This is a genomic window from Vallitalea guaymasensis, assembly GCF_018141425.1.
GTDB classification, from domain to species: domain Bacteria; phylum Bacillota; class Clostridia; order Lachnospirales; family Vallitaleaceae; genus Vallitalea; species Vallitalea guaymasensis.
This window is the reverse complement of sequence record NZ_CP058561.1, coordinates 1,211,100-1,441,785: the sequence shown is the minus strand read 5'-3', so window position 1 is coordinate 1,441,785 and position 230,686 is coordinate 1,211,100. Positions and strand designations below refer to the sequence as shown.

At 30.9% G+C, this 230,686-nt stretch carries 198 protein-coding genes and 4 pseudogenes (2 of these 202 only partly in view); 188 read left to right on the top strand and 14 right to left on the bottom strand.

All coding sequences use genetic code 11. The features are described from left to right. On the top strand, positions 1-1,092 hold the 3' portion of the coding sequence (locus HYG85_RS06585; RefSeq protein ID WP_212692814.1) for a methyl-accepting chemotaxis protein. 1,023 nt of this gene lie to the left of the window's left edge; 1,092 of the gene's 2,115 nt are visible here — the last part of the coding sequence; its start codon lies off the left edge, out of view; it ends in the stop codon at positions 1,090-1,092. Between the two features lie 137 nt (positions 1,093-1,229). On the opposite strand, the gene HYG85_RS06580 is transcribed toward HYG85_RS06585, so the two are convergent. After that, entirely contained in the window at positions 1,230-1,997 is a 768-nt protein-coding gene (locus HYG85_RS06580; protein ID WP_212692813.1) for a carbohydrate-binding protein, read from the bottom strand. Positions 1,998-2,439: 442 nt separating this feature from the next. On the opposite strand from HYG85_RS06580, the gene HYG85_RS06575 reads away from it, so the two are divergent. From HYG85_RS06575 to HYG85_RS06530, 10 genes are all read left to right on the top strand, one after another. Beyond that, on the top strand, positions 2,440-3,486 hold the full coding sequence (locus HYG85_RS06575) for a hypothetical protein (RefSeq protein ID WP_212692812.1): 1,047 nt from the start codon (positions 2,440-2,442) through the stop codon (positions 3,484-3,486). A gap of 373 nt (positions 3,487-3,859) precedes the next feature. Next, on the top strand, positions 3,860-4,876 hold the full coding sequence (locus tag HYG85_RS06570; protein ID WP_212692811.1) for a LacI family DNA-binding transcriptional regulator: 1,017 nt from the start codon (positions 3,860-3,862) through the stop codon (positions 4,874-4,876). A 336-nt stretch (positions 4,877-5,212) separates the two neighbouring features. Continuing rightward, positions 5,213-6,280, top strand: coding sequence for a substrate-binding domain-containing protein (locus HYG85_RS06565; protein WP_212692810.1), 1,068 nt, complete (start codon positions 5,213-5,215; stop codon positions 6,278-6,280). A 63-nt stretch (positions 6,281-6,343) separates the two neighbouring features. Further along, positions 6,344-7,825, top strand: coding sequence for a sugar ABC transporter ATP-binding protein (locus HYG85_RS06560; RefSeq protein WP_212692809.1), 1,482 nt, complete (start codon positions 6,344-6,346; stop codon positions 7,823-7,825). Continuing rightward, on the top strand, positions 7,826-8,818 hold the full coding sequence (locus tag HYG85_RS06555) for an ABC transporter permease (RefSeq protein ID WP_212692808.1): 993 nt from the start codon (positions 7,826-7,828) through the stop codon (positions 8,816-8,818). It begins immediately after the preceding gene. Between the two features lie 27 nt (positions 8,819-8,845). Further along, on the top strand, positions 8,846-9,559 hold the full coding sequence (locus HYG85_RS06550; RefSeq protein ID WP_244971292.1) for an RraA family protein: 714 nt from the start codon (positions 8,846-8,848) through the stop codon (positions 9,557-9,559). Between the two features lie 168 nt (positions 9,560-9,727). Continuing rightward, positions 9,728-10,894 (top strand): M24 family metallopeptidase, encoded by a 1,167-nt coding sequence (locus tag HYG85_RS06545; protein ID WP_212692807.1) that lies wholly within the window; start codon positions 9,728-9,730, stop codon positions 10,892-10,894. A 3-nt stretch (positions 10,895-10,897) separates the two neighbouring features. Then, the gene (locus HYG85_RS06540) at positions 10,898-11,671 is read left to right on the top strand and encodes an SDR family NAD(P)-dependent oxidoreductase (protein ID WP_212692806.1); all 774 of its coding nucleotides are present in this window, start codon (positions 10,898-10,900) and stop codon (positions 11,669-11,671) included. 8 nt (positions 11,672-11,679) lie between these two features. Continuing rightward, positions 11,680-12,711: an aldose 1-epimerase gene (locus tag HYG85_RS06535; RefSeq protein WP_212692805.1), complete on the top strand. Its 1,032-nt coding sequence runs from the start codon at positions 11,680-11,682 to the stop codon at positions 12,709-12,711. Positions 12,712-12,713: 2 nt separating this feature from the next. Beyond that, positions 12,714-13,787: a mannonate dehydratase gene (locus HYG85_RS06530; RefSeq protein WP_244971291.1), complete on the top strand. Its 1,074-nt coding sequence runs from the start codon at positions 12,714-12,716 to the stop codon at positions 13,785-13,787. Between the two features lie 188 nt (positions 13,788-13,975). Here HYG85_RS06530 and HYG85_RS06525 read toward each other — a convergent pair whose 3' ends face one another. Further along, on the bottom strand, positions 13,976-14,179 hold the full coding sequence (locus HYG85_RS06525) for a helix-turn-helix domain-containing protein (protein WP_212692804.1): 204 nt from the start codon (positions 14,177-14,179) through the stop codon (positions 13,976-13,978). A gap of 128 nt (positions 14,180-14,307) precedes the next feature. Between HYG85_RS06525 and HYG85_RS06520 the strand changes: the two genes are divergently transcribed. From HYG85_RS06520 to HYG85_RS24735, 20 genes are all read left to right on the top strand, one after another. After that, positions 14,308-14,598 carry a hypothetical protein gene (locus tag HYG85_RS06520; protein WP_212692803.1) on the top strand — a complete coding sequence of 97 codons (291 nt, stop codon included), beginning with the start codon at positions 14,308-14,310 and terminating at the stop codon, positions 14,596-14,598. Between the two features lie 211 nt (positions 14,599-14,809). Further along, positions 14,810-15,655 carry a site-specific tyrosine recombinase/integron integrase gene (gene xerA, locus HYG85_RS06515; RefSeq protein WP_212692802.1) on the top strand — a complete coding sequence of 282 codons (846 nt, stop codon included), beginning with the start codon at positions 14,810-14,812 and terminating at the stop codon, positions 15,653-15,655. Positions 15,656-15,819: 164 nt separating this feature from the next. Beyond that, positions 15,820-16,710, top strand: a complete 891-nt coding sequence (locus HYG85_RS06510) for a methyltransferase domain-containing protein (protein WP_212692801.1) — start codon at positions 15,820-15,822, stop codon at positions 16,708-16,710. 241 nt (positions 16,711-16,951) lie between these two features. Continuing rightward, positions 16,952-17,920: a phosphotransferase enzyme family protein gene (locus HYG85_RS06505; RefSeq protein WP_212692800.1), complete on the top strand. Its 969-nt coding sequence runs from the start codon at positions 16,952-16,954 to the stop codon at positions 17,918-17,920. A gap of 186 nt (positions 17,921-18,106) precedes the next feature. Then, positions 18,107-19,144, top strand: a complete 1,038-nt coding sequence (locus HYG85_RS06500) for an ankyrin repeat domain-containing protein (protein ID WP_212692799.1) — start codon at positions 18,107-18,109, stop codon at positions 19,142-19,144. A gap of 158 nt (positions 19,145-19,302) precedes the next feature. After that, the gene (locus tag HYG85_RS24745) at positions 19,303-19,425 is read left to right on the top strand and encodes a CPBP family glutamic-type intramembrane protease (protein ID WP_408647985.1); all 123 of its coding nucleotides are present in this window, start codon (positions 19,303-19,305) and stop codon (positions 19,423-19,425) included. A gap of 128 nt (positions 19,426-19,553) precedes the next feature. Then, the gene (locus HYG85_RS06495; RefSeq protein WP_212692798.1) at positions 19,554-20,384 is read left to right on the top strand and encodes a prephenate dehydratase; all 831 of its coding nucleotides are present in this window, start codon (positions 19,554-19,556) and stop codon (positions 20,382-20,384) included. Positions 20,385-20,590: 206 nt separating this feature from the next. Next, positions 20,591-21,157, top strand: a complete 567-nt coding sequence (locus tag HYG85_RS06490; protein WP_212692797.1) for a histidine phosphatase family protein — start codon at positions 20,591-20,593, stop codon at positions 21,155-21,157. Positions 21,158-21,421: 264 nt separating this feature from the next. After that, positions 21,422-21,913 (top strand): NUDIX domain-containing protein, encoded by a 492-nt coding sequence (locus HYG85_RS06485; protein WP_212692796.1) that lies wholly within the window; start codon positions 21,422-21,424, stop codon positions 21,911-21,913. A gap of 310 nt (positions 21,914-22,223) precedes the next feature. After that, positions 22,224-22,685, top strand: coding sequence for a hypothetical protein (locus tag HYG85_RS06480; protein WP_212692795.1), 462 nt, complete (start codon positions 22,224-22,226; stop codon positions 22,683-22,685). A gap of 244 nt (positions 22,686-22,929) precedes the next feature. Further along, positions 22,930-23,496 carry a nitroreductase family protein gene (locus tag HYG85_RS06475; RefSeq protein WP_212692794.1) on the top strand — a complete coding sequence of 189 codons (567 nt, stop codon included), beginning with the start codon at positions 22,930-22,932 and terminating at the stop codon, positions 23,494-23,496. Positions 23,497-23,665: 169 nt separating this feature from the next. Then, entirely contained in the window at positions 23,666-24,727 is a 1,062-nt protein-coding gene (locus HYG85_RS06470) for an alpha/beta fold hydrolase (RefSeq protein ID WP_212692793.1), read from the top strand. A gap of 240 nt (positions 24,728-24,967) precedes the next feature. After that, on the top strand, positions 24,968-25,720 hold the full coding sequence (locus tag HYG85_RS06465; RefSeq protein ID WP_212692792.1) for an NUDIX domain-containing protein: 753 nt from the start codon (positions 24,968-24,970) through the stop codon (positions 25,718-25,720). 192 nt (positions 25,721-25,912) lie between these two features. Beyond that, positions 25,913-26,425 carry a P-loop NTPase family protein gene (locus tag HYG85_RS06460; RefSeq protein WP_212692791.1) on the top strand — a complete coding sequence of 171 codons (513 nt, stop codon included), beginning with the start codon at positions 25,913-25,915 and terminating at the stop codon, positions 26,423-26,425. 336 nt (positions 26,426-26,761) lie between these two features. Next, positions 26,762-27,226 carry a hypothetical protein gene (locus HYG85_RS06455; protein WP_212692790.1) on the top strand — a complete coding sequence of 155 codons (465 nt, stop codon included), beginning with the start codon at positions 26,762-26,764 and terminating at the stop codon, positions 27,224-27,226. A gap of 478 nt (positions 27,227-27,704) precedes the next feature. After that, positions 27,705-27,983 (top strand): CPBP family intramembrane glutamic endopeptidase, encoded by a 279-nt coding sequence (locus tag HYG85_RS24740; RefSeq protein WP_408647984.1) that lies wholly within the window; start codon positions 27,705-27,707, stop codon positions 27,981-27,983. Between the two features lie 490 nt (positions 27,984-28,473). Next, positions 28,474-28,860, top strand: coding sequence for a VOC family protein (locus HYG85_RS06445; protein ID WP_212692788.1), 387 nt, complete (start codon positions 28,474-28,476; stop codon positions 28,858-28,860). Between the two features lie 127 nt (positions 28,861-28,987). Further along, positions 28,988-29,308, top strand: a complete 321-nt coding sequence (locus tag HYG85_RS06440; RefSeq protein ID WP_456300828.1) for a hypothetical protein — start codon at positions 28,988-28,990, stop codon at positions 29,306-29,308. A gap of 183 nt (positions 29,309-29,491) precedes the next feature. Next, complete coding sequence (locus HYG85_RS06435) at positions 29,492-29,632, top strand: GrpB family protein (protein ID WP_212692786.1); 141 nt, start codon at positions 29,492-29,494, stop codon at positions 29,630-29,632. An 11-nt stretch (positions 29,633-29,643) separates the two neighbouring features. Then, entirely contained in the window at positions 29,644-29,835 is a 192-nt protein-coding gene (locus HYG85_RS24735; RefSeq protein WP_212693712.1) for a GrpB family protein, read from the top strand. A 472-nt stretch (positions 29,836-30,307) separates the two neighbouring features. On the opposite strand, the gene HYG85_RS06425 is transcribed toward HYG85_RS24735, so the two are convergent. After that, positions 30,308-31,234 (bottom strand): IS110 family RNA-guided transposase, encoded by a 927-nt coding sequence (locus HYG85_RS06425; RefSeq protein WP_212693711.1) that lies wholly within the window; start codon positions 31,232-31,234, stop codon positions 30,308-30,310. A 365-nt stretch (positions 31,235-31,599) separates the two neighbouring features. Here HYG85_RS06425 and HYG85_RS06420 point away from each other — a divergent pair, with 365 nt between their 5' ends. From HYG85_RS06420 to HYG85_RS06025, 83 genes and pseudogenes are all read left to right on the top strand, one after another. Further along, on the top strand, positions 31,600-32,358 hold the full coding sequence (locus tag HYG85_RS06420) for a hypothetical protein (RefSeq protein WP_212692785.1): 759 nt from the start codon (positions 31,600-31,602) through the stop codon (positions 32,356-32,358). Positions 32,359-32,499: 141 nt separating this feature from the next. Then, entirely contained in the window at positions 32,500-32,976 is a 477-nt protein-coding gene (locus HYG85_RS06415; protein ID WP_212692784.1) for an ASCH domain-containing protein, read from the top strand. A 368-nt stretch (positions 32,977-33,344) separates the two neighbouring features. Beyond that, complete coding sequence (locus tag HYG85_RS06410) at positions 33,345-33,908, top strand: DUF4240 domain-containing protein (RefSeq protein WP_212692783.1); 564 nt, start codon at positions 33,345-33,347, stop codon at positions 33,906-33,908. A 258-nt stretch (positions 33,909-34,166) separates the two neighbouring features. Beyond that, the gene (locus HYG85_RS06405; protein WP_212692782.1) at positions 34,167-34,931 is read left to right on the top strand and encodes a nucleoside phosphorylase; all 765 of its coding nucleotides are present in this window, start codon (positions 34,167-34,169) and stop codon (positions 34,929-34,931) included. A gap of 416 nt (positions 34,932-35,347) precedes the next feature. Further along, on the top strand, positions 35,348-35,788 hold the full coding sequence (locus tag HYG85_RS06400; protein ID WP_212692781.1) for a hypothetical protein: 441 nt from the start codon (positions 35,348-35,350) through the stop codon (positions 35,786-35,788). A 79-nt stretch (positions 35,789-35,867) separates the two neighbouring features. Next, positions 35,868-36,050 (top strand): hypothetical protein, encoded by a 183-nt coding sequence (locus tag HYG85_RS24355; RefSeq protein WP_244971290.1) that lies wholly within the window; start codon positions 35,868-35,870, stop codon positions 36,048-36,050. A 221-nt stretch (positions 36,051-36,271) separates the two neighbouring features. Continuing rightward, entirely contained in the window at positions 36,272-36,601 is a 330-nt protein-coding gene (locus tag HYG85_RS06390; protein WP_212692780.1) for a hypothetical protein, read from the top strand. 449 nt (positions 36,602-37,050) lie between these two features. Then, a complete protein-coding gene (locus HYG85_RS06385) occupies positions 37,051-37,518 on the top strand; it encodes a hypothetical protein (RefSeq protein ID WP_212692779.1) in 468 nt (155 codons plus the stop codon). A 501-nt stretch (positions 37,519-38,019) separates the two neighbouring features. Next, positions 38,020-38,691: an SMI1/KNR4 family protein gene (locus HYG85_RS06380; RefSeq protein WP_212692778.1), complete on the top strand. Its 672-nt coding sequence runs from the start codon at positions 38,020-38,022 to the stop codon at positions 38,689-38,691. Positions 38,692-38,715: 24 nt separating this feature from the next. Then, the gene (locus tag HYG85_RS06375; RefSeq protein WP_212692777.1) at positions 38,716-39,366 is read left to right on the top strand and encodes a flavin reductase family protein; all 651 of its coding nucleotides are present in this window, start codon (positions 38,716-38,718) and stop codon (positions 39,364-39,366) included. A 93-nt stretch (positions 39,367-39,459) separates the two neighbouring features. Next, positions 39,460-39,925: pseudogene (locus HYG85_RS06370) on the top strand (HXXEE domain-containing protein). Positions 39,926-40,172: 247 nt separating this feature from the next. Then, positions 40,173-40,715, top strand: coding sequence for a hypothetical protein (locus HYG85_RS06365; RefSeq protein ID WP_212692776.1), 543 nt, complete (start codon positions 40,173-40,175; stop codon positions 40,713-40,715). A 388-nt stretch (positions 40,716-41,103) separates the two neighbouring features. Continuing rightward, positions 41,104-41,610, top strand: a complete 507-nt coding sequence (locus HYG85_RS06360; RefSeq protein ID WP_212692775.1) for a hypothetical protein — start codon at positions 41,104-41,106, stop codon at positions 41,608-41,610. 83 nt (positions 41,611-41,693) lie between these two features. After that, positions 41,694-41,975: a hypothetical protein gene (locus HYG85_RS06355; protein WP_212692774.1), complete on the top strand. Its 282-nt coding sequence runs from the start codon at positions 41,694-41,696 to the stop codon at positions 41,973-41,975. A gap of 79 nt (positions 41,976-42,054) precedes the next feature. Next, positions 42,055-42,576, top strand: coding sequence for a flavodoxin domain-containing protein (locus HYG85_RS06350; RefSeq protein WP_212692773.1), 522 nt, complete (start codon positions 42,055-42,057; stop codon positions 42,574-42,576). Positions 42,577-43,009: 433 nt separating this feature from the next. After that, positions 43,010-43,210: an SdpI family protein gene (locus tag HYG85_RS24730; protein ID WP_212693710.1), complete on the top strand. Its 201-nt coding sequence runs from the start codon at positions 43,010-43,012 to the stop codon at positions 43,208-43,210. Between the two features lie 49 nt (positions 43,211-43,259). After that, the gene (locus tag HYG85_RS06340; protein ID WP_212692772.1) at positions 43,260-43,742 is read left to right on the top strand and encodes a GNAT family N-acetyltransferase; all 483 of its coding nucleotides are present in this window, start codon (positions 43,260-43,262) and stop codon (positions 43,740-43,742) included. A gap of 366 nt (positions 43,743-44,108) precedes the next feature. Then, a complete protein-coding gene (locus HYG85_RS06335) occupies positions 44,109-44,696 on the top strand; it encodes a hypothetical protein (protein ID WP_212692771.1) in 588 nt (195 codons plus the stop codon). A 207-nt stretch (positions 44,697-44,903) separates the two neighbouring features. Continuing rightward, the gene (locus HYG85_RS06330) at positions 44,904-45,614 is read left to right on the top strand and encodes a peptidase MA family metallohydrolase (RefSeq protein WP_212692770.1); all 711 of its coding nucleotides are present in this window, start codon (positions 44,904-44,906) and stop codon (positions 45,612-45,614) included. A gap of 31 nt (positions 45,615-45,645) precedes the next feature. Further along, entirely contained in the window at positions 45,646-46,146 is a 501-nt protein-coding gene (locus tag HYG85_RS06325; RefSeq protein WP_212693709.1) for a GNAT family N-acetyltransferase, read from the top strand. Between the two features lie 245 nt (positions 46,147-46,391). After that, entirely contained in the window at positions 46,392-47,006 is a 615-nt protein-coding gene (locus HYG85_RS06320; protein WP_212692769.1) for a DUF6199 family natural product biosynthesis protein, read from the top strand. Positions 47,007-47,055: 49 nt separating this feature from the next. Further along, on the top strand, positions 47,056-47,469 hold the full coding sequence (locus HYG85_RS06315; protein WP_212692768.1) for a hypothetical protein: 414 nt from the start codon (positions 47,056-47,058) through the stop codon (positions 47,467-47,469). 134 nt (positions 47,470-47,603) lie between these two features. Beyond that, positions 47,604-48,149, top strand: a complete 546-nt coding sequence (locus HYG85_RS06310; RefSeq protein ID WP_212692767.1) for a GNAT family N-acetyltransferase — start codon at positions 47,604-47,606, stop codon at positions 48,147-48,149. Positions 48,150-48,179: 30 nt separating this feature from the next. Continuing rightward, a complete protein-coding gene (locus HYG85_RS06305; protein WP_212692766.1) occupies positions 48,180-48,419 on the top strand; it encodes a class I SAM-dependent methyltransferase in 240 nt (79 codons plus the stop codon). Between the two features lie 330 nt (positions 48,420-48,749). Next, positions 48,750-49,331 carry a nucleotidyltransferase family protein gene (locus HYG85_RS06300; protein WP_212692765.1) on the top strand — a complete coding sequence of 194 codons (582 nt, stop codon included), beginning with the start codon at positions 48,750-48,752 and terminating at the stop codon, positions 49,329-49,331. After that, on the top strand, positions 49,324-49,467 hold the full coding sequence (locus HYG85_RS06295) for a hypothetical protein (RefSeq protein WP_212692764.1): 144 nt from the start codon (positions 49,324-49,326) through the stop codon (positions 49,465-49,467). The genes HYG85_RS06300 and HYG85_RS06295 overlap by 8 nt, the downstream gene beginning before the upstream one ends. A 73-nt stretch (positions 49,468-49,540) precedes the next feature. Continuing rightward, positions 49,541-50,020: a GNAT family N-acetyltransferase gene (locus tag HYG85_RS06290; protein ID WP_212692763.1), complete on the top strand. Its 480-nt coding sequence runs from the start codon at positions 49,541-49,543 to the stop codon at positions 50,018-50,020. A gap of 23 nt (positions 50,021-50,043) precedes the next feature. Beyond that, on the top strand, positions 50,044-50,772 hold the full coding sequence (locus HYG85_RS06285; RefSeq protein ID WP_212692762.1) for a hypothetical protein: 729 nt from the start codon (positions 50,044-50,046) through the stop codon (positions 50,770-50,772). Between the two features lie 83 nt (positions 50,773-50,855). Then, entirely contained in the window at positions 50,856-51,692 is an 837-nt protein-coding gene (locus tag HYG85_RS06280) for a hypothetical protein (protein WP_212692761.1), read from the top strand. Between the two features lie 148 nt (positions 51,693-51,840). Next, the gene (locus tag HYG85_RS06275) at positions 51,841-52,350 is read left to right on the top strand and encodes a kinase (RefSeq protein ID WP_212692760.1); all 510 of its coding nucleotides are present in this window, start codon (positions 51,841-51,843) and stop codon (positions 52,348-52,350) included. A 52-nt stretch (positions 52,351-52,402) separates the two neighbouring features. Beyond that, positions 52,403-53,383 carry an alpha/beta fold hydrolase gene (locus HYG85_RS06270; protein ID WP_212692759.1) on the top strand — a complete coding sequence of 327 codons (981 nt, stop codon included), beginning with the start codon at positions 52,403-52,405 and terminating at the stop codon, positions 53,381-53,383. 273 nt (positions 53,384-53,656) lie between these two features. Beyond that, positions 53,657-54,217 (top strand): hypothetical protein, encoded by a 561-nt coding sequence (locus tag HYG85_RS06265; protein ID WP_212692758.1) that lies wholly within the window; start codon positions 53,657-53,659, stop codon positions 54,215-54,217. Positions 54,218-54,351: 134 nt separating this feature from the next. After that, positions 54,352-55,158 carry a hypothetical protein gene (locus tag HYG85_RS06260; protein ID WP_212692757.1) on the top strand — a complete coding sequence of 269 codons (807 nt, stop codon included), beginning with the start codon at positions 54,352-54,354 and terminating at the stop codon, positions 55,156-55,158. Between the two features lie 33 nt (positions 55,159-55,191). Then, positions 55,192-55,899 (top strand): hypothetical protein, encoded by a 708-nt coding sequence (locus HYG85_RS06255; protein ID WP_212692756.1) that lies wholly within the window; start codon positions 55,192-55,194, stop codon positions 55,897-55,899. Between the two features lie 267 nt (positions 55,900-56,166). Then, the gene (locus HYG85_RS06250; RefSeq protein WP_212692755.1) at positions 56,167-56,943 is read left to right on the top strand and encodes a methyltransferase domain-containing protein; all 777 of its coding nucleotides are present in this window, start codon (positions 56,167-56,169) and stop codon (positions 56,941-56,943) included. A gap of 284 nt (positions 56,944-57,227) precedes the next feature. Further along, a complete protein-coding gene (locus HYG85_RS06245; RefSeq protein ID WP_212692754.1) occupies positions 57,228-58,121 on the top strand; it encodes an AraC family transcriptional regulator in 894 nt (297 codons plus the stop codon). A 181-nt stretch (positions 58,122-58,302) separates the two neighbouring features. Continuing rightward, a complete protein-coding gene (locus HYG85_RS06240; RefSeq protein WP_212692753.1) occupies positions 58,303-59,007 on the top strand; it encodes an SAM-dependent methyltransferase in 705 nt (234 codons plus the stop codon). A gap of 146 nt (positions 59,008-59,153) precedes the next feature. Beyond that, positions 59,154-59,756, top strand: a complete 603-nt coding sequence (locus HYG85_RS06235; protein WP_212692752.1) for a hypothetical protein — start codon at positions 59,154-59,156, stop codon at positions 59,754-59,756. 120 nt (positions 59,757-59,876) lie between these two features. Then, the gene (locus tag HYG85_RS06230; protein WP_212692751.1) at positions 59,877-60,953 is read left to right on the top strand and encodes a hypothetical protein; all 1,077 of its coding nucleotides are present in this window, start codon (positions 59,877-59,879) and stop codon (positions 60,951-60,953) included. 36 nt (positions 60,954-60,989) lie between these two features. Beyond that, complete coding sequence (locus tag HYG85_RS06225) at positions 60,990-61,523, top strand: GNAT family N-acetyltransferase (RefSeq protein WP_212692750.1); 534 nt, start codon at positions 60,990-60,992, stop codon at positions 61,521-61,523. A gap of 81 nt (positions 61,524-61,604) precedes the next feature. Beyond that, positions 61,605-62,549, top strand: a complete 945-nt coding sequence (locus tag HYG85_RS06220) for an amidohydrolase family protein (RefSeq protein WP_212692749.1) — start codon at positions 61,605-61,607, stop codon at positions 62,547-62,549. Positions 62,550-62,782: 233 nt separating this feature from the next. Continuing rightward, positions 62,783-63,394 (top strand): CPBP family intramembrane glutamic endopeptidase, encoded by a 612-nt coding sequence (locus HYG85_RS06215; RefSeq protein ID WP_212692748.1) that lies wholly within the window; start codon positions 62,783-62,785, stop codon positions 63,392-63,394. A gap of 124 nt (positions 63,395-63,518) precedes the next feature. Next, positions 63,519-64,388, top strand: a complete 870-nt coding sequence (locus tag HYG85_RS06210; protein ID WP_212692747.1) for an AraC family transcriptional regulator — start codon at positions 63,519-63,521, stop codon at positions 64,386-64,388. Positions 64,389-64,570: 182 nt separating this feature from the next. Further along, positions 64,571-65,371, top strand: coding sequence for a hypothetical protein (locus HYG85_RS06205; protein ID WP_212692746.1), 801 nt, complete (start codon positions 64,571-64,573; stop codon positions 65,369-65,371). Between the two features lie 64 nt (positions 65,372-65,435). Then, positions 65,436-66,431: an alpha/beta hydrolase gene (locus HYG85_RS06200; protein WP_244971288.1), complete on the top strand. Its 996-nt coding sequence runs from the start codon at positions 65,436-65,438 to the stop codon at positions 66,429-66,431. Positions 66,432-66,470: 39 nt separating this feature from the next. After that, a complete protein-coding gene (locus tag HYG85_RS06195) occupies positions 66,471-67,385 on the top strand; it encodes an arginase (RefSeq protein WP_212692745.1) in 915 nt (304 codons plus the stop codon). Between the two features lie 215 nt (positions 67,386-67,600). Next, a complete protein-coding gene (locus HYG85_RS06190; protein WP_212692744.1) occupies positions 67,601-68,107 on the top strand; it encodes a DMP19 family protein in 507 nt (168 codons plus the stop codon). Between the two features lie 30 nt (positions 68,108-68,137). Next, positions 68,138-68,854: a metallophosphoesterase family protein gene (locus tag HYG85_RS06185; RefSeq protein WP_212692743.1), complete on the top strand. Its 717-nt coding sequence runs from the start codon at positions 68,138-68,140 to the stop codon at positions 68,852-68,854. A 188-nt stretch (positions 68,855-69,042) separates the two neighbouring features. Then, a complete protein-coding gene (locus HYG85_RS06180) occupies positions 69,043-69,594 on the top strand; it encodes a DEAD/DEAH box helicase family protein (protein WP_212692742.1) in 552 nt (183 codons plus the stop codon). A gap of 24 nt (positions 69,595-69,618) precedes the next feature. Continuing rightward, positions 69,619-70,569, top strand: a complete 951-nt coding sequence (blaOXA, locus tag HYG85_RS06175; protein ID WP_212692741.1) for a class D beta-lactamase — start codon at positions 69,619-69,621, stop codon at positions 70,567-70,569. Positions 70,570-70,652: 83 nt separating this feature from the next. Continuing rightward, positions 70,653-70,970: a DUF3795 domain-containing protein gene (locus HYG85_RS06170; RefSeq protein ID WP_212692740.1), complete on the top strand. Its 318-nt coding sequence runs from the start codon at positions 70,653-70,655 to the stop codon at positions 70,968-70,970. 15 nt (positions 70,971-70,985) lie between these two features. Beyond that, positions 70,986-71,393: pseudogene (locus tag HYG85_RS06165) on the top strand (DUF2441 domain-containing protein); the annotation flags it as partial. A 102-nt stretch (positions 71,394-71,495) separates the two neighbouring features. Then, on the top strand, positions 71,496-73,118 hold the full coding sequence (locus tag HYG85_RS06160; RefSeq protein WP_212692736.1) for a hypothetical protein: 1,623 nt from the start codon (positions 71,496-71,498) through the stop codon (positions 73,116-73,118). Positions 73,119-73,164: 46 nt separating this feature from the next. Further along, positions 73,165-73,287 carry a hypothetical protein gene (locus HYG85_RS24495; RefSeq protein ID WP_276515024.1) on the top strand — a complete coding sequence of 41 codons (123 nt, stop codon included), beginning with the start codon at positions 73,165-73,167 and terminating at the stop codon, positions 73,285-73,287. A 49-nt stretch (positions 73,288-73,336) separates the two neighbouring features. Further along, positions 73,337-73,822 carry a hypothetical protein gene (locus HYG85_RS06155; RefSeq protein WP_212692735.1) on the top strand — a complete coding sequence of 162 codons (486 nt, stop codon included), beginning with the start codon at positions 73,337-73,339 and terminating at the stop codon, positions 73,820-73,822. A gap of 91 nt (positions 73,823-73,913) precedes the next feature. Next, on the top strand, positions 73,914-74,378 hold the full coding sequence (locus HYG85_RS06150) for a VOC family protein (RefSeq protein ID WP_212692734.1): 465 nt from the start codon (positions 73,914-73,916) through the stop codon (positions 74,376-74,378). A 46-nt stretch (positions 74,379-74,424) separates the two neighbouring features. Beyond that, the gene (locus HYG85_RS06145; RefSeq protein WP_212692733.1) at positions 74,425-75,162 is read left to right on the top strand and encodes a metallophosphoesterase family protein; all 738 of its coding nucleotides are present in this window, start codon (positions 74,425-74,427) and stop codon (positions 75,160-75,162) included. A gap of 18 nt (positions 75,163-75,180) precedes the next feature. Beyond that, positions 75,181-75,834, top strand: coding sequence for a zinc dependent phospholipase C family protein (locus HYG85_RS06140; RefSeq protein WP_212692731.1), 654 nt, complete (start codon positions 75,181-75,183; stop codon positions 75,832-75,834). A 105-nt stretch (positions 75,835-75,939) separates the two neighbouring features. Further along, complete coding sequence (locus tag HYG85_RS06135; protein ID WP_212692730.1) at positions 75,940-76,617, top strand: hypothetical protein; 678 nt, start codon at positions 75,940-75,942, stop codon at positions 76,615-76,617. A 64-nt stretch (positions 76,618-76,681) separates the two neighbouring features. Next, positions 76,682-77,137, top strand: coding sequence for an HIT family protein (locus HYG85_RS06130; RefSeq protein WP_244971287.1), 456 nt, complete (start codon positions 76,682-76,684; stop codon positions 77,135-77,137). Between the two features lie 17 nt (positions 77,138-77,154). Continuing rightward, on the top strand, positions 77,155-78,153 hold the full coding sequence (locus HYG85_RS06125; RefSeq protein ID WP_212692729.1) for a methyltransferase domain-containing protein: 999 nt from the start codon (positions 77,155-77,157) through the stop codon (positions 78,151-78,153). A 55-nt stretch (positions 78,154-78,208) separates the two neighbouring features. Continuing rightward, positions 78,209-78,367 (top strand): GNAT family N-acetyltransferase, encoded by a 159-nt coding sequence (locus HYG85_RS24350; RefSeq protein ID WP_244971286.1) that lies wholly within the window; start codon positions 78,209-78,211, stop codon positions 78,365-78,367. Further along, positions 78,364-78,519: pseudogene (locus HYG85_RS24725) on the top strand (GNAT family N-acetyltransferase); the annotation flags it as partial. The gene HYG85_RS24350 and the pseudogene HYG85_RS24725, both read left to right, overlap by 4 nt. Positions 78,520-78,561: 42 nt before the next feature. Further along, complete coding sequence (locus HYG85_RS24490; RefSeq protein WP_276515023.1) at positions 78,562-78,693, top strand: hypothetical protein; 132 nt, start codon at positions 78,562-78,564, stop codon at positions 78,691-78,693. Positions 78,694-78,818: 125 nt separating this feature from the next. After that, on the top strand, positions 78,819-79,091 hold the full coding sequence (locus HYG85_RS06115) for a methyltransferase family protein (protein ID WP_212692728.1): 273 nt from the start codon (positions 78,819-78,821) through the stop codon (positions 79,089-79,091). Between the two features lie 90 nt (positions 79,092-79,181). Continuing rightward, positions 79,182-79,706: a hypothetical protein gene (locus tag HYG85_RS06110; protein WP_212692727.1), complete on the top strand. Its 525-nt coding sequence runs from the start codon at positions 79,182-79,184 to the stop codon at positions 79,704-79,706. A gap of 76 nt (positions 79,707-79,782) precedes the next feature. Further along, the gene (locus tag HYG85_RS06105) at positions 79,783-80,364 is read left to right on the top strand and encodes a GrpB family protein (RefSeq protein ID WP_212692725.1); all 582 of its coding nucleotides are present in this window, start codon (positions 79,783-79,785) and stop codon (positions 80,362-80,364) included. 56 nt (positions 80,365-80,420) lie between these two features. Further along, positions 80,421-81,035 (top strand): hypothetical protein, encoded by a 615-nt coding sequence (locus HYG85_RS06100; protein WP_212692724.1) that lies wholly within the window; start codon positions 80,421-80,423, stop codon positions 81,033-81,035. Positions 81,036-81,064: 29 nt separating this feature from the next. Continuing rightward, positions 81,065-82,057 (top strand): S66 family peptidase, encoded by a 993-nt coding sequence (locus HYG85_RS06095; protein WP_244971285.1) that lies wholly within the window; start codon positions 81,065-81,067, stop codon positions 82,055-82,057. A 121-nt stretch (positions 82,058-82,178) separates the two neighbouring features. Beyond that, complete coding sequence (locus HYG85_RS06090) at positions 82,179-82,961, top strand: DUF2262 domain-containing protein (protein ID WP_212692721.1); 783 nt, start codon at positions 82,179-82,181, stop codon at positions 82,959-82,961. Between the two features lie 183 nt (positions 82,962-83,144). Next, the gene (locus HYG85_RS06085; protein ID WP_193774413.1) at positions 83,145-83,300 is read left to right on the top strand and encodes a hypothetical protein; all 156 of its coding nucleotides are present in this window, start codon (positions 83,145-83,147) and stop codon (positions 83,298-83,300) included. Between the two features lie 130 nt (positions 83,301-83,430). Then, complete coding sequence (locus HYG85_RS06080) at positions 83,431-84,429, top strand: hypothetical protein (protein ID WP_212692720.1); 999 nt, start codon at positions 83,431-83,433, stop codon at positions 84,427-84,429. Positions 84,430-84,477: 48 nt separating this feature from the next. Beyond that, positions 84,478-84,930, top strand: a complete 453-nt coding sequence (locus HYG85_RS06075) for a hypothetical protein (protein ID WP_212692719.1) — start codon at positions 84,478-84,480, stop codon at positions 84,928-84,930. A gap of 108 nt (positions 84,931-85,038) precedes the next feature. Further along, positions 85,039-85,995 (top strand): metallophosphoesterase family protein, encoded by a 957-nt coding sequence (locus HYG85_RS06070; RefSeq protein ID WP_212692718.1) that lies wholly within the window; start codon positions 85,039-85,041, stop codon positions 85,993-85,995. 40 nt (positions 85,996-86,035) lie between these two features. Continuing rightward, positions 86,036-86,338, top strand: coding sequence for a VOC family protein (locus HYG85_RS06065; protein ID WP_212692717.1), 303 nt, complete (start codon positions 86,036-86,038; stop codon positions 86,336-86,338). A gap of 96 nt (positions 86,339-86,434) precedes the next feature. Next, positions 86,435-87,148, top strand: a complete 714-nt coding sequence (locus tag HYG85_RS06060) for a GNAT family N-acetyltransferase (RefSeq protein WP_212692716.1) — start codon at positions 86,435-86,437, stop codon at positions 87,146-87,148. A gap of 41 nt (positions 87,149-87,189) precedes the next feature. Continuing rightward, positions 87,190-88,089 carry a GNAT family N-acetyltransferase gene (locus HYG85_RS06055; RefSeq protein ID WP_330619231.1) on the top strand — a complete coding sequence of 300 codons (900 nt, stop codon included), beginning with the start codon at positions 87,190-87,192 and terminating at the stop codon, positions 88,087-88,089. 151 nt (positions 88,090-88,240) lie between these two features. Beyond that, positions 88,241-88,846 carry a hypothetical protein gene (locus HYG85_RS06050; protein WP_212692715.1) on the top strand — a complete coding sequence of 202 codons (606 nt, stop codon included), beginning with the start codon at positions 88,241-88,243 and terminating at the stop codon, positions 88,844-88,846. 27 nt (positions 88,847-88,873) lie between these two features. Then, positions 88,874-89,581: a polysaccharide deacetylase family protein gene (locus tag HYG85_RS06045; RefSeq protein WP_212692714.1), complete on the top strand. Its 708-nt coding sequence runs from the start codon at positions 88,874-88,876 to the stop codon at positions 89,579-89,581. A gap of 133 nt (positions 89,582-89,714) precedes the next feature. After that, positions 89,715-89,981, top strand: a complete 267-nt coding sequence (locus HYG85_RS06040) for a hypothetical protein (protein WP_212692713.1) — start codon at positions 89,715-89,717, stop codon at positions 89,979-89,981. A 33-nt stretch (positions 89,982-90,014) separates the two neighbouring features. Then, positions 90,015-90,491: an NUDIX hydrolase gene (locus HYG85_RS06035; protein ID WP_113672127.1), complete on the top strand. Its 477-nt coding sequence runs from the start codon at positions 90,015-90,017 to the stop codon at positions 90,489-90,491. Between the two features lie 91 nt (positions 90,492-90,582). Continuing rightward, positions 90,583-91,068 (top strand): hypothetical protein, encoded by a 486-nt coding sequence (locus HYG85_RS06030; protein ID WP_212692712.1) that lies wholly within the window; start codon positions 90,583-90,585, stop codon positions 91,066-91,068. Positions 91,069-91,476: 408 nt separating this feature from the next. Next, positions 91,477-91,956: a hypothetical protein gene (locus HYG85_RS06025; protein WP_212692711.1), complete on the top strand. Its 480-nt coding sequence runs from the start codon at positions 91,477-91,479 to the stop codon at positions 91,954-91,956. 275 nt (positions 91,957-92,231) lie between these two features. Here the strand turns inward: HYG85_RS06025 and HYG85_RS06020 are convergent, their stop codons facing one another. Both HYG85_RS06020 and HYG85_RS06015 read right to left on the bottom strand, forming a co-directional pair. Continuing rightward, complete coding sequence (locus tag HYG85_RS06020; protein ID WP_212690144.1) at positions 92,232-93,689, bottom strand: DDE-type integrase/transposase/recombinase; 1,458 nt, start codon at positions 93,687-93,689, stop codon at positions 92,232-92,234. Between the two features lie 422 nt (positions 93,690-94,111). Further along, positions 94,112-95,569, bottom strand: a complete 1,458-nt coding sequence (locus HYG85_RS06015; protein ID WP_212690144.1) for a DDE-type integrase/transposase/recombinase — start codon at positions 95,567-95,569, stop codon at positions 94,112-94,114. Between the two features lie 175 nt (positions 95,570-95,744). On the opposite strand from HYG85_RS06015, the gene HYG85_RS06010 reads away from it, so the two are divergent. From HYG85_RS06010 to HYG85_RS05955, 12 genes are all read left to right on the top strand, one after another. After that, on the top strand, positions 95,745-96,584 hold the full coding sequence (locus tag HYG85_RS06010) for a PhzF family phenazine biosynthesis protein (protein ID WP_212692710.1): 840 nt from the start codon (positions 95,745-95,747) through the stop codon (positions 96,582-96,584). A 53-nt stretch (positions 96,585-96,637) separates the two neighbouring features. Then, the gene (locus HYG85_RS06005) at positions 96,638-97,210 is read left to right on the top strand and encodes a GNAT family N-acetyltransferase (protein ID WP_212692709.1); all 573 of its coding nucleotides are present in this window, start codon (positions 96,638-96,640) and stop codon (positions 97,208-97,210) included. A gap of 84 nt (positions 97,211-97,294) precedes the next feature. Continuing rightward, positions 97,295-98,035 (top strand): phosphotransferase, encoded by a 741-nt coding sequence (locus tag HYG85_RS06000; protein ID WP_212692708.1) that lies wholly within the window; start codon positions 97,295-97,297, stop codon positions 98,033-98,035. A gap of 363 nt (positions 98,036-98,398) precedes the next feature. Then, the gene (gene hydG, locus HYG85_RS05995; RefSeq protein WP_212692707.1) at positions 98,399-99,889 is read left to right on the top strand and encodes a [FeFe] hydrogenase H-cluster radical SAM maturase HydG; all 1,491 of its coding nucleotides are present in this window, start codon (positions 98,399-98,401) and stop codon (positions 99,887-99,889) included. After that, complete coding sequence (locus HYG85_RS05990; protein ID WP_212692706.1) at positions 99,882-100,106, top strand: hypothetical protein; 225 nt, start codon at positions 99,882-99,884, stop codon at positions 100,104-100,106. The genes hydG and HYG85_RS05990 overlap by 8 nt, the downstream gene beginning before the upstream one ends. A 7-nt stretch (positions 100,107-100,113) precedes the next feature. Then, positions 100,114-100,368 (top strand): TM1266 family iron-only hydrogenase system putative regulator, encoded by a 255-nt coding sequence (locus HYG85_RS05985; protein ID WP_212692705.1) that lies wholly within the window; start codon positions 100,114-100,116, stop codon positions 100,366-100,368. A 452-nt stretch (positions 100,369-100,820) separates the two neighbouring features. After that, positions 100,821-101,399 carry a glycerol-3-phosphate responsive antiterminator gene (locus tag HYG85_RS05980; RefSeq protein ID WP_113672118.1) on the top strand — a complete coding sequence of 193 codons (579 nt, stop codon included), beginning with the start codon at positions 100,821-100,823 and terminating at the stop codon, positions 101,397-101,399. A 118-nt stretch (positions 101,400-101,517) separates the two neighbouring features. Continuing rightward, positions 101,518-102,378 carry a hypothetical protein gene (locus HYG85_RS05975; RefSeq protein ID WP_113672117.1) on the top strand — a complete coding sequence of 287 codons (861 nt, stop codon included), beginning with the start codon at positions 101,518-101,520 and terminating at the stop codon, positions 102,376-102,378. 36 nt (positions 102,379-102,414) lie between these two features. Further along, positions 102,415-103,935 carry a glycerol kinase GlpK gene (glpK, locus tag HYG85_RS05970; RefSeq protein WP_212692704.1) on the top strand — a complete coding sequence of 507 codons (1,521 nt, stop codon included), beginning with the start codon at positions 102,415-102,417 and terminating at the stop codon, positions 103,933-103,935. Between the two features lie 188 nt (positions 103,936-104,123). Continuing rightward, positions 104,124-104,624, top strand: a complete 501-nt coding sequence (locus tag HYG85_RS05965; RefSeq protein ID WP_212692703.1) for a metallophosphoesterase family protein — start codon at positions 104,124-104,126, stop codon at positions 104,622-104,624. An 86-nt stretch (positions 104,625-104,710) separates the two neighbouring features. After that, complete coding sequence (locus HYG85_RS05960) at positions 104,711-105,175, top strand: COG2426 family protein (protein ID WP_212692702.1); 465 nt, start codon at positions 104,711-104,713, stop codon at positions 105,173-105,175. Between the two features lie 149 nt (positions 105,176-105,324). Continuing rightward, positions 105,325-106,434 carry a VanZ family protein gene (locus HYG85_RS05955; protein WP_212692701.1) on the top strand — a complete coding sequence of 370 codons (1,110 nt, stop codon included), beginning with the start codon at positions 105,325-105,327 and terminating at the stop codon, positions 106,432-106,434. Between the two features lie 95 nt (positions 106,435-106,529). Here HYG85_RS05955 and HYG85_RS05950 read toward each other — a convergent pair whose 3' ends face one another. After that, positions 106,530-108,518: an oxidoreductase gene (locus HYG85_RS05950; protein ID WP_212692700.1), complete on the bottom strand. Its 1,989-nt coding sequence runs from the start codon at positions 108,516-108,518 to the stop codon at positions 106,530-106,532. A 226-nt stretch (positions 108,519-108,744) separates the two neighbouring features. On the opposite strand from HYG85_RS05950, the gene HYG85_RS05945 reads away from it, so the two are divergent. The 23 genes and pseudogenes from HYG85_RS05945 (at position 108,745) to def (ending at position 170,602) form a co-directional block, all read left to right on the top strand. After that, positions 108,745-109,332, top strand: coding sequence for a TetR/AcrR family transcriptional regulator (locus HYG85_RS05945; RefSeq protein ID WP_212692699.1), 588 nt, complete (start codon positions 108,745-108,747; stop codon positions 109,330-109,332). Between the two features lie 342 nt (positions 109,333-109,674). Continuing rightward, positions 109,675-110,907 carry a hypothetical protein gene (locus HYG85_RS05940; protein ID WP_212692698.1) on the top strand — a complete coding sequence of 411 codons (1,233 nt, stop codon included), beginning with the start codon at positions 109,675-109,677 and terminating at the stop codon, positions 110,905-110,907. Between the two features lie 16 nt (positions 110,908-110,923). Then, positions 110,924-111,619, top strand: coding sequence for a response regulator transcription factor (locus tag HYG85_RS05935; RefSeq protein WP_212692697.1), 696 nt, complete (start codon positions 110,924-110,926; stop codon positions 111,617-111,619). Then, complete coding sequence (locus tag HYG85_RS05930) at positions 111,616-113,088, top strand: sensor histidine kinase (RefSeq protein WP_212692696.1); 1,473 nt, start codon at positions 111,616-111,618, stop codon at positions 113,086-113,088. The genes HYG85_RS05935 and HYG85_RS05930 overlap by 4 nt, the downstream gene beginning before the upstream one ends. Positions 113,089-113,298: 210 nt before the next feature. Then, a complete protein-coding gene (locus HYG85_RS05925; RefSeq protein WP_212692695.1) occupies positions 113,299-114,252 on the top strand; it encodes an alpha/beta hydrolase in 954 nt (317 codons plus the stop codon). Positions 114,253-114,532: 280 nt separating this feature from the next. Then, positions 114,533-114,991 carry an acetyl-CoA carboxylase biotin carboxyl carrier protein gene (locus HYG85_RS05920; RefSeq protein ID WP_212692694.1) on the top strand — a complete coding sequence of 153 codons (459 nt, stop codon included), beginning with the start codon at positions 114,533-114,535 and terminating at the stop codon, positions 114,989-114,991. A 19-nt stretch (positions 114,992-115,010) separates the two neighbouring features. Further along, positions 115,011-116,339 (top strand): acetyl-CoA carboxylase biotin carboxylase subunit, encoded by a 1,329-nt coding sequence (gene accC, locus HYG85_RS05915; protein ID WP_212692693.1) that lies wholly within the window; start codon positions 115,011-115,013, stop codon positions 116,337-116,339. A 14-nt stretch (positions 116,340-116,353) separates the two neighbouring features. Beyond that, a pseudogene (locus HYG85_RS24720) lies at positions 116,354-118,019 on the top strand (acetyl-CoA carboxylase carboxyltransferase subunit alpha). 36 nt (positions 118,020-118,055) lie between these two features. Beyond that, complete coding sequence (locus HYG85_RS05900) at positions 118,056-118,733, top strand: MBL fold metallo-hydrolase (RefSeq protein ID WP_212692690.1); 678 nt, start codon at positions 118,056-118,058, stop codon at positions 118,731-118,733. A 13-nt stretch (positions 118,734-118,746) separates the two neighbouring features. Further along, positions 118,747-119,697: an acyltransferase domain-containing protein gene (locus HYG85_RS05895; RefSeq protein ID WP_212692689.1), complete on the top strand. Its 951-nt coding sequence runs from the start codon at positions 118,747-118,749 to the stop codon at positions 119,695-119,697. A gap of 57 nt (positions 119,698-119,754) precedes the next feature. Continuing rightward, positions 119,755-120,501, top strand: coding sequence for a 4'-phosphopantetheinyl transferase family protein (locus tag HYG85_RS05890; protein ID WP_212692688.1), 747 nt, complete (start codon positions 119,755-119,757; stop codon positions 120,499-120,501). A gap of 173 nt (positions 120,502-120,674) precedes the next feature. After that, a complete protein-coding gene (loaP, locus tag HYG85_RS05885; RefSeq protein ID WP_212692687.1) occupies positions 120,675-121,247 on the top strand; it encodes an antiterminator LoaP in 573 nt (190 codons plus the stop codon). A gap of 218 nt (positions 121,248-121,465) precedes the next feature. After that, entirely contained in the window at positions 121,466-123,685 is a 2,220-nt protein-coding gene (gene fabD, locus HYG85_RS05880; RefSeq protein WP_212692686.1) for an ACP S-malonyltransferase, read from the top strand. Positions 123,686-123,746: 61 nt separating this feature from the next. Beyond that, positions 123,747-124,562 (top strand): alpha/beta hydrolase, encoded by an 816-nt coding sequence (locus tag HYG85_RS05875; RefSeq protein WP_212692685.1) that lies wholly within the window; start codon positions 123,747-123,749, stop codon positions 124,560-124,562. Continuing rightward, the gene (locus HYG85_RS05870; protein WP_212692684.1) at positions 124,534-125,352 is read left to right on the top strand and encodes a class I SAM-dependent methyltransferase; all 819 of its coding nucleotides are present in this window, start codon (positions 124,534-124,536) and stop codon (positions 125,350-125,352) included. Before HYG85_RS05875 ends, HYG85_RS05870 begins: the two co-directional genes overlap by 29 nt. 17 nt (positions 125,353-125,369) lie before the next feature. Then, complete coding sequence (locus HYG85_RS05865) at positions 125,370-137,663, top strand: SDR family NAD(P)-dependent oxidoreductase (protein ID WP_212692683.1); 12,294 nt, start codon at positions 125,370-125,372, stop codon at positions 137,661-137,663. A 53-nt stretch (positions 137,664-137,716) separates the two neighbouring features. Continuing rightward, positions 137,717-137,959: an acyl carrier protein gene (locus HYG85_RS05860; RefSeq protein WP_212692682.1), complete on the top strand. Its 243-nt coding sequence runs from the start codon at positions 137,717-137,719 to the stop codon at positions 137,957-137,959. Further along, entirely contained in the window at positions 137,943-139,163 is a 1,221-nt protein-coding gene (locus tag HYG85_RS05855) for a beta-ketoacyl synthase N-terminal-like domain-containing protein (protein ID WP_212692681.1), read from the top strand. Before HYG85_RS05860 ends, HYG85_RS05855 begins: the two co-directional genes overlap by 17 nt. Before the next feature lie 21 nt (positions 139,164-139,184). Continuing rightward, on the top strand, positions 139,185-140,444 hold the full coding sequence (locus HYG85_RS05850) for a hydroxymethylglutaryl-CoA synthase family protein (protein WP_212692680.1): 1,260 nt from the start codon (positions 139,185-139,187) through the stop codon (positions 140,442-140,444). After that, complete coding sequence (locus HYG85_RS05845) at positions 140,444-141,208, top strand: enoyl-CoA hydratase/isomerase (RefSeq protein WP_212692679.1); 765 nt, start codon at positions 140,444-140,446, stop codon at positions 141,206-141,208. The genes HYG85_RS05850 and HYG85_RS05845 overlap by 1 nt, the downstream gene beginning before the upstream one ends. Before the next feature lie 30 nt (positions 141,209-141,238). Then, positions 141,239-165,982, top strand: a complete 24,744-nt coding sequence (locus tag HYG85_RS24340) for an SDR family NAD(P)-dependent oxidoreductase (RefSeq protein ID WP_244971284.1) — start codon at positions 141,239-141,241, stop codon at positions 165,980-165,982. Between the two features lie 14 nt (positions 165,983-165,996). Continuing rightward, entirely contained in the window at positions 165,997-169,971 is a 3,975-nt protein-coding gene (locus HYG85_RS05745) for a polyketide synthase (RefSeq protein ID WP_212692678.1), read from the top strand. A gap of 175 nt (positions 169,972-170,146) precedes the next feature. Further along, complete coding sequence (gene def / locus HYG85_RS05740) at positions 170,147-170,602, top strand: peptide deformylase (RefSeq protein ID WP_212692677.1); 456 nt, start codon at positions 170,147-170,149, stop codon at positions 170,600-170,602. A 92-nt stretch (positions 170,603-170,694) separates the two neighbouring features. On the opposite strand, the gene HYG85_RS05735 is transcribed toward def, so the two are convergent. Beyond that, on the bottom strand, positions 170,695-172,014 hold the full coding sequence (locus HYG85_RS05735; protein WP_212692676.1) for a sensor histidine kinase: 1,320 nt from the start codon (positions 172,012-172,014) through the stop codon (positions 170,695-170,697). After that, the gene (locus HYG85_RS05730; protein WP_212692675.1) at positions 172,011-172,745 is read right to left on the bottom strand and encodes a LytR/AlgR family response regulator transcription factor; all 735 of its coding nucleotides are present in this window, start codon (positions 172,743-172,745) and stop codon (positions 172,011-172,013) included. The genes HYG85_RS05735 and HYG85_RS05730 overlap by 4 nt, the downstream gene beginning before the upstream one ends. Before the next feature lie 153 nt (positions 172,746-172,898). Here HYG85_RS05730 and HYG85_RS05725 point away from each other — a divergent pair, with 153 nt between their 5' ends. The 4 genes from HYG85_RS05725 (at position 172,899) to HYG85_RS05710 (ending at position 176,364) form a co-directional block, all read left to right on the top strand. Beyond that, positions 172,899-173,816 carry an ABC transporter ATP-binding protein gene (locus HYG85_RS05725; RefSeq protein ID WP_212692674.1) on the top strand — a complete coding sequence of 306 codons (918 nt, stop codon included), beginning with the start codon at positions 172,899-172,901 and terminating at the stop codon, positions 173,814-173,816. Further along, the gene (locus HYG85_RS05720; RefSeq protein WP_212692673.1) at positions 173,816-174,610 is read left to right on the top strand and encodes an ABC transporter permease subunit; all 795 of its coding nucleotides are present in this window, start codon (positions 173,816-173,818) and stop codon (positions 174,608-174,610) included. Before HYG85_RS05725 ends, HYG85_RS05720 begins: the two co-directional genes overlap by 1 nt. 188 nt (positions 174,611-174,798) lie before the next feature. Then, on the top strand, positions 174,799-175,971 hold the full coding sequence (locus HYG85_RS05715; RefSeq protein ID WP_212692672.1) for an iron-containing alcohol dehydrogenase: 1,173 nt from the start codon (positions 174,799-174,801) through the stop codon (positions 175,969-175,971). Positions 175,972-175,992: 21 nt separating this feature from the next. Continuing rightward, the gene (locus HYG85_RS05710) at positions 175,993-176,364 is read left to right on the top strand and encodes a MerR family transcriptional regulator (protein WP_212692671.1); all 372 of its coding nucleotides are present in this window, start codon (positions 175,993-175,995) and stop codon (positions 176,362-176,364) included. Between the two features lie 112 nt (positions 176,365-176,476). On the opposite strand, the gene HYG85_RS05705 is transcribed toward HYG85_RS05710, so the two are convergent. Both HYG85_RS05705 and HYG85_RS05700 read right to left on the bottom strand, forming a co-directional pair. Next, a complete protein-coding gene (locus HYG85_RS05705; RefSeq protein WP_212692670.1) occupies positions 176,477-176,875 on the bottom strand; it encodes a hypothetical protein in 399 nt (132 codons plus the stop codon). Positions 176,876-177,013: 138 nt separating this feature from the next. Then, positions 177,014-177,664, bottom strand: a complete 651-nt coding sequence (locus HYG85_RS05700) for a TetR/AcrR family transcriptional regulator (RefSeq protein WP_212692669.1) — start codon at positions 177,662-177,664, stop codon at positions 177,014-177,016. Positions 177,665-177,967: 303 nt separating this feature from the next. Between HYG85_RS05700 and HYG85_RS05695 the strand changes: the two genes are divergently transcribed. The 26 genes from HYG85_RS05695 (at position 177,968) to HYG85_RS05570 (ending at position 216,440) form a co-directional block, all read left to right on the top strand. Then, a complete protein-coding gene (locus tag HYG85_RS05695; protein WP_212692668.1) occupies positions 177,968-179,032 on the top strand; it encodes a transcriptional regulator in 1,065 nt (354 codons plus the stop codon). A gap of 20 nt (positions 179,033-179,052) precedes the next feature. Continuing rightward, positions 179,053-179,688 (top strand): response regulator, encoded by a 636-nt coding sequence (locus HYG85_RS05690; protein ID WP_212692667.1) that lies wholly within the window; start codon positions 179,053-179,055, stop codon positions 179,686-179,688. Continuing rightward, positions 179,688-181,379, top strand: coding sequence for a sensor histidine kinase (locus HYG85_RS05685; RefSeq protein ID WP_212692666.1), 1,692 nt, complete (start codon positions 179,688-179,690; stop codon positions 181,377-181,379). The genes HYG85_RS05690 and HYG85_RS05685 overlap by 1 nt, the downstream gene beginning before the upstream one ends. A 229-nt stretch (positions 181,380-181,608) precedes the next feature. After that, positions 181,609-181,905: a hypothetical protein gene (locus HYG85_RS05680; RefSeq protein WP_113672080.1), complete on the top strand. Its 297-nt coding sequence runs from the start codon at positions 181,609-181,611 to the stop codon at positions 181,903-181,905. A 22-nt stretch (positions 181,906-181,927) separates the two neighbouring features. Next, positions 181,928-182,467, top strand: coding sequence for a hypothetical protein (locus tag HYG85_RS05675; protein WP_212692665.1), 540 nt, complete (start codon positions 181,928-181,930; stop codon positions 182,465-182,467). A 60-nt stretch (positions 182,468-182,527) separates the two neighbouring features. Beyond that, complete coding sequence (locus tag HYG85_RS05670) at positions 182,528-184,213, top strand: S-layer homology domain-containing protein (protein ID WP_212692664.1); 1,686 nt, start codon at positions 182,528-182,530, stop codon at positions 184,211-184,213. A 272-nt stretch (positions 184,214-184,485) separates the two neighbouring features. Continuing rightward, the gene (locus HYG85_RS05665) at positions 184,486-185,259 is read left to right on the top strand and encodes a nucleotidyltransferase domain-containing protein (RefSeq protein WP_212692663.1); all 774 of its coding nucleotides are present in this window, start codon (positions 184,486-184,488) and stop codon (positions 185,257-185,259) included. 51 nt (positions 185,260-185,310) lie between these two features. Then, positions 185,311-185,493, top strand: a complete 183-nt coding sequence (locus HYG85_RS05660; RefSeq protein WP_113672076.1) for a DUF6472 family protein — start codon at positions 185,311-185,313, stop codon at positions 185,491-185,493. A 637-nt stretch (positions 185,494-186,130) separates the two neighbouring features. Then, complete coding sequence (locus HYG85_RS05655; RefSeq protein ID WP_212692662.1) at positions 186,131-187,270, top strand: acyl-CoA dehydrogenase family protein; 1,140 nt, start codon at positions 186,131-186,133, stop codon at positions 187,268-187,270. 49 nt (positions 187,271-187,319) lie between these two features. After that, positions 187,320-188,105, top strand: coding sequence for an electron transfer flavoprotein subunit beta/FixA family protein (locus HYG85_RS05650; RefSeq protein WP_212692661.1), 786 nt, complete (start codon positions 187,320-187,322; stop codon positions 188,103-188,105). Further along, positions 188,095-189,060 carry an electron transfer flavoprotein subunit alpha/FixB family protein gene (locus HYG85_RS05645; protein WP_212692660.1) on the top strand — a complete coding sequence of 322 codons (966 nt, stop codon included), beginning with the start codon at positions 188,095-188,097 and terminating at the stop codon, positions 189,058-189,060. Before HYG85_RS05650 ends, HYG85_RS05645 begins: the two co-directional genes overlap by 11 nt. Positions 189,061-189,095: 35 nt before the next feature. After that, on the top strand, positions 189,096-191,090 hold the full coding sequence (locus HYG85_RS05640; protein ID WP_212692659.1) for a carbamoyltransferase C-terminal domain-containing protein: 1,995 nt from the start codon (positions 189,096-189,098) through the stop codon (positions 191,088-191,090). 19 nt (positions 191,091-191,109) lie between these two features. Further along, positions 191,110-193,146, top strand: a complete 2,037-nt coding sequence (locus tag HYG85_RS05635) for a carbamoyltransferase C-terminal domain-containing protein (RefSeq protein WP_212692658.1) — start codon at positions 191,110-191,112, stop codon at positions 193,144-193,146. After that, on the top strand, positions 193,124-195,172 hold the full coding sequence (locus HYG85_RS05630) for a carbamoyltransferase C-terminal domain-containing protein (RefSeq protein ID WP_212692657.1): 2,049 nt from the start codon (positions 193,124-193,126) through the stop codon (positions 195,170-195,172). The genes HYG85_RS05635 and HYG85_RS05630 overlap by 23 nt, the downstream gene beginning before the upstream one ends. Further along, positions 195,169-196,014 (top strand): 3-hydroxyacyl-CoA dehydrogenase family protein, encoded by an 846-nt coding sequence (locus HYG85_RS05625; RefSeq protein ID WP_212692656.1) that lies wholly within the window; start codon positions 195,169-195,171, stop codon positions 196,012-196,014. Before HYG85_RS05630 ends, HYG85_RS05625 begins: the two co-directional genes overlap by 4 nt. Positions 196,015-196,029: 15 nt before the next feature. Continuing rightward, complete coding sequence (locus tag HYG85_RS05620; protein ID WP_113672068.1) at positions 196,030-196,281, top strand: acyl carrier protein; 252 nt, start codon at positions 196,030-196,032, stop codon at positions 196,279-196,281. A gap of 24 nt (positions 196,282-196,305) precedes the next feature. Continuing rightward, positions 196,306-197,382, top strand: a complete 1,077-nt coding sequence (locus HYG85_RS05615; RefSeq protein ID WP_212692655.1) for an HAD-IIIC family phosphatase — start codon at positions 196,306-196,308, stop codon at positions 197,380-197,382. Next, positions 197,375-198,625 (top strand): ACP S-malonyltransferase, encoded by a 1,251-nt coding sequence (locus tag HYG85_RS05610; RefSeq protein WP_212692654.1) that lies wholly within the window; start codon positions 197,375-197,377, stop codon positions 198,623-198,625. The genes HYG85_RS05615 and HYG85_RS05610 overlap by 8 nt, the downstream gene beginning before the upstream one ends. A 39-nt stretch (positions 198,626-198,664) precedes the next feature. Then, positions 198,665-199,363, top strand: coding sequence for a thioesterase II family protein (locus tag HYG85_RS05605; RefSeq protein ID WP_212692653.1), 699 nt, complete (start codon positions 198,665-198,667; stop codon positions 199,361-199,363). A gap of 39 nt (positions 199,364-199,402) precedes the next feature. Then, positions 199,403-201,382: a non-ribosomal peptide synthetase gene (locus tag HYG85_RS05600; protein ID WP_212692652.1), complete on the top strand. Its 1,980-nt coding sequence runs from the start codon at positions 199,403-199,405 to the stop codon at positions 201,380-201,382. Positions 201,383-201,395: 13 nt separating this feature from the next. Then, a complete protein-coding gene (locus tag HYG85_RS05595; protein ID WP_212692651.1) occupies positions 201,396-210,209 on the top strand; it encodes an SDR family NAD(P)-dependent oxidoreductase in 8,814 nt (2,937 codons plus the stop codon). Between the two features lie 14 nt (positions 210,210-210,223). Next, on the top strand, positions 210,224-210,472 hold the full coding sequence (locus tag HYG85_RS05590) for an acyl carrier protein (RefSeq protein WP_212692650.1): 249 nt from the start codon (positions 210,224-210,226) through the stop codon (positions 210,470-210,472). Between the two features lie 95 nt (positions 210,473-210,567). Next, positions 210,568-212,298: an ABC transporter ATP-binding protein gene (locus tag HYG85_RS05585; protein WP_212692649.1), complete on the top strand. Its 1,731-nt coding sequence runs from the start codon at positions 210,568-210,570 to the stop codon at positions 212,296-212,298. Between the two features lie 41 nt (positions 212,299-212,339). Beyond that, positions 212,340-213,953: an ABC transporter ATP-binding protein gene (locus tag HYG85_RS05580; protein WP_212692648.1), complete on the top strand. Its 1,614-nt coding sequence runs from the start codon at positions 212,340-212,342 to the stop codon at positions 213,951-213,953. 35 nt (positions 213,954-213,988) lie between these two features. Then, positions 213,989-214,792 carry a class-II aminoacyl-tRNA synthetase family protein gene (locus HYG85_RS05575; protein WP_212692647.1) on the top strand — a complete coding sequence of 268 codons (804 nt, stop codon included), beginning with the start codon at positions 213,989-213,991 and terminating at the stop codon, positions 214,790-214,792. A gap of 82 nt (positions 214,793-214,874) precedes the next feature. Continuing rightward, the gene (locus tag HYG85_RS05570; RefSeq protein ID WP_212692646.1) at positions 214,875-216,440 is read left to right on the top strand and encodes a hypothetical protein; all 1,566 of its coding nucleotides are present in this window, start codon (positions 214,875-214,877) and stop codon (positions 216,438-216,440) included. Between the two features lie 109 nt (positions 216,441-216,549). Here HYG85_RS05570 and HYG85_RS05565 read toward each other — a convergent pair whose 3' ends face one another. Next, complete coding sequence (locus HYG85_RS05565; protein ID WP_212692645.1) at positions 216,550-217,590, bottom strand: hypothetical protein; 1,041 nt, start codon at positions 217,588-217,590, stop codon at positions 216,550-216,552. 910 nt (positions 217,591-218,500) lie between these two features. On the opposite strand from HYG85_RS05565, the gene HYG85_RS05560 reads away from it, so the two are divergent. The 7 genes from HYG85_RS05560 to HYG85_RS05530 all read left to right on the top strand — a co-directional run bounded on the left by HYG85_RS05560 (position 218,501) and on the right by HYG85_RS05530 (position 226,634). Continuing rightward, on the top strand, positions 218,501-219,040 hold the full coding sequence (locus tag HYG85_RS05560; RefSeq protein ID WP_212692644.1) for an RNA 2'-phosphotransferase: 540 nt from the start codon (positions 218,501-218,503) through the stop codon (positions 219,038-219,040). Positions 219,041-219,151: 111 nt separating this feature from the next. Further along, positions 219,152-220,537, top strand: coding sequence for an ATP-binding protein (locus HYG85_RS05555; RefSeq protein ID WP_212692643.1), 1,386 nt, complete (start codon positions 219,152-219,154; stop codon positions 220,535-220,537). Positions 220,538-220,663: 126 nt separating this feature from the next. Continuing rightward, positions 220,664-221,776, top strand: a complete 1,113-nt coding sequence (locus HYG85_RS05550) for a PRK06851 family protein (RefSeq protein WP_212692642.1) — start codon at positions 220,664-220,666, stop codon at positions 221,774-221,776. A 189-nt stretch (positions 221,777-221,965) separates the two neighbouring features. Then, positions 221,966-222,850 carry a LysR family transcriptional regulator gene (locus HYG85_RS05545; protein ID WP_212692641.1) on the top strand — a complete coding sequence of 295 codons (885 nt, stop codon included), beginning with the start codon at positions 221,966-221,968 and terminating at the stop codon, positions 222,848-222,850. A 129-nt stretch (positions 222,851-222,979) separates the two neighbouring features. Beyond that, on the top strand, positions 222,980-223,966 hold the full coding sequence (locus HYG85_RS05540) for a YeiH family protein (protein WP_212692640.1): 987 nt from the start codon (positions 222,980-222,982) through the stop codon (positions 223,964-223,966). A 260-nt stretch (positions 223,967-224,226) separates the two neighbouring features. Continuing rightward, a complete protein-coding gene (locus tag HYG85_RS05535) occupies positions 224,227-224,952 on the top strand; it encodes an ABC transporter ATP-binding protein (protein ID WP_113672029.1) in 726 nt (241 codons plus the stop codon). Continuing rightward, positions 224,949-226,634: a putative ABC transporter permease subunit gene (locus tag HYG85_RS05530; protein ID WP_212692639.1), complete on the top strand. Its 1,686-nt coding sequence runs from the start codon at positions 224,949-224,951 to the stop codon at positions 226,632-226,634. Before HYG85_RS05535 ends, HYG85_RS05530 begins: the two co-directional genes overlap by 4 nt. Before the next feature lie 91 nt (positions 226,635-226,725). Here the strand turns inward: HYG85_RS05530 and HYG85_RS05525 are convergent, their stop codons facing one another. Continuing rightward, the gene (locus HYG85_RS05525) at positions 226,726-227,262 is read right to left on the bottom strand and encodes a hypothetical protein (protein ID WP_212692638.1); all 537 of its coding nucleotides are present in this window, start codon (positions 227,260-227,262) and stop codon (positions 226,726-226,728) included. A gap of 172 nt (positions 227,263-227,434) precedes the next feature. Between HYG85_RS05525 and HYG85_RS05520 the strand changes: the two genes are divergently transcribed. Then, entirely contained in the window at positions 227,435-227,596 is a 162-nt protein-coding gene (locus HYG85_RS05520) for a hypothetical protein (RefSeq protein WP_212692637.1), read from the top strand. A 103-nt stretch (positions 227,597-227,699) separates the two neighbouring features. Here HYG85_RS05520 and HYG85_RS05515 read toward each other — a convergent pair whose 3' ends face one another. Continuing rightward, positions 227,700-227,888, bottom strand: a complete 189-nt coding sequence (locus HYG85_RS05515) for a DUF1540 domain-containing protein (protein WP_113672017.1) — start codon at positions 227,886-227,888, stop codon at positions 227,700-227,702. A 250-nt stretch (positions 227,889-228,138) separates the two neighbouring features. Here HYG85_RS05515 and HYG85_RS05510 point away from each other — a divergent pair, with 250 nt between their 5' ends. Beyond that, positions 228,139-230,118 carry a beta-propeller domain-containing protein gene (locus HYG85_RS05510; protein WP_212692636.1) on the top strand — a complete coding sequence of 660 codons (1,980 nt, stop codon included), beginning with the start codon at positions 228,139-228,141 and terminating at the stop codon, positions 230,116-230,118. Positions 230,119-230,227: 109 nt separating this feature from the next. On the opposite strand, the gene HYG85_RS05505 is transcribed toward HYG85_RS05510, so the two are convergent. Beyond that, positions 230,228-230,686: the 3' portion of a DegV family protein gene (locus tag HYG85_RS05505; RefSeq protein WP_212692635.1), read on the bottom strand. It continues 399 nt past the right edge of the window; the window shows 459 of its 858 coding nt (coding positions 400-858); its start codon lies off the right edge, out of view; it ends in the stop codon at positions 230,228-230,230.

Below are 230,686 nucleotides of genomic sequence, written 5' to 3'. Positions count from 1 at the left end.
AGAACAAGTGCACCTATAAAGGTTCTTTCAAATATAATAGAAAGATTAGCTAACTACGATTTACAATTTGATGAAAATTCAAAAGCGGTTAAATACTTAAAGAGAAAAGATGAAATCGGTACTATAACAAACGCAATAAGCAAGATGCAGCGTAATTTTATTGATCTAGTAAAGAATATTTCATTATCTTCTCAACAGATAGCCTCTTCATCAGAGGAGTTAACTGCAACAAGTCAACAATCAGCAACTGCAGCAGAAGAAGTAGCGAATACAATTGAAGAAATAGCACGTGGTGCTAGTGACCAAGCAAAAGATACTGAACAAGCCGCTGACAATATCAATGACCTAGGACAACTTATTGAGAGAAATCAAAATGAGCTAGGTGAATTAAATAAATTTACTGACGAAGTTCTACAACTTAAAAAACAAGGTATTAAAAACATCAAAGATCTAGTAGAAATAACTGACCTTAATAATAATGCTACCAAGGAAATAGATAGTTTGATAAAAGATACTGACGAGAGTGCAGGAAAGATATATCAAGCCAGCCAGATGATTAGTTCTATAGCAGATCAGACTAATCTATTAGCTCTAAATGCCGCAATAGAAGCCGCAAGAGCAGGAGAATCTGGAAGAGGTTTCGCAGTTGTTGCTGAAGAAATAAGAGACCTAGCTGAACAAGCAGATGAATTCACTGGTGAGATAACTAGTATTATCAATGATTTGAAACAAAAAATTGATAGTGCTGTCACTACTATGAATGAAATCATAAACTTGGTGGATAACCAAAGCAGTAGTGTTGAAAGTACTAAAGTGAAATTCAACGGAATAGCTGAAGCAATAGAAAAAACAAAAGAAGCTATAGACGTATTAAATGAATCATCAAGGATGATGGAAGATAAAAAAGTAAGTATTACAGAGATTACTCAAAATCTATCTGCAATATCTCAAGAGAATGCAGCAGGTACAGAAGAAGCTTCTGCATCAGTAGAAGAACAAACTGCTTCTATGGAAGAGCTTGCAAACGCAAGTGAAGCCCTAGCTAAACTAGCAGAAGAGATGAATATTGGTATCGCTAAGTTCAAATACTAGAAGTAATATATTGATAGGCAAAGGCTGTCTACTTATAGACGGCTCAGTCTGTCGACAGTTTGAGGCGTTCCATATTGGAACGCCTCATATTGGTTAAACTCTTTATTCCTACGTATAAGCTTTTTAGAAGATTGGTTTTAGAATGGATGAGTATAGATATAATTATCTCCAAAATTATTATCCCAATATGTTTGTCCATTAATTTCACATTTGATTGCATATTCATAGACCCCAGCATCTTCATTAATATCAAATGTCCATAACTCCATATCACTATATGGTTGATAAGAACTCTTATAAGCCCTAACATCTTTATGAGTTTTCCAACTATCTGTTGTATATCTAATAGTTACAATTTTATTAGGATTATAATCCTTAACCATCACATTTCCACGAAAGATGTTATTAACATCTTTATAACTTGACTCAGATAATAACTTGCATTTACCCAATACAATGTTTTGACAATACTCAAAATTAGAAATATTTACTGAATAATTTTGTCCGTAATTGTTATCCCAATATGTATTTCCATTTACTTCATATTTAATTGCAAAAGTCCAATTATATTTATAATAGTAAAATCCATTCCATTCTACCATAGGTGTTTTGAAAGTGTATATATCATAACCATCTGTTGATTTTTTTAGATATGTGGCTGATACATCAAACCATGTATCTCCATCTGTAGTATAATGTACTACTACATTCTTATTCTCTCCTAAATCTTTTACCGCAATTTTCCCTGTAGCCCAATATCCTCCATTACCATAATATCCTCCTATATCTGCATAATATAATTGTACATTATCATTGTCGGCTGCATGAATGTTGAAACTAAATAGTGTCATTATCATACACATGCATAAACTAATACTCATTAATAATTTTACTGATTTTTTCATAATTTTAACTCCCTTTCTGTTTGTCTAGTATTATTTTTAACTATATTAATATAATATCATTATTTGGAATATTTAAAATTGTCATCATAACACAATAATATTTATATTATATAATGATTTTAGTTAATAATATTAAATATTATTATTGGATTTAAATTAATAACATAAAATAACCAAAAAATACTAATTTATAGAAATAATATTTTGAAATCAAGCCATGATTAGGGAATTCAATAAAATATTATTGTGAAAATCAATTCAAAGTAATATAATATATCTATTGCAGTATATAAATTGAATCAAATAATTGCTATAGAAACAACAATTATTAATACTATTCAACTTATAAAATTGAAGAAAATATATTTAACTAATTAAAATAGATGTATTGATGTTTAACTTAAATACATATTGGAACATTTTTAATTATGAGGAGATTATGATGGATTTAAATGAAATGCAAATCGTTATACTTATTTTATCAGCATTCTTTGCTTTGTTTCAAGCAATATATAGTTTCGCAGGCAGAAGAGTTGAAATTCAATCAAGTTCTATGTTGAATTTTTTACAAATAGCAATTGGGATATATATTGCTCTTATGATTTTTAAGGTAGGTTCATTATTACCTTATAGGATATATATAGTAATAGGATTACTATTATTATATGTGCTGTATATGTATTTTGTAGGTTCTACATATAGGATACATACTGAGAGGAAAGAATTATTGATTAGAAGTATTAATAGTGCTATATCATCTACATTATCGGTTAGGGCTGTACAAGAAGATGATGATGATAAAATTATATTTAGAATCAACAATAGCAGAAGCAGGATACAGCTGAAAGAGGATGTCAAGATCTCAGGTAAAAAAATATATTCACTAAAATTCAAAGAATGGAAATCAAGAGACCTGAAAAAGCAAGTCCTTAAGCAGATAAATGATGAACTGGATAACTGTGAAGATTATAAGACCAGTAAGATTAAGACTTTTACTAATATAGTACTCTCAATAGGATTAATTTTATTTACAATAGGATTATTAAGTAATAATGTAATGAGAAAAGATAAGATTGATTTCAGTAAAGAAGAGATACCTACGGAGCTTCATTTTATTGAAGAGGATTATAATTATACTAATAAAGAAGTAATAGAAGAATTACATAATTATCTCATGAAAGGGCATAATTCAAGAAATAAATATATAGATGAAAAAGATTTTTTAAAGGATTCCCAATTGATTTTTGAATATGGGGTTGGGGGAAATATTATTTATATTAATGAAAAAGGAATGTATATCTATGTTAAAGATATAGTGATTAAAGAGAAGTCAACAATTCATTGGTTCTGTTGGAAAATACATAAAATCTACGATAAGTCAGAAGGAACTTATTATAGTATATGGAATTTGGATGAAAAAGAATATAATAAAATAAAATATCTACTCACCAAGGATGAATTATACAATGGTATGTATAATGTACCATAAATAAATTAATCAAATGAAAATAATTTGATAGACGAATATATATGTATAAATTATGTGCAATATATACTAGGAATATGTGAGTGTTAATCTTATAATTGGTATAATTTAATAAAAATCTAAAATGTATAAAAGTAAAAACTGCTAATTAAGTAAGCTTAATAAGCTTGTTTGTTAATAATATAACAAGCTCATAAGTGGAAAAATATATGGAAAATAAAAATATGCACAAAATAATTGACAAAAATTAATATGCGTTGTATAATTTATTTGTGTTGAAAACCTTTTCATGAAATTTTCAACTAGTCTAAAGTATAAATATGCATACTAAGGCATGTTGTATCTTTAGCTTATGAAGCTTTAGTGGAGGTATACAATGGATAGAGTTTCAACTATAAAAGATGTTGCAAAACTAGCTAATGTTTCTATTAGTACAGTATCAAGAGTATTGAATGGGACAACTCCAGTTAGTAAAGAAAGTTCAGATAAAGTATATAAAGCAGTGGAAGTTCTTGACTATAAGCCCAATGCTATGGCTAGAAGTCTTATAAGCAAGAAAACAATGACCATAGCTGTAATAATACCAAACTTATCTAACTTATTTTTCCCTGAACTGTTGAGAGGAATAAGTAAGGCAGTAGAAAAAGAAGGTTATTTTCTAATAATCTGCAACACTGATTACAGTTCAGAAAAAGAAGAAAAATATATCAACCAAATGTTAGAAAGAAGAGTTGATGGGTTCATTATTGTGAGTTCCAGTATAAGTAATGAGAAATTAACACAAATGTTGAAAGGTAAAACCAGTGTTGTATTTGTCTACTCATATGCTGACTTTGGTTACAATATCATGGAAGATGGTATAAAGGCAACTTATGATGCTACTAAATATCTTATTCACATGGGACACAAAAAAATAGCCTGTATAGGTTGGAGATTCAAAGGTGTCAATGTAAGATATATGGGATTTCGGAAAGCACTTGAAGAATTCAATGTTGATTTTAGGAATGAATACGTTATTGATTGTGGATACAGCAAAGAAGAAATAACCAATAATACTATTAAGTTGTTGAAGATGAAAGATAGACCTACTGGTATAGTTGCTTTTAATGACGATACAGCTATTGCCATAATGATGGCAGCCAAGGATATGGGAATCAAAATTCCAGAGGATTTATCAATAATAGGATATGATAATATTTCTATCAGCAATATTTTACTAAAACCTTTGACAACTATTTCAGTACCTATTCATAAGATGGGTATTAATGCAGGTAAAAAAATCATTCAAATAATTGATAATAGTATTTCATATAGTGATACTTATAGAGAAGAATATATACCATACGAATTAATTGAAAGAGAATCAGTGAAGTCAATGGATATAGATAGTTGAATTAAATAATCCCTAACGAGTCAGTAATTATTTAATTCGATTTAATTTATCAGATCAAGTTAGTTATATTAAACTTATAAAAATAGAAATCTAGGTATTCAAGTTTAATAGGAATAGATAATCAAAAATAATAATGTTGAGTAAGTGAAATTTGATTTTATATTATTCAACATTTATTAATACCTTTTATGAAAAGCTTTTCATAAACCCAATTATGGGAAGAATAGTAATATAAGGAAATATATGTAGGTTATATTTAACTACAGGGGTTAGGTTTATTGTTGTTATTAAAACTTCTTAATTGAAGTTTAATATATATTATAAGGAGGATATATTATGAAGAAAAAATTATTATGTATGTTAGTAGTAGTTTTAAGTTTATTTATGGTTGCATGTGGTAGCAAAGGTGATAGCAAGACTGACAGTAAAGGTGATGAAGGAAGTAAAAGTGATAGTGGCAATGTATCCAAGGATGATTCTAAGGATAAGGAAATAACTGTTGCAGGAATAGTATTTCAAGAAGACCAATTCATGAAATTATTACAAATGGGGTATCAAGCAGCAGGAAAAGAATATGGAGCTAAGGTTCTTGTTTCTAATACAAACAATGACCAAGCAAAAGAAGTAGAACTTATCAATACTTACACTTCACAAAAGATTGATGGTATTGCAATTTCACCACTTAATGAAACTTCATCAATCCAAGCTCTAAAAACAGCTAATGAAAAAGGTTTAGCAATAGCTGTATGTAACACAGCACTTAATGATTCTGATTTTATTGTAGGTGGTTTTACATCTGATAACTACTTATTAGGTAAGCAAACAGGTTTAGTAGCAGCTGAATTCATTAAAAACCATTATGAAGAAGGCGAAGAAGTAAGAGTAGCTATTTTACAGTTCAAATCTCAACTTCCTGACATATCTGCACAACGTTCCAATGGATTCATTGACCAGATCAAAGATATCCCAGGTGTTGAAGTAGTAGCAGACCAAGATGCATGGCTTCAAGATAAAGCAGTTCAAGCTGCTGGAGATATAATAACTGCTCAAGAGTCACAAGGTGGAGTAGATATCATATGGGGAGCTAATGATGGTGGTACTATAGGTGCCGTTATGGGTGTTAAAAACGCAGGAAAAGCAGGGGAAGTATTTGTATTTGGTACTGATGCAGCAGAACAGCAATTATCAATGTTAAGAAACGAAGATAATGTATTACAAGCTGTAACTGGACAAGACCCATATATGATAGGTTATAAGACTATGGAAGTTCTATTGAAGGATATCTTAGGAGAAGATACAGGAGTTGACAGAGGTAACTCAGTGGTAGTCCCAGGTATAGTATTAGATAGAAATGATAAAGATGGTCTAGATGAATTTGCTTCAGATCTTGAAAACTACAAATAATAAAAAATAATATTAAGAGGATTATCATAGTCCTCTTAATATATGACTAATGAAAGGATAATTATGAGTACATTAAGAACTGAAAATATAAGCAAACAATATCCCGGAACTCTTGCTCTAGATAATGTTACTGCCACATTTGAGAGTGGACAAGTACATGCATTATTAGGGAAAAACGGTTCTGGAAAATCTACTATGGTTAAAATTTTTGCTGGTGCTATTAAAGCAACATCAGGTGAGGTATATCTTGATGATGAACGATTGGATTTTAAAAATCCACAAGAAGCTATAGACAAAGGCATCGCAACAGTATACCAAGAACTCAGTCTTGTTCCAGGTATGAATGTAGCAGAAAATATCTTGCTTGGCAGAATGCCTATGAGAGGTAAATTCATAGATTGGAAGAAAGCATACAAACAAACTAAAGAGATTCTAGAAGACCTAGGTGTAGATATTAATCCAAAAGAAATGGTAATGAATCTTAGTATGTGGCAATGTCAGATGATAGAAATCGTAAAAGCCATGAGTACTAATCCTAAAGTACTTATGTTGGATGAACCAACTTCATCTCTTGCTCAGAACGAGACTGACTTATTATTTGATATGATCAAGAAACTCAAGAAAAAAGACGTAATAATTATTTATATATCTCATAGGCTACAAGAATTATGGAAAATAGCAGACACTTGTACTGTTCTAAGAGATGGTGTTTACATCAACAAGACAATAATGGCAGAAACATCCCATGAACAATTGATTAAAATGATGTTTGGTGATGTTAAGATAAAAACTAGACCTGATGATCTTATTGTTGGGGAAAAGACTTTACTTGAAGTCAAAGGATTAACTAGAAAAGGGTATTTTGAAGATATATCTTTTGAAGTTAAGGAACATGAAATACTAGGAATTGCAGGAATGCTTGGTTCTGGTAGAACAGAGCTGTTAAGAGGTATTTTCGGTGCAGATAAAGTAGATGAAGGAAAAATTATCTTTGAAGGAAAAGAAATAGATAAACCAACACCTCATAAAATGAAAAAAGCGGGATTTGCTTTAACTCCAGAAGACCGTAAACATGAAGGGTTGATACAGGTCTTAAGTGTGCATACCAACTTGTGTGTAGCTAGTCTAGACTATATTTCTCCAAAACATAAAATAACTAAAAAAATGGAAAAACCATTCGTTGATAAGCAAATTGAGGATTTGGAGATAAAAGTACCTAATGTTGATTTGCCTATTTCTTCTTTATCAGGAGGTAATCAGCAAAAAGTTGTTGTTGGCAACTGGCTTAATACCAATCCAAAGATCATGTTCTTTGATGAACCATCAAGAGGAATTGATGTTAATGCGAAACAACAGATATTTGACATAATATGGGAGCAGTCAAGAAAAGGTGTATCCAGCATAATGGTTTCTTCAGAATTGGAAGAATTGCTTGAAGTATGTCATAGAATATTAATCATCAGTAATGGTAAGTTGATTGGAGAAGTAAAACCGGAAGATATTACAGTTGAAGACTTATATAAAAGATGCATTGGAGGAAAATAAATGAATGCGAATTGTGATAATAAATATATAAATAAATTAAGTAAGTTCAGTAAGACTCATATACTTGAATTGATACTATTTGTAGTATCAATAATAATTGCATTTACAGCACCTGGTTTTTTTACATCAGGAAATCTATTAAATATATTAAGGAATGCCTCACTAAAAGGTGTTATTGCATTTGGTATGACTATGGTTATCATAACAGGGGAAATAGACCTTTCAGTATCATCAACAGTTGCACTGTCAGGTGTAATCACTGGTACTGTAGCAGGCAAGTTAGCTGAGTTGGGCATCATGCCACTAGAATACTCAGTAATAATAGGTATGATAATTGCAATAGCAGCAGCATCGTTAGTAGGACTGCTTAATGCAATCATACATACAAAATTCAATATCCCTACATTTATTATTACTTTAGCAATGTTAAATGTTGTATATGGATTAGCAGCAATAATATCAAAAGGTTTTCCAGTAACAACTTTTCCATCATGGTATAGCAAAATAGGTGCTGGACAAATAGGTTCCATTCCTATACCAGCAATAATATTATTGGTTGTATTTTTTATAGTATGGATGGTAATGGATTATACAAAATTCGGTAGAAGTGTATATGCTGTAGGTGGTAACAGAGAATCAGCAAGATTATCTGGTATTAATGTAAAACATATAAAAATCGTTGTTCTTGTTATGGTTCAAGTAACAGCAGCCATTGCAGGAATCATGGTTTCATCACAAGTTATGTCCGGTGCACATCCTTTCGGTAAAGGTTGGGAGATGGATGTTATATCTTCAGTTATTATCGGTGGAGCATCATTAACTGGTGGTATCGGTAAAGTAAAAGGAACTTTCATAGGTATCATTTTCTTAGGAGTATTGTTGAATGGGATGACATTACTCAACATCAATGAATATGTACAATATGTTGTAAGAGGTGGATTAATCCTTATGGCAGTTCTAATCAACACTGTTCAATCTAGAAAAGCTGTTTAATATAGCAACAATAATAGGAGATAAGATATGTTAGAGAAAAATGATTTATTAGATAAGATAGAAACAATGGATGATGATGAGCTATTTGATATTATGAAAAAGGAATTATACACAGGTGTCTTAACTGACGTTATGGATACGATGGACCTTAGACACCAATTCCTACCAGCTTATATTCAACCACTTAATAGAGATATGATGGTTGCGGGAAGAGCATTTACAGTGCAAGAAGCAGATGTAACAGGAACAAGAATATGTGCAGAGAATAGAGAAAAACCTTTTGGAATCATGTTTGAAGCACTTGATGCAATGAAAAAGAATGATGTTTATATATGTACAGGCGGCTCACCTAAATACGCTTGCTTTGGTGGACTTATGTCAACTAGAATGATTAAATTAGGTGTAGCAGGAGCTGTTGTAAGTGGATATACAAGAGATACAAAAGAAGTACTCTCACTTGGTTTACCTACTTTTACAAGAGGATGTTATGCACAAGACCAAGGAATGAGAGGTAGAGTAATTGATTACAATTGCCCTATTGAATTTGATAATGGAGTACTTGTCAATCCAGGAGATATAATCTTTGGAGACATTGACGGAGTATTATCCATTCCAAAGGAACAAGAAAGAGAAATAATAAGGAAAGCCTTTGAAAAAGTATATGGTGAAAATGAAGTAAGAATAGCTATTGAAAATGGAATGTCAGTAGTTGAAGCCTTTGACAAATATGGTATTATGTAAACTACTATAAAGTTATTAATATATTTTATAAAATAAATGAGCTAGAAATATGAGTAATATAAGATATAGAAGTATATTAGTAATATAAGACATAGAAGTATATTAGTAATATAAGACATAGAAGTATATAAGTAATATAAGATATAGAAGCAGGAAGGAGTATAGATTATGAATAAGCAAAAGATATCAATGATTAGTGAGTTAATCGCTAAAAATGAATTAGGTGCTGTTATATTTTTTAGACCAGATGAGCTTGTAATGACTCTAGGTTATAGACCTTACTGGGGATTGTCGGTTGAAGTATGTTTTGAGGGAAACGATCCGATCCTATATGTACCTGCATTAGAACCAGATCTTAGGTTACCAAAAGATATAACAGTTAAAAGATATCCTTGGGGTGAGACAAGTAGTGACCCTTTTGAAATACTATATGGAATGATTGCAGAAGATATAAAAAAATATGGAAGCAACTCTAAACCCATATCACTAGTAAAAACTGTTGGAAATACGTCACCTTGCATTTTATCAGGAGAACAACCTCCTCTACCAACTGATTTTGTGGATAATCTTATGAAAGTAAGTGAAGCAGGTTATAAAGATGTAGAAAAAGAAATATTGGACCTATATAATTTTAAAACACGTGAAGATATAGAAGGTATCAAGCTATGTAATAAAGTTGCAGGTATTGGAATAAAAGCTTTCTATGATTCTCTTCAAGCTGGATTAACAGAAGCGGAAGTATCAGCAAAGATGGAATACGCTGTTAGAGCTGAAATAGGTAACGATGGAGTTCTATATGCAAGTGGTTTCGCTCAAGTTCAATCAGGGATAAATGGAGCAGATGGAGGCAGATTCAACTGGGTTACTGGCAAAAAGCTTGAAGATGGAGATTTGGTCATGACTGAATTTGCAGTAGTTGTCAATGGATATTGGGCTGATATTACAAGAACAGGAAAAGTCGGAACTCCTACCAAAGAAGATATAAGATTACATGAAGCTGTTAAGAAAGCACAGGATGATGCTTTATCTCTAGTAAGAGAGGGAGCAATTGCCGAAGATATACACAATGCGGCTCAAGAAGCATTAGATAAAGAAGGGGTTGGAAAATATTTTACTCATGGATTAGGACATGGGGTAGGATTCAGGTACCATGACCCTGGTATAAGGATAGCAAAAGGTAATAAAGAAGCATTAAAAGAAGGAATGGTTATTACTATTGAACCTGGAATCTATGATAGTTCTTTTGGTGGAATCAGGATAGAAGAGAATGTACTGGTTACTAAAAACGGCTGCGAGATACTTTCTAAGTTTACTAGGGAATTAAAGGGAGATTAACATATGAATATACAAGAATTATTTAGCGTAAAAGATAAGGTTGTTGTAATAACCGGTTCTACAAGAGGTATAGGTGCAGCTATAGCAAAAGGATATAAAGAGGCTGGCGCTTCTGTTTGGATACATGGAAGAAAAGAGGAAACAACTAAGATTGCAGCAGAAAAAATGGGATTTGACAAATATGTTGCTGCAGATTTATCTGATATTCAATCTGTTGAAAAGATGGCAGACCATATTATAAGTGTTGAATCAAAAGTGGATGTACTAATTAATAATGCTGGATATGAAGACCATGCATCCATTGAAAATATGGATTTCAACCTTATGGATAAGATATATGACATTAATACGAAAGCCCATTATCTATTATTCAGTAAATTGATTCCTCTATTAAAAAAATCAGATAGTGGATCAGTAATCAATGTTACATCTATACATGATTTGGTAGCAGTTAGAAACAATTCTCCTTATTGTATGTCAAAAGCTGCAATGGGAATGATGTCAAAAGTGGCTGCTCTTGAATTAGGAAACAGCGGTATAAGAGTTAACAACTTAGCACCAGGTGCTATAGCTACAGATATGAATAGAGATCTACTCAAGAAATTGGAAGAAGACAACGGGACAAGCTTTGGTGAATGGATACCACTCAACAGAGTCGGCGAGGTAGAAGAGATGGTTGGACCTGCTATTTTTCTAGGAAGTAAAGCATCTTCTTATATTACAGGAACCACTATATATGCTGACGGCGGATATAAAGAGAATCTATTGAGATATTAGGTGATAATATGAGAAATTTTGGTTGTAGAATAACTGAAGATATAAAAATACATGATATGAAATCATTAGTGATGGAAAATGAAAAGTTAAGGATAACTTTTTTACTAGATAAAGGTGCCGATATAGTAGAACTTTTATACAAGCCAAAAGATATCGACTTCATGTGGAGATCACCAGTAGAATTTCATAATCCAGCGAAATGTAACTCTACTACAGGGTCTAGTTTACATAACTATTTAGACCATAATTTTGGCGGCTGGCAGGAAATACTTCCTAGTGGAGGTCCAGAGTGCAATTATAAAGGTAATGTTATCGGTATGCATGGTGAAGTAAGTAATTTGCCATGGCAATATAGAATCATGAAGGATACAAAAGAAGAAATAAGTGTTATGTTTTTAGTTAGAACTGTCCGCTCACCATTTTACTTAGAGAAAACTATTACCATCAAATCCAATGAATCAACCATATATTTTGATGAAACACTGTCTAATCTTGCTAATGAAGACATGGAATTGATGTGGGGTCATCATCCAACTATTGGAGAAGGTTTTCTAGATGAATCTTGCTATATAGATACATCAGCCAAGAAAGTTTTTACCTATGGTGAAGAATTGGATTTTGATACTCAGAGACTAGACGTTAATAGTGAACATGATTGGCCTGTGGCTAAGGGTAGAGATGGCAAATCAATAGATTTATCCAAAGTACCTGACAAAAATGCTGGTACGGCGGATATGCTTTTCTTAAAAGATTTTGGTTATAAGGCATACTATTCAATATATAGTAACAATAAAAATGTTGGATTCAGATTAGAATGGGATAATGAAATATTCCCTTATGCTTGGATATGGCTTGTTTGTAAAGGTTCATATGGTTATCCTTGGTATGGCAACACTTATAATCTGGCTATAGAACCTTGGACTAGTTATCCGGGAGCAGGACTTACTAAGGCAATAGATAATGGTACAGCACTTAAGATGAAAGCAAAAGAAAAGATTGATTTTAAGATGCAAGTAGACGTTTATGAGAAAGGATTATAATTATGGCAGAAATGAAAATCGGAATTGGATTATATAGATACATGCTCAATAAAGAAAATTATAGATTTGCCAAACAAGCTGGTTGTACTCATATAATAGCTCATCTAGTTGATTATTATAGAGGGCAGAATGGAGTACATGGAACTGATGAAGTCAAAAACATGGGTGAATCTCTAGCAAATGAAGATGTATGGAGTTATGAAAGCATTCAGAAGTTGAAAAACGAGGTAGAAGAGGAAGGTTTGACATTATATGCAATAGAGAACTTTGCACCAGCTGATTGGTACGATGTTCTATTGGATGGACCTAAAAAAGAAGAGCAGATTGAGAGATTGAAACAGATAATAAGAAATGTTGGAAAAGCGGGTATACCTGTTTTTGGATATAATTTCAGTATTGCTGGTGTATGGGGACATCTAAGAAGACCATTAGCTAGAGGTGGAGCAGTTTCTGTTGGGTTCTCTGACAAGGAAGGGGCTAAACAGACTCCTATCAAAAATGGTCAGATATGGAATATGACTTATGATGAGAATGTAGAAGGATACATTGATGAAATCACAACTGAGCAATTATGGGATAGATTAACATATTTCCTTAATGAGCTTGTCCCAGTTGCTGAGGAGGCTGGTGTAGTGTTAGCTGCACATCCTGATGATCCACCACTTAAGACGTTAAGAGGCACACCAAGATTAGTTTATCAACCACATCTTTATCAAAAGTTATTGGATATATACCCATCAAAAAGCAATGCTCTAGAATTCTGTATGGGAACTATTCAAGAAATGACAGAAGGAAATATCTATGATGCCATTGAACAATATGGTTCTCAAGAGAAATTAGCGTATGTTCATTTTAGAAATGTAAAAGGTAAAGTGCCAGAATATCATGAAGTCTTCGTTGATGAAGGAGATATTGATATGGTGAAAGCGTTAAAATTATTGAAGAAGCATAATTTTGACGGAGTATTGATTCCAGACCACACACCTTTATTTGATACTGAGAATCCTTGGCATATGGGTATGGCTCATGCTATTGGTTATATTAAAGGGATATATGATGCGGTTGTAAAAGAGTAGGTATTGTGTTAGGTGTAAGTATTTGAAGAAAATTAAATAGATTATTAGTTTATTATTGAAAAGATAGACTCTGTTTAGCTACCCCTTTGTGTCAGGCTTGAAGGTTTGATATTGCTAGATAGAGTCTATTTTAGTGTGATCAGAACGAACCTAAAAGATGGGGAAATAAGGTCTTTTTTATCGCTATTTCACTTTTTATCAGTTCTACCAACTAGAAAATCAATACTGGTATTGTAGTAATCAGCTAATTTTATAAAAGTCTCAATTGGGATATTTAGTTTGCCAGTTTCATAATCTGAATATGTACTTTGGTCAATACCAATTATACTTGCAATATCCTTTTGTTTTAAATCTAAATCTTCTCTTAAGTGTCTTACTCTTGGAAAAATCATTTTTATCACCTCAGTGCTATTCTATAATATGGGGGATTCCCATATTGACTTTTATGGGAAATTCCCATAAAATAATATTGAAAGTATTATAATAAAAAAAATATTTTGTAGAAAGGTGAAATGGAAAAATGATAGATTTATATTCTAAAGCAATTAATAATTTAATTCATGATGTAGTTGATGAAAAATTAAAGTTAAGTAATGAAAATAATAAAGAGATAGTAGAACAAAAGAATTTGATGGAGGAATATGATCATGAATTCAAAGATTTGTTTGATAGATTAGATGAAAAGGATAGATCAATCATAGATAATTATTTAAGTCTTAATAATTTTTTGAACAGCGTAATGTTTTGTGATATGTATAGAGAAGGAATATATGATGGTATTCTATTATTGAAGCATTTTAAAGTGATTTAGTTAAGATAATTTAGTTATTTGGATGCTATTTAGTAATGATATATGAAAGCTAGTATTTAATGTATGAAAAGGGTAAGAAATAAATTATTACAGTTTTCTATTGAATTTGTAACTAATTGACAAAATATTAGTTAATACATATAATTTAAATTAGATTTATTATAGCTAAGGTATAATTAGGGGAGATTCTTACTTAGAAGGATGATGACATTTGATAACAGATAGTAATGATAATATAATAAGGAAATATACCCAAGAGTTAACTATACAAGGTTATTCAAGTAAGACTAAAAAATGTTATATAAGTCATATTAAACGGTTTATTGATTATATTAAAAAGGATATTATTGAAATTACTGAGACAGATGTGAAAATGTATTTAAGTTATCTTATGGAAAAAGAATGTTCACATAGTTATGTTAATCAAACAATCAGCAGTATAAAGTTTCTGAATGAACATGTATTACATAAATTAAAGTTAACGGTATATGTTGAAAGACCAAAAAAAGAAAGAAAATTGCCAAATGTATTAAGTAAAAAAGAAGTAAAAAGTATTTTGGCATCATTACAAAATAATAAACATAAAACTTTATTAGCATTAATATATTCTTCAGGATTAAGAGTTGGTGAAGTAGTAAAATTAAAAATAAATGATATAGATAGTCAAAGAATGCTGATTAAGATAGAGCAAGGTAAGGGTAACAAAGATAGATATGTTATGTTATCAGAAAGTATTTTGTTACAATTAAGGAAGTATTATAAGGAATATAGACCAAATAAATGGTTATTTGAAGGTGCTGATAAAGATAAGCATATAACAGAAAGAACTGTACAAAGAATATTTAAAAATGCATGTGAAAAAGGATGTGTAATGAAAAAAGTATCTGTACATAGTCTTAGACATAGTTTTGCAACTCATTTGTTGGAAAGTGGAACAGATATTAGATATATACAAGAATTATTAGGTCATTCAAGTTCAAAAACCACAGAAATATATACACATGTTACAAATAAGAATATTATGAGTATTAAGAGTCCGTTGGATGATATTATGTGAAGGGAAGAGTAAGGGATAGTAAGTATTTACGACGTTCGGTAATACATCTGATTTGGAGGTATTAGCGACATTCGGAAATATTGTAGTTATATAACATAAATTCTTTCTAAGTAGATCAGTTTATGTATTGACAGAACTCAAATTATAGATATGGGAGGTAGAACATGAATGATTCATATTGGGATGATAGGTTGGAGTTTTTAAAAGCAATCCGCAATGGATGGTGCAATGATGATTACATTGAATTTCTTGTAGACAAAGTATGGAAGATTGAGAAACCTGTAAAGATAATTGATTATGGGTGTGGTTTTGGTTATATAGGTTTATTGCTTTTACCTATTCTACCTGAGGGTAGTACATATACAGGAGTTGATATTAGCGATACATTGTTGAATGATGCACGACATATTTTTACAGAACTTGAGTACGATACTAATTTTATTAAGTGCGATTTGAATGAGTTTTTACCAGAAGAAAAATATGACATAGCAATTTCACAGGCAGTTCTACGACATATTCCTAATGCCAAAAGCATTCTCAATAAAATGATACATTCAGTCATAAAAGGTGGTATGGTCATCTGTTTGGAAGGTGATTTAGAGATTGAAAAGACCGTCCAATATTTTAGCGGTTTTGATTACATTGGGACTGGAATGACACCCTTATATAGAAAGATATATAGAAATGAATTGAATCAAGGTGGTAGAGATTATAGAGTTGGTATAAAGATACCAATATATATGCAAGAACTAGGTTTGAAGAATGTAGATGTCCGTCTTAATGACAGAGTAAAATTTATCAATCCATATGGTGATAGTGCTAAACATAGTAAGGAATATGACGAAATAACAACAGCATGGGACTGGAATAAAAGGCTATCATATGAGGATAAAGAAAAAATGAAGAAGACTCTTGTTGACAGAGGTCTTACAAAAGGAGAAGCTAAAATTTTTAGTGATAGTCATGCGAGTATATGTGACCATGTAATAGATAATAAAGATACAGTGTATATATTAAAGCCGTCGTGTACACTTATATCGTATGGGATCAAATAGCTCCTTTTTAATATATACAAAGGGGTCAAGAATTTACGTCATATAACAATATATTTCCGTTCGCTGCGCATATCTCTTCACCGGGTACAAGCACCGCCAGGGAGAAGAGCGCTGAGGGTCCGGTTCAGAGACATCGGAAATACGAAACGTTAGCGGAAATAATCTACTTGGTAATTAGAAAGAGGTATAGAATTTGGAGAATAATGTTGAATATAACATACGGATAGATGAGTTAGCTACGATGCTAGAGTTGGGGGAGGTAGTTGAAAAGCCTAAGCAAGTGTTTGGTGGTCTACTGCATAAGTCGTTTGATGTGGCAACAAGTAAAGGGCATTATTTCATTAAGGCTTTAAATCCCCAGATAATGTTGCGGCCTACGGCTATGAAGAATCATTTATTTGCAGATGAGGTATCAATCATTGCAGTAAATACGGGGCTATCTGCTTCGGCCGTGAAGAAGATTGAAGGAAAGACTATACACAGTATTGATGGACAGTATTATCAGGTGTTTGACTGGTTAGATGGACTTTCTTACACGCACAGACCTGAGAACTTGGTCGAATGCTATAAGGTAGGTGTTCTTCTTGGACAATTACATCAGATTGATTTTTTATCAATTGAAAATCCTGATATTAAGGATGGTAAGCGTAGTAAGATTGATTGGCAAGGTATATTAGATCAAGCTAATAACTCAGATACACTTAAGAGGTTAGAAGATATTGATATTAATTACATTGATTTAGCTGAGACAGAATCACTTAAAGCATTAGAATTATTGGAGCGTCAAGTTATTAGCCATCGTGACCTTGATCCTAAGAATGTAATGTGGGGAGTAGATGGTAAACCAATTATCATTGATTGGGAAGCAGCAGGTTACGTTAATCCAACATTTGAGCTAGTCGAAGTGGCGGTATATTGGTCAGAATGTAAGGACTGCACAATAAACATAGATGCATTCTTAGAGGTATTAAAGGGTTATCACAGTGTATGTCCAATTCACTTCAATGATCTCCAATATGTGTGGCGAGCTCTGAATATTAATATGATTGGATGGATTGAATACAATTTAAAGAGATCCATTGGTATAGAAGTTAATTCTAGAGATGAATGTGATTTAGGTTACCAGCAAGTTATAGACACAATTAAGTCAATGAAGATGCTAGATGAACAGATAGAATTATTAAAGGCTTCTGTTCTAACTTTGAGGTGAATTACAGAGCTGGCGTAGATTACTTCCGCTAACAGCGAACTAGCGACATGGGCTTTTAATCGGACGGATGCCACACGTCGCTAGTTCGCGGGACGTTATGAGAAATAGCTACTCATCTATTGAGCCATGCGAGTTGTACAATTTTGCTATTAGATTAGATAAAAGAAAAATTCTAGGAGACTACTTATGAAGTTTTTTAAAAGAAAAGCAGAGAGCAATATCTTATGGAGAATGGCTGAAGAAGAAGACAAAGAGAAAGTAATAATGTTTAACAGTGCAATCAATAATTCTGATACTAAACTTATTAAGAAGATGATTAAAGAAGATGTTGAGATGCTAGGAATTATAACTGTGTTTGGCACTTTTTTACATGTTGCAGCAAAGAAAGGAAACCTTGAAGCTGTTAAAGTACTACTCAAAAATGGTGCTGATATAAATAAAAATGAAACTTTACATAATTGCCGTCCACTTGCAAGTGCGGCAGATAAAGGACACCTAGATGTTGTCAAATATCTTAGAGAGAATGGGGCTGAGTATGATTATAGTACTATTTTATCTAATCCATTGTTTAAGTCAATTAATAGTGGGCATTTACATGTGGTGAAATACTTAGTTGATAATGGTTTGGATGTCGCAAAAGTATACGATACAGAGTCCTTCGGGAAAACGAATGCATATACATATGCACGATCCTATAGACAAGTAGAAATTTGCGAGTACCTACAAGGTGTTTATATCAAGTCAGGTTATAAACTAGATCCCAAAGAAAAGCAACCTTGGGTAAATACAAGATTGCCTAATTTCACTGGGACTAGATTCACAGTTGAGAAGATCCACTTATTAGAGAATGAATTAGGAGTGAAAATGCCTGAATTTTATAGACGATTTCTAATAAGTGACTTTCCTGAGTCTCTGTATTATAAAGACGCTGCTGATGATGATAATTGGGTATGGCTTGGAAAAGACAGTAGCTTATTTCACACATTACGAAGTTTTATAGCATACAATACTCTTGATTCAAGAGAAAAGAAGAAAGAAATTAGGGACAAAGAATACTTTGCAATTGGAACTAATGGTGGTGGTGACTATTATTGCATAAGATTAGTTGATGATGACAATAGTGTATATTTTTATCAACATGAAGCTGATAGTTATACAAAGTATCATGAATCTTTTAAAGAACACATTAAATGGTTAGTTGATGAGCATTTGAATATGCAATAAATATTAAGTTATTGATATCATAATTGATTAAAAGATGTCGTAATTTAAGTCCGTAGCTACATCTCATAACACCATGTTCCTGCTTCGGGTCAGCAGAGGGGACGGCTTTGGAGTGAAAATGCTGACCAAATACGGCCGCCTAAGTCTAACGAGCACTCATTTATTTAGGAGTAATGTTTACTATATTTTCGTTATACTATGTTAGGTATAGAAGAATAGTACCAGTTATTTTAGCACATATGTTTTTTGATATTATAGCGATGATTAATTATAGTGGCTAACAGTTGACGCCGTCTAACAATATATTTCCGTTCGCTCTGTGTGATATAATAAGTTTATAGACTACGGAAAAGTAATCAAAAATATAATTAATTACCACTTTCGGAATAGAAAATATTAGGAGGTCAATATGAACAGAATAGCTGTCTTAGGACCAAAGGGCACATTTACAGAAGTAGCAACTAAAAAATATTTAGCTTCACAAGGTATAAAAATGCAGTTAGAATACTATTTGTCTATTCGGAGTACCTTTCAAGCTATTGAAAATGGGTGTGCGATGGGAGTAATTCCAATTGAGAATACATTAGATGGATTTGTACAGATAATATTGGATTTATTAACTCATTCAGATTTAAAGATAATACATGAAATTGTTTTACCTATTAGATTTACTTTAGTAGCTAACTGTAATAATATAAAAGAAGTTACTAGAGTCTATACACAGTTTAAAGCACATAATCAATGTATAGATCTTATTGAAAAATTGGGGGAAATTGAGATAATAACAACAGCTAGTAACAGCACGTCCTATGAAAAAGCTTTAAATGGTGATAGAAATGAGGCTGCGATTATACCAAGTCATATGTTAGATAAAAATGAAGTATTTGATTTAGTAGTTGAAGATATAGCAGATTCTATTGATAATGAAACAAGATTTATAATTCTATCTAAAGAACTTAATGATGAAGATATTGTTAGTGTTGACTGGAACACATTATTTGTTGTAAGTAATGATGTAGATAGACCAGGTCTATTGTGTGAGATATTAAATATTTTTTCAGATAGAGGTATAAACCTCAGGTCTATAATTTCAAGACCTAGAAAAACGGGGTTAGGGAATTATAATTTCTTTATAGATGTTGACGGTTGCTACCAAAGGGATGAAGCTGTAAAGGATGCAGTAATAAAGGTAACCGAAGGATTTGACATTAAAATATTAGGGTCATATTATAGGGTTTAGTTAAGATATAGACTATATGATAATGAATGCAATGGAGTCAAGTGGTTGCATCATCTAACAAAATATTTCCGTTCGCTACGCACATCTCTTCACTGGGTGCAAGCACCGCCAGGGAGAAGGGCTTTGAGGGTCCAGTTCAGAGACGTCGGAAATACGGGACGTTAGATGACATATAAAATTTAGTTTTTGGAATCGGAGGTTTTCTTATGGGTAAAATAGGTATCATTAGACATGGAGAAACAGAATGGAATAAGCTTACTAAACTTCAGGGCAGAGAAGATATAGATTTAAATAAAACTGGATTAGAACAAGCTAGAGTGGTTGGCGAATATCTAAAAAAGTATAATTGGGATATAGTATTTTCTAGTCCTTTGAAAAGAGCAAAAAGTACAGCTAAAGTTATAGCTGAAACTATTGGAGAAGAAGAAGTTATTCTAGAAGAAGATCTGATTGAACGAGACTATGGTAAAGCATCCGGGATGACACTAGATGAGAGGTTGGAAAAATATCCAGATAGGAAATATGCTGGTATGGAAAACTGGCAGCTCTTGAGAGAAAGAGTGAATAATAAGGTATTGGAGTTGGCTAAAAGATATGAGGATAAAAACATTTTAATTGTATCTCATGGCGGTGCAATCAATTCACTTTTGTATACTTTGTCAGATGGTGAATATGGTTCAGGAATAACGAAATTACATATGGGAAGTATGAGTATGCTGATGTATAATGGTGAGAAACTGATAGTTGAATATTTTAATCGCAAGGTATACTAAGACGTCCAATTTGATACATCATATAACAATATATTTCGGTTCGCTCTGTTATGGTATAATGAGTTTAACGACTACGGAATATACTCAGAAATATAAATAATTGCCACACTGACCGCACATCCCACCGCCTAAGCCAAGTCTGGACTCTCGTTGCATTAGCTGTTCGTAAACTCACAAGCATGAGCAACTCCTTCTAAGGCGCTGTGACGTCGGAAATACGAAACGTTTGATGAAATAACATCACTAGTGAATTGAGGTGGAAATATGAAATATAAATTTTGCCCTGAATGTGGTGAAATGTTAATTGAAAAAGAACTTGGAGATGAGGGATTAATACCTTATTGTAACACTTGTAAGAAGCCTTATTTTGAAAAGGTTGGGCAAAGTGTTCTAGTAACTGTAGTAAACGAATGCAATGAGGTTTTACTATTGAAACAAAACTATGTATCAAGGACTAACTGGGTATTAGTTGCTGGGTATATAAAGAAAGGTGAGACTGCAGAAGAAACGGCTATAAGAGAAGTTATTGAGGAAACTGGGCAAAGATCAGATAAATTGAGATATATCAAGAGTTATTATTATGAAAAGCATGAATTGCTAATGTTAGGGTATTTGATGAAAGTTGAGAAGGGTGACTTTTCAAAATCTATAGAAGTAGATGAATTAAAGTGGTTTAGTTTTGATGATGCAATATTAAAGTTGCGATGTGGAAGTATTGGTGAAAAGCACCTTTTGAACTGTTTAAAGTATATATGAAAAATTAATTATTTATAAATTATGATAATAATTATTGTAATTGGCTGTTTCCGTGATTTACTTTATATAACAAAATGTTCCTGTTCGCTCTAACATGGTATAATTACTTGAAGGCTTTACCATAGTAATTGGTAACTAGAGTTGATAGAAATACAGTCGCACATCCCACAACCTAAGCCCTGACGGGACGGCGCCCATATTAGCTACTTAATCAGAGCAGGAGAGTGCGCTTCTAAGGTGCTTGGACGTCAGGAACACGTAACGTTAGATAAAATTATTACCTAGTTTATCTCCATTGAAAGGAAATATTATGAAAAAAACAATCTTGAGTAAAGAGGAAGCATCAAAGATTAGAAAAGAACTAAATTCTATTTGGGACATCAGTAGGCATTATTGGTATCCACTGTATGATTGTAAAAGAAATGATTTGATAGCATTTGATTCAGAATATCTTGACACAGATTCTAAACTTATAGAGATAAAGAATATTTTTAGAGATCGAAAGATTATGGATATTTATGAATTTAGAGAAGATGGAATTTCAACAAAGATAAGTAATATTGTAGATTATGATTTTTGGGAAACAGAAATATACTTCTGGAATAACGAAAGCTTTTGGTTTGACAGTAGTAAGGATTGGATTATTTATAAGAATCATGAAGGGACTACAACCTTCGGAGGGTTGTGGCTGGTAAATAAGTTGAAAGAATTATGGTCAGATTGGAATGAAAACATATCATGGGATACTAAAAATAAGTCTGGAATCAAGTAAACTAGTGATAGTTTCCGGTAATAACTTCATCTAACAATGTATTGCCATTCGTTCGGGTAAGGGTAATTCTTTTGAGAAATGCCCTTACACATCCCGCGCGTCGCGACAGTCGTTGCATTAGCCCTTAATCAGGGCATGAGCAACTCCTTCTAAGGTGCTGGGACGTCGGAATAAGGAAACGTTAGATGCAGAAAAAGACTATTCTAATAATATAAGTGATTATATAATATGAGGGAGGATTATAATGACTGAGGTGATCAAAACAATATATGAAAGAAGAAGTATACGTAAATATCTAGATAAACAAGTTGATAAACAGACAATTATTACATTATTAAAAACAGCTATGGCTGCACCTACAGCTGTAAATTGTCAACCCTGGGAATTTATTGTTGTCGATGAAGCTGACAAACTTTCAAAAATAAAACAAGAGTGCAAATATGCAAGATACAATGCTCCTGTAGGAATTGTAGTTTGTGGTAATATGAAATTAGCATTAAAGGGTGCTGATCATGAACTTTGGATTCAAGATTGTAGCGCAGCAATAGAGAACATGTTAATTGCTGCAACAAGTTTAGGATTAGGAACAGTATGGATTGGTATATATCCTGTCCAAAATAGAATTAGAATGTTGAAGAAAGTACTAAATATACCTGATTTTGTTACACCACTTGGCATAGTATATATAGGTTATTCTGCAGAAAAGAAAGAACCAAGAACCAGATATAATGATAAAAGAGTATATTGGCAGGAATATGAACCTAAGCGTAAACACAGGTCAAAGGATAAGCCACAAATAGGACATTATTAAACTTACGGGACGGCTACTGGTAAATTCCGTCTTTTTCCATCATCTAACAAAATATTTACGTTCGCTACGCACATTCCACAGCCTAAGCGCGTCGCGACAGTCGTTGCATTAGCCCTTATCAAGGGCATGAGCAACTCCCTCTAAGGCTCTAGGACATTGGAAATAAGAAATGTTAGATGACATAATTCATTTGATGATTTTATATGTAATAATTTTAGCATTACTTATTGCATTTCTGAGATATTGTTATATGAATCTACATTATGATAGAATTCCAATGTTTAAGGTTAGACGAGTTTATAATGAGCAGAGTGTAGCCTTAGACGATGGTACAATCTTAAATTACGTTGAATGCAAGAATGATTTGCAACCACTGTTATTGATTCATGGCCAGACAATGTGTTGGGAAGATTATGCCAATGTTCTTCTTAGTTTGAAAGAAAAGTATCATGTATATGCAATTGATTGCCATGGTCATGGTAAATCCAGTCATGATGAATTAAAGTATACTTGTAAATTTATGGGAAATGATTTCAAGTGGTTCATTGAGAATGTTATTGGAGATGACTGTATCGTTTGTGGTCATTCTTCTGGTGGAATCATAGCTGCTTGGTTAACTGTTAATGTTAAAGATTATGTGAAAGGTGTAGTATTTGAAGATCCACCTTTCTTTAGAGTTAAACCTAATGAAATGAAGAATACATTTGTATGGCATGATGGTTTTGAAGTAGTGCATAAGTATTTGGTTGATGGTTCAGAAATAGATTACGACTTATATTACATATTGAATGGCTATTTTTGGAACCTATTTGGTGACTTAAGAAAGTTAGTATATGAGACAGCTAGGAAATATCGATTAAAGCATCAGAATAGTGCTTTGAAAATTTGGTATATACCTTATAAATGGTTGCATGGTACCAGATACCTTGATGAATTTGATTTGAAGTTTGCAGAAACATTTTATAGTGGTAGATGGAAGGAAGGAATAGATATTGAGGAGTTACTTAGTGATATTGAATGCCCTTCAATCTATCTTAAAGCTAGAACTAATTATGGTAAGGATGGTGTCTTGTATGCAGCTAACACGGATGAGGATGCCAGTAGAGTTGTTAATTCGTTTAAGGATACTAAGCTTATTACGATTAAGTCCGGGCACGATATTCACTTTGAGCAACCAACTAAGTTTGTAAATATTCTATTTGAGTTTATAGAACAATTTGGTGATAACTGAAGTGCTATGTCGTTTGTCTGAAGTACGTCAGCTAACAATACGTTAACGCAAGGGTCGACAGAGGGCACGGCTTTGGAGTAAGAATATCGACCACATACAGCCCCCTAAGCCCGTCGGTACGGCACTCGCATTAGACGAAGCAAGTTCGCCATGAGCAAGCACCTCTAGAGTGGTAGGTACGTCGTGAACGAAGGACGTTATGGGACATACCATACTAGTTTTTATATAGGGGGACATTTAATGTTGTATGATTATTTAGGTAAGGATGTAGAGGTTATAATTGACAGACCGTTGGGTTCAAAGCACCCCAGATTTAATATGATCTATCCTTTGAACTATGGATATATTCCTGACACTGTATCTGGTGATGGGCAGGAGATAGATGCATATGTTTTGGGTGTGTTCGAGCCAGTTGAACGATATACTGGTAAGGTTATTGCGATTATCAGACGTGCTGACGATGATGAAGATAAGTTAGTTGTTGCTCAAGAACTGAATAGTTATGATAAGTATCAGATCAAGGCTCTAACAGAGTTCACAGAGCGTCATTTTGAGACAGAGATAATAAGCTTTGAGTATTTGAAACAGTCGATACGTAATACTGCAAGATTGATTGCCAGACGAGATGATGAGATTCTTGTTATTAAGGAATCAGATGACGGTGAAGTATATTACCATTTACCTGGCGGTGGAATAGAATATCGAGAGAAGATAGAAGAAGCACTTGAACGAGAAGCTTTTGAGGAACTTGGTGTTCATGTCGTAGAGTATGAGCCGTTCATCATATTTGAGAATTTCTTTGAAGTCAAGGGTATGATGGGGCACGAGATTTCTCATATATATGAAGTTAAGCTATCAGGAGATATCTATAAGATTAATGAGATGGATATGAATGCTGATTTATTACCGGCTAAAGTTGTATGGGTTAAAGTCCAGGATTTCAAAGACAATATAAAGACATTTTATCCGACGGAATTGGCAAAGTTAATATGAGTGCGGAGTTTCCGTCTGGTACGTCCCATAACAGCGATTTGACGACATGGATAGTAACAAGGAAGGATGTCCATGTCGTCAAATCACGTAACGTTATGAGTCATTTTCGGTATCGCAGATTTTTAGTTTTAGGACATAAGGTTTAGGATGTAATTTATAGCAATATTTGCAGACTAAGTATGGAGGTGTTAAATGGAAAGAATATGGATAACAGGGTCATCGGGTTCAGGTAAAACCACTCTAGCTAATATAGTAGGAAAGAAACTAAATATTCCAATACACTATAATGATAAAATTTTTTGGGAAAGAAATTGGAAGATACGCTCAACAGAAAAGCAAATTGTGATGACTAAATCTATAACAGAAAAAAGAAAATGGATATATGAAGGAAATAGATTTGCTGACTGTAAAGAAGATGGTAGGTTTAATTGTTGTGATACTATTATATATTTAAAAGTAAACAGATTTATATGTTTGTATAGATTTATAAGAAGATATTTCAAATATAAGGGTAGTGTTCGACCTGATATTTCAGAGGGGTGTATAGAAAAAATCGATATTAATATTGTTAAGTATATTTTATTTGATTATCCTAAGAAAGATAAAAGAAGACAAAAACTGTTTAATGAGAGTATGGATATGGGTAAAAATGTAATTATATTAAAAGGTAAAAAAGGTATAAAAAAATGGATTGAACTCTTATAATGATAGTTTGATAATTTTACAACTTTAAGTGTACTGGCAAAATTGAAGCAATGTGTAAACAGAAGTAAAGGCTGACGGTCAAACGACTCATAACACTGTGTTTACAACATCCCCCAACCTAAGACCTAAAGGTACAGTCGGCACATTAGCCATTACTCAAGGCATGAGCACCTCCTTCTAGAGGTTGGGGGACATCGCAAACACATACACGTTATGTGAAATACTCATTGAGAAAGTTATTTTTGTATAAAAATTCTAAGTTACAAAAGAGAAAAAATATACGTTGTAGAATCAAATTTCTACTTAATAAGCTTAAAGCGAAGGAGAAAATTTTTTATGGCAGGATTTTCAATTGTATTACTAGGGTTCATATTTATAATTATAGCAAGTGTTGTAGGAATATTTATAGTATTTATATTACCGCTAATTATAAATTTTATTATTATTTCTAAAGAATTAGAATGGCGAATGAAAAAGATTTTTAAGATGTGGGGTGGAATGCTAGGGGTACAGTTTCTGACATCACTGATTATGATAGCAGTTGCCTTAATTATAGATTTATTTATTCCATTTGAAACATGGACTAATACTACATATGGATTTTTAGGAATGCTAATTTCATCTGTCTTTAGAATAATACCAATTGCATTACTAATGCTTCTATCACTATTATTATATAGAAGGATTAGTATGGAGAAACCTACTACTAAAACATACATAGCATTAGGTGTTCAGTCAGTTTTAATGTCTTTTAGTGCAAATGTGCCAACATTTATTGTTTTTGCATTAATGCAATATTAAGGACTAAGATAAAATAATCTACATTATCCACCACGAGGGTGGTATGAGCGGAATCACTCTAAGGAGCCAGGACGTCGTGAAGCCAGAAAGTTAGACGACATCTGCTAATTACATGTATGAGTATAAACAGGGAAGAAATAGTATGAAGTGTGAGAGTAGAAAAATATTAATAATATCATTGTAGTTTATGTAATTGTACTTTTAGAACCCACAATCCATGGATATAGCTCGCTCCACTCAAATTATCAATTTATACTGGCTATATTAGAAAGGTTAGGTGGTATTTTAATCTTGTGGTATGTCATGTATAAAGATGACTCCAATTTACAGCGCTTTGGGTTATCATTTAGATTTATAGATATTTGCATAGTATTGTTTTAATTTTACTATATTATTTAGGTAGCTATTTTGTAAGTATCCTAATATATTATATTGCTCCAAGTTTTTATAATATTCAACCTAAAAATAAAGATCTAAAATAACGGTTTGGTATGTATTATTAATGGTTATAAATCCTCTTTTTGAGGAACTGATAGTTCGTTCCTTCTTTATCGAAAAGATAGAAGCACTTACTAATAGTTCATTAGTTGCTATTATCTTAAGTATTATATTACAGCTCCTTCCACATATCTATCAAGGATTTATAGCACTCATTTATTTAGGAGTAATGTTTACTATATTTTCATTATACTATATTAGGTATAGAAGAATAGTACCAGTTATTTTAGCACATATTTTTTTGATATTATTGCGATGATTAATTATGGCGGCTAAGCCCTGTCGGGGCGGCGCACACATTAGCACTTATTTAGAGCATGAGCCTCTAAGGTGCTGAGAAGTCGGAAATAAGGGACGTTATAAGAAAGTAACTTATTCATGTCAGGAGATTTCTTTGGGGTCAAAGATATTAATTTTAATTATTATGGTATGGTTCTTATTTAATTTAGTATTAAAAAAACTAGGGTAAAGTTACGAAGCTGAATGAGTCAATATCATATAACAATGTATTTCCATTCGTTCGGATAGGGGTCTCACACATCCCACCGACAGTCATTGAATTAGCACTTATTCAGGGCATAAGCAATTCCTTCTAAGGTGCTGGCTGGGACGTCGGAAATACAGAGACGTTATAAGAAATTGCCTCATTCATTTCAGGGTATTTCTTTGAGATGAAGATTATTTAGTACATATAGCAATTCACATTTGTAAGATATAAAGATTATTTATATTTAAGGAGGAGGGAAAACATGAAAAATTATGCTCAAGTTTATGTGAAAAATAGTTTTGAAGCTGCAGAAATGTATTGCAAAGCTTTTGGTGCAGAAATTACATTTGAAGTGAAAAATGATGACAAAACTGCTTATGCGCATTGTGAATTATCTGTAGATGGTGAAGGATTTTTAGCATTAAGTGAAGCAGCGAATCCTTGTGACGTAAACATAGTTCACAAAGTGAAATGGGAAACTATGACGTTTAATGTTTTTGAGATGGGAAGCGAAGAAGCGGTTTGTAACGCCTTTAATATTTTGAGTAATGGTGGTGTTATTATTAATCCAATTCAGGAAGTGCCATGGAGCAAATGTTGTGCGACTGTTATAGATAAATATGGAGTGTGTTGGTGGATTGCAATTTGATAAACCTAATGAGCATAATCTTTAGTTTATAATATTTATTATATTATACAGTAAAAAGAAGAAGACTAGAGAGATTGCTTCGAAGCTGAATGAGATAACTTCTTATAACAATGCACACAAGTTCGCTTTGACTATAACTAGGGATAAGTTAAAGAAGAAAATAGAGGAACTAACATGTAACTCATTGAAAAATAGAATTACACTTTTCTCAACATGGTATCATAAAGGAGGAAGTCAACAAAGGGGGAGAGCTTCTATAGTTCTAGATGGTATTGAGATATATGAAGCTATACAGTCCGAGAATGAAGTATTTAAGGCGTTAGCACTTATCAATCGAAGATTCGGAAAAAGAAAATTGAAAGATATAAAAATTGAAGAATTAAAATATGAGTCTAATAAAATTTTGTTTCAGGCAAGGTGTGAAGCAGAGGGAATTAAAATAATGTAGTTGAATATCAGCTTCCATGGGGAACATCTTCTAACAAAATATTTCCGTTTGCTACACATATCTCTTAACCGGGTGAAAGCACCGTCTACGAAGAAAGGCTCTGAGGTCTGGTTCAGAGCCGTGGGAAATACGGAAACGTTAAGTCACATAAATTAATTTTTGTGAATAAAAGGAGATTTATTGATGGCTAATCCAGTAATTATTGAATGTTATTCCTATAAATGGATAGATGAATTTAATGATATCGGATATAGAATAAGGAAATCTATGGTTGATACAGCAATAAGAATTGATTATATTGGCTCAACTTCAATTATTACTTAGATGCTAAACCTATTATAGATATTCAAGTTTTTGTTAAATCTTTTAACCCATTTGAAAAAATTCAAAGTCTCTTGGAGAATATAGGCTATAGATATAGAACTAATAATATTGAATTGACAAAGCGTTATTTTAGAGAACAGGAAGGTCATAAGAGAACACATATCCATGTTAGAATAGATGGGCGCAAAAGACAGCTTTACTAATATAGTTATCACTAAGTAGACATATATGACTTTGCATAACAGCCAATTGATGACATCAATAGAGCCAAGAGGGAGTCGACGTCGTCAATTTACTTAATGTTATAAGAAATTATCCCATCATTACAGAGCATTTTTTATAGATCTTTAAATTAAGATTTATGCACGATGCTATAAGTTTCAATAAAGGTGATTTTAATAATGGAGCCAGCTATACAAAAGTCAAGTAAAAAATGAAATAAAAGAAGAAAATATTGAATAGATAAAAAAGAGCATCATAAATAAAGGTACTGCTAAGAATACCTAAATTATATTGTGAGTTATGTAATGTATATAAAATCCTCTTTACTGTTAAGCATAGCGAAAATGGTATTTATCATGTTTTTGGACACATTACAAAGTGCAGAATTATGATGCTTGCCTTGAAGTTTTTTCTTATGATATTTCTGACGGAATTGATTGTTCTTGCCTTTTCCTACACACGCAACACGTGTAGCTGTAAGATGGAAGTTCTGAGGTATTTAGAGCCACGTTTAGATATGCGACACCGTTTACCTTTGAACTCTCCTGATTCATAGATGGAGGGATCAAGACCGGCAAATGCTAATAGTTGAGAAGGTGAACTAAAGCGTGAGATATCACCGATTTCACCAATGATAGAAGCACCAATAACGTTACCAACACCTGGTATAGTTGTTATAAAATCAAAATCAGCCATTAGAGCATCAAGATGTTTATCGATAATAGCAATCTGTTTGTTGTAGTGATTGATGTCATCGATGATAGACTCGATAAGAAATGAGTTGGTAATAGAAGTATCACCAATTGTTTTTTTAGCAAGATTTTTGATTAATTGAGCAGCAGAAAAACGATCCCCCTTGATTTTGATAAAGCTTTCAAGTGTGTCAAGATGCATACGAGCAATCTTAGCAGGAGCTGGATAAGAAGAGAAAAGATTCATAGCCCACTGAGAATGCTGTTTGAAGTGTTTGATAAACTCAGGGAAAGTAATCTGGAGCAATCGAGTGAACTCCATTTTGGCCTTTGCAAGGGTATGAAGTTTATCTAGACGTAATCTAGATAATGACTTAAGTTCAGAAGTCGTGTATAGTGTAGATATATAGGGTTTGAGATGCGTGAAATTATGCATGATATATCTACAGATTGCAAGGCAGTCAAGTTTATCAGTTTTTGTGTTTCTTAGTGAATATGCCATTCTACTGTGGTGGGTTAGAACGGGGTTAATCATATACACGTTGAAACCGGCAGAGTGCAAGAAGTCACGGATGTTACTGGAGTAAATACCAGTTTCTTCAAGCCCTATATGGACGTTATCAAAAAGCTCCGTATGGGAAGAAATTTCCGTATGGAGTTTTTTAAATCCAACAGAAGAGTTTTCAATAGTAAAAGACTATGAAAGGATTTCACCGTACTCTGAAATAATAATTACATCATGTTTTTTTGAAGCGACATCAATGCCAATAAAAAGCATGTTAAGACCTCCTAGATATATTTAAACATTGTGCGACCACAAACTAAAATTCGGATGACCTTGTAAATGAAACGTCAAGCGTTAACCAGCTAATTTATCCTTTGAATAATAGTTGTGGGTATACCCTCCATTCAACGGTCGAGCCGTAGGTAAAACATGGAATACTCCACAACGTTTATCTAAATATTATATAGGAAAATAATATAAAACAGAAATAAGAAAGGAGAGTATACTGATGTATCAATCTGATATGTTTAGTATACAAGGTAAGAAGGATGAATAAATTATTATATATTTTAATAGCTTTTATTTGTATAATTGTAGTATCATGTAGTGCTATTAATAAAGAAGAAATTGAAACTTTGGATAATAAATTAAAAAACTTAGAAGAAAAGTATGATTTATTTTGTCAGAATCATGAGAAAACTATTGGCGAATATAATAATTTGATAAAGGAAGTTCGAGAATTAAATGAAAAAAACTTAGAACTAAGAAATAAAAATAATGATTTAGTGTATGATTATACTCAAATGACTAATGAAATTGGTGAATTAATAAAAGGTAAACAGGATATTGAAGATTATTATAACAATATTATATTAGAGGTATATAAAGGAAAAATAGATAGTGAAAAAGTAGTAGAGTTATTGAATAGGTTCGATGAAGATACAGTTAAAAAAAACGATGAAATTATAGGCTGGACAGTTGTTAATTATTATAAAGATAGTGATTATTGTGAAATAATTTTTCAAGGAGATAAAATTATAAAAGGTAAATTAGAATTTTACCGTAATGTTGACACGTATTTATTTGAAACTCAAGAATTAGAAAAATTACCAATTCCTTATTATAGTAAAGTTATTGAAGGAATGGGACTAGGGATAGTTAATTTAGATGGATTGTTAAACGAATTAGGTGACAATTTTTATAATGGTATTGAAGTAGCTTTGAGAATAAAAAACTGTACACATTTCCAATCACCAGTATCTAATGGAATAAATGTTGAGTATACTAATTTAGAAAAAATATATTGATGAATATTCTTTCTATATAGTAAAAATCATAATAGATTGTTAAAAGCTGATGAAAGAAAAATTAGTGAAGCTATTTTATATAGTAAAGTTTATTTATTTAATTTAAAATAGTTATAATAGAACTCAAGGGAGATAGCAGTAATGGAAAATAAAAAAAATTCACAGAAAATAATGAATTTGTTTTGGGAAAAATTTTTAAAGAAAACGGGTAGATATGAAACAACAAGATACTTAGAAGTATTTCACTTTGAATTAACTGAAAAATTGGCGAATGAATTATTACGGTTGGTGTTAATTGGGCAAAAACAAGCTACAGCTAGTAGTTTATGGGGGTATGAAATTGAAGGTGAACGTGTACCAGAGGTTGGTGATCTAAGTATCGTTGCTGATTGGGAGGGTGTACCACGTTGTGTTATTGAAACAACTCAAGTAACAATAATTCCATTTTCAGATATTACTTATGATATTTGTAAACGTGAAGGTGAGGATGATACATTAGAATCTTGGCGTGAGGGACATATTCGTTTCTTCAATGAAGAAGGTAAGGAACTTGGATATGAGTTTAAGGATGATATGCCAGTAATTTTTGAAGATTTTGAAGTAGTATATCAAGTATAGATATTATGACAAACATAATTATAGTCTTTAATATTATAGCCAAAACATAATTTTTATATGAACATACGAAACGTTAAGAGACATAAGCAATTAGGTTTGATATCAATTTTGATATATAGGAGGATAACAATATGAATTTTGCTCTAGGGTTATGCCCTCAAACATCCTACCACCTAAGCGCGTCGTGATAGTCATCGCATTAGCCCTTAATCAGGGCATGAGCGATTCTCCTTCTAAGATGCTGGAACGTCGGATACATTAGGTAACAGATAATACTATTTATGTGAAAAACAAAAGATGTAGAAATAATATTAGTTATATTAGGACATCATAATAATAATTACATAGATTATTTGGAGGAATAAATTATGACTAAATCAAATACGCACTCTATATTATATTTTTTGTCAGTATTAATAATTGCTTCTGTAATAAGTTGTAGCAATAAACAAGATAAAAAAAGAAAATCTAATAATTTAGTTATGGATGAAAATGAGTTTTGGAATATAATATCAATGTTTAATTGGAAATATGAAGGTGATGAAGATAAAGTCCTTAATAGTGCTATTAACTATTTATCTGAAAAATCTAACGAAGATATTTATAGATTTCATGATATACTTTCAAGATTGCTTTATGATTTAGATGGAATTGAATATGCACAGAACATTGGTACATATTCATATAAGAATAAAAATAGTTATTTTTCAGTAGATTGGTTTCTGTATACTAGGTGTGTGGTAGTTGCCAATGGTAGAGATTATTATTATAATGTTATTAATAACCCTAAAGAAATGCCTAAGGATATAGAATTTGAGGCATTGTTATATATTGCACACGAGGCTTATGAAAAGAAAAACAATAATGAATTTGATTATATATCAGAATATAATTTTGAGACATTTAGCAATAAGGGTAAGTGGGTACAATAGGAACTAATGGGCTGACTTAATATAAACTCTTAAAGTAAGTATATATTTGTAATAGGTGGCTATAGGTTATTTCAGTATTATCCAATCGCCTAACAAAATATTTCTGTTCGCTACGCACATCTCTTCACCAGGTGCAAGTACTGCCTACGGAGAAGGGCTATGTGAGTCCAGTTCAGAGACGTCAGAAACAAGGAACGTTATGTAAAACTTCAAACCTAGGCTAGTAGTTGTAAAGTTAATTATTGAGAAGGAGAGCATATGAAAAAAGAATATCCTATTTTAGAATTTGATAGTAATACAAAATCAGTAATTGATCCAACAATATTAATTAAACCAATTGATATTCCAATTAAAGCAGTGATATGTTTTTTTAATGATGTTTTGGAAGATTTAAGGGTTAAGGGAAAGGTTCGTTTGATTCAAAACATAAGAACAGAAATTGGTCCTAATCCAATATATGAACTAGAGTATTTAGGTGAAAAAGTGACCGTTTTTCATCCAGGGGTAGGAGCACCACTTGCAGCAGGTATGTTTGAAGAAGTTATCGCATTAGGAGCTAGGAAGTTTATTGCATGTGGAGGAGCTGGAGTTTTAGATGAAAAAGTTGCAGTAGGGCATGTAATAGTACCAACATCAGCTATAAGGGATGAAGGGACATCTTATCATTACATATCTCCAAGTAGAGAAATATCAGTTGATAAAGTTGGTGTAGAAGCAATAGAAAAGGTTTTAACTAAGCATAAGTGTAAATACATTCTATCAAAAACATGGACAACAGATGCAATCTATAGGGAAACTTATGATAAAGTAAAACTAAGGAAAACAGAGGGGTGTTTGGCTGTTGAAATGGAATGCTCTGCTTTTTGTGCAGTTGCCAATTTTAGAGATGTTATATTTGCACAGATACTATATGGAGGAGACCTAGTTGATTGTGAAGAATGGGATGCAAGAGATTGGAATAATCAAACAGAGATTAGGGAACGCATTTTCTGGTTAGCTGTTGAAGCGTGTTTAGAGCTTTAGACTCACTTGAATTATGTGATGGTTTCCGGTTAGAAGGATTCAGATTGGAAGTTTGCTCAAGATATTTGCCTGAAGTTAGCAGATAATGATGATGCTATAGTAAGAGCTAATGCCATTTTTGGACTGGCTCATATAGCCAGGACTAAGCAAAAACTAGATAAGAGAGTGGTAAAGCCTATTGTTTTGAGAGAACTCAGATACAATTATGTGAACCGATCCACGATTCTTGATGCAATTGACGATATTAATTTCTTTATGGAATGGTCATTAGCACTAAAGGAATACAAAAAATATAGATAGGTATGACCTAGAGTCGGCTCAATGGGGACGACATTAATGTTTTCTAACAACATGATAAGGTATGTTAAAGGAAAGAATAGACTAGTTTAAGGATGTAGTGGAAGAGAGGTTTTGCTATGTTGTCAATTGAACTAATTGTTGAAGTAAATAGACAGGATTTTTTTGATTCAATTGAAGAATTATCATTTAGTAGACTTATGAATGCAGAAGCTTCAGTTGATATTCGAGATTGTGTAATGATGGATAACTATTTGGTTTTCGCACTCCGACTTGGCTCTAAATCACTAATTAAGTATGGACTCTCATATATAGTCTATCGAGAGATCGATCAGGGAGTTGAGTTAATTGAGATTTTCTATGAAGATGATAGTTTTATACCTCATTCATCGGTTTGGTCAGCATATTGGATTCTGAATAAGCTTGGTAAGTATAGATATATTGATATTGAGAAAGACACTTATAAGAAGCTAGAGCCATCCTTTGATGATGCTTGCTCAGTTTTTTATAGTGAGCAACTAGACGAGCGTAATTCTCGAGTTTTTGATATGGATTTCTAACTGGTCCTTGTAGGTAGATTAGAGTATCAGAAGATAGAATAGGCACTAGATGTAGGTTTTAAATAAAGGGGGAAGGAATATGTTATTAGACGAAAAAGTTATTAATATGGAAAAGAATATGTGGGAAGCATTTTCTAATGGTGATTCAACTACATTTGCTCAACTAGTGTCTGATGAAGCGATAATGATTTGTGGAGGATATAAGACAAGTGGAACTGAATATGCAAAAATTATAGAGCAAATTAGATTACAAGATTATTAAGTGAGTGATTTTTTTGTTAAAGAAATTAGTGCTAATACTATTTTGGTAAACTATCTTGCTAAAGTTAAATGTCCAGACCCAAGCATATCTGGAATATTTAGGGTATCATCTCTTTGGGTTAACGATAATGATAAGCTGAAACTATTATTTAATCAAGATTCAAGAATTGGGTAATATTATTTACTAGTTTTTAGTATGAATTTGATAGGGGTGATGATAATTTGAGAATAAGTATTACATCAGTATTTGATTTAAGACCTGATAAATGGGGGTTGAGAGGTGACCCATATCTATGGGATGATATAAGAGAAGAGTTTCGTGATGTATTTCTACCGTATGATCAGGCTCAATTTATTAATGATATAGTTAGTCTTTTTGAAGAGAAAACTGGTCAATCTATAGATAATGAAAAAAATGTATATATTGAAAAGTATGCTTATGGTGGTATGTCAAGTGGAGGTATAAGCCCTGAATTTTGGAAGAGACAAGCCATTCCTTTATTAGCACATCGACTCAGGGAAGTTAATATGATGTATGAAAATATAGAATAGACACATTTGACTAAATTTGTTAAGGCTAAGAGCTTTTTGAGTTAACTGATAATAGTACACTAAATAAAAAATAATTAATTGGGTGTATTATGAAGATTATATAATACGAACTGAAAGGTTGGAACATATATTAAGTATTTTAAGGCAAATAAGAAGTTATCAGAGTGTCTTGAAAGATTTTGTGATGTTGAAATTTTAGATGATTTTCATTAACCTGAAGATGATGGTAGTAAGCATAGCACTTTAGGAACACTATTTGAATAGCATTTAATTATTTGCGAAGATAAGGTAATTTAATTACAGTTTCTAGTGAATTGGCAAATAATAAACAAAATATTAGTTGATACATAAAATTAAATTAAATTTATTATAACTGACATATAATTAGAGGAGATTTTTTCTAGATATTATAAAAAGGATGATGATATTTAAAAAAAGGAGGTAATATAGTGGAATACGTAAAATTTAGTTTACTATTTATTTTTAGTCATGTGGTAGCTTATACATTTGCAGGAGTTATAGCACTAAAGGTAAGCAAAGAGATTTATGAAAACAAAACCAGACATTGTGATTTCTTAAGAGATATGTCAAATAAAGAAGAGAGTATGTATGTTTCAAAGTGTTTTTTACCAGCTCAAATTTTAAGAGGATTTCTGATGTCAATTGTTCTATTGCCAATATTGAACAGTCTATTAGAACTATCATTTGTATTACAAGTAACCTTTTTTTGCAGTCTAATGTTTATTTATACCCATATTTCTGCTGTATCACCATTCATTGATAACATAGAAGGATTTGTATACTTTAAAAAACAGTATATCAAGAAGAATATAATTGTAAAATTTCAATTAGAAATGGTTATGTACAGTATTTTATTCAGCCTGTTTTTAGGAATATTACTGAGGATTACATATTAAGGATTTTTCTTGATTTTACAAATTGAGATGCATAATGAAAAGATTTCAATGTACGTCTTAAATGATATAAAGACATCTATGACATAAGTGTTGTAAACATTTATTCGTTAAAAAGTGTTGTTTTGCAAATTATTACCAGAAAGATGTATTAATGTATGAACAAGAAAATAGATTTATTTAGCTATGGATTAGCTCTTAGGTATTAATTAATAATGAGCGAATTATTACGCTTGTATCATATAACAAATATTTCCGTTCGCTACGTACCTTCACTCTCTTTAGGGAAAGCAATGAGGGTCAGTGTGAACGTGATTTATATCAAGATGTCTGTAATATATGCTTTTTGCGAGAAATAAACTATTAAATTTTAGTTAAAGCTAATTGCATTTGATAAGGGAGCAAAGGGTTCTGTTTTAGTAAACATTAAGGATAAATTTTGTGTTAGAGAAATATACGAGACGTTAGAAGACATAACTGTACTTAATAACAAGGAGGAGTTTTATGCCAAAGTTAAGATGTATTTGTGGCTATATATTTGATTTGACGCCTATTCCAGATGAAGGCTATGTCGTAATACGCAATTATGATTATGAACGGTATATTGAAGATGAGGTTTTTCGGGACAAGAGTCACTTAATATCTAAGGATTCAGAAGAATGTGGTAAGCTAATAGAAGCTGACAAGTTGGTGGTTAATTTGAGTGGAAGTTTATATGAATGTCCTGATTGTGGTTCATTGATCTGGCATAGAAGTAATAGTACTTATAGTTATTATGATTTAAGAGTAGGACGGAGAGCGTATAAGTTTGATAAGTTGAAGGCACATAGTGAAGAGAATATTGGTTCTGGTGTAGAACTGGTTAGAATCCGTGATTTAGAGAAGAAGTTGAATGTTAGCTTACCTGAGGATTTTGTAGCATATCTACAAGAGATGAATTATGCAGAGATACATGGTGACCCCATTTACGGGATTCATAATGATATGCCCTCTATAGATATAGCCGAGCAGAATATAGGGAAGGAACATTTTCGCTATGGATTTCTAGAAATCTTTTGCAATGATATTGATGGTACCATTTTTCTTAGACCTGATAATGGCAGAATATATAATGCATCGTTCCAAGAACCAATTGCAGATAGCTTTAAGAAGTTTGTAGAGATGCTTCTAATGTGAACCCAAATAAGGAGGTAAAGTATAATGGATTTTGAACATAGTAATATTAAACCAGATTATTTTAAGGAAAATTGGGAAGGTAAGTGGAAAGTATTTTCTTGGTTGGAATTTGTATGTGCAATACCACATGTTATGTTTATGGTTACAACCTTTAAGGGAAATGGACTACCTAATGCTTCATTTCAGAGTTGGTCGAGTTTTACTGGAGAAGGAGATAATTACTATGTTATAATGTCGGGTATAATGAAACATACCCATACTTATGAAAATATCAAACGGAATAAAGAATTCTGTATCAATTTTTTGAATATAAAATATCTTGACAGTTGCTGGAAAACAATAAAGAAGCATGATGTAGATATAGATGAAATCACATCATCGGGATTCACAGTTGAGAAATCAAAAGCAATTACTGCACCAAGAATTAAAGAGAGTTTCTTAAAACTTGAATGTGAATACGAGTGGGAAAAAGAACTTTGTCCTAATAGTTTTAATATCACTATATGTGGTAAAGTGAAACATATTTCTATAAATGAGAATTTTGCAAAAGTACAAACTAACCAAAAGTACGGAAAAGATAGCTTTATGTTTAATCTTCATAACCCTCAAAATCCCTACACAGGTGAATACTTTGGAGGTGGAGTTGGTACTATTGAATATCACTGTAAAATGTAAGTAAAGGGCATGGCGAGTCCAGTGAGAATTAAGAAATAAAAGACGCTATATATAAGTTACAGCTAACTTAAATAAGTTTATTATTTAAGTTGGATTTTCCCGTTAACAATTACATTACATAATATTGAAGAGGCCTTATGGTTACCAAGTTGGTCTCAAAAAGTGAAGCGGTATCATAAACCAGTAGGTAAAAATGAATTCTATTTTTGCATTGATATGTATAACACTCTTAGCATATTTATTTTCATTTTTATATATGCTTTATGCTAATAATGGAATAATTAGATATGTGTATTTTGGTTTTGTTGGAGCAATGATACTGAACGCAATTTTTCTGCATTTAATTGCTACAATAGTATTAAGGCAGTATGCTCCTGGGGTAATAACTGGAATATTACTTAATGTACCGTGCTATAGTCTATTAATATCTTTTGCAGTAAAAAGTAACGTTATATCATTGACTGAAGTTTTAGTCTCTACAGTAATAGTTGGTGGTATTATGCTAGCTATACTACCTATTTTATTTAGAATAGGACGAAAGGTAGTAGATTACATATAAAATCTTATATGAATATTGAAACAAAAAAATAATATGGCAATTGATATAAATTTAGTCACAAATTTTGTTGTAGGTGTATTATTAATTGTTATTGGCAATATTATGCCTAAAAGTAGGAGGAACAGTATTGTAGGTGTACGTAATGTTTGGAGTATAGTGATATAACTTGGGCAAAAAGCAATCAATAAAGAGGATAATACTAAGTAAATTTAATGCTTTTTTCTAAAGAGATAGGAGAGGAATTAGTATGAAATTTAAGAAATATACAATAATAATATGTTTGGCAATAATAATACTTGTGTTAATATTTATAAAAAATAAACGCTCATCAGATGAATTTGAATTTTCGCTTGTATTTTCAGTAAATGGAGATGATAAGATTTCTACATTTGACAATAGTTTTCGAGTGCATACTGTTGATGGTATTAAAGTTATTAATCTAGAATTAACTAAAGAGGAAAAAGATAAGGTTAAAAGATTTATAATAGATAGACGGATTACAAAGGAAAAAGGTTATATTGGAAATAGTAAAGGATTAGTTATAAATCCATGTGAAAAATGTACATTTAATTATACATTAAATGGTAAGGAGAATACTATTAGTTGGACAACTGAAAGTCTTGGTCCATATTCAATAAATGTAAATGAAGGTAAGATAACTCCTTTAGAAGGAAATGAAGAAAATTATGAAAAAGTAAGAAATCTCTTTGATCTTAGGAAGTTAATTGAAGATATTATTTACCAGCATAAGGAAACTGATGGGTTACCAGAACATGTTCAATATCTATAAAATAGGTGGGTTATAGGTCATGTAACAAAATATTAGATGAATGATAAGCTTCATATCTTTTTAAAAGAACTTATAGAAAAAATAATGTATAATAGGTGATGTTTCTCTAATGTGATATAATGATTCTATTGAGTACTGAAAATAATTCAATAGACATGGTTATCAATATTCATATACCATTGTAGAATTTATTGTTACAGAGTTTGGGTATGATAAGTTGTAGGAGTTTATTCAATCACCAACTATGTATTTAGAAGTTTTTGGATTAACAAAAAAATCAGTTACAAGAAAAATTCATAACCTATCTTGGGGAGAAGTATCTATAACTAATAGTTTTACAAGATATCTGGTTAGTGACTCACTAACCGCATAAGGAGGAACATATAAATTGACATCATTTAAAAGAGATAAGTGTAGGATTACAATTTTGATAGGTATGATATTATTGGTTGTTACTTCAACAGTTGCCATATGGGCTTACAATCAAAAATTGAAATTGGAGCAAAATCAATTGGAGCGAGATGTACAAGCAACGTACATGGCTATGAATTTGCTAAATGGGGAGTTAAAACGTTATCAATATATGTATGATAGAGGGGATATTGATGAAGTCTCATTGAAAGAACATCAAGATATGATAAGGGGAATCTGTAATACTACTATGAAGATAAGATATGCCTCTCAAATGTCTAATATCAGAATGATTACACCAGAATCTCTAGAAGATGTTGATGATGAATCTTATCAAAAGTATTTGAAGATGTCGGATTATCTCTCTTCAATTTTCGAGGGAAGACCTGAATCAGAAAAGTATGAAGGGGAAGAAGTTGAATACTTCTATAATATTTATATTTCTGATGAATTCAAGAGTTCCATTGAACAAATATTGAGTTAGCACTAGAGGTTTAATAGCTTCCGTAATTAATATATATATATCAATTAGAAATATTATTTGATGGTTGTTTCTTTTATCCAGTATTGAATGAAGAATATGCTACTGAGATTGCTTCAAATTGGAACACTAAGGATGCAATATCAGACTTCATTGGTATAGTATTGAAGTTTGAGATTGATGATAGCTACGTCAGTAAATTTAAGGTAGAAGTGGTTGGAGGAAATATACATCAAGAGATGTGGGTTCCAGCGGAGGAATTAAATGAGTTTAATAGCCATATAATAGGAGAGATTCAAGTAAGTAAGACATTTTATGGCGATAAGTATCAAGGAAAGACCATTGAAGAACTGTTAGGCAACAGATAATTTTGTAAACTTTTATACTTCTTTTGACGCAGAGATACAGTGTATTTTATTTACATATATAAACTAGGAGGTTGACATTATGAAGACTATAGTAGTATTTAAGTCTAAATCAGGCTTTGTTAAAAAATATGCCACATGGATTGCAGAAGAGTTAGAAGCAGATCTATTGGAATATTCTAAAGTTACTATTAAAGAACTTGAATCTTATGACACCATAATTTATGGCGGTGGATTGTATACAGTCGGTATAAATGGAATAAAACTAATTACCAAAAACTTAAATAGATTAAAAGACAAAAGAATAGTTGTTTTTGCATCAGGTGCAACTCCTCCTAGAAAAGATGATATAGAAAAAGTTAAAAATAAGAATTTCACGAAAGAACAACAGAAACAACTACAATTTTTTTATTTGAGAGGTGGGTTCGATTACAAAAAACTTAACTTAGGGGATAAACTTCTAATGAAAATATTAAAATGGAAGCTGAAAATGAAAAAAACATTAATGCCTGATGAAAGAGGAATGTTAGCTTCATATACTGTTCCTGTAGATTTCACTAAAAAGAAAAACATAGAGGAAATTATCTTATATGTGAACTCATAAAATTTAAGCATATGGATTAAATCAAGTATTTATTTCATACATTCTTCTAAGGTTGAGAAACGTCGTGAACACGGAACGTTATCTAACAACATGAATATTAAAAAAGAGTTTGATAAATATTGTGATAGGAATTTCTTTAAAAAAGGTGTAGAGGATTCTAAATGCTTCTTATTAAGGTTTATCACGAATGAAGCAACATTTTGGATTGAGGGTAAGTTCAGAACATGTAAATACAAAGTTAAATTATAAAAAATCAATAGCTATTTGAAAATGTTTTTTAATAGCTATTGATTTTTTGTTTTTACATATTATAATCTATTTAAATAAAATTTTTAATAGGTGGTGGTTGAATGGGCTTGACTGATACCTTTAAAGTGCTGTCAGATCCCTTAAGGCGAAACAGTATTGTAGGTGTAAGGAGACTGTTTGGAGTATAAAAAGTGATATAACTTGGGCTAAAAGCAATCGATTTGGAGGAATCTCTCTAATTATATCAGGATTATTTATAATCTTAGAATCCGCAATTATTGGTGGTTTAAAATCTACTATTATAATGCTTACAATCATTATAGTAGATGGTATTGTTTTAATGATATATTCTTACCAAATTTCTAAAAAATATTGTGAAAAATGATAACACGAAATAAACATTACGTTGAGCAGAATCGAAATGAGGTGTTTAAATGAGCGAAAGTAAATGGATAGTGAAAAATGCAACTTTAGATGATGCGGAAAGATGGTTTTCTTTAACAGCTATTGTACAACCAGATTTTTGTAATATTGATTTAATAAATGATGATAACTATCGTTCTGCAATGATAAAGAATATGAAGAGAGGAACAGCTATATATGTGGAGGATTATATAAGAACTGATACACCTATTATTGGTGCTATGACATATTCACAAAATCAAAATCATATTAGTTGGCTTGCAGTACATCCAGATTATAGAAAAAGAGGAGTAGCCTCTTCACTGATGAAACATATGTTAGGTGAATTGGCTAATGCCAAAGAGATACGAGTTAAAACTTTTTTGTACGATGATGAGTATGGAAAGGCGGCACGAAATTTTTATAAAAAACAAGGATTTGTAGGTAAAGATATATTGATGGAAGAGGAAGGATATCCACATCCTGTTCAAGTATTTGTTAAACTACTAGAATAATATATGGTTCATTAGAGTATAACGGAATTTCTACAGATGAAAATGGTGATGAATATGGCAATTATATGGTAACTATTTTACATTCAGAAACTGGCACGCCTGTGGAATATAATGATTATCCTGATTATAGCTTTAAGGTAATTATTACATTTAATAATGGAGATGTCTATGAATATTAGAAAAAAGTTAGAGAAAGACTCCAAAGCAGAATAAATTTAAAGTTATATAATATCGATAAAGTCTTATCATTATTAGATTTAAAATTAAGTTTTAAGGGACTTGTGTAATGGATATTATTACCTTATAATACAAGAAATGAAAAAGCATTAGATATGAGATTGGGAAAGAGAAGATTGGAGTGGTTTGATGAATAGTATTATTATAGTTGAGGGTGCTCAGGGAAGTGGAAAGACTACTGTAAGTAATTGGATAAGAGAGAATAAGGTGTATACTAATTTATATAGGTTAACAGGGCACAATGATAATAGTAAAAATGGAAGAGAAAAGTCTATTAAAATGTATGATGCATTGATGGATTATGTCGAGAAACTAGAAAATAGTGACATAAATTTATTGTTTGATAGAACTTTTATTACCGAGATGGTATATTGCATGTGTGGTTATAGAAAATATATGTTTGCAGATAAAGGAAAAGAATATATTAAGAGATTAAATGAGCTAGGCAGAAGGGGTAATTTTGAAATAGTAATTATTAACCTAAAGGTAAGTGATGCTGATAAATTTAGGGAAAGGTTTTTAGAAAATGATAGGAAAGATAAACCTAGACACTTAAGTATAGAGTTTAATGTAGATAATAGTATTAAACAGCAGGAAAGCTATGAAATTATACTGGAGTACATAAAAAATACGTATAAATACATTGATGTAATTGATATCAATACTGATAAAGAGAATTTTAGAGATATTGTTATGGATAGGTTAAAAGATGAGTGAGTAAGAAATAGTATAGGTAAGTAATTTATATGCTGATGGTTTATATTCACATCTCACTTTGATGTGGTATAATGGAGAAAATGATGATATGAATAATGGCTTTTAGGGTTCAATTTTGGAAAGTAGGCAACAAGAATAATTAATCTGATGGATATTATAGATACAGAACGTTATGTGAAGAATAATAATTTAAAAGGAGAAAATCAAATGGATAAAAATATAAAAGGTAATTACAAATTAAATCTGAGTAAAGAAACTAAACAATTTATAATTTACTATGCTGAAACAGATAAGAGTTGTATTGAAAAAGTTTCATATATGCTTGAAGATAGCTATGATAGAATTACTAATAGATTTAATCAAAAGCTTGAAAAAAAATTAGTTGTTGAGATTTATTCAGAACATACTGAACTACTTAATGCTTTAGGATTTCCTAATGCACCTAAATGGGTTAGAGGTGGAATTGGAGTTGGTAAGATTTTAATTGCGTCACCATTAAATCCACCATATGGTACAGATTTTGATGGTGTGGTAAATACTGCGGTTCATGAGTTCGTTCATATAATTGTAAATAAAATAAATAATAATATACCTAGATGGTTAAATGAAGGGATTGCCTCTTATGAAGCTAAAGATAATAATCCAGAATGGATTATAAAGACGATTAAAAATGGATTGGAAAATAATAATATTCCTAGATTTAAAGACTTAGATACTGGTGATGATTTTGAAACTTTTTTCAATAGAGATGGTTATCAATATTCATATACCATTGTAGAATTTATTGTTACAGAGTTTGGGTATGATAAGTTGAAAGAGTTTATTCAATCACCAACTATGTATTTAGAAGTTTTTGGATTAACAAAAAATCAGTTACAAGAGAAATGGATAACCTATATTGGGGAAAAGTATCTATAAGAATTAATTAGGTTAATTTCTAAAAGGGGGAATAATTATTATTACAACAGAAAGATTAAATCTAAGAACATTTAAATTAATTGATAGAGATTTTTTATATGAACTAGATAATAATAAAGTTGTTAATAAGTTTAGATCAACTGATGAGAGAACTATGGATTTTTGTATTGAGCAAATTAATAATTGGAATTCTAGATATAACAATGATTTACTCAATGTTTATTTAATAGAACTCCGTGAGAATAAAGTACCAGTAGGACTAATATTCCTTGTAAGAAAAGATAATAACCGTATTGAACTTGGTTATAGGTTATTGGATATACATTGGGGAAGAGGTTATTGTAGCGAAGCTTGTAATCTATTATTAATAGAATATTTTAAGAGAAATAATGATAATGTATATGCTGAAACTCATGCTAAAAATATTAACTCAATTAAGTTATTAAGTAAATTAGGTTTTGAAGAGATAGAATATAGTTGGGAGTATAATTGTAGAGAATTTCAATTAGAGAAAACTCAATTCAGCATGTGATTACAATAATCTTAAAGAACTCAATTATTTCCATCTGTTCGGGAAGTATATTCTTTTAGGTATATCTCACATATTCTAGTACCTAAGTCAGTCGGGACAGCCATCGTATTAGCCTAGTAAAGAAAATTATAAAATGATAAGTATAATAGAATAGATGGCAAAGTTTCTTATAGTACTAAGTAGATGTTTATTGAGGTTAACAGATAGTAATATAAATGTGATTTTTGATGTATCAGGAGGATTTAATGAAAGTAAAAATAATAATGGTTTTAGGGATTATATTGATATTAACATCTTGTTCTTATAGTAGTCCAAATATGGTACGATTTAATGGGAATAAATATAAATTAAAATCGAATGATTCTAATGGTAGATTATATAGCCGAGAATTCGGAAGCATAAGTGCAGGGGAATCTTATGATTTGATTATAAGAGAAAAGGACGATAGAATAATTATAATATATAATTATAGAGAATATATAATTGATGGAGATAAAAATAATTTTTCTGTTATATATCCGAATAATGTAGAGATATCCAGTGAATTTAAGCAAGGGGTAATAACTGTAAGTGGAGATGTAAGAAGAATATTAGATTATCCACCAATTGATGAATTTAGATTTTTTTTATCTAATCAAGGGGGGAGGTTTGATGGATCTCAATTGTTATTTGGTATAGTATTATTTATACTAGGTGTTATATCAATTGTGAGTCCAGAAACCACATGGTTTTTGAATAGAGGATGGATGTATAAAAAGGCAGAACCAAGTGAACTATATTTAACACTAGTTAAGATAGGTGGAGTTATTGGTTGCATTGCAGGTATTATATTTTTATTTTCATCGTGTTCATCTAGTTAGTCTTATAAATATATATTAAAGCACAAATTTTATAAGGAGGATAATAGATATGGGATTCATAGCTATTTTATTAGCTGTTTTTAACATAATAATAATGTTTTTGAGAAGAGTGTATTTGCATCCTGATACAATTAGTTTTTTGGTATTTGTCTTAATAATTATTAATATAGTGTATTTGGTAGTATTGAGAAAAATATCAGGTGTATATGGAGTTCTAAAAAAATGGTTTAAGGGTGATAAACTTGAGATTGATGAATGGAATATATTATTAGTTAACACTAGACAACTATTAGTTGTTAATTATATTTTGAGTTTTATTATTTGGATAGTTATATTCATATGTAATATAATAGGAATCAGAATTCCTTTAGGGTTTGCAACATCTTCATTACAGATAGTTATATTATTTAATGGTATTATTTTGGCACCTGGTTACATACAAATACAAAGGAAAGTTAAGTAATAATCAATTCGTCAGTTAACAATATATTCCCTTTGTTTTGCTTGGGTGTAATAAACTTAACGACTACAGTCTGTTATTATAAAGTAAAATATAGAACGTTAAATGAAATTACTGACATGGTGGTGGATTATAAGATGATTAGAATTATAAGTGATAGATTACTAATTAGAGATCATATTGAAGAAGACCTGAAAACAATGCACGAATTACTTTCTAGTGAAAAAACTATGTTCTATTTACCAGAAATAAGAACTAAAAATCTTAACGAATCAAAAGAAAACTTACAAATTGCTATTGATGAGGCGAGTTCTACTAATAGAAGTAAGTTTTTCTTTGCAATTACGGATAGATTTACTAATAGTTATATTGGTGAAATTGGATTAACAAAATTAAATGAAAATAAATATGGTAACGTAATGGATTTAGGTTATTTTATAAAAGAAATATTTTGGGGTAAGGGGATTGTGACAGAAGCTTCTAAAGCTGTAATTAATTACGCATTTGAAAATCTTAATACTATAAAGATTGAAACAGGCTGTATTGAAGATAATAAAGGTTCAGAAAGAGTAATGATTAAATTAGGTATGATAAAAGAAATAGACTATAAAAGGCAAATAGTGTTACATACGCAACTTTATGATAGAGTTAAATATAGATTATTTAAAGAGGAATGGAAATAATGAGTTTTATCATTTAACAATATTTAATATATGTTAATCGGAGATGAAGAGAATGGACCATATAATTTTAATAAAAAGGCTAAAATATTAGATTGTGCTGCGGGAACAGGGATATATTCTTTTGAGTTAGCACATGAAGGACATGAGGTAACAGCATTAGATTTAACACCACGACATGTATCAATAATGAAAGATAGAATCGTATATGATACAAAATGGATTAAAGGTACTAGATCATCTTGCATCAGATGGAATATCCCCTTTTATTAGTGATAAAATTGACGCATTGACTGAGAGTGAATTTAAAGTATGGTGTGATTATCATTATTCTGTTTGTAGAGAAAGAAGTATTTTAGGATCAAGTAATCATTGTTTAATTATTGGTAGAAAATAAAGATTTACTGTTAAGTAAATCTTCTATCTTGAAAGAATTTTGACGTATTTTACTTATTACTAATACTCAAAGAATACAAAATGAAGAACCATTTAATTGGTAGCCAATATCTTTTATAACCAGAAGAGTTATATTATGATAAGGAGTATGGATATGTTTATTATTAATATACACAAAATATATAAAAAGCTGAGGTGAAGTTAAAAATGTTTGATACTTTAAGTTACATAGGTAAGAAACTTAATGAAGAAAGTATTGTATGGGGTATTGGTGCTTCTATATTATTAAATAATTATGGTCTTATAGATAAACCTAACGATATTGATATTCTAGTAGATATTAAGAATATTGAAAAATTGGATTTAATTCTAAGAGAAATTGGAGATAAAAAGACTAGGGTAAAAACAGATACATATTCTACAACTTATTTTTATGAATATGTAGTAGATGGATTTGATGTTGATGTAATGGCTGGATTAAAAATTAATCATGCAGACGGCATATATAAATATGACTTTGATAAAAATTCAATTACAGATATTAAGAAAATTAATGGAGTGAATATTCCATTAACTTCTTTAGAGGACTGGTATGTAATATATCAATTAATTCCTAACAGAGAGAAAAAAGTAAATATGATAGAAAAATATTTATTAACAAATGGAATAGAGAATCCCGCTTTTTTAGAAAAAGCATTAAGTAAAGAGTTACCCAAATTAGTAAGAGATAAAATTGAAGGAATATTAAAATTGTATGCTAACATACTTGAAAGGGTAAAAAATGAATGATAATAAGGGAAGCTTTATAAGTTATTCAAAAGACCATATTAGTATTGTAGAAAGAAGTATTAAATCTATAAAAGATGAGTTGTTAAGTGATGCATTTGAAGAAAAAAATCTAAAAAAGGAATTAGTTGAGGAATAAGACAATAGATCGTAATATTATGTAAGCTAATGGTTGTTATTAATAAGTTATAATTATTGTTAGGGGAAATATAATGCTTAAGTATAGAAAAATAGAAGAGAGTGAAATCGAAAATAAAGAGTACCATAGAATGCGATATTCTTTATGGCCACACCACACGGAAAAAGAATTACTAGATGAGATGGAACTAATACTAAAAGGAAAGAATTTTTATAGAAATGAGTTATCATGGACAGTTTTTGTTGTTGTACGCGAAAATGGAATGTTAGGTGGGTTTATTGAAATAACAATATATCCAGAGTTAGACTTTTGTGATTCAAAACCTGTTGGTTACATTGAAGGATTGTATATTGATGAAGATCTGAGAATGCAAGGTATTGGTAGAAATCTTGTTAAAGTAGCAGAAAAGTGGATTAAAAGTAAGAATTGTAAAGAAATCGCATCAGATGTAGAATTAGAGAATATAATAAGCCAAAAAGTACATATTGCTTTGAGGTTCAATAAATCTCATATAAAAGATGAATGTATTTTTTATAAGAAGTTTTTAGTATGAGTGAAAATATTATGGAGGAACTTATGAAAACAAATACAACAGCGATGATACAAGAAGCAAATCCCAAAAAATGGAAATCTATATATAGGATTACAGGAATTCTTATAATAATCATGTTAATAATTATTCCAGTACAAGTTATAATATTCGCTCTTTCTCCTCACCCAAAAACTGTTGAAGGGTGGCTAGAACTATTTGAAAATAGTTGGATTTTAGGATTAGTTCATTTTGATATATTATATATTATTAATAATGTGATATTAGCTGTTATATATTTTTCTGTTTATTTAACCTTAAAAAAGAGAAATCTGACATTGATTACATTAGCTTTAATACTTGGCTTTCTAGGAATAGCTTCATATCTCTCATCCAATAAAGCAATTGAAATGTTATTTATAAGTAAAGAATATTATTTGGCATCCAGCGATATACAACAAAATATATTATTATCCTCAGCTAAAAATATGATATTAGAGTGGAAAGGAACCGCCTATGTAATTTACTATATATTAAATTGTATAGCACTTTACCTTATTTCAATTTCTATGTTGAACAGTTCTATTTATAGTAAATTGATAGCAATTGTTGGATTGATTTCAGCATTTTTTATGATGATTCCAGCAAATTTCGGCTATATAGGTATCATTTTTTCTTTAGTATCTTTAATTCCTTGGTATATTTTTTGTGTATTGTTGGCAAAAGTATTTTTTAAACTTAGCAATTGTAATCAGAAATCAGAGACTATCACATAATAACGAAATTTTATAAATTAAGTAAGTATACGTCATATAACAATATGTTGAAAATATAAGTTCATAAAAAAGGGGAAATCATTATGTTCAAAAATGTTTTTCAATTAAATGGTACAAATAATATAATGAAAATAGACGGTAATATAATTTATGTTTGCTCAGATAAAAACATTATTAAAATAGATAAAAATACTAGTAATGTAATAGATTGTAAGAAAGTATTTCCAAAGAACGGGAAGTCAAGAGATTTTATAATTGACGGTGATTTTATATATTTCCGAGAATTTTGTACCTGCTATAGGATAGATAGTGATACACTGACTATTATGAACGAATGGAAATTAGGTAATGATTTGAGAACTGATATATGCGGTATTTGTACTGATGACATCAACTTTTATGCAGGGATAAGAAATGGTCCTTTAGCCATTATTAACAAAAAAACAGGTCAATTAAAATATTATAATGTGTCTGATAGTAGTATATGGACAATAAAAGCAGATGACTTCATTTATGCAGGAAACGTGAATGGGCAAATGCTAAAAATTGATAAGGTATCTTACCAATTAATAAAATATACAAATATACATAAGAAAAATCTAAAAAGTATGTTACTCACAAAAGAATATATATATACTGGGTCACAGGATTTATCACTTGGAATTATAGATAGAAAAACTATTGAATGTATTGATAAATATAAAAACTGTCATAAAAAAATGTTTTATTTAGTAGGTAAATGGAAAAATTTTATGATTACAGCAAGCGTTCCTTGTGGTGAAACAAAAATTTGGGATATTTCTAATCACTCTTTATATAAAACAATTAATAAAGCAACTTGGAATATGACTATGAAGGATAGTAAGCTTTATATGATGGATGGCGGAATGATATCATATGCTGACATGAATAAATTATAAGAGGTAGGCAAGAAAAAGTATGGATTACTAGTGATATATATACTTTGGTAAAAATATTCTATACACTAATGATATAATAATAAGTGCAAAGCAAGGATAATCATATGTAGATAAATAATGGTTTGTCAATTAAAAAGGATGATATTTTATGGATAGAGAGGCGAAGTTGATAATACTGAGAGGTAATTCAGGAAGTGGTAAGACTACGACTGGTAAAGCTTTACAAAGAAAATTTGGACATGGTACAATGCTAATTTCACAAGATGTAGTTAGAAGAGAAATGCTATATGTAAAAGATGGACCTGATACAGAAGCTAGCCAGTTATTATTTGAACTTGCGCTATATGGAAAAAACAATTGTAATATAATTATATTAGAAGGTATTTTAAATTCAAAGTGGTATAAAAATTTATTTGAAAATTTACATAATGTATTCAAAGATAAAATCTTTGCATATTACTTTGATATACCTTTTGAAGAAACTTTAAATAGACATCAACAAAAGCCTAATGCCCATGAATTTGGAGAAAAAGAAATGAAAGAATGGTGGAACGAAAAAGATTTATTAGATATTATTCCTGAAGTATTATTACATGAGGAATTAAGTTTAAATAAAATAGTGGATACAATCTATAAGGATATTATGCATCTAAAGTAAATGTCGAGAATAATGCACTTCATAAGTCATCATGTTATAGGAAGGCTGGAATATGAAAATACACAAAAAAAAGAGAACTTATAAAAGAAATATTGCTAAAATTGGTATATCATTTTCCATATTATTAATCATAGGTGGGATTTGGCAAGTTATTATGGAAGCAAAAGAAATGAAAATGTATACACCTGTTGGAGAAGTGCTTGATATAAATTCACATGATATGCATTTATATAGATTGGGTAATGGTAATAATACAATAGTATTTATTTCAGGTTCAGGTACACCAAACTCTTATACTGATTTCTATTATTTGCAAAATGAGCTACAACAATATGCTAAAACCCTTAGTTTTGACCATGCTGGATTTGGATGGAGCAAAAGTACTGATTCGCCTAGAACAGTTGACAATTTGGTGAGTGATTTACACGAGTTATTTAATAAATCGAATGAATCACCACCATATATTTTAGTTGCCCACTCTCTTGCTTCATTAGAAGCAATAAGATATGCTCAAGTGTATCCTGATGAAATTCAAGGCATAATTTTATTGGATGGTGGAAGTCCCCAATATTATGTAAATGATTTAGAAATTAAATCATTAATACTAAACAGATTCAGTGCTATTTTAAGAGTAACTGGTATAAATAGGGCTTTGGGCAATATTGGTATTAAACTACCATTTATAGGTGAGAACATAAGATATGAATCACTTCCAGAAGATATTAAGAATATTGACGAAGCAATGTATTATAAGTTTATAGGTAATAATAGTAATCTTGATGTACTAAAACATATAAACGAAAATGCTAAGATAGTTATTGATAATGGATATTTACAAGATATTCCTTTACTCATACTCTCATCTGATAGTGGGAATGAATGGGAGAAAGTACAGCTGGAATTATTAAATTGGTCAAATGATAGCACTCAGAGAACAATAATAGATTCTAAACACTATCTTCACTGGTCACACAAAGAAATTGTGGTATCTGAAATAGTTGAATTCATTAAAAATATAAGTAATAATTATTAAAGGTTATATGGTCAATTGGAGGAAATTAGAATGCAAAAATTAGATGAAAAAGATTAATTTTACACCCATGTGGTAATTGCAGGCAAATGCTTTCTGATTATGCGCCACAGTGTCAAGTGATTGTTGAATATGAAAATGGTATTTGCAAGGTGTCTGCAAAAGAACTTTTACCATTTGCATATCAAGTTGAAAGTTAACAAAAATGTATAAAGAAACAAGGTATTAGCAGTAGGGGCTAAGTATAACCGCAATAATTAGTAAGGGGTAAAATCTATGGAAAAGGATAAAAGTATTAAGTATTTATATCATTATTATGAAAAAGACAGAGGACCTTTCTTAAACTTATCAGATTTAGACATACCACAAGCTCAAAAGATACTAGATAGAATAAAGCAAGAGAATAAAGTCATGGCGGTTCATAGATATAAAGGATATCTTGAGAGAAGAAAAGAGTTAGAACAAATGGCTAGAGAAATATTTATTTCCAAAGGTGGAAAGCCAGTTAGAAAATCACCACATTATATGGTTGTTGGTAAATGTGATTGGCTTCAAACTTGGTATAATGAAGGTGAATACATAAGAATCCATTTGTCTCAATTTGATTTAGATACTATTTCATTTTCATATGGAGATATGTTTCCTACTTTTAGTCCACGTGTTACTGATAATAAGGAATATAGAAAACAAATATATACCTTTAATGAAATAATAAAGATTATGGAGAAATATGGGTTGCCTCAGGATTGGAATCAAGATGGTGCATTTGGTCCTGAAAGATATATAGAGGTACAAATATGGGATGATGAACCTTTACTGAGAAAGGTAAAGACCTGAGTGACCATTCAGAGATGTCAAATACAAAATGGTATGTGTAAAGTAATAATTTTTATTATAGATTCGGAATATAAACCGAATAATAAGTAAGTACAATTTTTTTGATACATTAATCAATTAGGGGAGAAATTATAATGAAAAAAATATTTATTATACTGAGCATCTTTCTTATTTTAGTTGCTTGGAAAGGGAATATCATAAAAACTGCTTCAGTAGAAGATAGTCCTTCAACAAATAGTATTATAGAAAAAGAGAAAGGCGAAGTAAATGAAACTAGTCATATAGAAAAGTCAATAGAAAAACCCATAGAAAACATAAATAGTGAATCTAGTAGTTTAAGTCAAAGGATAAATGATTACATTGAGAATAATTTAGATTCAGAGTATTTTGATGCTGAATTATGTAAAATGTATAGTCAAGTACTTCTTAGTGAAATGCCTTTTTCTTTTAAATTTTTATTAGCAGAATCTGAAAATGAATATTATCTAAATGATATATCCTACGATGAATATAAGTTTATACCTAATCATTTTAGCTTTATAGATATGAATAATAATAAGGTTCCAGAGATTGTGATTGAAGGAAGTATTGATAAATCAGCAGGATTTATATTAGTTTTGAGAAAGTATGATGGAAGAGTAATTGGTCATGAGTTTAGTCATAGACAGATGAGTGATATTAAAAGAGATGGAACTTATCATGCCTCAGGTGGTGCAGCTTATAATGGTTATTATCAATTATCCTTTAATGAAGATTCATATTCACAGCATAATATCGTTCGAATGGATACTGAAGAGGATTCAAACGGTGAACTCAAGACGATTTATTTTATATCTGAAAAACAGGTTGAAGAGAAGGCTTTCTGGGAATTATGGGAAGTTCAAAAAAATAAAGATAAACCTATTTGGGTAGATTTTGAGTTGAATAAAGAAGATAAGTAGAGGAAGAGAAGACTATTAGAGAAAGGATTTATTATGAAGAAATATCCTAAGTATTTAATAATCATTGTTACAGTTGTAGTTATAAGTATTAATGGATGTACAGCTAAGCCATCTGAAGTTACAGTATTATCTAATAGGATTAGTGAAATTGAGGAAATTAATAATAGAAAATCTGAAGAAATAATAAAAAGATTAGAATCAATTGAATATAAGATTTCAGAAGTTGAAAAAACCATAAATAGCAAAAATAAGAATGAAGAAGACCTTCCTCAAGATGCAATTGATGAGTTAATGTCAACTATAGAAGATGTAGAACTTAATATAAACTTTATTGAATCAATGATATGGGGAAGATCATTATTTGATCGAAATAAAATTAAAGTTGGAGATAATGTTAATGAAATGATTGTTACAGATATTACAAGTCGCAAAGGAATGCAGATACAGTTCTCTGGACAGAAGCAATTAACTGGCAAGTATTCCATTATCAAAGATGATTATTATTTGGGTAATATTGTAACATTTAGTATTGATGATAAGCTATCTGATGTTTTACCAAGAGCAAAAGGTGATATGCGTACATTATGGTTTAGGTTCAGTAATTATGATGAAGCGGTTAATATGTTAGAGGAATATGGAGATAGTGGAGAAATTACAATAATTATTGATGAATACTATATTGACTTATTAGAATCAGATGTTATTAATGAAGCTAAATTGATTAAAGTGATATCAAAATAATTGGCTGTTTGATAAAGAAAAAGAAGTTGGATTTAAATATACTGTACTATAAATATAAGTTTGTATAGAGGGTTAAATAAATATATTTTTAAGAAGAATATCAATGAACTAGTACAAGTTTTACTTTTTTGTATGATGTATGTTTTGGTGATTGATGGTATTTGGCTAATGATAAAATAAAAGTATATTTAGCATCAATTATAAAATAGAATCATGTGACACAAATTATAAAACAACAAAATACCAATTTATAAGGAGAGATGAAGTATGGGGGATTGGAATCCTTATTTGTATAAAAGATTTGAAAAGCAAAGAACGCAACCAGTTAAAGATTTGATTCACAGTATTGAATTAGAACAAGTCAATAGTGTCTTAGACATAGGATGCGGTCCAGGCAACAGTACTGAAGAATTAGCTAGAAGATGGAATAACGCTAAGATTATTGGTATTGATAGTTCACTTAATATGATTGAACAGGCAAAGGTACGTTTACCAAGTATAAGATTTGAATTAATAGATGCTAATGAAGATTTAAGTAATCATGGAAAATTTGACTTGGTATTTTCAAATGCCGCAATTCAATGGATGCCTAATCATAGAGAATTAATTACTAAATTTTATGAATTACTTAATAATAATGGGGTATTAGCTATACAACTACCAGAAGTTAGTAGTATGGCAATACAAAGAGCAGTTGAAGAAACAGCGATGAATGTGAAATGGAGTCATAGATTTAATAAAAGTTCAGAATTTAATTATGATAAGATGGATTATTACTACAGTATATGTGCTGAATTAAGTAAAGAAATTAATTTATGGGAAACAGATTATTATCATATTATGGATAATCATCAAAATATTATTGATTGGTATAAGTCCACGGGTATGAAGCCATATCTAGAAAAACTCGAATGTGAAGAAGATAGATTGAGTTTTGAAAAAGAAGTACTAGAGAGAATTACAAAGAGCTATAGAATACAACTTGATGGAAGAGTTTTATTTCCATTTAAACGTCTATTTTTCATAGTTTACAAATCTAACTAAAGCATATAAACTTAGTTAGAAACATAGGAAATATTATATGTCGTTAGATAAAAATTATGTTTACCTAAGCCTTATTTAACACAATGATGACGTTAGTACGTACATTTATTCTAGATGAATAAAGGCTATAAGGGGTAGGTAGAAGTTGGCATAAATGTATTTATAAATATAATTTAACAAATGAATTTCATTTAACTAAGTTTTAGCAAGTAAACAAAATTGTGCATAAAAAGTTGCTAATTAAAATTTTATATATAATATTCTTTAATTGAGGAGGGATTAATATGGATTGGCTAACAAAAATGAATTTGGCAATTGATTACATTGAAGAAAACTTAACACAAGATATAAATTTCAATGAAGTTGCTATGAGAGCTTGCTGTTCATCTTATAATTTCCAACGTATGTTTGCATTCATAACTGATATTTCATTGGCTGAATATATTAGACGAAGAAGAATGACACAAGCGGCATTGGAATTACAAAATTCCAACAGTAAAGTAATTGATGTAGCTATAAAATATGGATATGATTCCGCAACATCTTTTGCAAGAACTTTTAAAGCACTTCATGGATTAACTCCAACCCAATCTAAACAAGATGGTGTAAAATTGAAAGCCTTTCCTAAAATTTCCTTTCAAATTTCAATTAAAGGAGATAAAGAAATGGATTACAGGATTGAAACCAAAGAGGCTTTTGATATTTTCGGTATTGAAACAATAGTATCATTAACAGGAGAAAATGGATATTTAAGTCCAGCAGAGCTCTGGCAGACATGTCAAAAAAATGGAGAGTATGATAGACTTCTTTCAAATGCTGGGGATTTGCCAACTTTTCTACCTCAAGACTTATGCAAAATACATGGGGCAGAATATTATCGTAAGACAGAAGAAAATACTTTCCCGTATATGCTATGTTCATTTGTATCAAAAAGCAGTAACACAAAGGGATATAAAACTATTCATATTCCTGCACAGACATATGTTGTTTTAGAATCACCAAAATTTAAATGGGGAGATGAATTCTTCAAAGTGCTAACTACTTTGCAGAAAAGATTTTATAGTGAATGGCTACCAACAGCTAATTATGAAAGAGCTGATAGCGCAAATTTTGAAATTTATGGCGGTACAGAGAAATATGGATATATTGAACTGTGGTATCCTATCATAAAGAAATAATTATTATCACATCTACCTAACAGAGTTTTTCATCAAGAGTGAGTAAAGACCATAATCAATACATCCATAACAACCACTAAAAGAACAAGGTGGATGTTATGGATGTATTAGAAGTAAAACGTATTATAGGTACTAAAGTTTAGCATAATGAGCAAAAGATTAGGAAGGTAGGTAAGGTTCTATGTTTAAAAATAGTTATAATTATAATGAAGAGTTCATTAAGAGCAACATGATGGGTCCTAACTCAATGAGGATTATTTCAGAGTTGGCAAAATCATTAAAATTAGAAAAAGGAATGAGAGTACTTGACCTCGGATGTGGAAAAGGTTTAACTTCAATATATTTAGCTAAGGAATATGGTGTAACTGTTTATGCAACAGATTTATGGATTAGTGCATCAGATAATTTTGAAAGAATAAAAGCTTTGCATTTGGAAGATAAAATAATACCAATACACGCAGATGCTTATAATCTACCGTACGCTAAAGAGTACTTTGATGTAGCAATAAGTGTAGATGCATATCATTATTTTGGTTGTACAAAAGACTATTTAACAAATTACTTAGCTCCACTTGTAAAAAAAGATGGACAAATTGCAGTAGCAATTCCTGGGATAAAAAAAGAATTTACCAATGGAATACCAGAAGAATTAAATCCATACTTAACTGAAGATATGAATTTTCATTCTTGTGAATGGTGGTATAACCTATGGAGCAAATCGGAATTAGTTAGTATTGAAGATTGTACTGAAATGAATTGCTTAAAAGATGCATGGAATGACTGGCTTTCCACTGATAATATTTATGCTAAGGAAGATATTAAAATGTTAAATGCTGAAGGTGGTAATTATTTTAATTTGGTATCAATAATAGCTAGAAAGTTATAGATTAAAAGAAATAAAAATGAAACATCTACTAATAAGACCTAGAAAAACATATCATTGAAATAGAATTAATATATAGGTTTAGAAGATGGGTATTTCTTACGTTGTAAAGAGTTTATAAATAAATTTGGTTAAACGGAGTAGATTATATGAAAAAAAATATTTTCACTGGTTGCTTATTAATAGTAATTTTAGGCTTAGTACTTATTTATCATTTCAAAGATAGAAATCTAAATGATTATGAAAAAGAAGAATTAGATAAAGAATGTATCGCAATTGAAGATGATGAAATTGAAAGATTAAATGATTATTTATCAATATTTGCAAGAGTCGAGCAACAATCTTTTGAACAAAATAATGTATCTGATGTTAATTTAATTACCTTCGGTTTATTTTATAATCTTTGGTATAATGATAAAGTAGATAGATATGTAACTGATGAACTAGTGAGCGAAACAAGCCTTAATTTCTTTGGTAAGTCAATAGGTAAGCACCAAAGTATTGATGAATTAGTAGATTATGCTGATAATAAATATGATATATCTGAAATTCAAATGCCGGAATCATTTGGATTGTATAGTGAAGTTGATAATATACTAAATAACGGAGATGGAATATATACAATTTACTCAACAAACTATATTGAATATATATATGATGATTCAATTCATATTAAAAGCTATAATAGAAGCATTATAAAGAAGGTAGAAGAAAAATATATTTTGTTAGAGTATATAAATTATGATAAATAGAAATTTAGTTTAAGAAAATAAAGGATCTCTTTTCAGGGGGAACACAGGAAATAGTGTAACGTTAGTTAATAATTAGATAGGTTATGGAAATACATTTTACTAATGTTTAAAGGAGGAAGAATGGGTACGTTTTGTTCAAATTTACAATTAAAAAGAAAAAAATCTATTGATACTGATACTGATACTGTTGTAGATGCTATTTCTGTAATGATGAAGAATTCAGGTTATGTAGAAGCTGAATCATATGATTTTGATAGGAAGATTACATTAATTGCACGACCAGATTCTAAATGGATGTCACTCTTTGATAGTAATCTTGATGCCTCAAATATTGAACTGTCAACAGATATGGCTATCTCTTTAGGTAAGGTAATAGATACGGAAATCCTCTGTATAAGTGTCATTGATAGTGACTACTTTAATATTGAATTATTTAGAGATGGGAAGATGAAAGCTAACATAACAAATTTAAATGAAATGAGTACTGTCAGTTATAAGAATATAAAGGCATGGATTAATTGCGGTGAAGAAATTGACAGTAAAACTATAAAATCAATTTTCAGTAAAAACACAGTCTTTTTAGATGATAAGATTAGTGAATTCGCTAATACATTTTCTATAGATAATTCATTATGCCTTCTAAGCCATAGGCATTTACATGAGTTAGATTTGAATTCTGCAATTACATTATTTTTCAAGAATGCAAAAGAAGACCAGGAAGATACGGAATTAGATCAGACTAAATTACAATTTGTAAGTTATTATATGGAGTATAAATCTAATATTGGTAATAATAAATCATATAAATTTACAGTAAAGAATCTTGGGAAGTCATCAGTAGGTTTTCAGGTTATAATATGTGGTGAAGCAATCAATTCAGGTTTTATATCAGTTAGTGATTGTCAATTGAGTGTTGATGATATAAGTTTAAACAAGAAATTTTGGAAAGCTACATTACAAAACGGTACGAATGGTTATGTGTGTGATTTTTCGGACTTGGTTATTCCAAATAGTTGCAATATTGATTATCCACAAACCCAGAAGGACTTTAAGATACTAATCAAAACTTATATTAGTGTTAATATAAGTTTCGAGAATCACCGTAAGTGTAATTCTAATATGTTTATATATTTTTTACCAATTAAGAATGCAAGAGAGGGACAAGTTGGAACAAATATGAAGGTAGAGATTATTTAACAACTAATATAAAAGAATAGAGATGAGGTGTTTTTTATGATACCTAAAGTAATATTAAGAGATTTAATTTTAGATGATTTAGAGGATAGATATAAGTGGTCTTTAGATAAGGAAGTTACAAAACATCTATCTATTCCAAACAAATATCCTCCATTCACTAGAGAAGAAACTAAGGTATGGATTAAAATGTGTATTGACAGAACTAATGGTTATTTACAAAAAGCTATATTAACAGAAGATAATGTACATATTGGATGGGTAGATTTGAAAAATTTTGATGATGTTAATAGTAATGCAGAATTAGGAATAACAATTGGAAATAAAGACTTTTGGGGTAAGGGATATGGTGCTGCTGCTATAACTGCTATGTTACAGATAGGTTTTGTAGAATTGAAACTTAATAAAATTTGGTTGCGTGTTGACTATGATAACGAAAATGCAATTAAATGTTATACTAGAATAGGTTTTATTAGTGAAGGGATTTTAAGAGAAGATAGATTTCGACATGGAGAGTATATTGATAGATTAAGATTTAGTATCTTACTGAAGGATTTTAAAGAGATAAGGTAGTCTAAAATAAATCTTTCGTAAATATTTATTTTAAAGCGTAGTATGCTTAATATTGATTTTATTATTGAGGAGTTAAAATGTATGAATCATAGTGAAAAATTTATAAGATCATTAAAAGTGAATAACATAGAAGCTTTGAGAAGAATACCAAAGGCTGACTTACATAATCACTTTTATCTTGGAGGTAATAAAGAGTACATATATAAAAAGACTGGCAAAAAGATTCCTTCTTTAAATTATAAACTCAATAGTATGGATGAAATGCATAGCTGGGTTAATAAAAATATAGGTAATGTTTTTGAAGGTAAAAAAGGTAGGATATTAGCATTAGAAGCCAGTTTTGCTCAAGCAATACACGACGGAATTACAATTTTAGAAATTGGTGAGGATATTTGGGCTAATGGTTATTTTTATGATAATAATGTAGAAGAATTATTAAATGTGTTCAATTCAATACATAATATGATTGCGGCTAATATAGATTTAAGGTTACAGATAGGATTATCTCGTCACTGTAAGATTAAAGACTTAGAAGAATGGATTGAACCGTTTTGGGATTATGATTGTTTTTATTCCATTGATTTATATGGGGATGAAATGGCTCAACCTATTGAGCGTTTTAAAGGAATTTATCGTAAGGCTAAGGAAAAAGGATTAATTTTGAAAGCTCATGTAGGAGAATGGGGAGATGCTGATTCGGTAAAAAGAGCTGTTTCAGAGCTAGAATTAGATGAGGTTCAGCACGGAATTTCAGCAAGTCAATCTCAACAAGTTATGAATTGGTTAAGTGATCATAATATACAGCTTAATGTTTGCCCTACGAGTAATGTAATGTTAGGTCGCGTAGAGTCAATCGCAAAGCATCCAATTAGAAAGTTATTTGATAATGGTATTAAGGTAACCATAAATTCAGATGATGTTCTTATTTTTAATAGTCCTGTTTCGGAAGAGTATATAAAGCTTTTTCAAGGTGGAGTATTTACAGCAACAGAGTTAGATATTATTAGATTAAATGGGTTAAATTAAAGGCAATTAAAGAGATATACAGAGTATTACCTATAGGGGGATTAGCCAAGCTGAAAATTATTTTGACGGTTTTAAGGTTATCTACAAAGAGAATAGAATTAGAGAAGGTTATGCACGAGAAGATATAAAAATAACATTAGGTTTTATAGATTATATAATTCAAAAAATCTAAATGAGGTTTTAATCAGGGTATGAGTTCTGGATTATAATATATAGAAATTGGAGATGATAAAATGGACAATTTTAATCGCCTTATAAGTGCTATTGTTCAGGTCATAATATTTTCAATAATACCATTTATCTGGTGGATAATAAGTGATAGAAAAAATTCAACTTTTTTACATTGGCTAGGCTTTAGAAAAGTTATGGTAAAAGATTATAAAAAATATATACTATCAATATTTGGTATGTTACTTCTTTCGATTATAACAGTATTCTATATAATTCCTTTATATATTGATACTTCCAACAATGCGACATCACAGTTTGCAAGTAAAGGTTTTTCGGTCTTAATACCTGTTATAATATATTCTTTTATACAAACAGGTCTATCAGAAGAAATATTTTTTAGAGGATTTCTAGCTAAAAGGCTTATAAATAAATTTGGATTTAGAATTGGGAATATTGTTCAAGGATTATTATTTGGATTAATGCATGGAATCTTCTTTTTTTGGATAGCTGGAGTAATAGGAACTATAATTATTATTGTTTTAACTGGTATGTCAGGATGGGTAAGTGGATGGATTAATGAAAAACAGTCAGGTGGTTCAATTATATCAAGTTGGGTATTACATGGGTTAGGTAATTTTACTGCTTCTATTGCTGTAATGTTTAATATTATTTAACTGATTTCATTGCATGTATTTCCTTACCTATGTACAGCTATTTGGCTTTAAGACAAAAGTAAGCAAGGTAGGATAGGAAACAACAGTTTTATTTTAGTACAATTTATATAGGGAGGTGAATTAGATGAATTATATTCAAAATTTACAAAGAGCAATTAACTATATGGAAGAGCATATATTAGAACCCATTACCTATGAAGATGTTGCAAAGCATATCTACGTATCAGGGTACCATTTTCATAGAACATTTAGTTTAGTGACTGGTATCACAGCCAATGAGTATATTAGAAATAGAAGATTGTCTATGGCAGGGCAGGAAATCTCTTTATCTAATGCAAAGGTAATTGATATTGCTTTAAAATATGGTTATAATTCGCCTGAGAGTTTTACAAAGGCATTTACTAGATTTCATGGTATTACGCCTAATGTGGCAAGACGTGCAGGTATGAAATTAAAATCATTTAATCGCCTTCTCATTAAAATAAAATTGGAAGGTGGTACTGTTATGGATTACAGAATTGAAAAGAGAGAAGAATTTAAATTATTGGCTAAGATTAGGAAGTTTAGGAATGAATCAATCTCAGAAGAGGAAAATACTGAAATTCCAGATTTTTGGAAAGAATGTGGTGCCAATGGTACATTTGAAGTTTTGAAACAAAATACTAATGAGCATGATATTTATGGAGTTTGTGCACCTATATCAAAAGAAAGTAAACATTTTGATTATGGTATTGGTATGAAATTTAGTTGTGGTAATGTACCTGAAGGATATGGCATATGGGAGGTAAAACCTACATTATGGGCTGTGTTTAAATGTATTGGTGAAACTCCGGATTGTATAGGGGAAACATGGGGCAAGATCTTTTCTGAGTTTCTTCCAGGTTCAGAGTATAATATGATTGATGATACTGATTTTGAATTGTACTCACAAGATCTTGAGACAGATTGTTTTTGTGAGATATGGATTCCTATAGAGAAAAAGACAAATGCATAATTATTATGTCTAATTTCAATATTAAGCTATGGAAATGTAGAAGCTATAAGTATGAAGTTAAATTATGATTGAGCACTTATGAATTCTATTCATTATAATATATGAAGTTAATAATCTTGATAGATATACAAACACAGAACGTCATAAAAAAATTAATTGTTTAGTGAGGATGATATTAAATTATGAATAGAGATGAATTCATAAGTGCATTAAAAAATAAGAAAAGCAAATTCGTAAATGAAACAATAAGCGGAGACTTCTATCTTAATGAATTTGAAGGGATAGAATTTGATTATTGTATCTTTGAAGCAGATTTATCAGGAATGTCGTTAATAAAAACTGTATTTATAGATTGCACTTTTAATAAATCTCGTCTCCGTTTAATTTCATATGCCAATAATACATTTGAGAATTGTACATTAAATGATTGCAATGTTGATTATCAGAGCATAGTAGAGGATGAAAAAAATGCAAGTAGGATTAATCTTACAGGAAATTTTGTAATAGAGTTATATAATGTAAATCATGGTTGGTTTGAGTTTTTTATGCTTAAGAATAACGAAGAATGTTTTATTACGGAATCAAACTATGTAAGTTGTGATGCACCTAAAAAATTATTAAATGTACTAATTTCATTTATAGAAAAACAGGATTTGAAACATGAAAGATGGATATGTTGGAGTGATGAACCAGGTGCAAATATTATGAAATTAAGTCATAATGATGAAACTATTACTATAGAAGTATATGATACATCTAAAGAGTCGTATAAAATAGCATTTATTAATGATGAGGAACTTTGCAAGGAATCTGATAAGTTACTTTTTTCTTGTAATGTTAATATCTATGAATGTATCAAAGAGTTTTTGAATTTATATAGAAGAATTATTAATAAGTTAGGATGTAAAGGATTTGAACAGCACTGGTTTGAATATCCTGAAAAAGAAATTCAAAAATTATCAACATTAATAAAAGGTCAGTAATAGTGTGTTTCGTATAACCAGTATATTAATTTAATAGAAGTATATATGAAAAGGAATACTTAAAATGAAAAATAAATTGGATGATTCAATATTTCGAACGATATGGTTCAAAAGAATGAAAAATATATTTATAGGTGTATTAGTTTTATCAATAATTGTATTACTTATAATACCTATAATAATTATAAGTCAAGTAAAACAAAAAGTTACATATGAAGGGAACTTATCTGAACATCCTTTACAACATATATATGATCCAAATGACTTTGATTTAGATGTTAATGAGATGAAGCTAACAACGGATGATGGGGTGAAGGTATGGGTATCAGAAGTATTAACTCCTAATCCAAAAGGAATTATTATTTACTTAACAGGAATAAGACAACCATCGGTTACTTATTTCTATGGTCATTCTAAATGGATGAAAGATAAGGGGTATGCATCCATATTATTAGAAGTAAGAGGACATGGAAATAGTGGAGGGAATGACATTTGTTTAGGTTATAAAGAGGTATTAGATGTTAAAGCAGTAGTTGATTACATTAAAGGACAAAAAAAGTATGATAATATACCAATCATTGTTCAGGGAGTATCCATGGGCGGTGCCGTGGCAATTAATTCATTTGGTTCATTGAAAGATATAGATGGGCTTATTGCTATGTCTGCTTACTCCAGTTTTGAAGATGTGGTCTATGACACAATGATAGGATATAATATTCCAGCTTTCATCTGCCAAATTGAAAGAAGCATAACAAATTTTTATCTCACATTAGTTTTTGGTGAGAAGTTTAAAGATATGAGACCAATTAACCAGATAGAAAATATTGACGATAGATCAGCTTTTCTTATTGCATGTACCAGTGATTCTGAAGTACAAGCAGAGAATATGCAACGATTGTTAAAAAAAGCATCAAGTAAATGTGAATGGTGGTTAAGAGATTCTAGGGAACACTTTATAATTAAAGATTGCGATTTCATCAATATGGAACAGGACAAAGAGTATTGTGATAAAATATTAAAATTTATATCAACTGTAACCAAGGATAAAGTGAAAAATTAGTTTTACATATTCAATATGATAGAAAAGGATGAATTTAATATGAAAAGAGCTTATGAAATTATTGGAGCACCATTTGGTTTTGCTGCCAATAAAAGTGGTAGTAGAACAGCACCTGATTATTTAAGGGAGAATGGGCTAAATATAAAGATTCGACAACGAACTAATGAATTTTGGGGGTCAGATATTGAGGATTTTGGTAATGTAGAAGTAGATTCCCAAATTAATGAGTTATATAAAAGTGAGAAAACATTAGAAGCAGTAAAATTATATTGTGAAAAACTTAATGATTGCGTCTATAACTCTTATGTAAGAGGTAAAACTCCTATCATAATCGGTGGAGATCATTCAATATCTGTTGGTACTGTATCTGCTGCTTCCAGGTATCTTAAGGAAACAAATAGCAAAAGTAACTTAGGACTTATATGGGTTGATGCTCATGCAGATTTAAATAATCTTGAAAATGGTAATATTCATGGGAAAAGTGTAGCAATATCTTTAGGATACGTATATCAAGATATGTTTAAATTATCAAATCTTACAGATGTAATTGATACAAAAAATATAATGTACATAGGGATAAGAGATTTAATGCCAAATGAATATGTGACTATTCAAAATAAAAATATATCGTTATATGGCATGGATAAAATTGATAAGTCTGGAATACGAGAAGTTATAAAAGAAATAGTTAGCAAACTTGAAGAAACTACCGATGGGATATTCTTATCGTTTGATATTGATGCATGTGACGGAGGAGTTTATAGAGGCTGTGCTACACCGGAAGTAGGAGGTCTAACTGCAAGAGAAGCTATACAGATAATAGATTATGTATCCCAGTCTAAGAAATTTATGGGAGCAGATATAGTTGAATATAGTCCAGAGGATGATACAAACGGGAATACTAATCAATTAGTTATTAAATTAATAGATACTTTAGTAGGATATAGGATGTGATAATGAGATGAGTATTATCAATCATTTTGGATTTATTTTAAGCATGCTCTTAGTAACAACATTTATATTACCAATGTTTCTCTGTATTTTTGGCTATTATGTAGGAAAAACCCATTTAATCAAGTTATGCAGGTCATCTAGAATGCCTAAATAATATATAGTAGTAGATAGCCAGAATGATGAGAACGTCGAATGTTTAGAAGGAGATTATTAATATGAAGCGTAATAAAATCTTAAAGAGCCTTGTAGAATCAAGACCATATGAAAAATGGAATTCAATGTTGGAGCTAATTTCCAATACAGAAATTGACGATATGACCCGAATTCAAAAAAATATGGCTTTTTGTTTACGGTATGATTCAGAAGTACATAATGGAGGACATATACAATATTTTACTAACTTTAAAGCGACATACTTACATGAAACACTAATTGCTTTGGTAGAGATTGGTGCAATAAATCAGATGGAGATATTACAGTCTTTTACAAATCTTAATAATGATTTAAAATTAGAAGATATAAGTACTAAAGAGGAATTTATTAGCAGGGTACTAGTGGGATATGATTATACGTTTAAAGATGAAAAAAAAGAAGAATTATTTGAACAATATATTTTAAAATGGGATAATAAGTATTATGAATGCAATCCAAGTGTAATAGATTTGTTAGAGAAATATTTTCAAGAGAATGAACAAGAGTTCATTGAAATTATAGACGATTAATGATGTAAAGAAAGTGGGGAATAATATACCATGAGGATAGCAGTAATTTCGGATATTCATGGCAATTCTGTAGCATTTGATAGAGTCATAGATGATATCAATATTCAAAATGTTGAAGGGGTAATATTTCTTGGGGATTTGGTATCAAAGGGACCTGATCCAAAAGGTGTTTTTGATAAATTACTAAAGATTAAACCAATGGTATGGATTAAAGGTAATACAGATACATGGTTTGACGAGAATCTAGAGAAATGGCAACCTAAAACAGTGATGGAAAAGTATCTTTATAATAATTATAATTATATTTTAGATAGTTTAACAGATAAAGATATAGAATCAATTAAAAAATTACCAGAAAAACAAACCTTAGTGATAGGTAAATATAACATATTGTGTGTACATGGTTCTCCTAGAAAAGTAGATGAAGACCTATTACCAGAAGCAACTGAGGATGAATTAAAAGAAATTTTGGATGGTGTAACAGAGGATATTATTTTATCAGGACATATTCATCAACCATATGTCAGAAAAGTATTTAATAAAATTATTATTAACCCAGGAACAGTAGGGTTTTGTAATTGCTATGGGGATAGTAGAGCATCATATGCTATTATAGAATTTGAAAATAATGTTAATGTAGAATTTAGGAAGTTAGATTATGACCATCAAGTTGCTATGGATTTAGCAAAAGAGAAGGGTCTACCAAATATAGAGTTGTTTGAAAAGTTTATGAAAACAAGCGATTAGTGTAGTGTAATGGTATATGTTTTGATAAATAATTCATTATTTTTGACTAATAAATATTTTTATAATATAATCTTAGAAATATACTAAATTAATTCTAAAATAATAATACTAGATTCATAAGTTTTCTGTAAAATTTAGTATATGCATTTATCAATTATGTAAAACTTTGAATTTAAGGGGGAATTTTAATGAAGTTAGTGTTTTTAATTGGTGACGCAGCTGTAGGAAAAATGACAGTTGGACAAGAACTTATGAAAATTACAGATTTACGTTTGTTCCATAATCATATGACTATTGAACCAGTTATTGAAGTATTCGGCTATTTTCATGGGAAATCAATAAGTAGATTAAGAGAAATTATATTTGAAGAATTTGCTGCATCAGATAATTACGGATTGATATTTACATATATGTGGGCTTTTGACCAAAAATCAGATTGGGATTATGTTGAGCATGTAACTAATATCTTTAAAAAGAATGGTGCTGACGTTTATTATGTGGAAATAGTTGCATCTCAAGAAATAAGATTGCAAAGAAATATTACTGAAAATCGTTTAAGACATAAGGCTTCAAAACGGGATATTGAAATATCTAATCAAAGACTAATCAATGATGATAGTAAATATCGTTGTGTTAGTAATGATGGTGAAGTTCAGTTTGACAACTATTTTAAAATTGATAACTCCAATATTTCGGCAGAACTTGTTGCTAAAATGATAAAAGAACGATTTGATTTATGATTTCAATGGTGGAGGATTAGAGAAATGAACATTAGGAAATTAGTTTTTTTAACGTTAATAATAATCAGTATACTAACGGCATGTTCAAGTAACTTAGAGGATAATAAAATTGAATCAAGTGATAATAGTATTGATTCTAATGATAGTGAAGATGTTGCTAGTACTTTGATAGATGAAAACAAAGGACCAAGTGAAAGTAATATTGATTCTGATAAGGGTGAAATTGCATCAAAAAGTCTAATGGATAAAAATAAAGACTCAACTAATATTATTATTGAATCGTATGATAAGTTCTTTGAAAACTATGATGGTTGCTTTGTTATGTATGATGAGATATCAACAAACTATCTAATCTATAATAAAGAACAAGTTAATGAACGTATATCTCCTTGCTCAACATTTAAGATATTAAATTCACTTATTGGACTTGAAACAGGTGTTATTGAAGGCAAGGAACACGTGTATAAATGGGATGGAAAGAAATACCCTTTTGAATCATGGAATCAAGACCACACTTTAGCTAGTGCAATAGCTAATTCCGTAGTTTGGTACTATGAAAGACTAGCTTCTGAAGTAGGGGTAGAACAAATGCAAAAATATTTAGATATGCTAGATTATGGTAATAAGGATATATCAGGTGGAATAACTAAGTTTTGGTTAACATCATCTTTTGAAGTTAGTGCCCGAGAACAAGTAGATTTATTATATAATTTATATCATGATAATCTTCCGTTTAGTAAAAAAAATATGACTATAGTAAGGGATATAATTACATTAGAATCAACAGATGAATATATATTATCTGGAAAAACAGGGACAGCAGGTTATTCTAAGATTGGTTGGTTTGTTGGAACCATACAACGAGATGATAAAACATTTTATTTCGCCACCAATATTGTAGCAGATGATAATGCAACTGGATCAAAAGCTAAAGAGATTACTTTAGAGATATTAAAGGGTTTAGAGTTGTATTAAAAAAAATATATTATACTTGAAATTTACGTTAATTAATCAGTAATTATTCTTTTATACCTATTATGAAGGGAGAAATTATTTACATGAAAAAATATAATGGATTCATACCTCCGTGTGGCATTTATTGTGGGGAATGCTCAAGATATCTAAGAGAGAAAAATCCTTGCTTAGGAGCTGAAGAACACTGTAAGCATAGAAAGTGTAAAGGAATCTATGTATGTTGTAAAGAAAAAAAGAACCATAATTATTGTTATGAGTGTAAGTCTTTTCCTTGTAGTAGATTCAAGAAGTTTTCGGAAAGCTGGATGAAGCTTGGTCAAGACTTGATTCTTAATCAATATCAACTAAAGGAATTAGGTGAAAAAGAATGGTTAGATAAGTGGAATAATGAATCAATATAAAGAAATTATACTAATGATGGACTCATGCTACATAAAGAAGATGCGGATGTTGCTATTAAATATATGGATCAAACAATGAGAGCAATAAGAGAAGTTATTGTTGAGATGGTAAGATTAGAAGAACATCCAGAATATCCTTCACGATTATCATGTCTATATGCAGCCAAAAGCTATGAAGATGTTTTGAAATGGAAAGAAATATTTGACTCATATAATCGCAAAGTCTTGCAGATTGTTAAACTTCAAGTAGTAGGTAATTATTTTGAAGGTGATGGCAATCTATTACCAAAAGAGAATGGAGTTAGTTTTTCAAAAAAGATAGAAGAAGCTAGACAATATTGGAATGGTAATGTTTATAATGAGCTTCCTGAAATTCTAATTAATGGAAGGATTGAAGTTGTAGAAATTATAGACGATTTTTAATTGAATAAATATAGATTATGTTAAAATAATCTAATTTACATATCAAAGAGGCTACTAAGATTATTAAAATAAGTTTCATTACCCAAATAAGGATTTGATTAAATGAGAAGACCCAAAAAAGTGAAAATACTTGTATATTTATGTTTGTTAATTATACTAGGATTTTACTCTGATTTTACACTTACACTACAGATATTAAAAGTATTATGTATTACAAGCTTAGCAATTATTGGATGTTATTTAGTTTACATAGGCATTTTATATATAAAGATGATATCTAATAATAGTAGCTACCTATTATACTTAATTAGTAATAATAAATATTCAAAAGCATATAACATTATTAGTAAAAAATATAATAAAGAGGATATTCATACAAGAGTAACTTATGATTACTATAAGACAATTATTGAACACAAGACAAATATAAATAATTTTAATATGGAAGGTACAAATAAAATACTTAAACAGATTGAAGACGGTTTAAGAAATCCTAATTTAACTAGAGAGCATAGAATCAATTATTATTTCATGAAAGCAGAAAATCTATTGGATTTATATAAAAAAACATATGAGTATAGTAATATAGATTTATTTAAAACTATATTAAATAATATTGATGAAATGATTGAATTAGTAAAAAATGATAGTAGCTATACTGATTACTATAATTATGAAATATGTAGATGTAATTTAATGTTTAAAGCTTATAATATAACCAGTGATATATCTTACTTAGGAAATATATTGACTAATGTTACTAAATTGAGAAATAACCTTACTGAAAACGATAAAAATGGATTTTATATAATAAATATAGAAAATATATTGACTAGAATTTTTACATATAGTTATAAACATACTGGTGAGCAGTCTGATTTTAATGATGTATTACTTCATATAAATAACATTGAAGAAGCATTATTTAACAAACATATAAGAAAGAAAAATAAGAAGTCAGGATATATTCAATTATTATGCTTATATGAGTGGGTTCTTGAAAAACTACCTGATGAGAAGATCCAAAAAAAATTTGATAAGTTGTTAAACACAATCAAGTTTAATTCAAAGGACAAAAATAAATTAGGCGATATAAAAGATATACCAACTATAAATTATCCGATAACATGGAAATTTTCCTTATCAAATAAGGTATCTAAAAATATAATTATATCATCATTGATTTTAGTAATTATAGTATTTATTTATACAAGCATAGTACTTGTGGTACCATATATTAATATTAACAATTATAATGGTATAGAGAAAGGTTTGACTAGTTTATATAATCAATTACCGCTTCATGATGAACCAGAAGCTTTTCTTCAAAACTTGCATAATAATCTAATGGAAAATGGGCTATATATTCCCGATGGTTTGAATGTAGAAGAGAAAACATATTCAAGTATATATTTAGATAAAGAGGAGCACATTCAGTTTATTTGTGTTTACAATTCGGAGCAAATAATTAATATAACAATAATAATTAATAATATAGAAGAGGTAGATTGGGATAATAAAATTTCACCTTATCTGATTGCAATAATTCAAACAGATAATACTATGTTACAAAAAGATGATGCAACAAATCTAATTAAAGAATGGTATAATATAACAAACATACCATTAATAGAGTATAGAAATAATAGAAAATATACTATCAATAATAGCGAAGATAATTTATTGATAGGTATACAATGTTTAACTGAAGATGAGAAAAATTAGTAGAGATGTTGGAACAGCAATTGAACATAGTTACTGGAGGTAGAGCATGAATGACTCTTATTGGAATAATAAGTTAGAGTTTTTAAAATCCATCCGTAGTGGATGGTGTAATGATGATTATATTAAATTTCTTGTAGACAAAGTATGGAAGATTGATAAACCTTCCTAATGCCAAAGACATCCTCGGTAAAATAATCAATTCAGTTACAGAAGGTGGTATGGTAATCTGTATGGAAGGTGATTTAGAGATTGAAAAGACCATCCAATATTTTAGCGATTTTGATTATATAGGCACTGGAATGACATCATTATACAGAAAAATGTATAGGCACGAATTAAATAATGGTGGTAGAGATTATAGAGTTGGTATAAAGATACCAATATATATGCAAGAACTAGGGTTGAAGAATGTAGATGTCCGTCTTAATGATAGAGTGAAATTTATCAATCCTTATGGTGATAGTGATAAACATACTAAGGAATATAACGAAATAACTACAGCATGGGACTGGAAAAAACGGTTATTAAATGAGGACAAAGAAAAAATGACTACTAACCTTGTTAATAGAGGTCTTACAAAAGGAGAAGCTGAACTTTTTGCTGATGGTCATTCAAGTATATGTGACCATGTAATAGATAATAAAGATTCAGTGTATATATTAAAGCCATCGTGTACACTTATTTCCTATGGGATAAAAGGATAGATGAAGCATCTATATAGAAATTTTACACCTAAACGTTATGTGATATTATAATTATTATAAGTACATTTGAAAGGGGAATTAAAAAATAATTATGAATGATAATAATATTAAATACATCCACACTAACATAATTGCGGAGGATTGGAAAAAACTTGCAGAGTTTTACTGTGAAGTATTCAATTGCGAACCAGTTCTACCAGAAAGAGATCTGTCTGGTGAATGGATTGATAGACTGACAGAAATAGACGGTGTCAGGGTGACAGGTATACATTTACGTCTTCCTGGAAGTGAAGAGGGTCCAACACTTGAGATATTTGAGTATAAGCCAGAAGATAAGAACGAAAGAACACAATCAATTAATTGCAAGGGCTTCACTCATATTGCATTTCATGTTGATTCAGTTGAAGAAGTGCTAGAGAATTTATTAAAGCATGGAGGATCTCAAATCGGAGAAATTGTAAAAAAGGATTATGATGGAATTGGATTACTAACCGTGGTGTATGCAAAAGATCCAGAAGGGAATTTTGTAGAAATTCAGAATTGGTCAAGGCAATAATTACTTATAGTATAAAGCAATGTAGTATGTTATGGAAGGAGTTATAATGCAAAAAATAGCTATAATTTCAGATATACATGGTAATTTACCAGCTCTAGAATCAGTATTAAAAGATATTAAGAAACGATCAATTGAAAAAGTTATATGTTTAGGTGATTTGGTTGGCAAAGGTCCTAATTCTTTAGAAGTGATAGATATTTGCAAAGAAAAATGTGATACTATTATAGCTGGAAATTGGGACAAGTACTTAGCTAATAATGATAAAGCAGGAGATGTTAGTTGGTACAGGCAACAAATCGGAAAACAAAGATTAAATTATTTACGAGATTTACCTGAAGTTATAGGTTTTTATATAAGTGGAAGATATTTAAGACTTTTTCATGCTCATCCACATAATGTATTTAAGAGAATATTCAAAAATAGTTCAATTGAAGAAAAGGAAGAAATGTTTGATATTCCAAGGATAAAAAGTATAGAAACCGATAGTATTAAGGCAGATATGGTAGGATATGGAGATATTCATAGCACATTCATTGAAACAATGGGTAAAGGTAGAATATTGTTTAATGTAGGAAGTGTTGGTAATCCATGTGATCACATTACAATGGCTTCATATGTTATTATGGAGGGTGAGCTGAATGATAAAATAAGATCAAATTTTTCAATTCAATTTCAAAGAGTATCCTATAATATAGAATTATCAATAGAACATGCAAGAAAAACTAATTTACCTAAGATGGAGTCGTACATAAGAGAATTGAAAACGGCTGTATATAGTAGATAAAAATAGGGGGTATGGATTATGGCTACATGGGGATTACATATAAGAATTGCTGAAGGATTATTAAATAGAGGTTATGATTTTGATGAAGAAAGTTTTTTAGTAGGAAATATCGGACCTGATTGTGGAATGCCTAACGAAGATTGGAGTAAGTTTGAACCTCCTACAGAAGTTTCGCATTGGAGTGATAAAGGGAAAAAGAATATATTTGCAGATAAGTTCTATAATGCATATTTAGATAAGGAAGTGAATGATAGGAAAGAGAAGTCATTTCTATTCGGATACTATACCCATCTTTTAACCGATATTGAATTTAAGAAATTAGTTTCAAAGAAACAAAAGGAGGATGTTAATTACCAAAGGTTAAAAACAGATAAAAAATTTATATGGACAATAAAAGAAGATTGGTACGATTTGGATCATTTGTATTTCAGGGATAATCCAGAAAGTATATTTTTTAGGGTATTTCAAAATATTAAATATTTTCCTGATTATTTAGACTATTATCCTAAAGGAGCAATAATACAAAGAATAAAATATATAACAGAATTCTATCAAAATCCATCTGAAAATCTAGATAGAGAATATAAATATTTAACTAAAGAAGAAATGAACAGTTTTTTAGATAAAACATTAGATTTTATAGATAATGATTTGAAATTGAAACTAGTATAGGATAGTTAATGGACAACATAAATAATATAATATTACTGTACTCAACGTACATTACTAGAATAGAAAAATGAGATGGGAGCGGTAGATTTTTAAGGAGTGTTAAAAATGAATAAGCAAGCAAAAGATATTCTTAGAAAAAATAAGAAAGAAATAATTTACTTAGTACTTATAATTACAACGATATTTATTGTCGATCAAATTATCTATACAACTGATTACAATCATTTAAATTATACAATAATAAAAACCATATATAATCTTATTAAGGGATTCATAAACCTATGGATATCTTTAGTAATAATCTATATAAGTATGCAAAATATTACAGGCAAGACTGTAAATTTAAAAGAATTTATAATAGATTCATTAAGTGATATTAAGCAAATTTTATGTGTATATGCTATTCAGTTTATTATCTTAATAATAGTCTCTTTGTTTACTATACCAATTATATCAACTATTATAGTACAGGCATTATTGGTATTTGTATGGCAAGTTTACTTAATTGATAATAAAAGAAAACTTGAGGTTTTTACCGTAAGTGTTTCAGTAGTATTTAGTAATATAAATAAGGTTATAAAGTATATAATGATGTATTTTGGGGTTCTCATTATGATGGCTCTAATAAATTTGCTTCCAATAAAAATGGAATATTTGGAGAAAGGATTTATTATAATGGTACAGTATTTTGGAGTACTTATATTAAATTACTTGACTATAATGTTTACAATTATATATATGGAGATAAAAGAAAATAAGACCAAACAATCAGCTTTAAGTTAAATAACAAATATTATATAGATGTATCATATGGAATATGAATTAAACTACAGGAGGTAATAGATTAATGAATGATTGTTTGATATGTGACAGAATCAAGATGATAAAAGATAATACAAATCCATATTTTGTCGCAGAACTGGAAACAGGTTATGTTGTTATTGGTGATCACCAATTTTTTAGAGGATATACTTTGTTTTTATGTAAGGAACATAGTACAGAATTACATTTCTTAGAAAAGGACTTTAAGGAGAAGTTTTTGTATGAAATGAGTATTGTTGGTGAAGCAGTATATAATGCGTTTACACCCCAAAAATTAAATTATGAGTTATTAGGTAATGGAGATGCTCATCTTCATTGGCATATATTTCCTAGAAGAAAAGATGAGGAGAATGTGAGAGGACCAGTTTGGTGGACTGATAAGAACAAAATGTATTCAGAAAAAACAAAGCCATCTATGGAAGAGTTAAATAGATTAAAGGAACAACTATATAATGAACTGAAGAAGCTAATTAAATTATAATTTGGAGGCATGAAAAAATGCATAAACAATATATGGATATGCTTATATGTCCTTTATGTCATAATGAATTAGAATGGCATATAAAAGAAGATAATAAGGACAGGGTAGTTAATGCAGACATAAAGTGTTCATCATGTCAGGCAGAATACGAAATTAGAGATGAGATTGCAGTATTTCTGACTGCATCTTTATCTAGAAACGACTTATGGGAAAAGACTGAAAGTGGGTTAGAAAAATATTTAAGAGAAAATCCAGATGTTTATAAAAAATTGATGAATTCGCCTGAGAATGAATTAAATGGTGCTGATTATTGGTACAAAGCATCTTACTTTGAAATGAAGAGAGATTTTATTACAAGTTCTAGAATGTTTGAAAGTGCTTTTCAAAAAATATACAATGACGATTATATTAATGGTTGGAAAGCTCAAATGGATTATATAGTGGAGGAAATAAAAGACAATGAACCCATTATAGATATTGCAAGTGGTAAAGGATACCTTATTGAAAAACTATTAAAGGAAACAAAGAATTATATTGTCGCAACAGATTTTAGTCCTACAATTCTTGTAAGAAATAAAGAGTATTATAAATTTAAAGGTTTATACGATAGATTAAGCTTAATAGCTTTTGATGCAAGAAAGACTCCTTTTAGAGACAATTCAATTGTAACAATGACTAGTAATATGGGAATTCAAAACATTGAACAACCAGGTGAAGTAATGAGAGAGATGAATAGGATAACTTACAGAGAGTTCATGTGTGTGATGCAGCTGATAGGCGAAGATGATGAGGTACATATAAATTTCTTTAATGAGCTTGGAAGTATAGCTTATGCTACAAGAGCTAATGTTATGGAAACATATAAAAAATCAGGATGGGATATTAAGATTTGTAATTCTTTTATAGCAAATGTAAAACCAACATCTGAAGGTGAAATCATTGAAGGGGCAAGAATAGATGGTTTTCCAATAGAAGATACTAAAATTGAATTTTGTGTAGTTAAGGCAAAAAAATAATTAGGGTATTCTTCTGCAATATATAAGAGAAAATTTTGCATGGAGGATGAGATGAGTGGAAAATAAATACCAATTTGAAACAGAGCGCTTAGGATTTAGACAATGGAAAGAAGAAGATAAAATACCATTTGCTAAGATGAATGCAAACACTAAAGTAATGAAGTATTTTCCAAATATTTTAAGTAGAGAACAATCGGATGAGTTTGATTCATAGGCTTTTATAATGCAACATTTGAATCCTATTTTACACCTTGTGTTGAGATAGGATGGAGATTAGATAATAAGTATTGGAATAAGGGATATGCAACTGAAGGTGCTAAAGCATGTTTAAAGTATGGATTTAATATTATAGGATTAAATGATATATATTCTTTTACCTCACAATTAAACGAGCCATCTATTAATGTAATGAAAAAAATAGGTTTAATAGAACAAGGTGCATTTAATCATCCAAAAGTTAAGAAGGATAATCCGTTGAAGTCACATGTTTTATATAAGATAGATAAAGCTAGATATGATAAGATGTATAAAGCGAAGTAAAGTCATTTTATTGTCAATGTTATGGGAAGTTGAGCGTTGATGCTTAATTTATTAAATGGTTGAGTATATGATTAACTTAATGTAGAAATTCATGCAATAGGGGATAGATTTGAGGTGATAATCTTATGAATAAGAAAAAACATCTGTCATATTTTGGAATTGGACCTATTTATGTAATACTGGTAAGAAACCCTATTTATTCAGCATTTGCAATTGTATTTACAGGAATACTATGCTTATATAATAATTTATTACTTTTAATATTTCCTTTCACATATTGGTTACTGTTGAGTATCATTGTTAAAAAAGAAGAAATTATATTGGAAAAGATCTTTGGAAAAGAATATTTGATTTATAAATCAAAGGTAAATCGTTGTATTCCATGGTTTCCAAAATAGAAGTGAAAAAGAAGTTGAAAGTATAAAAAATAAAATATGATATAATGGTACTTAGTAGTTTAATAGAATTTTTAATAGGGAGGATAATTTATGGGATTCAATAAGTTGTTTTGGGGTTTTATTTTTTTATTTGATTTTAGAATAGGTGGAATAGATATCCTGCCAGATATTATAGGGTACATTCTATTTTATCAGGGATTATCAATATTAGAAGACAAGAATGAGTATTTTGGTAAAGCAAAAAAGTTTGCATTTCCTATGATTTTCTTAGCGATTTTTGACATTTATCAACCTCAAATTAATGAAATAGGTGGTAATCCATTAGGTGTAGTAGGAATTTTAATGGGTATAACTTCTTTAATTCTCGGAATAATGATGGTTTACAATATCTGTAATGGAATAGCAAACGAGGCTAGACTTACCAACAATCATCAATTAGAATCACAAGCTAATAATAGGTGGCATTTATACTTAATTAATAACATTATTATTATTGCAGGTATTATAATACCAATGATAATTGGTGTGTTTTTTATTGTCATAATAATATTTTCTTTAGTAACCTATGTACTTATGTTAGGGTTAATGAAAACAGCATCCCATACATTAGAGTAAATTAAATACTACCTATGATATTATTTTAGAGATCTTTTTATCTATTTTAAAAGCGATACTTAAAAGGGGGATATATATGAGTAAAAAATTATCAGATATGACTTTGGAAGAACTATGGAAGCTGTTTCCAATAATATTAAAAGAACATAATACTGATTACCTAAATTGGTACAATGATGAAAAACAACAACTGTTAGAAATTATTGATAAGGTAGATATTAAGCGAATTAATCATATTGGAAGTAGTAGCGTTCAAGGATTAATTTCTAAACCAACAGTAGATATTTTGTTAGAAATAAATAATGACACAAATATAGATGAATTAATAACTAAGTTAATTGATAATGGATGGACCTTAATGTCATCTGAAAAAAGTCCTAATTTAAATATGTCATTTAATAAGGGATATACAATAAAAGGCTTTGCAGAAAAAGTATTTCATTTACACGTGCGATATTATGATAACTGGAATGAATTATATTTTAGAGATTATCTCAGAGAACATAAAGATGTTGCTGATGAATATGGACAACTAAAATTAAGTTTGTTAGATAAATATAAGAATAATAGAGATGGGTATACTCATGCGAAAACTGATTTTATTTTAAAACATACAGAAAAAGCAAAAGAAGAGTATGGTGACAGGTATAAACCTTAATATATCAATTTAAGAAACTAATCGGGAAAAGTAAGGTGAGGGAGAGATATTAAGAGATGAATAAGAAAATATTCAAAAGTGTGCTGATACTATTGTTAATAGTATTAGCCATTTATGGTATATATAAATACACTGATACAACTAACTATGTTTCTAAGGGAAAAGTTAAGATAATACAAGAAGAATTATTTAAAGGTGATGCTAAAAAATTAGAACCTCAACTTAATTATTTCAGTGTGGCAGATATAGTATTAAAATATAATACAGAAAAGAAAGGTATTAACATATATTATGAGGAATGGAAAGACGGTACAATAGTAAAGAAGCATCCTCTAACAGAATTATTTGATTTGAATGAAATAACAGTTACAGCTAAAGAAAGTGAAGAACATGATGGTTATGAGATAAGAACTGTTATATACGACAAAAATGGATATACGAATACATCTATTGATATAAGTAAACCCCATATTGAATTGAAATACGGAAGTAGAAAATTGTATAATAGTATATTAGATGAAACTGAAGAAATTGGGTTATGGGGAATAATAGGACAAAATTATCCGTATTACTGGGAAGCAGGAGAGACAGTTATTGATATGGCAAAAAGAAGTGCGTGGGCAATCATACTTAAAATTGAATTTAGAGATGAGTTAGAAGCTTTATCTTAATTTTAGATACAAGTTCAAGGAGGCAAATGATGATTAATCAAATTAAAGAAGGAGATGCTATTGGTATTTTTTCACCCTCTAAACCAATCACAAGTACTTGTTATAAAAGATACTCTAGAGCAAAAAATTTTTTAGAAAGTAAGGGCTTTAAAATTATTGAAGGTAAATTAACAGGGAAAAATGATTTTTATAGGTCAGGCAGTATAATAGAAAGAGCAGAAGAGTTGAATGAATTAATAAGAAATCCAGAAGTACGATGCATTATGTCTACTATAGGTGGAATGAATTCAAATTCAATAATACCATATATTGATTACGATGCATTTAGAAAAGATCCCAAAATTATAATTGGATACTCGGACGTCACAGCTATCTTATTTGCAATATATTCGATAACAGGAGTTACAACTTTTTATGGTCCTGCATTAGTAGCTTCTTTTGGAGAGTTAGAACCATATAACGAATTAACATATAATTATTTTAGTGAGGTATTAGTAAATAAACATAGTAATCATCATAGATATAAGATGCCCGAAGTATGGACAGAAGAATTTATAGATTGGGAATCACAAGAAAAATCTAAGAATATGATTAAGAACAAATGGATAACAATAAAAGAAGGAGAAGCAGAGGGTAGATTAATTGTTGGTAACTTAAATACAATGACTGGAATATGGGGAAGTCAATACATGCCTAAAATTCTTGAAGGAGATATATTATTTATTGAAGATTCATTAAAAGATGCAGCTACAGTAGAACGATTATTTTCATTGTTAAAGGTTAATGATGTTTTTGAGCGTATCAGTGGTCTGATTCTGGGTAAACATGAAAAATTTAATGATAGAAATACAGGAAGAAAGCCATATGAAATACTTGAAGAAGTATTAGGGGATAACGATATTCCTTTCTTAGCAGAGGTTGATTGTTGTCACACACATCCAATGTTCACTATGCCCATTGGGAAGAAAATTAAACTGAATGCAACTGATAAAACAATAGAGTTAATAGAAGAGATATTTTAAGCTAGTAAACATAAATAAAAGTGGTTTATCAATTAGAGACTGCTATTAGGATGGATGTGCCAGTTGAATATGTAAAATCTTGCTTAGAGTCACTTAAATATAGAAATTAGCAGGAGGATTTATGAGTATATTTAATTTTACTAAGAATAAAGAACAAAAAGTAATTATAGGAATTATAAGCTCAAAAGGTTCCAGTGGTGGTAGAGGTCAAGGTCAAGAACTTTGGAATTTTAGTTTCAACTTGGAATATTGGTATACTAATAATTCTCAAATAAATACTGAAAATTTAAGAGTTACCAAGAACGTCCAAGACGTTGAATTAAGAAAAATGATGAATAAAGCAGTTGGAGAGACAGTTGTTAAAATTTTATATACAGGGGATATAATCAATGGAAAGGTAGAATTTGATAGTATTCTTGATTATAACTTTTATGATTCTAAGCTACAGCCATACATAGAAGATATAAGAAAAGATATAATCTACAATGATAATGAACTTGGTAATTTCATTTTGAATAAGAGTGTTGATACGTATTGTTGTATTTTAGATTGGTGTGGCATTAAGGCTGAACTAGTTATGGAAACCAATGAAGAAATTGAATTAGTTGATCTTATAGAAAAATATAAAGAAAGATTTACTGAGCAAATGTATTGGAATACAAAAGTAAAGAAATTTGCTTCAAAAGAATTAATTTCTTTGAAAAATGATAGTTGGCTTGAAGATGATGAAAAAGAAATGTCTGAATTAGAGTTCCAATCGTCAATGAGTCTTGAAAGTTTGGTATTATATACGGATGATTCTTATACATTCTGGTATAATGATGGAGATTTATTTGGAGGCCATGTAATTATTGTAGAGGGTAATTTAGATGATGGGTTACTTAGAGCTGAAATAGCAGGATAATATGAAAGGGAAAGAAAGTGGTCTTTTTCATGCAATGTATACTGGTAAAGATAATGAAGAAGATGTACTTGAGTTGTTTGAAAACTTCATAGCATCTTATTGATTTTATATTAGAGTTATATTACGATTAATTAAATGATAATAAATGGTGTGTATTGCCATTAATTTGTAAGGAGGATAAAAATGAAAAAAAGAGAAATTTTTATGTTATCTGTGTTGACATTTTTTATGGGTATGGTATTGGGATTCATAATTTCACCAGCGAAAAACGGTTTTGGAAATAATACTTGGAATACAATAAATAATAATTATGATAAAAAGCATATAAAAGCTGAGTGATTTCATAGTTAAAACTTTCTGGTTTTGAAAAGCTCATTATTCATGTGATAGAGTAAAATTACTTCTATATCATTTAGAATATTAAGGTATTTTCTAAACATATAATATTATAATTAATATGTATTGTGAGATGGAGTGTATTAATAAGATATATTTTGTAACAATTATAAAGGTATTTATTACAGGTGTAGTTATTTTAGCTATATTAGGTATTATTACTATTTTTATTAATATCAATAAAAATAATGGAATCGAGGAAACAACTACATATGAATTCCCTTTACAAAGAGATGTAATTGAGCAAGTAATTGATGAAGAACAATTAACTTGGAGGATAGAAGATGAACAATCATTTATAGAAGATCAGTCTGTTTTTTCGTGTAGAAATAATGATGATGTCTTTTGTAGCCTGAATACTTATTGCGGAGATAAAGGTAGATTTATTATATTACAATTCTATTTCCCACAAGATTATACTTCTGAGCAAATACAGCAGTTTAACCAAAAGGACTGGTTGAATATATTAGAAGTCACATGTAAGTTTTACTGTAGTAGTATAGATACGAATAAAGCCTATAAAGAGTTTTTATCGTATTTAGAGCGAAGAGACAGTGTAAAACATGAGTATGGATACTTTACAAAACGTATAAACGATACTCATCTTACAGTAAATTTATCTTCATTTAGAAATGATATTAGCCATTATCAATTAAGTGCTTTAAGAATTATGAACAATAAGGCATATGAAAACATGGCAGCTTCAAGGGTAGATGGGTGGAAAAGTTACTCAGTAAGTAGAGGTATAAGAATAATAGATGATATTAACGTTTTGGATATTAGAGAAATTGAAACAGAAGAACAATTAGTGAGATTAATTGTCAAAGGTTATTTAAAGGATATGAAGAAATTAAAAAAAATGCCTAAAAATCTCCAAGAAGCACTAACATATCACCCTCATAAGGATGATTATTTTACTGCTAAGTTAACAGATGATACAGGTAGTATTGATGTGTTTTTAATTAAAACATCACTTAACTCAAGTGAATTAGGACATAATAGAAATCACTATATAGATTATTATGTAAAGGATAAATTAATTATTATTAATTTTAGTACATTAAATGAATAAACTACTATTTAAGTAAATAATACTACCTAGGGTACGAGGAGAGTTTTAATGAAGAAAAAAAACATAGTAATAATTATATTAGTAATAGCAATAACAACAATTTCTATTTTAAGCTTGATAAAGAGAGCAGAATATATATATAAGCAAGATTATATTGATAAGTTATGTGCTAGTTATTTTATTCAGTCAGCATCGGGATTTAATCTTAAATATAATGAAATGGAGTTTGAGGATAAGAACTTTGAGTATACACAAGCTTTAGTAGGTATTAATTGTGTCGATGATTTATTAATCTTAACATCATACGAAAAGAATAATAAGAATTTAGATGGAGCATTATACTCATTACGTAGTTATATGATTCAACACTCTCCATTGAATCAAGAGATTGATTATGATATTAACCATGATATTTATGATCTAATCATTAAATTAAGTATGGAGTTAAAATCAGAAGAAAAAGCTGAAGAATTGAAGGAGTATATTTCTAATTTAAAGTAAGTGGATTTATTTGAGTATATAACATGTAATACTATATAAAAATTTTCAGCAAAACTTATATAAAGCATTGTACTCTAAAAAATAGATGTTCAATTAAAGGAGATATTTATGAGATATGCAATCATTTCAGATATACATGGTAACCTACATGCATTACAAGCTGTTTTGAAAGATATAAGAGAAAGCAATATTGATAAGTATATTTTTGTGGGTGATTATTTTGGTGATTTACCATATCCAAATGAAGTAACAGATATAATAAAGGTATTAAATAAAAAATATATTGTCTCAGGTAATAAGGAAGGTTATTTAACCAATTTACAAGAAAATAATAAAGATGAATGGATTCATAATCAATTTAAAGTATTATATTGGAATTATAAAGAATTAAGGAAGGATAATTTAGATTATTTATTACAGTTACCTGAAAAGAAGATTGTGTGTCAGGATAATACAAAAAAGATATTAATACTTCATAGTATAACAAGTCTATTTAAAGAAACAAAGTTAGATTTATTAACAAGCTCCAAATATGCTGAAAGAATGGACAAATTTAATTTTGAACATGAAGATTATCTAAAATATGTAAAAAATATTATTTTAACAGATAAAAAATTAATGAAAAAGTTAGAGTCTATTGACGCAGATATTATAGTCTTTGGGCATACTCATATACAGTGGTATATTAATATTAACGGTAAAATTTTAATAAATGCTGGGTCATGTGGATTACCACTGGATTTGAAAACAACTGCACCATATACAATTTTAGATATAAGTTCAAATAGAATAATTATTGAAGAACATAGAGTGAAATACGATATCCAAAATTTAATTGAAGAATTTAAAAAATCAATGCTATATGAGTATGCAAAAGGTTGGAGTAATATAGTTATAGAAGAACTTAGAAATGGACGAGATGAAATTACATTCTTTTTTAGATATGTTATAGAAGTGGCAAAAAATCATGGTAGTCATAGTTGGCCAATAGAAAATGAAATATGGAATAAAGCTATAAACAGCTGGTTTGAGCGTAATAACAGTAAAGATAAGTATTTACTCTAAAGAATTTATTGTATAAGCACTACAGAAGAGGAGATTTAAGATGGAAAAAAGACTTTTTCAATCACATTGTATATTTCCAACATTGGATATAGAAAAAACAGCAGACTATTATACAAATTATTTAGGATTTAGGTCTGTGGCATACTTAAATACCAAAGAACCACATATTTGTTTATATAATGATTACACAGAGATTATTTTAACAAGATCAAATGGTCAAAAAGTCATACCAAATAGAACTCTCTATGGTTATGGAAATGATGCTTACTTTATTACTGATAGGCAGGAAGCATTACAAAAGGAATTTGAAGATAATGGTGTTAAAAAAAGATATAATAATTAAATGGATAAGACATCAAATAAATAATTGAACTAATTTTAACTATGAAGAAGAAGTCTTATTATATAGAATCAATAAAAAGGCTAGAGGATGATAAGTATGCATAATAAGAATGAATTGGTGAAGATTTTAAGTAAAGATAAGAGTAAAAATATTAACATGATTAATTTTGTGAACACGTATCCTATTAACTGTATCAAAAAAGTAGGAGAATCTGTATTAATAAGAGGTAAAAGTGATGAATATTGGGTATATATCAGTAGTTCGTCTAATATTGAGTTGAGCGAATTAGTAAATGAACTTAATGATGAAGATAAGTATTTTGCTGTTATTGAAGATTGGATGTTACCTATTGTAACTCAAGGTAAAGATTTGGAATGGAAATTGTCGTGCATGAAATATATATTTCCGCAGAATATCCACTTACCTACAAACAAAAGTAAAATTGAAGAACTCTCTATTAAAGATGCAGAGTACATTTATGATAATTATGACTACAAAAAGTATACTTCTAAAGAATATATAACTGAAAGACTACAAAAAGATATTTCTTTGGGGATAATTGAAGATGATAGGTTAGTTGGATGGATCATGATTCATGATGATGGTGCAATAGGAATGTTAAATATACTCCCAGCTTATAGAAAGAAAGGATATGGGTATGAATTAATGACGGCTATGGTTAAAGAAGTGAGACAACAAGGTAAAATACCTTTTCTACATATAGAAGAAGATAATATAAAATCTACAAGTTTAGCTTTGAAAGTGGGTTTTGAAAAAGATAGAAGAGTTCATTGGTTTAAATTAAGATAATTAGTGCAACAATAAAAATACATATATAAAGGAGTTCTATTGTGAAGTATGTAAAAATAAATGGCAAAAGATATGGATATGTTGTTGATTTTAAAGATGATAATAAGATAAGAAATAGCTTTAATAAGTTAACCAGAAAAATATATGGATTTGATTTTGAGAAGTGGTATCAAAATGGATACTGGAATGATAGGTATATACCTTATGCCTTATTAGATGATGAAAGAGTTATTGCCAATGCTTCTGTTAACATAATTGATTTTTTATTAATGGGTAAGAAAAAGAGATATATACAAATAGGTACTGTTATGACAGATGAAGAATATAGAAATAAAGGCTTGAATAGGTTTATTATAGAAAAAATACTAGATGAATGGAAAGAACAATGTGATTTGATTTATCTTTTTGCTAACGATAGTGTTGTTGATTTTTATCCTAAGTTTGGTTTTGTTTCTATAGATGAGTATCAGCATTCAAAAAAAATATTACCACAAAACAAAAAAACTCATGCTGAAAAACTAAATATGTCAGATAAAAAGGATAGAGACTTTTTAGTTGATACAATAAAAAATTCTATGCCTGTCTCCAAACTTAATATGGTTAATAATGAATCATTGATTATGTTTTATTGTACATCATTTATGAAAGATAATATTTACTATATTGAAGAACTAGATACTATAGTTGTAGCAGAATTTGATGGTGATACAATTTACCTTAATGATGTGTTTTCTATAAGAGAGATACCTTTGAACAATATAATAAAGGCAATGATCAATAAAGATATTAATAAAATAGTATTTGGATTTACCCCAAAAGATACAATAATATATGATGTTGATTTATTAAAAGAAGAAGATACTACGCTTTTTGTTATGAGGGATAATATAGATATTTTTAGAGATAGACAATTAATGTTTCCACTTTTATCTCATGCATAAGTTTACAAAACTAGATAAGAGACATGGGGATATAATTATTATACAATATAAGAAATAATGATCATACTTTGTTGACTACTTGGTACTTTTCATTTTTAAGCATTGGGAGATAGAATTTAAAGATATTAAGTATATAAAATGGAGGAATATAATGATTAATAAGTTAAAAGTAAGTAGTATATTATTAATATTAACATTAGTAATAATAGGATGTTCAAAAATAGCTGGAATAGAAAAAGGTACTGTTAAGGTAACTCGCAGTGATCTATTTGAAGGTGAGTCCAAGAAATTGAAACCTCATATGGGATTGATTTCTGGTTGTGTCAAAGTAAAATATAAAGGTGATAAAAAATTCATTAGCTGTAAATATGAAATATGGGAAAATGGAGAAATAACGGAAACAAGTGGTTTGTTTTCAAAAAGCATAGATGGAGAATTTGAGGGTGAAGTTAGTATATCTCTAAAAGAATTGATTAATAATGATTTAGAGATATCAGAAGAAATGATAATGACAACAGCTATAGGGAATGAATCAGGATATAGTAGTAATAGAAGATATATAAAAAGATTTGATAAAGAATATGGCTATTCACCATATGACTTAACGGAAGAAATCATTGAAACAGATGAAGCTGAAATAGATGTTTGGGGGTTAATGACAGAGGATGATAATATATATAGCCCAAAATCCAGTATCCAAGCGACAGCAAAAGAAATGGATTGGGCAATAGTATTGAAGATATATTTTGAAGACTAAAATAGGGGTAACTGGGAGGATAACATAATGAAGAGACTAAAAATTATAATTGGAATATTATTATTACTTATTATTGTTTCATATGTAATGCTACAAGTCAGTAAATCTAGAACATTCCAGTTTTTGGGTGGTATAGTTAGAAATGTTAACACAGAAGAAAAATTGGTAGCATTGACTTTTGATGATGGTCCTACACATAATACAGATAAAATCATTGATATCTTAGATGAACTAGATGTAAAAGCAACTTTCTTTGTTACAGGTAAAGAATTAGAAGAAAATCTAGAACAAGGGGAAAAACTTGTTAATGCAGGACATGAATTAGGTAATCATTCTTATTCACATAGTAGAATGATTCTTAAATCTCCATCTTTTATTAAAGATGAGATAGAATCAACGAATAAGTTAATACGACAAGCAGGATATAAGGGAGAAATACATTTTAGACCTCCTTATTTTAAGAAGCTAATATTTCTACCTTATTATTTACACAAAAATGATATTAATACAATTTTATGTGATGTAGAGCCAGAGACTATTCTAGGTTTTTCAGCTAGTTCAGAGGAAATAAGTAGATATGTGATAGAGAATTCAAAAGAAGGTTCTATTATATTATTACATATAATGTATGACGGTAGAACAGAAGTTATCAAATCTTTAGATGACATAGTAAATGGTTTAAGGAAAAAAGGATACGATTTTGCAACTATATCACAATTGTTAGATAAAAAGTAGTTAAGATTACAATTAATTGCTTTACGTAGTGAAGGGTGTATGTATAAGGAACTAGTATGATACTGTTTAGAAGAAATGATTGGAATAAAAGAGGAGTCTTAAATGAAGAACTTTTGAAGAAAATAATCTCAGTATGGATGAATCATTTTGGGATAATATTAAAGATAATTTGATAACAGCAATAACAGGATGTAATTGGCTGGATATTGATCAAGATGGAGATAAAGAAATGATAGTATCCATTTATTGTTATACAGTTGGTGCATCAACGCCAGTTCACTTGAGAGAAAAAGGAATTATGATTTATGATTTAGGAGAAACCATTGAATTACGGGAGATTATTTTTGAGAGAGACAACAAGGTGGATATTTTAGAGCAATACTTTATAGGGGAAAGATAATATTTAAGCAAGTAATTATTGGAGGATTAAGATATGATTTGTTTCGACAGGGATAACAATAGATTTAATTTTAGGATAGCAGGAGTAGCTATAAATAACAATAAATTATTATTACATAGATTAGAAAAAGATGATTTTTGGGCTTTGCCTGGTGGAAGAAATGAATTTCATGAGTTCAGTGAAAAAACTTTGATTAGAGAAATGCAAGAAGAAATAAATGAAGATATAAAGGTAGAAAGATTATTATGGGTAGTAGAAGATTTCTTTGAATTTGATAATAAGAATTATCATGAGATATCCTTTTATTACTTGATGAACTTCATAAATGAAGGTAGTGATATTTTTGATGAAGAAGAGTTCTTTAGAATGGAAGGTGACACTAAAATAATATTTAGATGGTTTGAATTAGATGATTTGATTAATATAGAATTATATCCTACTTTTATTAAGGAGAAGGTTGTTAACTTATCAAACAATATAGAACATATTATGCATATTGATGGTCAATAAGAGAAGCAAATTGACTAGTAATAATAAGTAAATGTAAGTTAATATATTATTAGTATAACATAGATTTTACAGGGGTTAACGGAGGATAATAATGAAAAAAATTTATCTAATTCTTATAATTGTACTAGTACTGAATGGTTGCTCACTAAACAAACCTTATGTAACAATAGAAAATTCTCTGAGGGATTTATCAGAAGATGAATTCAAGTATATAAATGATATGAATAAGTATACAATTGAAGATTTTAAATACTATGAATTAAAGGTAGAAGGAAAAAAATTAGACGATGTAGAAGTTAGAGAAATAACTATACCAGAAGAAGAGCTTATAAAACATGCTCTAGTTGAATACAAACCTAATATATGGGCATTATTGAAAAGTTTATCACAAGATAATAAAAGTGAGGATTTCTTTGTTTATGAATATAAATTTTTACTGAATATGTCAGAAATATCAGTAGATGAATTAAGGGATGTACTTGATGAATTTGAAGTTAGCATTCATATTAAGACAAAGGATGGGTATGAAATAGAAGAAGAATGTAATCTTGGACTAGATTTAAGTATTATTGAGTAATTATTAGAGAAAAGAATAAAATTACTATCAATCTCTATTCTATTAATAAACCTTCAAGGTTTGCTAGGTTATGTAAAAGGTATAGAGATAGTTTATAAAATTATGGAGTATACTAACTATCTTAATAAAAGTATAATGTAAGTCATGATTTTCATGCTTATTTCAAGGAAATGAAAACTATTCCAAAAGACTTCATACCATCATATCATATGGATGAAGAGACATTAATTGCTAAAGATAGTATTATAAAGATAAAACATATTGAATTAATTGGAGATACACCATACTGGTATGAAGTTGAATTAAATAATGAAATAAATGGAATTTTATACTTTTGGTTGGGGGGGTAAGGTATCTATAGATATTGTAAAACAAAAAAGTAACATAAATTTAGAGGAGATAACCAATATGAAAAATATTTGTAATATTATTATGATAATATTTGTGTCTATTTGTATTTGTGGTTGTAAAAGCACTAAGAATAGAGATGTTTATAGGGATATTAATAATATTAATATAGAGATAGTTAGTACATCAGAACTTGAAAGTGGTATATATTATACGTTAGATGTAATTAATGATAGTAAAGAATTAATAAAATATGTTGAAATTATGTTAGGTTATACAATAACAAAGGAAGCTAAAAAAGACGGGATGATTGGTCCAATAATGTTTCAAGGAAAAACAGTAGACAACCCTATTGATTTGGAACCAGGAGAAAAAAAGACATTCACAGTACATGTTCCGACACCATTATTAAAACAAGATAAAATTAATATGGATAACATACAAATATTTATACAAGGGTATTTTTCAGAAATTAAAATTGAGAATAAATTCCAAAAAAGTGGAGATATAGGTCTTATTAATGAAAATAATAAACTGTGAAAAACTATAAGAAGGTAGTGTAAAGTAGCCTATGAAAAACAAAAACAAAAAATAATTAAGCCTTAAAAGAAAAAAAGGTAACAGAAATAGCTCTTGGTAACTTACGCCACCCTTGACAGCACCATTAAACAATGCTTAAAAATGGTGCCGACGGTGAAAAACTCAAGAACAGATAGACCTATCCCGTCGTAATCATGGCATTGTAGCATTGTTTAATGATGCTATCAAGGGCATGTCCCTGCGGGATGGCTGTATCAGTGCCTCTGGTTCAAAATCTAAGAACAGATAGATTGTTGCTCTTGTAAATGAAGAATGGTTTTTTGACCAAGGTATATAAGGAGTTGCCATTTTCCAGGCATGTTATCAGCTTTGGAGAGCAAATTAACCCTATTCAAAGGCTTTTTATAGCAAGTAACTTTATGGGGACGTAGGAAATTGTAATAAGCTACCCATAAAGACAAGGCATAATTAGCACCATCATAATTATCGTAACCATTGGTTATACGATAAGAAGCTTTAAAAGTTCGGTTAAGGCGTTCTACAATCTGCTTGAATGGGCGAAACTTTTTAGAAACTTCGTCATCATTGGAAAGACCTATTACCTGAGTGATATCAAACTTAAGAGGATCTTTCTCACGGAGAGCGAATTGTTGAGAAGCTAAAGGATAAGCGCTATAGCCATCAGCAATAAAACGAAATTTATCAGGAAGCTTTTTAAGATTGCGAAAAGCCATACGCATAGCAAGGATACAAGGACCTACGCCACGATTATCAGATACCCTGTAACCAAGGATAGAACGAGAAACAGCATCCATAATGAACCAAACATAACCTTTGATACCACGGACTTTGATATAAGTTTCATCAGCTATCATAGTAGAGAAATGGTTGTAATTATAATTATCAACAAAAGGTTTAATAAGAGTAGCAGCGGAATGAGCATAGTTAGCAACCATAGTATGAGAGATATCAATACAATGAATGTCTTTTAAAGCCTGAGCAGTTTTTCTTAAAGATAGTCCAAGGTTTACATGATAAGACAAACAAAGTCCCATGATATAAGCACTTTTACTACGGAATTTAAAAGAAGAAGCATTTTTAGGAAGAGAATCCAAATCCATAGCAAAAAAATCTACAGAGAATTCACGGTAGATATAGCGTAGTTTATACTTATAGCGATCAGAATGTTTTACGTCATTAGGTAATTTACTCACATTGGATATATAATAAGAGCACTTATTATTAATGCACTTATGTACATTAAAATGTTTCCTATCTTTTTTTGCAACAAGAGAATGATTGCAATAAGGGCATTTAAGAACAAGAGGAGAAGAAACTTGTTCACCCGTAACAAAAGTTTTTTGGCAAACTTTACACTTAAATTGGCCTTTACCACCATTATTATCGTAAATATATTGCTGTGGAGCACCACATAAAGGGCAAATGGTATCGTTAGGAACATTACGGATTTTACCTTTTTGAGTCCTAACAGGTTTTAAAGGTTTACCATAACGAAGAAGATAGTATTCAGTCAAAAATTGCCAATCTTGTTTAACAAAGCGTTTAATAATAGGTAGTTTATCGGTCTTGAATTTCTGATACTTAGGTGAATGAGCATCATCAAAAGCCCATTGCTTAAGAGGAATAAATTTAGAGATGAAAAGAAGTAACCAAGAAATTTGTTGATTTTGGTATTGAATTATATTAAGTAAATAAGTTATAATTGAAGGCATAGCAATGACATCCTTTCAGGAATTTTTGGTGTGTTGGAACTTCAATTATAACTGAAAATAGGGGGTCATTGTTATTTTATTGCAAAAAACTGTGAAACCCTTGATAAATAAAGAATTTAAACAAATAGTGTAGTGTTAAACTTTACACTACCTATAAGAAGGTAGTGTAAAGTAGCCTATGAAAAACAAAAACAAAAAATAATTAAGCCTTAAAAGAAAAAAAGGTAACAGAAATAGCTCTTGGTAACTTACGCCACCCTTGACAGCACCATTAAACAATGCTTAAAAATGGTGCCGACGGTGAAAAACTCAAGAACAGATAGACCTATCCCGTCGTAATCATGGCATTGTAGCATTGTTTAATGATGCTATCAAGGGCATGTCCCTGCGGGATGGCTGTATCAGTGCCTCTGGTTCAAAATCTAAGAACAGATAGATTGTTGCTCTTGTAAATGAAGAATGGTTTTTTGACCAAGGTATATAAGGAGTTGCCATTTTCCAGGCATGTTATCAGCTTTGGAGAGCAAATTAACCCTATTCAAAGGCTTTTTATAGCAAGTAACTTTATGGGGACGTAGGAAATTGTAATAAGCTACCCATAAAGACAAGGCATAATTAGCACCATCATAATTATCGTAACCATTGGTTATACGATAAGAAGCTTTAAAAGTTCGGTTAAGGCGTTCTACAATCTGCTTGAATGGGCGAAACTTTTTAGAAACTTCGTCATCATTGGAAAGACCTATTACCTGAGTGATATCAAACTTAAGAGGATCTTTCTCACGGAGAGCGAATTGTTGAGAAGCTAAAGGATAAGCGCTATAGCCATCAGCAATAAAACGAAATTTATCAGGAAGCTTTTTAAGATTGCGAAAAGCCATACGCATAGCAAGGATACAAGGACCTACGCCACGATTATCAGATACCCTGTAACCAAGGATAGAACGAGAAACAGCATCCATAATGAACCAAACATAACCTTTGATACCACGGACTTTGATATAAGTTTCATCAGCTATCATAGTAGAGAAATGGTTGTAATTATAATTATCAACAAAAGGTTTAATAAGAGTAGCAGCGGAATGAGCATAGTTAGCAACCATAGTATGAGAGATATCAATACAATGAATGTCTTTTAAAGCCTGAGCAGTTTTTCTTAAAGATAGTCCAAGGTTTACATGATAAGACAAACAAAGTCCCATGATATAAGCACTTTTACTACGGAATTTAAAAGAAGAAGCATTTTTAGGAAGAGAATCCAAATCCATAGCAAAAAAATCTACAGAGAATTCACGGTAGATATAGCGTAGTTTATACTTATAGCGATCAGAATGTTTTACGTCATTAGGTAATTTACTCACATTGGATATATAATAAGAGCACTTATTATTAATGCACTTATGTACATTAAAATGTTTCCTATCTTTTTTTGCAACAAGAGAATGATTGCAATAAGGGCATTTAAGAACAAGAGGAGAAGAAACTTGTTCACCCGTAACAAAAGTTTTTTGGCAAACTTTACACTTAAATTGGCCTTTACCACCATTATTATCGTAAATATATTGCTGTGGAGCACCACATAAAGGGCAAATGGTATCGTTAGGAACATTACGGATTTTACCTTTTTGAGTCCTAACAGGTTTTAAAGGTTTACCATAACGAAGAAGATAGTATTCAGTCAAAAATTGCCAATCTTGTTTAACAAAGCGTTTAATAATAGGTAGTTTATCGGTCTTGAATTTCTGATACTTAGGTGAATGAGCATCATCAAAAGCCCATTGCTTAAGAGGAATAAATTTAGAGATGAAAAGAAGTAACCAAGAAATTTGTTGATTTTGGTATTGAATTATATTAAGTAAATAAGTTATAATTGAAGGCATAGCAATGACATCCTTTCAGGAATTTTTGGTGTGTTGGAACTTCAATTATAACTGAAAATAGGGGGTCATTGTTATTTTATTGCAAAAAACTGTGAAACCCTTGATAAATAAAGAATTTAAACAAATAGTGTAGTGTTAAACTTTACACTACCTATAAGAATGGAGAGGTAAATATATGAAAATAACAACATACCGATTAAGTTCATTTTCACAAACAGTAGAAGGTGGGAACCCTGCAGGTGTAGTTCTTAATGCAGATAGTTTAGATGAAAAATCAATGTTAGAAATATCTTCTAAGATAGGATACTCAGAAACTGCGTTTGTTTCACAATCAAAAGTAGCTGATTACAAAGTAAGATTTTTTACACCGGTAAAAGAAGTAGATCTATGTGGTCATGCAACGATTGCAACATTTAATTTACTAAGGGATTTGCATATTTTATCTTGCGGAGAATATACTCAAGAAACAAAAGCAGGAGTTCTTAAGATAATTGTTAATGATAACGATGTATTTATGGAACAGAATAAACCAGTTTTTTTTGATATAATAAGCTTAGAAGAAATCAATAAATGCTTTGAATCAGCCTTAACAAATATAGATAATCAACCAATTCAGATTGTTTCTACAGGTATGAGAGATATTATATTACCAGTAAAGAACTTAGGAATTCTTAATAAATTACAGCCTAAGTTTGATGAGATTATTGTTTTGAGTAATAAGTATGACGTATCTGGAATACATGTTTTTACCCAAGAAGGAATAACGAATGCCAATGCAGTTTGTAGAAATTTTGCACCTAGAGATGGAATAAATGAAGAAGCTGCAACTGGAACTTCAAATGGAGCTTTAGCCTGCTATTTAAGTAGATACAGTAATGATACTAATAAAAGATACTTGTTTAAACAAGGATACAGTATGAATAAACCCTCTGTTATAAAAGTAGAATTAGGATATAATAATCAAAATATTTATAAAGTCTATGTTGGTGGTAATGCTGTAAGAATAGAGGATTAATTAAAGAGAGGATAAAACAATTTAAATTATTGTTTAACGGAAAGGAGTTTATAATGAAATTTGAATTATTATATGAAAGCTATCCTATTATAGAATCTACAGAACTTATCCTTAAAAAAATTGAAGAGGATGACATAAATGATTTTTTTGAGATACATAGTGACGAAATAATCTATAAATACATACCAGGTAAAGCTAAAAAGAATATTAATACTGTAAAAAATATGATTGGACATTATGAAAGAGACTTCAATAAAAAGAAAATGATATTTTTAGGTATATACATCAAAAAACAACTACCTAAGTTAGTGGGAATTGCTGAAATATTTGATATTGATAAAAAAATAAGCATGGTTACAATTGGATATAGACTCAATCCAAATTATTGGGGAAAAGGAATTGCAACAGAGGCTACGAGAAGATTAACTAAATATTTAATTGATGAAATTGAAGTAAATAGAATACAAGCATTTGTAATGACAGAAAACAAAAAATCAGAGGAAGTTCTGATAAGAAATCATTTTGAATACGAAGGTACTATAAGGCAGGGGCAAATGTGGAAAGAGAAAGGTATCATTGATTTAAAATTATATTCGTTATTAAGAGAAGATTTTTATAACTATTAAAAAGTAGCTTAAATCTACATAAGAAAAAATTGAGAGGAAGGAAACTCAATTACTTTTAAAAGAGGTTAATTGGATTAACAAGAGATGAATAAAGAAATTAAAATTGGAACTGGAACTCAAGCAACTGTCTATCTTAGCGAAACTCATGCTATAAAGGTATTTAAGAAAGACTACAATAAAGCCTATGCATTTTATGAAGCAATGATTAATTCATTAATAGAGGATGTAGGTTTGCCTATTGCAAAGGTGCATGAAGTCTTAGAAATTAATGATAATATTGCAATGAAAATGGATTTTATTGAAGGCGTTACGCTACACGATTGTTACTTATCAAATATTTATAATGCAAATAAATATGTTGATATAATGTTAGATATGCAAATAGAGATACATTCTAAGGATATCCAGCTTCCTTACAATCTAAATAATAGACTTAGAGAAAAAATATCAAGTAATAAGATGCTTAATAAAACAAGCAAGAATAAATTATTAAATATATTAGACAAGCTTCCAGACGGAAAATGTCTTTGTCACGGAGATTTTTATGGTTACAATATAATAAAACAGCAAGACAAATATTACATTATCGATTGGATTGATGCAACAAATGGTTGTGATAATGCTGATGTATGTCGTACCTACATGCTGTATCTGTTCCATTCACAAAAAATCGCAGAATTATATTTAGAAACATATTGTAATAGAACCAAAAAGGAGAAAAAAGATGTTTTAGATTGGATACCTATAATATTAGCGGCAAGACTGAGTGAAAATATTCATGATCAAGAAAAAGGAAAAATAATATCAGTTATTCAGGATTTATAGTAATTTTAAAATAAAGATGATATAGATAGTATTAATATTATCAAATGAATAAATAGCAATTATTAACGTTTATATCATGTGTATTGACAAAAAATAAACAAAGTGATATCATTGATTTAGAATAAAGTTCAGTTTTTCTGAGAAATGTCTTAGTTGAACTGAAGGTAAAATCAAAGACCTTACAGAAAAGAGATATCTTATTTGATAGGAATTTGTGCAGAATTGTTATTTAACAGTTCTTTTGAGCTGTTTTTTATTTGCATGACTTCCTTTGTGGAAGTTTTTTTGTTATTTATGAATCTTTTATGTGGTAATAGTCACTCTTTGTTCTGTAGATCTTTTAAATTATAGGAGGTTATACAAATGGATACAAGAAGTTGGATAGACCAAGTTATAAAACAAGATCAGATAGACAAGTACTTAATTAATGGTAAAGATTTTATTAATGAAAATGAAATACATAACAAACTGAATATGAACAAAGACTGCAGCAAGGAAAAAGTCAGAGCTATACTTGATAAATCTTTAGCAGTTGAGAGATTGAGCTTTGATGAAACTGCTACATTACTTAACGTTACTGATGAAGATATGTGGGAAGAAATGTATGAAGTTGCAGCAGAAGTCAAGAGAAGAGTATATGATAACAGGATTGTATTTTTTGCGCCACTTTATTGTGGTAATCTATGTGTAAATAGTTGTAGATACTGTGGATTCAGAAAAGAGAATGCAGGAGAAGAAAGAAAAGTATTAACTGCTGAAGAGATAAGAAGAGAAACCGATTATATTCTCAGCCAAGGACACAAAAGAGTCATCGTTGTTTATGGTGAACATCCAAAGACAGATGCTAAATATATAGCTGAAAGTATGAAAACAGTATATGATGTTAAAAAGAAATCAAGAAGTGGAAAAAATTCATATATAAGAAGAATAAATGTTAATGCAGCACCTATGAGCATAGAAGATTTGAAGATGTTAAAGGAAGTAGGTATAGGTACGTACCAAGTATTCCAAGAGACATATCATAAGGATACATATAAATCAGCTCATCCAAAAGGATTAAAAGCCAACTATAGATGGAGATTATACTCTCTTCATAGAGCAATGGATGCAGGTATTGATGATGTAGCTATAGGAGCTCTTTTTGGACTTTATGATTGGCGTTTTGAAGTTATGGGATTATTATATCATGCTGACGATCTTGAAAAACAATTTGGTATAGGACCTCATACAATTTCATTCCCAAGACTTACACCAGCTTCAGGTTCAGAACTTAGTATAGCTTCCAAATATCTAGTTAATAATAAAGATTTTAAAAAACTAGTTACAGTTCTAAGACTTGCAGTTCCTTATACTGGATTAATAATCACAGCACGTGAAAACCCAGAGGTAAGAGATGAAGTTGTAAAAGTTGGATGTACACAATTAGATGCCTCAACCAAAATAGGTATAGGTGCGTACGATAAAGCTGCTCACAATGAAAAAGAAGACAAACAGCAATTTACTATTGGTGACAACCGTACACTAGATCAAGTAGTTAATAAACTAGCTGAGATGGGTAAGATTACTTCTTTCTGTACTGCTGGATATAGATGTGGTAGAACAGGAGATAAGATAATGAATCTGTTGGAAACAGGAACAGAAGGTAAGTTCTGTAAACTAAATGCTGTACTTACATTTAGAGAATACTTGGATGATTATGCTACAGAAGAAACTAAAAAAATTGGGGAAGAACTTATTAAGAAGGAATTTGAAGAAATCAATAACATGGAATTCTATAAAAATAATAAATTATTGAGTGTAATAAATGATTATTATAAAAGAATATCCGAAGGAGAAAGAGATCTATATGTGTAGAGAGGAACTAGAGAATATTGTAGAGGATATTCATAATAAATTCCATGTTGAATTAGCTGTTTGTGAAGTATTCAAAAGAAGATGGTCATACATTACAGGAACTAAAAATTATGTAAACGGAAGATATAGAATTAATATAGATGAAAAATATGGTATAATAGTTAATTGTGAAGAACAAGATGTAGAAAAAATCAAGATGCATATCAAGAAAGGATAAGATGTCATTGAAAAGAGTTGCTGTAATAAGTGCTATATTAGAAAGACCAGAAGATACACAAAACACCTTTAATGCTATAGTCTCTTCTTATAAAGATATGGTAAAAGGAAGAATGGGATTGCCTCTTATTGAAGAAGGAATTTCAGTAATAAGTATTACAGTAGTTGGAGAAATTAATGATATTAACAGTTTGAATGGTAAACTGGGTAAATTACCAAATACTCAGGTTAAAACTTCAATTTCTAAAAAAGAAATTTATTAGTTCATTATCAATTTAATTATAGTTATAAGATATTACATTATAAAAAAGAAGTTATTTCTAAAAATAACTTCTTTTTTATAATTCAAAACAAGGAAAGGCTAAAATAAATATTGTTATTTCTTGTAATTGCATTGCATTAAAAATAACATTTTAGATTATATATACTTTTATTAATAGAATATAAAATAATAAAAACTTATATAAAATATTTGTAGATAAATACAATAGTTAACTAAATATAATTATTGCTTATTTATAAAAATAATATAATATTCAGCAAAAATATTGACATAAAGCCTATACTGATGTAAAATAAAACATAGAAAACATAATACTAGGTTGGAGATAATGGAGAACCACACAAGTAAACCTATCAATAGGTTAGCTTAGTGTGGTTTTTTTATGCCCAAAATATTATGATTAAGTACTTTAAGTACATAGGAGATGTTGTAATGAACAATAAACAAGTTAATAGTTTCCATAGTCAAACAGAAATGAATCCTATTATTGCAGCAGTTAACCAGTTGGATAAACTTGATTTGGCTATTAAGTCACCTTGCAAAGTTATTTTTTTACTTACAGGAAGTATTTTTAACTTGAAAGAAATAGTACAGAAAGTAAAGGACAACGATATGGATATTTATATTCATTTTGACTTACTGCAAGGGTTTGCTAAGGATTCAATCGCACTTGAATACATTAGTAAACAGATTAAGCCTGATGGAATTATTACAACAAAAAGTAATCTTATTAAAAAAGCTAAAAATTTGAATTTGTGGGCAATTCAAAGACTTTTCATTTTTGATTCCAAATCATTGGAAACTGGAATCAACTCTGTAAACTTAACAAAGCCAGATACCATAGAAATTCTACCTGGTGCCATACCTAAGATAATTAACGAGATATACGACCGAACTAAGATACCATTGATAGCTGGAGGTCTAATTAGAAATAAAGAAGATGTAATTGAATGTCTTAAAGCTGGTGCCGAAGGGATTTCTGCAAGTACAGAAGAAATTTGGTATATGTAAGTTTTAAGGCGGACATTTGCATAGAAAAACAAAACCAGGCAGGAGGGCAGAAGATGGGTTGAGTTTTAGGTAACAAAGGAAAGGTAATTAAAAACATTTATTGAAAGGAGAGAGTTTTTTGAGTCTAGAATTAATTTTAATTGCGTTTGGTGGGGGAGTTTTAGGTGCACTGATTGGAGCATTACCAGCATTTATCTTTACAGGTTTTGTAGGACTTATTGGAATTGGGGTAGTATGTGCTGGAGGTCCTCCAACAATTTTGAATGATATTACTTTTGGGGCTTTCTTGGGACCACATATTGCTTTTGCTGGTGGTGTTGCAGCAGCAGCTTTTGCAGCTAATAAAAAGAAATTATTGGACAGTGGAATGAATACCACAGTTCCATTAAATAAATTTCAAGATATAAGTGTATTAATTGTTGGAGGTATATTTGGTATATTAGGACAGTTATTGAATTATCTATACGCTACAGTATGGACCCTTCCAACTGATACTGTTGCAATGACTGTAGTTACATCGGGAATAATTGCTAGATTAGTATTTGGTAAAACAGGGTTGTTAGGTGTTAGAAATCCAGTTAAAGCAGAAATGGCAGCAACTTCAGAGACAAAGAGAAGTATATTGCCAACATCTAAAACAATAGCATATGATATCATCATGGCATTAGGATTGGGTTTAGTGGTTTCTTACATTGCTATTATTACTGAAATAGCACCAATAGGTTTCTGTGTAAGTGCAGCTTCTTTAATATTTGTACAAATGGGATTTTCTGTTCCAACAACACATCATGTTACTTCAATCGCAGGATTGGCAGGATTTATGTCTGGTAGTATTTATATAGGAGCACTTTTTGCAGTACTGGCGGCAATAATTTTTGAAATTGTAGCATTGAACTTTAACACCAATGCTGACTCACATATTGATCCACCAGCTGCATCAATATTTATTTGTGCTTTTATCATTATGGGGATATTTTAACTAATTAACTTTATTTAAAAAATGGGAGGAAAGAATATGGATAAAAAATATATCATGGCATTAGATCAAGGAACAACTAGTTCTAGAGCAATAATATTCAATCATGAAGGTAAGATAGTGAATACAAGTCAAAAAGAATTTACTCAGGTATATCCAAAACCAGGCTGGGTTGAACATGATGCTATGGAAATTTGGGCAACTCAAAGTGGAGTAGCTAGAGAAGTTTTAGAGTTGTCGGGAATAAGACCAGATGAGGTAGCGGCAATAGGTATAACTAATCAAAGAGAAACAACTGTTGTATGGGATAAAAATACTGGAAAACCAATATACAATGCTATAGTTTGGCAATGTAGAAGAACTGCAGATATATGTGATGGATTGAAAGCAAAAGGATTAGAAGACTACATAAAAGAAAGTACTGGTCTAATATTAGATGCTTATTTCTCAGGAACAAAAGTTAAGTGGATTCTTGATAATGTTGAAGGTGCTAGAGAAAAAGCTGAAAATGGAGAACTGTTATTCGGTAATATTGATACATGGTTAATATGGAACCTTACTAGAGGTAAAGTACATGTAACTGATTATTCTAATGCATCAAGGACAATGTTATATAACATTAAAGAATTAAGATGGGATGAAACAATACTTGACGAGTTAGGTATACCAGCTTCAATGTTGCCAGAAGTAAGGCAGTCTAGTGAAGTTTATGGTCACACAGATCCTAAGACTTTTGGTGGAGCCGAGATACCTATTGCTGGTATAGCAGGAGATCAACAGGCAGCACTATTCGGTCAAGCTTGTTTTCTACCAGGTATGGCGAAGAATACATATGGTACAGGATGCTTCATGTTAATGAATACAGGACAGGAAATGGTTAGTTCAGATAGTGGTTTATTGACAACTATAGCATGGGGAGTAGATGGTAAAGTAGAATATGCTCTTGAAGGAAGTATATTTGTTGCTGGAGCTTCGGTACAATGGCTTAGAGATGAATTGAAATTAGTAGAGAATGCCAAGGACACTGAGTATTTTGCTACTCAAGTAGAAGATACTAATGGAGTGTATGTAGTTCCTGCTTTTGTTGGACTTGGTGCTCCATATTGGGATATGTATGCTAGAGGAACTATTGTAGGTCTTACACGAGGAGCCAATAAAAATCATATTATAAGAGCTACATTAGAATCAATCGCCTATCAATCAAGGGATGTGCTTGAAGTAATGCAAGAGGATTCAGGTATAGAACTTCAAGCTCTAAAAGTTGATGGTGGAGCAGTAGCCAATAATTTCTTGATGCAGTTCCAATCAGATGTATTAGGAGTTGCAGTAGATAGACCAGTGGTTACTGAAACTACAGCTCTTGGTGCAGCATTCTTAGCTGGTTTAGCAGTTGGATTCTGGAATAGTAAAGAAGAGATTGCTGATATGTGGGCTATAGATAAGCATTTTGAACCTGTAATGGAAAATGATTATAAAGAAAAGAAATATGCAGGATGGAAAAAAGCAGTTAAAAGATCATACCTATGGGAAGATCCAGAAGGAGAGAAATTAGGAAGCTGATATATAGAGAGTAAAGTGTTGTTTAATTAAAATAGAGTCAATGATACAAAAAATAAGCTGATACATAATGATTAGCTTATTTTTTGTATTATAAAGTAAATGGATTTATTATGAATTAAGGAAATATTAAAATTCACTATTATTTCTTAGTAATATAATTTATAATTTATGATAAAGGAGTTGAAAGAATGATTTATTTAATTAGCGATACACATTTTAATCAAAAAAGAATAATAGATTATGAAAACAGACCATTTAATTCAGTAGAAGAAATGAATAAACAATTGATCTATAATTGGAATAATACCGTATCTAAAGAAGATACTATATATCATTTAGGTGATTTTGCATCTAGTAATAAATCGGAAGTAAAAAATATATTTGACCAGCTTAATGGATATAAGGTGTTGATTAAAGGTAATCATGATAGATGTAACAGTAATATTTGGTGGCATGATATTGGATTTGAAGATGTTATCGATGGAGGAATAATATTAGATAGCTTTTATTTATTGACACATGAACCTATGTATATGAACATAAATATGACACCTTATGTTAATATTCATGGACATATTCATAGCAATAAGATGGAAGGTAATCAATATTTTAATGTTAGTGTAGAACACCACAATTATACACCTGTAGCATTTGATAAGATAAAAGCAATGTATAAAAGTGATGAGTAATAATAGTTAAGTGATTCTTAATTGCTTAATATAATAGAATATGGTAACATATGGTATATAAAGGATATTTGAGAATGGAGCCATAGATGGACAAATTATTACAAGTTTTTATATCTTCAATGATTCCCATTGTAGAACAAAAAGGAGCAATTTTATTAGGCATTTTAACATATGATCTAGATGTACTACAAGTATTTGTTATAAGCTTAGTTGGTAGTATTATACCAGCACCTTTTATACTATTATTCTTCAATAAAATATTTACTTGGATGCAAAAATATAAAGCTTTCGCTCATATCAATAGTATCATTGATAAAAAGATATCTAAAAATACTAGGAAGATTGAAAAAAGAAAAGAATTGGCTCTAATTATTTTTATTGGAATACCCTTACCAACTACAGGTATTTGGACAGGAAGTGCCGTTGCAGCTTTCTTAAATTTGGATTTCAAGAAATCTATGGTTTGTGTAATTTTAGGAGCAACGATTTCTGCCATATTGATAACAATAATATCTTTGACTTTTCCCTCATTGTGGAGTATTAAAATTTAATTAATTTCATTGAAAACAATAGATATCTATGTTATATTATCCTTTCTTACATAGTTTATTTCTTGTGGAAAAATGTCGATAGTATAATTATAATATTATCAGCAGAAAATAAACATGATTTTATACATTATAAGAGAGGAATTATAAATATGGAAGCTCATTTATATCCTATTCGTATTGCGCTTATTACTTTTCCCATAATAGCTTTTTTAGGGACAATCCCTTTTTTATTATACCAATATATAAAATATCATTATGTCAATAAAATCAGAGTATTGATTACATACTCTTTATGCCTTTATTGCTTGACTGCTTATTATATGGTTATATTACCACTGCCAAAGTCTAGTGATGTTCTAAGTTTATATCCTGCAGGCAGACAAATGTATCAATTGGTGCCCTTTAAGTTTATACAAGATATACTTAAAGATACTCAAGTTATATATAACAAACCTGCAACTTATATACATTTATTCAAAGAAAAAGCATTTCTTCAAGCCGCTTTTAATGTTTTGTTATTAGCTCCTTTGGGGATATATTTAAGATACTATTTTCGAAAAAGCTGGATAAAAACTGTGATTATTGGATTTACGGTATCACTATTTTTTGAGCTTACCCAGTTAACAGGTTTGTATGGATTTTATAATGCACCTTATAGGTTATTTGATGTAGATGACCTCATATTAAATACTACAGGATGTCTTTTAGGTTATGTTATAGCTCCATTATTTACATTTTTTCTACCTAGTTCCAATAAATTAGATAAAGACGTGGATTTTGATAAAATGCAGGTTGGACTTATAAGAAGGGGATTAGCATTCATTATTGATTGGTGTATTATAAGTATATTAAGTAATACACAGAGTTTGATTGAATATTTCTTCATAGTATTCATTTATTTTATAGTAGGTGTATACATAACTAATGGACGAACCATAGGTAAATTATTAACATCAGTTAGAGTTCGGGGAAAAACTGAGAAAATATCATTCAAAGAAGTACTCTTTAGATATGGCATTCTCTATTATGGCATTGTCGGGGCAAACTTGGTAGTACTTTATGTTAGTCAAGGATTAGTAACGTTTCAAATTCTAATTCTAGGTGGGGTTTTTGTTATTGATGTTATTGTAGCGATAAGCTTTTTAGTATCTATCGTCAAGAGAGATAGACAATTTTTCTATGAGAAAATTAGTGGTACCAAAAATGTCATTAGTTACAAGAAAGATAAAGTTATCAATGAAAATAACAATACACTTTAGAACAAATCTTCAAACTAAATAGAGTTGATTCATTCTAGAAGTGTATTCTATTAAATGGATATTAAGTATTGTCTGTAATTACATATAAGCTAAGATTATAATTCTTTAGCTAATTCATAAGAATTCCAAATGGCATACATAATATTATGTACTTTTTGGGAATCTCCTATATTATATACTGGAATATCTTTTTCCAATAGTTCTTCATACAGGCTGTTATTTTCTTTATAACCTATAGCAGATATTATTGTATCAGCAGAAATGTTATGAGTACCCTCTGCATTTTTGACTGTTACTGATGAATTATTAGCTGATACAACCATTGTATTAGTTTGGATATTGACATTATTATAATCCAATAGGTCTTCTAACATATAATGATTCATGTGAGGTAATCCGTGAGGTCCTCCTAGTATGTCATTTGCCATTTCGACAACTGTTACATTAGAACCTTTCCCAGCAAGCCATAAGCCTGTTTCACAACCAACTAAGCCCCCTCCAATGATAACGACTTCTTTTCCAGCATCTGCTTTACCAACTAAGATATCATTGGCAGATACTATATTTTTTGCACCATCAAATTTAGGTATTATTGGAGTTGATCCAGTGGCAACAATAATTTCATCTGGATTATATGTATCTATATCAGAAAGTTTAACATGGCAATTCATCTTAACAGTGATATTTAATAGTTCTAGCTGTTTTTCATACCATTTTACTAAAGCTCTATCATATCTTTTGAAATCAGGAACACCACCTGGTATAAGGTTACCTCCTAGATTATTGGTTCTTTCACATAGTGTGACTTTATGACCTCTAGTTGCTAATACTCTAGATGCTTCCATACCTGCAATTCCACCACCAATTATGAGGAAATGCTTTTTATTCAATGCAGGAGTAAGACCATATATCTTTTCACGACCACAAGCTGGATTGACAGCACAGCTGACAGGTGCATTGGATATTCTTCCAAGACATCCTTCATGACATCCGAGACATGGGCGTATTTCATCTAATTTACCTGCACGTACTTTTTTAGGATAATCTGGGTCAGTTAATAATTGTCTACCTAGACCAATGATATCACAACTATTATTTAATGATTCAACTGCCATTTCAGGATTTTCCATTCTACCAGCTAAAATAATAGGTACGTTTACATTTTCTTTTAATATTTTTCCGAATTCACGATATGTACCTTCTTCAAAATACATTGGTGGGTGATTCCAGTACCATGAATCATAAGTTCCAGCGTCTACATTAAGAGCATCGTATCCGGCATCAACCAATATCTTAGCTGCTTCAATACCTTCATCAATATCTCTTCCAACTTCTTCATATTCTTCTCCAGGAAGACCACCTTGTCTAAGACCTTTCATACAACTTTTCAAGCTGTATCTTAATGATACTGGAAAATCTGTCCCACATGCTTTTTTGATTCCTTTTACAATATCAGTTGCTATTCGTAATCTATTTTCTAAGGAACCACCGTATTCGTCTGTTCTTTTATTAAAAAATGATATTGCGAATTGATCTAATAAATATCCTTCGTGAACAGCATGAATCTCAACTCCATCAAAGCCAGATTTTTTGGAAATTACTGCTGCAGTAACAAACTTTTGAATTAGGGTTTGAATTTCCTCTTTTGTCATTTCTCTATGTAGGATATTAGGATCAAAACGGTTCTCATTTTCAGAAGGTGCAATATATTTACTAACGAATCCAGGTAAAGCACTTCGTCCAAGACCACCTGTAAGCTGAATGAACACTTTAGTACCATAGGCATGAATACGCTCATTCATTTGATAAGCTGAATGGATAAATGCTAGAGGTGTTTGGGTGGGACTAGGAAGACCAGCTTTAGCCATCTTTTCAGTTTCCATATCTACATTACAGATACCAGTGATAATTAGACCTATTCCTCCTTTTGCACGTTCAACATAGTAATCTTGAATTCTTTGGTTTAGAGCACCGTTTGCATCAGCGTAACCAACAGGACCCATTGGTGCCATTGATAACTTGTTCTTAATCTTTACTTTACCAATGTAGGTAGGAGTAAATAATTCAGGATAATAATTTGCCATATAAGTCTCTCCTTTAAACTAATTATGATTTAACATAATAATTTCGCCGAATCAATTATGTTAAATTTAGTATAGTATATCCATTGAAACTAGTCAAGGATTTTGTTTATTTTTTATCAATGTATAAATTTGTTAAGTGCCATTTTTATTCTTCAACAAAAGTTGATTAATAGAACAATATAATATATATTATTAGGTAAGTAAGTTAAAAGGAGATATATTGATTATGAAAAAGAAGACATCTAGAACTCTTCAAGCTGAAAGAACTAAGAGTCATATATTGGATGAAGCACTTAAACTAATGAAATATAAAAATTTTGATGATATAAGTATTCAGGAGATTTGTGAGAATTCAGGAATATCTACAGGTGCTTTTTACCACCATTTTGGTAGTAAATCAGGTATTGTTGTTGCAGCATATACACGTACTGACCAATTTTTCCAAGATGAAGTAATTAATAAAATTGACTCTTCAAATATAAAAAGTGCAATAATAGGATATTTATGTGAACAAGGTCTCTATGCAAAAAATATGGGAGTGGATATAATCCGAAATATTTACAAAGCACAAATGGATAATGCCAGTGCTTTCTTTCTATCGGCTGAACGTGGATTGCCAAAAGGATTGCATCAATTAGTGGAAAAAGGTCTGGATAATGGAGAATTATGTTCAGATAAAACAGCAGACCAGATTACAGAGGAATTGCTTATCATTTCAAGGGGAATATTATATAATTGGGCGATTAGTTTTGGTGAATATGATATTGCAAAAAAGACTTTCAGTATTATAGATGCATATTTACAGAGTATTTAATATTATAAAGATAACTATAAAGACTCAACTAATATCTTATGGAGAAAATATTAGTTGAGTTTGTTAATGTTGTTTATAGATAATCACCAGTTTACAACTTAGAAACATTTTTTATATAAAACCGAAAAAAATTGATCGTATAATTCTTTATGATGAGGGGTATTAGGTACGCGTACATAATAGAAGGAGGATTATAAATGACCGCTATAAAATTGAATAACTTAATATATAAGTTTACACCTTAGAAATATTTTTCATATGGTTTAGAAAAATGATAACCTTATAATTTGTATCATGAGGTAGCACATAATAACCTCATTAAAATTAAAGGAGGAATAAAGGATGAATAAAGTAAAACATAATCTAAAGAAAACATTATGTGTACTATTGACAACAGGGATGGCATTAAGCAGTCTAACTGCATGTACTAATACTAAGGCAAAGGGACTTGAAGAAAATGAAGTGGTAGTGCTTGACAATCAACAGGAAGAAATCAATGATGTTTTAGCTATCAAGCAAATTATTGAAGTGAAAGATTTTGCTGGTTTTCAGTGGTTGGAAAATGATAATATATTAGGAGTGGCTATAAAAGATGGTATTAGAAATATAGCTGTTTATAATGTTAGGGACAAATCAATTGAAAACATAACTAATAATAAGGATGCTAATATGGGGTTTGAATATTGGTATGAGCAAGTGCATGATTGTTTGGGACAATATAATCCAAATGAAAATTACGTTTTATTTAAGGAAAAGCCTATAGAACAAAGAGATACTTACTACTCAGACACTTACGCATTAGTGTATTATGACAAAAAAGAAGGTAAAGTAATAAGAATAGATGAAGATGTAATGCGTTCTCAATATATTGAAGATGAGCAAATATATTATTCAAAAGGTTTTAAAGTATATAGGTATGATATGGCAAGTAAACAAAAAAACGAAATACAATTATCTGAAGAACTTGTTAACAATCTAAAAGATTATTTTAATAGTCCTGAAGAATATTTAGAAGCTCATTTTGGAGAAGAGAAAGAAGAAGTTAGTGAATTCTGGAAGGGAATGCACAAACAATTTTATGAAAGAGAGCAGATAAATAATTATATTGATAGATTGACAGTTAATGATGATGAACTGGAAATAGCTTCATATAATCTAAAACGTTATACAGTAAATCTTAAAACTAATACTTTTGAAGAAAGGGCTATGAAACGTGATTCTCATAAAGATGTAATAGAAATTGACAATGTAGCGAAAGTAATACAAAATAAGATACCTAGAGAATTATGGAAGACAGATGATAAAGGTAACCAAGTAAAATTGATTGATAAAACTCATGATTTTGTAAGAGGATTTTTCTTATCACCAGATAAAAGTAAGTTGATATATGAAGCCATATATCCAATGGGAGAGGAGCGAAAATATATATATGATTTTGAAAGTGATAAAAAGTTAACTTTGTTTGGTGAGTATAAATCTTTATGTTGGAATAAAGAATCAAATAAAATAGTATGTACAGACTCCGTCTATTTCTATAAAGAACTAAGTTGTAAAATAATAATTTTGAATGATTAATTAAGTAGGTGGGAAAATGACAAAAATATTAGTAGCTGATGATGAAGAGAACATTACAAATGCAATAGCATATGCTCTAGAACGTGAAGACTATCAAGTCTATAAGGCTTATGATGGTAAAGAAGCTCTTGATATCATTAGAAAAGAACAACCTGATATACTTATATTAGATATTATGATGCCAGAATATAATGGTTATGATGTATGCAAAAATATTGAAAACACTTCACAAATGGGTATCATCATGCTTACGGCAAAAAGCACTTTGGTAGACAAGATATTAGGGCTGGAACTAGGTGCTGACGATTATATCACTAAACCTTTTGAAATGCAAGAATTATTGGCACGTGTAAGATCTCTTCAAAGACGTATCAATAAAAATGATGATGTATCAAAGGAATTAATAGATGACAATATCTTAGAAATTAATGGTATAAAAGTTAATGTACTGGAGAGGGTTGCATATGTGGATAATAAACAAATTGATCTTAAGGCTAGAGAATTTGATTTGCTGGTTTTTCTGATGAAGAATGTAAAAATAACTTTTACAAGAGATATTATTCTGGATCGAGTATGGGATATGGATTATTATGGTGGTACACGTACAGTAGATATTCATATCCAACGTATACGTAAGCAGTTAGGAAAATACAGTAGTTTAATTAAGACTATTCCTAAAGTTGGATATAAAATGTTGGAGCATATGGAATGAGAATCAGTGTAAAACATAAACTAACCATTTTTATCATTTTCCTATTATTAATCAATTTAGTCATTATTAGTATTTTAACAATGAATGGTATTCGTACCAATCAGATAAAGGAATATGAAAGATATCTAAAAGAAAGTAGTAAAACAGCTAATCTATACATAAGAGAAAGATATCTCGCTAGTGACATTGAAGATTTTGAAACCTTTTATATTAAGCAGGCTTATGACTTGACTATTGAGATAGAACGTGTACTAGGGATTCACACAATTATTTTTGATAATCAAGGAAGACAGATTGGTAATGAAGTATTTAAAGAATTGAAAAATGAATATGAGGATATCATTACCAAAGCTTTGGATAACAAGATTGTATATAAAAAAATTGTGGATAAGATAATATATGCAGCACCAGTTTACGATTTTAATGGGCAAATAGGTGTTATGCAATTAGAGTATAATCTATATTTACAAAAGAGTTTCAATGAAGATACTTGGAAGTTGTTTGTCAAATTTGGGCTTATATCTATTATTGTTACATTCATAATAGGGAGAGTATTTTTTATAAACATAGTAAATCGAATTAAGAGGTTAAAAAAATCTGTTAAGTTGATTGAAGAAGGACAATATGATATAAGCTCGATACTCATAAAGAGTAAAGATGAATTTGGTGAATTAAGCACAGGGATACAAGCTATGTCTTCACAGATACAACAAAATATTAAGCAGCTCAGTGATGAAAAAGCAAAACTCCAATTGGCGCTAGAGCATGTTCAAAAGCTAGAAAAGAAGCAAAAAGAATTCATTGGGAATATAACTCATGAATTCAAAACACCAATTACGGTCATAAAAGCTCAGATCGATTTAATGAATCTTTATAAGGATGATAATAATTTAGTAGATAAATCCAATATTATTGTTAACAATGAGCTTAAAAGATTAAATCAAATGGTAGAGAAGGTATTGCACTTATCAAGCTTGGAAAAATATGATTTTGAACTTGAAAAACATAAAATAGATACACATGTACTATTGAAAGAAATTATAGATAAGTTAAAAGGAAAGGCTTCCAAATACGGAATTGAATTCTATTACCAGTTAGAGCCTTGCCAAGTTTATATGGATAGAGAAAGTTTTATGATGATTTTTATCAACTTAATGGATAATGCAATAAAATATAATGTGTCAAATGGTAAGATAAAAGTTACAAGTAATGTTAAAAAGGGCGTTAATCGAATTGAAATAGCTGATACAGGAATAGGTATACCAGATGAACATAAGAAAAGGGTATTCGAACCTTTTTACACAGTTGATAAAAATAAATCCAAAAAATTATCAGGTACAGGACTTGGATTAAGTCTAGTCAAGAAGATGCTTGAAAAACAGAATGCAACGATTTGTATTTTGGATTCAGAGAGAGGAACTGTATTTCAAGTGAACATTCCTTTAAGCAAAAAAGAAAAAAATATGTAAATAAATTAAGTTATCTAATCTATTGAGCAATAAATTAGATAGCTTATTTTTTATATAAGATATATCATATATAATGTACTTATAGTAATTATATGCTAAAATTAATTGAGTAAATGCAAGTATTAATAGTGTATAATTAATTAGATTAAGTTTTTTTAATCTGTACTTATTATAAATAAACTAATTTGGAGAGATAAGGTAAGGTGTACAATGAAAAAGAGATTGATAAAAATTAGTGCAAATACATTTATGATTATAGTAACTTTGATTGTAATCATTGGATTTTTGTTGGCTTTTATTCCTGCAAGAATGACTAAGGCTCATACAAATAAAATTGTTGAAATGTATATGAATGATATGAATTACGATCTGACAGAATTTAATAGAAAGTGGAAGGACAAAATCTATAAAGAGGAATTATTAGCAGATGATGGGCATAGTATTCCCGTATATTATATAGTTGATGATAAAAACTATAATAATAAAACTATAGTCTTAGTTCATTGGCATGAATCAAATCATGAAGCTATGTATCCTATAGCGGAAATTTTTTTAGAGCAGGATTTTAATGTTGTCTTATATGATGCTAGAGCACATGGTAACAATACAGCCAAAACGGTCTCTTTTGGTTATTATGAAAAAGAGGATTTAGAATCTGTTATTACTTATGTTAACAGTAAGATGACAGATAAAAATATAATTGGTGCATTAGGTCAATCAATGGGAGGTGCAACAGTAGGATATTATTCTGGATCAGATCACGCAGCTAAATATTTGGATTTTGCAATTATAGATAGTGGATTTACTAGTATGGATGCAGAAATTGCATGGCAGATAGATTCATTTTTCATTCCTATGCCTACTAATTTATTGGTTAAATTAGGAAATATATCTAATAATCAAATATATGGTTATACTTATGAAGATGTTAATATTCTTGATGCTGTTAAAAATAATAATATTCCAACACTTATTATCCATAGTAAGTTAGATGAGAAATGTCCATATTATATGGCAGAGCAATTATTTAAAGTAATTCCACATAATAATAAACAATTAATAACTTTTAATAACTCAAAACATTTATATGCATTTTGGGATGAAAAAGAAAAATATGAAGATGGTATATTCACATTCATAAAAAACAATAAAAATAAAAAATGAGACATATTATATAAATACAAAAAATATTACATAATTGGAATCAACAATTAAAAATTAAAGGGTATAGTTGTATAAAATATAAAGACAATTTTAAATAATAGATGAAGACAAATATTAATGTAGACATTAAATAAGAAATATGATAATATATTTTGTGGTAAAAAATATTTTGAAAATATATCAAATTATATGATATAATGGTAAATAAGGAAGTTATTTGAAAACTAATGCAACTGATGTAATATAAAAAATAAACTGTAAAAAATATAAGGAGAAAAATATGGATTATAGTATATTAAGTAATTTATTGAAAGTTATCCAAGAGTCAAATTTACCTTATGTTGAGATTAAGACAGATGAACTTTATTTGAAAGTCAAAAACAATCAAGATAGTAATAAAGAAAACAAAGCTTATCTAACTGAATGCAAAAAAGAAGATGCTTCTAAATATGATATATCAAGATATCAAGATGAATGTGTAACAACTGAAATTCCTCAAAACGTAGAAATTATCAAATCACCTCTAGTAGGGAAAATTTCATTAACTAATCAAAACAACAAGCAATATATATCCATAGGTAACAAAGTCAATAAAGGAGATATTGTATGTACTATTGAAGCCATGAAAATGGTAAATGAGATAGTTAGCAAATATTCTGGTACGGTGGTAGATATTCTTGTTAAGCCAGATGAATTAGTTGAGTATGGCAGGGAGTTGTTTGTGATACAAGTTGATTAAAAGATTGAGGTGATAAGGTGTGTTCAAAAAAATATTAATCGCTAATAGAGGTGAAATAGCAGTCAGAGTTATTCGAGCATGCAGAGAAATGGGAATAAAAACCTTAGCAGTATGTTCGGATATAGATAGAAACAGTCTCCATACCAAATTAGCTGATGAAACCATATGTATTGGTTCCGCTAATGCAAAAGAAAGTTATTTAAATACATATACCATATTATCAGCGGCATTTCATAAAGGTGTTGATGCCATTCATCCAGGATATGGTTTTTTGTCAGAAAATAGTCAATTTGCTAAGATGTGTGAAGAATGTAGCATTACTTTTATTGGACCATCCAGTAATACAATTGAATTAATGGGTAATAAAGTGAATGCAAGAAATATTGTTAAACAGATGAACTGTCCCGTAATGAATGCGATAGAAAATATTAAGATAGACGAAATACATAATAGAGATATAGAAAAAGAAATAGGTTATCCAGTCATTATAAAAGCTGTTTCAGGTGGGGGAGGAAGAGGTATCAGAATAGTCCATAGTAAAGAAGAACTCTATACCAATATTCTTAATGCTAAAACAGAAGCTGAAAATTATTTTGGCAATGCTGAATTGTATATTGAAAAATATATTAAAAATGCTAGGCATATAGAATTTCAAATATTAGCTGATAACCATGGAAATGTAGTTCATCTAGGAGAACGTGAATGTTCAATTCAAAGAAAAAATCAAAAAATGATTGAAGAATGTCCTTCAAGTATCTTAGATAATGATATGAGAAATACTATGGGACAACTTGCAATAGCCATTGCAAAAGAAGTAAATTATTCTGGTGTTGGTACAGTTGAATTTCTGCTGGATGACAATATGAATTATTATTTCCTTGAAATGAATACCAGAATACAAGTAGAACACCCAGTAACGGAAATGGTTACAGGTATAGATTTGATCAAAGAACAGATAAAAGTAGCGGCTGGTATGAATTTGGATATCAAGCAAGAGGATATTTGTATAAATGGACATTCAGTTGAATGCAGGATAAATGCAGATGATGCAGATAATAACTTCATACCTCAGACTGGACTTATTAAACAGCTTATATTACCAGGAGGTCCAGGAGTTAGAGTTGACTCTTCTGTATTTAATGACTATTATATATCACATTATTACGATTCGTTGCTGGCAAAAATAATAGTACATGGTAAAGATAGAGATGAAGCCATAAAAATAATGAAGAGAGCATTAAAAGAAACAGAAATCAAAGGGATAAAGAATAATATAGATTTTCAATACAATATTATTTGTTGCAATGAATTTGAATCGGGAAATTATAATACTCAGATAATCAGTTAAGGAAAGGTGAGGATATGATTAAGAATAATATTGAAGAAAATTATATTAATGATATAAAAACCAATCAAAGTAAAGGTAATAATGATCTGGAATTACCTAAAATATGGATAAAATGTAGTAACTGCAAAAAAATAATGTATTATATGACAGTAGATAATAATGATAAGGTATGCCCATACTGTAATAATCATTTAAGGTTGACAGCAGAAGAAAGAATAGATATGGTTCTGGATAATGGATCATTTGAAGAATTTTGTGAAGATATACCTAATATTAATTATCTTGATTTTGAAGGTTACTCACAAAAGATAGATAGATTGCAGAAAAAATTAAATACCAGTGAGGCAGTAATAACTGGTAGAGGTTCAATTAATAATAAAAAGATAGTTATATGTATCATGCAGAGTCAGTTTATGATGGGAAGTATGGGAGCAGTAGTAGGCGAAAAAATAATGCGTGCAATAGAATATGCAATAGAAAAAAAACTTCCTTTGATAATTTTCACTGCTTCAGGAGGTGCCCGGATGCAGGAAGGTATGGTATCTCTTATGCAGATGGCAAAAATAAGTGGTGGTTTAAGTAGGTTATCAAAGAGTGGACAACTCTATATTACCGTAATTACCGATCCGACAACAGGAGGAGTTACAGCAAGTTTTGCCATGCAAGGTGATATTATATTAAGTGAGCCTAATGCACTTATTGGTTTTGCAGGTAAGAGAGTAATAAAACAAACACTCAGAAAGGATTTACCTGAGGGCTTTCAAACAGCTGAATTTGTACTGGAACATGGATTCATTGATAGGATTGTCCATAGAAAAGAGTTAAAAGATATCTTAAGTAAAATATTAACTATGCATGGGAGATAATAGAATGAATGAGAATAATAATAATCTTACAGCTTGGGAAAAAGTTCAGCTCGCCAGATTATCTGAGAGACCTAATGCAGATGAATACATATATAACATATTAGATGATTTCCTTGAATTTCATGGTGATCGTTACTACGGTGATGATAAGTCAATAATTGGAGGGATAGGAGTCATAGATGGAATCAATGTAACTGTAATCGGACAATTGAAAGGAAAGACCTTAGAGGAAAATATAACCAGAAACTTCGGGATGACTATGCCTGAAGGTTACAGAAAATCTTTAAGACTAATAAAACAAGCTGAGAAATTTAATAGACCAGTCATATGTTTTGTAGATACACCAGGAGCTTACTGTGGTGTGGATGCTGAAGAAAGAGGACAAGGAGAAGCTATAGCGAGGAATTTAATTGAGCTTATGGATATATCAGTTCCAATAGTTTCCATTGTCATAGGTGAAGGGGGTAGTGGTGGCGCATTGGCATTAAGTATAGCCGATAGAATATTGATGCTAGAGAATGCTGTATATTCTATAATATCACCAGAAGGTTTTGCAAGTATTCTGTGGAAAGATAATACCAAGGCTGAAAAGGCAGCAGAAGTTATGAAGATAACAGCTGATGATTTATATGGTTTAGGTATCATAGATGACGTTATTGAAGAACCAGCTGGAGGTGCACATTGTGCAAAAGAATATATTTTCAAGGAAATAAAGGTTAGAATATTACAAGAGTTAAAGGAATTACTATCATTGGATAAAGAAGAATTATTACAAAAACGATATAGTAAATATAGAGCTATAGGTAAAGTGTGAAGAACAAGATAATTTAAGTATGAAAGGGTAAAATGAATGAGCCAAACATATCAAATGGTTACATTAAAACTTAGACATAATTACTTCAAAAATTATGTTTATATCATAATAGATAATGAAACTCGTTATGGAGCTATAATAGATCCTGCTTGGGAATTGGATGAAATTGAGAAGATAATTGCTAAGTATCAGATAGAGCTCAAAAGTATTTTATTGACTCATGCACATTATGACCATATAAACTTAGTGAATCCTTTGGTTGATAAGTATGATGCAGATGTATATATATCAGCAGTTGAATCAGAATGCTTTGGTTTTACTTGCGGGAATCAGATAAAAATAAGTGATAATCAAAGATTGCAACTAGGCAATACATCAATTAAGTGTATGCTTACACCTGGACATACCATAGGAAGTACCTGTTTCCTATGTGAGAAACACATATTTACTGGGGATACACTATTTAGTGAAGGATGTGGTTTATGTACATCCTATAGTGGTTCTGCTGAGAAGATGTATTATAGTATTCAAAAGATAAAAAAGGAAATACCAGGTCATATAAGAGTATACCCTGCTCATTCCTATGGATTAAAACCAGGACATAAGTTAGATTATCTTAAGTACAATAACGTATATCTTATGATAGATGATAAAAAAATATTTATAGACTATAGAATGAGAAAAAATCAGAAAAATTTATTGGATTTTTATTAAGGTGGAGATAAGATTGAAAAATTACCAAAAAAAAATTTTCCTTTTTTCAGGTCAAGGCGGGCAGTATTTTGAGATGGGGAAAGTAATGTATAATGAAAATAACATATTTAAAAGTTACATGGATAGTCTAGATGAAATGATAAAAAAAGAAATGAATGAATCCATCATAGATAAATTATATTACTCAGGCAATACAAAAAGTAATATATTCAATAGGACATTATATACACATCCTGCAATATTTATGATTCAATTCGCATTGGCAAAGACTGTGGAAGAAGAGGGAATAAAAGCAGATTATCTATTAGGTGCTAGTTTGGGAGAATATGTAAGCTTAACATTAAGTGGGGTTTTAACATTAAGGGATGCGTTAAAGCTTATAATATGTCAAGCAGCCTTATTAGAAAAACATTGTGAAGAAGGAAGAATGATAACTATCCTTGATAATCCTGATATATGGCATAATTTATTGGCAAAACATACAAGATGTGAAATTGCTGCTCATAACTATGATGATTGCTTTGTAGTAGCTGGTTATAAAGAAGAAACTGACATAGCTAAGAATATATTAAAAGAAGAAAAGGTTATATATAATGAACTGCCAGTTAGATTTGGTTTTCATTCTTATGCAGTAGATGAAATAAGAGAAGCTTATATGGAAGTAGTGGATACTATTACAATTAATGATCCCCAAATACCAATATTATCATCTGTACAAGGAGAAGAAATCCATTACATACCAAAAGATTATTTATGGGATATTATCAGAAAACCTATCAAATTCAATAAGGTTATAGAAAAATTACCAAATGATTCAGTTTCATATATAAATCTAGGTACATCAAGTACTTTGACTAATTTTATCAAAAGAATTAAAAAGAATAATTCCAATATGTACACTATATTAGATATCTTTGGAGATGATTCAAAAAGATACGAAAAATTGATGGAACAATATAAATAATATCAATGAAATAAATGAAAAGCAGGTTGCACGACATAATCTGATATGGAGGAAATTATGAAGTATATAGACGTTGAAACAGAATTAGTTGATAATAATAAAACAGTACCATTAACGGTTAGTTTATGTTCATTGAGAGATTCACAAATGGTAACAAAAGAGTTCATAGATAACTATTTATCATCACAAGAAAAAAAGTATTATAATCAATTAAAATACGAAGCAAGAAAAGTTTCATATTTACTAGGTAGAGTTTCTTCCAAAAGAGCCTTAGCTTATTTTATGGATAATGATAAGCAAGAAATATTTATTGATAAAGGTATATTCCATTATCCAATTATAAAGAACAATAATAAAAATTTGACAGTAACCATAACACATACTAAATATGTAGGAGCCTCAGCAGCAGTAGAAGAACATTATCCAATAGGTATAGATATTGAAGTTATAGACATCAATCATTTAAAATCCATCAAATCACAGATGACAGAACAAGAAATTAATCTAGTTGAAAACTGTCAATGGGAAGAACATGAAGGAGTTATAGCTATATGGACCATGAAAGAAGCTTTATCCAAGGCTTTAAAAATTGGGTTTTTAACATCATTAAAAATGTATGAAGTAAATAGTTTGGATTGTGACAATAATTGTATTATTAGTAAATATAAAAATTTTGCCATGTTTGAAGCTAAAACCTTTAAACTGAATAGAAGCATATTTACAATATGTTATCCTAATAAATGTAATTTAATGCTTGAATATCCTACTATGGAGAATGCATCTAACAAAATTAATATATCATAAGTGCTTAATAGCATCAACTGAAACAAATAAAAGAAAATTGTAAATAGTAAATTGAATATGATAATAATATAAATTGACAATTATTAAATTATAATATATAATTAATAACAATAATGGCATATATTGTAAAATTAAAACTGATTATTTTGTTTTTTGTTTTAGGAGGTAAACAGGTGACAATTAATTATTTTGTTTTTTTTGTACAAACAGGAAAAGAACAGATGGCCTGTGATTTTTTAAATAAGATGATGAATGACATAAATACAGTAGCATTCATTCCTAAAATAGAAGTTATCTATAAAAAATCAAAAAACACTCATAAAGAATTGAAACCCATGTTTGCAGGTTATGTTATTGTTAGAACATTAATGGATGCAGAAAGTTTTATAACAGAAGCAATAATGACCACAAAATATATTAAATGGTTTATAAATCTACTTGGTAAACAAGAACCAGATTGCATGGCATTGAATGAACAAGAAAGTAATTTTATATTAAGCTTATGTAACAAAGATTATATTGTAGAACAATCATTAGGTTTGATTAAGGGAGATCAGATTATTATTAATTCAGGTCCTCTAAAAGGAAGGGAAAGTAGAATCAAAAGAATTGATAGACATAAAAGACGGGCATTGATAGAACTCCAATTTATGGGACAAATCAGGAATGTGTATGTTTCATTGGAGATTTTAAGTAAAAGTAGAGAAGGTTTCCCTATTAATAATATAACAGCTTTAGAATGTTAGTAAGCAAATTCCAAAATTTATTAATCGTCGCTAGAGTCGCGTTATTAAAGGAGGATGACATACTTTGAACACTTAGTTAGCACTAATTGAGGTGTGAAAGGGCGAAGCTATGTCTTAAGTAAGATTTGTTACAATAAAATATAAAAAATGTAATGATAAAGATTTTTGGATTGCAAACAAAAGTCTTTTTTTAATGAAATCAATTAGGAGGTAGAAGAATGTTAACATATGTTTTTCCAGGACAAGGTTCTCAGGAGATAGGAATGGGAAGTACTCTTTTTGATGAATTTGTAGAATTAACTATGGAGGCAGATAAGATTTTAGGGTATTCAATCAAAGAACTTTGTTTACAAGATCCTTATTCACAATTAGGTCAGACCCAATATACTCAACCAGCTTTATATGTAGTTAATGCTTTAAGTTATCTAAAAACCATAAAAGATACAGGTAGGAAACCTGATTACGTTGCAGGACATAGCCTAGGAGAATATAATGCTTTATTTGCTGCGGGAGTATATGATTTTGCTACAGGATTAGAACTTGTAAAAGAGCGTGGTAGACTTATGAGTCAGGCACAAGGCGGTAAGATGGCTGCTATTATCGGTCTAAGTGAACAGGAGATCATTAATGAACTGAAGAATAATGGATTAGAATCTATTAATATAGCTAATTACAATACACCAACTCAAATTGTAATTTCTGGTCCTGAAGAAGAAATTGATTTAGCACAACCTATATTTGAAAAAGTACCAAAGTTAAGATTATATGCACCTCTAAAAGTTAGTGGGGCGTTCCATTCCCAGTATATGAGTAAAGCAAAAGAACAATTTGAAAGACATCTAAATTCTGTAAAATTGAATCCAATTAAAATTCCAGTTATATCTAATGTTAAAGCACGTCCCTATAAACAGGATGAAATAAAGGTGACTTTAGCATCTCAAATTGATAGTCCAGTGAAATGGACAGAAAGCATACGTTACTTAATGGGATGTGGAGAAATGGATTTTAAAGAAATTGGACCAGGAAAAGTACTACAGAATATGATTAGAAGAATCCAAAGAGAAGCAGAACCATTAATTATAGAGGAAGACTTGGTAACCCCTTACTCTTTGGGAAGCAAAGAATTCAAAGATAATTATAGTTTAAAATATGCTTATATAGCTGGAGGCATGTATAGAGGTATAGCTTCAAAAGAATTAGTTGTTAAGATGGGAAAAGCGGGCATGATGGGTTTCCTAGGAACTGGAGGTATGAAGCATAATAAGATTAAACAGGATATTACATATATTAAAAGAGAATTATCCAATGGACAAGCATATGGTATGAATATAGTCCATAATTTCAATAACGCAGAACAAGAAGAAAGATTGATAGATTTATTTTTGGAAAATGACATAAAGGTAATTGAAGCAGCTGCATTCCTAAATGTAACCCCTTCCTTAATTCGGTATAAAGCAAAAGGGATAAGAAAAGATAATCAAGGTAAATTAATCACAAATAACAAAATCATAGCAAAAATATCACGACCAGAAGTAGCGGAGGGATTTATGAGTCCAGCATCTGACTTCATTATATCCAAACTATTAAAAGAAGATAAAATAACTCTAAAAGAAGCTGAATATCTAAAAAATGTTCCTGTAGCAGATGATATTTGTGTCGAGAGTGATTCAGGAGGACATACAGATGGAGGGAATCCATGTGCGTTGATACCAGCCATGATTAAATTACGGGATGATATGATGAAAAAGTATTCATATGATAATAAAATCCATGTTGGAGCAGCAGGAGGAATAGGAACATCTGAAGCATCGGCGGCAGCTTTTATGTTAGGAGCAGATTTTATTGTCACAGGTTCTATTAATCAATGTTCTGTTGAAGCTGATATCAGTGACTCAGCAAAAGACCTGTTACAACAAGCTAATGTTCAGGATACTGCTTATGTACCAGCAGGGGACATGTTTGAGATAGGTGCAAAAGTTCAAGTATTGAGAAAAGGATTATTCTTTCCTGCAAGGGCTAATAAACTCTATAGTATATATCAACAATATAATTCTATTGAAGAGATAGATGAAAAACTCAAGAAACAGATTCAAGAAAAATATTTCAGAATGAGTTTTGCAGATGTTTTCAAAGAAGTAAAAAATTATTATCCACCTAAGGAGATTAAGAAAGCTGAAGAAAATAAAAAACATAAGATGGCTTTAATATTCAAGTGGTATTTTGGCCATAGTACCCAAATGGCACTTAAGGGTTGTGAAGACTGTAAAGTGGATTATCAAATAAACTGTGGACCAGCACTGGGAGCATTCAATCAATGGATTAAAGGAACAGAGATAGAAAATTGGAGAAATCGCCACGTAGATGAAATAGGTGAAAAAATTATGAAAGAGACTGCTGATTATTTCAATAAGCGAATCAGTAAAATTTCTAGTAATTAATAATTTATATACTTTGAACATTTAACCATTTCAAGAATTTTGATGAGAGGATGGACAAATTTTGCAATATGAGATATTGAAAGAAACCAAAGAGGTGAATAATGACCTGACACCTCTAATTTTTATACATGGAGCATATCATGGAGCATGGTGCTACAGGGAAAATTTCCTTCCTTATTTCTCTGAAAAAGGATATCCAGCATATGCTCTTAGTTTTCGGGGACATGGAAATAGTGAAGGTCATGAAAAAATTAATTCATTTACACTGGATGATTATGTGGAAGATGTAGTGATGATGATGAATCATATTGAGAAAAAGCCTATTTTAATTGGACATTCTATGGGAGGCGCTGTTGTACAGAAAGTATTACAATCATATTCAGAAAGAGTTGAAGGTGCAGTATTAATGTCATCCGCTCCTCCTAATGGTATAGCTGGTGAATTGATAAGAGGTATCTTCAAGAACTTGAAAGCACCAAAATGTGAAAGAGAAGGACAGGATAAATTATTTTTCTCTGATGACTTGGACAAAGATAAAAGAGATAGATATATAAAAGAATTACAGCCTGAATCAAATAAAGTCATAAAAAGATTATTAAGGAGAATCGTTCCCAGGTCACTAAAAAATTCAAATATGAAACTAATGGTACTAGGTTCAACAAAAGACAAATGTGTATCCATAAAATCAGTAATGGATACAGCTAAGTTTTATGGAGTTGAACCTGTTATTTTAGATAACGTCAATCATGATATGATGCTGGACACACATTGGATTACAGCTGCTGAGCATATTTATCAATTTTTAATAAGTGTTAATACTAAAAAAGAAGAAAGGATTGTGGATGACTATGGAACAACAAGGCTCATATCAAGTTAATACTATTTCCGCAAGTATTGAAAATGAGATAAATCGCCTTAAGGGTCAGGTAGAATTATTTTGGGATAATGAATTTAAACATTATATAGAATATGGTCTGGAAGATGGTAAGTCTATAGTTGAGATAGGGTCAGGACCTGGGTTTGTAACTGAAAAAATACTACAAAGTTTCCCTAATGTACAAATAACATTAGTTGAAAGGGAACCTTTATTTGTGGACTATTCAGGAAAATACTTATCAGAAGCTGGATATGAAAACTTTGATATTATAAATAAGTCAATAATGAATACAGAATTACCAGATAATAAATTTGATATTGCAATTATACGATTACTACTAGAACATCTACCAGATCCAGTAAATGCTGTCAAGGAAATCTATAGAGTATTGAAACCTGGTGGTAAGGCTATATTCGTTGATAACGATTTTGAAATGCATATTATGACTTATCCTCACATTCCAGAATTAAGAGATTTATACGAAGCATATTGTAGTTCACGTTATGCAGAAGGAGGTAATCCAAAGATTGGACGAGAATTACCTTATATACTTAAAAAAGGAGGATTTTCCAATATATATTTTGAGAGTATCAATGCTCATAGTGAAGTAGTAGGAGAAGACTTGTTTTTCAAATCTGAAGGAATAGGAATTCCAGTAAAACTGGTGCAGGATGGATTTTTGTCCAGTAAAAAACTCGCAAAAGTTTCTGTGGGGTGGAGGAATATGTTAAAAAATGAGAATCACTCTATTATCCGTCAGTTATACATGGCGGTAGGTGAAAAAATGTAAGAAAGGGGCTACTGATATTGGCGGTTAGATTAAAGACGATAGAAAGTAAAATTAAAAATATTATTTTAGAGATAAAAGATGATATAGATGAATCATTGGTCTTACATAATAGTTTCTTAGATTTAGGCATCAATTCTGTTTTAAGTGTAGATTTAATTGAAAATATTAATCAGGAGTTTAACATTGATGTAGGAATTGATGTTGTATTTGATTATAGAGGTGTTAAAGAATTAGCAGAATATATATACACAGAGTACAGTGATGAGATGAATACTGATAAGGAAAAAGAAGTAGTCAATATAGCTGATAAAAATAGTGAAATAAATAAGTCAGATATAGCTATAATAGGTATATCAGGAAGGTTTGCAGATTCAGATACAATAGAAGAATTTTGGCAGCATCTTCAAGAAGGAGACTGCTGTATTGATGAAATAACACGCTTTGATTGGGATGAGGACAAGTATTCTAAATATCATCCATTACAAAACAATGATAACAGAAAAAGATGGGGAGCCATGTTAAAAGAAGTTGACAAGTTCGACCCACTGTTTTTTAACATATCTCCACTAGAAGCAGAAAGAATGGACCCACAACAAAGATTATTCATTGAAGAAGCATATAAGGCTTTTGAAGATGGGGGATATTCAGATGATGAGATATCAGGTAAGAATATTGGGGTTTTTGTAGGTGGACGTACATCTGATTATAAAGATAGAACATTACAGAAACAATCTATCAGTTCCCAATGCTTTTTAGGCAACGACATGTCAATATTGGCAGGAAGGATATCATATTTCTTTAATCTCAAAGGCCCTAGTATTGCTGTGGATACAGCGTGTTCATCATCTTTGATGGCAATTCATCTTGCATGTGAGAGTATACATAAAGGTGAAGTTGAGATGGCTCTTGCAGGAGGAGTTTTCGTTACAAGTTCACCAGAATTCTATTATATGGCTTCAGATACAGGTATGTTATCACCTAATGGGAAATGTAAAACCTTTGATAATGGTGCTAATGGGATAGTAATTGGCGAAGGGGTAGGTGCTTTGATCCTCAAACCATTGGAAAAAGCAATGAATGATGGAGATAATATATATGGTGTAATAAAAGGTTCAGCAGTCAATCAAGACGGAAGAACAAAAGGAATTACTGCGCCTAGTATGCTGTCTCAAAAAAACTTGATATATCAAGCCTATAAAAAATCATCTATCAATCCAGAAACTATAAGTTACGTAGAGGCTCATGGAACAGGAACAAAATTAGGAGATCCTATTGAAATTAAGGCATTAAATGAAGCCTTCAGTATGTTTACGGATAGAAAGCATTTTTGCGTTCTCGGATCACATAAACCTAATTTTGGACATACAATAATGACAGCAGGAATTGCAGGTGTATTCAAAATTCTTATGGGAATGAGATATAAGAAAATACCTCCAACAATAAGCGTAGAAGATATTAATGAACATATTGACCTTGTTAATAGTCCTTTCTACATTAACACTCAATTAAAAGATTGGGAAAGAAAAGACGGAATACCTTTGAGAGCTGGAGTAAGTTCCTTTGGATTTAGTGGAACCAATTGTCATATGATCATTGAAGAACCACCAGCAAAAACAAGAATTAGGGAAAACTCTAAAAGACATCCTTTCCTATTTCCTTTTTCTGCTAAGACAGAGACAGCTTTAAGGCAGAAACTTATATATATGAATAAATGGCTGGATAAAGAATCGGATAATATTTCAATCCAAGATGTATCATATACTTTATTAGTCGGCAGGAAACATTTTACCAACAGGTGCATAATTATTGCATCAGATTTAAAAGAACTAAAAGATAAGATAGTACAAGTACTTCATAATGAAGTTGATGAGGACTATTTTGACAATACAAACAGGGATTTATCTACAATAGATGGGGTTACTAAAAATACTATAGAAGCTGATTATATTTTAGACAAATTAAATAAATCCAATATTGATAAAGATGAATATAAAGAATATCTTACTACTCTAGCAAGATTATATACTAATAACCATGAAATTAATTGGACTAAATTGTTTGTAGAAAATGCTTGCTATAGAGTATCTATGCCAGGTTATCCCTTTGACAAGGAAAGCTATTGGATACAAGAACCAGAACAAAAAGAAATCATCAAGGATGATGAACATGAAGTAGATTCCATGATGGTACCTACTTGGGATATGAATGTCATTAGTAGTGAAGAACAATTCCCATCTAAAGAAAGCAATATTGTTATTATAGGTGGAAATAAGCAAGTAATTAGCAAAATAATGAAACAATATCCTAATGGAAAAGTTTTGGATATTAATGCTTCTGATAATATCGATGATATTATAAATAAGGTTGAGTCATATGACCTTATAGAGCATATTATAGTGATTAATTCCAATGAATCACTTAACCAGTTAGCTTCTGATGATGAAGTAGGAGAAAGTTATGGGGAGGCTATACTAGTATTTAGAATAATTAAAGCATTAATTAACTTGGATTATGATACAAAGAATCTAGGATTGACATTTATAACAAAACAATCACAGGGTATTCATAAAGATGAAAAAATCAATCCTGTATATGCTTCCATTCATGGATTAATAGGTTCTTTGGCAAAGGAATATAGTAACTGGAATATAAGACTTGTAGATTTGGAAGCTGATGAACAAAATTGGCCTATTGATAATTTATTCTCCTTACCTGTAGATTCACAGGGTAATCCTTTAGCTTATCGCAATGGGGAATGGTATAAACAAAAATTAGTCCCAATTCACCAGTCCATACCTGCTGATACTACAGCTTACAAGCATGGAGGAGTTTATGTTGTAATTGGTGGAGCAGGAGGAATAGGAGAAGTATGGAGTGAATATGTAATTAAAAACTATCAGGCAAAAGTAATATGGATAGGACGTCGTGAAAAAGATGAATTAATACAATCTAAAATTGATAGGTTGGCAAAATTAGGCGAAAAACCATATTATATTTCAGCTGATGCAACCAAATTATCAGAGCTTGAACAAGCTTATAAGGAGATAAAAAAACAATATAATTGTATAAATGGTGTAATTCATTCAGCAATTGTTTTACATGACAGCAGTCTAGCTAATATGGATGAGGATAGTTTTAGAGAAGGATTGGCAACAAAACTCTATATAAGCATTAGAATGGTTCAAGTTTTCAAGAAAGAGAACTTGGATTTTATTATGTTTTTTTCTTCAATCATGTCATTCACTAAAAATGCAGGTCAAAGCAATTATGCTTCTGGATGTACTTTCAATGATGCTTTTGCACATAGGCTTTCCTCGGAGCTATCATGTGCAGTTAAGGTCATAAACTGGGGATATTGGGGAAGTGTTGGTATTGTAGCTTCAGAAAAATATCGAGATAGAATGGCACAATTAGGATATGCTTCTATTGAACCTGAAGAGGCTATGAAAACATTGGAATTAGTATTAACTAGTAAGTTTAACCAGATTGTATATATGAAAACCTTACAATCCTTTGAATTGGATGCTGTTAATAAAAATAAGGTGATGAATGTATTTCCACCTAGGATGGATTCAATTGTTGAAAAACTTCAATCATCTATTACTGAACCAGAAATCAATATAAGTGATGTGATATCTGATAGAAATCAACAAATGGATAGTTTGAATGAACTTCTTTATAGGCTTCTTTGGAAGAGTTTCAAAGATCTAGGATTACTTAATCATACAGTCTTGGATATTACTGAAATGAAAAAAAAGATAAACCTACCAAGCATGTATGATAGGTGGTTTGAAGAAAGTATATCTCTATTGGCACATTACGACTGTTTGAGCTATGACGGTCATAAGCATATTGTAATTAACCAAAAGAAACAACATCACGATAATGTATGGGATGAATGGGAAAACAAAAAAAGTATATGGTTAAATGATAGAGACATGAAGTCAATGGTTATATTAGCTGAAGCAGCCTTAGCAGAATTACCAAGAATTCTCACAGGACAAATATCTGCGACAGATGTTATTTTTCCAGACTCTTCCATCAAATTAGTAGAAGGAATATATAAGAATAATACAGTAGCAGATTATTATAATGAGATGATAGGAAATCTGGTAGTTGATTATATAGAGAACAGGAGAAAATCAGAACAAGGAGTAAGAATAAGGATTATTGAAATTGGGGCAGGTACAGGAGGAACTACCTCAGTTGTTCTTAAGAAATTAGAAGCATATGAACGATATATTGAAGAATATTGTTATACAGATATCTCAAAACTATTTTTGATTAATGCTGGGGAGCGTTTTAGTGACTATCCTTACCTTAAGTATGAAATTTTCAATATTGAACAACCTATTGCGCTTCAGAATATAAATGAGGATACCTATGATATTGTAATAGGAACTAATGTATTTCATGCAACCAAAAATATAAGACACTCATTACGTAATGCTAAGGCAGCATTAAAAACAAATGGTGTGATAATGTTAAATGAGATAAATAATCATAATATCTTTAACCACTTAACATTTGGATTATTAGATGGCTGGTGGAGATATGAAGATAAACCGTTACGTATCAAAGGTTGTCCAAATCTCAGTGGTGAAAATTGGAAGAGAATCTTAGAATGGGAAGGATACAGACTTGTAACTTTTGAGCCTTATAATATGAATGAATTGGGACAACAGATTATTATTGCTGAAAGTGATGGTATTGTATTACAGCAACTAGAAAACACATCAAAAGTGCAACAGGAAAAGAATACGATTAATCAGTATAAAACTGTTAATGCTAATTATAATACCCCTTCTATAAAAGGTGATTTTACGAACCAAATGATCTTAGACCATGTAAAAGAAACAATAACAGATAATTTGTCCAAGTTACTAAAAATAGATATTAATAGAATTGATAAGGGACAGTCTTTTGCAGATTACGGATTAGATTCTATTACTGGAATTCATCTTATTCAATCCATCAACCAAGAACTAAAGACAGAATTGAAAACAACCAATATATTTGATTATAGTTCTGTCAATAGATTAGCGGGGTACATTGTAGAAAAATATAAGGATATCCTTAATAAACATTATGGTTCAAGTGAAATTATATATGATGATACCGATATAACCTCCAATAACATAATATCAACCAATAATGTCTCAAAGGATATAAAAGTAGAAAATAGTACAGTAAAAACACATAAACAACATGAGATAGCCATTATTGGTATGAGTGGACAATTCCCAAAATCTAAATCCGTTGAAGAATTATGGGAGCATTTGGTTAAGGGTGAAGATTTAGTTGAAGAAGTAACTAGATGGGACCTATCCAAATACTATGAACAAGAAGAAGAATATTGTAATCACGGAGGATTCTTAGAAGATATAGATTATTTTGATCCATTGTTCTTCAATATATCAGGTGTTGAAGCTACATATATGGATACTCAGCAGAGACTGTTTTTAGAAGAATGCTGGAATGCATTAGAAGATGCAGGATATGTTGGAGAAAGTATTCAAGGACGTACTTGTGGAGTTTTTGCTGGCTATCATGGAGGCGATTATCCAAAATTATTCGGAAATAACCCACCTCCACAGTCCATGTGGGGTAATGCAGGATCTATGGTATCTTCTAGAATTGCTTATTATCTTGACTTACAAGGTCCAGCTATTACTGTTGATACAGCTTGTTCAAGTTCATTAGTTGCAATTCATCTTGCCTGTCAGAACCTAAGAATGGGCGAGACAGAAATGGCATTAGCTGGAGGAGTTTTTGTACAAAGTACTCCAGATTATTATCTAAACGGTAATCGTGCAGGAATGTTATCCATCAAAGGAAGATGTCATACTTTTGATGAAAGTGCTGATGGATTTATCTGGGGTGAAGGTGCGGGTGCGCTAGTTCTCAAACGATTGGAAGATGCTGTTAATGATGGTGACCATATTTATGGTGTCATTAAAGGTTCAGGTATTAATCAGGATGGAAAAACCAACGGTATTACTGCACCTAGCTCCAAATCTCAGGAGAGATTGGAACGATATGTATATGATACTTTCAATATTAATCCAGAAGATATTCAGATGATAGAAGCTCATGGAACAGGCACCATATTAGGTGATCCTATAGAATATGAAGCATTGACCAATGCATTCAGAAATTATACTGATAAAACTAAGTATTGTTCTATAGGTTCAATCAAAACTAATATGGGTCATGCATCAGCAGCATCAGGTGTCGCAGGATTGATTAAGATACTTATGTCATTAAAATATAAGCAGATACCACCATCACTTCATTATAAACAAGGAAATTCCAAGATTAATTTTGATGATAGTCCTTTCTTTGTAAATAGAGAATTGAGTGATTGGAAGGTTGATGAGGATTCAAAGTGCTGTGCTGCTATAAGTGCCTTTGGTTTTAGTGGTACCAACGCACATGTAGTCATTGAAGAAGCACCTGAAAAAACTAAAAGACATAATGATAATCCAGGTTATTTGATTGTGCTGTCTGCTCGTACATTCCAGCAATTACAAGAGCAGGTAAAACAACTAATTATACACTGTGAACAAACTCAAAAATTAGATTTGGGAAACATTAGTTATACATTGTTAATGGGTAGAAAACATTTCAATTATCGATTAGCTTATGTTGCACGCAACAAAACAGAATTAATTAATCAATTAGGCAAATGGTTAGAAAAAGGTCAAGGATTACAAATATTTGTAGGACAAAAAGAAAAATCTATCTTACAGCCTTTATTAAAACAATATGGCAATGAATGTGTTGAATCTTGTAAGGACAGCAATGCTAATGAATATCTTGAAAAATTATCTGTTCTAGCCAATATGTTTATTCAAGGATATAAATTAGATTTTGGTAAACTGTTTGATAATCAATATCAACGAATAAGTTTACCAACATACCCATTCAACAAAGAAAAATATTGGGTACCAGAGAAAGATAACTGTGAAGTTCAACCAATAAAAGAAATCAATCAAGATAGGAAAACAAAACTGCATCCACTATTACATGAAAATACCTCCGATTTCTGGGAGCAAAGGTTCAGTTCAACATTCACAGGGCAAGAATTCTTCCTGGACCATCATAGGGTGGGAAGTAATAAGATCCTTCCTGGTGTGGCTTATCTTGAAATGGTAAGAGCAGCTGTAAGTCAGGCAGCAAATGTAACAGATGAGTTGATAAAAATCAAAAATGTGGTCTGGATACAACCTGTCATAGTTGATGATGACCCTGTAAACATAAATATACGGTTATATCCAAAAGATGATGGAGAAATATCTTATGAGATTTATAGTAAAACATCAGATGATATTAAAGGTGATGAAGAATTAGAACTGATTCATTCACAAGGAACAGTTGTTATAAGCAATGACAAAGAAACTAGAAACATTAATATAAATAGGTTACAAGAAACATGTGACAAGGATATCCTATCATCTGATCATTGCTACGAAATATTCAGCTCGGTAGGCATGAATTACAAAGCAGGACACAAGGGAATCCATAAGGTCTATGTAGGTAATAATGAGGTGCTCGCTAAGCTAGTATTACCATCAGTAATACAAAACACATGTGACCAGTATATACTTCATCCTTGCATGATGGACTCAGCCCTCCAGGCATCAATCGGTCTGATGATAGAAGACAATGAGAAAAAACTTACGCTACCATTTACACTGGAAGAAGTGATGATTCATAACTCATGCACCAAATATATGTGGGCATATCTTCGTAACAGTGAAAAGAGCAACCTAGAGGATTCAGTGAAAAAAATAGATATAGACTTATGTGATGAAAACGGTAAGGTCTGTGTAAGTATGAAAGGCTATACCTACAGAACAATAAAAGAAGAAAAAGGAAATATAATAGAAACAGAAAATAAAGTTGAAACATTGATGTTTCAGCCAATCTGGGAGGAAGCAGAATGTGGCAGTCAAGAAGAAATAGTCTCCTATGACAATCATATTGTAATGCTCTGCGGATTTGACGAAATATCAACAAACAGCGTGGAAAACAAGATAGAAGGAGTAAAATGCATAAATCTTGAATTACAAGAATCAATAGAAGAAATAGAAGGAATAGAAGGAAGTAAAGCAAGTCAAGGAACGCATATAGAAAATATACCTATACAAGAATCATATACAAAGTGTATGCTTAGTGCATTTAATATCATTAAAAGAACAATAAGCAATCAGACAAAAGAGCATCAAGACAATAAGAAACAAAATAATAAACAAAATACACTCATTCAGATTATAACCAAGAATAATAGACAAAAGCAATTGTTTGCAGGTCTATCAGGATTATTGAAAACAGCAGAAATAGAAAGTACAAGACTCACAGGACAGATGATTCAAATAGAAACAGATGATGAAGAAGACATAATAAACATAATAAAAGAAAACAGCAAGTATCCTGAAAATAAGCAGATATCATACCAAAATGGAAAACGTTACGTAAAAAGATGGGAAGAACTATCAGAAGTAGAATATAGCCAGGATACATACTTGAAACAAGACGGAGTATACCTGATAACAGGAGGAGCAGGAGGACTAGGACTACTATTTGCAGAAGACATCATAAAAAAAGCAAAAGGAAGCAAGATAATACTTGCAGGAAGATCACCGTTAAACAATGAAAAAAAAGCTAGATTAGAAAAAACAAGAAAAACAATCAAAACAAGCAATATACAATATAAACAAGTAGATGTAACAGACAAAGATATGATTGACAAGCTCATAAAAGAAATCAAGGAAGAGTATGGTAGGCTTGATGGTATCATCCATAGTGCAGGAATAATCAAAGACAACTATATCATTAAGAAGACAGAAGAAGAAATAAAACAAGTAATGCAGCCAAAAGTAACAGGATTAATAAATCTTGATTTACTAACAAAAGACATACCTCTTGACTTCTTTATCCTATTCTCATCAATATCAGGAGTACTCGGAAACCTAGGACAAGCAGATTACGCAGCAGCCAATGCCTACATGGATGCATACGCAGCATATAGAAACCAACTAGTAGAAGAAGGATACAGAAAAGGACATACCCTAGCTATCAATTGGCCTATGTGGAAAAATGGAGGCATGAAGATTGATGAAGAAACAGAAAAGATGATGGAAAAGAACATGGGAATGACAGCTATGGAAAACAGAACAGGCATAGAAGCATTCTACAAAGGATTAGCATTAGATAAAGACCAAGTAATGGTGATTGAAGGAAATAGTGAAAAAATAAGACAGAAGATAAATACACAAATGAAAATACCTATACCTACAACAAAAATAATGAATGAAGAACCTAATAGAATATTAGATATTAAAGATAGTAGAAAAACTTCAAATACAAATGATGGTTCCATTGAACTGGATTCTATAACTAATAAAATCCAGACAATACTAAAACAGATGGTATCTAATTTACTGCAAGTAAAAGTAGAAGACATAGATACAGACACAAAACTCAATGAATATGGATTTGATTCAATAACCTTTACTAAGTTTGCAAACAATCTTAATCAAAAGTACAACTTAGAATTAACCCCTACCATATTTTTTGAATACTCTACCATATATGATTTTACACAATACATGATGAAAGATTATAGGAGCATACTGATAGAACAATTAGGAGAAGCTGCAACTACGACAGAAAAAACAAAACAAGAAGGACTAGAAAAATTAAAAGAAAAACCACAAGAAAAACAGCTTACATCACAAGAATTAGCAAGTCAGTTAGATATAAAGGGTATAAAATCAATGAATCACAATAATAAAAAGCGTTTTATTAATAGAAAAACTGAACAGGTATCCCTAGTTGCACAAAAGTCAGAAATCAAGCAAGAAATAACAAAAGAAGAAAAAGATACAATAGTAATTGTAGGAATAAGCGGTATCTTCCCAATGGCAAATAACGTAGAAGAATTCTGGAATAACCTTGAAAGGGAAAAAGACTGTATTACAGAAATACCAAAAGAACGCTGGGACTGGAAAGCTTATTATGGAGACCCTAAGAAAGAAAAGAATAAGACCAATATAAAATGGGGTGGATTCATAGATGGTATAGATGAATTCGATCCAATGTTCTTCTCCATATCACCAAAAGAAGCAATGCTCATGGACCCACAACAAAGACTATTGATGATGTATGTCTGGAAAGTAATAGAAGATGCAGGATACTCTGCTATGAAACTATCAGGAACAAAAACAGGTATATTCGTAGGAACAGGCTCAACAGGATACAACCAGTTAATATCAAAAGCAGATGTGCCAATAGAAGGTTACACATCAACAGGAACAGTACCATCAATAGGACCTAACCGAATGAGTTACTACCTTGATATACATGGACCAAGTGAGCCAATAGAAACAGCATGTTCAAGCTCATTAGTTGCAATACATAGAGCTGTTATTGCAATACAAAATGGCAGCTGTGACATGGGAATAGCAGGAGGAGTAAATACAATTCTAACTCCTGATGCACATATAGGGTTCAGCAAAGCAGGAATGCTAAGTGAAGATGGAAGATGCAAGACCTTCTCAGACAAAGCAAATGGTTATGCAAGAGGAGAAGGAGCAGGTATGATAATGCTGAAAAGGCTAAAAGATGCAGAAGAAGCAGGAGACCATATCTATGGAATAATAAAAGGAACAGCAGAAAATCATGGAGGACGAGCAAACTCTTTAACTGCACCAAATCCAAAAGCCCAAGCAGAACTAATAAAAACAGCTTATGAAAAAGCAGGAATAAACCCTAGAACAGTCACATACATAGAGGCACATGGAACAGGAACAGAACTAGGAGACCCGATAGAAATAAATGGATTAAAAGCAGCATTTGAAGAAATGTATGAAGCGTCAAAAAATAATCAGATAGAAGATAGCAGATGTGGAATAGGGTCAGTAAAAACCAACATAGGACACTTGGAACTTGCAGCAGGAATAGCAGGAGTGATAAAAGTATTACTACAAATTAAACATAAGACATTAGTAAAAAGCTTACACTGTGAAACTATTAATCCATACATAAAACTTGAAGGAAGTCCATTCTATATAGTAAACAAAGCAGAGGAATGGAAAACACTAAAAGATGAAAAAGGTGTGGAAATACCAAGACGAGCAGGAATCAGTTCATTTGGATTCGGCGGAGTAAATGCCCATGTGCTAATAGAAGAATACAAGCCAAAACAAAAAGAAAAGATACAAAAAAACATTGAAATACAAGAAATGATAATACTATCAGCCAAAACAAAAGAACAACTAAAAGAAAGGGCAAAACAGCTACTCCATACAATAAAGACAGAACAAATGACAGATAATGACCTACAAAAGATAGCCTATACCCTTCAAGTAGGAAGAGAACCAATGGAGGAAAGACTAGGAGTCATAGTCAAAACATTGGATGAATTAAAAGAGAGACTAAATGATTATATAGAAGGAAAAGAATCAGTACCTGAACTTTTTACAGGAGAAAGTAAACGAAACAAGGAAACATTAGCCATACTGGCAAAAGACGAAGAAATTCAGGAAGCCATAGAGAAATGGATTAAAAAGAAGAAATATACAAAACTATTAGACCTATGGACAAAAGGATTATATGTGGATTGGGATGCACTGTATAGAGATGATAGACCTGAAAAAATAAGTTTACCTACTTATCCTTTTGCAAAAAAATCTTGTTGGGTTCCTAGAAACATCGTTGAATATAACATTGAATCTACTATTGAATCCACTATTGAGCCTACCATTGAATTAAACAACGCAAATGACAACAAAGAGATCTCAATATCAAATGCTACAAAAGAAAAACCTAGAAGTATTTCTTTAGTTCCATTAAATGATAAACCAAAAATAAATAATATGAATGTAATATGCCAATGTGATGATAAGGAGCTATCAAAAGAAAAATTATCCATTGATAAGATATTACAAGATTTTAGTTATGGGTCATTAGATATTGAACAGGCAGATAAATTACTACATAAAATGGATATAGACAAAAAAACAGAAATCGATACACATATTGAAAACGAAGTAGATGAGAATATCAAAGACAATACATTGCAAGAGTCAATAATCAAAAGTCTAACACAAATATTATATATCGACGAGAATGACATTGATATTGATGATAGATTCATTGATATGGGTATGGATTCTATTACTGGTGTGGAATGGATACAGACAATCAATAAACAATATGGACTTTCCATAAAGATTACTAAAATCTATGATTATCCAAGCGTAAGAGAATTTGCCAAATATATTAAAAAAGTAATTAATGATTAATTCAATAAAAAGCAACTTAATAAAATAAAAAATATAGATATGGAGTGATATAAATGAACAAAGAACAAATATTAGAAATTATTTCAAGAAACATAGGAGAGGTTTTACCAGATTTGGAAGGGTATCAAGCAAAGCCTAGTGACAAGTTAGTAGATTTAGGTGCTAATTCTGTAGACCGTGCCGAAATAGTTATGATGACAATGGAAGAACTATCATTGAATATACCACGTGTAGAACTTTTTGGAGTGAGTAATATTGGAGAATTGGCTGAGGTAATCTATGAAAAATTACAATAATATCATAATTTCAGGTATTGGAATAACATCATCAATCGGGCAAGGGAAAAAGGCTTTTACTCAAGCATTGATGGAAGGAAGACATAGATTTGACATCATGAAAAGACCTGGAAGACAAAATGGAACATCTTTTATAGGTGCAGAGATAGATGAAATAACTTATCCAGATTCAATCTCAAAGAAAGTATTAAGAACAGCTTCTTTTTCAGCAAAAACAGCAATGGTTACTCTTGATGAAGCTTGGAAAGAGGCTAAGCTTGATGATTGTGACTCTTCTCGGATTGGATTAGTGGTAGGAGGCTCTAATATTCAACAGAGGGAACAACTGTTGATTCATGAGAAATACAAAAATCGTTTTGGGTTTATATCACCAACATATGGTTTATCATTCATGGACAGTGATATTTGCGGGTTGTGTACAGAACACTTTGGAATAAAAGGGATGAGCTATACCTTAGGAGGAGCTTCAGCTAGTGGACAAGCCGCCATTATTCAAGGATTACAAAGTATATTATCTGGTCAGATAGATGTTTGTATAGTTATAGGAGCTTTAATGGATCTTTCATATTGGGAGTGTCAAGCTTTCAGGTCATTAGGAGCTATGGGTTCAGATGCATATGCTGATGAACCTGAAAAAGCTTGTCGTCCTTTTGATGAAAATCATGATGGTTTTATATATGGAGAAGCTTGCGGAGCTGTAGTAATAGAAAGAGTAGATACAGCATCCAAAAGAAAAGTAGAACCCTATGCCCAATTATTAGGCTGGTCCACGGTATTAGATGGTAATAGAAATCCAAACCCATCTTATGAAGGAGAACTAAGTACTATAAAAAAAACTATGGAGAAAGCAAATCTGGAACCACATGAAGTTGATTATGTGAATCCACATGGGAGTGGTTCAAAAATAGGAGACGAGACAGAGCTGAAGGCAATATGTGACAGCGGACTCTCTCATGCTTATCTAAATGCAACTAAATCTATAACGGGACATGGTTTAAGTTCTGCTGGAACAATAGAACTTATAGCTACAATGTTGCAAATGAAAGAAGGTAAACTTCATCCAACCATCAATCTGGATAACCCTATCAATACATCATTGAACTGGGTGAAGTCAAAACCTGTTTCATATGAAGCCAAAACTGCAATAAATATAAGTATAGGTTTTGGAGGCATCAATACTGCAATATGTTTAAGAAAGATATAAAAATATTAGGAGGTAATATATATGACTACAGTAGGAATTGAAGCAATCAATGTGTTTGGAGGAAGCGCTTATATTGACGTAATGGAGTTAGCAAATCATCGCCAGCTGGATACAGCTAGGTTTGATAATCTATTGATGAAGGAAAAAAGTGTGGCTCTTCCATATGAAGATCCTGTATCTTATGGGGTAAATGCAGCAAAACCTATAATAGACTCTCTATCAGAAGATGAAAAAGACCGTATAGAATTGCTGATTACTTGTTCAGAATCAGGTATAGACTTTGGGAAGTCAATGAGTACATACATACATGAGTATCTAGGATTAAATCGTAACTGCCGATTATTTGAATTAAAGAATGCATGCTATTCTGGAACAGCTGGATTCCAGATGGCTGTTAATTTCATATTATCACAAGCCTCTCCTGGAGCAAAAGCTCTTGTAATAGCCACAGATCTAGCTAGATTCATAGCAGTGGACCCAGGGGAAGCATTAACAGCAGATTGGTCATTTGCTGAACCTAGTACAGGGGCAGGAGCTGTTGCTATATTAGTAAGTGAGACACCTAATGTATTTCAGATTGATGTAGGAGCTAATGGATATTATGGTTATGAGGTAATGGATACTTGTCGTCCAGTTCCAGATGGAGAGGCTGGAGATTCAGATTTATCTTTATTATCTTATTTGGATTGCTGTGAACAATCCTTCAATGAATATAGAAAACGTGTAGATGGAGTAGATTATAGAGATACATTCCAATATTTAGCTTTTCATACTCCTTTTGGAGGAATGGTAAAAGGCGCACACCGTACCATGATGAGAAAAATGTGTAAAGCCAAACCTGCAGATATTGAAAAAGACTTTGAATATCGAGTATTGCCTGGTATGGTTTTTTGTCAGCGTGTAGGTAATATAATGGGAGGAACAGTATATATGGCACTTGCAAGTACCATTGATAATGGAGAATTCCACTCACCAAAGAGAGTTGGTGTTTTTTCATATGGTTCAGGTTGCTGTTCTGAATTCTATAGTGGAGTAGTAATGCCTCAAGGTCAACAACTGCAAAAACGTTTTAATATAGGTGAACATTTGGACAGACGTTATAAATTGTCCATGGATGAATATGATTTGTTGCTAAAAGGTAATGATGCGGTAAAATTCGGAACAAGAAATGTAAAAATGGATTCGGATAATATATCAAAAATTATGAACAGGTGTCAAGGAGAAAAGAGATTATTTCTAAATGAAATAAAAGAATTTCATAGAGAATACAGGTGGGTATAATGAATTACAAAACAATAAAAGTAGAAGTTAAAGGTAATAGTTGTTTTATACAATTTAATAGACCTGAGTCTAATAATACAATAAGTAAACTTCTCATAGATGAATGCAATGAAGTGCTTAATATGTGTGAAGAGTCCATTACTATAGTAGTTTTTAAAGGATTACCAGAGGTTTTTTGTTTTGGTGCAGATTTTAAGGAAGTTCATAATAAAATGGCAGATGGACAGGAGCAAGAGAGCTATTCAGAGCCGTTATATGATCTATGGCTTAAGATAGCAACAGGTCCCTATATAACAATTGCATTAGTTTGTGGTAAAGCAAATGCGGGAGGGGTAGGTTTTGTAGCAGCTTGTGATATTGTTCTTGCAAATGATACAGCTGTTTTTAGTTTATCAGAATTGCTATTTGGACTTTTCCCAGCTTGTGTTCTACCTTTTTTAATCAGAAGAATAGGATATTCAAAAGCTCACTACATGACTTTGATGACAAAACCTGTTTCCGTAGAGCAAGCTTACAAATGGGGTTTAGTAGACTCTTATGGTACTAATGGGGATGCCCAGTTAGGTAAACATATGCTGCGACTTAGATATCTATCCAAAAAAGGTGTAAAAAGATATAAAAGTTATATGAGTCATTTATCTGATTTTTTAATTACATCAAAAGATACAGCACTTACTGCGAATCTAGAGATATTCTCTGATACAGATAATTTAAAGGGAATCTATAGGTTCGTTGATACAGGACAATTCCCTTGGGAGAATTGATGAAAAGGTTAATGGAAGGAGGCAGATATAATGGAATCAAAGGATATATTGAATGCATTACAAACAGGTAAAATAAGTCTAGATGATGCAAAATCAGAATTAAAGAATCTATTAGAAACAAAAAAAGAACCAAATATAATCTCAACTGAAGAAAATATCAATACAAAAGAGCTTAATGTTGATATAGAAGACGATTGTACGAATGAGCAATCAATAATAGATTTGAATGAAATCTCTCCCGGTATTGTTCAATTGACAATGAAAGATTACCAGCATAAGAATACGTTCTCCAAAGAGCTGTCACTAGGGCTTATTGAAGCATTCAAAGAAATTGAAGAAAATCTTGATTATAAAGTTGTTATAATTACTGGTTATGAAAATTATTTTGCATCTGGAGGAACTCAAGATGCTTTATTAGATATATATAATGGTAAGGTAAAATATACGGATAATAATCTATACAAAATTGCATTAGACTGTAAAATTCCAGTTATCGCTGCTATGCAGGGACATGGAATCGGAGCTGGCTGGTGTTTAGGGATGTCTTGTGATTTTATTGTAATGAGCAGGGAAAGCTATTATTCTACTAATTTTATGAAATTCGGCTTTACACCTGGATTTGGTGCTACCCTATTTTTCCCAGAGAAAGTGGGAGTAAGTTTAGCTCAGGAAATACTATTTATGGGTAAAAGATATCAAGGCGCAGAACTTGAAAGAAGAGGAGTTCCGTTTCCGATTTTACCCTCTAAAGAAGTATTACCATATGCCATAGAAATGGCTAAAACCTTAGCTGAGTCACCTAGGGAGTCATTAGTACTTCTAAAATCAAATATGGTTGAACCACTTAAAAATAAACTTTCTGATGCTATAGAAAAAGAGATTAATATGCAGGATAGAACTTTTGTTAATCAGCCTGAAGTAAAAAAGAAAATAGATTCGGTTTTTGTGGAAATGAGTGATGCAGGTAATAAAGAACATAAAAAAACAGAAAAACAATATAAAACTGATATCATGAAAAATAAAAAGGTCAATAATGCATCAAGTTCAATTAATAATGGAAATAAAAACAATGATATCGCAGTCATTGGTATTTCGGGAAGATTTCCAAAAGCTTTGGACATTAATATATTTTGGGATAATATTAAAAATGGGAAAGATTGTATTTCTAGGATTCCATCTTCTCGCTGGAATGATGAAGCTAGAGAATTAGATGAGGATACATCCACCGATTTTTATTGTAAATATATGGGCGTTCTAGAGGATATTGATAAATTTGATCCTTTGTTTTTCAATATCTCACCAGTGGAAGCAGAGCTAATGGATCCTCAACAACGCTTGTTTTTAGAACAATGTTACAGCTGTATTGAAGATGCGGCGTTAAACCCTTCTTCCTTATGGGGAAGCAAATGTGGAGTTTTTGTAGGTTGTGGAGGCAGTGACTATGAGAAGGTGTTGAATGGCCAAGGATTAATGGGAACAGCGGCTTCCATCTTGAGTGCTAGGATTTCTTATTTATTGAACTTAAGAGGTCCTTCATTAGCTATTGATACTGCTTGCTCATCTTCTCTTGTGGCTATAACACAGGCTTGTGATAGTCTTATATTACATAATAGTGATTTGGCACTGGCAGGAGGAGTTTGTGTATTATCAGGACCATCAATGCATATTATGACTACAAAAGCAGGTATGTTGTCTCAAGATGGTAAGTGTTTCACCTTTGATGATAAAGCAAACGGTTTTGTTCCAGGTGAAGGAGTTGGCGTAGTTCTATTAAAAAGATTATCTGACGCAATCATAGATGAAGATATGATTTATGGTGTTATCAAGGGGTGGGGTACTAATCAAGATGGAAAGACAAACGGTATAACAGCTCCAAGTGTCAACTCACAAATTGATTTGGAGAAAGAAGTATATCAACGTTTTAACATTGAACCTGAAACAATATCCTTAGTGGAAGCTCATGGAACAGCAACAAAGATCGGTGATCCTATAGAAGTGGAAGCATTGACAGAATCCTTTAGAGCATTTACCAAAAAGAACAATTATTGTGCACTTGGTTCAGTAAAAAGCAATATAGGACACCTATTAGCTGCGGCTGGTGTCTCAAGTCTAATTAAAGTTTTACTTGCAATGAAACATAAAATGCTACCACCTACAATTAATTATAAATTACTAAACGAACATATTACAATAGATGACAGTCCTTTCTATATAAATGATACACTGAAAGAATGGAAAACTACGAAAGGTATGCCAAGAAGGGCTTGTGTAAGTTCATTTGGTTTCAGCGGAACCAACGCACATTTAGTCATTGAAGAGTATAAGCCAGAGGGTGGAACAATATCAATAGATACAGATAACAGTGAGCCTATTCTATTTGTTTTATCTGCTAAGACTAAGGAGCAATTGAAAGTATATGCAGAACATATCAAGGAATACATTGATACTCATGAAGAGACTTCAATAATGGATTTAGCATATACTTTGCAAGTGGGTAGAGAACCTATGGATTATCGAGTTGCTTTTGAAGCAGATTCAAGAGAAAATCTTCTTATGATTCTTGAAGAATTCTATACAGATAATAAATCAGATAAAGTATTTTTGTCACATGTAGAAAGAACAAAAGATAAAACAAAGGATAAAGATATAGAAGATAAACTTAAAAAATACTACCAAAACAGACAATTAAAGCAATTAGCATCTCTATGGGTAAAAGGTTTAGATATAGATTGGACTAAATTATATAGTAAAATACCTCAACGAATAAGTTTACCTACATATCCATTTGCAAGAGAATCCTATTGGATAACTAAACAAGATATGAAAGAGGATTCTAATATAACACTATGGGATAAGGTAATTCCTATACATCCGTTAATTCATAAAAATACCTCTAATTTGTATGAAATCAGATTTAGTTCAGTTTTTACTGGAGAGGAATTTTTCCTATCTGATCATAGAGTTAAGGGAGAAAAAGTTTTACCTGGAGTTGCATATTTGGAAATGGCTCGTCAAGCTGTTGAAATGGCGACAGAAATAAATACACGCAAGTATTTAAGTATTAAGCTAAAAGACATATATTGGATAGATCCTATTGTGATTAAGGAAGAGCCAAGAGAGGTATTTATTAATCTAGAACCTAAAAACCAGCATGAGATTGAATATAAGATATATACTGAAGATGAAAATATAGAGGATAGAATAGTCCACAGTCAAGGAACAGCAGTACTTGATAAGCTTTCTATGCCTTATTTGGATATTGAAAAGACTAAACAAATATGTAATGACAAGATAATAAAACAAAATGAGTGTTATGAAACCTTCAAGACCATTGGTGTGGATTATGGTATAGGATTTAAAGCTGTTGAGAAAATATTTTGTGGTGAGCAACAGGTATTAGCCAAACTATCATTACCTGCCTCCCTGCAAAAAACTATAGATGATTTTATTCTCCATCCTAGTATGATGGATTCAGCTTTACATGCATTGATTGGTTTGAGTATTAATTCCAATTTAATAAAGGATAGTGGTACAGGAATTAACCCATACTTGCCTTTTGCATTACAGCAGCTTGAGATATTTGGAAGGTGCAAGACTTCTATGTGGTCCTTGGTTCGTTATAGTGATTATGATAATTCTAATGACTCTGTTCAGAAGTTGGATATAGATTTATGTGATGATGAAGGAAATATCTGTGTATGCATAAAGGGCTTTACCACTAGAGAATTAACAGGTGAAGTAAAAAATGAGAACACAACTTCTCTCGATGATAATAAAAACAATAAAAGACCTGTTGGAGATATTATGCTTGTACCAGTATGGGATAAAGTTCTAGTAGAAGATAATCACATACAAGAAGTGAAGAATACTTTAATAATTGGTAAAGATACCAAACACTTCAACTTAGATGATGGCAACGAGGCAATCCAATTAGAAATTAATCAAGAGGATACTATTGATATAATTATAGATAAACTCAGCATAAATAATCATATAGACCATATTATATGGGTTGCTGATAATAATCCAGTTACATGTTTGGCATCAGATACATTGATAGAAGAACAAAATCAAGGAGTTATCCTTTTATTTAGATTCATAAAGGCTGTACTTAAGCTTGGATATGGTAATAAAGAATTACAATGGAGTATTATAACTTTTGATACTCAATATGTACATAGCAAAGAATCTATTAATCCTACACATGCAAGTATTCATGGATTAGTAGGTTCCATGGTGAAGGAGTACAGCAATTGGAAGATCAGACTTATAGACCTGGAGGGAAACAGTAATTGGTCAATAAGTGATATAAAGAATCTGCCAATTGAAGGCAAGGGACATCCATGGGTTCTTAGAAATGGTCAATGGTATAGACATCAGCTATTGCCATTAAACTGTCAAGCATCTAATGATACCATATATGAACAAGATGGAGTATATGTGGTGATTGGCGGTGCTGGTTATATTGGAGAGGTATGGAGTGAATATGTAATACGTAATTATAATGCCCATGTTATTTGGATTGGACGTAGAAAGATTAATGATAGCATTCAAGCTAAAATTGACAGAATTGCTGCTATTGGTAAGGCACCACAATATATTAGTGCTGATGCTGCCAGTTTAGAAGATATGAAGCAGGCATATAATAAAATAAAAGAAAGTCATTCACAGATAGATGGTGTAATTCATTCTGCTATCGTATTCAACGAAGAAAATATCAAGGATATGACAGAAGAGGGATTCAGGAATGGTCTAAGTGCTAAAATTGATGTAAGCATTCGTATAGCTCAGATATTCAATAAGGACAAATTGGATTTTGTATTATTTTTCTCCTCATTAATCTCATATATCAAAAATCCAAAACAAAGTCATTATGCTGCAGGTTGTACTTTTGAAGATGCATTTGCACATCAATTATCCAAGATATGGTCTTCTCCAGCTAAAGTAATCAATTGGGGATATTGGGGTGAACATGAAATGGATAATAGGTTCCTTCAACACATTCATAAAATAGGCTTGGATCTAATTGATTCTCAAGAGGGGATGAAAGCATTAGATATATTGCTTACTGGACCAATCAACCAGATAGGTATGATAAAAACAAATAAACCTATTGCAGTGGAAGGTATGAATACAGAAGAAGTGATTGATATATATAATAATAATTTCTCAGTGGATATGAATGCATTACAAAAAGATATCAAAGAAATTGAATTATGTATCAAACCAGATAATTATATCACCTGCGAAGAATTGAACCATAGAATTTGTAGAATACTACTAGGTCAATTACAATCTGTGGGATTATTTGAACATGATAGATTAGATAAAAATAAAGTCAACCGATTATGTATTAATAAATATAGCAGATGGCTTGAACAAAGTATGGAATTTCTACAGTCAGCTAACTTCATAAAAGATAGTGGAGAATATTATGAAGTCATTAATTCTGGCATGGCAGATATGGATAATATGTGGAATGAATGGGAAAAAGTAAAAATTCCATGGTTACAAGATAGAAGTATGAAAGCATGGATAACTTTACTTGAAACCACACTTAAAAAACTGCCAGAGATTATAACTGGAAAAGTACCTGCAACAGATATTATGTTCCCTGATTCATCCATGGAATTAGTAGAAAATATCTATAAAAATAATCAAGTAGCAGATTATTTCAATGAAGTACTCGCTGATGCAGTTGTTGAATACATAAAACAATATAATAAAAAATCATCAGATATAAGGATACTTGAGATTGGAGCAGGAACTGGAGGAACTAGTTCAATGGTCTTCAATAAAGTAAGATCATACAAAGAATATATCAAGGAATATTGCTATACGGATATCTCAAAATCCTTCCTATTATATGCTGAAAAAGAATATGGACCAGATAATCCATATATTACTTATAAGATATATGATTTGGAGAAATCTCCTGAACAGCAAAATATTGATCTTAACCATTACGATATAGTAATTGCAGCCAATGTATTACATGCAACCAAGGATATTGCTAAATCTCTTCGCAATATTAAAAAAATTCTAAGGAAAGATGGTTTATTGATACTTAATGAAATGGTAGGCAACAGTTTAACTGCACATCTTACATTTGGATTATTAGAGGGCTGGTGGCTCAATGAAGATACTGAAATAAGAATAAAAGGTTGTCCAGGACTGTACTCGGAAAATTGGCAGGATGTATTAGAAAAAGAAGGTTATGAATCAGTATTTTTCCCAGCAAAAAATAAAGTGGAGTTCGGTCAACAAATTATTGTTTCAAAGAGTAATGGTGTAGTTCGAAAAAAAGTATCAATAGATAGATGTATTGAATCAAAGAATACAGTTACTATAGAGTTACCTAAGAAAAATACGAATGACAGGTTAAATACAGACAATAATAATGATGAAAAATTAAGAGAAAAAAGCACAGAGTACATAAAACAGCTTATAGGAAAAACCCTGAAAATAGATATAAACAAACTAGATACCAATGATCAATTTGAAAAATATGGAATTGATTCCATTCTGGTTATTGAACTAACCAACTCGTTACGAAAAGTATTTGACAATATCAGCAGTACCATATTTTTTGAATATACAACCATAGATGCTATGGTAGAACATCTTATAATTACACAAAAAAATTCTCTTATAAAGCTAGTAGGTTTAGATAAAATTGAAAATAATAATAATCAAAAACAACATGAACAGAGCATTAATAATGATTCACTTAGAAAACCAAGAACATTCATTAAAACAAATGAATCAGTATCAACTAAAGAAAAAAATGGTTCAGAATATGAAGTTGAAGATATTGCAGTTATAGGAATTTCTGGTCGTTATCCAAAAGCATGTAATCTTAATGAGTTTTGGAATAACCTAAAAAAGGGTGAAAACTGTATTAGTGAGATTCCTAGTAATCGTTGGGACTGGAAAGATTATTATGATGAGAAAAAAGGCAAAAAGGGAATCATGTATACAAGATGGGCTGGATTTATGGAAGACATAGATAAATTCGATCCTCTATTTTTCAATATTTCTCCACGAGAAGCTGAAAGAATGGACCCTCAAGAACGTTTGTTTTTGGAAATAGCTTATGAGAGTATTGAAGATGCTGGATATACACCAGAAAACATTAGTACCAGCAGAAAAGTAGGTGTATTCGCAGGTGTCATGAACGGTTATTATCCTGGTGGACATTCCTTTTCTTCAATTGCTAACCGTGTTTCTTATATTTTTAATTTCCAAGGTCCTAGTATGGCATTAGATACTGCTTGTTCCTCTTCTTTAACAGCATTGCATCTAGCGTTGGAGAGTTTATACAGTGGCAGTATTGAATGTGCCATTACCGGAGGAGTTAACTTGATTATGCATCCAAATCATCTAATAAGACGCTCTGAAATGACTATGCTCTCAGAAGGTAACGAATGTAAAGTATTTGGTGTAGGTGCAGATGGCTTTGTAGATGGTGAAGGTGTAGGCGCTGTAATTCTAAAACCATTAAAGAAAGCAAAAAAAGATGGTGACCATATTTATGGAATTATAAAAGGAAGTATGATTAATACTGCTGGAAAGACCAATGGGTATACGGTTCCTAATCCATCTGTTCAATCACAATTAATTACTGAGGCATTGAAGAGAGCTAAGGTCAACGCAAGAGAAATAAGCTATTTGGAAGCTCATGGAACAGGAACCATATTAGGAGACCCTATTGAAGTTAAGGGAGCAACTAGTGCTTTTGAAAAAGATACCAAGGAGAGACAATTCTGTTCTATAGGTTCTGTTAAATCCAACATAGGTCATTGCGAAAGTGCTGCCGGTGTTGCTGGATTAACTAAGCTATTATTACAGTTGAAATATAAGCAATTAGTACCTTCAATACATTCAAAAGAATTAAACCCTAATATTGATTTTGACAATTCACCATTCTATGTTCAACAAGAACTTCAAGAATGGAAACGACCAATAATCAATATAGATGGAGTAGAGAAAGAATGTGCCAGAATAGCTGGTTTATCAGCTTTTGGAGCAGGAGGATCAAATGCACATATTGTATTAGAGGAATATATACCTAACAATGAGTCAGAAATATCTTATTCAATAATGAACCCAGTGATCATTCTATTATCTGCTAAGAATGAAGAAGGACTTTGTGGCAGAGTCAAGAGGTTATTAACAGCTGTTGAACAATCCAATTATACTGATAAGGATTTAATGAAGATATCATATACGTTGCAGACAGGACGTCAGGCAATGGACCAACGATTAGGTTTAATGGTTACATCAATACAGGAATTAAAAGAAAAATTAATGATGTTCCTAGATGATGAAGAATACATAGATGGTTTATATAGAGGACGAGCTAAATCAGATACAGAAATATTATCTGTTTTTGGTGATGAAGATATTCAAACTACTATTGATGCATGGATTAAAAAAGATAAATACCAGCAGCTAGTAAAATTATGGGTTAAAGGTCTGGATATTGATTGGAATAGACTATATGACGAAAATAAACCAAGTAGAATAAGTCTGCCTACATATCCATTCGCTAAAGAATCCTATTGGGTAAAAGAAACAAATTGTATTCCTATTAAGAATGATACTCATGAAAATTTATACAATACCAAAACAGAAGTTAAAGAATATCAAGAGGATTACCAACTGATGACCTTTGAAGAAGTTTGGAAGGAAGAGCCTATCAATCAATCTGAATCCAAAAATATTGATAAGGTAATTTGTTTTGTTTCAGGAGAGGAATACAAGAAAAATATTGTTGATACATTACATGAAAAAGATAATTCATCTAAAGTTATATTTATCTCCAAAGGAGACCAATATAGTAAAGTATCCTCAGATAATTATAGGATATCAGCTAACGACAATAATGATTATATAGAAGCCTTCAATGATATAAAAGATAATTATGGTGTGATTGATACTATATTGTATTTATGGGCACTTGAAGATTCAAGTTGTATTACTGACTATTCTCCAATAGTTTATATATTACAAGGAATCAATTATGTAGGATTAAGGATATCCAAGATACTATTAGCAGGTGAGTTCACAAACGAATTAGATAGATGTTACCTGGAATCTTGGGTCAGTTTTGAACGTTCCATGGGTCTTATCATGCCTGATACTAGAATATCTGCTATTATTAAAAAAACAGAAATAGAATCATCAAGAGTAAATATCAAGGATTGGATAAATAGATTATATGAAGAGTCATCAATTACAGAAATAAAAAGTGCATTATATATTGAAGATAAAAGATACATACATAAATTCCAGCAAATGACCTTGGAATCAAAGATGAGTGTATTAAAAGAAAATGGTACTTATCTTATAACTGGTGGTTGTGGAGGTCTTGGTTATATGTTTGCGAAACATATAGCAAAAAAACATCTTGTCAATCTTATTTTAGTTGGAAGATCACCAATGGATAATGAAAAAGAATCAATGCTTAAGCAATTAGAAGGGTTAGGCAGTAGAGTGGTATATATTCAAGGAGATATAAGTGACCAGATTCTTATGAAAAAGGAACTGGAATATGTAAAACAAGAATTTGGAGCAATCAATGGTGTTATTCATGCCGCAGGAATCATAGGTGACGAAAGTATCTTCGTAAAATCTATTGCAAAATTTAATGATATCGTGAAACCAAAAATATATGGAACAATGGTTTTAGATGAATTAATTGATAATGAAACACTTGATTTTATGTGTTATTTTTCTTCTTCTTCCGCTATACTAGGTGATTTTGGATCTTGTGATTACTCCATAGCTAATCGTTTCCAAATGGCATACGCACATCATAGAAATAGGAAATATAATAAGAAAAATACATATGTAATTAATTGGCCTTTATGGAAAGATGGAGGTATGGGCTTTGAGAGTGATGAAAATTCCAAATCATACCTGAAATTAAGCGGACAACGTTATCTAGAATCAAAAGAAGGAATACAAGCATTTGAATCTATAATTGCTCAAAATAAAACTCAACATATGATATTAGTTGGAAAACCTTCAAGGGTACTTAATTTCTTGAAAATAGATAATGATGAACAACATAATCAAAAGCCTAAATTGAATACTTTTTCTATTATAGAGAGACAGGAAGAAGTGGAAGAACCTAATATAAAAGAGTATCTTGAAAAAGATTTGAAGGGTTATATTGGAGAAGTATTAAAAATTCCACAAGACAGATTAGAAATAGACAAAGACCTTGCTGATTTTGGATTTGATTCTGTTAGTATGACGGAATTAGCAAGTTTATTAACTGAGCATTACGGATTGAACATTACGCCTTCACTGTTTTTTGAGTATTCCAACATAGAAAAATTAATAAATTATTTCCAAGTAGAACACAAAAGCCAGATTGAAGAATTTTATAAGAAAAACACTGTCAAGCCATCTATATTAACTGATGAAACCTATGGGGAAGAAACTGAAAAGTTGGAAACAGTAAATACTATAAATAATAAAATGGAAACTAGTTCCAATTTAGAACCTAATCCCAACTTAGAACCTATTGCTATTATAGGTATGAGTGGAAGATTTCCTAATGCAAGAACTGTAGATGAGATGTGGACAATTATTGAGAACGGTCAAGAAGTGATTAGTGAGATACCAAAAGATCGCTTTGATTGGACACAATATTATGGAAATCCAATAAAGGAAAAGGATAAAACTGATTGTAAATGGTGTGGAAGTATGCCTGGCATATGGGAATTTGACTCTGCTTTTTTTGAAATCACACCACAAGAAGCTAAAAAAATGGACCCAAGGCAAAGACTTCTGTTACAGGAATCATGGAAGGCTTTAGAAGATGCCGGATATGGTCATGAAAAATTAAACAGTAATAAAGTGGGGATGTATGTTGGAGTAGAAGAGGGAGATTATCATAAGCTTTCAGAAGAAATGAGCAATATTACTTCCAACCATAATGGTATTCTAGCAGCTCGTTTGTCATATTTCTTGGATTTTAATGGACCTAATATGGCAATTAATACTGCTTGTTCATCTGGATTAGTGGCACTTCATCAAGCTTGTATGAGTTTGCGTAACGGGGAATGTGATACTGCTATAGCTGCAGGAGCTAGTACGATTTTTACTCCTGACGGTTTTTTAGCCATGAGTAAAATAGGTATGATATCAAATACAGGTAAATGTTATGCTTTTGACAAGAGAGCTGACGGAATGGTACCAGGTGAAGCAGTAGCCGCTGTGGTAATTAAAAAACTATCAAAAGCCAAAGAGGATAACGACCCTATATATGCAGTCATCAAGGGTACAGGTATTAATTATGATGGTAAAACAAATGGTATAACTGCACCTAATGGGGCGGCACAATCAGAATTGATGAAATCAGTATACGAAAAATATAATATTAATCCAGATAATATAGGATACATAGTTACACATGGTACTGGAACAAGATTAGGTGATTCAGTTGAAATGAATTCCATGTGTAAAGCTTTTAAAAACTATACTGATAAAGAAGGATATTGTGCAATCACTTCAAATAAAACTAATTTTGGACATACTGGTGCTACATCAGGATTATTGAGTTTGATAAATCTAGTAGAGTCCATTAATCATGGTGTAATTCCAGCAAGTCTTAATTGCCAACAGGAAAATGACTATACAGATTGGAGCCATAATCCTTTTTATGTGAATAAGCATAATAAACCTTGGGATTTAATCAATGGCAGAAGAATAGGTGCAGTCAGTGCTTTTGGAATGAGCGGAACCAATGCACATGTAGTATTGGAAAATTATGAAGATGAAATAGTTAGTGTAAGTGAAAAAATGCCTTATCACTTACTGGTATTTTCAGCTAAGACAAGAGAAGCATTAGAGCAGAAAATAACAGATATGATTGAGATGTTTACGGTAAAAGACATAAGCAACAGTGATTTAAGTAATATCAGCTATACTTTATTAGTGGGACGTCAACATTTTAATCATCGCTGCGGGATTATTGTAAGAGATAATAATGAAGCTGTAACCCTGTTAAGGGATGTGTTAAACAATAGGACAAATCAAAATATTTTTGAGGGTACTACCTCAAGAAGATTCCAAGGGAAAAAAGAAGATTATAATTATGGAGAAAAACTATTAAAGGAAAGCTCAATACAAAAAGATAAAGAAAAATATTTAGAGACTCTTAGTTTATTAGCCGACTTATACTGCAAAGGATATAAATTAGATTGGAAGCTACTATTTGGAACTAATTCAAAGAGTATGCACCTTCCAACATATCCATTCATCAGAAAAACATATAAAATATCTGAGAACATCAATAAGAATGATATTTACGAACCAAAAAATAATAAGATTATGGGAGAGCAGTTGAAGATGAAGCAAGAAATAACTGGTAAACCTAAAAATGTAGCCTTAAATTCTGTAGTTACTACAAAATACATACCTGTAGAAACAGATAATAAAAATGAATATGTATCAGGTAAAACGTTGCAGAAAGAACTAGTGACAAGCCTATCCAAGTTATTACAAGTTGATGCTTCGGATATTGATGCAGATGCAAAGTTCATTGATATGGGTGTTGATTCGATAAGTGGTGTAGAATGGATTAATATATTAAATAATAACTACCAAACAACGATCACAGCCACAAAGATATATGATTATCCTACTATCAAAGAATTCTCTTCATATTTGGAACAAGAATTAAATATCAATATCAGTCCTAGTAAAGAGGATTCTCATGAAAAACAGCATGTAGCTTTGAAATCCCTAAGTCAGTTTACTAGTAAAGATAATAATACTAAAAATAATAACACTAAAAATAATAATACTAAAAATAATAATACTAAAAACAGTCCAAATATAGATTCTAGTATTAAAAATATAAGTTTAGATAGTACTACAAAAGCGGTAGTCAATCTTAATCCAATAAAAACCAACAATACTGCATCGCTACAAAAAGAATTAGTAATCAGTTTGTCTGAGCTTCTTCAAGTGGATGCTTCTGATATTGATGTAGATACTAAGTTTATTGATATGGGTGTTGACTCAATAAGTGGTGTAGAATGGATTAAAGGATTGAATGAAAAATATCAAACATTGATTTCTGCCACTAAAATATATGATTATCCTACTATAAATGAATTTGCTGATTTCTTAGGCAGCAAGATAAATTCATTGGAACTACCAGTTATCAAGTCAATAGCAGAGGTAATAGAAGATAAAAATATAATTAGTAACCATGACATAGACAATGATATATCTGAGAATGTAATTGACATAAGTGAGATTGAACCAGGTATTGTTCTAATTAAAATGCAGGACCATGTAAATAAAAATACTTTTACAGAAGATTTGGTTAATGGACTAACAAAGGCATTTGAAGAGATACAATCCAACACTAATAATAAAGTTGTTATTGTTACTGGATATGACACATATTTCGCTTGTGGAGGAACCAGAGAGTCATTAATGGCTATACTAGATGGAAAAGTAAAATATACAGATACCAAGTTATATAGATTGGCGTTGGACTGTGATATCCCAGTTATAGCTGCTATGCAAGGACATGGTATTGGCGCTGGCTGGTGTTTTGGAATGTCATGTGATTTTGTTGTAATGAGCAGAGAAAGTTATTATACAACTAATTTCATGAAATTCGGTTTTACTCCAGGCTTTGGTTCCACAGTAATTTTCCCTGAAAAATTAGGAGGAAGTCTAGCTAGTGAAATCTTATTTACAGGAAAAAGATATCAGGGAATAGAATTAGAATCAAGAGGTGTTCCTTTTAAAATATTGGATTCCAAACAGGTATTACCTCATGCAATTGAATTAGCCAAATCATTGGCAGAATCTCCTAGGGAATCTCTCGTATTATTGAAATCAAATATGATAAGATCAATAAAAGACAAACTTGCAGCGGCTATAGAAGATGAAGTGATGATGCATGATAAAACCTTTGTCAATAAGCCTGAAGTAAAAGAAAGAATACAATCATCATATCAACCTTCAACGGAGAGAAATCATGGAATAAAAAAAGAGAAAGACGGAGCAAAATCCAATATTAACATATCAAAAGATGATAAACAGGGTATGAGAAAGGAAATACAAAGAGAAGATATTGCAATCATTGGTATGGCAGGTCGCTTTCCAGAGGCAGATAATCTATATGAGTTTTGGGATAATCTAGCTAACGGTAAAGATTGTATCTCAGAAATTACAGACTCACGTTGGTCCTTGGAAAAATATTATGACGAAGACCCACAAGTACCTGGTAAAACATATTGCAAGCATATGGGGTTACTAAAAGACATAGACAAATTCGATCCTTTATTCTTTAATATTTCACCAACTGAAGCAGAATACATGGATCCACAACAGAGATTATTCCTAGAAAACTGCTGGAACTGTATAGAAGATGCAGGTATTCATCCTAAGTCTTTATCTGGTCAGTGTTGTGGTGTATTTGTTGGTTGTGGCAACAATGATTATTCAAAATTATTTGAAGAGAAAGAGTTAAATGCTCAAGGACTTACTGGTGTTTCATCTTCATTTTTAAGTGCTAGAATATCCTATTTATTGAATTTGAAAGGTCCATGCTTAGCTCTTGATACTGCGTGTTCATCCTCTTTAGTAGCTATAGCACAAGCTTGTGACAGCCTTGTACTAGAAACAAGTGATATAGCTTTAGCAGGTGGAGTATATGTTATGACAGGACCGTCAATGCATATAATGACAAGTAAAGCAGGTGTATTATCCAAGGGTGGTAAATGTTTTGCATTTGATAATCGTGCAGATGGCTTTGTTCCTGGAGAGGGTACAGGAGTCATTTTATTAAAACGCTTATCAGATGCTGTTCGTGACAAAGATAATATCTATGGAGTAATTCGTGGATGGGGTATAAATCAGGATGGTAAAACAAATGGGATAACTGCTCCAAGTGTTAAGTCTCAGATTAATCTAGAAAAGGAAGTATATAATAGATTTAACATCAATCCAGAAACAATTTCTTATGTTGAAGCCCATGGTACAGGAACTAAACTTGGTGACCCAATTGAGGTAGAAGCATTAAAAGAGTCATTTGGTTCATTTACATCCAAGAAAAATTATTGTGCTATTGGATCAGTAAAAAATAATATAGGTCATCTATTGGCAGGAGCAGGTGTAGCAGGTGTCATTAAGATTTTACTTTCATTGAAACATAGAATGTTGCCACCAATGATAAATTATGAAACCATCAATGAACATATTAACTTGGAGGAAAGTCCATTCTATATTAACAATAAACTAAAATCTTGGGAAACTAACTTGGACAACCCACGCCGTGCATGTATAAGTTCCTTTGGACTTAGTGGAACTAATGCTCATATGGTTATTGATGAGTATATACCAGCAGATGATGATTTACAGAAAAATAAGGATAATCATAATGAAGATACTATGAAAGCTTTCCTTTTATCAGCTAAAAATGAAGAACAGTTGAATGAGTATGCAAAGTCCATGAAAACATTTATTGAATCTAACCAAGATGTGGATTTAAGGGATATGGCGTATACCTTGCAGATTGGTAGGGAAGCAATGGAATATCGTTTAATCATAACAGCGGATTCTAAAGAGGCTCTAATGGATGGTCTGGAAAATTATACTGGAAATAATTATTCTACCAACATTTTAATGGGTCATGTAAAAAGAAATAGTCATGATATTATACTTTTTGAAGAAGATAATGATGCAAAAGAATTACTAAATACATGGATTAAGGGAAGAAACTTAAAGAAATTATCAGAACTATGGATAAAAGGTGTAGATATTGATTGGAACAGGATATATGATAGCTCAAAGCCATCAAGAATAAGTTTGCCAGTATATCCATTCGCAAAGGAAAGTTATTGGGTTCCTGATACAAAAGGAGATACTGATTCTAATACAACAAGCAATACTCTAATGCTTGAACCAGTATGGAAACAGAAACTAATCAACTATGATGAAATACATGCCAGTTACCAACAGCATATTGTAATGGCTTGTGAAATAGATTACTTACCAGTAGGATGTATTCCTTTGAAATCAACTCAAGATAGTATTGATAAACGTTATATAGACTATGGTTTGCAGGTTTTTGAAAGAATCAAGGATATACTTTCCACTAAGTCAAATGATCGTGTGTTAATTCAAATATTAGTTCCTAATCATAATAAACAGCATATTTTTAGTGGATTATCTGGATTATTAAAAACAGTTTCCTTAGAAAACTCAAAAGTGACAGGTCAAATAATTGAACTATCCAAATGGGATGATACATCGGCTATTTCTAGTATAATACAAGAAAACAGTATACATCCTAATGATAAACATATTAAGTATGATAATGATAAGAGATATGTTAAGACATGGAAAGAAATAGATATAGCAGATAGAAATGCCAGTATTCAATGGAAAGATAATGGTACATATCTGATAACTGGAGGAGCAGGAGGATTAGGAATATTATTTACCGAAGAAATTGCCAAAAAGGTAAAAGAGCCTGTAATTATTTTAACTGGAAGATCACTACTATCTATGAAGAAGCAAAACAGGATCAAAGAAATTGAAAAACAGGGAGCTACTGTTATCTATCAACAAGTGGATATCTCAAGTAAAGGACAAGTAAATAATTTCATTAGAGAAATTGAGGACAATTATGGAAATATAGATGGTATCTTACATAGTGCAGGCATCATAAAAGATAATTTCATCATCAAAAAACAAAGAGAAGAAATACTACAAGTACTTGCACCAAAAGTGACAGGACTGGTTAATCTTGATAAGGCAACTATGAGTATGCCAATGGACTTCTTTGTACTATTTTCATCAGGTGCTGGAGCAGAGGGGAATATTGGACAAGCTGACTATTCAATGGCTAATGCTTTTATGGATGCATATTCCAAGTATCGTAATAGTCTTGTTACCACAGGAAAGAGGTTCGGCAAGACTCTTTCCATTAACTGGCCATTGTGGAAAGATGGAGGAATGCATGTAGATGAAGATACAGAACAATTATTGAAAGAAAATACTGGAATGACAGCTATGAAAACTGAATCTGGTATAAATGCATTTTATAAGGGATTGGAAATAGGTAAAGATCAAGTTATGGTTTTTGAAGGGGATAAATCAAAGTTAGAAAGACACTTGAAAAAAACATTACTTGCAGAGGGTACATTCACTCCTGTTACACAAGATAATACATTAATTGATACAAAAAGGCTTGCAGAAAAGACACTGTACAAGCTGAAATCCTTGTTAGGAGAGATTACTAAAATAGGTATCAACAAGATTCATGGAGACGTATATCTTGAGAAATATGGTATAAATTCAATAATGATTACTCAGTTGAATCATAAATTGGATAAAGTATTCAATGATATATCAAAGACTCTATTCTATGAATACCAGACCTTGGATGAAGTCAATAAATACCTTGTAGAAAACTATTCCAAAGAGTGCCTTTCATGGATAAGTGATGAAGTTCTTCATGAAGAATCAACTCCATCAATTGATTATGGTAATACTACTGATGGCGATGATAGTGGTGATATAAAAGATATTACTGTAGCTAATACTTCTAGTAATTATGTTGCTAATAGAGAACCCATAGCTATTATTGGTATGACTGGACGCTATCCAAAGGCAGATAACTTGGATGAGTATTGGAATAACCTAAAAGAAGGTAAAGATTGTATTAGTGAAATACCAAAAGAACGTTGGGATATGGAAGGATTCTATATACCTGATAAGGAAGAGGCTGTAAGAAAGGGTAGGAGCTACTGTAAGACTGGAGGATTCATCAATGGTTTTGCTGATTTTGATCCTCTATTTTTCAATATTTCTCCAAGAGAAGCGGTTAATATAGACCCTCAGGAAAGACTATTCATTAAATCATGCTGGGAATTATTCGAGGATGCAGGATATACTAGAGAACAGCTTTCTCAGAAATTCAATAATAACATAGGGGTATTTGTAGGAATTACCAAAACAGGTTATGGATTTTATGCACCAAAATTATGGGAACAAGAAAAGAAAGTATATCCCCACACATCCTTTAGTTCAGTAGCAAACAGGATTTCATATCTCATGAATTTGCATGGACCTAGTATGCCTATTGATACAATGTGTTCTTCTTCTTTAACAGCTATTCATGAAGCTTGTGAACATTTGTATCGCAATGAATGTGAGATGGCGATTGCAGGAGGGGTCAATCTATATCTACATCCTTTGAGCTACATTGAATTATGTGGTAAAAAAATGCTTTCTGTAGACGGTTGCTGTAAGAGTTTTGGTAAGGATAGCAATGGTTTCGTACCTGGAGAGGGAATTGGAAGTATCTTATTGAAGCCTTTATCCAAAGCCATAGCTGATGATGACCATATATATGCTGTTATAAGGGCTACTTCTATTAATCATGGTGGAAAAACCAATGGTTATACAGTACCTAATCCAATAGCTCAAGGAGAACTAATTAGAAAAACATTAGATAAAGCTGGTGTTGATGCTAGAACAGTAAGTTATATAGAAGCTCACGGAACAGGAACAGAACTTGGTGACCCTATTGAGATTACAGGACTCAATCAAGCATTTGGAGGATATACTAAGGATACTCATTTTTGTTCAATTGGTTCAGTAAAATCCAATATTGGACACTTAGAAGCTGCAGCAGGAGTAGCAGGTGTTACTAAAATAGTACAGCAGATGAATAATAAACAGATTGCGCCAAGCCTTCATTCACAAGAATTGAACCCAAATATTAACTTTATCAAAACACCTTTTGTAGTACAGCAAAAATTGGGTTATTGGAAAAGACCTACTATCAATATAGATAATGAGGAATGTGAATATCCAAGAATAGCAGGGCTTTCTTCTTTTGGAGCAGGAGGAGCCAATGCTCATATAATCATTGAAGAATATAGTGTAGATAAAAAAGAACAAATAGTTTCCGATAAGCCAAAAGTTATTGTGCTATCAGCTAAGAAGAAGACAGTTCTTAATAATATAGTTAATAACTTATTGACTTACATAGAACAAAAAGGATTATCAGACTACAATCTTGATGATATATCATATACACTTCAAGTAGGTAGAGAAGCAATGGAATACCGTTTAGGATTAATTGTAGATTCTATGGCTGAACTGAAGATGAAACTACAAGAATTCCTAGATGGACAGGATAATATTGAGAACTTATATACAGATAGAGCACAATATCATAAAAATTCTGGATTAACAGCTGATGAGAATATTTCTAAGACTGTTGATGATTATATAAGCAGGGGTGAATATGATAAAGTATTAGAACTTTGGATTGAAGGATCAAAAGTTGATTGGGACAAGATGTACGATAGTATTAAGCCACATAGAATAAGCCTACCAACATACCCATTCATCAAAGAAAAATATTGGGTACCAGAGGAAGATAACTGTGAAGTTCAACCAATAAAAGAAATCAATCAAGATAGGAAAACAAAACTACATCCACTATTACATGAAAACACCTCCGATTTCTGGGAGCAAAGGTTCAGTTCAACATTCACAGGACAAGAATTCTTCCTGAACCATCATAGGGTGGGAGATAGTAAGATACTTCCTGGTGTGGCTTATCTTGAAATGGTAAGAGCAGCTGTAAGTCAGGCAGCAAATGTAACAGATGAGTTGATAAAAATTAAAAATGTGGTCTGGATACAACCTGTCATAGTTGATGATGACCCAGTAAACATAAATATACGATTATATCCAAAAGATGATGGAGAAATATCTTATGAGATTTACAGCCTGTCATCGGGTGATAATGCAGGTGATGACAGCTCAGAGCTGATTCATTCACAAGGAACCGTTGCTATAGATATTGACGAAGAAAGCAGAAACATTAATATACGAAGATTACAGGATACATGTGACAAGGCTATCCTCTCATCTAATCAATGCTACGAAACCTTCAGCTTAGCAGGTATGAATTATAAAGAAGGACATAAGGGAATTGATAAGGTTTATGTAGGTAATAATGAAGTGCTCGCTAAGCTTGTATTACCATCAGTGATACAAAACACATGTGATCAGTATATACTTCATCCTTGCATGATGGATTCCGCCCTCCAAGCATCAATCGGTCTGATGTTTGAAGACAACGAGAAAAAGCTTACACTACCATTTACACTGGAAGAAGTGAAGATTCATCATTCATGTACAAAATACATGTGGGCATATCTAAGAGGCAGTGAAAAGAGCAACCTAGAGGATTCAGTGAAAAAAATAGATATAGATTTATGTGATGAAAACGGTAAGGTCTGTGTAAGTATGAAAGGCTATACCTACAGAACAATAAAAGAAGAAAAAGGAAATATAATAGAAACAGAAAATAAAGTTGAAACATTGATGTTTCAGCCAATCTGGGAGGAAGCAGAATGTGGCAGTCAAGAAGAAATAGTCTCCTATGACAATCATATTGTAATACTCTGCGGATTTGACGAAATATCAACAAACAGCGTGGAAAACAAGATAGAAGGAGTAAAATGCATAAATCTTGAATTACAAGAATCAATAGAAGAAATAGAAGGAATAGAAGGAAGTAAAGCTAGTCAAGGAACGCATATAGAAAATATACCTATACAAGAATCATATACAAAGTGTATGCTTAGTGCATTTAATATCATTAAAAGAACAATAAGCAATCAGACAAAAGAGCATCAAGACAATAAGAAACAAAATAATAAACAAAATACACTCATTCAGATTATAACCAAGAATAATAGACAAAAAAAATTGTTTGCAGGTCTATCAGGATTATTGAAAACAGCAGAAATAGAAAGTACAAGACTTACAGGACAGATGATTCAAATAGAAACAGATGATGAAGAAGACATAATAAACATAATAAAAGAAAACAGCAAGTATCCTGAAAATAATCAGATATCATACCCAAATGGAAAACGTTACGTAAAAAGATGGGAAGAACTATCAGAAGTAGAATATAGCCAGGATACATACTTGAAACAAGACGGAGTATACCTGATAACAGGAGGAGCAGGAGGACTAGGACTACTATTTGCAGAAGACATCATAAAAAAAGCAAAAGGAAGCAAGATAATACTTGCAGGAAGATCACCGTTAAACAATGAAAAAAAAGCTAGATTAGAAAAAACAAGAAAAACAATCAAAACAAGCAATATACAATATAAACAAGTAGATGTAACAGACAAAGATATGGTGGATAAGCTCATAAAAGAAATCAAGGAAGAGTATGGCAGGCTTGATGGAATTATCCATAGCGCAGGAATAATCAAAGACAACTATATCATTAAGAAGACAGAAGAAGAAATAAAACAAGTAATGCAGCCAAAAGTAACAGGATTAATAAATCTTGATTTACTGACAAAAGACATACCTCTTGACTTCTTCATCCTATTCTCATCAATATCAGGAGTAGTAGGAAACCTAGGACAAGCAGATTACGCAGCAGCCAATGCCTACATGGATGCATATGCAGCATATAGAAATCAGTTGGTAGAAGAAGGATACAGAAAAGGACATACCCTAGCTATCAATTGGCCTATGTGGAAAAATGGAGGCATGAAGATTGATGAAGAAACAGAAAAGATGATGGAGAAGAACATGGGAATGACAGCTATGGAAAACAGAACAGGCATAGAAGCATTCTACAAAGGATTAGCATTAGATAAAGACCAAGTAATGGTAATCGAAGGAAACAGTGAAAAAATAAGACAGAAGATAAATACACTTATAAATTCTTCTTTAACTAAAACTAAAACAGCAGTATCTTCAATAGATAAAATGTCAAATGCAATTGAAGAAACTGTTAATGAGATACAGGACATAGAATATATAGAAGAGATAGATAATACCAATATAGAAATTGAAACTATTGCTAATAAAATAAAAACAACATTGAACCAAATGGTATCAAAGCTACTCCAAGTCAAAATGCAAGACATAGATGCAGATACAAAACTCAATGAATATGGTTTTGACTCAATAACTTTCACTGAATTTGCAAACAAGCTTAATCAAAAATACAACCTAGAGTTAACACCTACCATATTCTTTGAATATTCTACTATACATGAACTTACAGAATATCTAGTTACGGATTATAGAAATTTACTTATAGAACAATTAGGAGAAACGGCAACAACAAAAGGGATAAGAAAAAATCAAGAAAAATTAGTGGTAAAACAAGAATTAAATATTAATAATAATAAGCGTTTTATTCAAAAAAAGAAACAGGTATTATCAGCTGAAGATAAAAAACAAATGCCGCAAGAAGTAAAAAAACAAGTAGAAGTATCAAAAGAAATAAAAAAAGAAGAAAAAGAAGAAATAGCAGTTGTAGGAATAAGCGGTACTTTCCCAATGGCAAGGGATTTAGAAGAATTCTGGGATAACCTTGAAAGTGAAAAAGACTGTATTGCAGAAATACCAAAAGAACGCTGGGACTGGAAAGCTTATTATGGTGACCCTAAGAAAGAAAAGAATAAGACCAACATAAAATGGGGTGGATTCATAGATGAAATAGATGAATTTGACCCAATGTTCTTCTCCATATCACCAAAAGAAGCAATGCTCATGGACCCACAACAAAGACTATTGATGATGTATGTCTGGAAGGTAATAGAAGATGCAGGATACTCTGCCATGAAACTATCAGGAACAAAAACAGGTATATTCGTAGGAACAGGCTCAACAGGATACAACCAGATAATATCAAAAGCAGATGTGCCAATAGAAGGTTATACGTCAACAGGAACAGTACCATCAATAGGACCTAACCGAATGAGTTACTATCTTGATATACATGGACCAAGTGAGCCAATAGAAACAGCATGTTCAAGCTCATTAGTAGCAATACATAGAGCTGTTATGGCAATACAAAATGGCAGCTGTGACATGGCAATAGCAGGCGGAGTTAATACAATGATAACTCCTGATGCACATATAGGGTTCAGCAAAGCAGGAATGCTAAGTGAAGATGGAAGATGCAAGACCTTCTCAGACAAAGCAGATGGTTATGCTAGAGGCGAAGGAGCAGGCATGATAATGCTGAAAAGGCTAAAAGATGCAGAAGAAGCAGGGGACCATATCTATGGAATAATAAAAGGAACAGCAGAAAACCATGGAGGACGAGCAAACTCCTTAACTGCACCAAATCCAAAAGCCCAAGCAGAACTAATAAAGACAGCTTATGAAAAAGCCGGAATAAACCCTAGAACAGTCACATACATAGAGGCGCATGGAACAGGAACGGAACTAGGAGATCCAATAGAGATAAATGGATTGAAAGCAGCATTTAAGGAAATGTATGAAGCATCAAAAAATAATCAGATAGAAGATAGCAGATGTGGAATAGGGTCAGTAAAAACCAACATAGGACACTTGGAACTTGCAGCAGGAATAGCAGGAGTCATAAAAGTATTACTCCAAATGAAACATAAGACACTAGTAAAAAGCTTACACTGTGAAACTATAAATCCGTACATAAAACTTGAAGGAAGTCCATTCTATATAGTAAACAAAGCAGAGGAATGGAAAACACTAAAAGATGAAAACGGCGTGGAAATACCAAGACGAGCAGGAATCAGTTCATTTGGATTTGGAGGAGTAAATGCCCATGTGCTAATAGAAGAATACAAGCCAAAACAAAAAGAAAAGATACAAAAAAACATAGAAATACAAGAAATGATAATACTATCAGCCAAAACAAAAGAACAATTAAAAGAAAGGGCAAAACAGCTACTCCATACAATAAAGTCAGGACAAATGACGGAAGATGACCTACAAAAGATAGCCTATACCCTTCAAGTAGGAAGAGAACCAATGGAGGAAAGACTAGGAGTCATAGTTAAAACATTAGATGAACTAAAAGCGAGACTAAATGATTATATTGAAGGAAGAGAATCAGAATCTGAATTTTTCACAGGAGAGAGTAAACGAAACAAGGAAACATTAGCTATACTAGCTAATAATGAAGAAATTCAGGAAGCTGTAGAAAAATGGATTAAAAAGAAGAAGTACAAAGTGCTCATAGATCTATGGACAAAAGGATTATATGTGGATTGGGATGTATTGTATAAAGATTATAGACCACAAAAAATAAGTTTACCAGTGTATCCTTTTGCCAAGAAGCGTTATTGGGTAACTAAGTTGAATCAAAAGAAAGATAGTCATGAAGAAATAAGAACAGAAAATAATAATATAAACATTATTAAAAAGCCAAAACAAATTTGCTTATCATCGTTGTCAGATACAAATGCATTACAAAGTAATACACCTAAAAAAGAAGTGAGCAAGATATCTTTAATTGATAATCATGAATCTATAACTAGAATTAATGAAAAAATTAAAGAAGAAAAAATTAAAGAAACAAATGAAGAAACAATTGAAACACAAATCAACAAAGATTCACTTATAAAAGAATTAAAGGTCACTCTTTCAGAGGTTTTGTGTATGAAATATGATGATATTGATACAGACGAGAGATTCATAGATATAGGAGTAGATTCAATCATTGGAATAGAATGGATGCAAAAAATCAACAAAAAATATAATACAGAAATAGCTGCAACAAAAATATATGATTATCCAACAATAAATAAATTTGCAGATTTTCTAAAAAAGAAGATTTCTAAGCTTACAGATAATATGACTTTACATGAGTTAGTCAAAAAAGTAAAACAGGGAACAATTGATGTTGATGAAGCTGAAGGACTATTTTATGATTCCACTAACAATCAAGAATGAAAGGAAAATTATCTATGAATCCAAAAGAAATATTGCATGCACTAAAAGCAGGGAAAATTAATATAGAAGACTGTGAAAAAGAATTAATGAAGTTGAGGAATGCTGATTCAGAGCATTCCTCAAAAGATGAAGAAGAAAATAGTAATCAACAACCAATAATTAAGATAGAAGAAATCAATCCAGGTATTGTTCAATTGACAATGCAAGATAAAAAAAATAAAAACTCGTTTACCAAAGAATTTACAAAAGAATTATGTAATGCTTTTGAAGAAATTGAGAAAAACACAAGTTATAAGGTTGTTATTCTAACTGGCTATGACACTTATTTTGCAACAGGAGGTTCAAAAGAGGGATTAGAAGCTATATATAACGGTGAGATTAAGTATACTGATACAAAGCTTTATAAAATTGCCCTTGAGTGTAAGTTACCGGTCATTGCAGCCATGCAGGGACATGGAATCGGAGCAGGTTGGTGTCTTGGTATGTCATGCGATTTTATCATAATGAGCAAGGAAAGTTATTATACAACCAATTTCATAAAATTCGGTTTTACACCAGGATTTGGCTCTACACTCATTTTTCCTGAGAAATTGGGTAATGGATTAGCTAATGAAATACTATTTACAGGAAAAAGATATAAAGGTATAGAATTAGAAAAAAAAGGTGTTCCTTATGAGATATTACCTTCAAAAGAGGTATTATCATATGCTAAAGAGCTGGCAGCATCATTGGCAGAAGCGCCTAGACAATCCCTTATAGCCTTAAAAAAACATATGAGTGAAGGTATCAGAGAAAAACTTCCTATTTATATTGAAAAAGAATTGAAAATGCACGATGCTACTTTTGTGAATCAACCCTTGGTTAAAAATAAAATCAATTCAATTTTTGGAAATATATCAGAAGATATTAAACCTATAGGTAAGGATAATAGTCAATCAAAAGACATTACAGATTCTGATAATAATTCTATTGCAATAATTGGTATGTCAGGTCAATTTCCTCAATCAGAGAATCTATCAGTATTTTGGGATAATCTGTCATCTGGAAAAGATTGTGTTACAGAAATACCTGTTTCCAGATGGGGAATGAGTAAAGATGATTTGGAGAACGGAGATACGGATTATTGTAAATGGATGGGTTCCTTGAAGGATATTAATAAATTTGATCCCTTATTTTTTAATATACCTCCTAGACTGGCAGAACTTATAGACCCACATGAACGTCTTTTCCTAGAGTGTGTGTGGAACCTATTTGAAAGTATAGGCTATACACGGGAAACATTAAAAAAATCATATCAACGTAAAGTAGGAGTTTACGTTGGTTCAATGTATCAGCATTACAATCTTCTAGAATCAGATATCAAGAAAAACGGTATGGTTTCTATATGTACCAATAGTTCAATTGCAAACAGAGTTTCATATTTCTTTGATTTTCAAGGTCCTAGTGTAGTTGTTGATACTGCATGTTCATCATCTACAGTAGCCATTCATATGGCTTGTCAAAGTCTATTGAATGATGAATGTGAAATCGCTATCGCTGGGGGAGTAAATCTAACGTTACACCCATCAAAATTCATTGGACTAGGTCTAGGAAAAATTGCTGCTAGCAACCCTGAAAACAGAAGTTTTTCTGATGGAGATGGATTCGTACCTTCTGAAGGGGTAGGTTCTGTTTTATTAAAGCCTTTATCTCATGCTATCAGAGATAAAGATAATATATTAGCAGTTATAAAATCTACAGCTATCAGCCATGGAGGAAGAACTAATGGATTCTCTGTACCTAATCCAAATGCCCAAGAGGATTTAATGGAATATAATTTTAAAAAATCAGGCATAGATCCCCAATCAATCAGTTATGTAGAATGTGCAGCAAATGGCTGTGCTCTAGGAGATGCCATTGAAATAAGTGCATTAAATAAAGTTTTCAATAAATATACTTCAAAAAAACATTTTTGTTCTGTTGGCTCCGTAAAATCAAATATAGGGCATGCAGAGGCGGCATCAGGTATATCTCAATTAATAAAGGTAATTCTACAAATGAAACATAAAAAACTAGTACCATCAATAAAGGCGTATCCATTAAATCCTAAAATAAAATTTGATGATACCCCATTTTACCTGCAAGAAAAACTTAGTGATTGGGAATGCCCTATAATTGATATTGATGGAAAAGAAGTGAGTTTTCCAAGACGTGCACTTATTAATTCCTTTGGTGGTGGAGGGACAAATGCTCATATTATCATTGAGGAATATACTAGGTCCGAATCTCTGCAAGATAATAGGAAAGAAAAGAATTATCCTCATATCATAGTTTTTTCTGCAAGAAACCAACAGCAGCTTCATGGAGTTATCAGACAGATGCTAGACTATATAGAAGTCAATGATATAGATATATTAAGCCTTGCTTATACACTTCAAGTTGGTAGAGAAGAAATGAAAGTAAGGATGGCTACAGTAATAAATAGCAGAGAAGAATTGATGAATAGTTTAAAGGAATATTTAAATAATACTAAAGATATTAACGAAAGAAAGTCACAGTACTCGTTACCTATCTTTACTGGAAATATAAAAGAGAATACTCATATAAATAGCAATATAGAAATTATTAAGCCATTAAAGGAAAATCAAGTTTTAGGAATTGCTTCCCAGTGGGTTCAGGGAAGTAATATAGATTGGATGTCATTATATAAAAACCAAGAAATCAATATGATTTCATTACCAACATATCCTTTTGACAAACAGCGTTACTGGATAGGTAATCAAAAAGAGAATATAGAACTACATGATTTAAATGAAGAAGTACATAATAAAAATGAGATAGGCGATAAGTGTATTAAAGATTGGGTAGTTGATAGTTTATCCAATTTATTAGGAATACCTTCGACTGAGTTAGTAATGGATAGATATTTGATAGAGTATGGATTTGATTCAATACTTTTCATGAGTTTATTAAAACAGGTACAAGGGTCTATTAATCCTTCAATGGACTTATCACGTTTACAGACATGTAAAACGACACAAGATATCATTGATAAGTTGTGTTTGGAAGCAAATAACGATTTCATTATAACAGAAAAATTTAAAAATAATGAAATCAATATCCAAAACAAATTCCCTGAACTTATCAATTTAAATGGAATATATGAAGGTAAACCAATATTTTGGATTCACCCGGGAATGGGTAGTGTCAACATATATAATGAACTTGCGGAGAATTTGAAGAGACCTTTTTATGGAATTCAACCGAGAGGTTTTATGACTGATAGGTTTCCTTTGCATGGAATTGAAGCAATGGCTTCTTATTATGTACATATTATCCAATCAGTTCAATCAGAGGGTCCTTATGATTTAGGAGGTTATTCTCTTGGAGGTCTATTATCATATGAAATAACCCGCCAACTACAAGAATTAGGTGAAACAGTAAGTACAATTATTATGGTAGATTCATTATATAATGAAGAAGTGAAAAACATGAATATCAGTAAGAAATCTATGTTTCTACAAGAAGTAAATGCTATGTTGACAGCTTCAGCTTCTTCAAAGGATATAAAATTACTCATTAAGAATGATGAAATAGATGTCGAACTTAGCGATGAAGAATATTTAGTTAAGCTAATTGAACTTGCAAAAATAAAGGGGTTACAAAAAACTAAAGAGCAGTTATATAATAGAATTAAACATAATATAAAGATTCAAATTTCTTATGGACTAAGTAATTATAAAGTATTACCTCTTTCTAATTCTGAGAATTTATCTTGTCACTATTTTCGCAATGCAAGTGGATTGTTTTTTGGTAAGTTAGAACCTTATAATATAATTCATGAAGACGAAATATCAGTAGATAATACTAATTATTGGGAGGAATGGAAGAAACATATACCAGATATTAAAATCATAGATATTAATTCTTATAACCATATGTCAATATTTTCAAAGGGTAAATCATCAAAGAAAATTATAAAATATTGCAAGAAATTATATGAACAATAAATAAAAATATAACGATATGTTTACTTGTGGGTTAATTCCATATAATATTTCAATTTTTGCATTAATTAACACTTGACTAAAAATATCATACATATATAATAGTTATAGATATAAAACTAATTAGCTGTTAAAGCATGTTTTAATAAATTAAATAATCTAGGAAAGAGGTTTTACAATGGCAATAAGAAATATTAGAGTAGTTCCTGACGAAATATTAAGGAAGAAAAGTAAAGAAGTTGAGTGTGTTGATGAAAAAATATTAATGTTACTGGATGATATGGCTGATACAATGTATAATACAGGTAATGGAGCAGGTTTAGCTGCACCACAAGTAGGAATATTGAAAAGACTGGTTGTAATAGACATGGGAGAGGGACTTATCAAATTAATAAATCCTCGTATAGTAGATAGTAGTGGAAAACAGGAAGTGACAGAGGGGTGCTTGAGTGTTCCAGGAAAATGGGGTAGACTAAAAAGACCGGCCAAAGTAAAAGTAGAAGCATTAAATGAAAAGAATGAAAAATTTACAATCGTTGGAACAGGGGATCTAGCAAAATGCCTGTGTCATGAAATAGACCATCTAGAAGGAATTTTATTTATTGATAAGGCTATAGAAGTGGTAAGCGAATAGAGAGTAAAAGTTAAGCATCAGCAATAGCTGGTGCTTTTTTTCTGAAATAAATTCTAATCGGTATATACATTAAGTACTGTTAAGTATGAAATCTAATAATTATTTTTTCGCTTTACATTAAAAAGAACTATCTCTATTCTAAAAATGTTATTAATATAAGTCGAATTGAAAAGTCCATTATATTTTTTTACCATAGTACGGATACTGTTTAACCCTATTCCATGTGATCGGTAATCTAATTTTGAAGAGTATATATTACCTGTTATATCTTGACGAATACTTCCTTTATAGGGATTTTCAATATTTATAAATAGACCTTCATTCTGATAATGCATTTTAATTTTAATATATCGTTCATCCTCATATATTTTCTGGCAAGCTTCAATAGCATTATCTAGAGCATTGCCCAAAATGACACTAATTGCAATGGAATCCAGTAGGATATCATCAGGTAATCTGAGATCGACATGAAATGTTATATCCAATGCATTTACTGCTTTTTCCTTGTAATTAATGATGGAGTCAACAATTAGATTACCACTATTAGCAATACCTTTTGTGGTATTAAAATCACTAATAAGCTCATTTACTATTTGTTGGCTTCCAGATAGCTCACCAGTTCTTAATTGTGATTGCAGGCTGATTAATACATTTTTGATGTCATGGCGAAATCTCAATGTATCTTTCTGAGCAGCCTCAGCTAATAGATACTGATGAGTATAATAATCTATTTGTTGTTCTAGGACAGTAGTTTTCACATTCATTAATTTAATCTTCAATATTCTATCAAATAATACAAAAACGAAAAAATTAATAAATAGAAGTCCTATAGATAATGTTGGAAATAACCAAGATAATTTAACAGACCTAATGTAATAATTATTATATAATCCGTAGATTCCAACTACGCTTAAGATGGGGCATAGGATTAAAAAACTCCAATTCCAGCGAGACAAACCACCTTCTGCATTTACTGAGTATGATGAAATTAACTGTAATGCTATATGTATTAAAATAAACATCATAAACTTGGATAGAAATAAACTCAATATATACATTTCAGTCTGATAATTATAAAAAGTGGTCAATAGTAATGATTGAACCATAACATCACTTAAAAAAATGATTGCAATAAAAAAGAAAACTGCACATATCTTATATTTAAAATTACCTTTATAAAACAATGATAATAAAATAAATAGTAATATATTAAGTAAAGGATTAATAATACTACTTGATAAAAAGATAAATATTACCCAACTGAATAAACAATATAGGAAATGAACTATAACGATATAGGATTTTTTATTAATACCACATCCAAAACAATTGCTGAAAAAATAATAAGCCATAGCAGCGATAAACGGAAAGGTACCGATATAAGCTAAATTTTCTATCATATAATTGTTCAAAATAAATTCCTCCTATATTCCATGTAACGTTCTTTTACTAGATTTTTACGATTACTGCTAATGGGAATCAGCATATCATTGATAAGGGTAAGGTTATTACTTGTAACTATTTTTATATATTGTAGATTAACGATGTATGATTGATGGGTTCTAACAAATTCGTATTGAGTTAGCTTTTTTTCTTCTTTACTTAAAGTTCCATAATATATTATCATACCATCTGTTGTAAATAAGTGTATTAACCTAACTTTACTTTCAAGATATAATATATTATTCATAGGAATCAGTATCTCTTTTCCTTTTTGGGATATAGGCAAAATATTAGATTTTCCATTTTTACGTCGTTTAATAATTTTTTCAATAGCTTTATTTAATTTATCATAAAATTCATTAGCGTCAATTGGTTTTTGCATAAAACTAAAGGGCTGTACATCAAATAATCTGCGATAATAATTTTCATGGCTGGAAATGTAAATTAACAATACCCTATCATTTTCATCATCAGCACGTAGTTTTTCACCAGCTACTATCCCATCTATTCCATCCATCTCTATATCCATTAATACGATATCAAAAGGGCAGCTTTTATTAATTGACTTGCAAAAACTTTCTCCAGAGTAGAAAATCTGTATATCAATATTGATAGATAAACAAGATTCAAGTTGTCTAAGTTGTTTTTCAATATGTTCAGTATCAGATATGTTATCATCACAAATAGCTATATGTATCATCTTATTATCCTCTCCAGAGTAACATACTAATATTATAACATATTTTTATAACGCAAAAGATTGGAAAAAGACAATAAAACCTCTAATTTTAACATTGGATATTAAATTAGCTTCTATATGTGCTAGAGTTATACAAGTCAAGGGGGGAATAAAGTGTATAATGATATTTTTCAAGCAATAAATCTTAGTAAAAACTATGGAAATATATCTGTTCTCAAGGAAGTTAATATGACAATTCATCAAGGTGAGATTTATGGTTTGATAGGAGAAAATGGAGCGGGAAAAACAACTTTGATGAAGATTATTGGTAATCTTGTAAGACCCACTAGGGGAAGTATATCTTTGTTTGGACAAACAGATATAGATTTAATGAATCAAGAAAGGAAAAAAATTGGGTATTTAATAGAGATACCTGCACTTTACTCAGAATTAAGTGCAAGGGATAATCTAGAATTTTATTGTCGTATTATGAATATTACAGATAAAAAGACAATCAATGAAGTATTACATATAGTGTCTCTGGAGGATATTGAAAACAAAAAAGTTGGCGAATTTTCTCTTGGTATGCGTCAAAGATTAGGATTGGCTATAGCTCTAATCAATAATCCAGAATTTTTGGTATTGGATGAACCAATTAATGGACTTGATGCAGTAGGTATTTCACAAATACGGGAAATATTAATTAAACTTGCTAAAGAAAATGATGTAGCTGTTTTAATATCTAGCCATATTCTCAGTGAATTACAATTGTTAGCTACAAAATATGGATTTATTCATAAAGGACGTATGTTACAAGAGATTTCTGCTGAGGACTTAATTGAAACAGAGGGGAAATACATAAGCATCGTACCATCTAATCACTTGTTGGCGAAACAGATTTTAAAGGATAATTTCAACATTAAAGTAATTGATGGTGATAAGAATGGTGAAATACGTATTCCAAATGGAGCATTTACTCTAGAGGAAATTATTTCGGTACTTATAAGAAGTAAAGTAGAAATACTTAGTGTTTCAACCCATTATACAACATTGGAGGATTATTTTCTAAATCTTATTGAGGGGGATAATTAATGAGAGACTTTATGAAGGCAGAGATGTTCTACTTAAAAAAAGATACATATATGAAAGGCATTTGTTTTATACTATTGGTGGCTAGTGTTGGCTTAGCTTTGTGGCTACGGTCAGCTAGTGAAGGTTTTAGTATGAGTAATATCTTGGAACCATTGGGGGTGGTGGTATCCATGTCTATTATTCTTTATTTCATTATTCCAATACAAGCATGTATTTTTTCAACAGAGGGATTTGATTCAGGTACAATAAAAAATGTGCTTTCATCTGGAATAAACCGTACAACTTATATTACAGGGAAGTTTTTCACAGAAATAAAGGTAATTATATGGTGCCTTATTCAGTTTTATGGGGTCTTTTTAATACTATATTATATTGGAGCTTTTATAACTGATGCTGAAATAAATAATATTCATTTGGAAAAACAAATGTTGATTACAATTCCTGCTATTTTTTATAATATATTATACTTAACAGCATACATAACTGTAATATTCATGATTGGTATTATAGTACGTAAAACAGAAGTGGCTACAATCCTATCTTTTGCATTCATTTTCGGTGACTTAATCATTAGTGGATATTGGAAAGAATCCAATATTATAGTATTACGTACCATTTCAGAGAATTCATTGATGACACAGATATTTAAATTCTCTGGAATATATGTTGTCAACTCACAAAAAGTTGTATTATTAGGTACTGGAGATTTTATACGGGCTACTGTTGTCCCGATGGCTATTATAATTTTTTGTACCGTGGTAGCAATAGTGGTATTCAATAAATCTGATATTTAATCACTATAAATATATTATATCAAAAATATGTGCACGATTAAATTCTGGTTTCACGAAATTACTCTTGCAAACAAGAAGTTAAATATTCATTTTAGTTTCAATCCATAAAAAGTTCTTGACTTAGAGTAAACTCTAAGGGGTAAGATAAAAATAACCAATAAATAATTATTAAGAAAAGGGGTTATGTTATGGATAAAAATAATTTTTCGTATTATATTCCAACAAAGATATTTTTTGGCAGTGGTATGATTAATAAGTTAGGCGAGATGAAGTTACCAGGGGAAAAAGCACTGATTGTAATATCTTCAGGGACTTCAATGAAGAAATACGGTTACTTGGATAAGCTATGTAAGTTACTTGAAAAAAATTCATGTGAATATGTAGTTTATGATAAAATCAAACCAAATCCTACCTACAAAAATGTAATGGAGGGTTCAGAGATTGCCAAGAAAAACAATTGTGATTTTGTAATAGGTCTTGGTGGTGGAAGTAGTATTGATGCTGCAAAAAGTATTGCGATCATGGTAACTAACGAAGGTGATTATTGGGATTATGTACATGGTGGAACTGGTTTAGGATTACCTTTAGGCAATAAACCATTAGAGATTGTAGCGATAACAACAACTGCTGGTACTGGTACTGAAGCAGACCCATGGACTGTTATAACAAAAGAAGATACTTTTGAAAAGATTGGTTATGGCAATAATGATACATTCCCTAGTATATCAATTGTAGATCCTGATTTGATGATGAGTGTACCAACAAAACTTACAGCATATCAAGGATTTGATGCACTATTTCATGCTACAGAAGGATACCTTGCTAATATATCTAATGAAATAAGCGATATGTATGCATTAAAAAGTATTGAATTAATAGGAAGGTCTCTGGCGAAAGCAGTTAATGATGGAAACGACAAAGAGGCTAGAACAGATATGGCTCTAGCTAATACGTTATCAGGATTTGTTGAATCAACATCCAGTTGTATATCTGAACATTCATTGGAACATGCTCTTAGTGCGTATCATCCTCAACTTCCTCATGGAGCAGGTTTGATTATGATATCAGAATCGTATTATAGATTTTTTATGGATAAAGTACCAGATAGATTCATAAAAATGGCAAGAGCACTAGGTATTCAAAATGCAGAAGAACCAATAGATTTCGTTAATGGACTTTTGAAATTACAAAAAGATTGTGGAGTAGATGAGCTAAAATTATCTGATTATGGAATTCAAAAAGATAATCTAGAAATGTATGCCAAGAATGCTATGGACACTATGGGTGGTCTATTTGAATTAGACCCATACAAGTTGACATTAAGTGAAGCAACCAGTATACTGGAACATGCATATAAATAAAGGATTGAAGTGGGTGATGAATTGAGTTTTACGATTAAAGATGTATCTGATAAATTAAATCTTAGCAGTCATACAATAAGATATTATGAGAAAGAGGGAGTTATACCTAGGGTAAAAAGGAATGAAAATGGTATTAGGGAGTATACTACAACGGATATTCAATGGTTAGAATTAGTATGTTGCCTAAAAGAAACAGGAATGCCTCTAAAGGATATCAAGAAAATAGTTAGACTTAGTTTAGTTACCAATACTGAAGATACTTTAGAAGAAAGACTTGAAATATTGACAAACCATAAAAACAAGGTCTTAGAACATATGAAATCAACTGAAAAGAATCTAATGAAGATCAATAAGAAAATAGATTATTATAAGGGAAATGTTAATTGTAAGTAAGGAAAAATAGAATAGATATTTTTTATAATGTTTAATTATAATATATAAGATAGACTCTATTTAGAGATGAATTAACAGCTAAATAGAGTCTATCTTACTTTATTTAGAATATTTAGTATAGCCATATACCAAATGCTATTAATATTAGGGATAATATAATTACACTTATATTTAATCTAAGCATTTTCTTAGGATTATACAATGTGGCATGAAGAAATTCCTGGAATTTATTGTAGTTGAACATAAGAGTTAATATTTTTATACCTGTAAGGGATATCAAGGTACCTAATATCCATCCATAGGGAATAGAATAAACTACATAAATATACCAAGTCAGGGCTATTAATATAAGACCAACTATACATACTATGTATATCCACAGGGGTTTTTTCTCTTTATATGCTTTTGTAGTCTCCCATTTGTTCCAGTTATCTTTCATTACAGCCATAGCGATTCTGGAAATAATACCTATTGCTGCCCATAAGAAACACATAATCTTGAAATATAACATTATAAACAACTCCTTTATTTTTTTATTTAATAGAGAGGTCACAATTAAATTATTTCTCTATAACTTAATATGACTAAGCAGTCACTTTTATATTAAAAAAATATACCCTAAGGTTATATTTTTATTATTCTATGCGATTTAAGCTAAGATACCTTTTTTAATTAGTTCTAAGGTATCATCAAGTGCCTTTTCAATCTGTATATTTAAGGTATCATTTTTAATGTTACTTACTAACTTTTCTTGGCTGATACCATTCTTTTTCATTATATATCTACCTATATTTGTTGTTATTTCTGTTAGAAAAAAGGCTATCAATTCTATATCTATATCTTTTCTTATTTGTCCGTTATCACGGGCTTGAATTATTAGGTTCTTTATATAATTATCAGACATCAGTTTCATACTATCTATCGTTTCGTTCTTAAAAGGGTCATGATTGCCACTGAATACTTTTGATAAGAATATGCTGTAAGTTGGATATTCTATATCAAACTTAGTTCCGATTTTTAATATTTGTTTGTATAGTTCAATAAAGTCAGAGATTTCAAACTTGACATTGGAACTAATGTATTCAAGCTTTTTGTTGCTTGCTTGTTCTATTAGATAAAAATATAGGTCTTTTTTGTTATTGAAGTACTGATAAATACTCCCTTTAGCTATTTTTAATGTTTCTACCATACGAGTTATAGAGGCATCGTTATAATTATTTTTAGTAAATTCCTCTAAAGCGATATTAAAGATTTTATCTTTTTTGGTTGTAGGTAGATTATAATAGGTGTTTGATGGCATTTTAATTATCTCCTCTAACATAATGTGACTAGATAGTCATATAATAACATAAAAAATATTTTAAATCAATGTTAATTTTAGTTTTACATTATAATAGTGTATGTAAGTCAGAAAAAATATTTTGATTCTGACGTGGTATTTGCAAAATAGTATATGTATATGTTTCGCCAGCTACTTGCTCGTCCTGAGCAAAAAGCTGGGTTCGTTCTGTATAGTTTTTAGATCTAAAATAATGACCAGGGTTACTTTATAATGACTTAAGTTTATTGTATAATTAAGGTAATATGAATTTTGGAGGATGAAATGGGAGATGGTAGGTATTATACACCTGAACAATTCTTTAATATGATTTTTTTTACAATACTTATCATTTATATTGTGATAAGTTTGATGGTATATCTGTATAAAGGCTCTAAAAACAATAAATCTCTCCTTTTAGCTGAGATTATATTAGGATTATCGGTGATCAGTAGATTCATAGAAGAGATTGTATATAAACAAAGTGCAATAGATTTTTTTGGATTTGTATCTAATATGTTTCTGAGGGTTTACATTCTGACTTATTTGATGTTTTTCTCGTACATAGTAATTAAAAGATGTTTGGATAGGTTTATATTCATTACATTTATATTGTTATTTGGAATACCTTTTATTCTAGTTTTGTCTGGAAGTGGATCAGATAAGATTATCTATCTATTATTTAATATTAATTTTAGTGTTGTATCAACTAGATTTATGCCCTATAGGGTTAGTTCATCTATATTTGGTGCTGTCAAAGATTTTATACTTGACTATGTATTTATAACTGATGAAGATGGGTATATCATTTATAAGAATACAGGAGTCATAAAATCGGATTTTTTTAAAGATATAAACAAAATTGATATAAGGAATATAGAGAACAACTTCAGTAATGAAGTAATTATGAGAAGGGCTTACGACAAGACTTTAATAAAATATATAAATGGTAACGAAACGTATTTTCAATACAATAAAAAAGAATTATTAAAAGATAATGAGATTGTCGGATATATAATTACCTTTGTTGATATAACAGAGCTTATCAATATGTTGGATCAACTTAAAATCAAGCAGGAAGAAACTACTAGAGCTAATAGTAAACTTACCAAGTACAAAGAAATTGTTTATGACATAGAAAAAGAGAAAGAGATTAATAACCTGCTTTCAGAAATTGCAGATAACCAGTATACCTCCATGCGTAAACTCAAAAAAAATATAAATTTATTGAGAGATAATATAGATGATGATTTTTATAATAAGATAGCAGATATAATTCAACATGCAAAGGGTGACTTGCATGATGTTAGGAAAGCAGTTACAGCGTATATGAATTACTATGATGAATAATGGGAAAATAGGAGGTAGTTATGATTAAGGTGATAATAGCGGATGACCAATCTTTGCTTAGAAAATCTCTAAGTCAGATTATAAGTATAGATGAAAAAATTAATGTTATTGGTCAGGCGGCAAACGGTAAAGAAGCTATAGAACTTTGTAAACTTCATCATCCGGATATCGTTCTTATGGATATTGAAATGCCAGAGATGGATGGAATCTCTGCCCTTAAGATAATCAAGAAAAACTACAAGAATACAAAGGTCATAATACTTACGACTTTTGAAAATACAGATAATATAGTAGAATCTTTCTTATCACAAGCTGATGGGTATATAACAAAAGATATTGATCCAGATGAACTTATAACAACCATCAAATGTGTTGGTTACGGTCTAACGGTTATACATAAGAGCGTCAAGAATATTATGGTGGATAAGTTCAGAAAAATGGGAGAAGGAAGAAAAAAATATGCTGACATTTTATCTATGGAACAGATTGATATGATTAAGTTGATTGTAGATGGTAAGAGCAACAAAGAGATTGCAAAGATATTTAATTATACAGAGGGAACTATAAAGAATAAGGTTAGCAGAATTTATGAGAAGCTTGGTATTTCAGATAGATTACAGCTTGCGGTATATGCTGTAGAAAATGGTATAGAATGATGACTGATATCTTAAGATTGGAAATAGAGACCATATGTATAGTGCATATCATTGCTATAATCTTATCAATTATCTTTTTCATGATGTTCTATATAAAGGCAAATAAAGATTATGCTTTAAAAGCTTTTTTGGTCATGCAGATAAGTATGATCGGGTGGATGGTATTTAAGATTTTCAAGACAGTATCACCTACCGTTGTATCAAGATGGTGGTTCATAGTAGGATATTATATTTGTGCTTGTATTCTGGAAGTAGCTTTTTTAGAATTTGGGTACGCTTATTATAAGGGAAAATCACTACCACAAAAAGTTAAGTATCCCATCTACACTTTATCACTTCTACAGATGATAGCTGTTATAACTAATCCATATCATCATATGTTTTATGCTACTTATGATTTCTGGGGGGATACTTTTGGCATATTTTTCTACATCCATACTCTCATAGAATATACTTTCATTGCTATAGGCTTCGTATATTGCTATAAAACTTTTAAGATAAGATTCCAGTATAAAAAAATATTATATAAATATTTTATTTCAGCTGCTATCTTAGTACCTTTGATACTTAATTTTTTATATATAACCAAAGTAATACATAGATTCGTATTTTCATTAGGTATACCAGTTATTTTTGATATTACTCCTATTGTTTTTACTTGGTCTACACTTGTTTTTGTATATGCTACTTTTAAACATGATTTCTTGAACATCTCACCTATTATGAAACATGAGATTGTACACAAATTGGATACTCCTATATGTGTGTTGGGTTCTAGCTGTGATGTTATCTATGTCAATGAAAAATTAAATGGTATATTTCATGACAAAGCTGCTGCCGTAATGGAAAAAACATTTACAAAAGCTACTATAGAAGAGTTGAAAAACGAGAAAAAAGAGATAAATATTGAAGGGCTTAATTTTATTATATTCGTAAAAGAAGTTTCTTCAATAAAAGAGACACAGTATCTAATTATTCTGCGTGATATAAGTGCATATAGAAAGGTTGAAGATGAAATCAAATCCAGTCAAAGGGATTTGGATAAATCCAATCGTGAGCTTAAAAAGGCAATCATTACACTAAAAGAAACATCTAAAATAGGTGCAAGAAACTATGTAGCAAGGGAGCTTCACGATATTATAGGTCATTCACTTGTGGTGGCAATTAAACTTCTAGAAGTAGCTAAATTATATTTTGATAAAGATAAAAAACAGAGTGTACTAGCCATGTCTGACGCTTCTGTATCTATTGGGGCTGGTATTGATAATATGAATGCCATATCACTTATAGAAAGAATGGATAATATATATACAGGTGAATTACTCAAGAAAGATTTGAAAAAACTGTTAGAACGTATTAAAAATGCTGAGATAAAGACTAATCTACATCTTAAGGGTGAATACCATAAAATTGATGAAAAGGTCTTTGATATAATTAAGAAAATATGTACAGAGCTTATAACAAACTCTTTGAAGCATAGTGGAGGGACAGAGATTTTTGTTTCAGTTAATATCAGAAGTGAAAATATATCTATCTTAGTTATGGATAATGGAAAAGGCTGTGATAATTTAAGTAAGGGTAATGGTCTTAATGGTATTGAAGAACGTTTGAAACTCATTGGAGGAAACGTAGACTTTGTTAGTTCAAGAAATGAAGGCTTCATGAGTAAAATAAATATAAGTAAATATTGATAGGTTAACTAATAAAAAAGTTGGATGACTTGCGCTTACAAATAGTAACGCAGGTCATTTTTTTATATCTTACTGATTACGTGTGATTATACCTTGGTGACTCTTGCTGTATTGTAAGTGACGAGTGCTTTTAATATTATAAAAGTAACAAATTGTAAGGAGGAAATTAATATGATAAAGGCACATGAGATTGACTTTAGATTATCAAGTTATGTAGGAGGGATGAGAAATGAATAAAACTAATAAATGGGTTAGTGTTTTGGCATATATAGTGTTTTTTATACCTATCTTAGTTGATAGCAACAACGAGGAATATAAATTCCATACAAATCAAGGGTTGACATTATTTCTTCTTGCTGTGGCTATTAGTATGGTAGGTACTTTTGTTCCTGTTATCGGCTGGTTCATCATACTTCCACTTGGTGAAATCTTCTGCCTGGTACTTGCAATAATGGGAATCATAAATGCTTATAATGAGAAGATGAAAGAACTTCCTATTATAGGTAAAATCAAGATTATTAAATAATAAACGAAGGGAGTTTTCAATAATGAAAAGAGTAAACAAATTAATATTCTTTCTTGTATATGTTTTAATCATCAACATAGTGTTAATAGGATGTGGCGGTATCAAAAAGAAGATGGATGAGGTTATAAATACACCTATAGAAGAAACATCAACAACAAAAGATAGTAGTAAAACTGTTGATATAAGTGAAGAATTAGAAGCTAGAGCAAAAAATGAAGGCGTATCAACAGAAGACATGCAAAGTATGATAGAAGAATTAACTGTCATGACTGCTGAGAAATATGGTTCTACAAAGGAAGAATATATAAAAATGTTGGATGAAGATAGCAGGACACCTTTTGATGAATTTGTTACTGCAGCTGATTTTATGGGAATCACTATAAAAGAATATTATGAATATGAAAAGCAAAACGTAGCTAATCTGACAGATGAGCAAAAAGAAATAATGTCAGCAATGAAAGATGCTATGAAAGAGTTACAAAATGTTGACTTGGATGCGATTGAAGAACAGGCTCAAGATATTATCAATAAAATGGAGAACATGGAAAAGGGAGAAAATTAGGAGCAAGAATTATTTATAAAATTAAAATATAATTTCTTGATTGATGGTAAGGAGGAAACCATGAAAAAATTAAAATCAATATTAGGATTAATATTTGTAACTACATTATGTTTGAATATAACAGCTTTCGCAGGTGGTGAAGCAGGAAGTATAATGTCAGCAGGACATGGAACTACCTATGTAATAAGGAATGATGGGTCACTTTGGGGTTGGGGTGGTCAGTACTCAGGTAATGGAAATGGTTATAAGGAAAAGCAGATAACACCAGTTAAGATACTAGATAATGTCAGGAGTGTATCGGCTAATGATTTTACGGCTGTTGCAGTAAAAAAAGATGATACATTATGGGGATGGGGAAATTTTGATGGATATCCAAGGGGTAATAAATTAGATCCTACATACTTAACACCAGTTAAGTTTTTAGAGGATGTCAAAATGGCAGCATGTGGAAAAGGATATATACTTGTACTCAAAAATGATAATTCCCTATGGGTATGTGGTGACATGTACACTGGAGATGGAACCAATACTCAGGCAAATGGAAGAGATGGATTCAAGAAGGTATTGGATGATGTCAAATATATGCATGCAGGTAGAGAGACGGTATATATCATAAAGGAAGATGATACTCTATGGGGTTATGGAAATAACTCTTATGCACAATTGGGAAATATGACTATAGAAGGTGATACAAACACAAATGATGAACTAAGCCTTACTAAGATTCTGGAGGATGTACGTTATGTTACTGCTGATCCTGATGGATGGAATGTATTAGCAGTAAGGTCAGATAACAGTTTGTATTGTTGGGGAACAAAAGGTTTCTATACAGAAGAATATGGTTGGATTGAAGATGCAGGGAAACCATATAAAATAATTGATAACGTGAAAACATGTGCAGCTGATGGTGATAATACTTTCATCGTCAAAACTGATAACAGTCTATGGGGCTGGGGTTATAGTTATGAAGGCAAGAGTGTCGATGAGAAATCACTTAATAAGATAACTAATGACGTACTTAACATATCTTTAGGTGAACGCCACGCAGCAGTAGTAAAGACAGATTACACTTTATGGACTATGGGCGGAAATTATAGAGGTGGACTTGGTTATGATATTGATGCAACTTGGTATACACCTCTTACAATGATACTTGACAAGGTTCAAGACTCACCTGCGAACTGGGCTGTAGACGAAGTAGAAAAGGCTATAGGTGAAAAGCTCATACCAGAAGATTTACAAAACAACTACATTAAGCCAATCACTAGAGAAGAATTCTGCATACTTGCCATTAGAATGATAGAAGTAAAGTCAGGTATGGATATAGATGACTATCTCCATGAGATAGGTATAGAAATTGCAGCAAATACTACCTTCATTGATTGTGATACAAAAGAGGTTTTAGCTGCAAAAGCACTTGGTATTACAGATGGTACATCACCTGATACTTTTGAACCTGATAAGTTATTAACTCGTGAGCAAGCAGCTAAGTTCCTTACAACTACTGCTATGGCATGTGGAAGAAATGTAAGTCTAAGTACACCAAATTATGCTGATATCAGTGAGATAGCTGATTGGGCTAAACCTTATACCGGTTATGTATACGATATAAATGTTATGAAGGGTGTAGGTGGTGGACGGTTTGCTCCACAAGACTCATATCAAAGACAACAAGCCTTTATGACTATGTATCGTATATGGCAAGCAATAGATAGCGTAGATACTACAACTAGAATCAACTTCTAGAACATAGACTTTGTTTAGCATTCAATGTTATGCCTTTACAGGCTTAATTAGAGCTAGCAAAGTCTATTTTTATTTTGTATCTTGCATATTCTAAGTTTGAGGTATAAATTAGATTATTGCTTTTGTGGATTATTAGTAATAAAAAATGGACAAATTAGACTTTAGAAGAATGATATAATATAATTTAGTGTTATAATATATTAATGGTGATATATCTGTGTTTTACATATTAATAATCCAGAATAGCAATAAAAGATAAGGGGATATGAAAAATGAGAGACATTATATTACAAAAGTTGAAAGAGATAGAGCAAGAACATGAAGTGAAAATCCTATATGCTGTAGAATCAGGAAGCAGGGGCTGGGGCTTTGAATCCAAAGATAGTGATTATGATGTAAGATTTATATATATTCACAAACCAGAATGGTATATGTCCATTAAGGAAAAAAGAGATGTCATAGAATTACCTATAAACAACTTACTTGACATTAATGGATGGGATCTAAGAAAAACATTGGTGTTATTTAAAAAATCCAATCCCACATTACTAGAATGGTTAAGCTCACCAATCATATATGGGGAGAGAACTAGTCTAGTTAATGAACTAAAAGAGCTGCTAAAAGATTATTTTTCTTCAAAATCATGTATCTATCACTATTTGCATATGGCAGAGGGAAATTATAGAGAGTATTTAAAAGGTGAGGAGATAAGAGTTAAAAAGTACTTCTACGTACTTAGACCAATTATGGCATGTATGTGGACTGAAAAATATGGAACTCAGCCACCTATGTTATTTGAAGACCTTATGAACCATCTACACTTAGACAAAGAATTAGTCAATGAGATTGAGAAACTACTTGTTATAAAACGAAGTGGCAACGAAATAGACAAACAAAAGAAAATAAATATTATAAATTATTTTCTAGAAGATAAAATATGTTATTATAAGGAATATGTTAAAACCCTTAACATACAGGTAAGTGATGATATTGATGCACTAGATAACCTGTTTAGAAGTACTTTACATGAAGTATGGGGACTATAATTATGAAAATAGAAAATTATAAATGGAAAGGAAAAATGAAAGGAAGTAAAGATGAAAAAAAATCAGTGTGATTATTGCCTGTATCTGACATATGATGAAGAAACTGATGACTATTATTGTTCATTGAGTCTAGAACAAGATGATGTTGAAAAATTAAGTTATAGTAAGTACAATGGTTGTCCTTATTTTAGAATGGGTGATGACTATACTATTGTTAGAAAACAGGCATTTTAGAAAACTAAATGGATGTAAATAAAAAATTCTAGGTAATAGACTATTGCCTAGAATTTTTTTGCTTAAGTATAATGTTAAATAATAGTAAAACAAGAAATTTATTTGATAATTATAATATATGGATAAAAAAATACATTAATGATTATTAAGTGAAAACGTAAATATAATTTGAAAATATAATAAAATTAGTAAAATATTATTAATAATAAATTATTTAAATGTTAACAAAAATAAAGTTTGAAATAATATATTGATATATATGGTTTAATTAATATTTAAAAGCAGAAAAAACTGTTAATAAGCTATAAAATTGATAATAAATAATAAAAACATTGAAAAATGTATAAATAAGTGATATTATTAAAATACGATGAAAATTATAACAATAAATTCTAAAGATAATAATTCTATATTTTATCTAAAAAAGGTGCTATAATTTCATGTTTATGAGCTAGTTTAAAACATATATTAAGACTTGTAAATTAACTATTCATAATATTGTAAAAAGAAAAAGCCCTATTTTCTATACGAGAACAGTTAAATGACTAATTTTAACTATAAAAAGTTTTTATTCAGAATATATATTCAGTTCTATTATACATTTCAGTTAACTATCAAAACAGCAAGGAGGGATACTTTGGATTTCTTTATTTCAAAAGAACAAATGATGTTAAAGAATGAAATCATTGATTTTGCAAAAAATCATCTTAATGACAATAAGTACATAGAAACATTCTCAATGGAAATGTGGAAAGAAATTTCTGATCTAGGGTTATTAGGAGTCACTGTATCAGAACAATATGGAGGCTTAGAAGAAAGCTATCTTACAGCAGCTTTGATGTTTGAAGGATTAGGGTATGCCTGTAAGAATAACGGATTTATTTTTGTAATCAATAATCATATCTGGGTAGGTCAAAACCTAATTTATCTCTACGGTAGTGAAGAGTTAAAAGAAAAATATTTAGAGAAGATGGTAGCAGGACAAAAGATTGGTGCAATTGCTATCACTGAAGCAGAAGCTGGATCAGATGCTATGAGTATGGCTACTCATGCAGAAGATAAAGGGGATCATTATGTCCTAAATGGTACGAAGATGTTCATTTCCAACGGTCCAATAGCAGATATCTTTATTGTTTTCGCAGTCACCAGTGAAGGAGCTTTCAAACGTTATACAGCTTTTGTTATAGAAAAAGAGTTTGAAGGATTTCAGGTATGTGAAGACATAAAGAAAATGGGTCTAGGAGCATGTCCTACATCAGAAATAGTACTGGACAATTGTATTGTTCCCAAGGAAAACGTTCTGGGTAGATTCAATATGGGGGCTAATATAATGACTGCGGCACTTGAATGGGAGCGTTGCTATGAATTTGCTCCACATGTAGGTGTTATGCAGAGAATAATGGAAAAATGTTTAGAACATGTAAATAATCGAAAACAATTTAATCGGTTAATCGGTGAAAATCAATCTATATCTCATAAAATAGCTGATATGCAAATGAGTATAGAATTATCTCGATTGATGTTATATAAAATAGCATGGCTTAAGGATCAAGGTAAAAGCGCTTTTATGGAGTCTTCTATCTTTAAAACCTATGTCAGTGAAAATTACATTAAGACATGTAGAGATGCACTTCAGATATTCGGTGCTTATGGGTATACAAAAGATTATGAGATTGAAAGGGAATTAAGGGATGCTCTAGCGTGCAGTATCTATTCAGGAACCAATGAAATGCAGAAAAATACCATATATAACATGATAAGAAGTCGAGTGGTCTAGGTAAAAATATGGTAAATGTAATTTTAGCTTATGAAAGGAATTGGTTGACTTGAGAATAGTTATGTGTATTAAACCTGTAAAAAAGGAACTTGTTTACAAGGAAAATGAACACCTTGAAAATCTGGTAATAAATCCATATGATTTGTATGCTCTACAAAATATAATTGAAATGAAAAAAGAAGGTACAGAAATAATCTGTATCAGTATGGGTCCTGAGGGTGCTAAAGAAGCATTAAGACGTTGTATTGCACTTGGAGTTGATGATGTGATTCATCTGAGTGATAAGCATTTTGCAGGTGCGGATACTATCGCAACTTCCTATGTACTAAAAAAAGCAATTGAAAAAATAGGTGATGTGGATCTTATTTGCTGTGGACAAAAAACAGTAGATGGTGAAACAGGACAAGTTGTATATGCTCTTTCAGAACAGCTAGGGATGCCTTGCATAGCTCAGGTTGAGACCATAATGGATTTAAGTGTGGAAAATGCATCTATAGAAAGAGAAAATGGTGAGTGCATTGAAAAGTTGAAAGTAAGATTACCTGCTGTCATTTCATATAGAAATTGTACTACGATATATAAAAAAATCAACTTGTTAAGGTTAAAACGTGCAAAAAACAAAGAAATAGTTGTTTGGAATAGGAATGATTTAGAGATTGATAGGTCCATGTGTGGACTAAAAGGGTCTAAGACCATTGTTCAAGATGTTAACAAAATCAATCCTATGGTAAAAAAAGAACAGACAATATTGGACGGAGATATTGAAAATACGGCTATGATCATTAAAAATATTATATTAGGAAAAGACAATGGAGTATGTACATATGGGAAATAAAAAAATATGGATTATAAATGATCAGGATGTACAATATGCAACAGAACATGTTTTACAGATTCTACATAAAGGTATTAGGTTAAAGAGAAATGATAATGATGAGGTATCAGTTATTTGTGTTGGAGTGAATCGGGAAGGTGAGTTCAAGAAATTATTTCAATATGGAGCAGATAGAGTTATCTTTTGTGAACAAAGAGAAGGATATAGTATTTCATTATATGTGAAATGTATAGCAACAATGCTAAAAGATAAACTGCCTGATGTCATATTATTTCCAGCATCTATAACAGGCAGACAGACAGCTGCGATGTTATCTGTTCGGTTTAATGCTGGACTAACTGCATGCTGTACTGATATAAAGTATGATGGTGATAAGGAAAGATATGTCTTCATTAGACCAGCCATGAGTGAATCTGTATTAGCGAAGATAACATGTATTAATGAGAAGCTTCAGATGTGTACAATAAAAGAAAATATATTCGAATCAAGATTTGTAACTAATGAGATAACCTTCAATATGGAATATTTCTCCTATACAGAAAAGGGTTTAGACAAAAATATTGAGGTTTTGGAACGTAAAGCATTAGATCTTAAGGAACGTGTGGATATTAAGTCAGCCAAGATTGTCTTTGTCGTTGGGAGAGGAATGAAACATTCGATGGATTTATGCAAGACAGTTGCACGACAATATGGTGCCGTTGTTGTAGGGACTAAGGCAGCCGTAGAAGAAAAGATGATCCAGGAGAATCGTCAGATTGGTCAGTCGGGTATTAGTATCAGTCCTGATATCTGTGTTGCATTGGGAGTGTCAGGAGCAACTCAACATATGGTTGGCATTAAGGGTGCACAGGTCATTATAGCAGTCAATACTGATGTGAATGCCCCCATATTTGAATACTCGGATTACGTAATAGTTGACAAAGGTGAGAATATATTAGCAGAACTTGAAAAATAAGAAACACGAGAAGTATCCAGAAGGGAGATTAGACTATGAAGGATGGGTTTTATGTCTCTGCTTATATTAATATCTCTAAATTAGGTCATCTGTATCAAGCAGGACATAGACATGATGAAAGTATTGCTTTGTGGGAAAAAAAAGGACGCAGCGTATCCTTAATCCATTATTGGGAGTTAGAAAGGTTAACAGGTATTAAACAACAAAGGTTACCATTTTTTGATGTCAAGCAGTGTAAAGATATTATCAATGAATTGTTAAGTGAATATGATATTACATTAGATGATGTAGTAGAGATATGGGGTGAGCCAGAGTTACAAGAGGATGATAGCTATTTACCAAAGTACTTGTTTCCTGAATACACATTACACGGTTTTGCTCATTTGGCATCTTGTCTTTGTATGGATATGGATATATTCAGGCATGAAAATATTCTAGCATTTGCTGTAGACGGTGGCTCTGATAACACTATTGATGCGTATGATAGAGAGGGTATAAGTGAATATGACCGGCATTTTTATATGGGATGTTACTCAGAAGCTGGAAAAAAGTTGAACTTATTTCCAGTTGTATCACCAGCTGAAATATGGGGATGGGCTTTAATGCGATATAACATAAGAGAAGGTACTTTAATGGCATTAGCTTCCGCTAGTGAGAGTAAAGCCTATTATAATATAGAAGATCTATTGCCTTTTGATGAGTTTAAGATGGGGACAAACAGTCGTAAAAAAATATTCAGTATGATGGATGAAATAGATACTTATACCAAAGATGATATAGGTGAAAAATTCAACTATTTCGATGAAAGATTCAGTGAGAAGGAAAATCGTATTAGTATGGCTATGAAAATAGTTCAACAAATATCCTATAAAATTATGGACAATAGCATTGAAGAAGCTATTGAGAAATTTGGTTTAAGTACAGAGGATACATATCTTGCTATGTCAGGTGGATTTGCTTTGAATTGTCCATGCAACACTTATTTAATGAATAAATATCATTTTAAAGGATTTATAGCACCACCTTGTGTAAGTGATTCTGGTATGGCATTGGGGATTGGATTATCATCGTTTTATGTGAGAACCTCAGGGGATTTTGATTTCAAATTAGAACATGCTTATTACGGTGATAGCTATAAAGTAAAAGAATTCTTAGATAAACAGGAATTCAGTAATTTTATAGAAAGCGTTGAAGAATTTGATGCAGTTAAAGTTGTAGAAGATATGCAAGAAGACATTGTTCTATGGTATGAAGGAAATTCTGAGGTTGGACCAAGAGCTTTAGGTGCAAGAAGTTTGATTGGTGATCCTAGATATACTAGAACAAAGGATCGTTTGAATGAAGTAAAGAAAAGACAATGGTGGCGACCTGTAGCTCCTATTGTATTAAAAGAAAAAGTAGGTGAATGGTTTTATAATGATTACGAGTCTCCTTTTATGTTACAAGCTCTAGAACTGTTAGAGGATAAAAGACAGATAGTACCTGCAATCGTCCATGAAGATGGAACATCAAGGTTGCAGACTATTGATAGAAGTAATCCTCAAACATACCTCTATAAGGTAATGAAGGAATTTGAGAATGTGTCAGGAGTACCTATTATCTGTAATACCTCTTTGAATGATAAGGGAGAACCTATAATCAATAGAATTGAAGAAGCCTGTAATTTTGCTTTGCGTAAAAATATAAGAGTGGGCTATTTCAATGGTTATAGAATACTATTCAAGAATCATGAACAATATAAGAACCAAGAAGTATTGGAGAGAAAGCTTCAAATGGAAATATGGAAAGATGAGTTTCATAAACAAGAATTAATTAAAAAATATAATCCATATAACCTCTCTCAAAAAGAAATCTATGTTTATACATTTACCAATTTGTATAAAGGCATCGAATTATTTGATTTAGATTATGAAAAGCAGAAGGAGATTGCAAAACAAGTAAAAGAACTACTGAAAAAAGATCCATTATTTAATAAGCAAATTCTTTTAATAAGAATAATGAATGCCAATATAAATACAAAAAAACTATAGTAGGAAAGGTAGAAGTCCAATGAAAGATGGATATTATTTATCAGCATATTTAGAAATCAATGAGGCTAGTAATGTTCTTTCAATAGGAATTCGACATGATAATTGCGTTGCACTATGGGAAAAAAAGAATTCTAATGTAAAGCTTATACGTTATTGGGAACTAGAGCGATTAACTGGGTACAAACAAAATGCATTTGCCTGCTATGATAAAGAACATTGTCAACAGATTTTGAGTAGTTTACTAGAAAAAGAAGGATTAACATTAGATGATGTCATAGAAATATGGGGTGTTCCAGAATTATTAGCAGATGATAGTTACTTATCAAAACATAAATATCCTGAGTATACCTACCATTGTATGTCACATTTATCTTCTTGTATATTTATGGATACAGAGATATATAGAAAAGAAAATGTTCTTGGATTCAATTTAGATGCTGGTTCTGATTGTATTGTCAATGCTTACAATAAAGAAGGCGAAAAAGGTGAGATTGAGAAATATCCATTTGTTGCAGCTTTTTCAAAAGCTGGTACTAAAGACCTTTCTTTATCCCCTGTATATTCTCCAGGAATATTTTGGGAACATGTATCAACTTACTTCAATATGAGAGAGGGTAGTTTGATGGCACTTGCTGCGGCAAGTGAAAGCAAGGCATATCTTGAAGTTGATAATATTCTTGTAAATAAAGCTTTGCCATTGGATAAATCAAATCAAGCAGAAAATCAACTTCTTAGTCTAGTTAGAGAAATTGAGTCCTATACCCAAGAGGATGCAGGAGTCAGATTTAATTACTTTGATAAGAGATTCAGTGAAAGAGAAAATAAAATAAGTATGGTAATGAAAATTATTCAGAACATGTCTTATAGGATTATGGAATTGAATATTGAAAATGCTATTAGAGATTTTGGTATTGTTCCAAAGGAAACCTACCTAGCCATGTCAGGTGGATTTGCCTTGAATTGTCCATGTAATACATATTTAATGGATAAATATCATTTTAAAGGTTTTCTAGCGCCACCTTGTGTCAGTGATAGTGGTATGGCATTAGGGATTGGACTTAATGCATTTAATTGTAAGACAGATGGAGAGTTTAATTTCAAATTAGAATCAGCCTATTATGGAGAAAGTGACAGCCTGGAAAAGTTTCTTGATAATAATGAATTTGAACACTTCATTCATTCAATAGATCCATTTAATGAAGAGCAAGGAGCCATGGATTTGATTAAGGAGCCAATAATATGGTTTGATGGTCATTCAGAAATCGGACCTCGTGCATTAGGAGGGCGAAGTATACTAGGTGACCCAAGAAAACAAGCGACAAAGGACACCTTGAATATTATTAAAAAGCGACAATGGTGGAGACCTGTTGCACCTATTGTATTAAAAGAGCATGTTAAAGATTGGTTTGAGAATAATTATGAATCACCCTATATGTTGCATACTCTCAAAATTAAAGAAGAAAGAATTAATGAGGTTATAGCTATTGCTCATTCTAATGGTACAGCAAGATTACAAACTATAGATAAGGATACGAAGCAGTCAAGATTGTATCAGTTGATGGAAGCGTATCATAGAATCACAGGAGTTCCTATAATATGCAATACTTCTCTAAATGATAAGGGAGAGCCAATAATCAACCAAATAGATGAAGCTTTTAACTTTGCTCTAAGGAAGAATATTAATATTATATACGTTAATGGTCATCGTATCCAATTGAAAAACCATGAGAACTATGTGGAATCAAAACCTTTACGTAGGAAGTTGAACATAGGTATATGGAAGAATGAAGAAGAGTACCAAGAATTATATCATAAATATAACCCTCATAATATTGACGATAAATTATTCATGACTGGGATAATGTGGGGATTGCCATATGATAGGCTTATGGATGGTGACAACAAGCTTGATGCTTTACAACGTGTTATAGAAATAAAAATGTATATAAGTAAAGTAGGTATTCTTAGAAGGAAAAAAATTGATATGTTGTATAACTTTTTCAGTCAAATGAAAAATAAGGAATTGATATTTAATGAAGAAAAAGAATGCGTCTAAAATAATGATAAGAGAGAAGGGGAAACAAATGAATAAAGATATGAAAAACGGCTATTATCTATCTGCATATGTTGAAATTGATCAGCTAGGAAATATATATCGTTTTGCTCATAGACATGATCAAAGTATCGCATTATGGAAGGTACAAGAAAATAAAGTAGAGCTTATTCATTATTGGGAACTTGAACGATTAAGTGGAGTTAAAAAGCATCAATATTGTTTTTATGATAAAAATCAATTCTATGATCTGATGAATCATTTATTAGGTTCATTTGGGTTAAGTACAGATGACATAATAGAAGTATGGGGAACGCCAGAGTTAGGTGATAGTGAAAGCTACATGTCTTTAGGGCGTTATCCAGAGTTCTCATATCATACAATGTGTCATCTATCCTCTTGTCTATTCATGGATACTAATATATACCATAACGAAAAAATATTAGGATTTTCTGTAGATGGAGGTTCGGATATTGTATCTGATACAGAAGCCTATAAACGCTTTCCTTTTGTAGGATGTTTGACAGACTATAAAAATGGTCAGTTTGCATTGGAATCCGTATGCTCACCTGCTATTTTGTGGGATTATATGAGCTCTCATTTCACTATGAGAGAGGGAAGCTTGATGGCTCTAGCTAGTGCAAGTAAAAGTACTGCTTATTATGATATGGAAGATATACTTCTAAATAGTAATATAAAAGTAGAAGAAAATGTATACAATAAAATTCTTGAGCTAATAGAATTTGTGGATAATCTAACCCAAGAGGATGAAGGTGTAAAATTTAATTATTTTGATCCAAGATTTAGTGAGCACGAGAACAGAATCAGTATGGTCATGAAGATAATAGAAGAAATGTCTAAGCACATCATGGAACATAATATAGAATTTTTTATAGAAAAATATGGTATTGATACAAAAGAAGTTTATCTAGCTGTAGCTGGAGGATTCGCTCTTAACTGCCCTTGTAATACCCATTTAATGAACAAGTATCAGTTCAAAGGATTTATTGCACCACCATGTGTAAGTGATAGTGGTATGGCACTGGGTATTGGTTTATATGTATTCTATGATAGGATGAATGGAGAATTTGACTTTGCTTTACAGGATGCTTATTGGGGAGATCAGAATGATTTAAGTAAATTCCAGAAGGAAGACTATAGTCAGTTCATAAAAAGTGTAAGTGAATTCGATCCAAAGCAGGCAGCTATGGATATTATAGAACATCCTATAGTATGGATTGAAAATGGTGCCGAGATTGGACCTAGAGCACTAGGCTCAAGAAGTCTGTTGGGTGATCCTAGAAAGATGGAAACAAAAGATGTGCTTAATCATATTAAAAAAAGACAATGGTGGAGACCTGTTGCACCTATTGTTATTAAAGATAAGATCAGTGAATGGTTTGAGGACGAATTCGAATCACCATTTATGTTACATGCATCCAAGATTCGAGAAGACAAGGATAAGGAAGTTATTGCTATTGTTCACGAGGATAGAACAGCAAGACTCCAAAGTATAGATAAAAACACTAGACAGAAAAAAATATATCAAGTAATGGAAAGCTTTAATGAAATAACTGGAGTTCCAATTATTTGTAATACCTCATTAAATGATAAAGGTGAACCTATTATAAATAATATTGATCAAGCAATTAATTTTGCACTTAGGAAAAATATTCCTATCATGTATATTGACGGAAAGCGTTTTGAATTGATGAACCACCAATCATACGATAAGAAGTTTCCATTGAAAAGAAACATAAGTCTAAAAATGTGGGAAGATAAAGACGAATATGAGCAGCTAGTGAAGAAATTCAATCCAAATGAACTCTCTGTAAGGGCTTTATTCTATTATATTCATTTGAAGATAAATGATATTGACCTGTTACAAGATAAAAGAGAGTGCAAGAAGTTAGAGATTAAATCAATGATGTATTTCAATGGATTATCACCATTCTCAAAAGCTGAATTAAGTAGATTATTTAATGACAATATGTATTATAAACAATTGGAGGAGGAGTTCAACGCATGAATATAGGTATTATAGGTGCAGGAGTCATGGGCAGAGGTGTTGCGTTAGCTTATGCTCAATATGGTCATAATATTGTTTTGGTAGATATAGAAGAAAATGTACTGGAAGAAGCTAAGAAACAGATAATTAGAGATTATCGTTTTCAAGGTATGTATGGGAAAAAGTGTGAGGATACGATCCAAAATATCCTTGGGCGTATAACGTTTACTACTCAGCTTGAGAACGTTGAGATGTGTGAATATATTATTGAGAATGTTACTGAAAATTGGGAGATAAAAAAGAATGTATATTTGCAGTTAAATAAAATATGTAATGAAAATACAATCTATGCTGTTAATACCTCCTGCTTTTCCATTACTCGAGTAGGTGCTCTCATGGATAAACCAGAAAATGTAATAGGATCTCACTATATGAATCCGGCACATATTAAATCAACTGTAGAAGTAATAAAAGGGTATCACACATCAGAGAAGACAATAGACACGACACTTGAATTATTAAAAACAATTGAGAAAGAAGGCGTTGTAGTAAATGATCTTCCAGGATTCGTATCCAATCGTGTATTGATGCTAACCGTTAACGAAGCAATCTATTTGGTACACGAGGGAGTGGCAGAAGCAAAAGATGTAGATAAGATATTCAAGCAATGCTTTGGACACAAAATGGGACCATTAGAGACAGCAGATTTGATTGGTCTTGATACAATTTTATTTTCTGTAGAAGTATTATATGAAAGCTACTGTGACAGTAAATATAGACCATGCCCATTATTGAAAAAAATGGTCAATGCTGGATTACTTGGTAGAAAAAGCGGTCAAGGGTTCTATGCCTACAATTATTGAAAAGGAGAATGAAAGATGAATAGAGAGGATATCAGTAAAAAATTAAAAGCTTTTTTATGCAAATTCTTTGGTAAGAAAAATGTAGAGACATTAGGTGATGATGATGATTTCTTTGATTTAGGGTTCGTTAATTCTTTGTTTGCTATGCAGCTAATTACATTTATCGAAACAGAATTTGATGTAGCTATTGATGTAGTGGAATTGAATATGGATAACTTTAATACTCTAAATAAGATTGTCAATATTATTGAAAGTAAAATGAAATAACTTAGTAGGAGGGAGTCGTGTTACATGTCCGATAAAAATAAAAAAATAAAGTGCGTCGTATGGGATCTTGATAATACTATGTGGGATGGAGTCCTCATTGAAGATAAGGAAGTGACATTAAGAAGTGATGTCCTTGATATTATCAAAGAGCTTGATCATAGAGGTATTCTTCAATCAATATCAAGTAAAAACAACTATGAAGATGCTATAGATAAATTAGATGAATTCGGAATAAAAGATTATTTTTTATACCCTCAAATAAGCTGGAGTAGTAAATCTCAAGCTGTAAAAGAAATTATTAGTTGCTTGAATATTGGTGCTAATACAATTGCTTTTATTGATGACCAGGATTTTGAACGAGATGAAGTAAAGAGTGTTATTCCAGAGGTTACGTGTTTTGATGCTGATGAAATAACAAATATTCTTGATAAGGATATTTTCATCCCTGATTTTATTACAAAGGACTCAATGAGAAGAAGAGAGATGTACATAGCGGATTATCATAGAAAAAAAGTTGAAGAGACGTATCAAGGACCACAGGAAGATTTTTTAGCATCCTTAGATATGAAAATTAGTATTCAGTATGCAAAAGATGAAGATCTGGATCGTGTAATAGAACTAACAGAAAGAACAAATCAATTAAATACAACGGGTTATACCTATTCCTATGAAGAATTAAAACTTATGCAGGATTCTGATACTCACAAATTGTTAATCATTGGACTAGACGATAAATATGGAACCTATGGAAAAATAGGTATTATTTTAATTGACACAAGTAATGAACGATGGGTATTGGAATTGTTCATCATGTCCTGTAGAGTCATGTCCAGAGGGATTGGAACTATTTTACTTAATTATATTATGGATATGGCTCAGACAGCTAATAGAGAATTATACGCTAAGTTTATTCAAACAGAAAAGAATAAGATGATGCAGCTTACATACAATTTGGCGGGATTTAAAGTGTTTGAGAAAAAAGAGAATTTTATTCTTATGAAAAATGACTTAAGTAGGATACAAAAGATACCAGAGTATGTCACATTGATTTCAGATCTTCCTGAATATGAAGAGGATGAGAGAAGGAGGATATATGGATAAAATAGCATTAGTATTTCCAGGTCAAGGTGCCCAGTATGTAGGGATGGGAGAATCTTTTTATAATAATTATTTAATATGTAGGCAGACATACGAAGAAGCCAGTGATATATCCGGAGTAGATGTAGCAAAGCTATGCTTCAAAAGTAGTCTAGGGACGCTTAGCAAAATGAACAATATGCAATTGGCTGTAACAACAACTTGTGTTGCAATTGCTCGTGCCTATTTCTATGAGTATGGAATGACCCCACAATTCTGTGCAGGACATAGTGTAGGTGAAATATCAGCATTCATTACCTCAGGTGCTGTTCGCTTCTCAGATGGTATCAAGATACTAATGAAGCGGGGAGAATTGTTGGAGGATGTATATAAACAGAATATAGGAACTATGTTGATTGCTGAAGAGGTGGATTATAAAACTGTTGAAAGTTTAATTGAGGACTCTAAATTAAATAAGGATGTCTATATTTCCTGTGAGAGTTCCCATAATCAGATACTCATCAGTGGAACGAATGAAGGTATTGAAATAATGCAGGAAAAGCTTCTTGATAGCGATGCAAGGATTACACCACTTATTACAAGTACCCCAATGCATTGTCCTTTAATGGGAAGCATACAGAAAAAATTTTATGACTACCTTCTTGAATTTGAATACTACCCATTTAGAATACCTGTAATTACAAATTTACATGGTAGACCTTTTAGTGATCCAGAACTTATTCCAGAGGTTATGTCAAAGCATCTTACTCATCCGGTTCAGTGGAAGAATATTATTGAATGTATGGATAAATATGGTGTGTCCATTGCCTTAGAAATGGGACCTAAGAATTTGGTAACAAATCTTATTGAAAACATAGCACCTGAAATGACAGCCTATTGTTTTGGTAAGAAAATGGATAGAAAATATTTTCATGAGAACTTTCTTGGAGATGAGAATTACAAAAAGGATATTCCAGAATTTATGAGTCGTTGTTTAGGTATTGCAGTGGCTACCCAAAATGCTAATACATCTAATGAAAATTACCAAAAAGGAGTAGTTGATAATTATAACAATATCAAAAAGCTCCATAAAGATATAACTGATAGTCATAGGAAGATTCTGAAAACAGATATGGAAATGGCAATCCAATATTTAGAGAATATATTGAAGGCAAAAAATGTACCAGAGAGAGAACGAAGAAGCTGGATAAAACAATTATTGGATGAAACAAGTAATTATTATTTGTTGGAAGAATATTATGCTTAATCTAACAGATGTATTTAATGTGGGAAAGGATTGGTTACTATGATACTATACTGCGTTCCACATGCTGGTAGTTCCGCACTCAACTATTATCAATGGAAGCTGCTTATGAATGATAATATAAAAATTGTTCCTCTAGAACTGGCAGGGAGAGGAGCTAAGTCTGAACAAGCCTTATATAAATGTTTTGATGAGGCCGTTGATGATTTGGTAGAAGAGATTATTAACAATCAATCAGATGAGAAATATGCTTTATTCGGGCATAGTTTGGGTTGTTGGTTAGTTTATCATGTGTACTTTCGATTAATTAAGAAAGGGATGGAGCCACCAGTACATATATTTTTTTCAGGTAGGTGGTCTCCATTAACGAAGAAAGAGGAACTTAAATACAGAGATATGACAGATGGAGAGTTCATGAATAGAATTAGAGAGATTGGTGGAACAAGTGAAAAAATAATTAATTCACCAGAATTTGTAGACAAGTATCTTCAAATATTCAGGAGTGATTTCGCCATTATTGAGAGCTATGAAAATCCTGCAGAAAATGAATTAATTGAAAGTGATATTACTGTATTAAGTGGAACACAAGATAATTCTATTAAAAATTCAGAACTGCTTGAATGGCGAAAGACTACTAGTGGGATGTGTACTATATGCAAGGTTAATGGAGGTCATTTCTTTCATCTTGAGAATATGCAAGATACCATTAACATAATAGAAAGTAAATTAGAAGTTATTTAAACAGCAATCAGGAATAGAAAACGGAAAGGGGGAAATATTATGGAAAAAGTAAAAGAGTTACTCTATGAGCTAAGAAAAGAAAAAGAAAAAGGAGTATACTTTGTTCATTCACATGAGAATGTTAACTTTGCTTCCTATTATGATTTATTTAGACAAGGGCTATGGATGAAGAATTATCTATATGAAAGAGGTATTAGACCAAAAGATGAAGTTATTATATCAATGGATAATTCAGAGTGGTTCTATATTACATTTTGGGCATGTATATTAGGGGATTTCATTGCTGTTCCATTAAGTGTCAGTAATGATGAACTCAGTAAACTGAGTGGTGCTCTAGAGATTTGCAGTAATTCTGTTCTTGTTACAGATAATGAATCACTGTGGAAAGAAATCAGTGAATCTGATTTAGCACTAAAAAATAGTGTATTCTGGAATGAAGAAATGACAATAAGTCTGGATGAAATGTTTTTAGAACCAGTCACAGAAATAGATGATTTAGTTCTATCTAAAGAAGAGAGTGGTTTGGATATAGCTTATATTCAATTTTCATCAGGTTCAACTAAAGACCTAAAAGGAGTGGGGATAACAAATCAAGGAATTATAACAAATGTTGATGATATTCTATCATCTCGACATATTTATGGAGAAGAAGTATTCGTTACATGGATTCCTTCATACCACAATTTTGGATTATTTTTTAATATATTTCTACCTATCAGGCATAATTGTGATGCCCATATCATTGACACGCAATATGTGGTAAAAGATCCAGCATTCTATTTGGATTACTGTAATAAAGTAAGAGGAACCGTTACATCTGGCACTAATTTCTATCTTAATTTTATTATTAAACTATTACAAGAAAAAGGAGTTAAAGATGAGTGGGATTTCTCTAGTATACATTCAATGTTCTTAGGAGCAGAACCTATATCCATCAATTTATGTAATGAATTTGCCAAGTACATGAAAGAATGTAATTTCCAGCGTAAAGTATTATCTCCATCATATGGATTAACAGAAGGTACTTTGGGTGTTTCTGTTACTACAGATGATGATTTTATAAAGAAAATATCCGTTAATAAAGAGAGTATGAGTATTGGTCATACCTTAGAGATAGTTTCGGATGATGATCCCATGGCTTCAGAAATAATTAGTGTAGGAAAGCCTCTTCCTGCCTTCAAGTTGAAGATAGTTGATCTAGAAGGTAATACATTGGAGGATGGGCGTGTTGGCTTAATCTTTATTGCAGGAAAGTGTGTACTAAATAATTATTATAATCGTAAACGGGATGAAAATTTTATTGATGAGTGGTTCAATACAGGTGATATTGGCTTTATCTATGATGGAAATTTACATATTACAGCCCGTTATAAAGAGATGTTTATATATAATGGTAAGAATTATTATGATAATGATATTGAACGTTACATTCAGAAGCTAAATATATTCACTGAGGAGAGAATAGTTATTCATGGATATCGTAAAAATGTAGATGATGTTAATGATAATGTGATTTGTTTCATCAAAGGGAACACTCCTATGGAAACACTAGTCAGTAAAATTAAAAATGTATTGTCACATATGAATAATGTTTTAGGAATATATATTAACGATTTTGTCTTGGTAGATAATATCCCCACCACAGTTAGTGGAAAAGTGCAGCGGTATAAGCTGATAAATAATTATATAAAAGGTGATTACGATGAGCAAATAGCTGCATTAACTTGTGAAATGGATAAGGCTAATAATATTATAGAATGCGATGTATCTTCTATTGAGGATTTTATTGCAGACACTCTAGAAGATATTGTAGATAACCAAATCGATTATAGTGGGTCATTTATGTCTATGGGACTAAACTCTCTTCAAATAGCCAAATTACATATGGCGATTAATATAAAATATGGTGATTGTATAGCCATTGCAGAGCTTTTTGAATATACCACCATTGAGACATTGGCTGAGTATATAATGGAGAGAGTAAATGTTAGAAGAGAAATGGAAACTCTAATTGGCTAGAGGAGAGAGAATTATGGAAAATAAGAGGAAAGAACCAAGAAAAGATATTGCTATTATTGGTATCGGATTAAAAATATCTTGTGCTAGGGATTTAGAAGAATATTGGGAAATTATCAAGAACAAAATAGGCTGTACTGAGGACTTTCCAAAATATAGAGCCAAAGGTGTGGAGGGGTTAGTCAACATTTTTAATGATAGTGGCGAAGAACCAAAATTCTATCAAGGTTCTTATATCGGAAGAATTGATGAATTTGATAATGAATTTTTTCAGCTCTCACCACGAGAGGCTTCATTAATGGACCCAGCTCAACGTATTTTTTTAGAAACCATACGAAATACATTTGATGATGCAGGCTATACGGCTGAGAGACTCAAGCAATCAAAAACAGGGGTATTTCTAGGTTATACCTCATCGTCCTTAAAGGATAATTATATTGTCGATATAGCATTGAATCATCCAGATTTATTACCTTATTCAATGACTGGTAATATGGCACCGCTTATACCATCAAGAATTGCACATCTGCTGGATTTGAAAGGCCCTACTATGGTTATGGATACAGCATGTTCTTCAGCTCTTGTTGCTCTTCATGAGGCTTGTGAGCATATCTTATCAGGTAATTGTGAAATGGCTGTAGCAGGAGGTCTTAAGCTTAATGTCTTGCCTCTGATTTTGGATAACATGAAAATAGGGATAGAGGCACTAGATGGTAAGACAAGAACCTTTGATTCAGGAGCAGATGGCTCTTCTATGGGTGAAGGGTGTTGTACCGTTCTTGTGAAGCCACTAGATTTGGCAGAAAAAGATGGAGACCTTATATATGCAGTTATCAAATCAAGTTCCATTAATCACGATGGAACAGCTTCAGGATTAACAGCACCTAATCCAACAGCTCAATCTGATGTAATGGTGGATGCTTGGAACAAAGCGAATATTAATCCAGAAGATATACAGTACATTGAAGCACATGGAACAGCTACAGGATTAGGTGATCCCATTGAGATACAAGGCATCAATAAAGCTTTTTGCAGATTTACTGATAAAAAACAGTTTTGTGCTATTGGGTCATCAAAAAGTAATTTAGGACATATGTATGAATGCTCAGGATTAGCTGCATTATTAAAAGTGGTAGCATCTATGAGACATAAAACAATTCCTCCTACAATCAATTTTATGTCACCTAACACGAACATTGATTTTATCAACTCACCTGTCTATGTAAATACGGAAGCAAGAAGTTACATAGATAATGGGAAAAAATACATTGCAGGAGTTAGTGCTTTTGGTTTAAGCGGAACCAATTGCCATGTTGTATTGGAAGCCTATAACAACTGTGAAGAAGAGAATAGGAAGACGGTTGACAAACCAACACTCATAAGTATAGCTGCAAAATCAGAGTATAGTCTTAAGGCTAAGATCAGGCAGTATTTGGAGTATATAAGAGAAAACTATGAAGAAGTTGATTATTATAATTTTTGTTACAATGTCAATCTATATAATGATATCTATGATAGGAGAATAGCCTTTGTCGTAACCAGCAAGGAAGACTTGTTAAGGAAATTAAAACATATTGATAACAATGGATTAATTGAATACCCAGACCAAGAGATATATTATCACATGATAGTAAGAGATAATAGTGATTATAAGAGCCGAAAAGCTATGTTAAAACAAATGGATGAATTAACAGGTAAGCTTAATGGATTATTAGAGGCTGAGACCTTGGAAAGGAAAGACTTGGAAGAAGTATGTGAGTATTTCGTTTTGGGAGCTACTCCACAATGGGAAAAAATGTATGGAGAATATAAAGGTATGCATATTCATTTGCCAGTATACCCATTCCAACCAACAAGCTTATGGTTGCCTAAGAAAGTCTACAAAAATAAGAAAAAATTATACTATACCAAAGATTTCCAAATGGAACATATTATGAATGTAAACAATGCTCCAGAAAATATATTGATTATTGGCTGGGACGAAAGTCAGATAGAAGACCTAAAACAAGGGGTATTGAAGAAAAAAAGCAATGGAGACACTGTTTTATTAAAAAATGTCCATGCACTAGAACAACAAAAGGAAGAAATTCTGGAGAAGATGAAGAAAGTTTCTCACATCATATATTCATTATATGAGTGTAATACAGAAGATATGGATAAGCTTATGATTATGCAGGAGAATAATCTGCATACATTATTATGGTTGGCTAAATTAATTAGTAATAATGAAAATCAGGAAAATGTTAAATTAGTGGTTTTATCAAAAAATGGTATTAGTATTACTGGCGACGAAGAAGTAATCAATCCTCAAAATACGACAGCTTTAGGATTAGGTAAATGTATAAGTAAAGAATTGAAGAAAATCAAGTTTTGCTTTGTTGATTATGATTATGAGACAACACTTGATTATATTATTCAAGAAATAAATTCCAAGAACAAAGAAGAGGTTGTAGTCTATCGAAACAATATAAGGTATGTTGAAAGGTTAAAAGAAATCATACCATCAGGTCAAGATAGTAGTGAATTATTAATTGATTCAGGTGTTTATATTGTTACTGGAGGATTAGGTGGAATCGGTTATGAGACAGCCAAGAAAATCTGTGAAACAACAAAAGACACTACACTCATAGTTATAGGTCGAAGTGAGCTTGTTACTAGTGGGGATATTGATCCAGGTCAGGAAAAAATGCTAGAGAAATATAATAGATATACTACATTGGCTCACTTGTCTAAAAACATAGAATATTACAAAGCTGACATATCTAAATATGATAGAATGGAAGAAATATTAACTACAGTCAGAAAGAAATATGGAAAAATAAACGGTGTCATTCATGCAGCTGGAATAGGTGGGGGAAGATTAATTGAAAGTACCACCGTAGAAGATATTGATGCAATGCTTAAGCCAAAAGTATATGGTACCTGGAATCTGGATCAATTAACTAAAGAAGATAACCTGGACTTTTTTGTTCTATATTCATCTATTGCCACTGTTTTCAGTAGTATTGAATTATCTGCTTATACTGCGGCAAATACCTATCTTGATTACTTTTGTCAATATAGGAAGGCTAACAGATGTGGTAAGACATATACTATAAATTGGGCAACATGGTCTGAAATAGGTATGTCAGTAGAGCATAATTTTACTGTTGATACATTATTCAAGACAATTAAAACTAAAGACGGAATAAAAGGCTTTCTAGATGTTTTAGGATCAGATTATACGAATATAATTATTGGAGAGTTGAATTTTGATAGTCCAATAGCTTTGATGATGAACAATTATCCTATTAAGTATTCAGAGTATATTATGGATCAATTGGCTGCATTGAAGGATAAGAATAAGAAAAAAAATGTTACGGATAGGCCAAAGATGATATCAGGTACTGGTGATTCCCAGTATAGTGATATCGAAGTTAAGATTGCTCATGCCTGTCAAGAAGTATTGGGATATGAAGAAATTGATATCAATGACAACTTTTTTGAAATGGGTGCAGATTCTATTCTAATGGGGCATATTTTCAATATCATAAATGAGTATTATCCAGAAAGGTTACAATTAACAGATTTATTTGCTTATCCTAGCGTAAGGCAATTATCAGAGTATCTAGATTCCAAACAAGATATAACCTCTAAAAGAGATAAGGAATCAAAAGAGAGAGTTAATAATGTACCAAAACACTACGGTGAAAAGGACGTTGCTATCATTGGTATAGGAATTGATCTACCTTGTGCGAAAAATATAGATGAATATTGGGAAATGATTATTAATGGAGTAAGTGTAGTCAGGGAAATACCAGAAGAAAGAGCTAAGGATCTAAGAAAACATTTTCGTTATTTGGGTATGGAGAAAGATAATATTAGATTTAACAAATGTGCTTACTTAGATGAAATAAATAAGTTTGATTATGAACTCTTTAATATGTCACCAAGAGAAGCCAAATTAATTGATCCTATCAATAGACTCTTCTTACAGTGTTGTAACAGTGCTATAGAAGATGCAGGATATGGAGGATTGAAAATAAGAGGAAGCAACACAGGTGTTTTTCTAGGTTATACAGCCAATCTAGGTAATTTGTATAGCCGTATCTTGTATGAATTGGATGCAGAATTATTCGGAGAGTCATTACCAGTGAATCAAGTAAGTATGGCAGCAAGCCGAATTGCTTATGTAAATGATTTGAAAGGACCAACTATGGTTATTGATACAGCTTGTTCATCTTCGTTAGTAGCCATGCATACAGCATGTCAACAAATACGAAGTGGAGAATGCGATATGGCATTGGTTGGAGGAGCATCCATAACCATGTCTCCTTTAGCTGGTGGATTTACAGTTGGATTTGAATCCAGTGAAGAAAAGACAAGATCTTTTTCAGAAGGAGCTATGGGGACTGCCGTTGGAGAAGGAGTTGGAGCTATCTTATTAAAACCTCTATCAAAAGCTTTGGAGGATAAGGATAGTGTATATGGCGTTATTAAAGGAAGTTCTTCCAATCAGGATGGAAGTTCATTTGGTATAGCTGCTCCTAATTACCTTGCTCAATCAGAGGTTATACAAAAGGCTTGGCTTCAATCGGGAATAGAACCGGAAACAATTAGTTATATTGAAGCCCATGGTACGGGGACAGCGTTAGGTGACCCAATTGAAGTTAAAGGTATTACCCATGCTTTTCAAGCTTTCACAGACAAAAAACAGTTCTGTGCATTAGGAACAATTAAGCCCAATATAGGACATCTCAATGAAGCATCTGGTATCAGCGGTATCATTAAAGTACTGTTAATGATGAAGTATAGGGAGTTGCCTCCTACAGTATTTTTCCAAGAGCCTAATCAGAACATTGATTTTATTAATTCACCTGTATATATGAGTGCTTTGAAAAGAGAGTGGAAGAGAGAAGATACTCCTAGACGAGCTGGAATTACAGGGTTAGGAATGAGTGGAACCAATTGTCATATTGTTCTTGAGGAACCACCAAAGATTGAATATGAAGAAATGATAGAAGATACTCCTACTGTATTTGTAATTTCTGCGAAATATCAAGAGGGTTTGAAAATACTAGCACAGAATCTAATACAATGGCTTTGCAGTAATGAAGAAAAGAATCTTTATGATGTACTATATACCCTTGCTACAGGAAGAGGTCACTATAATTATAGAGTAGGATTTAGGGTCAATAGCATTAATGAACTTATTTCTTCATTAGAAGCTTACCTTAATGGTGATGATGACAATTATAGAATTCATCAAGGTAAATACGCAATTGTTTCTGAAAACAAAAAGGTACGACAAGATTTTGAATTGACAGTGGAAGAACATAAGGTATTGAATCATAAGGCTGAAAAACTGTTAGAAGATGTTATACATAATAGAGATAAAAAGAGTATGGAAAAATTGTTGGAAGCATATACAAAAGGTGCTGATATTGATTGGCTTCAACTTTACAATAAGGAAGGATACCACCTCCATCTTCCAACTTATCCTTATAAGAAAGAGTATTGTTGGTTCCCACCTCCTTCTGATCCAGATGAGATAGAGAGTGTTAATTTTGATAGTTTCTATTACACCATGAAGTGGATGAGAGAAGATTATGGGGAAAGTAATCTTGATGGTAGCCAAACAGGAAAAACCTATTTGCTTTTCCATAGCAGTTACTTTGCTATGCATCATATGGCAGAGCTTCTAACTGAACGAGGAATCAATGTGATTCAGGTATTCCTTGGTGAAACCTATGAGAAGGTTGATGATTCAATCTATAGAATCAATAATTCTATAGAATCCTGTGTACAATTATTTGAAGCAATCAACTCTTATGATATTGATAAAATAATTCACCTTGCTTCCATAAGTGAGGAGAATAATAAGAGAGAAAATGCCAACATAATGGATAATACAGAATATGAGCAGATTGAAGAGAGTTTAGATAATGGTTTTTATCATATTATTAATCTAATCAAAGCCATGATAAATACACATTATAGCAAGAATCTTGAATTAATCATTCTGTCACAATGTGCTTATAGTATATCTAAGAAGGAAAAGGTATTATATCCTGAAAATGCTGTAGTGCTAAGTATTGGTAAGGTCATTGAACAAGAATATCCTAATATTGAATGTAGAGCAATAGACATACAAGATGCTCAGGATATGCCATTGGCAGTAGATGAAATTCTTACGAAGGATAGAAAACTTTATCTTGTTGGATTTAGAGAAGGTATTAGATATGTGGAATGCTTTACAGAAGAAACAGTCATGCCACAGGGTGATATCATTAGAGAAGATGGTAACTATATAGTCACAGGTGGATTAGGAGATATAGGTATTGAAACCGCAAAATATCTGTCGGTAAAAGGATGTAGTAGTGTTACCTTACTAGGACGGAGTGGTTTTCTTCCTAGAGAAGAGTGGAATTCCCCTGACCTAAGTGATGAGCATAAAAAGAAAACTGCTATTCTAAGAGAAATCGAAGAAAATGGTGTTAGAGTACTCATTTATGCTGTAGATATTTCGGATTATGAAGGCATGAAACAGGTCTATCAACAGATAAAGGAAGAAGTAGGTAGGGTTCATGGTATTTTCCACTCAGCTGGAATTGCTGGTGCTGGTTATATACTAAGAAAGGAAAAAGAGGAATTTGCACAGGTATTAGCTCCTAAGGTGAGAGGAACTTGGATAATTGATCAATTAACTAAGGATGAGAAATTAGATTTTATAATGCTTTATTCTTCGGCAGTTACTTTTTCAGGAGAAGCAGGTCAAAGTGATTATGTAGGTGCTAACTCTTATTTAGATGCCTTTGTTGATTATCGAAATGCTAGAGGTGACAGAACTTATGTTATTAATTGGGTTTCATGGAAGGAAACGGGTATGTCCGTGAGATATGGTATTAATGTGGATACCATTACAAAAGCCATCACTACTTCCCAAGCCATCTATTATCTTGACAGACTGTTACAGAGTCCGGTGAGAAAAGTAATTATTGGACAGTATAATATCAATGAGAATTTATTAGTTATAAGTGATTATAGCCGAAATAGGATTTCAGAGGATATTCAAGAGAAGATGGATCATCTAAAGAAAATCTATATGAATAGACATAAAGGTGATCGTATACTGACTGAAGATGGATTTGAAGTAGCCCAAGTTAAAAAAGGGAAATTGCTAATTCTTCCACATAGCGAAAAAACTAGCCATCTAGATATGATAGATGAATTAAATATTGATAATAAAGTGATTTCTAACGAAATAGAAGATATACAGGATAACTTATGTAAGATATATTCAAAAATACTAGGATATGATGATATTGATATTTATGATAACTTCTTTGAAATGGGCGGAGATTCTATTCTATTAACTAGGATGCATGGGTATATTGACAACCTATATTCAGATATTGTCAATGTGGCAAATCTCTTTGAATATACATCAATATATACTTTGTCAGAGTTTATTCATGATGAGTTAATGAAGAAGACAGTTGGGAAAGAAGAAAAAGAGGAAACAGGTATCCTAAGTAAATATTTAGATTCCCAGTGGACAGGCGAATTAAGCTACGCTCAAAAGAGAATGTATGTGGTTTATAAGAGAAGTAAAAATAAAAAGATATACAATAATCCATTCGCATTCAAGCTGGATAAAATGGAATCAAAAGAAAATGCATACCATTGTATTAAGACTCTAATGGATCGACATGATGTCCTTAGAACAAGTTTCTATTTTAATGGTAAATCCATATGTCAAAGGGTTGAAGAAGATATTGAACCGGATATATCTTATTATTATCAAGAGGATATAAATGATATTGACTATAATGAATTACTAACAGAATTTAATTTAGGTAAAGCTCCGCTCTTTAAGGTGTCGGTCATTGAACTGGGGAATGGTGGTTGTGTGCTATTTTTTGATATGCATCATATTATTATTGATGGTTACTCATCTAGTATTATTAATAGAGAGCTTAATGATATCATAACTGAATCACCATTAGCTGAAGCTACATATCAATATAAACACTATATTGAATATGAGAAAGATTTCGTACAATCAACAGAATATAACAAGATGGAAGGATATTGGGATGAACGTTTGAAGGGTTATGTACGAGAAAACTATCTTCAAGATTTTGAGTCCCAGGATAAACAAGACCAATCTGGAAGTTTTAGCCTGACCTTGGATCAAGAACTGATAAATAGCCTTGAAAAAGTAGCTAAAACGAATAATGCTTCGTTATTTGCCATGTTCCTAATGGGTATTAATCTGGTAATACATATGTTTGATTCCAGTGAAGACGTAATTGTAGGTGTTCCATGTATAGGGCGAGTACATGAGGATGTCATGAATATCGTGGGAATGTTTACTAATACTCTTCCAATGAGAAATTATCCAGTGGCAGATAAGCTGTTAAGTGATTTCATTCTTGAGATGAAAAAGAATATTAATAATGATTTAGCCAATCAATGCTATCCATATGATAGGATGGTGGAAAAATACAGAAAAACCCATAAGGATGGTAGTTCCAACCTATTTAATATCATGTTTGATTATGAGAGCCCTAATATGGATATTGTAGAAGGAGAAAGAAAAGGTTCTGGGGATATAATCCTTCCAGTTAGCTTTGCTAAATACGATATTGATATACAAATCACCAATAAGAATTCTTTCTTAGTCATGAAAGTTGATTATTCCAATGAATTTAGTGAAGAAAAGGTTCATGATTTCATTGATAAGTATCTAGCACTATTAGGTCATATTACCAAAATAAAAGGAGAAGAGAAAATAGGTGATATTGTGACTGATGTATTAGAAGGTAAAAATATTATCACCGCTTAGTGAGGAGAATGAATATGAATAGAGATGAAATTAAAGATAAACTATTAGAGTATGTTAGAGAGAAGCTTCAATCAGAAGAGATTACAGAAACAACTCAGCTAGAATCCATTAATGAATTTAGTTCCATTTTTGTTGTTGAGCTCATATTATTCATAGAAGAAAATTTTGACCTAGAGGTATCTTACGAAGACTATAATATGGAAAATTATTCAGACGTAACAAGTATTATCGATTTAGTTATAAGGAATAAAGAAAAAAGTTAAATAATTGTATCCCAAGCTGTGTTCTTTAATAACATTGGATAGATATTCAACTAAGGAACACAGCTTACTAACAATGATAGGTAAGAGGGGTGTATATGAAAAAAAGAGTAAATCGTAATATAGCGAGAATATACGGTAAAAGCTATAAAAGAATGCTGGTAGTGGTTTTTATAGGAGCATTTATTGCAGCTTTGTCACAGCTTTTTTATACCTATGAGATAGGTGTTGTTATTGATGTAGCAAGTCATGAAGAAATTGTCAGAAATACTATTATCATTGGTGCAGCAGTTATCATTAGAGTTCTAACAAGCTTCATAAAAAAAAGGATATCTTTTAGAGTAAAGAACAGATTTTTGTATCGATTAAGGAAAATGGTAGCCGAGAAAATATGCTACTCTGATTATAAAGAACTTGAAGCAAAGGATGATAAGAAAATATTATCTATCATGTCTACAGATGTTGATGGATTTATAAAATGGTTTGATACCCTATTTCTGTTAGGAGAATTGCCTATAAAATTGGGATTATGTATTATATATATATTCTATATGTTTTATACAAGTTGGACTCTTATTGATTTAGTAGCAATTATAGGCTTGTTGCTTATTACCCTATTATTGAATAATATTTGGGCAAAAAGAATATATCCTCTTACCATGAAGGAAAGAGATAACAAAGGACAAGTAATCAACTATTTCATAAATTCTTTGAATTTCAGAATGATGATCAAGGCATATAATATGGAAAAAAAATTCATGGATGATAATAAAATCAAGCTGAGTAACTTAAAAAAATCAGAGCGCAAAACTTACTTATTTAACAGAATGATGAATTATTATGCTGCTATGAATGGTTATTTTGGATTTTTATTAGTGTTGGGCATTGGAGCTAAAAATATCATTAATGGTACATTGCAATTAGGACAATTGGTATCTATGCTTTTTTTAATGGATATAGTTGGACAAGGAATAACTATTCTTCAATCAATACCTGCTAATTATCAAAATGTTAGAGCATCCATAGATCGAGTAAATAGCATATTAGACTTAAAGGATAATAAAGAGGAGCAAGAAGAGTCGAAAGAAAATATTAATAACAATAATCCTAGCAATATTGCATATGAAATAAAAAATCTATCTTTTTGCTATACTGATAGTTATATATTAAAAAATATTAGTTTTAGTATAAATAAAGGTGAAAAGATAGCTATTGTTGGAAAAAGCGGTTGTGGTAAATCCACTTTATTAAAGCTGTTGTGTAATCTCTATGAACCACAGGAAGGTTCCATAGAATTCATGGGGCAGCCTATTAATAATATGAGTAAGAAGAGATATTATGAGAATATAGCTGTAGTTACTCAAGAGAGTTTTATACTAGATGATACTATTGGTAATAATGTCCGTATAGTTGATGAAAATAAGAAAACAACTGATGTGAAAAGGGCTGTAACTAAGGCACAGTTAAATGAATACATAGCTACTTTGGAAAATGGACTAGATACGGTTATTGGTACTGGAAGCCATATGCTATCTAATGGTCAAGACCAGAGGGTTAATATAGCAAGGGCATTTTTGAAAGATAGCCAGGTTTATATTTGCGATGAGCCCACATCAGCTTTGGACGAAGATAATACCAATAGGATTATGGATATATTTTTAGATGATTTAAAAGATAAGACCTTTATTGTAATTTGTCATAGTGGAATTGATTTTGAGCGATTTGACCGGGTTTTATTTATAAAAGATGCTAGAATAGCTGGATATGCGCCACATATGGAACTTATGGAAAAGAATGAAGAGTATGGAATGATGTTTGCAGAAATGTAACATATAGTTCTAAACATGAATAATAAGAGAGGTACATGTATATGAAAGCTATTAAAAAAATGATAAGAATTATTAAACAACATCCAATATTATGGATTGTTGGTATATTGGGTTATCCAGTGACGACTTTGGTTGCTCGCTTAATTTATGCCTATGGATTTGAATTATATGTGGAAAAACTTGAAGATAAAAGTATTACTATAAAACATATTGCATTACTCTTAGGGTTTGTCTTTGTAGGTTTATTAATAGCCAATCTACTTGAATACATAACAGCGTTTTTAATAAAACAATTTCGTTTATCTGCACGAACCAACATACAACAAGAAATCTATAATAAACTACAGAATGGACCTATATCAAAAACATCCATCTATGATAATGGAGAAGCGTTGACAAGATATAACACAGACTCAGATCTAGCAGCAGCTATGGTGACAGATGATGTTGTACTATCCATTTACCCCATTATCGTTGGTTTAGGATATATAGCATCCATCATTCTAGTTAATATCTATATTGGGATAATGGTCTTAATAATAGGTATTTTAATTATTTTCTTCAACAAGTATTTTGTAAAGTACCATAAAAAACTGAATCGAATGCACTTAGACGGTGAGGCCGATTTCATGAATCTATATCAGAACACAGTGCGAGGTAAAATGAGTATCCGCCTAATCAATGCTGAGAAAAAAATAAGTTCCAAGTTACAAGATAAAGCAGAGCACTTAAAATCAGTTGAGGATAAGATGGGGAGAATGGAATCTTATAAAATAATTACATTAGATTTATTTTCTTATATATGTTCAACTCTTATGATACCTGTGGCATGCCTGTTTAGTGCATGGGGTTATATATCTATTCCAGAAGTAATTTTAATAACTCAATTATGTAAGGATATCGTAATTCATATATCAGGATTTGGTTGGGCTGTTTCCAACTTCAAATCCCATGAAATATCATTAGACCGTGTCTTAGACATTATGGATATTGAAGATGAGAATAATGGAATTAAGCCTTCTTTACATAATGAAAATGAGCCTTTGTTAAAGTATGAAAATGTGAGATTACTCTATGGGGAAAAATGTGTATTAGATAACATCTCTCTAGAATTCTCTAAAGGTGAAATAGTTATGTTTTCAGGGCAAAGTGGCTGTGGTAAGTCAAGCCTCATCAAAGCATTGCTTGGGTTTGTAGATTATAATGGTAGGATATTATATAAAGGTGTTAATATAAAAGATTTCTCCATTCAAGAATTGAGAAAAGAAGTTGCATATGTACCAGAAAGGGCTGATATGTTTGAAGGGACAGTACTTGATAATATCCTGTATGGAGATTTTGATGCAACAAGGGAGCAAATAGTTGATGCTTTATCTAAGGCTGCTATCCATAAAGAGCTGGATATTGATTATGAAGTTGGGACAGAAGGGATGAATCTATCAGGTGGGCAGAAGCAGAGAGTTGCCATAGCCAGAAGTCTATTAAAAGAAGCGTCTGTCATTGTTTTGGATGAACCTACTGCTGCCTTGGACAGTGTATCAGAAAAGATTATCCTGGAGACATTAAAAGAGCTCAAGAATCAAGGGAAATGTGTTATTGCCATTACACATAGAGAATCTACATTGGCTATTGCTGATCGAATTATAAACATATAAGCCTAAAAGCTGTAGAGAGAAAGAGAGGTTTTTACATGAATAACAATCGTAGTATATTATACAATGAATACTTTTGCTTGGATGAGAAGGATTGCAGTTATATTGAAGAGTTAGATAACAAAATCTGTGAATTCTTAAAGATATTCAAGGCAAAGAATATTATAATACCCTCTTTTATAAGAAGAGATATATTGGAGAAAAGCGGATATTTTGGTAAAAATAGACATCAATTAACTGCAGTCGCAGTTGCTCATCCAGACCACTATGAACAAATTGAAGCAGAGAGAGAAATTACAGATGAAACGTCACAACTAAGTGGGCTATATTTGACTCCTGCCGCCTGTCTTCATGTTTACCCAATGTTTGAAAACCAAGTCATATCAGAATCAATGTGCCTTACAGGAAAAGGAAAAGTGTATCGATATGAAGGGGGAAAGCATGATGGATTACAGCATTTTTGGGAATTCAATGTAAGAGAGTGTATTTTTATTGGATCAGAGTCATATGTCAGGGAATCCTTAGAACAATTTGAAAAGTGGTTGTATCAGTATGTATTGACTATAGATGAAGATGCAGTTGTACAACCAGCCTTTGATCATTTCTTTGGTTCATCCAACCAGTTGAAAGCATGGAAAAAATTTCAGTTAATGAATCAAATGAAACGAGAATTGATTGTTCATATTGATGAAAGGGAAATTGCTCTTGCTTCATTTAATTATCATGGTACAAAGTTCAGTAAGACATATAATTTTGATAATAGTAATGAGATTGTTACAGGTTGTGTAGGTGTTGGACATGAAAGATGGTTAAGATTAATTAAGTGGATAAATGAGAAGTAATTTCTGGTAGAGGAATTGAAGAGAGAAGAACTCAAGATAATGATGGAATTATTAGATATAATACCAGAGAGGAAGGATACAAATGATGAATATTGTGATTGAGGAGAATCCAGCATATGATTGTTTGGATATGTTGATAGCTGCAATATCTAAATATATAAAGTGTGAATATAGGTTAATGTTTATAGACGCATGGCGCTTTCTTTATAATAATAATCAAGAATGGGAAAGTCTTGGAGATAAGATTGCATTATACTCTCTAAAATGGGCATATTTACATAAATATCATGGATTAGATACTAATATTGTTGTTAAAAATACATTATCTGAAAAGATAGATTTTATACGGGATCAAATCAAACAAGATAAACCAGTTGTTATAAAAATGGATATATATTATTGCCACTGGATTATTAGAAGCTACAAAGTAAGACATTCAGATCATTTTTGTATTGTAACTGATATGGATGATGAGAATATTTATTGTATAGATTCATATGTTATAAATAAAAAAGTAGCTTTGCCTTATAAAGATTTTGCAGAAGGGAATTCATTATTTCTGACATTTGAGCAAAAACAACAAGTCAAGAAACTAGATTGGAAATCTTTAATAAAAAAAGAATTGAAGTGTATAAATAAATATAATATGATTCATTGTATTATTGAATTTTCTAGGGACGTTAAAAAGAGTTTTGATGTTAAAAAAGAGATTGAACCATATAAAGATATGATATCTGTTTCACCAATAATCTCAAAACTTGGAGAAGTATACCGTAATAGACGGCGATTCGCACTCTCACTAATGTGTTTGATGGAACAATATGAAATTAATGATCTAAAATTCATAATAGATAGGTTAATATATGTATCTAATGTATGGAGTATGGTCTATGGGATGCTTATTAAATCTAACTATATTGAGAATTCATCAGATTACATTGATAAAGTTGCCAAGAAGATAGAGGAAGTAGCTAGTTTTGAAAAAGAAATCATTGATGAGTTATATAAGATTTTAGATGATGAGCCTATAAAACCATTTGTTCCATATACCCATTATAAGAAATATGAATTCAGTAAGTATCAATATTTAGATATTACCTCACATTTTAATAATAATGCTATTGGATATATTGAGAATCAAACGTATTATCCTAATGTGATAGGAGATGATAGATTTTTAGTGGTGAATGAGAATCTAGAAATAGATGTATTAGAAATAGAAAATATGAAATTTAGATTGCCTAAGTATGTAAATGAAACATGTGACAATATTGAATGTTATTCACAAGTGCTAGATATAGATCAAATAGATGAAACCAGCTATGATAGTATTTTTATACTAGGGTGTTGTGATATTGGTAGTCATTCAAACGATATTATAATTAATTACAATGATGGTACTAAGGAGAAGAAGGTATTATACTTGACTTCTTGGCTAAGTGAATCACCTAGATTTAATGATTTGATAGCTTGGGTAGGAGAGGGTGCTGTAATTAAAGATAATAAAATAAAATGTTATGATTTTGATGTTCACATATATGGTACTAGTATAGCAGTTGATTCCAGTAAAATCATCAAAAGCATTGAGTTGCCTTATTGTCCCAATATGCATATTTTTTCTATCACAATGGCAAAAAAGAACGAGTGATATGGTAATAACAATAATTATTACAAAGAGATTGGAAGTAGAGGGACTGTTATATAATATATCCATTATGGAAGAGGTATTATAATATCCACAGTCCCTTATTATAGTATCAGGCTTTTTCTAAACGTTCTATTTCTGTAATAAATCTAGGTATGATACTCTGTTCTCTATCACAAACATCTTCTAATAAAGGTATGATTTTTTCTATTATTTCAACGCGTTTTGTCATATTAAATTTCAAGAATAAGTTACGTATTGAAAAGCAGATTTGCTGAATAGTGATATATTCATCTTTAATTGCTTCTAAATCACATACAGTTCCAGTATATTTTTTCATGAGATATTCTATTCTTATTACCATACATTTTTTATGTTCCCATAATAAATGGAAAGGTCTAATATCATTTACCCCTACATTATTGTGCAATAATTTGAGATATTTAATTAGTTGCTCATATATATCAATTCCATATGCAAAGTCTGTAGTAGGGTTTCTTAGTATAGTATACTTACTGCTAGAGTTTTCACCATTAAGGTAATCAAGTAATGAATTTTTTATGCAATTCAAATCTAAATCATATGTAAAATCATCTTTTATATGTAAAAGTTTTATATCATGATTATGTGTAGCTAGGTCACTTGAAGCTTGTTCAAATTCATCATAACTTATTTTGGTACTGTTGAAAATACCCTTACTATCAAAACCTAATATATCATATTCCTTTTTATCATTATCAAAACCATAAATCATATTTTCATGGAAAAAGTGTTCTTTTTGGTATGTAGGTCTGTTTGGAACATAGTATTCATCAAGATGACAAACTATATAGTTATCTCGCATTAATGAATTAATAATTGATCGGTTTATATTTATATTACAATCAATTAATGTGTAATTATCTATTGAATGAGTATTAAGCCACGGTATACCAGGATATATAGAACCAACCCAAGGGATTTCAGTTGCAGTACATAATGTGAAAAAGTCAAAAAAATTATTTCTTAGGGTAGTACGACATATCAATTGAATATAGTTACAAGAAAACCAGGGCATACACTTATCGTAATTAAAAATTATTGATAATGGGAATGCATGGACTACATAGCCAATAATTGGAGTACTACTAATGGGTAGTTTTTTGCTATTCATTTTTATTTTAATCCTCCTTGATTAAATTAATTTAGAAATAGCTTGTATTAATATATGAGTGTTTATATTTTGATTAATACAAGTAACTTAGAATGTTGCTAATATTTATAATATTATTTGATTGTATCAGCAATGTGTGATTGTGTCAATAATATTTGACTATAATTAATATATGTATGAGTGTTTGATGGAAATAATGTTCATTAATGGTACTTATTATTTGCAACATTCATATATATTTCTATGATATATGCTAAAAAAACAACATATCTAAATTATTAATAATAATTAATTAGTTAAGAATTGTATTACTATTAGTTTTTTGTGGAATATGGTATACTATTGGTAAATTAGGAGTTGTATTATATGATAAAAAATTTACAACTATTTAAATAAACATAGTATTTAAGAAAGAGATTGATATAATGGAGAAAAGAAATAAATTAATTATTAAGCCTACAATAATGAACCCATACTATGATAAACCTAATTGGTTTGAATCAGAAGTGGATATTGATCGATGCTTTTTATATTAGTTGTACATATACAGAATTGCTTGTAGCTTTGAGTGAGATGAAAAGTGATTTAATCTCGTTTATAGAAGGTCCATGCTTTGATTACCTTGCAAGATTTAATTTGAAATATGCTAATAATATGATAAATCATTTGAAGAAATTACTTATTGATGTTTAAATTAACAGAATATGAGGTGGAGTTATATTGGATAAAAGACTTTCTAAAGAGGAATGAGAATTTTAGGCAAATTATTTTTGTTTGTTTTGATAAAGAGAATTATCTAATATATACAGAATTAATAGGTATGACAGAATGAGCAATAGCATCTGAAGATGAGAATTTCATAATATCAATGTAATGATTAATAAGAGAAGATATAGAGGTGGAAACTAACATGAACTATACAGAATTAAGCAAAGAAGTATCTTATGCCCTAAGACATAATCCACAGGAGTATGGCTTAGTACTTGATGACGATGGATGGGTAGATACAGAAGATTTATTAGAGGCATTAAGAAAAAAGAAAAAATGGAACAAAGTAGATGTAAATGATTTAATAAAAATAATTGATGAATCAAATAAAAAGAGACATGAAATTATTGATAATAAAATAAGAGCACTATATGGGCATTCAACTAATAAAACAATTATAAAGGAAAAGATTGAACCGCCCGAATTTCTATATCATGGTACTGCTAGAAGATTTCTTGACTCAATAAAGAAGAATGGGTTGACTCCAATGAAAAGACAATACGTTCATTTATCAGAAGATAAGGAGACAGCTTATGAAGTAGGCAAACGTAGAGATAGCAAACCTGTAGTGTTGAAAGTAATGGCTAAAGATGCATGGAATAATGGAGTAGCCTTTTACTTAGGTAATGATACCATTTGGTTATCAGATTTAATACCCAATAATTATATTACCCATGAATAGATATGAATAATTTTATTAGGCTTTTTATTATAAACAGGTATAAAAAACACTTTTATAGTGGTATAATATAATTAAGATTATAATAATTGTAATTATATTGAGGTGGAAATTATGAAGAGCTTTTTAGGTAGGAAAACAGAATTACAAAAGTTAAGTAGTGAGTATAAGAGAGAGAGCAGTTTCGTTGTTATGTACGGTAGGTGTAGAGTTGGTAAAACCACACTCATCAAAGAATTTATCAAGGATAAGAAAGCACTATATTTTCTATCTACATCTGAACTTGAAATAAATAATAGGAATAGATTCATAAAATCCATAGCTGATTTTACTGGTATGCCTTATCTCAAAAATAGTAACTTTGATAATTGGTATGATATTTTTGAAATAATCGTTAATTATCAACCAGAAGAAAAAAAGATAATTGTCATAGATGAATTTCAATATCTTGTTAACGCTAATCCATCTTTTACTTCTATATTCCAAAGAATATGGGACGATATATTAAAAGATAATAATATTATGGTTATATTATGTGGCTCTTATATTAGTATGATGACAACCCAGGTTCTTCATTATTCCAGTCCGTTATATGGTAGAAGAACATGTCAAATGAAGCTTAAGCCTCTTAAATTTACTGAAATAAAAGAAGGTTTTAGGAATTTACGATTTAATGAACTGGTAAGTCTATATGCAGTAACAGGTGGTGTGCCTAAATATCTAGAGTTCTTTGATAATAATTTAGGTTTTTTTGAAAATATAAAAAATGAGATATTGGATAAGAATGGATTCTTATACGAAGAACCAACATTTTTATTGCAAAAAGAAGTTAGAGAGACTATGACATACTTCTCTATGATACAGACTATTGCTGATAACAATCATAAGCTATCTAAGATAGCATCAGCACTAGAAGTTCCAGCTACAAAGCTTACGCCCTATATAAAAACGCTAATGGACTTGAGCCTAGTGGAAAAACGTATACCAGTAACAGAAAAAAATCCAAGTAAAAGTAAGAAGGGATTATATTATATAGAGGATAACTTTATAGAATTTTGGTTTAGATTCGTTTATCCTTATAAAAGTGAGCTAGAGATGGAAAACATACAGTATGTTGTTGATAAAATCAAGAATAATCTTATAGATAATCATGTAAGTTTTGTATATGAAGATATTTGTAGGGAACAGTTTGTTAATCAATCAAGTGAATTGGGATTTATAATTAGCAAGATAGGAAGTTATTGGGATTCCAAAGTGGAGATTGATATTGTTGCTATAGATAATGATAATAAGAAACTTATCGTCGGTGAATGTAAGTATTTGAATAAACCAATGAAGGATAGTGTATTTTATAACTTGATTGAAAAAGCTGATAGCATAAAAGGTTATGATGATTATGACAAGGTTTATGTATTGTTTTCTCTAAATGGTTTTGAGGATAGGATTATGAATATAAATAATACACGTAATGATTTGATTTTATTTGATAATAACAAATAGTTATTTAATGATTTCTACTAATATATAAAATACATTATATTAACCATTACAATTTTATCACATATTTCTAACCACTCTAATAATATTATTAATATATAAATAATTATTTAGAGAGGTTATTTGTTTATGAAGAAAACAAGTAAAATCAGACATTTGTTTCCTGGGGGGAATACCACACAAGGATTTTTTTCATACTATGACAATATTTTAAGACAAGATGAAGCAACTAGAATTATTTGTCTAAAAGGGGGACCAGGAGTAGGTAAATCCACCTATATGAAGAGAATAGGCAAAGCTATGGAAGAGAAAAACTACGACATAGAATATCTACACTGTTCCTCAGACCCTGACTCATTAGATGGAGTTTTTATACCAGCTATAAAATTTGCAATAATTGATGGAACATCACCCCATGTAGTTGACCCTAAAAATCCGGGAGCAGTAGATGAGATTATCCATCTAGGAGATTTCTGGAATGAAGAAGGCATAGTAAAAAATAAAAAACAAATTTTAGATGTCAATGCTGCTGTAGGTAAATTATTTAAACGTGCCTATAGATATTTAGCAGCTGCTAAGAATCTATATACTGATATTGAGCTGATACACCAAGACGCAGTTAATAAAGCAGGAGTTTATATTGAAGCACAAAAAATTATTTCTAAGATATTAGGGAATATTAATGTATCAAAGAAAATTGGCAGAGTAAGAAAATTATTCGCCAGTGCCATTACACCAAAAGGATTTGTTAATCATCTGGATTCAGTTATTGGCTGTAATGATAAAATATATAGAATAATAGGCGAACCAGGTACCAATACATCAAAATTGCTTGAGTTGATTATGGAAGATGCCATAAAAAAAGGAATAGACGTTGAAGCTTTTTATTGTCCTATAGATCCTGAAAACAAAATTGAGCATTTAGTAATAAAAAAACTTGGTGTGGCATTTATAACAACTAATGATTTCCATGACTTGAAAGTTGTTAATTCCCAGATAATAGATATGAACAAATATATTGATTATACTATATTAAATCAGTATTTTGACGTATTACAATATGATTATAGAGTATTTAGAGAACTAGTGGAAACTGCAATAACTACTATTCATGATGCAAAGAAATCTCATGATTATCTTGAAACTCTTTATATTCCACATATGGATTTTGACAAAGTAAAACAAAGTGAAGATAAGACGCTGAAGAGAATACTTAAATATGCTGAAGAACTTAATGTTTAAAAGTAATTGACATATATGTCTAATAATAATATAACGTGGATATATCTATTTATTAATCTAATTAGTACACTGGATTATAAAAAATACGATATATCCATATTTATTATCATCTATTTTATTTTACTCCTTTCATAATCCGTATTTTATTGATAAAATAAGAATTAACTTTTAAAGATAGAGGTAGAGCCCATGATAGATCTGAAACTCTTAACATTTATAACTGTAGCTAAGACCAAGAATTATACTAGGGCTGCAGATATTCTGAATATAACTCAACCTGGAGTCTCCCAGCATATAAAAGCGTTGGAAGATTATTATAATGTAAAACTTTTTTACAAACACGGAAAACAAATGGAATTGACCAGCGAAGGTAGGTTACTCTTTTCTTATGCAATAGAAGTTAATAGGATGAGCGAAATGATTAAACATGAATTAATCAATAAATCATCTATAATCAATAAATACTATGTAGGTGCAACATTAACAATAGGAGGTTATGTATTACCTAAGATTATCGGTGAATATCGCAAAAAATACGAAAATACAGATATTATTCTTTACGTAGAAAATACAGAAGCTATAATTAAAAGATTATATAGTGGAGATATTTATTTAGGTGTAATAGAAGGACCTTTCAATAAAGCAAAAGTCAAATACGAGAAATTTCGAGATGATGAATTGGTATTGGCAGTATCTAAATCACATCCATTTGCTGAAAAAAAATCAGTAGCAATTGAGGAAGTACTACAGAACAAGCTGATTCTAAGAGAAAAAGGCTCAGGAACAAGAAAAGTATTTGAAAATAAACTTATAGCATCTGGTTATAGATTAGAAGATATGAACGTTTATATGGAGATAGGAAATATAACAGCATTAATTTCTTTGGTGGAATCTAATTTGGGATGTACTATCATATCAAAAGAGGCTGTAAAAGCATCTGTAAAAGCTGATAAACTTAAAATAGTTCCCATTAAGAATTTTAATATTATGAGGGAGTTTAATTTTGTCTATCTAGACCAGTCCCAATATGGTTTTATTAAAGATTTTATTGAGTTTTGTAAAAATCCTAAGTAACTCCTGATAGTTGAATGAATAGACTTTGCATAAATATTTCTTATGATAATATAATTTATTATAATTTTACCTTATAGGTGTGGGCTGGTATAATTACTCTTGAAAAAGAATAAGAAGGACGGATTATTTATGAATAAAACTATTAAGAAGTATGTACCGGGTATTGTTTTTGTACTAGCTATATCTATTGCATCAATGTTTCTAAATGATTTGCTAAAGGTATATATTAACCTTGAAGCACTTACTATAGCCATCATAATAGGTATCATTTATAACAATACTGTAGGAACACAAAAAGTATTTAATGAGGGTGTCAAGTTTTCTCTAAAAAAACTCCTTAAAGTGGGAATAGTTTTACTTGGATTCAAGTTGAACATTAATTCCTTATTACAATTGGGACCTAAAATATTGATAATGGTTATGATTTATGTCCCTGTAGCCCTAATTTTATCAATGATGTTAGGTAAAGTATTAAAAGTCAACAAGAAATTATCTGCTCTTATAGGTGTTGGGTCATGTATATGTGGTGCATCTGCTGTAGTTGCAATGGCTCCATGTATAGGTGCAGATGATGATGATTCAGTAATATCTGTATCAATAGTAAGTTTTTTAGGTGCTATTGGAGTGCTGATATATTCAGGAGTAGCAGCTAGTCAAATGGATCTGTCACCAGTTCAATATGGCGCATGGTCAGGTCTTTCTCTTCATGGTGTTGCTCATGCTCTTGCTGCTGCATTTGCTGGAGGTAATGAAGCAGGGGAGATAGGGACCATTGTCAAGATGACAAGAGTGTTGATGCTTGTACCTGTATCAATTGTTTTAAGTCTCATATTCAATAAAGGAAATACTAGTAGCAAGAAGACTAAATTTCCTATGTATGTACTATATTTCATTTTAGCAGGAGTTATAAATTCATTAGGCATAATTCCAACTGGTATCACTAATATGTTAACGAAAGCAAGTTCAATATTTATATTGATGGCAATGACAGCTATGGGATTATCAGTCAATTTGAAAAGTATACTAAATAAGGGTGTAAAGGCTTTAATTACTGGTACCATCTTATTCATAATATTATCTACAGGTAGCTTGTTAGTAATTATGAATATCTTATAATTTTAAATCTATTAGTTAAAAAAAATGACTTAAAAAATGTGCGGACAGCACATTTTTTTAAAATTAAAGACATATAATGAATGAAAAAACAAAGAAATAGAATACTAGTAAGTTTGTTATTTACAAAAATTGAAATCCATGATATTATGGAATTAGATATTTAGAATATTATCTAAATATGTAAAGACCATATATATTTTTATTTTAAGTCACAGAAAATCGAAATATGAACTAACTAAAACTGTAAAAAGGAGAATAGAATGTTAAAAGTTAATAATTTATCAAAAACATATTCAAAAGGAAACACCAAGGCAGTAGATAATCTTAATTTTTCAGTTAAGAAAGGGGAGATATTTGGATTTTTAGGACCCAATGGAGCAGGAAAAACAACTACTATCAAAATGATTGTTGGACTTTTGAAACCAACAAATGGTAAGGTTATAATCAATAATATAGATAATCAGAAGAATGTATTACAAGCTAAGAGACACATCAGTTATGTACCTGATAAACCCGAGGTATTTGATAAGTTAAAAGGTATAAGTTATCTTAACTTCATTGCTGACGTATATGGAGTTAAACAGGAAGATAAAAGAAAAAGAATGGAATATTATCTAGAATTATTTTCCATGAAAGATGCAGTAAATGATGTAATAAGCAGTTATTCTCATGGTATGAAGCAAAAGATTGCTTTAATAGGTGCACTTTTACATGAACCTGACCTTTTTATATTAGATGAACCAATGGTTGGGCTAGATCCAAAGTCTTCATATAACTTAAAAGAGGTTATGAGAAGTAGATGTGAAAAGGGTAAGTCAGTATTCTTTTCAACCCATGTTTTAGAAGTAGCAGAGAAATTATGCGATAGAATAGCTATTATAAATAAAGGAAAAATTATAGCTCAAGGCACAATGGAAGAATTGAGAGCTCTAGAGGGAGAAGAAAATTCTTTGGAAAAAATATTCTTGGAGTTGACAGAAAAATGAGAGATATAATAAGACTAACCAAAGTAAGTTTAATTAGTGGCTTCAATCTGCATAGTTTCAATATAAAAAATATAAGAATAAACAAACAGCTATGGAAATTACTATTAGCAATAGCTATTATTATAACCTTTGCTGTTATGTATATAGGTTATTTTAAATTTATTGATAAACTGAGCTTAACTTTTATACAAATGAATCAAAGTTATTATTTTAATGCCTTATTATATAATATAATGAGTCTCCTTATATTTATATTTGGGATACCTTATATAATGGCTTATTTCTATTTTTCAAAAGAAACTGAGATGTTATTAGCCTTACCTATCAAGCCTAAAAATATATTGGTATCAAAATTCTTATTGCTTATGATATATGAATATATAATAGTATTCTTAGCTGTGACACCTGCATTTATAATTAACGGAATTCATCAAAATGCTGGTTTAGTGTATTATGTAATTTCAGTAATTTTACTACTCATTATACCAATGGTACCCTTAGCACTATGTAGTATTATATTGATGTTAGTGGCTAGGGTAACTAATTTCAGTAGTAAAAGGAATTTAATCAGGGGTATATTTTTATTCTTGATAACATTTTTGGCAATAGGTATTCAGATATATCTACAAAACAATGCTGTATTAATAGAACAAGGGGAGTTCTACCAGAATCTATTGACTAATAATGAAACTTTGATAAATATGTTAGGTAATATTAATCCTTTAGCAAAATGTCTAGGAACATCCCTAGTATCTACTTTAACTATAAGAAGTATTATGAACTTACTCATATTTATTATAGTGAATTTAATGTTTTTTGGTTTGTTTGTTGTTGTAGGAGATAAGGTTTATTTAGATGGAATAATTGGTGGTAATGAAGTTAGGTCCAAGAAAAAAGAACTAACTGATAAAGAATTCAATAGAGAGATTAACAAGAAAAGCAGTCCTTATTTAGCAATATTTAAAATAGATTTTATTACTATATTAAAAACACCAATTTATTTATTTAATTGTTATGGAGCGGCTATTATAGTGCCTATAATAATTATTTTACCATTAATGTTTGGAGGAGAGATCAGTTCCATATCAATTGATTCAATATTAGATTTGTATTATGTTAATACAGACTTTGCTAATTTTATTATTGCAGGTGCTCTAATTTTAACATGCTTGTTTAATCCTACTTCAGCTACTACTTTTTCTAGGGAAGGTAAATATTTTTGGATAAGCAGGATGATACCAGTGAAATCTAGAGATCAGATTATTGGAAGAAGCATAAGCGCTTTGTTGCCACAGATTTTCTTGGTAATAGTTCTCATAATAGGATTAAATTCAGTATTGGATGTTCAAATAGGCACATATATCATTGGGTGTGGATTAGGATTATTAAGTTCAGTACCTATAATATTACTAGGAATGATAGTTGATATACAACGACCATTATTAAATTGGAGTAATCCTCAGAGGGCTGTAAAACAAAACATGAATGTCATAGTTACAATGTTATTGGGAAGTATTATAGTTTTAGGTTTAGGTGGATTAACATGGTTGCTACTGAGATTAATGGTTGATAGCATGATAATTTTTGGTATTGATTTGGTTATAATCTTATTACTTACAATTATTTTATACAAGATACTGAAAAATAAAATTCAAGTCAGGTTCGTTGAAATAAATCAATAGGATCAATAATATTTGAAAAATGAATATTCATTGGAACATAGGAATGGCTGTACATAATATACAGCCATTTTAACTTATATGGTAATGTTCGTTATAATGTTGGTGGGTAAATACCTACCATGTCGGAATTATGAATATAGATATAGTCATTTGGTTGTGGATCAAGAATCACTAAATGTACCATTCCATCTCGAGTAATTCCTTTAATATAGACATTTACTCTACCATAACCAGGAATATAAGTGTTGATAACCTTTCCAATATTATCTTTAATAACTGGAGCAGGAATATACTTTAATGAAGGATCTTTTTTACCGCCCTTTTTAGGTCTTTTTCTATTACGTTCCCTTTCTCTTGGTGGATAAGACTTATATGCTGGTAATACTGACCATGGATCATACCCATAATCATCAGGCATCTGTTCCTCAGGTTGATAGTTATAATTATTATAGTCAGATGGTTCTTGAGTTGGAGGAGCATTATTATAATTATTTGGTTGTTGAGGATTACTTTCGTAATAACTTTCCATATAATTAGGGAAAACACTCCAAGGGTTAAATTGTTGTTGATTAGGATTTTTATCTAAATTGTAATGTTTTTTCTCTTCTGTCTTGATATAAGGACTCACATAAATCACCTCCTATATTATATTATGGAAAAGCTAATTATTTTGGGATAAGTAATTGAAATATACAAGAATAAATGAAATGATTTATGTAATAATGTAAAAATTAATGGTTAAAATACTTATGTAACTATTTAATTCAACAAAGAATAAGTTTATGAATAGGAGTAATATCATGCATAAGAATGAAGAAAACAAAAAGAATAAGAACAATAATTATAATACTGATATCCCTGATTATAGTTCTAAATTAGATAATTCCAACACACCTTATCCAAATCCTCAAGATGATTATGATGAATTTGCAAAAGAGTTGAATCCAGATGATTTTGAATAAGTAATTTAAAAGTGGCTGACTCATAAAATGTAAATCTTGCTAGAAGATTTACTAAAATGTATTATGAGAAAGCCGCTTTTGCTTTTTGTTTTAACTGATGAAATTATCTAGCTTCAAAACTACCACAATCTGTAATTTCTTGTGTCTTTACTGAATTAGTCAAATTATCCAAATTAGAAACGCTGGAATTAACTACTTTGATGTGATCAAGTGAACAATAATCATTATCTGTATGATATTTACATTCACTTACTGTACACCCTATGCTAGCATTATAATTTCCTGATTGCATCAAAAAGACTCCTCTCATGTTACATTAATATAGTAATCAATAGAAAAAACTAATGGTTAATACACAAATATCTATAATGACTATCATATACATTTTAACTATTTATCATCTTATGTATTAACCATAATATTAATTTCTCCTAAAAATAATGTATTATGCATAAAGCTATAATGAAAAGATAAAGTAATATTGGAACAAAATGGCTATAATAACCGTCATAAATATATAAGTTAAAAAGGAGAGGTTAATAATGAAGAAAAATTTAAGTTTTGGTATTATGATATGTATGCTGAGCTTAATGATAACAGGTAGCTGTTTACTCATTGATAATAACTACGTGAATGCAGAAAATAACCAGTCTATTACAGTAAATAAACAACAAGAGGAAGCTAACATCAAAGAAATATTTGATTCATCTATTAACATATACAATAAAATTCAATCAAAATTCGATATCAATTTCATAAAAAAAATTACAACTTCAACTGACAGCAAAAATATTTTTGAATTGCCTACTATAAAATCTAAAGATGAGCTGATAAAACTTGTAAATGAGCATATGTACGATTATTGTAATGAAATTAAAGGTGAAATACAAATTACAATGAATTCTAAAAATGAAGCATCTACAGAAAGTAAATCATCTGCTAAATCTAATTCTGACACCAATAATCAAGTTGAAGGAGTAGAAGAAGGAGACAGTGTAAAAACCGATGGTAAATTTATATATATAATAAATAATAATAAAATATCTATAATAAATCCTAATCCAGAAGAAGGGAAAATAATAAGTGAAATAACATTAGGTGAAGATGAAAAAGATATTGCAGAAATATTTTTGGCAGATAATAAATTAATAGTAGTCGGCAACAAATACGGTTTCTATGTAGATAAAAAACCAATGTATTCTAAGAAGAAAGATAATACTACCCATTTTCGTCATACCTATGATATTAATGTAGAAACAAGTTTTGTTAAAATATATGATCTGGAAAATATCAACGCACCTAAAATAATTAAAGATTATACTTTTGATGGATACTACATTTCTGGAAGAACCATAGAAGATAATTTTTATATGGTAACATCCAAGACAATAGGAAATTACATATATTATGATTACAAGGATAAAAGTGGTTTTGACAATAATATTTTACCATGCTTTATTGACAATGAAACCATGGAAAAAACTACTATAAACTATAACCAAATCAAATATTTCCCAGGTAATTTAGAACCAAACTATATAGTTACTATAGGGATAGATTTAACAGACATAGAAGAGATACCAGATGTTAATGCTTACTTAGGTAAAACTAGGAATATTTATGTATCAGAAAATTACTTGTATACTTCATTCTATAAAGACAGAGAAACAATTATCTACCAATTTAAGCTTGAAGATGGAAAAATAACCGAATCAGGCAAAGGTAAAGTTAATGGAAGTATATTAAATCAATTTTCCATGGATGAACATAACAACCACTTCAGAATCGCTACAACAAGTAATGATTGGAGTAGTAGTAAGTCAGGAAACAATGTTTATATACTAGATAATAATATGAATACTGTAGGTAAGTTAGAAAATATAGCTAAAGGAGAGAAAATATACAGTACAAGATTTATGGGAGATAAATTATACATGGTTACATTTAAACAAATTGACCCATTTTTTGTAATAGATACATCGGATGTAACCAAACCAGAAGTACTTGGATATCTAAAAATACCAGGTTATAGCAAATATCTCCATATGATAGATGATAACCATGTATTAGGCTTTGGGCAAGAGACACATGAAGGAAAATATGGTGCTAGAACAGATGGATTCAAAATATCTCTATTTGATGTAACTGATGTTAATAATCCAATAGAAAAAGACAAAACTGTAATAGGAGAAGCTGGTACCAGTTCAGAATTATTATATAATCATAAGGCACTAATGTATCTGAATAAAGATAACATGATGGCTTTCCCTATACAGATTGTAGAAGATCATCAACACACCTTCAAAGGTGCTTATGTCTATAATATAAATAATCACTCACTAGAATTGAAAGGCACATTAACTCAATTTGATAGCCCAAGCGAATTCAAAGTCTATTATCCAGATAAGAATATCACTAGAATATTATTTATAGATAAATATCTATATACAATATCAGAAAATGCTGTCTTTATACATGATGTAAATAACTTGAAGAAAATAGGAGAAGTCAAATTATATTAAAACGAATGGGCTAAATATATTACATACAAGTAAAATCATACTGTAATATATTTAGCCCATAAAAATAAAAGCCCCTAGCTACTTACAACTAAAGGCATATATATGTATATTAATTCAATTTATTTAAAAAGAATATAGACAAAGTACCTGGACCTGAATGAGCACCAATAGCACAACCAACATCTCTAATTACAAATTCCTTGATTCCAAACTTTTCTTCCAATTTAGCTTTTACTTTCAAAGCTGTTTCCATATCATCAGCATGATTAATAGCAACGATCTGTTCTCCTAATCTGTCACCACGTTCTTCAACAATACCAATCATTCTGTTAATGGATTTCTTTCTACCTCTAACTTTTTCAACAGGTATCAGTTTTCCATCTTCTACATCTAAAATAGGTTTGATATGAAGAACTGATCCTATTACTGCAGCAGTTTTAGAAACACGTCCACCTCTATATAGATATTCTAAATCATCAACAGTAAATATGTGTTCCATATGATTCTTGCAGTAAAGTATTCTATCTATAACTTCTTCTTTTGAAGCACCACCTTCAGCAGTTAAAGC

Excerpts from the sequence above, each read along its gene's own strand:
- HYG85_RS06580 (WP_212692813.1), bottom strand. The coding sequence starts at position 1,997 with ATGAAAAAATCAGTAAAATTATTAATGAGTATTAGTTTATGCATGTGT.
- HYG85_RS06575 (WP_212692812.1), top strand. The coding sequence starts at position 2,440 with ATGGATTTAAATGAAATGCAAATCGTTATACTTATTTTATCAGCATTC.
- HYG85_RS06570 (WP_212692811.1), top strand. The coding sequence starts at position 3,860 with ATGGATAGAGTTTCAACTATAAAAGATGTTGCAAAACTAGCTAATGTT.
- HYG85_RS06565 (WP_212692810.1), top strand. The coding sequence starts at position 5,213 with ATGAAGAAAAAATTATTATGTATGTTAGTAGTAGTTTTAAGTTTATTT.
- HYG85_RS06560 (WP_212692809.1), top strand. The coding sequence starts at position 6,344 with ATGAGTACATTAAGAACTGAAAATATAAGCAAACAATATCCCGGAACT.
- HYG85_RS06555 (WP_212692808.1), top strand. The coding sequence starts at position 7,826 with ATGAATGCGAATTGTGATAATAAATATATAAATAAATTAAGTAAGTTC.
- HYG85_RS06550 (WP_244971292.1), top strand. The coding sequence starts at position 8,846 with ATGTTAGAGAAAAATGATTTATTAGATAAGATAGAAACAATGGATGAT.
- HYG85_RS06545 (WP_212692807.1), top strand. The coding sequence starts at position 9,728 with ATGAATAAGCAAAAGATATCAATGATTAGTGAGTTAATCGCTAAAAAT.
- HYG85_RS06540 (WP_212692806.1), top strand. The coding sequence starts at position 10,898 with ATGAATATACAAGAATTATTTAGCGTAAAAGATAAGGTTGTTGTAATA.
- HYG85_RS06535 (WP_212692805.1), top strand. The coding sequence starts at position 11,680 with ATGAGAAATTTTGGTTGTAGAATAACTGAAGATATAAAAATACATGAT.
- HYG85_RS06530 (WP_244971291.1), top strand. The coding sequence starts at position 12,714 with ATGGCAGAAATGAAAATCGGAATTGGATTATATAGATACATGCTCAAT.
- HYG85_RS06525 (WP_212692804.1), bottom strand. The coding sequence starts at position 14,179 with ATGATTTTTCCAAGAGTAAGACACTTAAGAGAAGATTTAGATTTAAAA.
- HYG85_RS06520 (WP_212692803.1), top strand. The coding sequence starts at position 14,308 with ATGATAGATTTATATTCTAAAGCAATTAATAATTTAATTCATGATGTA.
- HYG85_RS06510 (WP_212692801.1), top strand. The coding sequence starts at position 15,820 with ATGAATGATTCATATTGGGATGATAGGTTGGAGTTTTTAAAAGCAATC.
- HYG85_RS06505 (WP_212692800.1), top strand. The coding sequence starts at position 16,952 with ATGCTAGAGTTGGGGGAGGTAGTTGAAAAGCCTAAGCAAGTGTTTGGT.
- HYG85_RS06500 (WP_212692799.1), top strand. The coding sequence starts at position 18,107 with ATGAAGTTTTTTAAAAGAAAAGCAGAGAGCAATATCTTATGGAGAATG.
- HYG85_RS06495 (WP_212692798.1), top strand. The coding sequence starts at position 19,554 with ATGAACAGAATAGCTGTCTTAGGACCAAAGGGCACATTTACAGAAGTA.
- HYG85_RS06490 (WP_212692797.1), top strand. The coding sequence starts at position 20,591 with ATGGGTAAAATAGGTATCATTAGACATGGAGAAACAGAATGGAATAAG.
- HYG85_RS06485 (WP_212692796.1), top strand. The coding sequence starts at position 21,422 with ATGAAATATAAATTTTGCCCTGAATGTGGTGAAATGTTAATTGAAAAA.
- HYG85_RS06480 (WP_212692795.1), top strand. The coding sequence starts at position 22,224 with ATGAAAAAAACAATCTTGAGTAAAGAGGAAGCATCAAAGATTAGAAAA.
- HYG85_RS06475 (WP_212692794.1), top strand. The coding sequence starts at position 22,930 with ATGACTGAGGTGATCAAAACAATATATGAAAGAAGAAGTATACGTAAA.
- HYG85_RS06470 (WP_212692793.1), top strand. The coding sequence starts at position 23,666 with ATGTTAGATGACATAATTCATTTGATGATTTTATATGTAATAATTTTA.
- HYG85_RS06465 (WP_212692792.1), top strand. The coding sequence starts at position 24,968 with ATGTTGTATGATTATTTAGGTAAGGATGTAGAGGTTATAATTGACAGA.
- HYG85_RS06460 (WP_212692791.1), top strand. The coding sequence starts at position 25,913 with ATGGAAAGAATATGGATAACAGGGTCATCGGGTTCAGGTAAAACCACT.
- HYG85_RS06455 (WP_212692790.1), top strand. The coding sequence starts at position 26,762 with ATGGCAGGATTTTCAATTGTATTACTAGGGTTCATATTTATAATTATA.
- HYG85_RS06445 (WP_212692788.1), top strand. The coding sequence starts at position 28,474 with ATGAAAAATTATGCTCAAGTTTATGTGAAAAATAGTTTTGAAGCTGCA.
- HYG85_RS06435 (WP_212692786.1), top strand. The coding sequence starts at position 29,492 with ATGGCTAATCCAGTAATTATTGAATGTTATTCCTATAAATGGATAGAT.
- HYG85_RS06420 (WP_212692785.1), top strand. The coding sequence starts at position 31,600 with ATGAATAAATTATTATATATTTTAATAGCTTTTATTTGTATAATTGTA.
- HYG85_RS06415 (WP_212692784.1), top strand. The coding sequence starts at position 32,500 with ATGGAAAATAAAAAAAATTCACAGAAAATAATGAATTTGTTTTGGGAA.
- HYG85_RS06410 (WP_212692783.1), top strand. The coding sequence starts at position 33,345 with ATGACTAAATCAAATACGCACTCTATATTATATTTTTTGTCAGTATTA.
- HYG85_RS06405 (WP_212692782.1), top strand. The coding sequence starts at position 34,167 with ATGAAAAAAGAATATCCTATTTTAGAATTTGATAGTAATACAAAATCA.
- HYG85_RS06400 (WP_212692781.1), top strand. The coding sequence starts at position 35,348 with ATGTTGTCAATTGAACTAATTGTTGAAGTAAATAGACAGGATTTTTTT.
- HYG85_RS24355 (WP_244971290.1), top strand. The coding sequence starts at position 35,868 with ATGTTATTAGACGAAAAAGTTATTAATATGGAAAAGAATATGTGGGAA.
- HYG85_RS06380 (WP_212692778.1), top strand. The coding sequence starts at position 38,020 with ATGCCAAAGTTAAGATGTATTTGTGGCTATATATTTGATTTGACGCCT.
- HYG85_RS06375 (WP_212692777.1), top strand. The coding sequence starts at position 38,716 with ATGGATTTTGAACATAGTAATATTAAACCAGATTATTTTAAGGAAAAT.
- HYG85_RS06365 (WP_212692776.1), top strand. The coding sequence starts at position 40,173 with ATGAAATTTAAGAAATATACAATAATAATATGTTTGGCAATAATAATA.
- HYG85_RS06350 (WP_212692773.1), top strand. The coding sequence starts at position 42,055 with ATGAAGACTATAGTAGTATTTAAGTCTAAATCAGGCTTTGTTAAAAAA.
- HYG85_RS06340 (WP_212692772.1), top strand. The coding sequence starts at position 43,260 with ATGAGCGAAAGTAAATGGATAGTGAAAAATGCAACTTTAGATGATGCG.
- HYG85_RS06335 (WP_212692771.1), top strand. The coding sequence starts at position 44,109 with ATGAATAGTATTATTATAGTTGAGGGTGCTCAGGGAAGTGGAAAGACT.
- HYG85_RS06330 (WP_212692770.1), top strand. The coding sequence starts at position 44,904 with ATGGATAAAAATATAAAAGGTAATTACAAATTAAATCTGAGTAAAGAA.
- HYG85_RS06320 (WP_212692769.1), top strand. The coding sequence starts at position 46,392 with ATGAAAGTAAAAATAATAATGGTTTTAGGGATTATATTGATATTAACA.
- HYG85_RS06315 (WP_212692768.1), top strand. The coding sequence starts at position 47,056 with ATGGGATTCATAGCTATTTTATTAGCTGTTTTTAACATAATAATAATG.
- HYG85_RS06310 (WP_212692767.1), top strand. The coding sequence starts at position 47,604 with ATGATTAGAATTATAAGTGATAGATTACTAATTAGAGATCATATTGAA.
- HYG85_RS06305 (WP_212692766.1), top strand. The coding sequence starts at position 48,180 with ATGTTAATCGGAGATGAAGAGAATGGACCATATAATTTTAATAAAAAG.
- HYG85_RS06300 (WP_212692765.1), top strand. The coding sequence starts at position 48,750 with ATGTTTGATACTTTAAGTTACATAGGTAAGAAACTTAATGAAGAAAGT.
- HYG85_RS06295 (WP_212692764.1), top strand. The coding sequence starts at position 49,324 with ATGAATGATAATAAGGGAAGCTTTATAAGTTATTCAAAAGACCATATT.
- HYG85_RS06290 (WP_212692763.1), top strand. The coding sequence starts at position 49,541 with ATGCTTAAGTATAGAAAAATAGAAGAGAGTGAAATCGAAAATAAAGAG.
- HYG85_RS06285 (WP_212692762.1), top strand. The coding sequence starts at position 50,044 with ATGAAAACAAATACAACAGCGATGATACAAGAAGCAAATCCCAAAAAA.
- HYG85_RS06280 (WP_212692761.1), top strand. The coding sequence starts at position 50,856 with ATGTTCAAAAATGTTTTTCAATTAAATGGTACAAATAATATAATGAAA.
- HYG85_RS06275 (WP_212692760.1), top strand. The coding sequence starts at position 51,841 with ATGGATAGAGAGGCGAAGTTGATAATACTGAGAGGTAATTCAGGAAGT.
- HYG85_RS06270 (WP_212692759.1), top strand. The coding sequence starts at position 52,403 with ATGAAAATACACAAAAAAAAGAGAACTTATAAAAGAAATATTGCTAAA.
- HYG85_RS06265 (WP_212692758.1), top strand. The coding sequence starts at position 53,657 with ATGGAAAAGGATAAAAGTATTAAGTATTTATATCATTATTATGAAAAA.
- HYG85_RS06260 (WP_212692757.1), top strand. The coding sequence starts at position 54,352 with ATGAAAAAAATATTTATTATACTGAGCATCTTTCTTATTTTAGTTGCT.
- HYG85_RS06255 (WP_212692756.1), top strand. The coding sequence starts at position 55,192 with ATGAAGAAATATCCTAAGTATTTAATAATCATTGTTACAGTTGTAGTT.
- HYG85_RS06250 (WP_212692755.1), top strand. The coding sequence starts at position 56,167 with ATGGGGGATTGGAATCCTTATTTGTATAAAAGATTTGAAAAGCAAAGA.
- HYG85_RS06245 (WP_212692754.1), top strand. The coding sequence starts at position 57,228 with ATGGATTGGCTAACAAAAATGAATTTGGCAATTGATTACATTGAAGAA.
- HYG85_RS06240 (WP_212692753.1), top strand. The coding sequence starts at position 58,303 with ATGTTTAAAAATAGTTATAATTATAATGAAGAGTTCATTAAGAGCAAC.
- HYG85_RS06235 (WP_212692752.1), top strand. The coding sequence starts at position 59,154 with ATGAAAAAAAATATTTTCACTGGTTGCTTATTAATAGTAATTTTAGGC.
- HYG85_RS06230 (WP_212692751.1), top strand. The coding sequence starts at position 59,877 with ATGGGTACGTTTTGTTCAAATTTACAATTAAAAAGAAAAAAATCTATT.
- HYG85_RS06225 (WP_212692750.1), top strand. The coding sequence starts at position 60,990 with ATGATACCTAAAGTAATATTAAGAGATTTAATTTTAGATGATTTAGAG.
- HYG85_RS06220 (WP_212692749.1), top strand. The coding sequence starts at position 61,605 with ATGAATCATAGTGAAAAATTTATAAGATCATTAAAAGTGAATAACATA.
- HYG85_RS06215 (WP_212692748.1), top strand. The coding sequence starts at position 62,783 with ATGGACAATTTTAATCGCCTTATAAGTGCTATTGTTCAGGTCATAATA.
- HYG85_RS06210 (WP_212692747.1), top strand. The coding sequence starts at position 63,519 with ATGAATTATATTCAAAATTTACAAAGAGCAATTAACTATATGGAAGAG.
- HYG85_RS06205 (WP_212692746.1), top strand. The coding sequence starts at position 64,571 with ATGAATAGAGATGAATTCATAAGTGCATTAAAAAATAAGAAAAGCAAA.
- HYG85_RS06200 (WP_244971288.1), top strand. The coding sequence starts at position 65,436 with ATGAAAAATAAATTGGATGATTCAATATTTCGAACGATATGGTTCAAA.
- HYG85_RS06195 (WP_212692745.1), top strand. The coding sequence starts at position 66,471 with ATGAAAAGAGCTTATGAAATTATTGGAGCACCATTTGGTTTTGCTGCC.
- HYG85_RS06190 (WP_212692744.1), top strand. The coding sequence starts at position 67,601 with ATGAAGCGTAATAAAATCTTAAAGAGCCTTGTAGAATCAAGACCATAT.
- HYG85_RS06185 (WP_212692743.1), top strand. The coding sequence starts at position 68,138 with ATGAGGATAGCAGTAATTTCGGATATTCATGGCAATTCTGTAGCATTT.
- HYG85_RS06180 (WP_212692742.1), top strand. The coding sequence starts at position 69,043 with ATGAAGTTAGTGTTTTTAATTGGTGACGCAGCTGTAGGAAAAATGACA.
- blaOXA (WP_212692741.1), top strand. The coding sequence starts at position 69,619 with ATGAACATTAGGAAATTAGTTTTTTTAACGTTAATAATAATCAGTATA.
- HYG85_RS06170 (WP_212692740.1), top strand. The coding sequence starts at position 70,653 with ATGAAAAAATATAATGGATTCATACCTCCGTGTGGCATTTATTGTGGG.
- HYG85_RS06160 (WP_212692736.1), top strand. The coding sequence starts at position 71,496 with ATGAGAAGACCCAAAAAAGTGAAAATACTTGTATATTTATGTTTGTTA.
- HYG85_RS24495 (WP_276515024.1), top strand. The coding sequence starts at position 73,165 with ATGAATGACTCTTATTGGAATAATAAGTTAGAGTTTTTAAAATCCATC.
- HYG85_RS06155 (WP_212692735.1), top strand. The coding sequence starts at position 73,337 with ATGGTAATCTGTATGGAAGGTGATTTAGAGATTGAAAAGACCATCCAA.
- HYG85_RS06150 (WP_212692734.1), top strand. The coding sequence starts at position 73,914 with ATGAATGATAATAATATTAAATACATCCACACTAACATAATTGCGGAG.
- HYG85_RS06145 (WP_212692733.1), top strand. The coding sequence starts at position 74,425 with ATGCAAAAAATAGCTATAATTTCAGATATACATGGTAATTTACCAGCT.
- HYG85_RS06140 (WP_212692731.1), top strand. The coding sequence starts at position 75,181 with ATGGCTACATGGGGATTACATATAAGAATTGCTGAAGGATTATTAAAT.
- HYG85_RS06135 (WP_212692730.1), top strand. The coding sequence starts at position 75,940 with ATGAATAAGCAAGCAAAAGATATTCTTAGAAAAAATAAGAAAGAAATA.
- HYG85_RS06130 (WP_244971287.1), top strand. The coding sequence starts at position 76,682 with ATGAATGATTGTTTGATATGTGACAGAATCAAGATGATAAAAGATAAT.
- HYG85_RS06125 (WP_212692729.1), top strand. The coding sequence starts at position 77,155 with ATGCATAAACAATATATGGATATGCTTATATGTCCTTTATGTCATAAT.
- HYG85_RS24490 (WP_276515023.1), top strand. The coding sequence starts at position 78,562 with ATGAAAAAAATAGGTTTAATAGAACAAGGTGCATTTAATCATCCAAAA.
- HYG85_RS06115 (WP_212692728.1), top strand. The coding sequence starts at position 78,819 with ATGAATAAGAAAAAACATCTGTCATATTTTGGAATTGGACCTATTTAT.
- HYG85_RS06110 (WP_212692727.1), top strand. The coding sequence starts at position 79,182 with ATGGGATTCAATAAGTTGTTTTGGGGTTTTATTTTTTTATTTGATTTT.
- HYG85_RS06105 (WP_212692725.1), top strand. The coding sequence starts at position 79,783 with ATGAGTAAAAAATTATCAGATATGACTTTGGAAGAACTATGGAAGCTG.
- HYG85_RS06100 (WP_212692724.1), top strand. The coding sequence starts at position 80,421 with ATGAATAAGAAAATATTCAAAAGTGTGCTGATACTATTGTTAATAGTA.
- HYG85_RS06095 (WP_244971285.1), top strand. The coding sequence starts at position 81,065 with ATGATTAATCAAATTAAAGAAGGAGATGCTATTGGTATTTTTTCACCC.
- HYG85_RS06090 (WP_212692721.1), top strand. The coding sequence starts at position 82,179 with ATGAGTATATTTAATTTTACTAAGAATAAAGAACAAAAAGTAATTATA.
- HYG85_RS06085 (WP_193774413.1), top strand. The coding sequence starts at position 83,145 with ATGAAAAAAAGAGAAATTTTTATGTTATCTGTGTTGACATTTTTTATG.
- HYG85_RS06080 (WP_212692720.1), top strand. The coding sequence starts at position 83,431 with ATGGAGTGTATTAATAAGATATATTTTGTAACAATTATAAAGGTATTT.
- HYG85_RS06075 (WP_212692719.1), top strand. The coding sequence starts at position 84,478 with ATGAAGAAAAAAAACATAGTAATAATTATATTAGTAATAGCAATAACA.
- HYG85_RS06070 (WP_212692718.1), top strand. The coding sequence starts at position 85,039 with ATGAGATATGCAATCATTTCAGATATACATGGTAACCTACATGCATTA.
- HYG85_RS06065 (WP_212692717.1), top strand. The coding sequence starts at position 86,036 with ATGGAAAAAAGACTTTTTCAATCACATTGTATATTTCCAACATTGGAT.
- HYG85_RS06060 (WP_212692716.1), top strand. The coding sequence starts at position 86,435 with ATGCATAATAAGAATGAATTGGTGAAGATTTTAAGTAAAGATAAGAGT.
- HYG85_RS06050 (WP_212692715.1), top strand. The coding sequence starts at position 88,241 with ATGATTAATAAGTTAAAAGTAAGTAGTATATTATTAATATTAACATTA.
- HYG85_RS06045 (WP_212692714.1), top strand. The coding sequence starts at position 88,874 with ATGAAGAGACTAAAAATTATAATTGGAATATTATTATTACTTATTATT.
- HYG85_RS06040 (WP_212692713.1), top strand. The coding sequence starts at position 89,715 with ATGGATGAATCATTTTGGGATAATATTAAAGATAATTTGATAACAGCA.
- HYG85_RS06035 (WP_113672127.1), top strand. The coding sequence starts at position 90,015 with ATGATTTGTTTCGACAGGGATAACAATAGATTTAATTTTAGGATAGCA.
- HYG85_RS06030 (WP_212692712.1), top strand. The coding sequence starts at position 90,583 with ATGAAAAAAATTTATCTAATTCTTATAATTGTACTAGTACTGAATGGT.
- HYG85_RS06025 (WP_212692711.1), top strand. The coding sequence starts at position 91,477 with ATGAAAAATATTTGTAATATTATTATGATAATATTTGTGTCTATTTGT.
- HYG85_RS06020 (WP_212690144.1), bottom strand. The coding sequence starts at position 93,689 with ATGCCTTCAATTATAACTTATTTACTTAATATAATTCAATACCAAAAT.
- HYG85_RS06015 (WP_212690144.1), bottom strand. The coding sequence starts at position 95,569 with ATGCCTTCAATTATAACTTATTTACTTAATATAATTCAATACCAAAAT.
- HYG85_RS06010 (WP_212692710.1), top strand. The coding sequence starts at position 95,745 with ATGAAAATAACAACATACCGATTAAGTTCATTTTCACAAACAGTAGAA.
- HYG85_RS06005 (WP_212692709.1), top strand. The coding sequence starts at position 96,638 with ATGAAATTTGAATTATTATATGAAAGCTATCCTATTATAGAATCTACA.
- HYG85_RS06000 (WP_212692708.1), top strand. The coding sequence starts at position 97,295 with ATGAATAAAGAAATTAAAATTGGAACTGGAACTCAAGCAACTGTCTAT.
- hydG (WP_212692707.1), top strand. The coding sequence starts at position 98,399 with ATGGATACAAGAAGTTGGATAGACCAAGTTATAAAACAAGATCAGATA.
- HYG85_RS05990 (WP_212692706.1), top strand. The coding sequence starts at position 99,882 with ATGTGTAGAGAGGAACTAGAGAATATTGTAGAGGATATTCATAATAAA.
- HYG85_RS05980 (WP_113672118.1), top strand. The coding sequence starts at position 100,821 with ATGAACAATAAACAAGTTAATAGTTTCCATAGTCAAACAGAAATGAAT.
- glpK (WP_212692704.1), top strand. The coding sequence starts at position 102,415 with ATGGATAAAAAATATATCATGGCATTAGATCAAGGAACAACTAGTTCT.
- HYG85_RS05965 (WP_212692703.1), top strand. The coding sequence starts at position 104,124 with ATGATTTATTTAATTAGCGATACACATTTTAATCAAAAAAGAATAATA.
- HYG85_RS05960 (WP_212692702.1), top strand. The coding sequence starts at position 104,711 with ATGGACAAATTATTACAAGTTTTTATATCTTCAATGATTCCCATTGTA.
- HYG85_RS05955 (WP_212692701.1), top strand. The coding sequence starts at position 105,325 with ATGGAAGCTCATTTATATCCTATTCGTATTGCGCTTATTACTTTTCCC.
- HYG85_RS05950 (WP_212692700.1), bottom strand. The coding sequence starts at position 108,518 with ATGGCAAATTATTATCCTGAATTATTTACTCCTACCTACATTGGTAAA.
- HYG85_RS05945 (WP_212692699.1), top strand. The coding sequence starts at position 108,745 with ATGAAAAAGAAGACATCTAGAACTCTTCAAGCTGAAAGAACTAAGAGT.
- HYG85_RS05940 (WP_212692698.1), top strand. The coding sequence starts at position 109,675 with ATGAATAAAGTAAAACATAATCTAAAGAAAACATTATGTGTACTATTG.
- HYG85_RS05935 (WP_212692697.1), top strand. The coding sequence starts at position 110,924 with ATGACAAAAATATTAGTAGCTGATGATGAAGAGAACATTACAAATGCA.
- HYG85_RS05930 (WP_212692696.1), top strand. The coding sequence starts at position 111,616 with ATGAGAATCAGTGTAAAACATAAACTAACCATTTTTATCATTTTCCTA.
- HYG85_RS05925 (WP_212692695.1), top strand. The coding sequence starts at position 113,299 with ATGAAAAAGAGATTGATAAAAATTAGTGCAAATACATTTATGATTATA.
- HYG85_RS05920 (WP_212692694.1), top strand. The coding sequence starts at position 114,533 with ATGGATTATAGTATATTAAGTAATTTATTGAAAGTTATCCAAGAGTCA.
- HYG85_RS05900 (WP_212692690.1), top strand. The coding sequence starts at position 118,056 with ATGAGCCAAACATATCAAATGGTTACATTAAAACTTAGACATAATTAC.
- HYG85_RS05890 (WP_212692688.1), top strand. The coding sequence starts at position 119,755 with ATGAAGTATATAGACGTTGAAACAGAATTAGTTGATAATAATAAAACA.
- fabD (WP_212692686.1), top strand. The coding sequence starts at position 121,466 with ATGTTAACATATGTTTTTCCAGGACAAGGTTCTCAGGAGATAGGAATG.
- HYG85_RS05870 (WP_212692684.1), top strand. The coding sequence starts at position 124,534 with ATGGAACAACAAGGCTCATATCAAGTTAATACTATTTCCGCAAGTATT.
- HYG85_RS05860 (WP_212692682.1), top strand. The coding sequence starts at position 137,717 with ATGAACAAAGAACAAATATTAGAAATTATTTCAAGAAACATAGGAGAG.
- HYG85_RS05855 (WP_212692681.1), top strand. The coding sequence starts at position 137,943 with ATGAAAAATTACAATAATATCATAATTTCAGGTATTGGAATAACATCA.
- HYG85_RS05850 (WP_212692680.1), top strand. The coding sequence starts at position 139,185 with ATGACTACAGTAGGAATTGAAGCAATCAATGTGTTTGGAGGAAGCGCT.
- HYG85_RS05845 (WP_212692679.1), top strand. The coding sequence starts at position 140,444 with ATGAATTACAAAACAATAAAAGTAGAAGTTAAAGGTAATAGTTGTTTT.
- HYG85_RS24340 (WP_244971284.1), top strand. The coding sequence starts at position 141,239 with ATGGAATCAAAGGATATATTGAATGCATTACAAACAGGTAAAATAAGT.
- HYG85_RS05745 (WP_212692678.1), top strand. The coding sequence starts at position 165,997 with ATGAATCCAAAAGAAATATTGCATGCACTAAAAGCAGGGAAAATTAAT.
- def (WP_212692677.1), top strand. The coding sequence starts at position 170,147 with ATGGCAATAAGAAATATTAGAGTAGTTCCTGACGAAATATTAAGGAAG.
- HYG85_RS05730 (WP_212692675.1), bottom strand. The coding sequence starts at position 172,745 with ATGATACATATAGCTATTTGTGATGATAACATATCTGATACTGAACAT.
- HYG85_RS05720 (WP_212692673.1), top strand. The coding sequence starts at position 173,816 with ATGAGAGACTTTATGAAGGCAGAGATGTTCTACTTAAAAAAAGATACA.
- HYG85_RS05715 (WP_212692672.1), top strand. The coding sequence starts at position 174,799 with ATGGATAAAAATAATTTTTCGTATTATATTCCAACAAAGATATTTTTT.
- HYG85_RS05705 (WP_212692670.1), bottom strand. The coding sequence starts at position 176,875 with ATGTTATATTTCAAGATTATGTGTTTCTTATGGGCAGCAATAGGTATT.
- HYG85_RS05700 (WP_212692669.1), bottom strand. The coding sequence starts at position 177,664 with ATGCCATCAAACACCTATTATAATCTACCTACAACCAAAAAAGATAAA.
- HYG85_RS05695 (WP_212692668.1), top strand. The coding sequence starts at position 177,968 with ATGGGAGATGGTAGGTATTATACACCTGAACAATTCTTTAATATGATT.
- HYG85_RS05690 (WP_212692667.1), top strand. The coding sequence starts at position 179,053 with ATGATTAAGGTGATAATAGCGGATGACCAATCTTTGCTTAGAAAATCT.
- HYG85_RS05685 (WP_212692666.1), top strand. The coding sequence starts at position 179,688 with ATGACTGATATCTTAAGATTGGAAATAGAGACCATATGTATAGTGCAT.
- HYG85_RS05680 (WP_113672080.1), top strand. The coding sequence starts at position 181,609 with ATGAATAAAACTAATAAATGGGTTAGTGTTTTGGCATATATAGTGTTT.
- HYG85_RS05675 (WP_212692665.1), top strand. The coding sequence starts at position 181,928 with ATGAAAAGAGTAAACAAATTAATATTCTTTCTTGTATATGTTTTAATC.
- HYG85_RS05670 (WP_212692664.1), top strand. The coding sequence starts at position 182,528 with ATGAAAAAATTAAAATCAATATTAGGATTAATATTTGTAACTACATTA.
- HYG85_RS05665 (WP_212692663.1), top strand. The coding sequence starts at position 184,486 with ATGAGAGACATTATATTACAAAAGTTGAAAGAGATAGAGCAAGAACAT.
- HYG85_RS05660 (WP_113672076.1), top strand. The coding sequence starts at position 185,311 with ATGAAAAAAAATCAGTGTGATTATTGCCTGTATCTGACATATGATGAA.
- HYG85_RS05645 (WP_212692660.1), top strand. The coding sequence starts at position 188,095 with ATGGGAAATAAAAAAATATGGATTATAAATGATCAGGATGTACAATAT.
- HYG85_RS05640 (WP_212692659.1), top strand. The coding sequence starts at position 189,096 with ATGAAGGATGGGTTTTATGTCTCTGCTTATATTAATATCTCTAAATTA.
- HYG85_RS05635 (WP_212692658.1), top strand. The coding sequence starts at position 191,110 with ATGAAAGATGGATATTATTTATCAGCATATTTAGAAATCAATGAGGCT.
- HYG85_RS05630 (WP_212692657.1), top strand. The coding sequence starts at position 193,124 with ATGAAGAAAAAGAATGCGTCTAAAATAATGATAAGAGAGAAGGGGAAA.
- HYG85_RS05625 (WP_212692656.1), top strand. The coding sequence starts at position 195,169 with ATGAATATAGGTATTATAGGTGCAGGAGTCATGGGCAGAGGTGTTGCG.
- HYG85_RS05620 (WP_113672068.1), top strand. The coding sequence starts at position 196,030 with ATGAATAGAGAGGATATCAGTAAAAAATTAAAAGCTTTTTTATGCAAA.
- HYG85_RS05615 (WP_212692655.1), top strand. The coding sequence starts at position 196,306 with ATGTCCGATAAAAATAAAAAAATAAAGTGCGTCGTATGGGATCTTGAT.
- HYG85_RS05610 (WP_212692654.1), top strand. The coding sequence starts at position 197,375 with ATGGATAAAATAGCATTAGTATTTCCAGGTCAAGGTGCCCAGTATGTA.
- HYG85_RS05605 (WP_212692653.1), top strand. The coding sequence starts at position 198,665 with ATGATACTATACTGCGTTCCACATGCTGGTAGTTCCGCACTCAACTAT.
- HYG85_RS05600 (WP_212692652.1), top strand. The coding sequence starts at position 199,403 with ATGGAAAAAGTAAAAGAGTTACTCTATGAGCTAAGAAAAGAAAAAGAA.
- HYG85_RS05595 (WP_212692651.1), top strand. The coding sequence starts at position 201,396 with ATGGAAAATAAGAGGAAAGAACCAAGAAAAGATATTGCTATTATTGGT.
- HYG85_RS05590 (WP_212692650.1), top strand. The coding sequence starts at position 210,224 with ATGAATAGAGATGAAATTAAAGATAAACTATTAGAGTATGTTAGAGAG.
- HYG85_RS05585 (WP_212692649.1), top strand. The coding sequence starts at position 210,568 with ATGAAAAAAAGAGTAAATCGTAATATAGCGAGAATATACGGTAAAAGC.
- HYG85_RS05580 (WP_212692648.1), top strand. The coding sequence starts at position 212,340 with ATGAAAGCTATTAAAAAAATGATAAGAATTATTAAACAACATCCAATA.
- HYG85_RS05575 (WP_212692647.1), top strand. The coding sequence starts at position 213,989 with ATGAATAACAATCGTAGTATATTATACAATGAATACTTTTGCTTGGAT.
- HYG85_RS05570 (WP_212692646.1), top strand. The coding sequence starts at position 214,875 with ATGATGAATATTGTGATTGAGGAGAATCCAGCATATGATTGTTTGGAT.
- HYG85_RS05565 (WP_212692645.1), bottom strand. The coding sequence starts at position 217,590 with ATGAATAGCAAAAAACTACCCATTAGTAGTACTCCAATTATTGGCTAT.
- HYG85_RS05560 (WP_212692644.1), top strand. The coding sequence starts at position 218,501 with ATGAACTATACAGAATTAAGCAAAGAAGTATCTTATGCCCTAAGACAT.
- HYG85_RS05555 (WP_212692643.1), top strand. The coding sequence starts at position 219,152 with ATGAAGAGCTTTTTAGGTAGGAAAACAGAATTACAAAAGTTAAGTAGT.
- HYG85_RS05550 (WP_212692642.1), top strand. The coding sequence starts at position 220,664 with ATGAAGAAAACAAGTAAAATCAGACATTTGTTTCCTGGGGGGAATACC.
- HYG85_RS05545 (WP_212692641.1), top strand. The coding sequence starts at position 221,966 with ATGATAGATCTGAAACTCTTAACATTTATAACTGTAGCTAAGACCAAG.
- HYG85_RS05540 (WP_212692640.1), top strand. The coding sequence starts at position 222,980 with ATGAATAAAACTATTAAGAAGTATGTACCGGGTATTGTTTTTGTACTA.
- HYG85_RS05535 (WP_113672029.1), top strand. The coding sequence starts at position 224,227 with ATGTTAAAAGTTAATAATTTATCAAAAACATATTCAAAAGGAAACACC.
- HYG85_RS05530 (WP_212692639.1), top strand. The coding sequence starts at position 224,949 with ATGAGAGATATAATAAGACTAACCAAAGTAAGTTTAATTAGTGGCTTC.
- HYG85_RS05520 (WP_212692637.1), top strand. The coding sequence starts at position 227,435 with ATGCATAAGAATGAAGAAAACAAAAAGAATAAGAACAATAATTATAAT.
- HYG85_RS05515 (WP_113672017.1), bottom strand. The coding sequence starts at position 227,888 with ATGCAATCAGGAAATTATAATGCTAGCATAGGGTGTACAGTAAGTGAA.
- HYG85_RS05510 (WP_212692636.1), top strand. The coding sequence starts at position 228,139 with ATGAAGAAAAATTTAAGTTTTGGTATTATGATATGTATGCTGAGCTTA.